The organism is Mesobacillus sp. ABV4_180, assembly GCF_056158485.1.
The window spans coordinates 1,647,025-1,877,710 of sequence record NZ_JBSWTJ010000001.1 but is presented as its reverse complement, the minus strand read 5'-3'; the positions used below and the strand labels follow the sequence as shown (position 1 = coordinate 1,877,710).

250 protein-coding genes, 1 other RNA gene, 2 pseudogenes and 1 riboswitch (2 of these 254 running past the window's edge) are annotated in these 230,686 nt (G+C 43.0%); of the genes and pseudogenes, 49 read left to right on the top strand and 204 right to left on the bottom strand.

What is annotated here, in order from left to right; genetic code table 11:
* Positions 1-834: the 5' portion of a type III polyketide synthase gene (locus ACXAEA_RS09485; protein ID WP_475095647.1), read on the bottom strand. 252 nt of this gene lie to the left of the window's left edge; only the first 834 of its 1,086 coding nucleotides appear in the window; it begins with the start codon at positions 832-834; the stop codon falls past the left edge of the window.
* 1,166 nt (positions 835-2,000) lie between these two features.
* Here ACXAEA_RS09485 and ACXAEA_RS09480 point away from each other — a divergent pair.
* Genes ACXAEA_RS09480 through ACXAEA_RS09470 form a run of 3 tightly spaced genes read left to right on the top strand, consistent with a single transcriptional unit; the run spans position 2,001 to position 4,309 of the window.
* Positions 2,001-2,150, top strand: coding sequence for a cytochrome c oxidase subunit 2A (locus ACXAEA_RS09480; protein ID WP_475095646.1), 150 nt, complete (start codon positions 2,001-2,003; stop codon positions 2,148-2,150).
* Between the two features lie 27 nt (positions 2,151-2,177).
* Entirely contained in the window at positions 2,178-2,654 is a 477-nt protein-coding gene (locus ACXAEA_RS09475; protein WP_475095645.1) for a cytochrome c oxidase subunit II, read from the top strand.
* Positions 2,654-4,309, top strand: coding sequence for a b(o/a)3-type cytochrome-c oxidase subunit 1 (locus tag ACXAEA_RS09470; protein ID WP_475095644.1), 1,656 nt, complete (start codon positions 2,654-2,656; stop codon positions 4,307-4,309). Before ACXAEA_RS09475 ends, ACXAEA_RS09470 begins: the two co-directional genes overlap by 1 nt.
* Before the next feature lie 34 nt (positions 4,310-4,343).
* On the opposite strand, the gene ACXAEA_RS09465 is transcribed toward ACXAEA_RS09470, so the two are convergent.
* The 3 genes from ACXAEA_RS09465 to ACXAEA_RS09455 form a co-directional block, all read right to left on the bottom strand.
* Complete coding sequence (locus ACXAEA_RS09465) at positions 4,344-5,246, bottom strand: EamA family transporter (RefSeq protein ID WP_475095643.1); 903 nt, start codon at positions 5,244-5,246, stop codon at positions 4,344-4,346.
* A gap of 47 nt (positions 5,247-5,293) precedes the next feature.
* A complete protein-coding gene (locus ACXAEA_RS09460; RefSeq protein WP_475095642.1) occupies positions 5,294-6,802 on the bottom strand; it encodes a carboxypeptidase M32 in 1,509 nt (502 codons plus the stop codon).
* Between the two features lie 125 nt (positions 6,803-6,927).
* Positions 6,928-7,161, bottom strand: a complete 234-nt coding sequence (locus tag ACXAEA_RS09455) for a DUF2249 domain-containing protein (RefSeq protein WP_475095641.1) — start codon at positions 7,159-7,161, stop codon at positions 6,928-6,930.
* A gap of 193 nt (positions 7,162-7,354) precedes the next feature.
* On the opposite strand from ACXAEA_RS09455, the gene ACXAEA_RS09450 reads away from it, so the two are divergent.
* Positions 7,355-7,501 carry a hypothetical protein gene (locus ACXAEA_RS09450; RefSeq protein ID WP_475095640.1) on the top strand — a complete coding sequence of 49 codons (147 nt, stop codon included), beginning with the start codon at positions 7,355-7,357 and terminating at the stop codon, positions 7,499-7,501.
* A gap of 35 nt (positions 7,502-7,536) precedes the next feature.
* Here the strand turns inward: ACXAEA_RS09450 and ACXAEA_RS09445 are convergent, their stop codons facing one another.
* Positions 7,537-9,900 carry a nitric-oxide reductase large subunit gene (locus ACXAEA_RS09445; protein ID WP_475095639.1) on the bottom strand — a complete coding sequence of 788 codons (2,364 nt, stop codon included), beginning with the start codon at positions 9,898-9,900 and terminating at the stop codon, positions 7,537-7,539.
* Positions 9,901-10,120: 220 nt separating this feature from the next.
* Between ACXAEA_RS09445 and ACXAEA_RS09440 the strand changes: the two genes are divergently transcribed.
* The 5 genes from ACXAEA_RS09440 to ACXAEA_RS09420 are packed head-to-tail and all read left to right on the top strand — an operon-like array spanning position 10,121 to position 12,887.
* Entirely contained in the window at positions 10,121-10,810 is a 690-nt protein-coding gene (locus tag ACXAEA_RS09440) for a Crp/Fnr family transcriptional regulator (protein ID WP_475095638.1), read from the top strand.
* Positions 10,811-10,862: 52 nt separating this feature from the next.
* Positions 10,863-11,102, top strand: a complete 240-nt coding sequence (locus ACXAEA_RS09435) for a DUF2249 domain-containing protein (RefSeq protein WP_475095637.1) — start codon at positions 10,863-10,865, stop codon at positions 11,100-11,102.
* A gap of 1 nt (position 11,103) precedes the next feature.
* The gene (locus ACXAEA_RS09430) at positions 11,104-11,319 is read left to right on the top strand and encodes a DUF2249 domain-containing protein (protein ID WP_475095636.1); all 216 of its coding nucleotides are present in this window, start codon (positions 11,104-11,106) and stop codon (positions 11,317-11,319) included.
* Between the two features lie 5 nt (positions 11,320-11,324).
* The gene (locus ACXAEA_RS09425) at positions 11,325-12,569 is read left to right on the top strand and encodes a hypothetical protein (RefSeq protein ID WP_475095635.1); all 1,245 of its coding nucleotides are present in this window, start codon (positions 11,325-11,327) and stop codon (positions 12,567-12,569) included.
* A gap of 12 nt (positions 12,570-12,581) precedes the next feature.
* Positions 12,582-12,887 carry a metal-sulfur cluster assembly factor gene (locus ACXAEA_RS09420; RefSeq protein ID WP_475095634.1) on the top strand — a complete coding sequence of 102 codons (306 nt, stop codon included), beginning with the start codon at positions 12,582-12,584 and terminating at the stop codon, positions 12,885-12,887.
* A gap of 41 nt (positions 12,888-12,928) precedes the next feature.
* Here the strand turns inward: ACXAEA_RS09420 and ACXAEA_RS09415 are convergent, their stop codons facing one another.
* From ACXAEA_RS09415 to ACXAEA_RS09380, 8 genes are all read right to left on the bottom strand, one after another.
* A complete protein-coding gene (locus ACXAEA_RS09415) occupies positions 12,929-13,096 on the bottom strand; it encodes a hypothetical protein (RefSeq protein ID WP_475095633.1) in 168 nt (55 codons plus the stop codon).
* 148 nt (positions 13,097-13,244) lie between these two features.
* Positions 13,245-14,387 (bottom strand): THUMP domain-containing class I SAM-dependent RNA methyltransferase, encoded by a 1,143-nt coding sequence (locus ACXAEA_RS09410; RefSeq protein WP_475095632.1) that lies wholly within the window; start codon positions 14,385-14,387, stop codon positions 13,245-13,247.
* A 128-nt stretch (positions 14,388-14,515) separates the two neighbouring features.
* Positions 14,516-14,904: RNase P RNA component class B (rnpB, locus tag ACXAEA_RS09405), an RNA gene on the bottom strand.
* 83 nt (positions 14,905-14,987) lie between these two features.
* A complete protein-coding gene (gene gpsB / locus ACXAEA_RS09400; RefSeq protein ID WP_475098095.1) occupies positions 14,988-15,287 on the bottom strand; it encodes a cell division regulator GpsB in 300 nt (99 codons plus the stop codon).
* 81 nt (positions 15,288-15,368) lie between these two features.
* Positions 15,369-15,929 carry an SLOG family protein gene (locus ACXAEA_RS09395; RefSeq protein ID WP_475095631.1) on the bottom strand — a complete coding sequence of 187 codons (561 nt, stop codon included), beginning with the start codon at positions 15,927-15,929 and terminating at the stop codon, positions 15,369-15,371.
* 142 nt (positions 15,930-16,071) lie between these two features.
* The gene (locus ACXAEA_RS09390) at positions 16,072-16,389 is read right to left on the bottom strand and encodes a CotD family spore coat protein (RefSeq protein WP_475095630.1); all 318 of its coding nucleotides are present in this window, start codon (positions 16,387-16,389) and stop codon (positions 16,072-16,074) included.
* Between the two features lie 386 nt (positions 16,390-16,775).
* Positions 16,776-18,053 carry a ribonuclease H-like domain-containing protein gene (locus ACXAEA_RS09385; protein ID WP_475095629.1) on the bottom strand — a complete coding sequence of 426 codons (1,278 nt, stop codon included), beginning with the start codon at positions 18,051-18,053 and terminating at the stop codon, positions 16,776-16,778.
* 18 nt (positions 18,054-18,071) lie between these two features.
* Entirely contained in the window at positions 18,072-20,345 is a 2,274-nt protein-coding gene (locus ACXAEA_RS09380; RefSeq protein WP_475095628.1) for a DEAD/DEAH box helicase, read from the bottom strand.
* Positions 20,346-20,528: 183 nt separating this feature from the next.
* On the opposite strand from ACXAEA_RS09380, the gene ACXAEA_RS09375 reads away from it, so the two are divergent.
* Positions 20,529-21,221, top strand: a complete 693-nt coding sequence (locus tag ACXAEA_RS09375) for a Crp/Fnr family transcriptional regulator (RefSeq protein WP_475095627.1) — start codon at positions 20,529-20,531, stop codon at positions 21,219-21,221.
* Between the two features lie 48 nt (positions 21,222-21,269).
* Here the strand turns inward: ACXAEA_RS09375 and hcp are convergent, their stop codons facing one another.
* On the bottom strand, positions 21,270-22,571 hold the full coding sequence (gene hcp, locus ACXAEA_RS09370) for a hydroxylamine reductase (protein ID WP_475095626.1): 1,302 nt from the start codon (positions 22,569-22,571) through the stop codon (positions 21,270-21,272).
* A 230-nt stretch (positions 22,572-22,801) separates the two neighbouring features.
* Between hcp and ACXAEA_RS09365 the strand changes: the two genes are divergently transcribed.
* Positions 22,802-23,275 (top strand): Hsp20/alpha crystallin family protein, encoded by a 474-nt coding sequence (locus ACXAEA_RS09365; protein WP_475095625.1) that lies wholly within the window; start codon positions 22,802-22,804, stop codon positions 23,273-23,275.
* A 123-nt stretch (positions 23,276-23,398) separates the two neighbouring features.
* On the opposite strand, the pseudogene ACXAEA_RS09360 reads toward ACXAEA_RS09365, so the two are convergent.
* Positions 23,399-23,670, bottom strand: a pseudogene (locus ACXAEA_RS09360) (transposase); the annotation flags it as partial.
* Between the two features lie 218 nt (positions 23,671-23,888).
* Here ACXAEA_RS09360 and ACXAEA_RS09355 point away from each other — a divergent pair.
* Positions 23,889-24,101 (top strand): hypothetical protein, encoded by a 213-nt coding sequence (locus ACXAEA_RS09355; RefSeq protein ID WP_475095624.1) that lies wholly within the window; start codon positions 23,889-23,891, stop codon positions 24,099-24,101.
* On the opposite strand, the gene ACXAEA_RS09350 is transcribed toward ACXAEA_RS09355, so the two are convergent.
* A complete protein-coding gene (locus tag ACXAEA_RS09350) occupies positions 24,091-24,630 on the bottom strand; it encodes a YppG family protein (RefSeq protein WP_475095623.1) in 540 nt (179 codons plus the stop codon). The genes ACXAEA_RS09355 and ACXAEA_RS09350 overlap by 11 nt on opposite strands.
* 192 nt (positions 24,631-24,822) lie before the next feature.
* Here ACXAEA_RS09350 and ACXAEA_RS09345 point away from each other — a divergent pair, with 192 nt between their 5' ends.
* A complete protein-coding gene (locus tag ACXAEA_RS09345) occupies positions 24,823-25,020 on the top strand; it encodes a YppF family protein (protein WP_475095622.1) in 198 nt (65 codons plus the stop codon).
* Positions 25,021-25,074: 54 nt separating this feature from the next.
* Here ACXAEA_RS09345 and ACXAEA_RS09340 read toward each other — a convergent pair whose 3' ends face one another.
* The 3 genes from ACXAEA_RS09340 to ACXAEA_RS09330 all read right to left on the bottom strand — a co-directional run bounded on the left by ACXAEA_RS09340 (position 25,075) and on the right by ACXAEA_RS09330 (position 27,202).
* Positions 25,075-25,446 carry a YppE family protein gene (locus ACXAEA_RS09340; protein WP_475095621.1) on the bottom strand — a complete coding sequence of 124 codons (372 nt, stop codon included), beginning with the start codon at positions 25,444-25,446 and terminating at the stop codon, positions 25,075-25,077.
* Between the two features lie 103 nt (positions 25,447-25,549).
* Positions 25,550-25,801: a hypothetical protein gene (locus ACXAEA_RS09335; RefSeq protein ID WP_475095620.1), complete on the bottom strand. Its 252-nt coding sequence runs from the start codon at positions 25,799-25,801 to the stop codon at positions 25,550-25,552.
* 414 nt (positions 25,802-26,215) lie between these two features.
* Entirely contained in the window at positions 26,216-27,202 is a 987-nt protein-coding gene (locus tag ACXAEA_RS09330; protein WP_475098094.1) for a DUF2515 domain-containing protein, read from the bottom strand.
* Between the two features lie 123 nt (positions 27,203-27,325).
* On the opposite strand from ACXAEA_RS09330, the gene recU reads away from it, so the two are divergent.
* Together recU and ACXAEA_RS09320 are read left to right on the top strand one after the other, a co-directional pair.
* A complete protein-coding gene (gene recU / locus ACXAEA_RS09325) occupies positions 27,326-27,943 on the top strand; it encodes a Holliday junction resolvase RecU (protein ID WP_475095619.1) in 618 nt (205 codons plus the stop codon).
* Positions 27,944-27,975: 32 nt separating this feature from the next.
* Positions 27,976-30,543 (top strand): PBP1A family penicillin-binding protein, encoded by a 2,568-nt coding sequence (locus tag ACXAEA_RS09320; RefSeq protein WP_475095618.1) that lies wholly within the window; start codon positions 27,976-27,978, stop codon positions 30,541-30,543.
* Positions 30,544-30,594: 51 nt separating this feature from the next.
* Here ACXAEA_RS09320 and ACXAEA_RS09315 read toward each other — a convergent pair whose 3' ends face one another.
* The 19 genes from ACXAEA_RS09315 to ACXAEA_RS09225 all read right to left on the bottom strand — a co-directional run bounded on the left by ACXAEA_RS09315 (position 30,595) and on the right by ACXAEA_RS09225 (position 47,987).
* Positions 30,595-30,951, bottom strand: a complete 357-nt coding sequence (locus ACXAEA_RS09315) for a YpoC family protein (RefSeq protein WP_475095617.1) — start codon at positions 30,949-30,951, stop codon at positions 30,595-30,597.
* Between the two features lie 12 nt (positions 30,952-30,963).
* A complete protein-coding gene (gene nth, locus ACXAEA_RS09310; protein WP_475095616.1) occupies positions 30,964-31,614 on the bottom strand; it encodes an endonuclease III in 651 nt (216 codons plus the stop codon).
* A gap of 117 nt (positions 31,615-31,731) precedes the next feature.
* On the bottom strand, positions 31,732-32,439 hold the full coding sequence (locus tag ACXAEA_RS09305) for a DnaD domain-containing protein (protein WP_475095615.1): 708 nt from the start codon (positions 32,437-32,439) through the stop codon (positions 31,732-31,734).
* A gap of 177 nt (positions 32,440-32,616) precedes the next feature.
* Positions 32,617-33,909: an asparagine--tRNA ligase gene (gene asnS, locus ACXAEA_RS09300; protein WP_475098093.1), complete on the bottom strand. Its 1,293-nt coding sequence runs from the start codon at positions 33,907-33,909 to the stop codon at positions 32,617-32,619.
* A gap of 132 nt (positions 33,910-34,041) precedes the next feature.
* Positions 34,042-35,223 (bottom strand): pyridoxal phosphate-dependent aminotransferase, encoded by a 1,182-nt coding sequence (locus ACXAEA_RS09295; RefSeq protein WP_475098092.1) that lies wholly within the window; start codon positions 35,221-35,223, stop codon positions 34,042-34,044.
* A 27-nt stretch (positions 35,224-35,250) separates the two neighbouring features.
* Positions 35,251-35,736: a cell wall elongation regulator TseB-like domain-containing protein gene (locus ACXAEA_RS09290; protein ID WP_475095614.1), complete on the bottom strand. Its 486-nt coding sequence runs from the start codon at positions 35,734-35,736 to the stop codon at positions 35,251-35,253.
* Positions 35,737-35,804: 68 nt separating this feature from the next.
* Positions 35,805-35,975: a YpmA family protein gene (locus tag ACXAEA_RS09285; protein ID WP_475095613.1), complete on the bottom strand. Its 171-nt coding sequence runs from the start codon at positions 35,973-35,975 to the stop codon at positions 35,805-35,807.
* 192 nt (positions 35,976-36,167) lie between these two features.
* On the bottom strand, positions 36,168-36,998 hold the full coding sequence (locus ACXAEA_RS09280) for a ComEC/Rec2 family competence protein (RefSeq protein ID WP_475095612.1): 831 nt from the start codon (positions 36,996-36,998) through the stop codon (positions 36,168-36,170).
* Between the two features lie 96 nt (positions 36,999-37,094).
* On the bottom strand, positions 37,095-39,890 hold the full coding sequence (gene dinG, locus ACXAEA_RS09275; protein WP_475095611.1) for an ATP-dependent DNA helicase DinG: 2,796 nt from the start codon (positions 39,888-39,890) through the stop codon (positions 37,095-37,097).
* 172 nt (positions 39,891-40,062) lie between these two features.
* Positions 40,063-40,449: an aspartate 1-decarboxylase gene (gene panD / locus ACXAEA_RS09270; protein ID WP_475095610.1), complete on the bottom strand. Its 387-nt coding sequence runs from the start codon at positions 40,447-40,449 to the stop codon at positions 40,063-40,065.
* Between the two features lie 24 nt (positions 40,450-40,473).
* Positions 40,474-41,322: a pantoate--beta-alanine ligase gene (gene panC, locus ACXAEA_RS09265; protein WP_475095609.1), complete on the bottom strand. Its 849-nt coding sequence runs from the start codon at positions 41,320-41,322 to the stop codon at positions 40,474-40,476.
* Complete coding sequence (panB, locus tag ACXAEA_RS09260; RefSeq protein ID WP_475095608.1) at positions 41,319-42,155, bottom strand: 3-methyl-2-oxobutanoate hydroxymethyltransferase; 837 nt, start codon at positions 42,153-42,155, stop codon at positions 41,319-41,321. The genes panC and panB overlap by 4 nt, the downstream gene beginning before the upstream one ends.
* A gap of 249 nt (positions 42,156-42,404) precedes the next feature.
* Positions 42,405-43,400, bottom strand: coding sequence for a biotin--[acetyl-CoA-carboxylase] ligase (locus ACXAEA_RS09255; protein ID WP_475095607.1), 996 nt, complete (start codon positions 43,398-43,400; stop codon positions 42,405-42,407).
* Complete coding sequence (locus tag ACXAEA_RS09250) at positions 43,361-44,569, bottom strand: CCA tRNA nucleotidyltransferase (RefSeq protein ID WP_475095606.1); 1,209 nt, start codon at positions 44,567-44,569, stop codon at positions 43,361-43,363. Before ACXAEA_RS09250 ends, ACXAEA_RS09255 begins: the two co-directional genes overlap by 40 nt.
* The gene (bshA, locus tag ACXAEA_RS09245) at positions 44,566-45,705 is read right to left on the bottom strand and encodes an N-acetyl-alpha-D-glucosaminyl L-malate synthase BshA (RefSeq protein ID WP_475095605.1); all 1,140 of its coding nucleotides are present in this window, start codon (positions 45,703-45,705) and stop codon (positions 44,566-44,568) included. The genes ACXAEA_RS09250 and bshA overlap by 4 nt, the downstream gene beginning before the upstream one ends.
* Entirely contained in the window at positions 45,702-46,418 is a 717-nt protein-coding gene (bshB1, locus tag ACXAEA_RS09240) for a bacillithiol biosynthesis deacetylase BshB1 (RefSeq protein WP_475095604.1), read from the bottom strand. The genes bshA and bshB1 overlap by 4 nt, the downstream gene beginning before the upstream one ends.
* On the bottom strand, positions 46,399-46,830 hold the full coding sequence (mgsA, locus tag ACXAEA_RS09235; RefSeq protein WP_475095603.1) for a methylglyoxal synthase: 432 nt from the start codon (positions 46,828-46,830) through the stop codon (positions 46,399-46,401). Before mgsA ends, bshB1 begins: the two co-directional genes overlap by 20 nt.
* A 10-nt stretch (positions 46,831-46,840) precedes the next feature.
* Entirely contained in the window at positions 46,841-47,641 is an 801-nt protein-coding gene (dapB, locus tag ACXAEA_RS09230; RefSeq protein WP_475095602.1) for a 4-hydroxy-tetrahydrodipicolinate reductase, read from the bottom strand.
* Between the two features lie 13 nt (positions 47,642-47,654).
* A complete protein-coding gene (locus tag ACXAEA_RS09225) occupies positions 47,655-47,987 on the bottom strand; it encodes a nucleotide pyrophosphohydrolase (protein WP_475095600.1) in 333 nt (110 codons plus the stop codon).
* A 339-nt stretch (positions 47,988-48,326) separates the two neighbouring features.
* Between ACXAEA_RS09225 and ACXAEA_RS09220 the strand changes: the two genes are divergently transcribed.
* Positions 48,327-49,199 carry a YitT family protein gene (locus ACXAEA_RS09220; protein ID WP_475095598.1) on the top strand — a complete coding sequence of 291 codons (873 nt, stop codon included), beginning with the start codon at positions 48,327-48,329 and terminating at the stop codon, positions 49,197-49,199.
* Positions 49,200-49,230: 31 nt separating this feature from the next.
* Here ACXAEA_RS09220 and ACXAEA_RS09215 read toward each other — a convergent pair whose 3' ends face one another.
* The 25 genes from ACXAEA_RS09215 to spoIVA all read right to left on the bottom strand — a co-directional run bounded on the left by ACXAEA_RS09215 (position 49,231) and on the right by spoIVA (position 71,641).
* Complete coding sequence (locus tag ACXAEA_RS09215; RefSeq protein ID WP_475095597.1) at positions 49,231-49,905, bottom strand: zinc metallopeptidase; 675 nt, start codon at positions 49,903-49,905, stop codon at positions 49,231-49,233.
* Positions 49,906-49,965: 60 nt separating this feature from the next.
* Entirely contained in the window at positions 49,966-50,760 is a 795-nt protein-coding gene (gene ypjB / locus ACXAEA_RS09210; RefSeq protein WP_475095596.1) for a sporulation protein YpjB, read from the bottom strand.
* Positions 50,761-50,829: 69 nt separating this feature from the next.
* Positions 50,830-51,432 (bottom strand): lipoprotein heptaprenylglyceryl N-acetyltransferase LhaT, encoded by a 603-nt coding sequence (lhaT, locus tag ACXAEA_RS09205; RefSeq protein WP_475098091.1) that lies wholly within the window; start codon positions 51,430-51,432, stop codon positions 50,830-50,832.
* A 168-nt stretch (positions 51,433-51,600) separates the two neighbouring features.
* Entirely contained in the window at positions 51,601-52,359 is a 759-nt protein-coding gene (locus tag ACXAEA_RS09200; RefSeq protein WP_475095595.1) for a c-type cytochrome, read from the bottom strand.
* 68 nt (positions 52,360-52,427) lie between these two features.
* The gene (qcrB, locus tag ACXAEA_RS09195; RefSeq protein WP_475095594.1) at positions 52,428-53,102 is read right to left on the bottom strand and encodes a menaquinol-cytochrome c reductase cytochrome b subunit; all 675 of its coding nucleotides are present in this window, start codon (positions 53,100-53,102) and stop codon (positions 52,428-52,430) included.
* 3 nt (positions 53,103-53,105) lie between these two features.
* On the bottom strand, positions 53,106-53,612 hold the full coding sequence (locus ACXAEA_RS09190) for a QcrA and Rieske domain-containing protein (protein ID WP_475095593.1): 507 nt from the start codon (positions 53,610-53,612) through the stop codon (positions 53,106-53,108).
* Positions 53,613-53,768: 156 nt separating this feature from the next.
* On the bottom strand, positions 53,769-54,224 hold the full coding sequence (locus ACXAEA_RS09185) for a YpiF family protein (protein ID WP_475095592.1): 456 nt from the start codon (positions 54,222-54,224) through the stop codon (positions 53,769-53,771).
* A gap of 116 nt (positions 54,225-54,340) precedes the next feature.
* Positions 54,341-54,895: a ReoY family proteolytic degradation factor gene (locus tag ACXAEA_RS09180; protein ID WP_475095591.1), complete on the bottom strand. Its 555-nt coding sequence runs from the start codon at positions 54,893-54,895 to the stop codon at positions 54,341-54,343.
* Between the two features lie 39 nt (positions 54,896-54,934).
* Positions 54,935-56,200 carry a tetratricopeptide repeat protein gene (locus tag ACXAEA_RS09175; RefSeq protein ID WP_475095590.1) on the bottom strand — a complete coding sequence of 422 codons (1,266 nt, stop codon included), beginning with the start codon at positions 56,198-56,200 and terminating at the stop codon, positions 54,935-54,937.
* Positions 56,201-56,263: 63 nt separating this feature from the next.
* A complete protein-coding gene (locus ACXAEA_RS09170) occupies positions 56,264-57,169 on the bottom strand; it encodes a hypothetical protein (protein ID WP_475095589.1) in 906 nt (301 codons plus the stop codon).
* Positions 57,170-57,339: 170 nt separating this feature from the next.
* Positions 57,340-58,626: a 3-phosphoshikimate 1-carboxyvinyltransferase gene (aroA, locus tag ACXAEA_RS09165; protein ID WP_475095588.1), complete on the bottom strand. Its 1,287-nt coding sequence runs from the start codon at positions 58,624-58,626 to the stop codon at positions 57,340-57,342.
* Between the two features lie 20 nt (positions 58,627-58,646).
* A complete protein-coding gene (locus ACXAEA_RS09160) occupies positions 58,647-59,750 on the bottom strand; it encodes a prephenate dehydrogenase (RefSeq protein ID WP_475098090.1) in 1,104 nt (367 codons plus the stop codon).
* A 15-nt stretch (positions 59,751-59,765) separates the two neighbouring features.
* Positions 59,766-60,869 (bottom strand): histidinol-phosphate transaminase, encoded by a 1,104-nt coding sequence (gene hisC, locus ACXAEA_RS09155; protein ID WP_475095587.1) that lies wholly within the window; start codon positions 60,867-60,869, stop codon positions 59,766-59,768.
* Between the two features lie 104 nt (positions 60,870-60,973).
* Entirely contained in the window at positions 60,974-61,330 is a 357-nt protein-coding gene (gene aroH / locus ACXAEA_RS09150) for a chorismate mutase (RefSeq protein ID WP_475095586.1), read from the bottom strand.
* Positions 61,314-62,414 carry a 3-dehydroquinate synthase gene (aroB, locus tag ACXAEA_RS09145; protein WP_475095585.1) on the bottom strand — a complete coding sequence of 367 codons (1,101 nt, stop codon included), beginning with the start codon at positions 62,412-62,414 and terminating at the stop codon, positions 61,314-61,316. Before aroB ends, aroH begins: the two co-directional genes overlap by 17 nt.
* A 2-nt stretch (positions 62,415-62,416) precedes the next feature.
* Positions 62,417-63,589 carry a chorismate synthase gene (gene aroC, locus ACXAEA_RS09140; RefSeq protein ID WP_475095584.1) on the bottom strand — a complete coding sequence of 391 codons (1,173 nt, stop codon included), beginning with the start codon at positions 63,587-63,589 and terminating at the stop codon, positions 62,417-62,419.
* Between the two features lie 210 nt (positions 63,590-63,799).
* Positions 63,800-64,576, bottom strand: coding sequence for a CheR family methyltransferase (locus ACXAEA_RS09135; RefSeq protein WP_475095583.1), 777 nt, complete (start codon positions 64,574-64,576; stop codon positions 63,800-63,802).
* Positions 64,577-64,718: 142 nt separating this feature from the next.
* Positions 64,719-65,165, bottom strand: a complete 447-nt coding sequence (gene ndk / locus ACXAEA_RS09130) for a nucleoside-diphosphate kinase (protein ID WP_475095581.1) — start codon at positions 65,163-65,165, stop codon at positions 64,719-64,721.
* Positions 65,166-65,256: 91 nt separating this feature from the next.
* Positions 65,257-66,219, bottom strand: a complete 963-nt coding sequence (gene hepT / locus ACXAEA_RS09125) for a heptaprenyl diphosphate synthase component II (RefSeq protein ID WP_475095580.1) — start codon at positions 66,217-66,219, stop codon at positions 65,257-65,259.
* 255 nt (positions 66,220-66,474) lie between these two features.
* Positions 66,475-67,182, bottom strand: a complete 708-nt coding sequence (locus tag ACXAEA_RS09120) for a demethylmenaquinone methyltransferase (protein WP_475095579.1) — start codon at positions 67,180-67,182, stop codon at positions 66,475-66,477.
* Positions 67,183-67,186: 4 nt separating this feature from the next.
* Entirely contained in the window at positions 67,187-68,023 is an 837-nt protein-coding gene (locus ACXAEA_RS09115; RefSeq protein WP_475095578.1) for a heptaprenyl diphosphate synthase component 1, read from the bottom strand.
* A 284-nt stretch (positions 68,024-68,307) separates the two neighbouring features.
* A complete protein-coding gene (mtrB, locus tag ACXAEA_RS09110) occupies positions 68,308-68,541 on the bottom strand; it encodes a trp RNA-binding attenuation protein MtrB (RefSeq protein ID WP_475095577.1) in 234 nt (77 codons plus the stop codon).
* Between the two features lie 124 nt (positions 68,542-68,665).
* Entirely contained in the window at positions 68,666-69,232 is a 567-nt protein-coding gene (folE, locus tag ACXAEA_RS09105; RefSeq protein WP_475095576.1) for a GTP cyclohydrolase I FolE, read from the bottom strand.
* Positions 69,233-69,426: 194 nt separating this feature from the next.
* Positions 69,427-69,699 (bottom strand): HU family DNA-binding protein, encoded by a 273-nt coding sequence (locus tag ACXAEA_RS09100; protein WP_023627533.1) that lies wholly within the window; start codon positions 69,697-69,699, stop codon positions 69,427-69,429.
* Positions 69,700-70,162: 463 nt separating this feature from the next.
* Complete coding sequence (gene spoIVA, locus ACXAEA_RS09095) at positions 70,163-71,641, bottom strand: stage IV sporulation protein A (RefSeq protein WP_475095575.1); 1,479 nt, start codon at positions 71,639-71,641, stop codon at positions 70,163-70,165.
* A gap of 395 nt (positions 71,642-72,036) precedes the next feature.
* Between spoIVA and ACXAEA_RS09090 the strand changes: the two genes are divergently transcribed.
* Entirely contained in the window at positions 72,037-72,222 is a 186-nt protein-coding gene (locus ACXAEA_RS09090; RefSeq protein WP_475095574.1) for a hypothetical protein, read from the top strand.
* A 64-nt stretch (positions 72,223-72,286) separates the two neighbouring features.
* Here ACXAEA_RS09090 and ACXAEA_RS09085 read toward each other — a convergent pair whose 3' ends face one another.
* The 7 genes from ACXAEA_RS09085 to ACXAEA_RS09055 all read right to left on the bottom strand — a co-directional run bounded on the left by ACXAEA_RS09085 (position 72,287) and on the right by ACXAEA_RS09055 (position 77,768).
* On the bottom strand, positions 72,287-72,994 hold the full coding sequence (locus ACXAEA_RS09085) for a hypothetical protein (protein ID WP_475095573.1): 708 nt from the start codon (positions 72,992-72,994) through the stop codon (positions 72,287-72,289).
* 28 nt (positions 72,995-73,022) lie between these two features.
* On the bottom strand, positions 73,023-73,223 hold the full coding sequence (locus ACXAEA_RS09080; protein ID WP_475095572.1) for a DUF2768 domain-containing protein: 201 nt from the start codon (positions 73,221-73,223) through the stop codon (positions 73,023-73,025).
* 266 nt (positions 73,224-73,489) lie between these two features.
* Entirely contained in the window at positions 73,490-74,536 is a 1,047-nt protein-coding gene (locus tag ACXAEA_RS09075; protein ID WP_475095571.1) for an NAD(P)H-dependent glycerol-3-phosphate dehydrogenase, read from the bottom strand.
* Positions 74,537-74,555: 19 nt separating this feature from the next.
* Positions 74,556-75,866: a ribosome biogenesis GTPase Der gene (gene der / locus ACXAEA_RS09070; protein WP_475095570.1), complete on the bottom strand. Its 1,311-nt coding sequence runs from the start codon at positions 75,864-75,866 to the stop codon at positions 74,556-74,558.
* 218 nt (positions 75,867-76,084) lie between these two features.
* On the bottom strand, positions 76,085-76,270 hold the full coding sequence (locus ACXAEA_RS09065; protein WP_475095568.1) for a capping complex subunit for YIEGIA: 186 nt from the start codon (positions 76,268-76,270) through the stop codon (positions 76,085-76,087).
* Positions 76,270-77,160: a YIEGIA family protein gene (locus tag ACXAEA_RS09060; RefSeq protein ID WP_475095567.1), complete on the bottom strand. Its 891-nt coding sequence runs from the start codon at positions 77,158-77,160 to the stop codon at positions 76,270-76,272. The genes ACXAEA_RS09065 and ACXAEA_RS09060 overlap by 1 nt, the downstream gene beginning before the upstream one ends.
* Complete coding sequence (locus ACXAEA_RS09055; protein ID WP_475095565.1) at positions 77,157-77,768, bottom strand: YphA family membrane protein; 612 nt, start codon at positions 77,766-77,768, stop codon at positions 77,157-77,159. Before ACXAEA_RS09055 ends, ACXAEA_RS09060 begins: the two co-directional genes overlap by 4 nt.
* A gap of 128 nt (positions 77,769-77,896) precedes the next feature.
* Here ACXAEA_RS09055 and ACXAEA_RS09050 point away from each other — a divergent pair, with 128 nt between their 5' ends.
* Entirely contained in the window at positions 77,897-78,040 is a 144-nt protein-coding gene (locus tag ACXAEA_RS09050; RefSeq protein WP_475095564.1) for a YpzI family protein, read from the top strand.
* A 56-nt stretch (positions 78,041-78,096) separates the two neighbouring features.
* On the opposite strand, the gene fni is transcribed toward ACXAEA_RS09050, so the two are convergent.
* The 9 genes from fni to prsW all read right to left on the bottom strand — a co-directional run bounded on the left by fni (position 78,097) and on the right by prsW (position 86,183).
* Complete coding sequence (gene fni / locus ACXAEA_RS09045; RefSeq protein WP_475095563.1) at positions 78,097-79,152, bottom strand: type 2 isopentenyl-diphosphate Delta-isomerase; 1,056 nt, start codon at positions 79,150-79,152, stop codon at positions 78,097-78,099.
* A 12-nt stretch (positions 79,153-79,164) separates the two neighbouring features.
* Positions 79,165-80,304 carry a 30S ribosomal protein S1 gene (gene rpsA, locus ACXAEA_RS09040; RefSeq protein WP_475095562.1) on the bottom strand — a complete coding sequence of 380 codons (1,140 nt, stop codon included), beginning with the start codon at positions 80,302-80,304 and terminating at the stop codon, positions 79,165-79,167.
* Between the two features lie 156 nt (positions 80,305-80,460).
* Entirely contained in the window at positions 80,461-81,042 is a 582-nt protein-coding gene (locus ACXAEA_RS09035) for a lysophospholipid acyltransferase family protein (protein ID WP_475095561.1), read from the bottom strand.
* 2 nt (positions 81,043-81,044) lie between these two features.
* On the bottom strand, positions 81,045-81,719 hold the full coding sequence (gene cmk, locus ACXAEA_RS09030; protein ID WP_475095560.1) for a (d)CMP kinase: 675 nt from the start codon (positions 81,717-81,719) through the stop codon (positions 81,045-81,047).
* 147 nt (positions 81,720-81,866) lie between these two features.
* Complete coding sequence (locus ACXAEA_RS09025) at positions 81,867-82,049, bottom strand: YpfB family protein (protein WP_475095559.1); 183 nt, start codon at positions 82,047-82,049, stop codon at positions 81,867-81,869.
* A 63-nt stretch (positions 82,050-82,112) separates the two neighbouring features.
* Positions 82,113-82,772: a flagellar brake protein gene (locus ACXAEA_RS09020; RefSeq protein WP_475095558.1), complete on the bottom strand. Its 660-nt coding sequence runs from the start codon at positions 82,770-82,772 to the stop codon at positions 82,113-82,115.
* Positions 82,773-83,262: 490 nt separating this feature from the next.
* Positions 83,263-84,612: a germination protein YpeB gene (gene ypeB / locus ACXAEA_RS09015; RefSeq protein ID WP_475095557.1), complete on the bottom strand. Its 1,350-nt coding sequence runs from the start codon at positions 84,610-84,612 to the stop codon at positions 83,263-83,265.
* Between the two features lie 12 nt (positions 84,613-84,624).
* Complete coding sequence (gene sleB, locus ACXAEA_RS09010) at positions 84,625-85,368, bottom strand: spore cortex-lytic enzyme (RefSeq protein WP_475098089.1); 744 nt, start codon at positions 85,366-85,368, stop codon at positions 84,625-84,627.
* A gap of 143 nt (positions 85,369-85,511) precedes the next feature.
* The gene (gene prsW, locus ACXAEA_RS09005) at positions 85,512-86,183 is read right to left on the bottom strand and encodes a glutamic-type intramembrane protease PrsW (protein ID WP_475095556.1); all 672 of its coding nucleotides are present in this window, start codon (positions 86,181-86,183) and stop codon (positions 85,512-85,514) included.
* 58 nt (positions 86,184-86,241) lie between these two features.
* Here prsW and ACXAEA_RS09000 point away from each other — a divergent pair, with 58 nt between their 5' ends.
* On the top strand, positions 86,242-87,258 hold the full coding sequence (locus tag ACXAEA_RS09000; RefSeq protein ID WP_475095555.1) for an asparaginase: 1,017 nt from the start codon (positions 86,242-86,244) through the stop codon (positions 87,256-87,258).
* A gap of 61 nt (positions 87,259-87,319) precedes the next feature.
* Here ACXAEA_RS09000 and ACXAEA_RS08995 read toward each other — a convergent pair whose 3' ends face one another.
* From ACXAEA_RS08995 to ACXAEA_RS08965, 7 genes are all read right to left on the bottom strand, one after another.
* Positions 87,320-88,285 (bottom strand): YpdA family putative bacillithiol disulfide reductase, encoded by a 966-nt coding sequence (locus ACXAEA_RS08995; RefSeq protein WP_475095554.1) that lies wholly within the window; start codon positions 88,283-88,285, stop codon positions 87,320-87,322.
* A 154-nt stretch (positions 88,286-88,439) separates the two neighbouring features.
* Positions 88,440-89,717, bottom strand: a complete 1,278-nt coding sequence (locus ACXAEA_RS08990) for a Glu/Leu/Phe/Val family dehydrogenase (protein WP_475095553.1) — start codon at positions 89,715-89,717, stop codon at positions 88,440-88,442.
* A 228-nt stretch (positions 89,718-89,945) separates the two neighbouring features.
* Complete coding sequence (locus tag ACXAEA_RS08985) at positions 89,946-90,530, bottom strand: genetic competence negative regulator (protein WP_475095552.1); 585 nt, start codon at positions 90,528-90,530, stop codon at positions 89,946-89,948.
* A gap of 65 nt (positions 90,531-90,595) precedes the next feature.
* On the bottom strand, positions 90,596-91,507 hold the full coding sequence (locus tag ACXAEA_RS08980) for a MerR family transcriptional regulator (protein ID WP_475095551.1): 912 nt from the start codon (positions 91,505-91,507) through the stop codon (positions 90,596-90,598).
* A gap of 68 nt (positions 91,508-91,575) precedes the next feature.
* Entirely contained in the window at positions 91,576-92,211 is a 636-nt protein-coding gene (locus ACXAEA_RS08975; RefSeq protein WP_475095550.1) for a metallophosphoesterase, read from the bottom strand.
* 167 nt (positions 92,212-92,378) lie between these two features.
* On the bottom strand, positions 92,379-92,765 hold the full coding sequence (locus ACXAEA_RS08970) for a hypothetical protein (RefSeq protein ID WP_475095549.1): 387 nt from the start codon (positions 92,763-92,765) through the stop codon (positions 92,379-92,381).
* A 60-nt stretch (positions 92,766-92,825) separates the two neighbouring features.
* The gene (locus ACXAEA_RS08965; protein ID WP_475095548.1) at positions 92,826-93,458 is read right to left on the bottom strand and encodes a CBS domain-containing protein; all 633 of its coding nucleotides are present in this window, start codon (positions 93,456-93,458) and stop codon (positions 92,826-92,828) included.
* Between the two features lie 144 nt (positions 93,459-93,602).
* On the opposite strand from ACXAEA_RS08965, the gene ACXAEA_RS08960 reads away from it, so the two are divergent.
* The 3 genes from ACXAEA_RS08960 to ACXAEA_RS08950 are packed head-to-tail and all read left to right on the top strand — an operon-like array spanning position 93,603 to position 94,686.
* Positions 93,603-93,830 carry a spore coat associated protein CotJA gene (locus tag ACXAEA_RS08960; RefSeq protein ID WP_475095547.1) on the top strand — a complete coding sequence of 76 codons (228 nt, stop codon included), beginning with the start codon at positions 93,603-93,605 and terminating at the stop codon, positions 93,828-93,830.
* Positions 93,830-94,090, top strand: a complete 261-nt coding sequence (locus ACXAEA_RS08955; RefSeq protein ID WP_475095546.1) for a spore coat protein CotJB — start codon at positions 93,830-93,832, stop codon at positions 94,088-94,090. The genes ACXAEA_RS08960 and ACXAEA_RS08955 overlap by 1 nt, the downstream gene beginning before the upstream one ends.
* A gap of 26 nt (positions 94,091-94,116) precedes the next feature.
* Positions 94,117-94,686 carry a manganese catalase family protein gene (locus tag ACXAEA_RS08950; RefSeq protein WP_125480600.1) on the top strand — a complete coding sequence of 190 codons (570 nt, stop codon included), beginning with the start codon at positions 94,117-94,119 and terminating at the stop codon, positions 94,684-94,686.
* Positions 94,687-94,719: 33 nt separating this feature from the next.
* Here the strand turns inward: ACXAEA_RS08950 and ACXAEA_RS08945 are convergent, their stop codons facing one another.
* The 5 genes from ACXAEA_RS08945 to ACXAEA_RS08925 all read right to left on the bottom strand — a co-directional run bounded on the left by ACXAEA_RS08945 (position 94,720) and on the right by ACXAEA_RS08925 (position 99,155).
* The gene (locus tag ACXAEA_RS08945; RefSeq protein WP_475095545.1) at positions 94,720-95,178 is read right to left on the bottom strand and encodes a YpbF family protein; all 459 of its coding nucleotides are present in this window, start codon (positions 95,176-95,178) and stop codon (positions 94,720-94,722) included.
* 99 nt (positions 95,179-95,277) lie between these two features.
* A complete protein-coding gene (locus ACXAEA_RS08940; RefSeq protein ID WP_475095544.1) occupies positions 95,278-96,009 on the bottom strand; it encodes a LysM peptidoglycan-binding domain-containing protein in 732 nt (243 codons plus the stop codon).
* Complete coding sequence (locus tag ACXAEA_RS08935) at positions 96,002-96,604, bottom strand: lysostaphin resistance A-like protein (RefSeq protein WP_475098088.1); 603 nt, start codon at positions 96,602-96,604, stop codon at positions 96,002-96,004. Before ACXAEA_RS08935 ends, ACXAEA_RS08940 begins: the two co-directional genes overlap by 8 nt.
* Positions 96,604-98,103: a RecQ family ATP-dependent DNA helicase gene (locus tag ACXAEA_RS08930; protein ID WP_475095543.1), complete on the bottom strand. Its 1,500-nt coding sequence runs from the start codon at positions 98,101-98,103 to the stop codon at positions 96,604-96,606. Before ACXAEA_RS08930 ends, ACXAEA_RS08935 begins: the two co-directional genes overlap by 1 nt.
* Positions 98,094-99,155 (bottom strand): YpbB family protein, encoded by a 1,062-nt coding sequence (locus ACXAEA_RS08925; RefSeq protein ID WP_475095542.1) that lies wholly within the window; start codon positions 99,153-99,155, stop codon positions 98,094-98,096. The genes ACXAEA_RS08930 and ACXAEA_RS08925 overlap by 10 nt, the downstream gene beginning before the upstream one ends.
* A gap of 279 nt (positions 99,156-99,434) precedes the next feature.
* Here ACXAEA_RS08925 and ACXAEA_RS08920 point away from each other — a divergent pair, with 279 nt between their 5' ends.
* A complete protein-coding gene (locus tag ACXAEA_RS08920; RefSeq protein ID WP_023627496.1) occupies positions 99,435-99,683 on the top strand; it encodes a ferredoxin in 249 nt (82 codons plus the stop codon).
* Between the two features lie 121 nt (positions 99,684-99,804).
* Here ACXAEA_RS08920 and ACXAEA_RS08915 read toward each other — a convergent pair whose 3' ends face one another.
* On the bottom strand, positions 99,805-100,386 hold the full coding sequence (locus tag ACXAEA_RS08915; protein WP_475095541.1) for an ECF transporter S component: 582 nt from the start codon (positions 100,384-100,386) through the stop codon (positions 99,805-99,807).
* A gap of 162 nt (positions 100,387-100,548) precedes the next feature.
* A riboswitch (FMN riboswitch) is annotated at positions 100,549-100,681 on the bottom strand.
* A 305-nt stretch (positions 100,682-100,986) separates the two neighbouring features.
* On the opposite strand from ACXAEA_RS08915, the gene serA reads away from it, so the two are divergent.
* Positions 100,987-102,564: a phosphoglycerate dehydrogenase gene (serA, locus tag ACXAEA_RS08910; protein ID WP_475095540.1), complete on the top strand. Its 1,578-nt coding sequence runs from the start codon at positions 100,987-100,989 to the stop codon at positions 102,562-102,564.
* A gap of 99 nt (positions 102,565-102,663) precedes the next feature.
* Here the strand turns inward: serA and ACXAEA_RS08905 are convergent, their stop codons facing one another.
* From ACXAEA_RS08905 to ACXAEA_RS08825, 17 genes are all read right to left on the bottom strand, one after another.
* A complete protein-coding gene (locus tag ACXAEA_RS08905; protein WP_475098087.1) occupies positions 102,664-103,476 on the bottom strand; it encodes a histidinol-phosphatase in 813 nt (270 codons plus the stop codon).
* A gap of 70 nt (positions 103,477-103,546) precedes the next feature.
* A complete protein-coding gene (locus ACXAEA_RS08900; RefSeq protein ID WP_475095539.1) occupies positions 103,547-104,521 on the bottom strand; it encodes a peptidoglycan DD-metalloendopeptidase family protein in 975 nt (324 codons plus the stop codon).
* A gap of 657 nt (positions 104,522-105,178) precedes the next feature.
* Entirely contained in the window at positions 105,179-106,417 is a 1,239-nt protein-coding gene (locus tag ACXAEA_RS08895; RefSeq protein WP_475095538.1) for a GerMN domain-containing protein, read from the bottom strand.
* Entirely contained in the window at positions 106,392-106,943 is a 552-nt protein-coding gene (gene sigX, locus ACXAEA_RS08890) for an RNA polymerase sigma factor SigX (protein WP_475095537.1), read from the bottom strand. Before sigX ends, ACXAEA_RS08895 begins: the two co-directional genes overlap by 26 nt.
* A gap of 253 nt (positions 106,944-107,196) precedes the next feature.
* Complete coding sequence (locus tag ACXAEA_RS08885; RefSeq protein ID WP_475095536.1) at positions 107,197-108,984, bottom strand: ATP-binding protein; 1,788 nt, start codon at positions 108,982-108,984, stop codon at positions 107,197-107,199.
* Positions 108,981-109,697 carry a response regulator transcription factor gene (locus ACXAEA_RS08880; RefSeq protein ID WP_475095535.1) on the bottom strand — a complete coding sequence of 239 codons (717 nt, stop codon included), beginning with the start codon at positions 109,695-109,697 and terminating at the stop codon, positions 108,981-108,983. Before ACXAEA_RS08880 ends, ACXAEA_RS08885 begins: the two co-directional genes overlap by 4 nt.
* 112 nt (positions 109,698-109,809) lie before the next feature.
* On the bottom strand, positions 109,810-110,997 hold the full coding sequence (gene ccsB, locus ACXAEA_RS08875) for a c-type cytochrome biogenesis protein CcsB (RefSeq protein ID WP_475095534.1): 1,188 nt from the start codon (positions 110,995-110,997) through the stop codon (positions 109,810-109,812).
* A gap of 12 nt (positions 110,998-111,009) precedes the next feature.
* The gene (resB, locus tag ACXAEA_RS08870) at positions 111,010-112,635 is read right to left on the bottom strand and encodes a cytochrome c biogenesis protein ResB (protein WP_475095533.1); all 1,626 of its coding nucleotides are present in this window, start codon (positions 112,633-112,635) and stop codon (positions 111,010-111,012) included.
* Positions 112,636-112,661: 26 nt separating this feature from the next.
* A complete protein-coding gene (resA, locus tag ACXAEA_RS08865) occupies positions 112,662-113,186 on the bottom strand; it encodes a thiol-disulfide oxidoreductase ResA (RefSeq protein WP_475095532.1) in 525 nt (174 codons plus the stop codon).
* A 64-nt stretch (positions 113,187-113,250) separates the two neighbouring features.
* Positions 113,251-113,976 carry a 23S rRNA pseudouridine(2605) synthase RluB gene (rluB, locus tag ACXAEA_RS08860; RefSeq protein ID WP_475095531.1) on the bottom strand — a complete coding sequence of 242 codons (726 nt, stop codon included), beginning with the start codon at positions 113,974-113,976 and terminating at the stop codon, positions 113,251-113,253.
* A 205-nt stretch (positions 113,977-114,181) separates the two neighbouring features.
* Positions 114,182-114,712, bottom strand: a complete 531-nt coding sequence (locus tag ACXAEA_RS08855; protein WP_475095530.1) for a spore maturation protein — start codon at positions 114,710-114,712, stop codon at positions 114,182-114,184.
* Positions 114,713-114,718: 6 nt separating this feature from the next.
* Positions 114,719-115,306 (bottom strand): nucleoside recognition domain-containing protein, encoded by a 588-nt coding sequence (locus ACXAEA_RS08850; protein WP_475095529.1) that lies wholly within the window; start codon positions 115,304-115,306, stop codon positions 114,719-114,721.
* Positions 115,299-116,438 carry a D-alanyl-D-alanine carboxypeptidase family protein gene (locus ACXAEA_RS08845; RefSeq protein ID WP_475095528.1) on the bottom strand — a complete coding sequence of 380 codons (1,140 nt, stop codon included), beginning with the start codon at positions 116,436-116,438 and terminating at the stop codon, positions 115,299-115,301. Before ACXAEA_RS08845 ends, ACXAEA_RS08850 begins: the two co-directional genes overlap by 8 nt.
* 148 nt (positions 116,439-116,586) lie before the next feature.
* On the bottom strand, positions 116,587-117,075 hold the full coding sequence (locus ACXAEA_RS08840) for a YpuI family protein (protein WP_475095527.1): 489 nt from the start codon (positions 117,073-117,075) through the stop codon (positions 116,587-116,589).
* A 72-nt stretch (positions 117,076-117,147) separates the two neighbouring features.
* Positions 117,148-117,567, bottom strand: coding sequence for a hypothetical protein (locus tag ACXAEA_RS08835; protein WP_475095526.1), 420 nt, complete (start codon positions 117,565-117,567; stop codon positions 117,148-117,150).
* 181 nt (positions 117,568-117,748) lie between these two features.
* Positions 117,749-118,342, bottom strand: a complete 594-nt coding sequence (scpB, locus tag ACXAEA_RS08830; RefSeq protein ID WP_475095525.1) for an SMC-Scp complex subunit ScpB — start codon at positions 118,340-118,342, stop codon at positions 117,749-117,751.
* Between the two features lie 6 nt (positions 118,343-118,348).
* On the bottom strand, positions 118,349-119,092 hold the full coding sequence (locus ACXAEA_RS08825) for a segregation/condensation protein A (protein WP_475095524.1): 744 nt from the start codon (positions 119,090-119,092) through the stop codon (positions 118,349-118,351).
* A 198-nt stretch (positions 119,093-119,290) separates the two neighbouring features.
* On the opposite strand from ACXAEA_RS08825, the gene ACXAEA_RS08820 reads away from it, so the two are divergent.
* Positions 119,291-119,386 (top strand): YjcZ family sporulation protein, encoded by a 96-nt coding sequence (locus ACXAEA_RS08820; protein WP_475095523.1) that lies wholly within the window; start codon positions 119,291-119,293, stop codon positions 119,384-119,386.
* Positions 119,387-119,542: 156 nt separating this feature from the next.
* A complete protein-coding gene (locus ACXAEA_RS08815; protein ID WP_475095522.1) occupies positions 119,543-120,067 on the top strand; it encodes a DUF309 domain-containing protein in 525 nt (174 codons plus the stop codon).
* Between the two features lie 94 nt (positions 120,068-120,161).
* Here ACXAEA_RS08815 and ACXAEA_RS08810 read toward each other — a convergent pair whose 3' ends face one another.
* The 20 genes from ACXAEA_RS08810 to ACXAEA_RS08715 all read right to left on the bottom strand — a co-directional run bounded on the left by ACXAEA_RS08810 (position 120,162) and on the right by ACXAEA_RS08715 (position 137,750).
* The gene (locus ACXAEA_RS08810) at positions 120,162-120,539 is read right to left on the bottom strand and encodes a GNAT family N-acetyltransferase (RefSeq protein ID WP_475095521.1); all 378 of its coding nucleotides are present in this window, start codon (positions 120,537-120,539) and stop codon (positions 120,162-120,164) included.
* Positions 120,540-120,948: 409 nt separating this feature from the next.
* A complete protein-coding gene (lysA, locus tag ACXAEA_RS08805; RefSeq protein WP_475095520.1) occupies positions 120,949-122,268 on the bottom strand; it encodes a diaminopimelate decarboxylase in 1,320 nt (439 codons plus the stop codon).
* A 267-nt stretch (positions 122,269-122,535) separates the two neighbouring features.
* Complete coding sequence (locus ACXAEA_RS08800; RefSeq protein WP_475095519.1) at positions 122,536-124,005, bottom strand: spore germination protein; 1,470 nt, start codon at positions 124,003-124,005, stop codon at positions 122,536-122,538.
* On the bottom strand, positions 123,989-124,567 hold the full coding sequence (spoVAEA, locus tag ACXAEA_RS08795; RefSeq protein WP_475098086.1) for a stage V sporulation protein SpoVABEA: 579 nt from the start codon (positions 124,565-124,567) through the stop codon (positions 123,989-123,991). The genes ACXAEA_RS08800 and spoVAEA overlap by 17 nt, the downstream gene beginning before the upstream one ends.
* A 30-nt stretch (positions 124,568-124,597) precedes the next feature.
* Positions 124,598-125,020 carry a stage V sporulation protein AB gene (locus ACXAEA_RS08790; protein ID WP_475095518.1) on the bottom strand — a complete coding sequence of 141 codons (423 nt, stop codon included), beginning with the start codon at positions 125,018-125,020 and terminating at the stop codon, positions 124,598-124,600.
* Positions 125,010-125,627, bottom strand: a complete 618-nt coding sequence (locus ACXAEA_RS08785; RefSeq protein WP_475095517.1) for a stage V sporulation protein AA — start codon at positions 125,625-125,627, stop codon at positions 125,010-125,012. Before ACXAEA_RS08785 ends, ACXAEA_RS08790 begins: the two co-directional genes overlap by 11 nt.
* A gap of 501 nt (positions 125,628-126,128) precedes the next feature.
* On the bottom strand, positions 126,129-126,419 hold the full coding sequence (locus ACXAEA_RS08780) for a hypothetical protein (RefSeq protein WP_475095516.1): 291 nt from the start codon (positions 126,417-126,419) through the stop codon (positions 126,129-126,131).
* A gap of 73 nt (positions 126,420-126,492) precedes the next feature.
* Entirely contained in the window at positions 126,493-127,251 is a 759-nt protein-coding gene (sigF, locus tag ACXAEA_RS08775) for an RNA polymerase sporulation sigma factor SigF (RefSeq protein WP_475095515.1), read from the bottom strand.
* 13 nt (positions 127,252-127,264) lie between these two features.
* On the bottom strand, positions 127,265-127,705 hold the full coding sequence (gene spoIIAB, locus ACXAEA_RS08770) for an anti-sigma F factor (protein ID WP_475095514.1): 441 nt from the start codon (positions 127,703-127,705) through the stop codon (positions 127,265-127,267).
* 3 nt (positions 127,706-127,708) lie between these two features.
* Positions 127,709-128,059 (bottom strand): anti-sigma F factor antagonist, encoded by a 351-nt coding sequence (gene spoIIAA, locus ACXAEA_RS08765; protein ID WP_475095513.1) that lies wholly within the window; start codon positions 128,057-128,059, stop codon positions 127,709-127,711.
* A gap of 152 nt (positions 128,060-128,211) precedes the next feature.
* Positions 128,212-129,390: a D-alanyl-D-alanine carboxypeptidase family protein gene (locus ACXAEA_RS08760; RefSeq protein WP_475095512.1), complete on the bottom strand. Its 1,179-nt coding sequence runs from the start codon at positions 129,388-129,390 to the stop codon at positions 128,212-128,214.
* A 133-nt stretch (positions 129,391-129,523) separates the two neighbouring features.
* The gene (locus ACXAEA_RS08755) at positions 129,524-130,828 is read right to left on the bottom strand and encodes a pyrimidine-nucleoside phosphorylase (protein WP_475098085.1); all 1,305 of its coding nucleotides are present in this window, start codon (positions 130,826-130,828) and stop codon (positions 129,524-129,526) included.
* A gap of 39 nt (positions 130,829-130,867) precedes the next feature.
* The gene (locus tag ACXAEA_RS08750) at positions 130,868-131,692 is read right to left on the bottom strand and encodes a purine-nucleoside phosphorylase (protein WP_475095511.1); all 825 of its coding nucleotides are present in this window, start codon (positions 131,690-131,692) and stop codon (positions 130,868-130,870) included.
* Positions 131,693-131,704: 12 nt separating this feature from the next.
* Positions 131,705-132,886, bottom strand: a complete 1,182-nt coding sequence (gene deoB / locus ACXAEA_RS08745; protein WP_475095510.1) for a phosphopentomutase — start codon at positions 132,884-132,886, stop codon at positions 131,705-131,707.
* A 223-nt stretch (positions 132,887-133,109) separates the two neighbouring features.
* Complete coding sequence (gene xerD, locus ACXAEA_RS08740) at positions 133,110-134,003, bottom strand: site-specific tyrosine recombinase XerD (RefSeq protein WP_475095509.1); 894 nt, start codon at positions 134,001-134,003, stop codon at positions 133,110-133,112.
* Between the two features lie 5 nt (positions 134,004-134,008).
* The gene (locus ACXAEA_RS08735) at positions 134,009-134,236 is read right to left on the bottom strand and encodes a YqzK family protein (protein ID WP_475095508.1); all 228 of its coding nucleotides are present in this window, start codon (positions 134,234-134,236) and stop codon (positions 134,009-134,011) included.
* Positions 134,237-134,630: 394 nt separating this feature from the next.
* Positions 134,631-135,089, bottom strand: coding sequence for a ferric iron uptake transcriptional regulator (fur, locus tag ACXAEA_RS08730; protein WP_475095507.1), 459 nt, complete (start codon positions 135,087-135,089; stop codon positions 134,631-134,633).
* Positions 135,090-135,204: 115 nt separating this feature from the next.
* Positions 135,205-135,846: a stage II sporulation protein M gene (gene spoIIM, locus ACXAEA_RS08725; protein WP_475095506.1), complete on the bottom strand. Its 642-nt coding sequence runs from the start codon at positions 135,844-135,846 to the stop codon at positions 135,205-135,207.
* Between the two features lie 188 nt (positions 135,847-136,034).
* Positions 136,035-137,198 carry an endonuclease Q family protein gene (locus tag ACXAEA_RS08720; RefSeq protein WP_475095505.1) on the bottom strand — a complete coding sequence of 388 codons (1,164 nt, stop codon included), beginning with the start codon at positions 137,196-137,198 and terminating at the stop codon, positions 136,035-136,037.
* Positions 137,199-137,750, bottom strand: coding sequence for an NUDIX hydrolase (locus tag ACXAEA_RS08715; protein WP_475095504.1), 552 nt, complete (start codon positions 137,748-137,750; stop codon positions 137,199-137,201).
* 75 nt (positions 137,751-137,825) lie between these two features.
* On the opposite strand from ACXAEA_RS08715, the gene mciZ reads away from it, so the two are divergent.
* Complete coding sequence (mciZ, locus tag ACXAEA_RS08710; RefSeq protein ID WP_475095503.1) at positions 137,826-137,972, top strand: Z-ring formation inhibitor MciZ; 147 nt, start codon at positions 137,826-137,828, stop codon at positions 137,970-137,972.
* Between the two features lie 61 nt (positions 137,973-138,033).
* The gene (locus ACXAEA_RS08705; protein ID WP_475095502.1) at positions 138,034-138,945 is read left to right on the top strand and encodes an aldo/keto reductase; all 912 of its coding nucleotides are present in this window, start codon (positions 138,034-138,036) and stop codon (positions 138,943-138,945) included.
* A 57-nt stretch (positions 138,946-139,002) separates the two neighbouring features.
* On the opposite strand, the gene ACXAEA_RS08700 is transcribed toward ACXAEA_RS08705, so the two are convergent.
* From ACXAEA_RS08700 to ACXAEA_RS08680, 5 genes are all read right to left on the bottom strand, one after another.
* Complete coding sequence (locus tag ACXAEA_RS08700) at positions 139,003-139,524, bottom strand: GrpB family protein (RefSeq protein WP_475095501.1); 522 nt, start codon at positions 139,522-139,524, stop codon at positions 139,003-139,005.
* The gene (locus ACXAEA_RS08695) at positions 139,521-139,769 is read right to left on the bottom strand and encodes a YqkE family protein (protein WP_475095500.1); all 249 of its coding nucleotides are present in this window, start codon (positions 139,767-139,769) and stop codon (positions 139,521-139,523) included. Before ACXAEA_RS08695 ends, ACXAEA_RS08700 begins: the two co-directional genes overlap by 4 nt.
* Positions 139,770-140,200: 431 nt before the next feature.
* On the bottom strand, positions 140,201-140,869 hold the full coding sequence (locus ACXAEA_RS08690; RefSeq protein WP_475095499.1) for a 3-oxoacid CoA-transferase subunit B: 669 nt from the start codon (positions 140,867-140,869) through the stop codon (positions 140,201-140,203).
* 29 nt (positions 140,870-140,898) lie between these two features.
* Positions 140,899-141,588: a CoA transferase subunit A gene (locus tag ACXAEA_RS08685; protein ID WP_475095498.1), complete on the bottom strand. Its 690-nt coding sequence runs from the start codon at positions 141,586-141,588 to the stop codon at positions 140,899-140,901.
* Positions 141,589-141,673: 85 nt separating this feature from the next.
* Positions 141,674-142,861 (bottom strand): acetyl-CoA C-acetyltransferase, encoded by a 1,188-nt coding sequence (locus tag ACXAEA_RS08680; protein WP_475095497.1) that lies wholly within the window; start codon positions 142,859-142,861, stop codon positions 141,674-141,676.
* Positions 142,862-143,011: 150 nt separating this feature from the next.
* Between ACXAEA_RS08680 and ACXAEA_RS08675 the strand changes: the two genes are divergently transcribed.
* The 3 genes from ACXAEA_RS08675 (at position 143,012) to ACXAEA_RS08665 (ending at position 145,152) form a co-directional block, all read left to right on the top strand.
* A complete protein-coding gene (locus ACXAEA_RS08675) occupies positions 143,012-143,914 on the top strand; it encodes a hydroxymethylglutaryl-CoA lyase (protein WP_475095496.1) in 903 nt (300 codons plus the stop codon).
* Between the two features lie 73 nt (positions 143,915-143,987).
* Positions 143,988-144,119 carry a hypothetical protein gene (locus ACXAEA_RS08670; protein ID WP_264190911.1) on the top strand — a complete coding sequence of 44 codons (132 nt, stop codon included), beginning with the start codon at positions 143,988-143,990 and terminating at the stop codon, positions 144,117-144,119.
* A gap of 94 nt (positions 144,120-144,213) precedes the next feature.
* Positions 144,214-145,152, top strand: coding sequence for an alpha/beta hydrolase (locus tag ACXAEA_RS08665; RefSeq protein WP_475095495.1), 939 nt, complete (start codon positions 144,214-144,216; stop codon positions 145,150-145,152).
* A 106-nt stretch (positions 145,153-145,258) separates the two neighbouring features.
* Here ACXAEA_RS08665 and ACXAEA_RS08660 read toward each other — a convergent pair whose 3' ends face one another.
* Both ACXAEA_RS08660 and ACXAEA_RS08655 read right to left on the bottom strand, forming a co-directional pair.
* The gene (locus ACXAEA_RS08660) at positions 145,259-145,804 is read right to left on the bottom strand and encodes a hypothetical protein (protein WP_475095494.1); all 546 of its coding nucleotides are present in this window, start codon (positions 145,802-145,804) and stop codon (positions 145,259-145,261) included.
* Between the two features lie 85 nt (positions 145,805-145,889).
* Entirely contained in the window at positions 145,890-146,219 is a 330-nt protein-coding gene (locus ACXAEA_RS08655; RefSeq protein ID WP_475095493.1) for an iron-sulfur cluster biosynthesis family protein, read from the bottom strand.
* A 212-nt stretch (positions 146,220-146,431) separates the two neighbouring features.
* Here ACXAEA_RS08655 and ACXAEA_RS08650 point away from each other — a divergent pair, with 212 nt between their 5' ends.
* Positions 146,432-146,647 carry a CDGSH iron-sulfur domain-containing protein gene (locus ACXAEA_RS08650; protein WP_475095492.1) on the top strand — a complete coding sequence of 72 codons (216 nt, stop codon included), beginning with the start codon at positions 146,432-146,434 and terminating at the stop codon, positions 146,645-146,647.
* A 62-nt stretch (positions 146,648-146,709) separates the two neighbouring features.
* On the opposite strand, the gene ACXAEA_RS08645 is transcribed toward ACXAEA_RS08650, so the two are convergent.
* Positions 146,710-147,048, bottom strand: coding sequence for a YolD-like family protein (locus ACXAEA_RS08645; RefSeq protein ID WP_475095491.1), 339 nt, complete (start codon positions 147,046-147,048; stop codon positions 146,710-146,712).
* 21 nt (positions 147,049-147,069) lie between these two features.
* Positions 147,070-148,329, bottom strand: a complete 1,260-nt coding sequence (locus ACXAEA_RS08640) for a Y-family DNA polymerase (RefSeq protein WP_475095490.1) — start codon at positions 148,327-148,329, stop codon at positions 147,070-147,072.
* A 229-nt stretch (positions 148,330-148,558) separates the two neighbouring features.
* On the opposite strand from ACXAEA_RS08640, the gene ACXAEA_RS08635 reads away from it, so the two are divergent.
* Positions 148,559-148,750, top strand: a complete 192-nt coding sequence (locus ACXAEA_RS08635) for a YqzH family protein (protein ID WP_475095489.1) — start codon at positions 148,559-148,561, stop codon at positions 148,748-148,750.
* Positions 148,751-148,785: 35 nt separating this feature from the next.
* On the opposite strand, the gene ACXAEA_RS08630 is transcribed toward ACXAEA_RS08635, so the two are convergent.
* The 4 genes from ACXAEA_RS08630 to ACXAEA_RS08615 all read right to left on the bottom strand — a co-directional run bounded on the left by ACXAEA_RS08630 (position 148,786) and on the right by ACXAEA_RS08615 (position 152,520).
* Positions 148,786-150,129 (bottom strand): DUF4179 domain-containing protein, encoded by a 1,344-nt coding sequence (locus ACXAEA_RS08630; protein ID WP_475095488.1) that lies wholly within the window; start codon positions 150,127-150,129, stop codon positions 148,786-148,788.
* Positions 150,122-150,643, bottom strand: coding sequence for a sigma-70 family RNA polymerase sigma factor (locus ACXAEA_RS08625; RefSeq protein ID WP_475095487.1), 522 nt, complete (start codon positions 150,641-150,643; stop codon positions 150,122-150,124). The genes ACXAEA_RS08630 and ACXAEA_RS08625 overlap by 8 nt, the downstream gene beginning before the upstream one ends.
* A gap of 108 nt (positions 150,644-150,751) precedes the next feature.
* Complete coding sequence (locus tag ACXAEA_RS08620) at positions 150,752-151,543, bottom strand: SDR family NAD(P)-dependent oxidoreductase (RefSeq protein ID WP_475095486.1); 792 nt, start codon at positions 151,541-151,543, stop codon at positions 150,752-150,754.
* An 11-nt stretch (positions 151,544-151,554) separates the two neighbouring features.
* Positions 151,555-152,520: an MBL fold metallo-hydrolase gene (locus ACXAEA_RS08615; RefSeq protein WP_475095485.1), complete on the bottom strand. Its 966-nt coding sequence runs from the start codon at positions 152,518-152,520 to the stop codon at positions 151,555-151,557.
* A 383-nt stretch (positions 152,521-152,903) separates the two neighbouring features.
* Here ACXAEA_RS08615 and ACXAEA_RS08610 point away from each other — a divergent pair, with 383 nt between their 5' ends.
* From ACXAEA_RS08610 to namA, 4 genes are all read left to right on the top strand, one after another.
* Positions 152,904-153,056, top strand: a complete 153-nt coding sequence (locus ACXAEA_RS08610; protein WP_475095484.1) for a hypothetical protein — start codon at positions 152,904-152,906, stop codon at positions 153,054-153,056.
* 28 nt (positions 153,057-153,084) lie between these two features.
* Positions 153,085-153,930, top strand: coding sequence for a pyrroline-5-carboxylate reductase (gene proC, locus ACXAEA_RS08605; RefSeq protein WP_475095483.1), 846 nt, complete (start codon positions 153,085-153,087; stop codon positions 153,928-153,930).
* 60 nt (positions 153,931-153,990) lie between these two features.
* Positions 153,991-155,136: a glycosyltransferase family 2 protein gene (locus tag ACXAEA_RS08600; RefSeq protein ID WP_475095482.1), complete on the top strand. Its 1,146-nt coding sequence runs from the start codon at positions 153,991-153,993 to the stop codon at positions 155,134-155,136.
* Positions 155,137-155,215: 79 nt separating this feature from the next.
* Positions 155,216-156,238 carry an NADPH dehydrogenase NamA gene (gene namA, locus ACXAEA_RS08595; protein WP_475095481.1) on the top strand — a complete coding sequence of 341 codons (1,023 nt, stop codon included), beginning with the start codon at positions 155,216-155,218 and terminating at the stop codon, positions 156,236-156,238.
* Positions 156,239-156,304: 66 nt separating this feature from the next.
* Here the strand turns inward: namA and ACXAEA_RS08590 are convergent, their stop codons facing one another.
* Both ACXAEA_RS08590 and rnz read right to left on the bottom strand, forming a co-directional pair.
* The gene (locus tag ACXAEA_RS08590; protein WP_475095480.1) at positions 156,305-156,853 is read right to left on the bottom strand and encodes a histidine phosphatase family protein; all 549 of its coding nucleotides are present in this window, start codon (positions 156,851-156,853) and stop codon (positions 156,305-156,307) included.
* An 18-nt stretch (positions 156,854-156,871) separates the two neighbouring features.
* Entirely contained in the window at positions 156,872-157,801 is a 930-nt protein-coding gene (rnz, locus tag ACXAEA_RS08585) for a ribonuclease Z (RefSeq protein ID WP_475095479.1), read from the bottom strand.
* A 255-nt stretch (positions 157,802-158,056) separates the two neighbouring features.
* Here rnz and zwf point away from each other — a divergent pair, with 255 nt between their 5' ends.
* The gene (zwf, locus tag ACXAEA_RS08580; RefSeq protein WP_475095478.1) at positions 158,057-159,550 is read left to right on the top strand and encodes a glucose-6-phosphate dehydrogenase; all 1,494 of its coding nucleotides are present in this window, start codon (positions 158,057-158,059) and stop codon (positions 159,548-159,550) included.
* A gap of 79 nt (positions 159,551-159,629) precedes the next feature.
* On the opposite strand, the gene ACXAEA_RS08575 is transcribed toward zwf, so the two are convergent.
* Entirely contained in the window at positions 159,630-159,836 is a 207-nt protein-coding gene (locus tag ACXAEA_RS08575) for a zinc ribbon domain-containing protein (RefSeq protein WP_475095477.1), read from the bottom strand.
* A 147-nt stretch (positions 159,837-159,983) separates the two neighbouring features.
* Between ACXAEA_RS08575 and ACXAEA_RS08570 the strand changes: the two genes are divergently transcribed.
* Positions 159,984-160,718, top strand: a complete 735-nt coding sequence (locus ACXAEA_RS08570) for a YwaF family protein (protein WP_475095476.1) — start codon at positions 159,984-159,986, stop codon at positions 160,716-160,718.
* A 71-nt stretch (positions 160,719-160,789) separates the two neighbouring features.
* On the opposite strand, the gene gndA is transcribed toward ACXAEA_RS08570, so the two are convergent.
* Together gndA and ACXAEA_RS08560 are read right to left on the bottom strand one after the other, a co-directional pair.
* Positions 160,790-162,199: an NADP-dependent phosphogluconate dehydrogenase gene (gndA, locus tag ACXAEA_RS08565; RefSeq protein ID WP_475095475.1), complete on the bottom strand. Its 1,410-nt coding sequence runs from the start codon at positions 162,197-162,199 to the stop codon at positions 160,790-160,792.
* Positions 162,200-162,336: 137 nt separating this feature from the next.
* Entirely contained in the window at positions 162,337-163,623 is a 1,287-nt protein-coding gene (locus tag ACXAEA_RS08560; protein WP_475095474.1) for a DNA polymerase IV, read from the bottom strand.
* Positions 163,624-163,838: 215 nt separating this feature from the next.
* Between ACXAEA_RS08560 and ACXAEA_RS08555 the strand changes: the two genes are divergently transcribed.
* A complete protein-coding gene (locus ACXAEA_RS08555; protein ID WP_475095473.1) occupies positions 163,839-165,551 on the top strand; it encodes a methyl-accepting chemotaxis protein in 1,713 nt (570 codons plus the stop codon).
* Positions 165,552-165,639: 88 nt separating this feature from the next.
* Here the strand turns inward: ACXAEA_RS08555 and ACXAEA_RS08550 are convergent, their stop codons facing one another.
* From ACXAEA_RS08550 to mce, 4 genes are all read right to left on the bottom strand, one after another.
* Entirely contained in the window at positions 165,640-166,122 is a 483-nt protein-coding gene (locus ACXAEA_RS08550; protein ID WP_475095472.1) for a chemotaxis protein CheW, read from the bottom strand.
* Between the two features lie 699 nt (positions 166,123-166,821).
* Positions 166,822-167,943 carry a tripeptidase T gene (locus ACXAEA_RS08545; protein ID WP_475095471.1) on the bottom strand — a complete coding sequence of 374 codons (1,122 nt, stop codon included), beginning with the start codon at positions 167,941-167,943 and terminating at the stop codon, positions 166,822-166,824.
* A gap of 74 nt (positions 167,944-168,017) precedes the next feature.
* Complete coding sequence (locus ACXAEA_RS08540; protein WP_475095470.1) at positions 168,018-169,568, bottom strand: acyl-CoA carboxylase subunit beta; 1,551 nt, start codon at positions 169,566-169,568, stop codon at positions 168,018-168,020.
* Between the two features lies 1 nt (position 169,569).
* Complete coding sequence (mce, locus tag ACXAEA_RS08535; RefSeq protein WP_475095469.1) at positions 169,570-169,983, bottom strand: methylmalonyl-CoA epimerase; 414 nt, start codon at positions 169,981-169,983, stop codon at positions 169,570-169,572.
* 271 nt (positions 169,984-170,254) lie between these two features.
* Here mce and prli42 point away from each other — a divergent pair, with 271 nt between their 5' ends.
* Positions 170,255-170,350: a stressosome-associated protein Prli42 gene (gene prli42 / locus ACXAEA_RS08530; RefSeq protein ID WP_475095468.1), complete on the top strand. Its 96-nt coding sequence runs from the start codon at positions 170,255-170,257 to the stop codon at positions 170,348-170,350.
* Positions 170,351-170,394: 44 nt separating this feature from the next.
* Here prli42 and ACXAEA_RS08525 read toward each other — a convergent pair whose 3' ends face one another.
* From ACXAEA_RS08525 to ACXAEA_RS08445, 17 genes are all read right to left on the bottom strand, one after another.
* Entirely contained in the window at positions 170,395-170,910 is a 516-nt protein-coding gene (locus ACXAEA_RS08525; RefSeq protein ID WP_475095467.1) for a L,D-transpeptidase, read from the bottom strand.
* 27 nt (positions 170,911-170,937) lie between these two features.
* Positions 170,938-171,927 carry an aromatic acid exporter family protein gene (locus ACXAEA_RS08520; protein ID WP_475095466.1) on the bottom strand — a complete coding sequence of 330 codons (990 nt, stop codon included), beginning with the start codon at positions 171,925-171,927 and terminating at the stop codon, positions 170,938-170,940.
* 140 nt (positions 171,928-172,067) lie between these two features.
* Positions 172,068-172,790 (bottom strand): amino acid ABC transporter ATP-binding protein, encoded by a 723-nt coding sequence (locus ACXAEA_RS08515; RefSeq protein WP_475095465.1) that lies wholly within the window; start codon positions 172,788-172,790, stop codon positions 172,068-172,070.
* Positions 172,783-173,442, bottom strand: coding sequence for an amino acid ABC transporter permease (locus ACXAEA_RS08510; RefSeq protein ID WP_475095464.1), 660 nt, complete (start codon positions 173,440-173,442; stop codon positions 172,783-172,785). The genes ACXAEA_RS08515 and ACXAEA_RS08510 overlap by 8 nt, the downstream gene beginning before the upstream one ends.
* A gap of 82 nt (positions 173,443-173,524) precedes the next feature.
* Positions 173,525-174,316, bottom strand: a complete 792-nt coding sequence (locus ACXAEA_RS08505) for a transporter substrate-binding domain-containing protein (protein ID WP_475095463.1) — start codon at positions 174,314-174,316, stop codon at positions 173,525-173,527.
* A gap of 424 nt (positions 174,317-174,740) precedes the next feature.
* A complete protein-coding gene (locus tag ACXAEA_RS08500; RefSeq protein WP_475095462.1) occupies positions 174,741-175,178 on the bottom strand; it encodes a BrxA/BrxB family bacilliredoxin in 438 nt (145 codons plus the stop codon).
* 217 nt (positions 175,179-175,395) lie between these two features.
* Positions 175,396-176,529: a methylmalonyl Co-A mutase-associated GTPase MeaB gene (meaB, locus tag ACXAEA_RS08495; protein ID WP_475095461.1), complete on the bottom strand. Its 1,134-nt coding sequence runs from the start codon at positions 176,527-176,529 to the stop codon at positions 175,396-175,398.
* Entirely contained in the window at positions 176,529-178,709 is a 2,181-nt protein-coding gene (gene scpA, locus ACXAEA_RS08490; protein ID WP_475095460.1) for a methylmalonyl-CoA mutase, read from the bottom strand. Before scpA ends, meaB begins: the two co-directional genes overlap by 1 nt.
* Entirely contained in the window at positions 178,696-180,654 is a 1,959-nt protein-coding gene (locus ACXAEA_RS08485; protein ID WP_475095459.1) for a methylmalonyl-CoA mutase family protein, read from the bottom strand. Before ACXAEA_RS08485 ends, scpA begins: the two co-directional genes overlap by 14 nt.
* Before the next feature lie 168 nt (positions 180,655-180,822).
* Entirely contained in the window at positions 180,823-182,127 is a 1,305-nt protein-coding gene (locus ACXAEA_RS08480; protein WP_475095458.1) for a dihydrolipoamide acetyltransferase family protein, read from the bottom strand.
* A 179-nt stretch (positions 182,128-182,306) separates the two neighbouring features.
* The gene (locus ACXAEA_RS08475; RefSeq protein ID WP_475095457.1) at positions 182,307-183,290 is read right to left on the bottom strand and encodes an alpha-ketoacid dehydrogenase subunit beta; all 984 of its coding nucleotides are present in this window, start codon (positions 183,288-183,290) and stop codon (positions 182,307-182,309) included.
* Between the two features lie 12 nt (positions 183,291-183,302).
* Positions 183,303-184,298, bottom strand: a complete 996-nt coding sequence (locus ACXAEA_RS08470; RefSeq protein ID WP_475095456.1) for a thiamine pyrophosphate-dependent dehydrogenase E1 component subunit alpha — start codon at positions 184,296-184,298, stop codon at positions 183,303-183,305.
* A 66-nt stretch (positions 184,299-184,364) separates the two neighbouring features.
* On the bottom strand, positions 184,365-185,786 hold the full coding sequence (gene lpdA / locus ACXAEA_RS08465) for a dihydrolipoyl dehydrogenase (RefSeq protein WP_475095455.1): 1,422 nt from the start codon (positions 185,784-185,786) through the stop codon (positions 184,365-184,367).
* A 109-nt stretch (positions 185,787-185,895) separates the two neighbouring features.
* Complete coding sequence (buk, locus tag ACXAEA_RS08460; RefSeq protein WP_475095454.1) at positions 185,896-186,981, bottom strand: butyrate kinase; 1,086 nt, start codon at positions 186,979-186,981, stop codon at positions 185,896-185,898.
* 114 nt (positions 186,982-187,095) lie between these two features.
* Positions 187,096-188,190, bottom strand: coding sequence for a branched-chain amino acid dehydrogenase (gene bcd, locus ACXAEA_RS08455; protein ID WP_475095453.1), 1,095 nt, complete (start codon positions 188,188-188,190; stop codon positions 187,096-187,098).
* 28 nt (positions 188,191-188,218) lie between these two features.
* A complete protein-coding gene (gene yqiS / locus ACXAEA_RS08450) occupies positions 188,219-189,124 on the bottom strand; it encodes a phosphate butyryltransferase (protein ID WP_475095452.1) in 906 nt (301 codons plus the stop codon).
* 134 nt (positions 189,125-189,258) lie between these two features.
* Positions 189,259-191,319, bottom strand: a complete 2,061-nt coding sequence (locus tag ACXAEA_RS08445) for a sigma-54 interaction domain-containing protein (RefSeq protein WP_475095451.1) — start codon at positions 191,317-191,319, stop codon at positions 189,259-189,261.
* A 202-nt stretch (positions 191,320-191,521) separates the two neighbouring features.
* Here ACXAEA_RS08445 and ACXAEA_RS08440 point away from each other — a divergent pair, with 202 nt between their 5' ends.
* Complete coding sequence (locus ACXAEA_RS08440; protein WP_475098084.1) at positions 191,522-191,785, top strand: DUF2627 domain-containing protein; 264 nt, start codon at positions 191,522-191,524, stop codon at positions 191,783-191,785.
* 2 nt (positions 191,786-191,787) lie between these two features.
* Here ACXAEA_RS08440 and ACXAEA_RS08435 read toward each other — a convergent pair whose 3' ends face one another.
* Positions 191,788-192,522 carry a glycerophosphodiester phosphodiesterase gene (locus ACXAEA_RS08435; RefSeq protein WP_475095450.1) on the bottom strand — a complete coding sequence of 245 codons (735 nt, stop codon included), beginning with the start codon at positions 192,520-192,522 and terminating at the stop codon, positions 191,788-191,790.
* Between the two features lie 39 nt (positions 192,523-192,561).
* Here ACXAEA_RS08435 and ACXAEA_RS08430 point away from each other — a divergent pair, with 39 nt between their 5' ends.
* Positions 192,562-192,708: a YycC family protein gene (locus tag ACXAEA_RS08430; protein WP_475095449.1), complete on the top strand. Its 147-nt coding sequence runs from the start codon at positions 192,562-192,564 to the stop codon at positions 192,706-192,708.
* Positions 192,709-192,911: 203 nt separating this feature from the next.
* On the opposite strand, the gene spo0A is transcribed toward ACXAEA_RS08430, so the two are convergent.
* The 14 genes from spo0A to accB all read right to left on the bottom strand — a co-directional run bounded on the left by spo0A (position 192,912) and on the right by accB (position 207,354).
* Positions 192,912-193,709 carry a sporulation transcription factor Spo0A gene (gene spo0A / locus ACXAEA_RS08425; RefSeq protein ID WP_475095448.1) on the bottom strand — a complete coding sequence of 266 codons (798 nt, stop codon included), beginning with the start codon at positions 193,707-193,709 and terminating at the stop codon, positions 192,912-192,914.
* 271 nt (positions 193,710-193,980) lie between these two features.
* Positions 193,981-195,273 (bottom strand): SpoIVB peptidase, encoded by a 1,293-nt coding sequence (gene spoIVB / locus ACXAEA_RS08420; RefSeq protein ID WP_475095447.1) that lies wholly within the window; start codon positions 195,271-195,273, stop codon positions 193,981-193,983.
* Between the two features lie 121 nt (positions 195,274-195,394).
* On the bottom strand, positions 195,395-197,086 hold the full coding sequence (gene recN / locus ACXAEA_RS08415; protein ID WP_475095446.1) for a DNA repair protein RecN: 1,692 nt from the start codon (positions 197,084-197,086) through the stop codon (positions 195,395-195,397).
* Positions 197,087-197,101: 15 nt separating this feature from the next.
* The gene (gene ahrC, locus ACXAEA_RS08410; protein ID WP_475095445.1) at positions 197,102-197,551 is read right to left on the bottom strand and encodes a transcriptional regulator AhrC/ArgR; all 450 of its coding nucleotides are present in this window, start codon (positions 197,549-197,551) and stop codon (positions 197,102-197,104) included.
* A 179-nt stretch (positions 197,552-197,730) separates the two neighbouring features.
* The gene (locus ACXAEA_RS08405; RefSeq protein WP_475095444.1) at positions 197,731-198,579 is read right to left on the bottom strand and encodes a TlyA family RNA methyltransferase; all 849 of its coding nucleotides are present in this window, start codon (positions 198,577-198,579) and stop codon (positions 197,731-197,733) included.
* 3 nt (positions 198,580-198,582) lie between these two features.
* Complete coding sequence (gene dxs, locus ACXAEA_RS08400) at positions 198,583-200,475, bottom strand: 1-deoxy-D-xylulose-5-phosphate synthase (RefSeq protein ID WP_475095443.1); 1,893 nt, start codon at positions 200,473-200,475, stop codon at positions 198,583-198,585.
* 220 nt (positions 200,476-200,695) lie between these two features.
* Positions 200,696-201,589 carry a polyprenyl synthetase family protein gene (locus ACXAEA_RS08395; protein WP_475095442.1) on the bottom strand — a complete coding sequence of 298 codons (894 nt, stop codon included), beginning with the start codon at positions 201,587-201,589 and terminating at the stop codon, positions 200,696-200,698.
* A 2-nt stretch (positions 201,590-201,591) separates the two neighbouring features.
* Positions 201,592-201,825, bottom strand: coding sequence for an exodeoxyribonuclease VII small subunit (locus tag ACXAEA_RS08390; RefSeq protein ID WP_125479843.1), 234 nt, complete (start codon positions 201,823-201,825; stop codon positions 201,592-201,594).
* Complete coding sequence (gene xseA, locus ACXAEA_RS08385) at positions 201,815-203,173, bottom strand: exodeoxyribonuclease VII large subunit (protein ID WP_475095441.1); 1,359 nt, start codon at positions 203,171-203,173, stop codon at positions 201,815-201,817. The genes ACXAEA_RS08390 and xseA overlap by 11 nt, the downstream gene beginning before the upstream one ends.
* A 148-nt stretch (positions 203,174-203,321) precedes the next feature.
* Positions 203,322-204,194: a bifunctional methylenetetrahydrofolate dehydrogenase/methenyltetrahydrofolate cyclohydrolase FolD gene (gene folD / locus ACXAEA_RS08380; RefSeq protein WP_475095440.1), complete on the bottom strand. Its 873-nt coding sequence runs from the start codon at positions 204,192-204,194 to the stop codon at positions 203,322-203,324.
* 58 nt (positions 204,195-204,252) lie between these two features.
* A complete protein-coding gene (gene nusB / locus ACXAEA_RS08375) occupies positions 204,253-204,645 on the bottom strand; it encodes a transcription antitermination factor NusB (RefSeq protein ID WP_475095439.1) in 393 nt (130 codons plus the stop codon).
* Positions 204,646-205,053: 408 nt separating this feature from the next.
* Positions 205,054-205,464, bottom strand: a complete 411-nt coding sequence (locus ACXAEA_RS08370) for an Asp23/Gls24 family envelope stress response protein (protein ID WP_475095438.1) — start codon at positions 205,462-205,464, stop codon at positions 205,054-205,056.
* A gap of 12 nt (positions 205,465-205,476) precedes the next feature.
* Positions 205,477-206,832, bottom strand: a complete 1,356-nt coding sequence (gene accC, locus ACXAEA_RS08365; protein ID WP_475095437.1) for an acetyl-CoA carboxylase biotin carboxylase subunit — start codon at positions 206,830-206,832, stop codon at positions 205,477-205,479.
* A 12-nt stretch (positions 206,833-206,844) separates the two neighbouring features.
* Complete coding sequence (gene accB / locus ACXAEA_RS08360) at positions 206,845-207,354, bottom strand: acetyl-CoA carboxylase biotin carboxyl carrier protein (RefSeq protein ID WP_475095436.1); 510 nt, start codon at positions 207,352-207,354, stop codon at positions 206,845-206,847.
* Between the two features lie 215 nt (positions 207,355-207,569).
* On the opposite strand from accB, the gene ACXAEA_RS08355 reads away from it, so the two are divergent.
* Complete coding sequence (locus ACXAEA_RS08355) at positions 207,570-209,114, top strand: methyl-accepting chemotaxis protein (RefSeq protein WP_475095435.1); 1,545 nt, start codon at positions 207,570-207,572, stop codon at positions 209,112-209,114.
* A 266-nt stretch (positions 209,115-209,380) separates the two neighbouring features.
* Here the strand turns inward: ACXAEA_RS08355 and ACXAEA_RS08350 are convergent, their stop codons facing one another.
* The 8 genes from ACXAEA_RS08350 to spoIIIAA are packed head-to-tail and all read right to left on the bottom strand — an operon-like array spanning position 209,381 to position 214,522.
* The gene (locus tag ACXAEA_RS08350; protein WP_475095434.1) at positions 209,381-209,926 is read right to left on the bottom strand and encodes a SpoIIIAH-like family protein; all 546 of its coding nucleotides are present in this window, start codon (positions 209,924-209,926) and stop codon (positions 209,381-209,383) included.
* 3 nt (positions 209,927-209,929) lie between these two features.
* Positions 209,930-210,592, bottom strand: coding sequence for a stage III sporulation protein AG (gene spoIIIAG / locus ACXAEA_RS08345; RefSeq protein WP_475095433.1), 663 nt, complete (start codon positions 210,590-210,592; stop codon positions 209,930-209,932).
* On the bottom strand, positions 210,582-211,211 hold the full coding sequence (gene spoIIIAF / locus ACXAEA_RS08340) for a stage III sporulation protein AF (protein WP_475095432.1): 630 nt from the start codon (positions 211,209-211,211) through the stop codon (positions 210,582-210,584). Before spoIIIAF ends, spoIIIAG begins: the two co-directional genes overlap by 11 nt.
* Before the next feature lie 12 nt (positions 211,212-211,223).
* Positions 211,224-212,423, bottom strand: a complete 1,200-nt coding sequence (spoIIIAE, locus tag ACXAEA_RS08335) for a stage III sporulation protein AE (protein ID WP_475095431.1) — start codon at positions 212,421-212,423, stop codon at positions 211,224-211,226.
* A 29-nt stretch (positions 212,424-212,452) separates the two neighbouring features.
* A complete protein-coding gene (gene spoIIIAD / locus ACXAEA_RS08330; RefSeq protein WP_475098083.1) occupies positions 212,453-212,842 on the bottom strand; it encodes a stage III sporulation protein AD in 390 nt (129 codons plus the stop codon).
* A gap of 14 nt (positions 212,843-212,856) precedes the next feature.
* On the bottom strand, positions 212,857-213,063 hold the full coding sequence (spoIIIAC, locus tag ACXAEA_RS08325) for a stage III sporulation protein AC (RefSeq protein ID WP_009794945.1): 207 nt from the start codon (positions 213,061-213,063) through the stop codon (positions 212,857-212,859).
* 19 nt (positions 213,064-213,082) lie between these two features.
* On the bottom strand, positions 213,083-213,598 hold the full coding sequence (gene spoIIIAB, locus ACXAEA_RS08320) for a stage III sporulation protein SpoIIIAB (RefSeq protein WP_475095430.1): 516 nt from the start codon (positions 213,596-213,598) through the stop codon (positions 213,083-213,085).
* Positions 213,599-214,522: a stage III sporulation protein AA gene (spoIIIAA, locus tag ACXAEA_RS08315; RefSeq protein WP_475095429.1), complete on the bottom strand. Its 924-nt coding sequence runs from the start codon at positions 214,520-214,522 to the stop codon at positions 213,599-213,601.
* 156 nt (positions 214,523-214,678) lie between these two features.
* Between spoIIIAA and ACXAEA_RS08310 the strand changes: the two genes are divergently transcribed.
* The 3 genes from ACXAEA_RS08310 to ACXAEA_RS08300 all read left to right on the top strand — a co-directional run bounded on the left by ACXAEA_RS08310 (position 214,679) and on the right by ACXAEA_RS08300 (position 216,128).
* Positions 214,679-214,840: a hypothetical protein gene (locus ACXAEA_RS08310; protein ID WP_475095428.1), complete on the top strand. Its 162-nt coding sequence runs from the start codon at positions 214,679-214,681 to the stop codon at positions 214,838-214,840.
* Between the two features lie 104 nt (positions 214,841-214,944).
* A complete protein-coding gene (locus ACXAEA_RS08305; RefSeq protein ID WP_475095427.1) occupies positions 214,945-215,607 on the top strand; it encodes an SIMPL domain-containing protein in 663 nt (220 codons plus the stop codon).
* 158 nt (positions 215,608-215,765) lie between these two features.
* Positions 215,766-216,128 (top strand): rhodanese-like domain-containing protein, encoded by a 363-nt coding sequence (locus ACXAEA_RS08300; RefSeq protein WP_475095426.1) that lies wholly within the window; start codon positions 215,766-215,768, stop codon positions 216,126-216,128.
* 82 nt (positions 216,129-216,210) lie between these two features.
* On the opposite strand, the gene efp is transcribed toward ACXAEA_RS08300, so the two are convergent.
* The 4 genes from efp to ACXAEA_RS08280 all read right to left on the bottom strand — a co-directional run bounded on the left by efp (position 216,211) and on the right by ACXAEA_RS08280 (position 218,900).
* Positions 216,211-216,768: an elongation factor P gene (efp, locus tag ACXAEA_RS08295; RefSeq protein ID WP_475095424.1), complete on the bottom strand. Its 558-nt coding sequence runs from the start codon at positions 216,766-216,768 to the stop codon at positions 216,211-216,213.
* A gap of 23 nt (positions 216,769-216,791) precedes the next feature.
* Positions 216,792-217,853, bottom strand: coding sequence for a M24 family metallopeptidase (locus ACXAEA_RS08290; RefSeq protein ID WP_475095423.1), 1,062 nt, complete (start codon positions 217,851-217,853; stop codon positions 216,792-216,794).
* Positions 217,854-217,857: 4 nt separating this feature from the next.
* On the bottom strand, positions 217,858-218,304 hold the full coding sequence (gene aroQ / locus ACXAEA_RS08285) for a type II 3-dehydroquinate dehydratase (protein ID WP_475095422.1): 447 nt from the start codon (positions 218,302-218,304) through the stop codon (positions 217,858-217,860).
* A gap of 80 nt (positions 218,305-218,384) precedes the next feature.
* Entirely contained in the window at positions 218,385-218,900 is a 516-nt protein-coding gene (locus ACXAEA_RS08280; RefSeq protein ID WP_475095421.1) for a YqhR family membrane protein, read from the bottom strand.
* A 344-nt stretch (positions 218,901-219,244) separates the two neighbouring features.
* Here ACXAEA_RS08280 and ACXAEA_RS08275 point away from each other — a divergent pair, with 344 nt between their 5' ends.
* The gene (locus ACXAEA_RS08275) at positions 219,245-219,613 is read left to right on the top strand and encodes an SA1362 family protein (protein ID WP_475095419.1); all 369 of its coding nucleotides are present in this window, start codon (positions 219,245-219,247) and stop codon (positions 219,611-219,613) included.
* Positions 219,614-219,637: 24 nt separating this feature from the next.
* Here ACXAEA_RS08275 and ACXAEA_RS08270 read toward each other — a convergent pair whose 3' ends face one another.
* From ACXAEA_RS08270 to ACXAEA_RS08245, 6 genes and pseudogenes are all read right to left on the bottom strand, one after another.
* The gene (locus ACXAEA_RS08270) at positions 219,638-220,522 is read right to left on the bottom strand and encodes a patatin-like phospholipase family protein (protein WP_475095417.1); all 885 of its coding nucleotides are present in this window, start codon (positions 220,520-220,522) and stop codon (positions 219,638-219,640) included.
* Between the two features lie 91 nt (positions 220,523-220,613).
* Positions 220,614-221,639, bottom strand: coding sequence for a spore photoproduct lyase (splB, locus tag ACXAEA_RS08265; RefSeq protein WP_475095416.1), 1,026 nt, complete (start codon positions 221,637-221,639; stop codon positions 220,614-220,616).
* A gap of 97 nt (positions 221,640-221,736) precedes the next feature.
* Positions 221,737-223,500, bottom strand: a complete 1,764-nt coding sequence (locus ACXAEA_RS08260; RefSeq protein WP_475098082.1) for a vitamin B12-dependent ribonucleotide reductase — start codon at positions 223,498-223,500, stop codon at positions 221,737-221,739.
* A 251-nt stretch (positions 223,501-223,751) separates the two neighbouring features.
* Entirely contained in the window at positions 223,752-224,534 is a 783-nt protein-coding gene (locus tag ACXAEA_RS08255) for an HNH endonuclease (RefSeq protein ID WP_475095415.1), read from the bottom strand.
* 73 nt (positions 224,535-224,607) lie between these two features.
* Positions 224,608-225,426: pseudogene (locus tag ACXAEA_RS08250) on the bottom strand (ribonucleotide reductase N-terminal alpha domain-containing protein); the annotation flags it as partial.
* A gap of 353 nt (positions 225,427-225,779) precedes the next feature.
* Complete coding sequence (locus tag ACXAEA_RS08245) at positions 225,780-226,616, bottom strand: lipoate--protein ligase family protein (RefSeq protein WP_475095414.1); 837 nt, start codon at positions 226,614-226,616, stop codon at positions 225,780-225,782.
* 233 nt (positions 226,617-226,849) lie between these two features.
* Between ACXAEA_RS08245 and ACXAEA_RS08240 the strand changes: the two genes are divergently transcribed.
* Positions 226,850-227,170 (top strand): rhodanese-like domain-containing protein, encoded by a 321-nt coding sequence (locus ACXAEA_RS08240; RefSeq protein WP_475098081.1) that lies wholly within the window; start codon positions 226,850-226,852, stop codon positions 227,168-227,170.
* 45 nt (positions 227,171-227,215) lie between these two features.
* Here the strand turns inward: ACXAEA_RS08240 and ACXAEA_RS08235 are convergent, their stop codons facing one another.
* The 3 genes from ACXAEA_RS08235 to gcvPA all read right to left on the bottom strand — a co-directional run.
* A complete protein-coding gene (locus tag ACXAEA_RS08235) occupies positions 227,216-227,761 on the bottom strand; it encodes a hypothetical protein (protein WP_475095413.1) in 546 nt (181 codons plus the stop codon).
* 164 nt (positions 227,762-227,925) lie between these two features.
* The gene (gcvPB, locus tag ACXAEA_RS08230; protein ID WP_475095412.1) at positions 227,926-229,389 is read right to left on the bottom strand and encodes an aminomethyl-transferring glycine dehydrogenase subunit GcvPB; all 1,464 of its coding nucleotides are present in this window, start codon (positions 229,387-229,389) and stop codon (positions 227,926-227,928) included.
* On the bottom strand, positions 229,382-230,686 hold the 3' portion of the coding sequence (gene gcvPA, locus ACXAEA_RS08225; protein ID WP_475095411.1) for an aminomethyl-transferring glycine dehydrogenase subunit GcvPA. Its footprint extends 42 nt past the window's final position; only the last 1,305 of its 1,347 coding nucleotides appear in the window; its start codon lies off the right edge, out of view — the gene reads right to left on this strand; the stop codon is at positions 229,382-229,384. Before gcvPA ends, gcvPB begins: the two co-directional genes overlap by 8 nt.

Genomic DNA, 230,686 nt, shown 5'->3' with positions numbered 1-230,686 from the left:
AGCTACTTCCAAGCCATTATTGCTCAAAAACCGCAGGACATTTGGCTGAAGCCAACTTTCAATGATCGATGGAATATCTTTTGAGAATACGACAAAAAGTCCTTCATTTTTTATATCCCACCCCATAACATCAAGTGAATCTGGCATGGTTGTTGACTGTGTCCCGATAATATTTGGTGCAGATTGTTTTTTCATCAGTTTTTCATAACCAGATTCATCACCGCAAACAAGTGCACAGGCAACACCGTCAGCAAATAGTGAGGTTCCAATCAAATTGCTTTTTGAACGGTCATTCCGCTGAAAGGTTAAACTGCAAAGTTCAATGGAAAGGACCAGCACTTTTGCTTCTGGATATGCAAGGCAGAATTCATACGCCCGGGAAAGGCCGGCAGCTCCACCTGCACATCCAAGGCCCCAAATCGGGATTCTTTTAGTATATTGGGAAGAAGGAAGGATATTCATGATTCTTGCATCGATGCTCGGTGTAGACAAACCGGTAGTGCTGATTGTAAAAATGGCATCAATCTCATCAAAATGGAGTTCATTTTTCAGGAATTCCTCATTTTTCAAGCAGTTAACAATCGCTTCTGCCCCTAGCTTTACGGCAGTTTCAATATAAGCATTATTCTTTTCCTCGAATGAATGGTCGGTTTCAAACCAGTCAAGGTCTTTTGCAAAATGGCGCTTCTCGATTTGCCCATTTTGGAAAACGGTGAGAAGTCTTTTTATGTCACTGAACGATTCCGAAAACAGCTTTTCTGCAAAATCCATTACCGTATCTTGCTGAATTGAAAAAGGCGGCACTGCTTCGGCAGTGGAAATAATTCTTGGCATGACTCTACTCTCCTCACATATATGTACGGTTACTTTTTCCATTTACCCGGAGAGTATGCAGTCAAACAAAGAATGTACCGAAATGAAAAAAAGACTTTCCCCAAACAGGAGAAAGCCTAACGTTTTGAAGGAGTTGCTGTGCAGTTTCATTATACAACGCTATATAGGTATGTACACTATAAAATCTTTACCAGTTGACATCCCAATTTGCAAATAAAGAGAGTTGCTTTTACCGTTTTTTTTCCGTGATCCCGTTTCGGGCAATGAAGAGCCATTGCTTTTACTGTTTTCGTTCCTGTGACCCCTTTTCGGGCAATGTAGAGCCATTGCTTTTACCGTTTTCGTTCCTGTGATCCCTTTTCGAGCAATGCAGAGCCACTGCTTTTACCGTTCTCGTTCCTGCGACCCTTTTCCGGGCAATGCAGCTCCGTTGTTTTCACCATATTCCTTCCTGCGACCCCTTTTCGGGCAATGCAGCTCCGTTGTTTTCACCATATTCCTTCCTGCGACCCCTTTTCGGGCAATGCAGCTCCGTTGTTTTCACCATATTCCTTCCTGCGACCCCTTTTCGGGCAATGCAGCTCCGTTGTTTTCACCATATTCCTTCCTGCGACCCCTTTTCGGGCAATGTATCTACAGCGAAAGCACCGCCACCGGTGCTTTCGTAGAAAATTATTTTTCTTTGGATTGGTTCTGAACCTCAATCCATATCTTTTTCTCTGCAGCACTGCCGCATTTTTTGCAGATTCTGATTTCGTCATAAAGAGAGCGACAATGTTCACAATAAAATTTCTGCATTACTTTCACATCCCGAAAAAACCATTTTCTATTAGTTTATTAAAGTCTTATTAAATGGTGAGACCTGTTTTCGATTACTCTAGTTTTAAAATGTCAAGCAGTTTGGTCACACACGTTTTACCCGCTCGGTCAATATTGCTCACACCTTCACATTTGTGTTTTCACAGATAATTCACAATTACCCCTCGTTCCATGTGACTTAAATCACTGTATTGGCGCGTTTTCACCATTAACATAGTAAATATAGCAGGTATGAACAATTTGTGAACTGCAGGAAACCATATTTACGTTTCCAAATTGTTTTGTATTATGAAAGTGTACTCATCAAATTATTTACCGAATTAATTATGCGAAGGGAGTGGACCGGGATGGCTCAGCCTGGAATTGGGAAGAAAACAAGCACAAAGGTGGAAGATCAATCTTCCTTGAAAGGAACACTTGCATCCGTTTTCTTGTTAGGGTTCTTTTTAATCATTACTTGGGTAGGCGTTTATTTCTTATTTGTAGACCGTTTTTAAGAGAGACCAAAAGGGGAGAAAAATACAATGCACATTCATAAGTTTGAAAAAATCTGGCTGATTTTCGGGATCACGACACTGCTCGTTTTCCTGTCCGTAATCGGGGTCAGCGCATTCTATCTTGGAAACCAGCCGCCAAGCTGCCTGGCAACAATCAATCCTGAAAAAGTAGATTCTACAGCTCCATTCAATGAACCTGGACTGAAAAAGGTGGAAGGAAAAGAATGGGATTATGAACTTGTTTTCGTCGCATCGGCTTTTGCTTACAATCCTGGTCAGGTAGAAGTTCCGAAGGGAGCAAAAGTTAAGGTAATCGCGACTACAAAAGACGTCATCCACGGTTTTGAGGTAGCGGGCACAAATATCAACATGATGCTCGAGCCTGGCTTCATCAGTGAATACGTCACTACATTTGACAAGGCCGGCGAATTTCTGATCGTTTGTAATGAGTATTGTGGCGTCGGCCACCACATGATGTCGTCTAAAATCGAGGTGGTAGAATAATGAATACAAAATCAATCAATCCAAAAGTTGACCGCCGTGACGGCAAACTGGCGATGGCCCACTTTTATGTCGCTTTCATCGCACTTGCCATAGGCGGACTTGCAGGCTTGCTGCAGACACTTGTCCGCTCAGGAAAATTCGAATTACCTTCATGGACTGGATATTATCAGATCCTCACGATCCACGGTGTAGTACTTGGACTCGTTTTAACAACATTTTTCATCATGGGCTTCCAGCTTGCTGCTGTGAGCAAAACATCTGGAACATTGACTGACAAACAGCGTTTGACTGGCTGGATCGGTTTCTGGACGATGACAATCGGTACTGTGATGGCTGCAGTCATGATCCTTACAAACCAGGCTTCTGTCCTATATACATTCTACGCACCTTTACAGGCGCATGCACTCTTTTACCTGGGTCTTACACTTGTGATTGTCGGAAGCTGGATTGACGGCACCGCAATTATTATGGCTTACGCTTCATGGAGAAAAGCAAACCCTGGAAAGCCTAGCCCGCTGCTGACTTTCATGTCACTTGTCAACACACTTATGTGGATCGTTGCAACGATTGGTGTTGCTGCAACAGTATTATTCCAGCTGCTTCCTTGGTCATTAGGGCTTGTTGAGCGTGTGGATGTATTGGTCAGCCGTACATTGTTCTGGTATTTCGGCCATCCGCTTGTATATTTCTGGCTATTGCCTGCATACATGGCGTGGTACGCTATCGTTCCAAAAATCATCGGCGGAAAAATTTTCTCTGATTCATTGGCGAGGATGTCCTTCATCCTGTTCCTGCTGTTTTCCATCCCGGTAGGTTTCCACCACCAGTTGATGGAACCAGGAATTGATCCAGCATGGAAGTTCCTGCAGGTTATTTTGACATTCCTAGTTGTCATCCCTTCATTGATGACTGCATTTTCACTGTTTGCGACATTTGAGATGTTTGGCCGTTCAAAAGGTTCTACAGGTTTATTTGGCTGGGTGAAAAAGCTTCCTTGGGGAGATGCGCGTTTCGCAGTACCATTCATCGGTATGCTTGCATTCATCCCCGCTGGTGCCGGCGGACTTATCAACGCTTCCCACCAGCTGAACCAGGTAGTGCATAATACAATCTGGGTTACTGGACACTTCCATTTAACTCTGGCAACATCTGTCGTTTTGACTTTCTTCGGGATTTCCTATTGGCTGGTCCCTCACCTTACTGGAAGGGTCCTGACAAAAGCTATGAATAAGCTAGCGATCATCCAGGGTATTGTCTGGGCGATCGGCATGACTTTCATGTCTGGAGCGATGCACGCTGCCGGATTGCTTGGAGCTCCCCGCCGTTCATCTTTCTCCACCTACGGCGGTTCTGAACAAGCTGCAGAATGGATTCCTTACCAAGTGGCTCAAGCAGTCGGTGGATCGATCCTGTTCCTGGGAATCATCCTGATGCTTTACATTTTCATTAATCTTGCATTCTTCGCACCTAAGGGTGAAGAAGAATTCCCTGTCGGAGAGGTTGCTGATCAGGCGGAAAAAACTCCGATGGTATTTGAAAACTGGAAGCTATGGCTTGGTATCACTGTTCTATTGATCCTATTCGCTTACACAATTCCGTTCATTGATATGATCGAGAATGCACCGATTGGTTCCAAGGGATATAAATTTTTCTAAGAAAAGCTATCTCTTAAAATACAAAGCACTTCACTCAAACAGTGAAGTGCTTTTTTCGTATCCACTTTGGAAGGGAAATATTTAACGATACAACTGAAAAGATGATCAGGGCAGATCCGAGCAGCTGAAATCCACCGAGCCGATCCCCATAAACCATTACACCCAGTAAAGTTGCTACTACAGGTTCAAGGGTAGCTACTACTGCAGCAGTACTGCTTTCTGTCCTTTCGAGTCCCCATGAGTATGCAAAATAAGCGAGCACTGTAGGGAATATCCCCAGGCCAATTGCGTACAGCCAGGTTTCCCATGTGAAAAGTGCAGCTGCTTTTCCGGCGATTCCCGTTGACGGAACAAGTGCCGCAGAAGCTACGATAAACGTATACAAGGTGACTGTAAATGGGTGATAACGCCTTAAAGCCACCTTTCCGAATATGCTGTAAAGTGCGTAGCCGAACCCTGCTCCTAGCCCGATCAAGATACTTGAAATCGAAAAAGTGGTTCCCTGCCCCGAGATTCCAGCAGCAAGAGTGCAGCCGATAATCGTCAGTCCTATTGCAATAAGCTTTTTTCTGTTCATGCTTTCCTTCAGGAAGAAGAAAGACAATACCGCGACAAATGCAGGAGAAGTATACAATAACGCGACTGCAATCGGGATATTCATTAAATTGATTGCCGTAAAATAGGACCAGTTAAAGAAGACGACGCTTAATATCCCTGTTCCAATAAACAGATACATATCTATTAACCTGACTTTTAAATGGCTGCGGTAGAAAACTGCACCCAACAGAATCAGGATCATGGCTGCCGTTAATACCCTTATAGCGACAATTTCCATGGGGCTTAATCCCGTATCGGTCAGGCCTTTTACAAAAAAGCCTATCAGGCCCCACATTGCAGCAGCGAAAGCAATCATTATATAAGGCAAGTTCCTGGACATAAATTCACCACACAGAAAAGATGGCAGATATACTGCCATCCTTAAATTTATACTAAATGATATACCTTATTGTATTTTTCATATAAATAATCTACTAAGTGCTTGGCATTTAAACCTTCTCCGGTAACATCGGTCAAAATCTCAAGGGGTTTCTTGATTTTACCGTGTCTGTGGACCTTATCTGTCATCCATTCTTTCACCGGCAAAAGGTTCCCCTCCTCAAGCAAATCATCAAAGTTCGGCAAATCCTTAAGCATTGCATTCTTGAATTGAGCTGCATACATATAGCCTAATGCATAGGATGGAAAATATCCAAAGCTTCCACCTGCCCAATGTACATCCTGAAGTACACCTTCAGCATCATTTTCGGGTCTAACACCAAGATACTGCTCATATTTGTCATTCCAGATCTCAGGCAGGTCTTTTACCGCAATTTCATCATTAAACAGCCCTTTTTCAATTTCGTAACGGACCATTACATGCAGAGGGTAGGTCAGTTCATCTGCTTCGATTCTGATCAAGCTTGGCTTGGATTCGTTGATTGCACGATAGAAATCGCTCACATCCACCCCGGAAAATTGCCCTTCTGAGTATTCCTTCAGCAGGCTGTAATTGTGTTTCCAGAAAGAGTAGTGCCGACCTACAAAATTTTCATAGAAGAGTGACTGTGATTCATGGATACCCATAGATGTGCCAGAACTCAATGGGGTTCCAACTAATTCTTCAGATATATTTTGTTCATAAAGGGCATGGCCGCCTTCGTGAATTGTCCCGAATACTGCTGTCCTGAAGTCGGATTCGTCATATTTGGTCGTGACCCTTACATCCCCCGGATTAAGTCCCATGGCGAATGGGTGAACCGTTTCATCCAATCGTCCAGCATCGAAATCATAACCCATCTGCTTAAGAATTTCGAGGCTGAATGAACGCTGCTTGTCTTTAGGGAACTTCTGAAACAGAAAACCTGTCTCTGGCTGATTATGTGAAACCGAGATTTGTTGCACCAGCGGCACAATCTTTTCACGCAAATCTCCAAATACCTGATCCAGGACCTCAACAGTTACCCCAGGCTCATACATATCCAGCAATGTATTGTATTTATTTCCTTCATATCCCCAATAATTGATGAACTTCTTAGTTGTTTCAACCAGCTTTTCAAGGTATGGCATGAACATCCCAAAATCGGATTTATCCTTTGCTTCCTCCCAGACATTTTCCGCTTTTGATTGCAGGATTACAAATTCACGGTATTCTTCTGCAGGAATCTTTTTATTGCGGTCATAATCCTTCCTGCATTCTTCCAGTGCTTTACGGGTAATTTCAGACAATCCATGTTCACCTGACAATCTAGCTATGTATGATGCCATTTCTTCCGACACAGACATATTGAATAACTCAGAAGAAAGTACTCCAATAACTTCTGAACGCTGTTCTGCCCCTTTCTTGGGAGCACCAGTCCTTAAGTCCCAGTAAATCAAGGAAAGTGCTTCGCTGTATGCGGTCATTTTCTTAACATAATCCAAGAATAGCTTTTCTGTTTGTATTAAATCACTCACGATTTCACCCCATTTATCTCATTCATCATCATCTTATCATACTTTTCAGATATTTTGGTTTACGAAAAAAGAAAAACAACAGGCGAACCTGTTGCTTAAGAGAATTATAGGATAAATACTATTGGTTATTTCGTTCTTCCAATGGCAACTCGCCATGTTTCCGGCCCAGCTTCGAGGTATTCCCATGAAAAGGATTCAGGACGTTCCATCATGAATTGGTATTGGAGTGGCCTTGGGTCATGGTCATTGACAATCTGCATAAACTCTCCAGGTTTCAAAGCATCAAAGTTTTGAAATATAGTAGGGTGTTTTTCCCGTGGTGCATAATCAGGTACATTGATAATTACGTTAAAAGTCATTTCACTCGCTCCTTTTTTGCGACTAAATTTCTTAACAACTTAATTATAGAAGCAGGTAATCGCCGGAGAAGTGAGCGTGGTCACATTTTCACTATGATATAGTTAATCTCCGTCCTGAAATATGTCTATTTAAAAAAACAAATAAAGGAACTTTCCTTGCGGGGACGAATTATCTTATCAGGAGGCGATCATTTTGAAAGAGTTAGTGGGCAGCTGTCAGGTTTGCGGTAAGGAGATCTTTTGCATGGATGGATTCCTTAATGGCGTCCATACGGAAGAAGGAAGAATATTTTGTTTTGAATGTGAGAAAAAAGATTGGAACTCACATAATCAGAAATAAACCGCAAAGCTTTGATTGCTTTGCGGTTTGATCGATCATTCTTCTTCTACAGCCAAGTCTTTTACCGGAAGCGGCTCTTCCTCTTTATGTGTTACCTTTCGCAAATTGAACAATGCCTTGATGCTGAACACTGCCAGGGCAGCGACACCAATAAGGAAAATCGAATCCGGAATAGCCCTTAAAGTCAGGAGCATTTCGACCGTATCCTGCTGCAGGAACTCAGCTGAACGTGAAGCTGCATAGCCATTAAAGAATGCTTCTTTAATCTGGAGATATCCTACTGGAAGCAGGGACAGGAATACCATTCCAGCCAAACCGACATTCAGCATGATGACAATGAATTTCACCCACTTATCGCTCCATTTTTCAGGATTGACGATATTGCGTAATGAGTAGACTAGTACGGCTCCGGCGAACATACCATACACGCCCATCATGGACGCGTGGCCATGTGTTGGAGTAAGGAACTGCCCGTGCTCGAAGAAGCTGACTGCCGGCAAGTTGATCAGGAAGCCCAATACACCTGCACCAACAAGGTTCCAGACTGCAACAGAAATCAAGAACCAGAAAGTGCCTTTATAAGGGAAATCCACTCCGCCGTCACGCATCATTTTATACTGCTCATATGCTTCTAAAATCAGCAGGGTCAACGGAATGACTTCAAGTGCTGAGAAGACAGCCCCCAACGCGATCCAAACTTCAGCAGAACCGTTATAGTAGTAGTGGTGGCCAATACCGATCACACCAGCACCCATCAGGAGGATCAGCTGGAAGTACAATGCTTTGACCGTGGATTTCTTTGTAACAAGCTTCATTTGAACCATCAGGAAGCCAATAACCACGACGGCGAATACTTCAAAAATCCCTTCAACCCACAGATGGATGATCCACCATCGCCAGTAGTCTGCAAATGTATAGTGTGTACCTGGATTGATCATGAAAGCGAAGAAATAAAATGCTGGTACAGCAATCGCTGAGTAGAACAATAGGTGAATCAGCCCGCCTTTGTCAGACTCCCTCTTCAATCCGCTCTTGATGCCCCGGAATACGATGTACAGCCAAATCAGCATCCCGATTGCAAGTATGAATTGCCAGATGCGGCCAAGCTCAAGGTACTCCCATCCCTGATGGCCGAGCAAGAACCAATTGTTGCCCAGGTAACCGTTAGCACCAAGCCATTGACCTGCCATGCTTCCTGCGACAAGGACGACAAGTGCCCAAAATAAAATATCAACCAATAACCCTTGGCGCTTCGGTTCATGTCCGCCAACAAGAGGTGCAACGAAGATTCCCATTCCAAGCCATGCTGTCGCGATCCAGAAAATCGCGAGCTGCAAGTGGAAACCTTTCGTGATATTGAACGGCAGGATATCATGGACCCATTTCATTCCGAAAAAGCTGTCAGGCTCAATGTAATAGTGTGCAAGCAGTGCTCCGAACATTGCCTGGACAAAGAACAGCACTGAAACAACCGCGAAATATTTTCCTGTTTTTAATTGTGATGAAGTAAGCGGCAATTTTCTCAAATCAATTTTAGGGAAATTCCCTTCAGAATATGCCTCTTGCATACCTAGATGATAGCGGTAGAAAACAAACAGGATCAATCCAACAAACAAAATCAAAATTGTCACGCTTGCGCCGCTCCACCAGACAGCTGAGAACGACATTGTATTTCCTGCGTCTTCATAATATGGCCAGTTATTTGTATAAGTGATTTTGTCATCTGGTCTTTCTGTACTTGATAACCAGGCAGTCCAGAAAAAGAAATCAGCAATCTGTTCGATCTGGTCGCCCTTCGATACCCAGGCACGCTCCCCGTCCGGCATATGCTTTTCCTGGATCAATCCAGGCTTCAGCCCCCAGCGGTCACCCTCTGTAAAAATAGTATGGTAGAATTCCCTTACCTTTTGGTGCCCATAAACCTGAGCATCAGTCAAAACCAGTTCATCTTTATCCGGAATGTAGCGATTCTTCCGCATTTCCTTCATGACGTTCTCACGGATGATCGTTTGTTCATCCGTGCTTAACTCTTGATAATCACTTTGGTATACTTCCCGGGACTTGAAGTCCTGCATGCCTTCAGTATATATTTTCAAAGCTTCTGCCGTATAATCAGGCCCCATATACGACCCGTGCCCCAATACTGTACCATAATCCATCAGCCCATATTTCTGGAAGACTGCCTGCCCTCCCATAATGCTGTCCTTTGTTAAAATGATTTCCCCCTTTTCGCTTGTCACTTCAAGCGGTCTTGGAGCCATTTCCTTAAAGATCCAGTACCCTCCTGTCAGAAGCACTGTAAAACTAAGCAATAATGTGATGATGAGTACGGATTTCAACAGTGAATTTCTATTTTTCTTAACCACTGCTTTCGTGGATGTCCTATGCTGGATTTCCATGTTCCATACATCCCCTTCCCTGTTTGATTTACACCTTAAGCATAAAAGGAAAAGGATTTTCGGTTTGTGAAGTACCTCATTTAATGGGTGTGATTTTTCCCACAGGAGTGAGAATAATTTTCAAAAAATCTTCAATATATGATTCAGCTCACTTCGTCTTCCTGCATAGGTTGCTAAAATCAATAGTAGATACGTAATCCCTTACAGAGGAGAGATAGATATGCACATATCCCAAATAAGGCAGCAATTAAAGGAAGTTCCTATTTTCAAAGAATTATCTGCAACTGAGCTGGATCCGATTGTTGAAATTGCCCAGCCAAGATTCTATAAAAACAAAATGTACGCCTTCATGCAGGGTGATCCGCTTGATCGAGTCTTTTTCATCCATTCTGGAAAGGTCAAAATTTATAAAACCGATTCCTCTGGGCGTGAACAAATCGTATCGGTCCTTGAGGCAGGCGAAATGTTTCCTCATGCCGGCTTCTTCCGGAAAGGCAAATATCCGGCGCATGCGGAAATGATGGAGGATACGCAGATGATTGTGGTGCCAATATCAAGGTTTGAACAAATTCTTGTTGCATACCCGGAACTTTCAATCAAGCTATTCAGGGTTCTTGGCGAGAAAATCATCGACTTGCAGGCACGCCTGGAGGAGCAAATCCTGCACAATACGTATGAACAAATCATTATGCTGCTGCTGCGCCTATGCAAGACAAATGGAGAAAAAAAAGATAATGGCTTTAAACTAACCACTCATTTTACAAATAAAGAATTCGCCAATATGATTGGCACTTCACGTGAAACAGTGAGCAGGACCATCAACTATTTAAAAAAGAAAGAACACTTGAGTGTCGATGCTAATGGCTGCTACCTGATCGACCACGAAAAATTGCATCAGGAATTGTTTTGATACATGCGCATTAGTTGTATATACAAATTTATGAAACCAGGAGTTGAGTCATATGGAAAAAAAGACGATTGAATTGGATGTTAGGGAAGATATCAAAAATAAGCTGGAGCCATTCCAAAAAATCATGGAAGCTGTCTCAGAACTAAAAAAGAATGAAGTCCTGGTCCTCCATGCCCCGTTCAAACCCGTGCCACTGTATGGAGTTTTAAAAGCAAAGGGATTTGAGCATGAGGTGGAAAAAATCGAAGCGAAACATTATAAAATCACTTTTACCAAAAACGGAGGGAATTAAGATGATTCTGGACAATAGAGGGCTGGAACCGCCACAGCCAATGATGAGGACACTCGCGGCTCTTGAAGATTTGGAAGCAGGGCAATCACTCATCATCATCAATGACCGCCGTCCAATGTTCCTGTTCGAGCAGCTGGATGAGCTTGGGCTTCTATACCTTACCGAACAGCAGGAAGATGGAAGCTATCGTGTGACCATTTCCCGAAAAGCGAGGTGATTTAAGTGTTTCAACAAAGCAATGGCAACGAGACAAACATCGTACTTCCCTTTTCATTCATTGCCTTTAGCATGCTGGCATTAGTGCTGTCCCAGCTGCTTGTCTTGCTGAACGGCGACATGCTTGTTTCTGGGATTTTCAGGCTTCCGGCAATCTGGTCTGCAGCCCATCTTTTTGTGCTTGGCTGGGCATTGATGGTCGCAATGGGGGTGATGTACCAGCTGGTGCCTGTCGCGTTCCTGACTCCGATTTGGAATGAAAGATTTGGATTTTGGCAATTCGTTATTACTGCGGCTGGCATCGTTTTTTTCGCTGCATCATTGTACAACCGCCCAGAGGATGCACTGATTCCTGGAATTGTGACATTAGCTGGCATTGTGATGTTCCTTTTTCAAATGTTCATGACATTAAAGAGCCAGGCGAAGCCCAATATCCTTACTTTATTCGTCGGGACTGCCCTTTTATCTCTGCTGGCGACAATTACGCTCGGAATTATGCTCGTCTTAAGCTTGAATACTGGTATTGCCTCAGAAACTTACCAGGCCATCTTTAAATCGCATATTCTATTAGGTACTGCAGGCTGGTTCTCTTTATTGATCTTTGGCTTTTCCTATAAAATGGTGCCCATGTTCTCACTATCACATGGTTACTCCATGAATCCGGCTGTCTATGTTTTCGCTGTATATATTATCGGAATAATCCTTTTAGTATCATCATTCATCACAGATAATCATGCACTCGAAATATCAGGAACCCTTTTGCTATTTGCAGGATTCGTGCTTTTTTCATGGCATGTCAAAAAAATCATTGATAAAAGGGTAAAGAAAAAGCTTGATCGGCCATTCAAGTTCGCACTTTTCGCGATTGGATGCGGTGCGGCAGTCCATTTGGCCGCAGTCCTTAGCAGTGCAACAAATACGCTTGCTGGATTCGCGGGTCCTCTTTTATTGACTTATATGATTGCCTGGATCGCCTTCAGCATCATTGGCTATCTGTATAAGATTGTTTCATTCCTTTGGTGGACACATAAATACAGTAAAGAAATCGGCAAAAAGCAGGTGCCAGCCTTGAAAGATATGATCGATGATAAGCTGGCGCTGCCGTTGTTTGCAATGCTCACTGCAGGGACGATTCTACTTTTACTATCTTTTGCCGTAAAGCTCATCACCATCTTTCACATCGGCCAGGGGTTGATTGTGATCGCAGTTGTTCTGTTCAGCTTCATCATTGCAAAAGTCGTTACTAAATAAGGAGGAGTACCAATGAAAGAGTTAGTGGAGAAAATAAGGGAGAATTTGAAAACCGTATATGATCCTGAATTAAATATCAATGTGGTAGATTTGGGGCTTATTTATGAAATCGATATTCCAGAAACCCGCACAGCGAGAATTTCAATGACATTGACAACGCCTGGCTGTCCTCTTCATGACAGCATCGTCAGCGGCATAAAATATTGTGTACAAGGCATGGACGAGATCGATCATGCAGACGTACGATTAACCTGGGAACCAGCATGGACACCAGACCGGATGACAGAGGATGGTAAAAGATTGCTTCAGGGGTTTTAATAAAAAAAGAAACGCTTTGCATTGAAGCGTTTCTTTGCACTTTATTTTGGATTTGAAAGGCCAAATGACAATGCCTGGCGAAAGTTATTTTCTGCTTCCTGTAATTCAGCCACCTGTAAATCATCTGCCTGAAATTCATTACGCAAGGCTTCGGAACTAGAAGAAAGAGCTTTAGAGATTTTTTGAAAGTCGATAAAAGAATAATTCATTGCCATCCCTCCAATCACATTAAAGATAAATGTATTTTATTCTCCAATACCTTTAATTATTCTAGGAAATTGGTCTTGACCAGGTAAAGTTTCAAAGCAATTTTTCTAACTATAAAAGCCTCCTGCTTGCCAGGAGGCTTTGTTGGTTTTACTGATCAGCACGAGGCGGCCGTTTGCCCCAATATTGATAGTAGTCTGTTCGGATGAAACCATTGAAAAGCTTCCTTTTCTTTGTTGCTGGCCTTCCGTATACTTGTTCAAAATTCTCGTTAGACGTCAGGATATAGATTGACCATGTGTCAAGCGGAGCAAATGTCTTCCCCATTTGATGGTACATATCTTCAACGGCATTCTTTTCACCAAGTCGTTCACCGTACGGCGGATTCCCTACGATGACTCCGTATTCCTTCCTGGTGGTGAAATCCTGTACCCGCATTTGTTTGAATGAGATCAAGTCGCCAAGCCCGGCTTCGAAGGCATTTTCTTCCGCAATCTTGACCATCCGGTGATCAATATCCATTCCGCTGATATCAAGCGGAGTATCGTATTTTGCGAGATCCTCTGCTTCCATCCTGACTTCATCCCAGACCGAATCAGGGATAATTCCCCATCCCTCGGAAACGAATTCACGATTGAAACCTGGAGCGATATTCTGTCCAATCAATGCCGCTTCGATCGGAATTGTTCCTGAACCGCAGAACGGATCGACGAATGGCTTGTCCGGATTCCAATTGGTCAGCATGATCAGTGCCGCAGCCAGCGTTTCTTTTAATGGAGCTTCCCCCTGGCCAGATCTGTATCCCCGCTTGTGAAGCCCGCTTCCGCTCGTATCGATTGTTATGGTAGCAACATCCTTAAGGAGAGCAACTTCAATTTTGAATAATGGACCATTCTCTTCGAACCAGCTCGTCTTTTTATATGACTTTCTCAAGCGTTCGACAATGGCCTTCTTAACGATTGCCTGGCAGTCGGAAACACTGAACAGTTTGGATTTAACCGACTTTCCTGAAACGGGAAATTCGGCATCCTCAGGGAGAAATAACTCCCATGGAAGTGCTTTCGTTTTTTCAAATAGCTCATCAAATGTATATGCCTTAAATTCGCCAACCTTTATTTTAATCCTGTCTGCAGTCCGGAGCCACATATTGCTTCTCGCAATTGCCATGGCATCACCTTTATAGGCGATCTTCCCGTTTTCGACTTGGCAGTCATATCCAAGATCCCGCACTTCCTTGGCGACAATTGCTTCAAGGCCCATCGCGGAGGTTGCGATTATATCAAAATTCTTCATCGTTTCACCCTTTATTTCCAATATACTTATGTACCTTATTATGACCAATCACACTAAATATACATAAAAAAAGCTCTCCTGGCAAAAGGAGAGCTTTAATAAACACTCATACTAACCCATTAATAACGTTCTGTAAGCCATGTTTTGTACCTTTGTACTGCAAACGACCAAAAGTCTCGTACTCCGGTGGTAATCATCTATCTACAGATGAGAACTCATCTGTCCTTCCCTTTGTTCAGTTCCTCCAGGAAGGTGCCCCTACCATCGTTTGGGTTTCTCGCTCGTGGGGTTTACCTCGTTCCACCCTCCCAATTTCTTGGAAGGCTCCGTCACTGTGGCACTTTTATAGGTATTCATGCCATATCGTTGCCGACTTAGGCATTTTCCCGGCCGTCAGCCGAGCGTGAGCTCGGCTGCCCTGGCTTATGAATTGGCCAGGCACGAACACTACAGGCATCTCAGCCTGTGCGAGCATGGACTTTCCTCTGCAGCATAACTGCAGCGATTACCCGAACGTTATTAACAGCTACAAAAATTATTATATGTAAGTTCAGCTTGAAAAGCAATGGTAATACATTTCAAAAAATAGCAGGAACTGGATTAATCGTAAAGTTTATCACCAAATACATGCTTTTCAAGATTTGACAGCCTTTTCAGGATGTCGAAATTCGTTGTTCCAGCTGCCTGAGTGCTTGGGCGGCGTGATGCCTCGTCAAGCTGTTTTTTCAGGCGAAGATTGTCCTGTTGAAGTTCTTCAATCTCCTGCTGCATCATTTCATAATCCTTAATGACCAAATCAAGAAACTTATCAACATCTTCTGGCTTGTAGCCACGCATTGCTGTTTTGAATTCTTTTTCTAAGATATCTTTAGCAGTTAACTGTATTTTATCGGATAGCATTCCATTCACCTCAATATACCCCATCATCAAATCTTATTTTTTCAAAAACAGGGCGATTTGTCAATTTTTCTTTTACTCACCTTAAAATCCCTGCTGTCTCAATTGTTCTTCTTCTACGACCATTTGTAAATCGTACAATGATATTAATCTTATATCATATTCATGGGTTTCTTCATACTTTTTTGCAGTTTCATACATAAATTTTGGACTTCCCTCTTTTTCTGGGTCGTACAGAAGGATCAGCACATCACTTTTCTCCACAAAAAACTGGTTCTTAAGCCTGAATTGCCATGGTTTTTCGTACGGCTTCCTGGAAATGGCATCAACATGGTCTGCACCAGCCAGCACTGATTCATACCATTCCTTGTTGGCATCTTTCCAGGTTTCTTCCTGATTGAGGAAGGGAGTGAACACGGATAGTTTCAGGTCAGGGAATTCTTCCTGCAATTCCATAACCGCCTCTCCGGCCCATAATTCAACACCAAGCTGCCCGCTGATCATGACCCATTCCAGTCCCTCATCGATTAAAGGCATCAGGCTTTTTTTAATCGCAATCTTTATATATTCAGCTGCTGGATGATTATGTTGGAAAACACCAAGTTCAAAAGGTTTATAGCCAGATATTGCAGCTACTTTTGCCATATTATCTCCTTCGCTCACTTTTTTTATCTCGAACAAAAACGCTATGTTATATGTATTCCCACTATGTCATTCATAAATCTTGTTTCCATGAATTCATATCACTAAAAAAACAAGGGCTGATCAGCCCTTGTTGCAGTCTCTCTTATCGACCAAATCCCATTCCTGGACCAGGACCAAATCCCTGTGGCCCGCCAAATCCCGGGCGAGGCCTAGGGCCAACAGGAGCAACTCCAGCGCCAGGAACCGGACCTGGACCGCCGTAGAAATTCTGGTGTGTCACCTGGTTCACTGTGGACTGAGTTTGCGGGAAATAATGGACATGATCGTAGTTGATGTGGTTTACATTAGTTGTGTGTGTTGGATGAACATGTGGAACTACATTGTTCACATAGTTATGGTTCACGCAGCATTTAGTAGGGTGAACCACTGTTGGCAAAACATGTGTTGGCTTACAGTACATAGTGCATATCTCCTTTCCTGTAGACTTAATCTTTACATTATCAGCCTATGAAGAAGGAATGCGTCTTGTACTAATGAAAACACCTATTTTTACATGGAATCTGCAATGCAAGTTCCAAATGACATTTTAGAGGAATGTGTAAAAGTTGTCCTTCAGACCACTGAAAATAACAGCAATGAGGGTAATAACTACAAAATAGAGAACTAAAACCGCCTTATACATCCTACCAGCCCCGTAAATAATATTGATTTTTAAAACACCATACAGTTTTACATTTTACAACGTCCTAACCATACATACAACAGGATATTACAGGATTTATACTGGTAAATGTTAAAATTTTGTTACAATTCGCGAATTCATGACGAAAGATGTCGTGAAAGGCTTTAGTTTGGCGGATTATGCGCTTGCCCGGGAAATGCTTTTTGGGAAATCCTCAGAATTCTCTTCTCCAGTTCCTCTTTGAAGATCATGTCTTTTTTTGTTGAACCTTTTTCAGTAAGATGAATTTCTTTTGCTAAACGGCAATATTCTAAAGCCATTTCATGATCCTTTTCGCGGTGCTCAAAAAATTTGGCGAGTTCAATACAGGCTTCCTTGCGTTCTCTGCTCGTACCCTTCTCTGAGGTTTCCTTCCAAAGCGAAACTGCTTCCGGCCACTCTTTATTGCGTTTATGCTCAAATGCCAGGGCATGCTTTGCTGAAGCTTCTTGTTCATTTCCTTCCTCTGTAAGTCCGCTGAATGTTTCCCTGGCCTTTCTGTGTTCACCCAGATAGGAAAACCAGCGTCCGACCTCAAAGGTTTCACGTGGTGACTGCAACTTGTCTCTCCCAAGAATCTGAAAAGTCAAATGCGTATACAATGTGAGCAAAGACAGAATATCCGTTTCATTGTGTTTGACCACACCAAGCAAGCCTTCTGGATTTTTACGCTCAAGAAAGTCAAAATAGATCATCGGTGCAAGAAAACCAGGGATATCATCTTTCCGTTCAAGACCCAGCACTTCCTGTTCGACAATACTCAACTTCATCCGGTCAATTTTATGCTTCCACATTCTTCTCGCTGCATGATACAAATCGAAGTGTCCATAAGACGGTAATTTGGGCACATGGTCACGGACAAGGGTGTGCCGCGTTTTCACTTGCGGCCAATCAAATGCCTTGCCATTATAAGTTACCAGCGTTGTATAATCTGCGTTTTCCAAGAAACTCTGGTATAGGGCAACCTCTGCGCCGGGATTCGGCAGAATATGCTGTTTCAATTTTACAAAATCACCTGAAATGCTGGCATGCCCAAGAAGGAAGATCGTGTTGCCTGCTCCGCCTCCAAGACCTGTCGTTTCGGTATCAAAAAAAACTAAATCCTCGGGGCTATGACCAAACGCAGACAATGGATGTTTTGTGCTTTCTTCATTCCAGAGTGAGACAGCCTCAAGCAGATCACGGAATTGATAATGTCCATGCTGATGGTCCAGCGGATAATTCACTTCCCTGACAAGACAGTATTGGCCATCAAAATAGAAGGGGGAAACCTGTTCCTGCTCCCACATTTCGAGAAAAGGTATTTCAGGAGTTTCCTCAGCAATTACCGGTTCAGACTTTGGCTTATCAATATTACTTTTGATATGTGGTTTCAATCGGTTCAATTTATTCTTAAGACTCATTTCTTTCCCCCTCCTTCCCTACACTGCTTTAATGAATAAATTCAGTAATTTAACTACATCTTTTTTAGAATGGATGGATGTTGTGTCCGTACCGATACATGACGGGCATCCGTCTGAACATTGGCAATTCAGGACCATCTGTTTTGTCTGTTTCAAGATTTCTTCGATACCCGAATAAATCTTTTCGCTCAAGCCAATACCTCCCGGGTAGCGATCATAGAAAAAGATCGTCGGCTTTTCGTTATGTGCCGCTTTAACCTGGGGAACTACATGAACGTCAGATGGATCGCACATCACGAATAATGGGGCAATATGCTTCAGTGCCTGGGATGTCCCGATCAGCCCCTCTTCCAGACGATCGTCTGCAAACTCGGAAAGTTCCTTATTCAGCGAAATCCAGGCAGCGCTTGTGTGCAGTTCCTCTTCAGGTAGATAAATCGGACCGGAGCCAATATTTTCATGAGTTTCGAACCTGATCTTCTTGAAGATTGTTGCCATCGCCCTTACACTGACATCACCGTAGCCGATTTCAGTTTCTGCATTTCCACGGTGCTTATCTTCTTCAAGCACATTGAGCTGAACAGCGAGATTGGCATCTGTGAAGTAATCGACATCGACCTCACGAACAAATGCCTTCTTTTCCTCCCAATCAAGCTTCTCTACCTGATATTGATTACCTTGATGTAAATAAATAGCTTCCTCATGCAGCAGTGTCATTGCCGAGAATGTATCCATCTCCCCGATCACCTTCACATTTGCTACATCGGATTGATCGATGATGACCACATTTTCCTGTGATGCTGAACGAAGACTGATATTATGCGCCGGGAATGCATCATTCATCCAGTACCACCTTTCTCCGTTTTGATGGAGGATTCGCTCTTCAGTCAGATATTCGAGAATCTCTTCAATTTCTGCTGCTCCAAACGAATCCCCCTTTTTAAAAGGCAGTTCATATGATGCGCATTTGATATGATCAATGAGGATGATCAGATTATCAGGATTGATTCTTGCTGTTTCCGGACTCCTGTTGAAAAAGTAAGCCGGATTCTGGATGACATACTGATCAAGGGGGCTTGAGCTTGCCACCATTATGACAACCGACTCTCCATGACGGCGGCCTGCGCGGCCTGCCTGCTGCCACGCACTTGCAATCGTACCTGGATAACCATTCATGATGCATACCTGCAGCTGCCCAATATCTACACCAAGTTCCAGCGCGTTTGTACTGACAACTCCATAAATCTCACCTGAACGAAGTCCCTTTTCTATTGCCCGCCTTTCAGTAGGGAGATAACCTCCCCGATAGCCCCGGATTGCTTTTGGTCCAAGCTTATGTTTGACAAGCTCCTGCAGGTAAGTAAGCAAAATTTCGACTCTCACCCTGCTCCTGGCAAACACGATGGTCTGAATCCTATTTTTAAGGAACTCTCCTGCAAGCTTTCTCGTTTCCAGTGTCGCGCTCCTGCGAACATTCAGCGGGATATTGACCACCGGAGGATTGTAAAACAAAAAATGCTTCCTTCCTGATGGTGCACCATTATTGTCAATCAGGACCATATCCTTTTCTGTCAGCCCTTCCGCCAGTTCAAGGGGATTGGCAATGGTCGCAGATGTACAGATAAACACAGGGTCGCTGCCATAATAATTGCAGATTCTCTTCAGTCTCCTGATGACGTTCGAAACATGGCTCCCAAATACCCCCCTGTAAATATGCAGTTCATCGATCACTACATACTTCAGATTCTCGAAAAGGGAAACCCATTTAGTATGATGCGGCAGGATGGCAGAATGGAGCATATCCGGATTCGTGATGACAATATGTCCTGCCCGCCTCACCTTCTGGCGGATATTCGAAGGTGTATCACCGTCATATGTATAGCTGTTTATTGACAGCTCCGCCTCCTGGATTAACTCATTGATCTCACTTTTCTGGTCCTGCGCCAGTGCCTTGGTAGGAAACATATAAAGTGCACGTGCATTAGGGTCCTCAATGATTGACTGAAGTACAGGCAGGTTATAGCACAGCGTCTTTCCGGATGCTGTAGGGGTCACTGCCACGATACTTTGCCCCTTCATAATCTGCTCGTACGATGATTTTTGGTGGGTATAGAGTTGTGATATGCCTCTTCTTGCTAAAGCGTTTTTTAAAATCTCACTTAAACCATCTGGCATTTCTTCCGTTTGAGCTTCTTTCTCCTCAATTGTATGCCAGTGGACAATATTCCGCTTTACCGATTCACTAACCTTTAAATCTTGTAAAATCTCCTGCATGCTTTTCCGGACTTTCATTTCGTTCACCTCGTTATTCCTATTTTAGCGAATAAACGTTCGTTGCAAAAGTAAAATAATCTATAAATTGCTTTGCTAGTTTTTGGAACAAATCTTGATTCATTTTACTTTACACGGCGAAAACAAGATTTTTTTGTTAAAATAGTTGTGATGAACATACAGCTTGATATTGAGGTGTTTCAATTGAATAAAGAAGAGATAAAAAAAATTCTGTCACAGTTCGGATTGTTTCGGGACCTGGATGACTATGAGCTGGATAAAATTGTTGATATTTCGATCTCCCGTGAATGGAAGAAAAACAGCCATGTATTTCTTCAGGGTGATCCACTTGAAAACGTTTATTTTATAAATGAGGGAAAAGTGAAGGTCTATAAAAGTGATGCAAATGGCCGGGAACAAATCGTAGCCATTCTGAAAAAAGGGGAAATGTTCCCTCATGTTGGTTTTTTCCGAAAAGGCGGATATCCTGGTTATTCAGAAGTATTAGAGCAAGCAAGTCTTGTTGTAGTCCCAATTTCGCAATTTGAGAAGGTGCTTGTAGAAAACCCACATTTAAGCATAAAGGTTTTCAAGGTGCTAGGAGAGAAAATCATCGATCTTCAGGAAAGACTTGAAGCACAAATCCTCAATAATACTTATGAGCAGATCATCAAGCTTCTGATCAGGCTTGGGGACCTTCATGGCAAAAAGCAGGAGAACGGCACTATTCTTTTAAAAGCAGATTTCACAAACAAAGACCTGGCAAATATGATTGGTACGACGAGAGAAACAATGAGCAGGACTTTGACCAAAATGAAAAAGGATGAGCTTATTTCTTCTGATGCCAACGGAAATTTGATATTTGATCCAGACCTTCTAATGGATGAGCTTTTATAATTGAAGACAAAAAATGTCCGTAGCATAATGCTTCGGACATTTTGTTTATTATTCAACTCTGCTTAATCCCATCATTGTTTCCATATCTTCCTGAGCGGTTGTGATTAACTTCAGGTTGAAAGTTTCCTGTAATACCTGCATCACACCATCTGAAATGAATTCAGGCGGCTTAGGCCCGATACGGATATCCTGAATTCCAAGACTGAACAAACCTAGAAGGATTGCTACCGCTTTTTGCTCGAACCAAGATAGAACGATGCTTACAGGTAGTTCATTCACGTCACATTCGAATGCATCAGCAAGTGCTTTGGCAATTTTCACTGTAGATACTGAGTTATTGCACTGTCCAAGATCTAGATATCTAGGTATATTCGTTCCCGGAACCACACCATAGTCTACATCGTTGAAGCGGAATTTTCCGCATGAAGTTGTCAGGATGACAGCTTCCGGAGGCAGCGAAGTTGCAAGCTCACGATAATAATCGCCACCCTTTCCTGGTGCATCACACCCTGCGATAACGAAGAAGCGTTTAATTTTACCTGATTTCACAGCATCAATGACCTCTGGAGCCAAGCCGATCACTGTTTCGTGATGGAAACCAGTCACCAATGTTTCTTCAGATTCCATATTCGCTTCCGGCAGCTCCAATGCTTTTTCGATTACCATCGAGAAGTCATCATTTTCGATTTTTCTAACATTCTCAAGACCTGCAACTTCGTATGTAAACATACGGTCAGCATAGCTTCCCTTGATTGGCATTACACAGTTTGTGGTAGCAAGAATCGCTCCAGGGAATTTTTCAAACAGTCGGCGCTGATCGAACCATGCTTTTCCGATATTCCCCTTCAGATGCGGGTACTTTTTCAATGCCGGATAGCCGTGTGCTGGAAGCATTTCTGAGTGAGTGTAAATATTGATTCCTTTACCTTCCGTCTGTTTGAGCAATTCTTCCAGAGCGAAGAGGTTATGTCCTGTTACTACGATACATTTCCCTTCAATCTTATTCTGGCTGACCTTAACCGGCTGAGGAATACCCAGGCGGCTTGTGTGTGCTTCATCTAGCATTTCCATCACTCTTACGGCTGATTGACCTACCTTCATTGCCATATCGATATGTTCTTGTACATTAAAGTTTGAATTAGTCAAAGTCATATATAATGCTTCATGGGTTGTAGCGTCTACAAATGGATCTGTAAAACCAAGCTGGTTTGCATGAGTCCTGTATGCCGCTATCCCTTTCAAGGCAAAAATCATTGTGTCCTGAAGGCTCGCAATCGTTTCATCTTTCCCGCAAACCCCCACTACCTTACAGCCGCCAGTTGGCGTTTGTTCACATTGGTAACAAAACATATGTGTATACCCCTCTTCTGCTTTATTTACTGTTTCAGCATACAGAGGAACATCAATTGGTTATGTGACCTAAATCACACTAAAGGCATTTTTCACAAAGTGTTCAAAAAGGTTCGACTGAAAACGCAATTCCATCCTTGATCGTGTATTTATCTATTTAAGTTCATGAACAGGGACATTCTCCGCCACATATTCTATTATAAAATTTCTGCTGAGGAGGATGTGTACCGATGGCGACCAACCATCCTGACCGCCCCAAAAAACACGAAGCACTTGAACAATGGTTTAAATCCATGAATCAAATCATGCATGAGAAGCCAGTAAAAGGCATATTGCAAAGCATTGATGATTTTTTCAGACAACCCTTTCCCTACTCTTCTTTCCCTGTGGACCTAACCGAAACAGAAAAAGAATATATCGTTAGCGCTGAACTTCCCGGAGTCAAGAAAGACCAAATTTCCATTGATGTAATAGACAGCACATTAACGATCACCGTCAATAAGACAGATGGTTTCTCAGAGGTAAACGAAAATACTAAGTCACATAGACAGATGTCGTCAATGCAAAGAGTTAGCAGGACAATTCCGTTTTCCCATCCTATTAACGAAAAGAAGACCCGGGCCTCCTATCGCGATGGGCTCCTCAAAATAAAAATCGCTAAAAAACAAGGAAAGAAAATTGATATTTCAATAGACAACGAATAAAGGAAAAAGCAGGCAGCGCCTGCTCAGGTTGTCGACAAAAGGGGTTTGGAATGCACTGATTCCGAACCCCTTTTTTAGTTTTCTTGTTTTTGACCTAAGGACAGACTCCCCTTAAGCCTCTTTCTACGCCATTTTTGGACCTATCCATGTCCAGTTGGCCATCTTTTTCAGATTCAAGGCAGCGAAAGTAAGCACCGCCTGCATGGACAATTTTTTAGCCCCCTGAGGATTGTCCAACGCATGCCATGCTTTTCTTTTGCCTCTGAGAATGCGCGCTCGATTGTTTCTTCGCGCTTTGTATAGATTTCTTTTACTTCTTGTTTATGTCTTAGGTGGTCAGCTTCCTCCACATACTCCTGCCAAATATGCCGTTGTACTACCTTTTGGTGGTCCTTAGGAACAAGCTGATCTAAAGCAACCATCTCAAGTTGATCTCTTTGGATTGAATTATTTTCGAAAACAATTTCATCACCTTAAGCGTTCTATGATTTACTTTAAGTTAGGTTATACTTCACTGTCACCCCATCTTTATATACCCTGTTGATCTACGTTCCAGGCGTGTAGACTCCTCGAAAATGCTAACGCATTTCCTTCGTGCTTGGGAAGCAAATCAATGTCCTGCGGGATCAGCTGGACAGGTGAGACCACGCAAGAGCTTGCGATGAGGAGGCTCAGCGCCAGCCCCGCGGAAAGCGAAGCGCCTGGAACGGAAATCAACAGCCCCATTTCCAACCAAAACAAAAAGACTGTAGGCATGCTCGATTTTATCGAGTTTGCCTACAGTCTGAGCAGGCATGCGCCTGCTTTTTCTTTTATTACACTTTAAACATTCCTCCCAGGCCTTTCACGAGAGAGGAAACCTGGGTCACAGCATTCATCATCTGCCCTGCGGTATCGACCATCTTATTGACATCCAGATTCCCATCCTGGCTCTTGAAAGAGTTCATGATCGATTGCAGCCCGGATGGCTGTTTTGGCATGAAAGCATACTGCGGGTATGGATTATAATTTTGGTAATCCACCTGCTGGCTGTAATAGCCGTAGATCGGATCATCCTCAGGCTGCAGCGGATTCTGGAAAAGCATTTTTGTATAGTTGTCCTTTGATCCAGTCAAGGGATATGACTGATTCCAATTGGTATTGCCCTGAGGATAAGGATTATTTTGATACCCCTGCATATACTGATTTTGCCAATTTCCCGGCATAGCATTCAAATATGGATTCCCGTATTGTTGAGGGAGCGGCTGCTGCCGGTTCAAACCTGGATTATCACTATAAGGATAAGGCTCATGGTAAATATTATTTCCCCTCCACTGTGGCTGATAGGCATTCGTATTGTTCCTGCGGCCAAACATGGGCGAACATCCTCCTCCAATTATTCATTACGATATCATATGACGTAATCGCCCAGATGGTGCAATGGCTGGAAAGCTATTCCGCTTTTGTCTAATCATGATGTTAATTGTCGGAAGTTTTAATTTTTGAAAAATAAATGACCCATCATTTTTCATGATAGGATTTAGTTAAATGATGGAGGAGGATGAAAAATGAACGTTCACGAACTAAAAAATCTATTTGCCCAGACAAAAGAGTATACTCCGGAACATGTAAATGAATTGCTCGATTTCACTAAAAAGTCATATGTCCAGAATGAAATCACCATTTTAGAATACCGGAACCTTGTTCGTGAGCTGGAGTTGCAAGGAGCCTTCATTCCAGAGGATCAAAAAAAAATTTCTTTGTAAAGAGATTGAAGCACCAGTTTAAATAAAACTGGTGCTTCTTTATTTGTTACCTGATTATTCGGCCGTTTTTTCAATTGCCAAAATTGTGCTGTTCAAAATAAAATCGACAGATTGGATTTGGTCAAGGAATCTCTTTTTGCTCGTTTCCGGAAAAAATGCCTGGACAGAAATAACTTCAAGGTAGTCAGCAGCTGTTTCAATTTGGCTGAAATGGAGGTTCCTCGGAAGATTTTCTTTAACCCACTGTGTCGCTGCTTCTTTCCAGAGACCGGCAGTTTCTTTCACTTCATCCGCAAACGGCTTTACCTCTGTATGGAAATCGCCCCTGACGCCTGCTTCCCTTGAATATTCAAACCGATCATGAGCACGCTCAGTATATACCAGCAATTTTTTTGATAATAAAATGATTCTTTCCTGATGCTCCACTTGCACATCCCACTTTCTTTATTTTGCTCTGTTACTGCTTGATAATAAAAAAGTAGTCTTCTTTGAAAGAAGCTACTTAAGAATGAATCTATTCTATTATACGTTAAAAACTTAATTCAAGTTTTAAAGATGATGCTTCATTCATTGCATGAGTTCCGACTTCCAGCTTTGACAGTCTTTCTTCCATATCATCAAAAAGAATATTGATCTCTTCTATATGCATCGAATGATCCTGGCAGATTTCTTCTCTATGAGCCACTAATGAACTTTGCAAATTCGTTTCTGTCACATCAAGGTTATGGGCCATATCAGTTAACATCCCTAAAATCTTTTCCTTTTCAATTCCTTGTCTCATATAATCTCTCCCAACGTTAAATAATTTTAAGGCCTGGCAGATCCGAACCCTTTAGCTAGACAACGAAACAGTCATTTTGTGTTCATATATCCTCTCATATAATTTAAATTCTCCTCGTGGAATAAACCTCCTCTACCATTGACAAAACTAGAAGCAATTCGGCAAACAAAGTGTTTTTTAGCAGCAAGCTTTACAGCCTTCGACAAAAAATCGCCGCATGAAAAATGCGCAAATGAACAAACTAATCTCGGGAGGTGTTCATATGAATAAGAAACAAAACAAAAATGCCCAGCAGCCTAACAACACAACCGACAAAAAAACTGGTTATGGTGACAAGAAACTTGAAGGGCCTAATAGACCGGCAGAGTGATTAAACAAAAAGCAAGGTAATCCTTGCTTTTTTGTTTGAAGCTATTAATTTGTGGTAAATAATTCCTTAATTGAGATTAATGCATGCAATTGTTTCTGTTTTCGGTGATGCCATTTCGTCAGGTGGATGGGATGTCTATGGCTGACTTGCAGTTCAAACCATTTTTTTTGAAACTTTCTTTCTTTATACCAATCTTTTTGCTTGTGATAGTGGTGGCTTATGATTGGAAAAGTACTGCGCAGGAATGGGGTCTCCTTTTTTTTATAGACAGGGAAATATCTTTCATAATCATGTCTGGATGCTGTGTGCTCAGTGTTTAGTGCAAATTCGAGAAACATAGGATAATACGCTGGATCAAACAGTATTGCTGCCAGCCTTTTTCCCAGGTTGACCCTCTTGCCTAGCTCCTTAAATCCGTTAACGCTTGCTCCGTATAATTCTCCTTCACATGTTGGAAAAAGTACTGTACTGAAGTGGAGATAATCTTCAAAAGAGAATATAAACGTGTTAAAGACTCTTTTTTTATAGACAGGATGAAGGATGACCGGGTTATGAATAACATTTTGTTCGTTAATGATCAAGGCTGTCATCAGCCTTTTCTTATCTCCTTTATCCCAAAACTCCAGCCATTCCCTTTCCATAAACTCTGAAACATCAAGGTATTGCAATAAGTGAAACATTGGCGTGCATTTTTTCGTCGAATAAGAGTATAGAAGAAGTTGAGAATAGGCATCCCGGAAAATCAGCCAATTCGCCCTTTCGAATGTAAGGAATAATCGCTGACGAATAGAGGGTTCAAGTATTTTTGGGAACCAATCTCCTTCAAGGTCGCACATATTATAGCCGCCATTCCTGGAAACCATGCTTGCAAGGAAAGCCCAGATCATTTCCGGATATTCCAGATAAAAATCAAAATATGCTTTCGTTCGTGATATATTGTCGATATTCTTTTTATCCGTTTCATTTCTGATTTTTTGAATTGTCTCTGCTTCATGGACCGGCAATTGAAAAAAATGAGGATTTTGGGTTATTGACACACCTTTTCTCTTCCTTTTCTGTAGGTTCTTTTTAGGTTGATGTCAAATGAGGCTTTTTATTCAACCAAATGACCTTCATATTTGGTATGATAAAGAGTAGTCTGTGAGGTGTTCAGCTTGGTTTTCAATTATCCAAATGGAAAAAAATATATCCCAAAATCGAATTCAGAACCTGGAATAAAGATCAAAAAGCAAAAAAATGCTGCCTACAGCAACAGAGGGATGACCCTGGAGGAGGACCTTAACGAAACGAACTCATATTACCTTGACCGGTCAATCGCGGTCATTCACAAAAAGCCTACACCTGTGCAGATCGTAAATGTGGATTATCCGCGCAGGAGTGCGGCAGTCATCAAAGAGGCATACTTTAAACAAGCTTCTACTACAGACTATAATGGGGTTTATAAAGGTAAGTACGTAGATTTCGAAGCGAAGGAAACAAAGTTCACAACATCATTTCCATTAAAAAACTTTCATGATCATCAAATAGACCATATGAGAGCTGTGTTGAACCAGGATGGGATCTGTTTCGTCATCCTCCGCTTCTCTACCGAGGAACAGGTTTACCTGCTTGAAGCTGCCCATTTGCTAAGCTTTTGGGACAGAATGAAAAATGGCGGAAGGAAGTCGATTACGAAGGAAGAAATCATGAATTTCGGCTATCAGATCCCGATTGGCCTTCACCCGAGAATTGACTATATTAAAATTATCGATTATCTTTATAAACTTAGTTAGCTTTTTTACTGCGAGAAAGGAAGGAACTAAACATGGCACAAAAACCTCAAACTAGAGAGGAGCGGCGAAAACAGCTGGCAGCCAATAATAAAAAACCCAAAGGCAAGAAAGCCAAAAAAGGAACATTTAAAAAGATTTTCCTGGCTTTGATCGCCCTTGGCATAATTGGAATGCTCACTGGAGTCGCTACCTTCGCTTTTATGATACAGGATACACCGAAACTGGATGAATCCTTGCTTAAAGACCCTATTTCTTCAAAAATATATGATAAGGATAATAAGCTTGTAACAGAGGTAGGCTCTGAGACCAGGGATTATGTTGTCTATGAGGATATTCCTAAGCTTGTTGAGAACGCGTTTTTGGCAACAGAGGATGTCAGATTTTATAAACATAATGGAATTGATGTCATTCGCCTTGGCGGAGCGGTTATTGCCAATGTTACCGAGGGTTTTGGATCCGAAGGAGCATCAACTATAACACAGCAGGTTGTCAAGAATTCATTCCTGGGATTTGAAAAAACACTTTCAAGGAAAGCACAGGAAGCATGGCTTGCCTACCAGCTAGAAAAAAAATACACAAAGCAGCAAATATTCGAAATGTATGTCAATAAAATCTATATGTCTGAAAACATCCACGGTGTGCAAACAGCAGCGAGCCTATATTTCGGCAAGGATGACCTGAACGAGCTGGAGCTGCATGAAGCTGCCCTTCTTGCTGGCATGCCTCAGAGCCCTAATAACTATAATCCTTTTACGAATCCTGAAAAAGCCGAACATCGCAGGAATGTTGTATTGTCTTTGATGCATCAGCACGGTTTCATTTCTAAGGAAGAAAAGGAAAAGGCTCAAAAAATACCTGTTGAATCCAGCCTGGTAAAAGAAGGAGACAGAAAGGGTAAAGACGAAGAGCCGTTCGATGCTTTTATCGATATGGTTATCGAGGAAGTGTCAGAGCAGACCGATTTTGATATCTTCTCCGATGGACTTGAAATCTATACAACACTTGATCAGAATGCTCAGACTCATGTAGAAGAAATCCTGAATACTGACGCTGCTGTTCAATATCCTAATGATGAAATGCAGGCCGGCATTACCCTGCTTGATACGAAAACGGGAGAAATCCGCGCTATCGGCGGAGGTCGAAACCAGCAGGTGAAGCGTGGCTTAAATTACGCTATCGATGTTAAAAGGCAGCCGGGATCAACTATTAAACCTATCCTGGACTATGGCCCGGCAATCGAGCATCTGCGCTGGGGTACCTATCATATGCTTGAAGATAAGCCTATGACGTATTCAAACGGGGAACCGATTGGAAACTGGAACGATAAATATAACGGTATCATGACGATGAGATCAGCTCTGGCAAAGTCTATAAATATTCCTGCCCTGCAGGCATTCCAGGCAGTTGGAGCTGAAAAAGCAAGAGATTTTGGAGTCAATCTTGGATTGACATTAAAGGATCCTATTTATGAATCAGCTTCAATTGGTGCTCATGAAATTGCACCGATTGAAATGGCGGGTGCTTATGCAGCATTCGGCAACAACGGTTTCTTTACAAAACCTTATTCAGTAAAGAAAATTGTACTTCGTGACAAGACTGAAATTGATTTGACTCCTGAAACTGAAGTAGTCATGAAGGATTATACAGCTTTCATGATTTCAGATATGCTGAAATCTGCAATAAAACAAGGTACAGGAGCAACATACGCTAATATCCCTAGTCTCCATGTAGCGGGGAAAACGGGAACAACCAACTATACCCAAGATGAAATCAATAGCTGGGGAATCAAATCTGGCGGTGTTCCTGATTCATGGTTTGTTGGCTATACAACAAGATACACTGCATCCGTATGGACTGGTTACAAAGATCGAAAGACTGGACTTTATGGAACCGAACAAAAAATATCACAGATGCTCTTCAAGGATTTAATGACGTATGTATCAAAGGATGCAGATACTCCTGATTTCACAGTTCCAAAGAGTGTCGAAAAAGTAAAAGTAGAAAAAGGCACAATGCCAGCTAAGCTTGCGAGTGAATACACACCTAAGGACCAAATCCTTTATGAGTGGGCTGTAAAAGGCAATGTTCCAAATGAAGTCTCCAAAAAGTTTGATAAAATCGAAACTCCCACAGAGCTTGAAGCCAAATACGATGAAAAGAAAAATGAAATCATCCTAACTTGGAAGTTCAAGCAAGAGAATAAAACGGATATACAATTCGAGGTTACCGCATCACTGGATGAAGGGCCAGAACAGCAATTTACTGCTTCTGATACCGGACTGAAAATTGCAGGCGCTGTGCCTGGCGGAATCTACTCATTTAAAGTTACTGCAGTAAGAGGCGACCAGCGTTCCGAGCCTGCAGCCATCAAGGTAGAGATACCGGAGCTTGAACTTCCAGAAACCGATGAAGACGGTGGAGATGAACAAGATAACGGTGACGGCAATGGCGGCGGTAATGGAAATGGAAATGGAAATGGAAATGGAAATGGAAATGGAAATGGAAACGGCAACGGTAATGGAAACAATGACGGTAACATCGATGGGAACAATGATGGTGACAACGATGAAGATGGCGAAGGCGGAGATGATGGGCAATAGTCCCCATTATCGAACACCTTCCACACAACAGCAAAAAATAAACGTCCTGACTTAGTCAGGACGTTTATTTTTTGCATTCTTTAGTGCTAATTGTCTGGCATACTGCTTTTCCTGTTCTGCAAACAATTCAGATAGCTGAATATATGAATGATATAATCTCGGGCGTGAGGAAATAAAATTCAGTCTGTCATTTACATTTACTGGTTTGATATAGCATTCCTCATAGGTAAGGGATTCAACAGCCTCAAGTCCATTCGATGAAAAAAGAAACTCCCTGAATAATTCTATTGCAGACTCCATCAGCGGCAAGGCTTTTTCAGTATCCCTTTTTATGAAGCATTCAGCCAGCTTCGTTTTGGACTTATTCCATTCGATGAGTATATTTCGTACGGATTCATCGGTATTCATGCGATTTCCACCTTATCCTATACTCTTCATGCGCTTATGTCCTTCTCGGCACACCACTAGTAAAGGACAAGTCTCGCATTTTGGATTCTGGGCTTTACAGTGATACCGTCCAAAGAAAATCATCCTGTGGTGGGTAATCGACCATTCGGCTTCAGGAATTTTCTTCATTAATGTCTTCTCAACCTCAAGCACAGAATCTTTCCAGCGGCAAAACGCCAATCGCTTGCTGACACGCTCAACATGTGTATCCACCGCTATTGCCGGTACTCCATAGGCAACAGAAACTACTACGTTTGCTGTTTTCCTCCCCACTCCCGGCAACTTTGTCAATTCATCCCGGTCTGACGGAACCACACCGCCATAATCATCAATCAGCAACCTGCAAAGATTTTGAATGTTCTTGGCTTTATTACGAAATAAACCGATCGATCGGATATCCTGCTGAAGCTCTTCCAGGGATACACTCAAAAAGTCTTCAGGAGTTTTGTATTTTTGGAACAAGTCCTTTGTCACTTTATTTACCAGTGCATCCGTACACTGTGCTGACAATGCTACCGCTATAACCAATTCAAACGGGTTTGAATGGATTAGTTCGCAATGTGCATTCGGAAACATTTTACCCATTTCATCAAGACAAAATCTGATTTGCTGTTTGTTTAACAAGTTTTTCACCACATTTCCTTATTCGTCTATCACTTTAATACATTTATGTTTTAGTTGACCCTTAAGTGGCCAGATTTTTAGATTAAAAAAAGAGAGAATGGTTGAATTCTCTCGTGATTACTGTTCTAGCCAGTTATAAAATGGGACAGGATTGGCAGAGACTTTTGGTTCTTCCTTTCCAGCCCTTGATGCGTTTTGATGCTGTCTGAATTTCCTTCCATAACTTTTAGCCTGTTCGATTGTCTTGATTCCATTCTTCTTCCACTCGAAAAGGATCCGGTCTATATATCGAAAATTCAGCTTTCCTGATATGACAGCTTCCCTTAAAGCAGCCTTGATTATGATAGGATCATGATGGTCATCATCCATCCACATTGCAAGAGACTCGCATTCAAATGGTGATAATGGTCTCCCGAATTCCCTTTCAAATGCAGTATATAGATTTGTTTCTTCCTTTCTGTCAGAAAGCTCTTTCTCCTGCTTCCGTTTAAGCATAAATTGATCAAAAAGCTTCTCCCAGAGGGGTTCCAGTGAATACTTCTCAAATCTGATCCCTTCAGTTGAATCGCCATCGATTATGGAAATAAATCCTCTTTGAACCAGTGCTCGGAGTAAATCTGTACATTCGAAAGCCGATATCGTCATCCGGTCTGCAAGTTCCATTGGTGTAGGAAAATCATTTCCTTTTTCAGAAAAATAGATTACATGCAGCAACAATGCCAATTCTTGTTCGTTCAATCTCATTTCTTTGTACTGTGTCAAAAGCACAGCGGGAATCGTCACATTCCCTTCCTTTAACCAATCTAACATATCTGCTTTTTTCATTCCGGACACCTCTTTTCATAGTATAGCATGAACACGCCCGGCTGGTAATAAAATAGGAAAAGATTAAAAAGGGAAATTAGTCGAAAAATAGCGAAATAAATATTCTTTTGTTGATGGGAGATTCACAAAAAAACTGCTAAAACAGATAAGGCCCGCATCGGACGGGCCTTATCTGTTTTATGGATATAGACGGTTCAATAAACGCGGGAATGGAATGGCTTCACGGACATGCTCTACTCCGCTGATCCACGCTACAGTTCTTTCCAGTCCCAGACCAAAACCTGAATGCGGTACAGATCCATATTGGCGAAGCTGGAGATACCACTCATAAGATTCAAGCGGCAGGCCATGTTCTTCAAGTCGCTGTTTCAGCAGGTCGAAATCATGAATACGTTCAGAGCCGCCAATAATCTCTCCGTAGCCTTCCGGAGCAATCAAATCGGCGCATAGCACTACATCATCCCTGTCAGGTGCCGGCTGCATGTAGAATGGCTTCAATGCAGTCGGGTAATGTGTAATGAAAACTGGCTTGTCATAGCTCTCTGCTATCGCTGTTTCATGAGGAGCTCCGAAATCATCTCCCCATTGGATATCATCAAACCCTTTTTCATGAAGGAACTTGATCGCATCATCATAGCTGATTCGCGGGAATGGAGCCTGGATCCTCTCAAGCTTGGACGTATCACGATTCAATGTTTTCAGTTCGAGCTGACAATTTTTCAATACAGACTGGACAATAAACGATACGTACTCTTCCTGGACTTTCAGGCTGTCTTCATGCTCGTAAAAAGCCATTTCCGGCTCGATCATCCAGAACTCTATCAAGTGACGGCGTGTCTTTGATTTTTCAGCTCGGAATGTTGGTCCGAATGAAAAAACCTTTCCCAATGCCATAGCAGCTGCTTCCATGTATAGCTGGCCACTTTGAGACAGGTATGCATCTTCCTCAAAGTATTTAGTGTGGAATAATTCTGTAGTACCCTCTGGAGCACTTCCAGTCAAAATTGGAGGATCCACCTTTGCAAATCCCTGCTCATTAAAGAACTCATATGTGGCGCGAATGATTTCATTGCGCACTTTCATGACTGCGTGCTGACGCTTCGAACGCAGCCACAAATGGCGGTGATCCATCAAAAACTCTGTTCCATGCTCTTTTGGTGTGATAGGATAGTCTGTTGCCTGATGAATGACTTCAATGCCATTCACTTGCATTTCATATCCCAGTGGGGATCTTTCGTCTTTCGTCACCGTTCCCGTCACAAACAAGGATGACTCTTGTGTTACCGATTTGGCAAGCTGGAATACTTCTTCTGCCACCTCGCTCTTGACTACGACTCCCTGAATGAAGCCTGTCCCGTCACGAAGCTGGAGAAAAGCGATTTTACCACTTGAACGTTTATTAGCCACCCAAGCACCAATTTTAACTTCTTTGCCTTCATATTTATAAACTTCTGCAATTGTTGATTTTATCACGTATTGTTCCCTCCAAAACTAAACAAAGCTGGTAGTATGTATTGTTTTCATTATACATTTGCCCATTAGTGCAGGCAACACTCAAACTTATAAAACGGAGAACCGGCTAACGATTCTCCGTCATAATCTTTAAGCAAGGCTTTTTACAAATTGTTGGATTCTGTTAATCGCTTCTTCCAGTTGTTCCAGGGAAGTTGCGTAGGATAGGCGCATATAATCCGGTGCACCAAAACCGGAACCCGGCACAACTGCAACATTCGCTTCTGTCAGCAAAACTTCCGCAAAGTCATCAACATCCTTGCAGCCTGTCATCAGTGCCGCTTCTTTTGCATTCGGGAAAAGATAAAATGCTCCCTGTGGCTTGATGCATGAGATCCCGGGAATTTCATTCAGCCTGGCATGAATGATTTCGAGCCTTTCTTCAAACGCTGTCCTCATCGTTTCCACCGCATCCTGTGATTCAGCATACGCTGCAATGGTTGCATATTGTGCGGGTGTCGTAGGATTGGAAGTACTGTGGCTGGCAAGGTCCGTCATCGCATTTATGATTTTTTTATTTCCTGCAGCATAACCTATCCTCCAGCCAGTCATGGAGTGAGATTTGGATACGCCATTTATGATGATTGTTTGATTTTTAAGTTCTTCTGATAACTCAGCTATTGAAATATGCTCTGTAGCACCATAAATCAACTTTTCATATATTTCATCAGAAATAATCAGGATGTCATTTTCAAGGCATACGTTACCTAACGCAATCAACTCATCCTTTGTGTAAACCATTCCGGTCGGATTGCTAGGGGAATTGATGATGACCGCCCTGGTCCTATTTGTAATTTTTTCCTTTAGCTGCTCTGGAGTAATTTTAAAGTTATTCTGTTCAAAGCCTTCCACGTATACAGGGTTGCCGCCTGCAAGCTTAACCTGCTCAGGGTAGCTTACCCAATACGGAATCGGAATGATGACTTCATCCCCATCGTTTAAGAGTACCTGGAATAAAGTGTATAGACCATGCTTTGCTCCATTGGTAACAATAATTTCATTAAGCTGATAATCAAGACCCTGGTCACGCTTGAGTTTTGCAGCTATTTCCTTCTTTAACTCCGGGAGACCGCCAGAAGGTGTGTACTTCGTGAAGCCCTCATTCATAGACTTCACAGCAGCATCAATGATGTGCTGCGGTGTGTTAAAATCAGGCTCACCTGCTCCAAGCCCGATGACATCTTTCCCCTGCGCTTTCAATTCCTTGGCTTTGGCGGTGATCGCCAATGTTGATGAAGGAGTGAGTGCCCCCACTCTGCTGGCTAATTGGATCTCCATCCCTTTACCTCCCATGTATTTTTACAGATTATCGATTGCCCTCAGTTTCTCCCCAGTATCAAAATCAACGTAATAATAATTGATTGTGTTACTGTTGTTACGATAATATATTTCCCATGCCGGCCTGTCCGTCTTTTGGATTCTGGCCATACCGAGCCTTACTTCAATTATTTCTTTTGGTTTTTTTTCCTGATATAGTTTATTTAAAGCTTCCTTTTTCGTGATTCCATTTTTAGCATTTCTTGTTTCAACTTCAGCATTTTTTTCATTGATCCAAATATATACATCTTCCTGCCTGGCATTCTTACCTGTCATCACAAAATAAGTATCTTCTCCACTGTACAGGCTGAAGTTACTGAAGTCAGACAGGTTGGTCTCTCTTGAGGCGATTTGTATCGCCTTTTCTTCTGCGGCTTTAACCGGTTCAACCGCATTCAAATAAACATTGACCAGGATTCCCGTTACGATGGCGAGCACGAGAATGCTGAGTAAAATCCACTTCTTCACATGTATCCCTTCTTTTATGTATCCTCATTGATTTATAAAGCACATAATGGCTATGTTGTGCACGGTCTTTATGTGCGGTAAATTGTAAAAACAGCTTTTTCCTTGTCTTCCTGGTCTAACGCAAGTCCGAACATAAGGTCATTATGCTTTAATGTCCTGTTAAGTGCATCGACAACCTTATATAAATCCGGACTGTTTTGTATTTTCACTGTTGTTAGCACTTCAATTTTGCTTTCCATCCTGGTTCCTCTCCTTGAACAATTATTGTCATTTATATATCAGCATTAAGCTGGCAACAATACAATTAATACTACTCATTATATCAGGAGAAACGCCTCACTGGTAAGAGTTTGACTGAACATAAAATCTTTTCTGATCCACACACACAAATGGCTGCGCAATAATTGCGCAGTTTTTTTATGCAGTAACTTCTACTCTTTGCTCATGATTGTTATGACATCATAATTTGAATCAGTAAGCTTTATTGTAACAGTCCCATGCTGTTTTGTGAAATAAACATCAATCCAGGCTTCATGCAGCATTTCGACTAGATCAGGATCGGGCTTGATCGATCTGGATTTAAAAATCACAGCAAGCTGGGGATCCATATGCTCGATCAATAAGTCAGAAAAAGACCCTTTCTCTGCGAATTGCGGAAGCTTAAGGATATTCACATTTTTCAATGGTTCAGCAAGGAAATCCTGTTCTGATTTATGGCTTGCTGAACTGACAAAAAAGATTTGATGATGGAAAAATTGAAAAGATATATCTGTTCCTTCTTTTTCCTCAATTCCATCGTAAACAACTTCAGCTGTCAATCCGGGCATTAATTTCTCCGATTCTCCCTGTTTCCATACTTTCACTTCGACTCCAGCTGGTACTATAACCTCTGACATCGTCTGGCTGGCAGAGGCTCCCGTTACAATGCGGCGAACTTTGTATGTTTGGATGATGCCTTCCAAATTTTTGCGATCATTTTTTGTCGTCAGGATCACTGTCGAAATCTCTTTTACATGAAACAAAGCAAGCAGGCGTTCAAGCTCCTTCACAGTACCCTTTCCGCCAGTGTTCACCAGGATATTCTCACCGTTTGGATGCTGAATAAGTGCAGCTTCCCCATCGCTTAAAGCCAAAAACGTAAATGCCAATTCGTTTCTCTTCAGGTTCACTTCCACACCCTCAACTTCAACTGGGGCTGAAGGAGATTCATAAGGTATATAGTACCAATTCATGAATGAAAGGATCGCAATTAATAGTTTCATGGCCACTCCTCCAATTGCTTCTAGCTATAGAGTGTGTCATTTATAAAAAATATAAAAGTCTTTTTGGAAAATCACATGAAAGAATGCACTGGGATCTCACAGCCAGTCGTGGATCAAGTCCACAATTTCATTAATCGAGCCCTTTTCGACGGGTACATCTGGTATTGAGGTCAAAAATGCGCCACCATACGAAGTTGTCAGTAACCTTCGATCAAAAATAAAAATCATACCCCTGTCAGAGGATGTCCTGATTAACCTTCCAAATCCTTGCTTAAACCTTAGGATCGCTTCAGGCAAAGACAACTCGGAAAAAGGGTTTCCCCCGTTTTCCTGGATCAGAGCACATTTTGCAGCTGTTAATGGTTCATCTGGCGGCGAAAATGGCAGCCTTACGATAATGAGGCAAGAAAGATCTTCACCCGGGATATCGATTCCTTCCCAGAAACTGCTGGTCCCGAAAAGAATCGCCTTTTCGAAACGCTTGAAATTTCGTGTCAGTCTCGTTCTGCTTCCTGCCGTAATTCCCTGCGCGATCAGGACGAATTCCTCAAGAAGGCCGCTTTCCTTGATCAATTCATACGTTTTCTTCAGCATATCATGGGAAGTGAACAAGATTAGCATTCGCCCTTTCGTGGCTTCAGCAATAGAGATGATATGCTCGGTAATGGCAGCAACATAGTCCTCATTTGATACTGCCTTGATTTCAGGCAGATCATCTGGGACGATAAGTTTGATTTGTGTTCCATAAGAAAATGGCGATGGTATCTGTTTTTCGATGAGTGTTGATTCCAGACCCAATTCTTTTTTTATGAACCTAAAAGAATTGTTTACAGACAAAGTTGCCGAGGTAACGACCACACTTCTTTTTACACCAAAGAATTGTCTCTCCAAATACTCAGCGACATGCACTGGACGGGCAAAAATGGTTGTTGAATTCTGCATGGCGCGCATATCAGCTTCGACCCATCTAACATAACTGCTTCCATCCATAAAGAGTGCTTTTGCCGTATTTTGGATATTTTCTAAATCTGCCTTTACCTGAACTACTTCCTCCATTAACGCCTGCTGTTCACCCTTGAAATTTTGGGATTGCCTGCTGGCTTCTTCAATACGCTGTTCAATTGCGTTCACCAAATCTTTTATCAAGAAGTAAAATCTTTCAGCAGTTGTTTTTAATGCCATCCAAATTCGATTGTTCTTGTCAGGTACCAGGCTGGCATGGATTTTGCTGCCTGATGGTTTGGATTTAATTCCTTTTCTTGCATACATTCCAGCAAGCTTGAATAATTCATCTGTTTCATAAATTAAATCCGTGATCAGCTGATTGATCTCGAAGGAATGAAGTCTGTTTCCCCCACTTGTGCCGGCGGATTTCCCCAGAAGCCTCTCCATTTTATAAAATAACTGTGCCTGGTCATATTGTCCCAACTGATTGAATAAAAGCCTCACAGCCATATAGTCGAGTGATCGGCCAAAATATTTCCCTGCGGCTTTTTCGAATTGATGGCCTTCATCCAGAACTGCATAATCATATTCAGGCAGAATCCCACTGTCCGATACGAGATCTGCCAAAAGCATGGAATGATTGGTGATCAGGATATTGGCATCTTTTGCCTTATCAATCGCGCTTTTATAAAAATCATGCTCCTCCCAATGCTTAGTACGCAGGAACATGGACCGTTCATTTTTTATCTTATTCCAATACAGCATTCCTCCGCTCGAAAGGTTTAGTTCATCCAGATCCCCTGTTTCTGTTTGGGTCAGCCAGACAAGAATTTGCATTTTCGTAAGTGCTGTATCGTAATTTTCTTCGAGCTCTCTCAAGGATTGTTCAAAGCGAGGCATGCTGATATAGTGGTTCCTTCCTTTAATCAGGGCTGTCTTCAAACCTGCATCGAACATTTCATCGAGCTTGGGGACATCGTTTGTCAAAAGCTGCTCCTGAAGCTGGGTGGTGAATGTACTGATCACTACCGGCTTATTGTTGTTTAATGAGAAGACTGCTGCCGGGATCAAATACGCAAGTGATTTACCTACCCCTGTTCCAGCTTCGATCAGAGCATGCCCATTTCGTAAAAATGCCTCGTGGACAAGATCCATCATTTCATTTTGCCCTTGCCTCAGTTCAAACCCAGAGAAAGCCTTTTGCAGCAATAGTTGTTTTTCCTCTGTTGATTTCGGATATAGAATTTCACTTTTCCTGCCAGAACCTGATATATTTTTCTTCTTCAAGGCAATGCCCCGGTAGATTTCAATATCTTCAGGCAAGCTTTCTATCCTGCTCTCTTTTACATTCAATGCTTCATCGAAGATCAGGTGCAAATCACTCTTTAGTCCTTCCGAAAGCTTTGCAAGCTCTTTGAGAGTCACTTGCGGAAGGTAAGAAATAGCTTCGAGCATGATCAACAGCAATTCTGCCGTAACATATGCATCACTATCTGCCTGGTGTGGACGATCATGGCGAAGGTTTTCTTTTGCTGCCAAGTCAGTCAATTTATAGCTGTCTGCAGATGGATACAAGATCCTCGCCATTTCGACTGTATCAAGAACAGGACCATAAAACCCCTCACAGCCAGCTTTTATTAATTCCTCTTGTAAAAAAGAAAGATCAAACAAGACATTATGAGCCACAAAATAAGCATCTTCAAGCATACTAGAAATCTGGGGCGCTATTTCTTCAAACAATGGAGCATCTTTCACCATGGAATCAGATATGCCCGTCAGTTCTTCAATAAAAACCGGAATATCCTGCAATGGATTTACAAGCGATGCGAATTGGCCTGTAATTTCACCATTCTCGATGATTACTGCTCCAAACTGTATAATCCGGTCTCCTTTTTTAGGGGAGTTGCCCGTCGTTTCTAAATCGATCACTACAAATTTTTGGCTCATACTCCATAACACCTCTAAAATTCAGTCAATCAAAAACGTAACATAAAAAAACGAAAAGAGAAAGCAGAAGCCCGTATAATGATAGTAGATTTGGGATTAAGTTTATTCTTTAATAGCAGGATTGTTGATATGTATGAAAAAACTCCCGAAGGCTCGGGAGTTTTCGAAATTCTTACTGAAAGACAGTTCGCTCAGGTTCAGCGTGAAGCATTTCAACAATACGATTGTTTGCATCCATCAAAGCTACCTTAGGCTGGTGTGTCGCGACCTTCTCTTCTGCCACCAGTGCATAGGAAATGATGATGACCACGTCTCCCTCATGAACCAGACGGGCGGCCGCTCCATTTAGGCAGACAATCCCGCTTCCCCTTTGACCTGGAATGATGTATGTCTCAAACCGTGCGCCATTATTATTATTCACAATCTGGACTTTTTCATTAGCAACCATACCTACAGCGTCCAATATGTCACTGTCAATCGTGATGCTGCCAACATAATTAAGATTTGCTTCAGTTACTCTAGCTCGATGTATTTTAGCATTCATCATGGTGCGGAACATGGAATGGAATCCCCCTAATATAAGTTATTCTACTTCTAAAATGATATTGTCAATCAGCCTTGCTTTTGAGAATTTAACAGCAAGTGCGATAATGATTTTTCCAGTTATTGTTTTAAGTGGTTTCAACTCAGGATAAGAATAGACCTCAATATAATCAACTTGTCCTGTTGTACATTCACCAATATGGTTTGCCATCATCTCGACAAGTTCCTGCGGATTTCGTTCTCCGAGCGCTATTGCAGATTTTGCCATCTGTAAGCTAGCGCTAAGTTCAATGGCCTGTTTTCTTTCATCTTCGTTAAGATAAACATTTCTTGAACTTTTTGCAAGACCATCCTTTTCCCGGACTGTACCCACTGGAACTAGCTCAATCGGGAAATTAAAATCCTTGATGAGTCCATCGACCACAGCGACCTGCTGTGCGTCCTTCAAGCCAAAATATGCCCGAGCAGGCCGTACGATGTTGAACAATTTAATCAGGACTGTTGCCACTCCATCAAAATGCCCCGGACGCGATTTGCCGCAAAGTACGTTTGTGCGCTCCACGACCGAAACTTTAATGGAAGCTTCACCGGGGTACATCTCTTCAGCTGATGGATAAAAAATATAATCTACACCTTCAGCCTCAGCGATTTTATGATCCCGTTCAAAATCACGAGGATAAGCATCCAGGTCTTCTGTAGGGCCAAATTGAAGAGGGTTAACAAAAATGCTCAGGACTACTATGTCATTTTCCGGACGAGCTTTTTTCATTAAGGACATATGCCCTTCATGCAGGAAACCCATTGTCGGTACATACCCAACGGACTTCCCGTCAGCTTTCAGACGAGACATTTGTTGCTGCATTTCAGCGATGTTTGAGATGATTTTCATTCTCTTCCTCCGTACAGTGCCAGCAATTCTTCTTCTTTCATGGTAAAACTATGCTTATCTTCAGGAAATGCTTTGTTCCTCACTTCCGATACATAGGAATTCAGCCCTGAAGCGATTTGTTCATTTACATTAATATATTGCTTAACGAATTTCGGGACGCGTTCAACGCCATAGGTAATGATATCATGGTAGACCAGCACCTGGCCATCTACATCTGCACCTGCCCCGATCCCGATTGTCGGAATTCCAAGAGCTTGGCTGATTTGTTCAGCCAGTTGTTTAGGAACACATTCGAGGACTACTGCAAATGCTCCAGCCTCTTCACATTTTTTAGCGTCATCAAGCAGTTTCTTTGCGGCATCCGCATTTTTTCCCTGTACTTTATATCCGCCAAGGACCCCGACAGATTGCGGAGTCAGGCCAAGGTGCGCGACAACAGGCACACCTGCCTTAGTCAGCGCTTTTATATGGTCGAGGACCTCATCAGCACCCTCAACCTTGACAGCATTCGCCCCGGTCTCCTGTAGGATCCTTGCGCCATTTATAAGGGTGTCTTTAATTGACAGATGATAACTCATGAATGGCAGATCGACAACAATGAATGTATTGCCAGCCCCACGCCTTACGGCTTTCGAATGGTGAATCATATCCTCCATCGTTACCGGGACCGTTGAATCATATCCCAGTACTACCATACCCAGCGAGTCACCGACGAGGATCATATCTGCTTCAGCCTGCTCAGCATGCTTTGCAGAAGGATAATCATAGGCTGTTACCATTACAATTTTGCTGCCGGTTTGCTTCATTTTTAAGAAATCAGTTGTTTGTTTCACTTTCATTCCTCCTTTTCCTTAAGAGGAGATAAAACAATCCATCAATACGAGACACTAAAAAAGGACCCATCTATGCCAGAAGGACCCTTTGAAGCCTGTACTTGTTTCATCCCTCTGTCCCAGTCCGATACGCGGATCCAGGCAGAACTATTTTATTATGTTCATCAACAATCAAAACATGGTGCAGTTCTCACGATACCGCCCAGATTGATTATAGCAAATGACTATTATTTTGGCTACTTTACGAAATTATTCATCTATTTTTATATCGGCAGAATAGATATTGTGAACCTTCCCATCTATATCCTCGATCAAAAGGACTCCATCTTCGGTAATACCGATGGCTTTCCCCTTTATTTCCCCAGTCAGTGTTCGGGCTGTAATAGCCTTTCCAATACTGACGGCATAACTTTCCCACATCAGCTTAATTGGGAAGAAGCCTGATTCAAGATAAAGTAAATAAAGCTTTTCCAGTTTCTCCAGAATCGTTCTTATCAATCTTTCCCTATCAACAATACCGCCAGTTTCAATGGCAAGCGACGAGGCGATAAATTGTATTTCCGGCAGAAAATCTTCTTCTCTTATATTAACATTTATGCCGATTCCAATGATGACTGAATGGATGCGATCCGCTTCGGCCTGCAGTTCGGTAAGGATACCGGTTATCTTTTTCCCATTGATTAAAATATCATTCGGCCACTTGATTTCCGGAAGCAAGCCTGTCACTTCCTCGATCGCCTGGACTACGCCCACCGCAGTAATCAATGTTAGCTGCGGGGCTTTTGGAATAGGGATTGCAGGCCTGAGGATGATGCTCATCCATATGCCTGTATATTTGGGAGAATGCCATTTACGGTCCATCCTTCCCCTTCCCGCAGTCTGCTCTTCAGCAATTACGACTGTGCCCTCTTCGGCATTTTCGTAAGCTAGTTTATAGGCAATTTTCTGGGTGGACTCCACACTCTCATGATAATGCAGACTCTTGCCTAAAAATCCGGTCTTCAATCCCAATTTGATTTTGTCAGCAGTCATGTTTTCCGGTATCGAGGTAATTTTGTACCCTTTTCTCCTTACAGCTTCGAACTCAAAACCTTCCTTGCGAAGCTCTTCAATATGCTTCCATACTGCCGTCCTGGTACAGCCTGCGAGATCAGCTAAATGCTGGCCGGACAAATATTCCGATTCGTTATTCGTAAAGGCATCGATTAATTTCTTTCTGATTTCTGATTGGACTCGCTCAGCCATTCCCTTATTTTCTCCTTTTCATTTGGTACTGCGCCGTTAATCACGGCCCGTTCTATATCTTCCAGGAGTTCACGCAGCCATGGTCCAGGCATCTTTTCCAACCAGGACATCAGATCATTTCCGGTTACATCCAGTTCGGTCCTTTGTCTGATGGGAAGCCTGCTGTGGATTTCTCTGATGATGCTCATTGTCCCATCTTGCTCATTCAGGCAGCCAAAAACCTTTTCGGCGCTTAATGCGGTTTCCATGCCCGCTTTGTATACCGATTCTGTATCCCATTGATGGTCGCAACGGTGCATAAGCCAGGAATGAATCTGTTTAAGCTTCCTGATTTTCTGTATGGGAAGTTTCCATGCCCTCAGGAAATTCTCGATTTCTTTGCCTTTTAAGCCTAATGTTAAGATTAACAAAACCCACGCTTCACTTAGGTCAAGGTTATCCTCTATTAAGGATGAAAAACGGATTACATGTTCACGATGCCCCTTCAAGCCGGGTAAATATTGATGCATGCCACTTTCAGCAAGCAGCCGAATTCCTTCACCTCGATTTGGTCCCTGAAGCATCTTTTCAAATTCGACCGCTTTGCGTTCTACTGCAATATTCTCGAGAAGGTAACAAAGGTTCTGCAATGAGCCAAGAGTATGCCTTTCAATTGTAAAGGACAGTTGTGACAGGAACCTGACAGCTCTTAGCATCCTAAGAGCATCTTCTCCAAAACGCTCATTCGGGCTTCCTACAGTGACAATCTGCTTTTGAAGTATTGCATCCTTGCCAGCAAATGGATCGATGATCTTACCATCTTTATCCATGGCAATTGCATTCATCGTGAAATCACGACGCTGAAGGTCCTCCCTTAAAGACCTGATAAATGACACTTTGTCAGGTCTTCGGTAATCAGAGTATCCTGACTCTGACCGGAACGTCGTAATCTCATATGAGCTGCCTTTGTATTGGACAAGAATGGTTCCATGCTCGATGCCCACATCGACCGTCTTAGGGAATATTTGTTTCAATTCCTCCGGCAGCGCAGAAGTTGCAATATCCACATCAGCAATCTCTCGGCCCAGAATGTGGTCCCTGACAGAGCCGCCGACAAAATAAGCTTCAAACCCGGATTTTTCGATTAATTCAAGAACAGGTACAGCCTGCTGGAATGGTTTGTCTATCATTTTTCATCCTGCCCGATCAGGCTATAATAGATATTTTCATATTCTGAGACGATTTGTTCAGCGCTGAACTTTTTTTCGGCCCGATCTATTGAATTTAAAGCAAACCGTTTGTGGATTTCCGGGTTCGAGAGAATTTCCACAGCCTTATCTGTTATCTCCTCGATATTTCCTAGTTCGCATATATACCCTGTTTCTCCCTCAACGATCACTTCTGGAATCCCGCCCACATTTGTGCCGATGCAGGGAACGCCGCATGCCATCGCTTCCAGGGCAACGAGACCAAAGCTTTCTTTTTCTGAAAGCAGGAGCATTAAATCACTTAAAGAATAGAGTTCTTCCACTCTTTCTTGTTTTCCGAGAAGCAGGACTTTATCCCGGATCCCTAATTCTCCCGCAAGATTACAGACAGTCTTCATTTCTGGCCCGTCACCAACCAGCAATAGTTTAGCTGGCATCTGCTCCAGTATTCCGGCAAAAGTCCTGATTACATCCGGCACTCTTTTTACCGGACGAAAGTTGGAAACGTGGATGATCACTTTTTCTTCAGGAAGGATTCCATAAGCTTTCCGTAATTCTTCAGAATCAGTACGAGTATTCACACGTGTATCAATGAAATTATACACGCAGTCTATTTGTTTCTTCGGTTTGATCAGTTCATATGTCTGAGTGATCAATGAATTCGATACAGCTGTGACATGGTCTGATTTTTCAATTCCAAATCGGATCGCATCAGTAAGAGAGGGGTCGTATCCCAGCACCGTGATATCCGTACCATGGAGGGTGGTGACAATTTTCAGATCTCTTCCGCTCATTTGGCGTGCCAAAATCGCACAAACAGCATGAGGGATCGCATAATGCACATGCAGAACATCCAAATTTTCGAGCACAGCCACTTCGGCAATTTTGCTTGCAAGCGCAATATCATAGGGAGGGTATTGAAAAACAGAGTATTGATTCACTTCTACCTCATGTGAAAAAATATTGCTGTACATTTTCTTCAGGCGGAATGGAAGGCTCGAAGAAATGAAATGAATTTCATGTCCTTTCTCCGCCAGCAGCTTACCAAGTTCCGTGGCAACTACCCCTGACCCTCCAACTGTAGGGTAGCAGGTAATACCGATTTTTAGTTTCCTCATAATTCTTCCCCTAACAGATCCTTGTGAATTAACAAGGGCTTTTTAGACTTAAAGCCTTCCGCATACGAAACGCCCGTTTCTTTTCCAAATAACATTTCACGAGCCTCTACAGATTCAATATAGCCATTAACAAGCGGAGTGTCGTAAGTGCCATCCCCTTTTGAAAATTGACTTTCATACGCATTCAATGCATCAATTTTATTCTTCATAAACCCGGAAACATCGACTGCGAAGTCCGGTTTATGGAATCCATTGATCATATAAAAATACAAAGCTTCAGGCCTGTGCGGCTTCAAGCCGAAATCCTCATCATATTTCCTGACTGCTGCCGAAAAGACCGCCTCCTCGACAAGGCGGGCACAGCTGCCGTGATCAGGATGACGGTCATCAAAATAAGGTGCAAAGACAATCTTCGGACGTTTTTGCCTGATTACTCTAACGATTTCCTTTATGTACTCTTCCTTTAAGAAAAGGCCTCTATCTGGCAAACCAAGCGTATCCCTCACAACTACACCCAGGATTTCCGCAGCCTTTGCCGCCTCCTGTTTCCTTATGGCAACCGTTCCGTTCGAAGACATTTCCGCTTCCGTTAAATCGCAGATCCCTATTTTCATTCCTTCGGCAGCATATTTGGCAATTGTTCCGCCCATTCCGATTTCAACATCATCAGCATGGGCACCAAACGCCAATATATCAAGCTTCGCTGTTTCCATTTTTATCACCATGTTCCTCATTCACAATATTTCGCCAGTCAAGATCTCCTCTTTCAATGCCTTTGATTAAAATTTCCGCTGTTCCCATATTTGTCGCCAGTGGTACAGAATATACGTCACAAAGCCTTAGAAGTGCAGTCACATCTGGCTCATGAGGCTGGGCAGTAAGCGGGTCCCGAAAGAAGAACACTGCATCCATGAGATTATTGGCAATGCGGGCACCAATCTCCTGGTCACCGCCAAGCGGACCGGATTGGAATCTCTCTATCTTCATACCGGTTGCTTCAATTATGCGCAAGCCTGTCGTTCCCGTTGCATAGAGTGTATGTTTTTCAAATATCTCTTTGTATGCAACCGCAAAACCCACCAGATCATCCTTCTTTTTATCATGGGCGATTAAGGCAATGTTCATGGTTTCTCCCCTATTCAATAATATTCTCTAGTCCGTATACAAAAGAATCCATCTTCATGACCGTATCGACAGCAAGCTTCACACCTGACATGAAAGAGCTGCGGTTATAGGAATCATGACGGATTGTAAGAGTTTGCCCGTCTGCCCCGAATAACACTTGCTGATGGGCAATTAAACCAGGCAGCCTGACTGAATGTATGTGCATGCCTTCATAGTCAGCCCCACGTGCTCCCTGGATGGTTTCCTTTTCTTCAGGGTGCCCCTGTTTTTTAGGCTCCCGGACGTCTGCAATCATTTGAGCCGTTTTTACAGCTGTCCCAGATGGAGCATCCAGCTTCTGGTCATGATGCAGTTCTATGATTTCGACATCACTGAAGTACCTTGCAGCCATTTGGGAGAATTTCATCATCAGCACTGCCCCGACTGCAAAATTCGGAGCGATGATACATCCTGTCTCCTGTTCCGTACATAGCTGCTCAAGTTCTTCAAGATCCTCTTTTGTAAAACCTGTTGTCCCTACCACTGGACGGACTTTATATTTCAAAGCTGTCTTCGTATGGAACATTCCAACCTCTGGAGTTGTCAGGTCAATCAGCACATCCGGCTGAACGTCCTGAAGGCATTTTTCGAAATCAGTGTAAATCAGTGCATCACTTTCTGGAAATCCCTCGATTTCTCCTAATTTCATTCCATCATGTTTCCTGTCCACAACTCCGGAAAGCTCATACCCTTCTGTTCCCAGAACTAATTCGACAGCTTCTTTCCCCATTCTGCCCCTAGGGCCTGCAATGACTATTTTCACATTATCCATTTCCTTAGCTCCTTTAGCTATCTTTTCTGGTCCAGCGGTCTTTATCCCGAGTGTTGAACTTATTCATCACTCTGTCATGGGCTTCTTCAAGATCAATATTTAAAGAATTTGCGAAACAGATCATCACAAATAACATGTCCCCAAGCTCTTCTTCAATTGTTTTTTCTTCTTCATCACTCTTTTTGGGCTTTTCTCCATAATAATGGTTCACTTCACGAGCCAGTTCCCCAAGTTCCTCGGTCATACGGGCCATCAAAGCAAGCGGACTGAAATATCCCTCTTTAAATTGTCCAATATAAGAATCCACTTCCTGTTGAAGTTCTTTAACAGTCTTATTGGTACTCATTTACTCACCTTCTTATGTAGATTCATCTATTTCGATGTTAGCTTAATGAAGTGGCTTTGACAAATATTTTTATTTCAAACTAAAACAGGCAGGTCAGTCTTTAAATACCTTTTTTCTGACTGCTTCCAAAGAAGCTGCTATCGGCAATATCAACAGAAAATTCTATCTATAATCAGGCTTCCTGTAAAAGATTGCCCTTGATGGATATATTTTATATAATAGCCCTGTTGATTTCCGTTGCAATCAACAAAGCGACAAAACCCGCTTAGGTTTTATTTAAGCAATTGTAAATAGAACCCCACATTTCAGATTTATAGTCGTGCAATAGGAGGAATTTTTTTGCTGTATGGCCTAAAACTAAAAAACATTGTGTTCATTCTGCTTGGTGCGGCTATTTTTTCTTTCGGACTCGTTCACTTCAATATGCAGAATAACCTCGCAGAGGGTGGATTTACCGGCATTACACTTTTGCTTTATTTTGTATTCGGCTGGTCCCCTTCAATCACTAATTTGCTGTTAAACCTTCCGTTGTTCTTCCTTGGATGGAAGCTGCTCGGCCGAAGCGTATTCCTATATACGATCATCGGAACAGTAGGTGTATCAATTTTTCTGGGCATCTTTCAAAAGTATCAAATTGAAATGCCTTTGTATGAAGATTTATTTTTAGCTGCCCTATTTGCCGGTGTATTCATCGGGATAGGCCTGGGTATCATTTTCCGATATGGCGGAACTACTGGCGGAGTCGATATCATCGCAAGGCTTGCACAGAAGTATTTTGGCTGGACGATGGGCCGGACGATGTTCATGTTCGATTTTGGCGTTATTACACTATCCCTTCTTACATATTTGGACTACCGGGAAGCAATGTATACACTTGTTGTTGTCTTTGTAGGAGCCAGGGTGATCGATTTCATGCAGGAAGGTTCGTATGCAGCAAGGGGCGCGATGATCATCTCAGACAAAAATGAAGATATCGCCGCGAAGATCATGAAGGAGATGGACCGAGGTGTCACCAGCTTAAAAGCTGTTGGCTCCTATACGAAAGCTGAAAGAGATGTATTATATTGCGTTGTAGCAAAGAATGAAATCGTACGGCTTAAACATGTGATCAATTCGGTTGACCCTCATGCTTTTGTATCAGTAACCGTGGTTCATGACGTGCTGGGTGAAGGCTTCACCCTCGATGAAAACAAACTGCCCCTGGAAAGATAAAGAAATCCGGACATGACCTGTCCGGATTTTTTTATTCTTCCCTTGTCATTCCTGTATAAATCAACACTAACCTTACTAGCTCTAGAACCGCAACTGCTGCGGCAGCTACGTATGTTAATGCTGCGGCGTTCAGTACCTTTTTTGTTTCTCTTTCCTCATCATTCCTGATGATCCCGGCCGATACTACCTGATCCATTGCCCGGTTTGATGCGTTGAATTCAACCGGAAGCGTGATGACCTGGAATACAACCGCCGCTGCCATGAACAGAATACCAAGCAATAGCATTCCGCTCAAATTAGCAAAAATGCCGATCATGATCAGGATCCATGAAAAGTTGGAACCTAGATTGGCTACCGGAACTAATGCATGCCGGAAACGAAGGAAGGAGTAATCCTCAGCATCCTGGATCGCATGGCCAACCTCGTGGGCAGCAATGGCTGCTGCTGCTACTGAATGGCCAAAAAAGTTCTGTGATGATAGTCGGACGACCTTTGAGCGGGGATCATAATGATCACTCAAATACCCTCTTGTCTCTTCAACACCCACATTATATAGTCCATTATCATCCAAAATTTTACGCGCTACTTCAGCACCAGTCATCTGGGAAGATGAAGGAACCTGTGAATATTTTTTAAATGCTCCCTTTACTCTGAATTGAGCCCAAAGCGGGATCAGAATAATGATTGCAAAGTAAATTAAATACATCGAGAACCTCCTAACAGCTCTAGTTGTTAACCATTATTTTATATATGCTGAAATTCGGTGTCAATTTTTCCGCTCTTTTTGGACATTTTTCGTCTTCTCATTGTCCCCTTTATACTTTTTCCACCCTACATAAGACAATGTAAGGATGATAATACTTCCTGTTGAAATCATCACCCACCATAAGGAAGGGTCCGCTTCATCCTCCGTCATCTCATCAAAAATATTCTGCAAGTCTGATTCCAGTGCTGCGAGTTCTTCCTTGCTGGAAGCTTCATTCAACACCTGTGGCCGATATTGGTCAATATAGCTCACCTTGGCATCAACCTTTTGGATTCTTTCCGGGGTGATATCAATTTTCAGACTTGGATAAATCACATTATATAAAGAAAGGAATGAGTTTAGATTTGAATGGAATTGGTCATTGTCACCTTCGAAAGCAGCGTTTTTCATTTCACTGAAAACCGTCATGATCGGGCCTTCCATCTCTGTCCATAATGGCTGATGGGTAGATGCAATCGCATCAATCGCAAGCCTGAACTTTGTTACACGGTTCATTCTTTCAGTATGTCCCAATTCTGCATTAGCTACAGCTTCAATTGCTTCATCATGGGCTACTGTGATGATCCGCAATTCATCCATTGAAAACACATGGCCATCACCGGTAATTGTCAAGAACTCTTCGGAAAAGTGCTTCAACAGCCTGTCCGCATCTTCATAACGGTGAAGCTTCACCATTTGCAGTGCTTGATCTGAAATATTATCAAGTTCCTCCACAGGCGACGTTGGTTCTGCAAATGCTGCGAAAGGTGCAATTAAGAATAGCACCGAAATTATTATTAGTAATTTTGCCTTCATTCCTGTCCCCCCTCTAAATTCTATTAAAATGTATGTGAGGGTGGACAGGGTTAGACCAAATTTCCGGTCTTACCTTAATGTTTTTATCGAAAGGCTGAACCTGTTCGGCCTTAAAGCAAAATAATAACCAATGCCTATGGAAAGGACACTTAGCCAAAATGTGAAATAGGCGATTTGATCCATGTATAAATCTAGCGTATGGTATCTTGGCATCATCTTGAATACATAATCAATAATCTCGTTATGGAGAACTACGATTGCTGCAACAGCTAGATGCCAGAGCTTTATCCGGTAAAAAGGAGAATAAAGAACTCCTTCAACAGCCATCGCAAAATGGGAACCCATCAGCATGAGCCCGATCCAATCCAGCTGTCCGGAAACCCAAAACACCAATAGGTTCATGACCACTGCCCAAATACCGTATTTAAACAAACTTACAATCGCAAGCGCCTCCATTAGCGGCCAATTCTTCCCCATCAGGAATGCCGCGATCACAAAGACAAAAAACAGGCTTGCAGTCGGGCTGTCAGGAACAAATAGCAGGAATTCTGGTGGTGTATCTACCAGCTGCCATTTATACCAATAGTATCCATAGGCTGTGCCAAGGACATTTACCCAGAACAGTAGCCAAAGAACAGATCTATTGGCTAACAAAGGATATATTCTCTTAATCATCTGACAATCTCCATTCAAAAGTTTTCTAACCTCTATTATGGCAGTTAATAGAAAATAAACCAAGTATAAGAAAAGCGGAGGCGCCTTGGTCAGCCCCGGCGTGAAATCTCAACTTTCACATCAAATAAAAAAGCCTGCAGGTTTCCCTGCAGACTCTGTAGTTCATTATTTGCTGAGGCCGTCGATGAACTCGGAAAGTGTCTTAAGTTCTTCGTCAGTCCCTTTGAAAACTGCAGGCATGTTGCCCTTACCATTCTTTGCAACATCAGCGATTTCTTCAGCGCTCATTTTAGTATCCACTAAGCTTGGCGCTGCTGCACCGCCGGCAAGTTCACCGCCGTGGCATGATGTACAAGTTTGAGCTTGTGCAATCTTATAGCCATCTGAGTTCTTGTCGATTTCGACATCTGAAATCGCACCTTGCTTCTTGGCTGCTTCCCAGTCATGGTGGTCAACGGATTCCCACGTCAGATAGAATACACCAGCAAGTGACAAGAGCATAAAACCAGTAGCAAGCGGACGCTTGGATGGGCGGCGTTCAGAACCAAGGTCAATAAATGGAGCAAGCATAAGCGCGCCAAATGCAAGACCTGGAATTACAAGAGCCCCGATTACTGTATAAGGTCCAGATGCATAAGAATATTTAAGCAATTGATATAAGAATAAGAAATACCAGTCTGGCAATGGAATATACGCTGTATCTGTCGGATCTGCAATCCTCTCAAGCGGAGACGGGTGAGCAATAGTCAAGCTCAAGAATCCGATTAGGAAAACAGCACCAACCATCCATTCCTTCAACAGGAAGTTAGGCCAAAACGCTTCCGTTTTGCCAGGGTATTCCGAGTAGTCTTTCGGAATATTAGGCTTACGTTCTGCAGGGACACGTGAGTCACCTACGAACTTCATACCTTTACCACGATGCATCGAGCAATCCCCTCCTTTTTCCGTATGGTTGAACGGAATTCAATCCGTACAACATGATCATTCAAATTTTACAATGGACCAGAAATACCTTGTTTACGAATCATCAGGAAGTGCGCTCCCATCAAGCCCAGAAGTGCAGCCGGCAGGAAGAATACATGGATCGCGAAGAAACGAGTCAAGGTTTGAGCACCAACGATTGTTGAATGTCCGGAAAGCAATGTTTTAATGTATGGTCCGATCAATGGAACCGCTTCTGCGATCTGCAGGGTAACCTTCGTTGCGAATAATGCTTTCATATCCCATGGAAGCAAGTATCCTGTCAAGCCCAGACCCAGCATAACAAAGAAAATCAAAACTCCGACAACCCAGTTCAATTCACGTGGTTTTTTATAAGCGCCCTGGAAGAACACGCGAAGCGTATGTAAGAACATCATAACGATGACAAGGCTCGCACCCCAGTGATGCATACCGCGGACAATTTGTCCGAATGCTACTTGATTTTGAAGATAATATACAGATTCCCATGCGTTCTTGATGTCCGGAACATAATACATTGTCAGGAACATACCAGATAGGATCTGAATGACAGTGATGAAAAACGTCAGACCGCCAAAGCAATACACGAACGCGGAAAAGTGGTGCGCCGGGTTAACGTGCTCAGGAACCTCATGGTCTGCGATATCGCGCCACAAAGGCGTAATATCCAAACGCTCATCTACCCAATCGTAAATTTTGTTTAACAAAGATTACGCCCCCTTTCGTGGTTCGGCTTTTCCTACATAAAGGAACCCGTCTTTTTCTTTTGTTGGATATACATCCAATGGTGCCAATGGCGGAGTGCCTGGCACGTTTGTTCCATCCTTTTCGTAAAGGCCATAGTGGCAAGGACAGAAGAACTTGTTTTGATTTTTCTTATCCGTATTCCAGTCTACAACACATCCAAGGTGTTTACATACCGGAGACAGTGCAATAGTCTCCCCAGCTTCGTTTTTGAAAACCCAAGCTGTTCCCGTTTCTTCGGATTCATACCATGCATCTTTTTGAGTGAATGTAAAGTTGACTTTTTGCGGTTCATTTGTAATATCTGCGATCTTCAATGGAGTCGCGATAAAATCTCCTGCGTCTTCTGCCTTAAGCATAGGATCAACGGCAAAACGAACCATTGGCATCAGCATACCTGCAGCCATGAAACCGCCTACACCTGTTAGAGTATAGTTTAAGAATTGACGTCTTGAAACACGATGCTTACTCACGTTATTCCCCCCTCTATTTCCAAGTTAAGTCCCCAACGGACATAATTTAAACACATTTTAAAACTAGGACATAACCATGATATATCAATCTCATTACAAAATCAATATAATACTATGTTGAAAACATTTTTAGCCGCGATAAAGCTAACACGGACATTAGTCGTCCTGCCATTTTTCTGTAAACAATGATAATAGCTGCTTCACCTGGTCATCTACAATTGAAACCTTCTGCTGTTCCTGCATGTTTTCCAATGGCAGTGAAGGGAGCCATAACAGGTTCCCGGAAAGCTCCTTCTCATTCTGCCTCCAGCCGCTGTCTGATGTTATATAAAACACATGCTTAAACTGCTTGTCCAATAAAGTATTTTCCCAATCCAGCAAGGCATTAAGGCTTCCTTCATTTCCTTTTATGTATGCAAATCCCGGCAATAGAAAAATCCGTCCCTTAAATTGCTTTTCAAGCTGTGCTGTAAGTATTCCCACAAATTCTGCCATTGAAGCATTTTGTTTCATATCTTCCCCAAAAGATACAGGCATAAGTGGTATGATCGCTGTATCCACATATTCAGCAGCCTTTTGATACATATCGACGTCTGCAGAAACCCATCTCATATTACCAACTCCATCCAGTAAATATTCCATTAAATATAATATCATTATTATGGCAAGTTTTCGAATGGTTTCCGGCATATAAAAACGCAAAATAAAAAGCCTGCTGTTAAAGCAAGCTATGATAAGTTGACTGCGCCTAGTCTCTTTAATCGTTCTGTCAGGTGAGCAAAAGCTTCCTGGTCCTGGCTGTCCAGCGCCTGGTCGATCAGGTTCAATAATTTGTCTTTTTGGAACTTCTGGATACTCTCCTCAAGGAATCTTTCAGCTACCATTTTATCGCTTTCAGTGATTTGGAGCTGCCCAGGCATAAAAGGGTTCTCTTCCAATACAGCCGCAAACTGGTGAGCCTTGTTTGAAGCATGGAAATTTAGCTGGATGTAAATTTCTTCTTCCCTGTTCAAACGAATGTCATGGAAAGACTTTTCTGCGTCTGTCGTCATTACATTTTCCTTAAAGAAACGGAAAGGTACTTCATCAACGCAATGGGTCGACATGATTAATCCCCTTGGACAATACTGTGCATTCTCCACAAAGTGGACTTTTTCCATCAGCTGGTCATGGCTCATCAAGTAGTTAAGGATCCAAACGCATTCCCGCCTTTTAAGCTGGTAATGGTTTAAAAACCAGCGGATAAAATCCTTCTTCTCGTTGACAGATACAGGGGTTGTCATTTTTGAATCCCTCCTCTGCATAACTCACATTTTTTAATGTTACTGATTCTCCGTTAATCTCTCCAGCAGTTCACGGAACTCTTCATTGCCTGGTTCTTTTTCAACTAACTTACTAAAAATTTCGGCAGCCTCGGCCATTTTTCCTTCTTCAATTAAAAAATATCCGTAATCCGATAAAAATTCTTTGTTGTCTTTAAAGAAAGTATATGCCAGATGGTATTTGTTTAATGCCTGTGAAAAATCTTCAATATGCTGATATGCGACAGCTTCATCCCAAAGGAGCTGCGGTTCCTCTTCCTCTTCATGAATATCGGCTTCACGAATAAGGTCAAGCACGTCTTCAAAACGCTCCTGTCTGATCAACAGTTTGTTCAGCACGAGCACTCCTTCTGTAAAACCTGGATCGAGCGCGATTGACTCGCGGAGCAGTTTTTCAGCCGTTTCTTCGTCTGGAAGTTTTAACGCCAATTTCCCGCCATAGAAATATAGATCTTTATTGAATTCATCCTGTTCCATTCCCTGTTTAACAGTTTCAAAGGCTTCTTCGGCCATTTCTTCTCTTTCATATGCCTTAGCAAGGTATAAATATAATGAGTGGTACTCGGGATCGAGTGCTTTGAGTTCTTCAAATTTTTCGATTGCCGTCTTATTATAGCCCGCCTGAAGAGCGGTGAAAGCATAACCGAATAAGGTGTTTATTTCCAGTTTTTGATCAATCGCTTTTTCATAGAACTCGAGTGCTTCTTCAAAAGATCCTCCCGCACTCAAGGTTTCAGCCAGTCTTTGATTAATATTCACACCGCCGATTTCCTCGTGCGTTTTCAAGACTGTCTCATAATATTGGATTGCCTCTGCAAGTTTGCCCTGATGTGTGTAAAGCTCTCCAATGGCAAAATCAATCACTGGTTCCTGTGGCAGCATTCTTTTTGCCTCAAGCAATTTCGTTTCACTTACCTCATACAAGCCTTCCATTTGATACAGGTCAGCAAGCAGCAGCAGCGCCTGAGGAAATGAAGGATCTGACTTGTCCACTTTTTCCAGTGAGAGCATAGCTTCTTCTTCTTTTCCCAGTTCAATTCTGGTTTCAGCAAGCAGGACATGCAGCTCTCCTTCTTCAGGATAGTTTTTCAATAAACTTTCAAGCAGTGCTTCTGTTTCTTCCATGAACCCGAAACGGAACAGTTCTTCGGACAGGAGGAATTTTTCCTCGTCACTGCCTTTGGCAAGAATATCTTTGTATGCAGACATGGCTTTTTCCAGCTGTCCGTTTTCGATATAATTAGTGATTTCATTAACTGCGACCATCTATATCATCCTATCTATTGTTTTAAAGCCACTCCTGTTTTCCTAGTAAAACGGAGGGCTTGTTCATCGATTATCTGTAAAAAATCCTGGTGTCTTGATTATAACATTCTCTCCCTTACCAGGACGATAATAAACCTCGCTGCCAGCACGAATGACTTTACCTTTGTCTACGGTAACAGCTAGTTGTTGGGATTGAAAGAATAAACCTCGTTCATCACGGTGTGTTGTTTCTCCGTTTCTGTAATATAAATTATAACTGAGCTCTCCGCCGCTGTGTAAATTGGATTTATTCGGGAAAATCCCGGTCTTTTTTAAAATTGACATAGACAGCGGTGCATTGCCGCCCAGGTCTTCATTTACTGAAGGAACTTTCTCCTTTTTCATGAGCTCAGTCCATACATTAAGCTGATGCTGCTTTCCTTTTTTGTTCTTGCATTCAGGAAAAACCGGGATTATTGGGCAATTATACGGAAACAGGGCTTCCTTTATCCATCCCCACGGAATTCTCGTCAAATGGTCTATATCATCGATCTCCAGGAATATCGCAGGAATCATTGCACGCTTACATTTTCTGATAAAACCTGGATGCAGCAATCGAGGTGGGATACTGACACCGATCACATAATCAATAGGACTGTCCATTAAATCGCTTTTTGCTTTTCTCAATTTTGCCTCCAGTTCACGTTCAAACTGGACACTGATTGCTGTGAAAACTACCGTGCTTCCTTTCATGATGAAATGATCCAGATAATATTCTTTTCTTTCCTGAAAAGTTCCAGATAACGAGTAAAGGGGATCAAAGAGAACATGTGTGGGGGTCATGATAAACTCGCGTGCATCCATCCTCATATGATTGTACATATTGAATGAAGTTCTTGCAGATACGATCTTCTTGCCATCAACTAGCATACTTGTTGACGATACTGCTTGCCCCTTTAATAAATGGATGTTTTCAATAATGTATGTCACAAAACCACTCCTTTATCGGCCTTATGACAAACTATGCTGAAAACTTTAGAATATAACGGGATCGTTACTTCGAAATTTATAAGAAAAAAATTAGAAGGCCATCCATTTCCCAGGATTGGCCTTCACAGCAAACAATCTATTAGTTTTCAAAACAATCGTTGCACTGGTTTTCAAGCTAATGAATACAAGTCTTCAAAAAAACCCGGGTACGAGACAGCTACAGATTCGCTTTGTTCAAGTTGAACATCCTCATTGCAGAGCATCGCCGCGATTGCCAGCATCATCCCTATCCGGTGATCACCGTGTGCAGACACCGTGCCGCCGCCAAGACTGACTTTCCCTTCAATGATCATGCCATCCTCTGTTGCTTCAATTTTTGCACCCAACTTGTTTAACTCGTTTACAACTGTATCAATACGGTTCGTTTCTTTTACTTTTAATTCCGCAGCATCCTTGATGACTGTCCTGCCATTCGCTTGAGTAGCAAGCAAGGCAATGATAGGAATTTCGTCAATCAGCCTTGGGATCAGCTCACCTTCGATAAGGGTCCCATTAAGCTCGGAATATTTAATCCTGATATCACCAGCTGGCTCGGAAGATTCATTTTCATACTGCTCTATCGTTAAATCTGCACCCATTGAGTTCAGGACATCGATCATACCTGTCCTGGTTGGGTTCAACCCGACATTTTTGAGCAAGATGTCACTTCCCGGAATGATTGCTCCAGCTGCCAGGAAAAAGGCAGCAGATGATATATCTCCCGGAACATTAATATCGGTCCCCTGCAGCTTTTGACCGCCATAAACAGTTACCTGGTCACCAAACCGCTCAACTTTACCGCCGAACTGGGTGATCATTCGTTCAGTGTGGTCCCTAGTTTTGACAGGTTCGATGACCGTTGTTGTTCCTTCAGCCTGCAAACCTCCAAGAAGGATTGCTGACTTCACCTGCGCACTCGCAACAGGCAATTCGTATGTAATGCCCTTCAATGTTTGGCCCTCGACAGTCAGAGGGGTAAATTCACCATTATTCCTCCCTGAGATCTTTGCTCCCATCTTGCCCAGAGGGAGAGTCACCCTGGTCATTGGCCTTTTTGCAATCGATTCATCGCCTTCGAGGTTTGATCTGAAATGAAGTCCTGAAAGGATTCCCATCATCAGCCTGATCGTTGTCCCGGAGTTTCCGACATAAAGAATCTCCTCTGGTTCCTGGAGCCCCTGAATTCCTTTCCCGTTAATCGTCACATTGGTTCCTTCCTGTTGTATATCGACTCCCAGTTTACGAAAGCAGGAGATCGTACTCAAACAGTCTTCACCTGGAAGGAAGTTTTGAACACGTGTGACTCCTTCAGCAATTGCTCCAAACATCACGGACCTGTGGGAAATCGATTTATCTCCGGGGACAGTTATTACACCTTTCAATGAAGTTGTTTTCGTAACAAGCTTTTTAACTGGCATACTATTTCTCCTTCATTCTTCTATCCTTCAGACGTCCCATAGTCAGTCTGGGCTTCAATACATTTCTTTGCCTTATTGCGGTCTTCAGGTGTCTGAAAACTGATTACAAGCACACCATATATATCTTCCCGGGTTTCAAGAATCCTGATGTTAGTGATGCTGATTCTTTCTTGTGCAAGATAACCAGTTATTTCTGAAATAACACCCGGGTAGTCCGGAACATCAACAAACAAATCATAGAAACTCGGAATTGCTCCTTTGTCGCTGACGGCAAGACCATCCCTGAACTTTTTTGCTGTATCGAAAAACTCAAAAATATGATTTTCATCTCCAGTATCCAATAATTCCTTGACCCGGTCCATTTCAACCTGCCAGTCGGATAGCAATGAAACTAGTATGTTGCGGTTCTGGAGCAGAATATCTCGCCACATCTTTGGGCTGCTGGAGGCGATTCTGGTTATGTCCCTGAATCCACCGGCTGCCAGTCGTGCAATGAGAGCATTCCCTTCATCGGCCCTGGCTGCCTGATGAACCAGTGAGGCCGCAATAATATGTGGAAAATGGCTGATCACCCCAGTGAGGTAATCATGCTCCTCTCCAGAGATATTCAGAAATTTAGCCTTAGTACCTGAAAGCCATTCTTTTAGCAATACGACATCCTCAGCTCGGACATCTGGTGAAGGCGTGAGTAGATAAAATGCGTTTTCGAACAAGATTTTCTTTGCAGCAGCAACCCCACTTTTGTGGGAACCCGCCATAGGGTGCCCGCCAATAAAAGAAACACCATTTTCATTAAGGCAGTTTGCTTTCTCAACGATATATCCTTTAGTACTTCCAGTGTCGGTGACGATGACGTCCTTCTTCAAAGTCAAACTGGCTAACAATTCAAGAACCTGTCCGGCAACTGCCACAGGGGTTGCGATGATGATAACATCTGCTTCAACAGCTTCTGATTCTATACTGTCTGCTGTTTCATCTATGATGTCCAGCATCCTGGCAAGATTGAGTTGATGTTCATCCACATCGAATCCGACTACAACAGCTTTAGGATGTGCCTCTTTTATACACAATGCCAGCGAGCCGCCGATTAATCCTAGCCCAATGATAAATACGCGGCCTTCCAGCATAATTTCACGCCCTTATTTTGTTATTGCAGCATTAACTTTCAGATACTCTCTTATCTTTTCAATAACGGCAGCATTCTGGTCGTTCGATCCTATGGTGATCCTTACACAAGCAGGGAAACCAAGAGCCTTACCGGACCGGACGATGAACCCTCTCTCCAGCAGGAATTGAAATACCTCCTGGCCATCCGATTGAAAATCAATCAGTATGAAATTGCCTTGAGAAGGATAATAGTTCAATCCAGCCTCTTCACAAAACTTGTAAAATTGATCTAATCCTGCGCGATTTTCCTTTTTGCACGTTTCAACGAATTCCTGGTCATCAAGTGCAGCCATTGCAGCAGCCTGCGCTAATGTATTGACATTAAAAGGCTCCCTTACTGGCTCAAGTGCCTTTATTGTCTCTTCATGAGCAATGCCATACCCTACCCTGAAGCTGGCCAGGCCATAAATTTTCGAAAAAGTCCGCAGAACTATCACATTTTTATACTGTTCCAGCAGTTTTAGCGAATCATGAAAATCCTCTGCGGTCACATATTCAAAATACGCTTCATCAAGTACAACAAGCACATCATCAGGCACTCGCTTCAGGAAAGCTAGCAGCTCAGCTTCTTTAATATACATTCCAGTCGGATTGTTCGGCGAGCATAGCCAGACTACTGAAGTTTTGGCGTCTATTGCCGCAGCCATTCCTTCCAAATCGTGCGCGCCATCCACGAGTGGAAGTTCTTTTACTTTACTGCCTTCAATAATTCCGTTGTGTTTATATTGCGGAAACGTAGGGGCTGCCATTACAGTATTGTTGTCAGGAGATAAAAGCGCCCTCGATATCATCTGGATAATTTCATCCGATCCATTCCCAAGTATTAACTGACCTTCTTTTACACCAAGGTGAGCTGCAAGCCTGGTTCGCAGTTCTGTTGCGTATCCATCCGGATAAACTGAAAATTTGCCAGAGAAGCGAGCAATCTCATCCATCACTTTTTCTGAAGATCCAAAGGGGTTCTCATTTGATGCTAACTTCACGATTTCCGACAGACCATACTGCCTTTTCACTTCATTGGTTGATTTACCCGGCTGGTATGGTTTCAGCTTTAAAAGCTGCTCTTTCCATCTCATCTTATCCACCTCATCTAAACTTCTCTTTAGTTCGTTATCTAATTAAAGTGATAAAGAATATGAATTTATCATACACCTTTTACCGCTTCAGAAAAAGAAGAAAATTATAGATCTGGACGTAATTGTGCCGCCCCGTCAAGATAGATGTGCCTGATCTCATCCTGATTTTTTTCGGTATTAACATGGATCATCACCCTGATGCACATTTGTAGTGAACCGATGACAGACAATTCCTTCATGCACATCACTGGAACATAGGTCCAGCCCTCTAAATTCCTCAAAGCCTTTGCAGGAAAAGCAGCATTAATATCCTCTGTTGCAGATATAAAGATGGAGGCAACGTTTTCCGGGACAATATTATTGGCGCTGATCGCCTCTCTTAGAAGCCTCTCAGCTGCCGATACAATTTCTTCGACATCATTCTTGTTCACCGTAATCGCGCCTCTAACTCCTCTGATCATTTTGCCCCTCCTCCAAAAATCTTTCCAGTTTCTTTAACAGCAGGGTTTCATCCACTTCAACGAGTACCGGTATCCCGATCTCTTTGAGCAGTACGAACCTTACTGTTCCGTTGACCGATTTTTTATCCTGCTTCATCCGTAAAAGCAATTTTTCCACTATAAATCCATTTGTCATTGACGTTCTGTATCCAAGACTATTTAGCCACGAAGTGAAATGTTCCAGGCAAAAATCCATACCCAGCATTTCCTTGCTTAATTGAAGTGCAAATACCATCCCAATCGCAACGGCCTCACCGTGAGTCACTTTACCATATCCTGCTTCTGCTTCAATTGCATGGCCTAGTGTATGACCGAAGTTCAGATAGGCGCGGACCCCTGCTTCCCGTTCATCTTCAGCGACAATGGAACCTTTAATTTGGATTCCTCTTGATAAAAAATCCAGCAGCTTCTGATTTTCAATTTTCTTTAAAGTCCTGATTTCCTCTTTGAGCCCATAATAAAAGCTTTCATCACTTATAAGTGCGTGCTTTATGACTTCTGCAAAACCTGATCTGAGCTCTTGATCTGGCAGAGAATCGATGAAATCAAGATCGTATACAACAGCGTCTGGCTGATGGAATGCCCCAATCATGTTCTTTCCTAATGGATGATTGATTGCCACTTTGCCCCCAACAGCACTGTCATGCGCCAAAATCGTTGTCGGCACCTGGATGAAACGGATTCCCCTCATGTAGGATGCAGCTACAAACCCAGCCAGATCACCTACAGCACCTCCGCCAAAAGATATAATCATCGATTTACGGTCGAGCTTGTTTTCCAGTGCGGCAGTAAGACAATCATAATAGACATCAAAAGTTTTTGCTTTTTCGCCTGCAGGTACAATTTTTTCGACTATTCCTGTAAGCCCTGTTTGTTTCAGAAAATAAGGGAGATGAAGCTCAGCCACCCTCTCATCGGTAATGACCATCACCTTTGTATAGGTGTCTGCGGTCTCTTCAAGGATATCTTTAAGTTTTTTTATCGCTCCGTTACCTATGTACACAGGATAGGATTTTGTGCTCGTGTGGATTTCGATCCGTTGCATTATTAAAAATCCCTCACAGTCCTTCTTTGCAGCTCGATTGTTGCTTTGAGCGTGTCAAAACGATCTGAATAAAACTGGTCCACGAGAGCAGAAGCAAGTTCCCAGGCAACAACACTTTCCGCAACTACAGCAGCTGCAGGCACTGCACAACTGTCAGATCGTTCAATGCTTGCCGCAAACGGTTCTTTCGTTTCAATATCCACACTCATCAAAGGCTTGTAAAGTGTTGGAATTGGTTTCATTACCCCACGGACAACAATTGGCATTCCTGTTGACATGCCACCTTCAAATCCGCCCAATCGGTTCGTTTTGCGGTAATAACCCCGGCCCTCATCCCAGGCAATTTCGTCATGCACCTGACTTCCAGGTTTACGGGCAGCTTCAAAGCCAATCCCAAATTCAACCCCTTTAAAGGCGTTGATGCTTACAATCGCAGCTGCCAGCTTTGCGTCAAGTTTGCGGTCAAAATGAACATAGCTGCCGACTCCCGCAGGCATTCCTTCTGCGATGACTTCAACAACTCCCCCGATCGAGTCACCATTTTTCTTTGCATCGTCAATTGCTACCATCATTTTCAGCCCTGCTTCTTCATCAAAACAGCGTACCGAGGATTCTTCTGTTACTTCCTTTAGTTGTGAAAGAGTCGTAAAATCCTGTTTCTCAGCTTTTATGCCTCCAATTTCAACAACGTGGGCAACTACCTCAATCCCCAGTAAGGAAAGCATTTTTTTTGCTGCAGCCCCTGCGGCAACCCTTACAGTCGTTTCTCTGGCCGAAGAACGTTCGAGAACATTCCTCATATCGCGATGACCATATTTTAGTGCACCATTCAGGTCAGCATGCCCAGGACGGGGACGGGAAATTTTCCTTTTCACTTCTTCGGATGACTGGTCGTCCAGAGGCTCCTGCCCCATAATTCCTGTCCAGTGCTTCCAATCATTATTTTCGACAACAAGCGCAATCGGTGATCCCAGGGTTTGCCCATGCCTAATCCCGGAAGTGATTTGCACTGTATCCTTTTCGATTTGCATCCGTCTTCCGCGCCCATGTCCCTTCTGCCTGCGCGCAAGCTCCTTGTTGATATCTTCTGCAACGAGCGGCATACCAGCAGGCATCCCCTCAATAATCGTTGTTAGCTGTGGTCCATGTGATTCTCCGGCTGTTAAGTATCTCATACACTTTCTCCCTTCAACTCGCTAAAGGATTTTTTATACTATATCACACTGTTCATAAGAAAAATAGTAATAAATTTATAATTTTGAAATTTTTATTATTCCTTTTTCAGAATGAAGCCATTTTATCATGTAGGGTGCTGACTCGCAAAAAACAACCCAGCTATCCATCCTGACAATGTGAAAAAGGGAGCTCGGACACCCGGCTCCCAGTTACTGCTTCTTTCTGTAGAAAAATGTATCTGCTGTTTCGAAATTATATGTAGCAGGATTGAAGATTTGCTCGGTGCTGCCGACAAACAGGATTCCTCCAGGCTTCAATGCCGAGCTGAAATTATGATAGATACTTTCTTTCGCTTCTTCGGTAAAATAAATCAGGACATTCCTGCAGACAATTAAATCAAACGGCCCTCCGAAACGGTCAGCCAGAAGATTCTGCTTCTTGAAGGTTACCGTTCTTTTAATATCCTCCGTCACTTCGTAAAAAGGTCCGTCTTGCCTAAAGTACTTTCTGACAATTTCATTTGGAACTTCATTAAGAGAGCGTTCCGCGTACACCCCAATCTTGGCTTTCGCGATTACATTCTCGTCAATATCTGTCGCAAGGATCTGGATTTTCGTTAGAGGCAAATGTTTTGATAGCACCATTGCCAATGTATAGGGCTCTTCTCCAGTCGAACAAGCTGCACTCCAAATTTTCGGATTCGGATTATTCCTGATCAACTCGGGCAGGATGACCTTATCAAGTACTTCCCATCTTTTTGCGTTTCTATAAAACTCCGACACATTAATCGTCATCCGGTCCAGAAACTCGTTCATAAGCTGGGTATCCTTGCTAAGCGCATGAAAAAACTCATTAAAAGAGGCATAACCCTTTTTCTGATAGAGAGAGGTCAACCTTCTCTTCATTTGGGCTTCCTTATATAGAGAAAGATTTATACCCGTTTTTTGATAGATTTTCGCGATGAAGTTTTCATAGTCTTGCAGCATCATTTTGCTCCTTATCATAACTAGAAAAAGTTGGACAAATTCATTATAACGAATAATGATGGTGCAAGAGAGATTTTTTTTAAAAAAACTTCCTCTGTAAAAAGAAAAAAGGCACTTGTTTGAACAAGTGCCTGAGAGTTTTTTAGTAAACCCACTCGTTGATTAATTTGCTGTATTCAGCCAATTCTTCCTGTTTGAAGAATAAACCGATTTCACGCTCAGCGCTTTCTGAAGAGTCAGAACCGTGAATCACGTTCTTGCCTACAGTGACGCCGAAGTCTCCGCGGATTGTTCCAGGAGCTGCATCTTTAGGGTTAGTAGCACCCATCATCTGGCGTGCAGTAGAGATTACATTCTCTCCCTGCCAAACCATTGCGAAAACCGGGCCAGATGTAATGAAATCTACCAATTCGCCGAAGAATGGACGCTCTTTGTGTTCGCCATAATGCTCTTCAGCAAGTTCTCTTGGGATGTTCATAAGTTTTGCGCCAACAAGCTGGAAGCCTTTCTTTTCGAAACGGGCTACAACTTCACCGATCAGGTTACGCTGTACTCCGTCAGGCTTGACCATCAAATAAGTCTTTTCCATGAGTTCCACTCCTAATTCTTATATGTATGTGAACCGCTTACAAAAGCAATCCTTAGAAATAGTATCATTTTTTTGAAAAATCCGCAACTTGCTAATACTTGCGTTTTCCAATAAATTTGGCGATGTCTCGCAAGGACTTCTTTGCTTTGTTTGGAGGCAGTCCGTCAAGTATGGAAAGTGCCTTTTCCAGGTAACGGTCGCTGATGTTAAGTGACTTCTCAATCGCACCGGATTCCTGTACCAGCTGGAGAATCTCATCAAGTTCTTCTCTGGCCATTCCTTCATGGACGGTCCTGACCTTGTTCCGGATCTGTTCGTCTTCCATGGCATAAAGGACTGGAAGCGTGATATTACCCTGCAGCAGGTCTCCCCCCGCAGGCTTGCCCAGTTCTTTTTCAGTTCCTGTGAAATCTAATACATCATCCGTGATTTGGAAGGACATTCCGACATAATAGCCAAACTGATAGAGCTTTTTATGGTCCTTTTCAGGTACTCCTGAAACGACGGCACCCAACTGGCAGCTGGCAGCAATGAGGAGCGCCGTTTTGCGTTTGATCCTCAGCAAATAATTGCGCAGATTTTGCTCAAAATAATATTTATCTTTTATTTGCTCGATTTCCCCTACACTCAGTTCGACAATCGTATCCGAGAGGATCTGGTGCGCAACTGGATCCTTGATTTTTGTCATCAGCTCCAGCGCTCGCGCAAAAATATAATCACCAGTATACATGGCAATCCGGTTATCCCATTTTGCTTTGATTGTAGGCTGGCCACGGCGAAGTTCCGCATCATCTATGACATCATCATGGACAAGGGAAGCCATATGGATCAGTTCGAGAGAGACAGCGACATCCTTAATGACCTCAATATCATAATTCCCGAATTTGCCACCAAGAAGCACGAATACTGGACGGATCCGTTTGCCGCCTGCTTTCAGCAAATGAAGGCTTGCATGCCTAAGCAACTGGGATTCTGCCTGGATTGTCTCTTCAAGCTCTTTTTCAATCAAAGTCAAATCAGAATTCAAATATGTATATAACAGCTTCATTTTCATAATTATCCACCCAGCTTATGCATCCTGCAAAACACTGCTGAGCATCACGAACCAATACAGTTCTTTCCGCCCATTTTCCATGCAGGAGGGATTTTTTATGCCCAGGCCCGGTTGACACCTAAGCTATGTATGAAAGATTTCTCGTAAAATAAAAATGCCATTCCCAACCACAAGAAAGTCCTTTTACGAGAAAGCTTAATTAAAAACAGGCTGACCTTCCCTGCCGAGCGTATTGGAAAAGGGCAGCCATATGGATTATGATTGTTTACGGCCTATGTGAACAGCAGCAACTCCGCCACTGTATGGTTTATACTCGACATCTACAAATCCCGCTTCCGAGAACATTTTCGCAAGTTCTTTCATACCCGGAAAATCCTTCGCAGACTCCTGCAGCCATGAATACTCATCATAGCTCTTTGCGAACAGTTTTCCAAACATCGGCATGATGAATCTGAAGTATAAGCGATAAGCCTGTTTAAATCCCGGCATAGTCGGCTGGGAAGTTTCAAGACAAACAGCCATTCCACCCGGCTTTAAAACTCTGTGCATTTCGCGCAGCACCTGGTTATAATCAGGAACATTCCGCAGGCCGAAACCGATCGTTACATAGTCGAAACTATTATCTTCAAATGGCAGCTCCATCGCATTGCCATGGATGAGAGAAGCCTGATCCAACTTGCGAGCCTTCAGTTTCTCTTCGCCAATCGTAAGCATATTTTTGCTGAAATCAAGGCCGGTGACACTGCCCTCTTTCCCGGCAGCTTCCGCGAGTGCAATTGTCCAATCAGCCGTACCACAGCAGACATCAAGTGCTTTTGACCCTTTTGGCACATTCATTTTCTTCATCGTGTCATTGCGCCACTTAATATGCTGCTGAAAACTGATTACAGAATTCATCTGGTCATAGTTTTCATAGATTTTTTCAAAAACCCCATGCACTCGTTCTTCTTTCGATTGCTGCATTCTGTTACCCTTCTTCCGCGAATTTTTTAGACATGGTCTGGTGTTGTCCAGCAATCAGCTTTAATCGTTCATTAAGCAGGCTGTCAATCCCAGGCAGCTTCTTTAGAGCTGAATCGATCAACGTCATTGAAAATTCAATATATCTGGAGCAAATTGTTAAGAGGTATTTCTTTTGTTCTGCAGAGAGCTCTGTGTTGCTGTAATCTACTTTGGGCAGGGCGATTTTTTTCAGTGCATCAAAGATGATGGACTTGCCTGTCCTGATGAAGCACTTCTCTTCCATGAGCAGCCTTTTGACAAATAGCCAATTAGCAGCTAGTTCAAGCCACTCCGAAGCAGCGAACTGACTTGCAACCTTGCCTATAAGTGCTGATTCGATTACTTTAACACTCTCCATTAGTTTATCTATGGCTTCTGCTTCTTTTTGATACAATGCAATTTTATGCTCATTGACCTCTTTTACGCCGGCGGCCAATTGCTTGATTAACTTAATATCATCTGTATCTGCCAGTAGCTTATAATACAGGCCACTGAAATAAATCCCTGCCAGCACAGTCAACTGTCGGCCTTTATGGCTGTCATCGTCTTCACCTGGCAGTGAATTTTTGACTTGTTCATGGGTATCAAGGGCGATTTGCAGAAGCATTGTAGTCACTGTATAATTCTCTGCTTGTTCATGATTAACACCACTGCGTTCAAGTAAAGAAATAAGCAGTAAAAGCCGGTCATCATCAATAAAAGGCGATTCTACATGCTCCATCAAATAAGGATGTGAAAGTTTTTCGAGAAGAGCCTCTCTGATGCCATCTAATTTGGTTTGTAAATCTAGCAAATAAATCACCCTTGTTCCCCTTTTTTATTGGATTGCCGGCAGCGGGCAGAATATTGTCTTAATGTTGTCTAAACTCATCTGTATATGGTCAGCCCATAATAGGGAATCGTGACGAATGTAAAACAGACATAAAAAAAGCGCCTAAATAACTAGTTTGCAGTTTTACCGGACATTCCAAGGCAGTGACAATTATATCACAAATGATAAAAACATGGACCTGATATTGAAAATTAAACGTTCTTCACGAAAAATTAGGCTTGTTTTGTAACAAAATAGTTGAATTTAAGTGACTATTACTTCTTTTCACTCTCAATTTCACCAAATGGGGTTACAATTTTTGCATGTCCTCTGATTTTAATCGCTGATGTATGTTCAGTAAATTGGGCAATCATAACCTCTCCCTGGTCAAGCTTTTCAGAATGATGAAATCTGGTATCGGTTCCCCTTGTCAGACCAATCACGTTGACTCCGTCTTCCATCGCTTTGATTACCACGTAATCCGTGTTCACACTAGATTTATTATCCATTATTATCCCCCTTAAAGGAAAGTTTATGTCCAGTCCCCACCGGGATTTCCTTGCACATTGTCCCATCTGAAATCAATAGATGCAGCAAAAGGCCAAAAGAAATACTTTCAGCCCCATCTATCCTTTATGCTTTAATTAATGAGAGAATTTCCGCACGTGCATTCACATCTTCCGCAAGTGTTCCCCTTACAGCTGAAGTGACAGTTTTTGAGCCAGGCTTCTTGACGCCTCTCATCGTCATGCACATATGTTCAGCTTCCACTACTACCATCACTCCATGCGGTTCAAGCTTTTCCATAATAGCATTCGCAATCGTAGATGTAATCCGTTCCTGGAGCTGAGGCCTTTTGGCTACTGCTTCAACAGCCCTCGCAAGTTTGCTTAGGCCTGTAACCTTGCCACCTCTAGGGATATAGGCAACATGCGCCTTTCCAAAGAATGGAACGAGATGGTGCTCACACATTGAATAGAAAGGAATATCCTTAACCAGGACAAGTTCCTCATGGTCTTCACCAAAAATCGTTTCAAAATATTCTTTTGGATCCTGGTTGAGGCCAGAGAAAACCTCCTCATACATTTTCGCTACGCGTTTTGGTGTATCAAGCAATCCTTCCCTGTTTGGGTCTTCACCCACTGCTTCTAATATTAAACGTACCGCCTCTTCGATTTGGGCACGATTGACGTTTGACATCTGCGTTTCCTCCTATGTTCCATCAATCTCATTATAATCTCTCATAAAAAAGCAACTTTATGATTATAATATTTTCATCTTAGCATAACCAATTCTGCGCAAGCAAAACTTAATGTTTTTAGCGCATAGAAAAAAGGCCGCGAACAGGTCGCGGCCTTTTTTGACTAAGCATACGCTCAATGCGTCGTATGTAATTATTTCACTGCATCCTTAAGCGCTTTACCTGGTTTGAAAGCAGGCACCTTGCTAGCAGAGATTTCGATTTCGTCGCCAGTTTGTGGGTTGCGGCCTTTACGGGCAGCGCGCTCACGAACTTCGAAGTTACCAAAACCGATCAACTGTACTTTGTCCCCATCTTTTAATGCATTTAAGATTGAATCAAAAACAGCGTCAACTGCTTTTGTTGCGTCCTTTTTAGAAAGTTCGCTTGCTTCTGCAACTGCATTGATAAGTTCTGTTTTGTTCATGCCATTCACCTCCTCCCAAAGATATCCCATTGCTCAGAAATTAAGCATCGTTACTACATTTCTAAACAAAACAAATGAATTCTATACGTTGCTTTCCGATTTTCCTGTCATAGTCTGGAAAAACTATGCAATTAAAACAGAAAACCGTCCGAATCCCTGTAATATAAGGGTTTGACAGCTACAACGCTAATTCTGTTAAAAGATTATCACAATGTTTTAGTCTTATCAAGATAATTTCAAGAAATAATGGGAATCTTTTCTTCTTTGAAACATATTTGTAATATGTTGACCCCTTTTTATTACCCGTTGCCGGTCAAATCAAACATTTCATGAAAGATTTTAAGCCTTTCCTACCAAATACTTAACTTAGATTCAAGACTTTTTTACTTATTTAATCCGAAAATATATTATATCAGTAGACTGTTTTTCTTAGAAAACAAAAAGACTCCCAGAAGGAGTCCCATTATAAAATGATTGCAATTAAACCGCCAGAGCCTTCATTAATGATTCTCTCCAGCGTTTCTTTTAGTTTATAACGTGCATTCTCAGGCATTAAGCTTAGCTTAGCCGAAATACCTTCCCGGACGATTGAACTTAAGCTTCTGCCAAAAATATCAGAATTCCAGATTGAAAGTGGATCATCCTCAAAATCCTGCATCAAATAGCGGACAAGCTCTTCACTTTGCTTTTCTGTTCCAATGATCGGCGAGAACTCAGATTCGACATCTACTTTGATCATGTGGATCGAAGGTGCGACGGCCCTTAAACGGACGCCAAACCTTGCACCCTGGCGGATGATTTCAGGCTCCTCAAGACTCATATCATTCAGTGAAGGGGAAGCAATCCCATACCCTGTCTGCTTAACCATTTTTAGTGCATCTGAAATCTGGTCGAACTCTTGCTTAGCATAAGCGAACTCCTGCATCAGTTCAAGCAAGTGATCCTTGCCGCGAATCTCGACGCCGACAATTTCCTTTAAGATATCATCATAAAGGTCATCTGGAGCGTAGAGGTCGATTTCAGCGACACCCTGGCCCATTTCAATGCCGGCAAGGCCTGCACGGTCGATGAACTCAAAGTCGCTGAATTGGTGGACAACCCTGTCTACATCCCGCAACCTTTTAATATCCTTTACTGTCTCCTTAACTGCTTCCTGGTAGCTCTCACGAAGCCAGTGGTTTTCACGAAGGACCATCACCCAGCTAGGAAGGTTGACGTTCACTTCAAGTACCGGGAATTCGTAAAGTGCTTCCCTCATCACATTGAGAACATCTGATTCTCTCATGCTTTCAACACTCATCGCCAGAACTGGAATATCATACTTATCAGCCAGCTGGGACCGCAATGTTTCCGTATTAGGATGATATGGCTGCGCACTGTTCACAACCATGATGAACGGCTTGCCAACTTCTTTGAGCTCTTCGATCACTCTTTCTTCTGCCTCAATGTAATCCTGTCTCGGGATTTCTCCAATAGTCCCATCTGTCGTGATGACAACGCCAAGCGTTGAGTGTTCTTGAATGACCTTTCGTGTTCCAATTTCAGCTGCTTCATGGAATGGGATTGGTTCCTCGTACCAAGGTGTATTGATCATTCTTGGCCCATTTTCATCCTCATAGCCCTTTGCTCCTGGAACTGTGTAGCCAACACAATCTACGAGCCTGATATTGACGTCCAGGCCTTCATCCACATGCACAGATGCCGCCTGGTTCGGCACGAATTTTGGTTCAGTTGTCATAATAGTTTTACCCGCTGCGCTCTGAGGCAATTCATCAAGCGCTCTCGCCCGCTCAGCCTCATTATTGATATTAGGTAAAACCACCAGCTCCATAAATTTTTTGATAAAAGTGGATTTTCCAGTGCGTACCGCACCTACAACCCCCAGGTAAATATCGCCGCCAGTCCTCTCAGCGATATCCTTAAAAATATCTACCTTTTCCAAGTGATCCCCTCCCGATCATAGAGTTAGTGGGAATAATATCATCCAAATTAGTAATCTGGGACAGTATATATTTATGATGTTGTCCTATATCGATATGACAATTTTTTATATTCTTACCCCCTTAATTTTTTGATTTCACAAAAAAAGACTTCTTCAATTCCCTTTATGAGAACATTTCATAACTTTTCGAAGACAAAAAAAAACCCTTCTTCTACAATATATTTTGCAGAAGAAAGGTTATGACTACTTTATAAGAAAAGCGGAAGCGCCTTGGTCAGCCCCGAAAAGCGCTGGAGGGCCACCCGGTGAAGTCGTTCTTTGACTTCACCTCAGCGGACCGAATCCGAAAAGCGGAGGCGACTGTCCAACTCCGACAAGCGCTGGAGGGCCTGACAGTGAAGTCGTTCTTTGACTTCATTGGCAGGACCGAAAACGAAAAGTATAGCCGACTGTCCAGAAACGCAGAAACTGGAGACTCCGACAAAGAAGCCCTTTTTGCTTCTGCCGGCGGAGTTGAAGTTTCGGAGTTTCTAGGAGGCGACACTAGACAAGCGTCTCGAGGAGTTAGGAGCCGCAGCTAGAAATACGACTCGAGGGCTAGGCGCTGGAGCTGGACACTAATTTACGCGTCAATCGCCATCCCTATTAGTCTAAAAAGACCGGTTCATTATTAGTTTCATCAATGGTATAAGGCAAGGAATAGGCGGGCACAAACATTGATTCATCCACAAGTATATGGCGGATATCTTCGCCTTCCTTAAGCTCCTTTTTTGATGACTTAATGGCCTGATAAAGGTCGCTGCGATAATCTACGAAGATCTCACCATCGGTTGAAATAATGAAATGAAGGTTTTGGTTTGTAAACGGGCTAACAGCAACCGGCTCTTCTTTGTATCCTATCTTTTTAAAATCCAGTGTATAGATATTATCTGCGATTTTATCCTTATATGGAGGATAGCCACTTGCATTGATCCTCATCTTAATCTCACGAATCTTTTCTGCAATCCGAAGGTCAAGCAGCTTTACAGTAGGATCTGTTTCGACATTGACAAGGACATATTGAAATAAGCCCCCATTTTCATAGGCGTTGCCTGGTGATTCAGATAAAAACCTAGGGACAATTTTATGGTAATCTATAGGATACTTTTGATATATTGGCGTCTGGGCATCTTTTGTCTTGATTGGCAGCAAACCGCCATTTGCTTCCTTATATTGATTTACTGCTGATTGTACACTGTCAAGCTGATCCTTATAAGGCACCTGATTCTGGACAAGTTTTTCTTCAGGATACATACATCCTGTCAGCATGAATAAAACCAGAATGACTGGCAGATAAGAACGGATTTTGTTCATTGATCCCAACCCTTTATCTCTATGTATTTTATTCGCTCGTAGGGCCGCTGAAAACAACAAAAAAGATAATCAGCCCGGCAGTAATCATTAGCACATAGGCTATGAAGGCAACTGCGACTTTAAAGAAACCCTTCAGCTTGTACCGGCTTAAGTAAATCGCAAGCAAAGACACAATCATGCAGCCCATGCCAAAAAAAGATATATACATTTTCAATAATGCGGGTGACAAAATAAACCCCTCCCTTTTCCGAGAAGTATTATAACATATGGAACAAAGAAGTATGCAAGTTTGCCCTCATCAATCATAATAATGAAAAACAAAAAAAGCTGAAGTAAAGAAGGGGCGGACAACTTTACTTCAGCCTACACGACTAAATACCCTATCACCCAGTTCAAACCACCAGTTTGCTTCGTTGCATCTTATGCAGGCAAAGTGCAAATCGCATCCTCGAATGCCTATATATTAAGCATTATTCATTAGAAAATTTTCCTGGGTCAGTTTTTTCCGCCAAGGATGTCAGCAAGATCTTCCATCTCATGTGTTTTTTCTCTGGACATCAGTCCATCTACAGCGTCCTTTGGATTTACTCCGTTGAAAAGAATATCATACAGAGCGTTTGTTATTGGCATGTTGACGCTGTATTTTTCAGCCAGCTGATGGGCAGCTTTGGTCGTCCGGACACCTTCAACCACCATCCCCATGTTCTCAAGAACTTCCTCCAGATTCTGGCCTTTCCCGAGCAAATTCCCTGCCCGCCAGTTTCTTGAATGGACACTTGTACATGTAACAATAAGGTCGCCAATGCCGGTCAAGCCTGAGAATGTCAACGGGCTGGCTCCCATTTTGACACCAAGCCTTGCAATTTCAGCCAATCCCCTGGTAATCAAGGCAGCCTTGGCATTATCCCCATAGCCTAATCCATCTGAAATACCGGCAGCTAAGGCGATGATGTTTTTAAGTGCCCCGCCTATTTCCACACCGATCAGGTCAGGGTTCGTATACACTCTGAAATTATTGTTGATGAACAGGTCCTGGATATTTTCAGCAGTTCCCATGTCTTTCGAAGATACTGTCACCGTCGTTGGATGCCGCAGGCTAACTTCTTCCGCATGGCTGGGACCTGAAAGGACAACCACATTTTCCAGTAATTCCGCGGGAATTTCTTCTTCGATCATTTCAGAAATTCGCAACAAGGAATCCGGTTCGATTCCTTTGCTGACATGGACGATTACTAAAGGCTCAGAACAAACCTCGGTCATTTTCCGGATCACTTCTCTAATAGCTTTAGTCGGTACAGCCATGATGACCGTTTTGATTCCGCTCAAGGCCTCCTGCATTGAAGAATATCCTATGATGGCTGCTGGCAGATTGATTTCAGGAAGATATTTCTTGTTGGTGTGATATTGATTGACTTCATCAATTTGGCCTGGATTGTGTCCCCATAACCTCACCTCATGACCATTGTCGGCGAGGACCATTGCCAAAGCCGTTCCCCAGCTCCCGGCACCAAGAACAGCTACTCTCTCTCTCTTCCTTTCCATTTAAACCACAACCTTTAAATTATTTTCTTTGCCTTGCAAAAATCTTGATCGGCGTTCCTGTGAAATCAAAAGCATCCCTGATTCTGTTTTCGAGGAAACGCTCATAAGAGAAGTGCAATAATTCAGGCTCGTTAACAAAAACAACAAAAGTAGGCGGCTTTACCGACACCTGTGTAGCATAGTAAATCTTCAGCCTTTTTCCTTTGTCAGAAGGAGTAGGGTTCATGGCAACCGCATCCATGACGACTTCATTCAAGATGTTCGTCTGGACGCGCATCGCATGGTTCTCACTTGCCAGATTAATCATTGGCATCAATGTGTGGATCCGCTTCTTCGTTTTCGCCGATAAGAATACGATTGGTGCATAGCTGAGGAATTGGAAATGGGCACGGATTTTCTCTTCGAATTCCTTCATTGTCTTTTCATCTTTTTCAATCGCATCCCATTTATTCACGACAATGATGACCGCTCGTCCTGCTTCTTCCGCATAGCCGGCAATATGTTTGTCCTGTTCAATGATGCCTTCTTCCGCATTGATGACAATAAGCACGACATCAGATCGCTCGATAGCCCTTAAAGCCCTTAAAACGCTGTACTTTTCAGTTGTTTCATACACCTTGCCCTTTTTTCGCATACCTGCTGTATCGATAATCACATATTTTTGCCCGTTGTATGTGACTTGTGAGTCTATTGCATCTCGAGTGGTGCCTGCGATATCACTGACAATGACTCGATCTTCCCCAAGAATAGCATTTACAAGCGATGACTTGCCTACATTAGGACGGCCGATCAAAGAGAATTTAATCGCGTCTTTATCATATTCGTCATCTTTGGCTTGAGGGAAATGTTTCGCCGCTTCATCCAGCAAGTCACCCAGCCCTAATCCGTGAGACCCTGAAATAGGGAATGGTTCTCCAAATCCAAGTGCATAAAAATCGTACACCATGTCTCTCATTTCCGGATTGTCGATTTTATTAACTGCCAGTACAACAGGTTTATTGGAACGATAAAGGATCTTTGCAACCTCTTCGTCCGCAGCTGTCACACCTTCCCTGCCGTTAACGAGGAAAATGATGACATCTGCCTCATCAATCGCAATTTCAGCCTGCTGGCGAATCTGGTCCAGGAATGGTTCATCCCCTAAATCAATTCCCCCGGTATCAATAATATTAAAATCATGTGTCAGCCATTCAGCTGAACTGTATATACGATCCCTTGTCACTCCCGGAATATCTTCAACGATCGAAATACGTTCACCAACGATCCTGTTAAAAATCGTCGACTTGCCGACATTCGGACGCCCAACGATAGCTACCACTGGTTTCGTCATGAATATCACCCTTTCAAATTCTATTAATGCAGGTCACAGACCTGGCCATAACAATGTCAAACTTCAGTTGTTTTCATTATTAATTTCATGTCATTCCTTGCTGCTTTCACAAATAGGGGAAGTACACTTATAAAATAAACCCTTCTTGGTATACAGAAGGGTCTGGCTTAATCAGTTTAACAAAAGATGCCGTAAACAGGCAATGAAAACATTTCTTGTCAATGTTTCACGATTATAAAAAGATCCTCTGTCAATGCATGGGCAATTCCATCAAGAATCGCCTCCAGATTCGCTGCGACCGTTTCCATCTCTTCCTTGGTATCACAATGAAAAACAGCCGTGCCAGACGGAACTTTCCTGGGGTTAGTAGTAATGGCTGCCAGGACAAATTTCTCAAGCATCATTAACCAGCACCCCCTTCATTGTTCTTTTTCTCAGATGGCATCCTGATCGCATTTTCAAGAGTTGGCACATCACCAATCACAGTGATCGCCCTCTGGATATCACGCTCCTGAGGCAGCACAAAAACCCCAACTCTTCCATCATCCAAATCCCTCTTTGCCAATGGCACAAGAGCAGGAGTACCCGAATCACGGTATACACCCAGAGCTGTTGACAAATCATGCAGCACAGCCTGCCTTTGGCCAAGATTGGCAATCGTAGATCGGGCATTTATATTCTTGGGCTTTAGTATAAATCCCATGCCATAGCGAAGCACTTCCTTTTGCCTCTCGGGGAGCCCAATATTCATGATATAAATATTATCGATGTAAAGGCCCGCTCCTTCAAACCTGGGCTCAATATATTCAATATCTACAATATTTTTAAGCTTCCCACCTGACATCAGCCTCTTGGATATGAAAAATGCGACAATTGCCGCAATGATTCCGGCCCAAATATTAAAAAGCAGGTAAGCCAATGTGCTGACCAGGGATGTAAAAATAACAAGATAATTCCGGCTTTCAAAAGCGATGGCAATCCCCTCAATATAGGTTTTCCCTCTGGAAACAAGCTCATAACTGTCCAATTCAGTGAGTGTGTTCCTTTCCATATTCCTGACCTCCCTGAATTGTGAAGCTGCCAGGGTCAAAAAGGTGATTGCTGTAAACTCCTCTTCCATAATGGCTGGACCTGCCACCGTTCCCAGACCTGCTGCGATGAAACCTAGAGCCACATGAATGATTTTTCCGTGCAGATATGTAGGATACTGACGATAATCTGTCCTCAGCATAAATAACCTAGATAATGTACCCGTGAAGAGTCCAAAAACAATTGGTAATGTGTATTCATTCATGAAGTCTTATGTTCCTCTCCTTCTGCTTGATGAATCGCGCTTCCTGACATAACTGATATAGCTGTTTCAACCGCTGACCACACAATTAAAGATGCCATTGAAATGAAAAGGGTGTCCAGAAAGCCCAGGGACGAAATAGCATAAGGGAAATTGAACCTCCCAATAATCACCGAAAACAAAATATCTCCCAATAGAAAACCCGCTATTAAGGACAAAACGCGTTGATACTTGTTCTTATGCAATAAAATCGCCAAATAAAAACCAATCGCTCCCAGCATGATTTTACGGTCAAAAAGAACCCACACTGGATCATAGAGTTCGAACATCAAAAAGCTTGTATACGCCATCATGATGATGAATGAGGACAAGAACAAATAAAAAAACGATGAAGCCTTTTTTCGCCAGGTTCCATAAATCAAGAACAACATCATTGCACATGCTGAAAGATGGAACTCAAAAATTAAAAAATCCCCTTTGAACGGCGCTGCCATAATGACAGCTAGGAGCAATACCGCAATTTTATATCTTTCCGGATTATTTTTCCCCATAAAGAAAGTAGCCCAAATCCACCCTAACCAAGCCAGCCAATAAAAGTACAGACCTTCCATTCTTCCCCTCCTATCATTTCCATTATGGTATTTGCTTATGTAATTTAATCTTTTTTGCATAAACTTTTTCCTGTGTTCCATGTTAAGAAATGAGAAATCTTTTTAATTGAGGGAAGGAGGTGTGGGATTTGGGACGTGACAGACAGGAAAAGAAGCTAAAGAAAAGCGGCCGTGTTGAATCAGACCGTGACCAGGCATTGCATTACCCAGGAGCAACGAAAATGCAAAGTCCTGAAGAAGCTCGAGCACTTAATGACGGAAAGTACAGTTAATCGATGATTAAGAGCAGCCCCCTGCAAGAATTGCAGGGGGCTGCTCTTATTCAAAATTAAAAAGTTCTTTTGGCAAAGGCCCTGGGGTCTATTCCTCTTTGATCGAGCCAGTGAAAGGTATCACCACTTATGATAAGCGGAATGCTGTGAAGATCCTTTATTTTCTCAGCTCCCAAAGCGGTCATTATGACAGCAATTTCATATTGAATCATTTCGATTTCTTTTATTAATGCCTCTGTACCATGTTCCAGCAGGATCTTTAATATGGATCCAGCCATCGCAGCTGAATCTGCTCCTAATGCAAGTGCCTTCACGATATCCAAACTTGTTTGGATTCCGCCTGAAGCGATTACTGAGAGCTCAGGCGCGGTTGCCTTTGCTTCAATGATGGCTGCAGCTGTTGGAATTCCCCAATTCTCGAAAAATGACAGCATGCGGTCACGCCGTTTGTTTTCAATTGATGCAAAGTTTGTACCGCCGAAACCGCCAACATCAATGTAACGAAATCCAGAGGAAAACAGCTTATTGACGGTTTCTGCACTGATTCCGAATCCTACCTCTTTTACGATTAAGGGTAAATCCAACGTTTCACGAATTTCTGCAATTCGCTCAAGTGCACCTTGAAAATCCCGATCGCCTTCAGGCATGGTTAATTCCTGGATCACATTTAGATGAATCTGAAGTGCATCTGCATCAATCATCTCGATTGCAGCTCTTGCCTGGTCAATGGTAGCCTCGCTGCCTAAATTGGCAAGTATGATTCCATCAGGATGCATTTCCCTGACAATTTGATAAGATTTACGCTCTGCAGGATCTTTCAATGCAGACATCTGCGAGCCCACTGCAATGGCAGCGCCTGTTTCTCTTGCGGCAACTGCCAGTTCCCGGTTAATTCGATATGTTTTTTCGCCGCCGCCCCCGGTCATTGCATTTATAAAAATTGGCGAACTTAAAGCAAGTTCGCCAATTTTCGTGTGCAATTTTACTGTATCAAGATTTGTTCCGGGCAAGCTTTGGTGTACAAACGTAATATCGTCAAAACCCGTTAGCCGTTTTTGGCCTGTTTCCAGGGCATATTGAATATGGTCCCATTTCCGTTTTGATCTTGACACTTTCTATCACCATTACTGTTTAAGATTCTTTAGCTTGTCCCCAATCATATCACCTAAGCTAAACCCTTTAGATTCTTCAGGCAGCTCGTAGTCAAACGCTTCGTTCGTCTCTCTTTCTTCGAACTCCTTCATGCTGAGTGATAATCTTTGGTCAGACTTATTGACATCCAGCACCTTTACCTTAACATTCTGCCCTTCATTCAGGACTTCATGCGGTGTGCCGATATGTTTATGAGAAATTTGTGAAATATGGACAAGGCCTTCAACACCAGGGAAAACTTCAACGAACGCTCCGTAAGAAACTAGACGCTTTACAGTACCTTCGAGCGTGCTTCCTTTAGGAGCTTTTTCATCGATTTCAGCCCAAGGCCCAGGGAGCGTTTCTTTAATAGAAAGTGAAATGCGCTCATTATCACGGTCAACGCTTAACACTTTCACTTGAACCTGTTGTCCTTCCTGGACTACATCAGATGGTTTTTCAACATGCTCATGTGATAGCTGTGAAATATGCACAAGGCCATCAACTCCGCCAATATCGACAAATGCACCGAAATCAGTGATTCTTTGGACAGTTCCTTCAATTACTTGTCCAGGCTGTACTGCAGCTAGAAGATCCTGCTTTTTCTTTCCCTGCTCCGCTTCAACGACAGCACGGTGTGAAAGGATCAGGCGATTTTTCTCCTGTTCAAGCTCAACGATTTTGAAGCTGAGTGTTTTGCCTTTGTAATCAGAGAAATCTTCAACGAAGTGTGATTCTACCAATGATGCCGGTACGAAGCCCCGCACACCCAAATCTACTACAAGACCGCCCTTTACGACGTCCTTGACTTCAGCTTCGAAGACTTCCCCGCTTTCAAATTTTCCTTTTAGTTCTTCCCATGCTTTTTCAGCATCTACTTTTCTTTTTGAGAGGATCAGAGCCTCTTCTTCTACCTTTTGTACTTCAAGTTCCAGCACATCGCCAATGGAAACTGCATCTTCAGCTTTTTCAACATGCAGACTGGAAAGCTCGCTGATTGGGATGATTCCATCAAGCTTGCTGCCTTCGATATCTACTAAAACTTGTTTTTCTTCTACCTTTGTTACCTCGCCTTTGACGCGTTCTCCAGCTTCAAAGTTCTTTACCTCAATCTGGTTCATATCTTCTGACATATGTACTCCTCCTTAATCCGTGACTGCTGCTAATTTATGATTTGTGGCGTAACCGCCACTTGAAAAACACCAAAATTAACTGACTAAGTGAAAATTCTAAAAATATCTCTTCTTACTAACTTCTTATAAACAGGCATTTTTGTCAAGCAAGAAACACTACTTGTAAATATCGATTAATTTTTGGATTTCACTCATAATCAAGTCAGTCGTCTGTTCGGCATTCAATTTATTTTCCTTGACTGAACCCATATCTATCGGCTTTCCGTATACGACCTTCAGTTTATTGAATGCTTTGTATGGACCAATAATGGCGCAAGGCACAACATGTGCTTCAGATCTGAGAGCAAAAAAACCGGCACCCGCTAGTCCCTTGCCCATTTCTCCTGTCTTGCTTCTAGTTCCCTCTGGAAACAAACCTAAAACCTTTCCATCCTTTAAAATTGCAAGCCCTTTTCGCAGAGCTTCCCTGTCACTCATGCCTCTCTTTACTGGAAAGGCATTGAGATGCGGGACAATTTTCCCAAGTACAGGAACCCTAAAAAGCTCGTCCTTCGCCATAAAATGGACCGGCCGGGGGGCTGTAATCCCCACTACAGGTGGATCAAGGTTGTCGATATGGTTAGCACATAAAAGGACCCCGCCATCGGCAGGAACGTTCTCCTTGCCTAATACTTCAATACGATATAATGGTTTCAGAACAGTATTAACCAAATTTTTTGCAAACGAATAGAACGTCAATTTCACCCGATCCTTTCAAGCGCCAATTCCATGATTTTTTCTACCACATCGGTGATGGACAGGGATGTCGTATCAATTTCAATTGCATCTTCAGCTTTCTTTAGAGGTGCAACCTCCCGTTCTGAATCGATCTTGTCACGAGCAGCAATCTCTTCCTTCAGCTTTTCCAGATCAGAAGGGAATCCTTTTTGGACATTTTCTGAAAGTCTGCGCTGCGCTCTTTCTTCAACGCTAGCGAGTAAAAAGACCTTTACCTCAGCATTCGGAAGCACATGGGTTCCGATATCCCTTCCATCCATAACGACTCCGCCATCCATAGCAAACAGCTGCTGGCGCTTGACCATTTCCTGCCTTACCAGCTCGTGTACTGCTGCATATGATACTTGATTTGTTACCTCAGCGGTCCTGATTTCATTTGTGACTTCCACACCGTCCAACAGGACCTTTTGCCCTGTTTCTCCCGGCAGGAGTTCTATCTTTGTTTCATTCAATAAACTGATCAATCTTTCTTCATTGTCCAGGTTGACATCTTCACGTAAGGCCTTGTATGTCAGGGCACGATACATTGCACCTGTATCGATGTATACATAAGTCAATTTTTCGGCTACAATCTTTGCAACCGTACTTTTCCCCGCTGCAGCAGGACCATCTATGGCAATTGAGATTCTTTTATTCATATTTCCTCCTAGTACACTCCTTGGTGTTCCTTTATATTCCCTTATATTTTAACACAAATCTGTTTTAATCCTCTTCATTCAAAACTTTTTTTATGGCACTTTTTAAAACTTTATTCCCTGAACAAAAAAAGCAGGATTTACCCCTGCTTACTCTTTGCTTCTTATTGAATTCAATACCTCTGAATGATTGTTATCGGTAACACCTTCATATTGTGTAATCTGCTTAAGTTCTGGAAAAGCATTGAATTCGTGGAAAAACAATTGGGCGATGATCAAAAATAAAAATTGAATAATAGCAATCTTGATTAAAATTCTTTCAAATGTTTTCATTTGTATGCTCCTGGATTTCATTTTTTACTATTATCGGAGCAAAAAACAGGAATTATTCCTTTGCTATATCGGAAGGCCTTTTTTCTTCATCGCCAGCTGCCTCTCGAAACAAAATCTCAGCAGCATCTGTCTGTCCGTACCCGAAGCATCAAAGAATTGGACAGAGGCTTTGTTCATATGTCCCTGGCCTTCGATGATCCGCACAATTTCACCACGGAATTTACGGTATTCATACTCTCCATTTTGCATTGGCAGAACAAACCAGCATTCAATCTCCATTCCAGATTCCAGGCTGCTGTCCTTTTCAATAAGCAGAGCTGCCCCGCCAGCGCTGATATCATCTGTTACTGTCGTAAAAGGGACAAAATCACCTTTGGCAGAATGCACAGCAACATCAACAGAAGTTTCTACCCTGACAAATTGCCTGCGCTGGATTTTAACCAGCTGATCATCCCCTGGATAAGAGAGGATCACCATAGGAATATTAAGTTTTACCCTGCCCTTTACTTCTGAATTGAAAATATAATTCGAACCAGATTCTGTGGCAAAAGTAGCTTTTAATGGAGTACCTTCAAGAAGGAAAACTGTTCTGTTCGTGCTTATATTGACAGGATAATCAATATACAGGTCATTTCCTTTTCGTTCGACCAGCTTACATTTATATTGCTCGAAGCTATCAGAATACTTATGTTCAAGGATTATATTATCGCCGATCTTAATCATAGCTAGTCCGCTTCCCCCAAATCATGTCTATGGCTGTCCTCTTATTTCGAATACCAATATTGGCAGCTCGCCATTCTTTTTTATATCGGTAATCTCCAAAGTATTTACAGTAATTCACTCACATTTTATATTCATTGGTGCAAATATCCATTATTATGACATGCACTTAATAAAAGGTGCAACAGATGATTAACCAAAAATTATAAAAGAAGGCTCTGTTAAATTTGGCTGTTGATTTTCGTTCCAGGCGCTTCGCTTTCCGCGGGCAGTCTGGGAGCCTCCTCGGCGCTTAGGCGCATTCGGGGTCTCCCATGACTTGCTCATCCCGCAGAACATTGAGTTAGCTTCCTCGAACCCGCCAACGCACGATGAAAATGCGTTATCATTTTAGGAGGAGTCTTCGTTCCTTTCACTACAATCAACAGGTAATAAAATTAAAATAGGGCAATAACAGAGCCTAAAAGAAAAAAGGAAAGCAAAGGCTTTCCTTTTAGACGACATCTTCATAGATTGGCTCTGCATTATGCAGCTTTTCTACTTTTTCTTCCGTGCCATCTTCCGCATTGATATATATGCGGAATGTGTCATTTCCAAGCACTCCAGTAAATTCATAGCACAAAACCTCTTCATTCAGGTCATTTAAGATAATAGCTTTGATCTGGTCCATCACTTTTAAGTTAGGGTTTACTTTAGCTTTTGCTTCTTCGAGTGTAATTCCGGCCTGAGGAATTTCCCTGGCTTTATGTGACTTTAGATATTCCTCTGCAGAAAAGCCGATGATATCACCGTTATCGAGTGCTACTTTCATGTTGATTGCGTCAGGGTAAATCCTTACATCATCCTGAGTTCCTACGAAAGTAAACACACCAATATTATCGTATTGGGCACTCTCGAACAAATCCAGACTTGCGAATTTGTGCTCTTTCAGAAAACTGATTGCCTTGTTCGAGGCATCATTAAGACTGATCTTTTGCTTTTTCACCTCTCTGTCGAGCAGGAACCAGATAGGATAACCACCCTTTTTTGTTATGTCCATGTTCGCTTCCAGTTTTGTTTTTGGATCACGGATTGAGACACTGTAAAAGCCATAATCAGAACCTTTTCCATTCTCGGTTACTTTTACCTTGCCAGCATCCCCAATCGGAGTATATGTTTTTGTTATTTGGATGGCTTCATCTTTTGAAATCTTGTTTCCAGGAAGCTTTTTGAAATTTTCATCTTTCTTTTGCAAATTGATTTTTGCAGGTCCAAAGTCTGTTTCTGAATAACCTTCGACAGTCCTTTCAACCGTCTTGAAACCATCAATGATGGTGTTATCTGTCTTGCCTTTCTCAGTCGCCAGGGCAAGCTCCACATCCATCCACCTCAGATTATTTTCCAGCACCATATGCTGGACTTTTCTAAGGTCCTGCTGAATTTCCCCTGATTGCTCATAGAGTGTTTTAAGTGTCGCGTATTCCCTGTCCGATAAAGGCTCCTTATCCAGGTCCCGGATTGCTGTTTTGTAGCTGAAATCTCCAATGTTCGCTAAAAATTCTTCCGTTTTATTAAAAGGCAATAAAGTCAATGGAAGCTGTCCCACATCAGTGTGTGCCTGGGAGGTGATTTTCCACACTTCCGCCAGTTGTGGTGACAGGGAGCTTCTCGAATTCATCGCAAGCGTAGATCCAATCTTATCGTTCAAAAGGTCCATTTGGAATGTCAGGTCATGGAAAGCTCTCTGGTAATTGTTTTCTGCATTTATCAGCACAGCAGTTTTCTCTCTGTGCTCCTGGTAACCCCAAAAAGCAGTACCAGCAATACCTATGACCAGGACGGCTATGGCTATTCCTCTTAGCAATTCAACTCACCCCTATTTACAAAAAATATGTTTGCCAATCTTCTTAATTTGTGGCCTTGACCAAATCCAGGCACTGGTTGCCGTGTCGGGATTGAAATAGTATAAGGCATTGCCAGTAGGGTCCCAGCCATTGATAGCGTCAAGCACTGCTTTTTTGGCGTTTTCATTTGGGGTCAGCCATATCTGGCCATCCGCAACTGCTGTAAATGCTCTCGGTTCAAAAATGACGCCTGAAATCGTATTGGGGAAAGTGGCACTGTCCAATCGGTTCAGGATCACTGCTGCGACCGCTACCTGTCCTGTATAAGGCTCACCTCTGGCTTCTCCATATACGGCATTTGCCATAAGCTGGATATCATTCTGAGAAAAACCATTCGGTGTATTTGTTGCTGTATTTGCAGGTGTGTCTGCAGGAGCTTGATTTCCGCCGCCAGCTGGCTTATTGGTTTCTCCCCCCCATGCAATTTTGGCGTTTGGAGTCGCTTTAGCCAGTTTGAGCTTTGTCTGCCATCCGGCAACTCCATCCACTTTCATACCGAATTCATATTGAAAATTTCTCAGGGCCCAATAGGTTCCCCAGCCAAAAACCCCATCAATTTTCCCAGTATAAAAGCCGATATGCTTGAGTCTCGACTGGAGTTCAATCACATCTTCTCCTACTGATCCCTGCTGCAATACCTGGCTGGTAAAAGCTTCTGCACTTTGATCAATTTCACTGAACTGCACAATAGTCAAAATCAATGCCAATGCGGCCATCAATTTCAAGATTGACCGATAATTCTTCATTGCATGCAACCTCCAAGATGTGGACTTATGATTAACCCTATTTTTTGTTAAGAGTTGACTTTTATTCCACAAAACAAAAAACTCTCCATTTTTTTATAAAAAATGAAGAGTTTTTAAATAGTATATTGTTTTTCGATATGTTGCAATGTAAGGACTCGGGCTTTCTTCACTTTTCTCAGGCCAAGCCACCAAAGAAAGATCATGAAAGGAACCATAAGTACAAGCCAATCTTCCATGGTCATCAGGATGAAATCATAAATTCCATGCAGGAGGACGGGTGCCATTAATGACAGAGAGACCCATTTTCTTTGTGATTCTGCAGTGAATTTTGCCTTACCTATATAATATCCCATGATGACTCCGAACAAGGCATGGCTCGAAACGGGAAGAAGCGCCCTTCCAATTGCATCTTGAAGCCCGTTGGCAACGAGATAAAAAATGTTTTCGGCTGATGCGAAACCCAGGGAGACGGAAGCACTATAAATAATTCCATCATATGGTTCATCAAAGGCAATGTGCTGAAAAATCGTGTAATAAAGGATGAACCATTTAAAGAATTCCTCCAAAAGGCCAACTGTTCCAAAGGCCTTGACGAAATCCCCCTGCATAAGTCCCTCAGCAGCGAGCACATATTGGATGAACATAAGCGGAAATACAAGCAGCGCACCGAATATGAACATTTTGAATACAAGAGAAAGCGGTTCTGAATCGTATTGATCTTTTAAATAGAAGTAGCTCAATAACGCCAGACCCGGAGCAACTCCAGCAGTAACAATTCCCAGCATGTGCTGTCCTCTTTTCAATTCGTTTTTTTAATCGTATCATGTTATTAGAAGAAAGAAAATGGATTATTATTCTTTCTCTATTGGTCATTTGGAGGTAATAATCTTGAAGAAGAATATTTTATTGATTCATACTGGCGGCACGATTTCCATGAGCGAGGATACAAGCGGATCTGTAAAACCTGGCACAAACAACCCGTTGACACAAGGAACCGATCTTCTATCAGGCCTGGCCAACCTGGTCGTTGAAGAGCCTTTCAATCTTCCTTCCCCGCATATTACACCAAAGGAAATGATGGATTTAAAACACATCCTTGAAGACTATGATAAAAAAGGCAATATCGATGGAGCTGTCATCACCCATGGAACGGATACTCTCGAAGAAACGGCATATTTTTTGGATCTCACTGTCCAGGCAAGCTTCCCGATCGTTGTCACTGGCGCAATGAGGTCAAGCAATGAAATTGGTTCTGATGGTCTGTATAATCTAATCTCATCTATCAGGGTGGCATCCAGTTCAGAAGCGAAGGGGCAAGGCGTCCTCGTCGTCCTGAATGATGAGATCCACACTGCGGTAAACGTGACGAAGACTCATACAAGCAATATTTCTACTTTCCAAAGCCCGCAATATGGCCCTATTGGAATCGTCACGAAAAGAGGAGTATTGTTCCATCACACTCCTACTAAACATGAAAACTATTCTGTAAAAGATATTGATAGAACGGTGCTTCTCGTTAAAGCCCACGCAGGAATGGATTCCTCCCTTTTAAAGGCAATCCTGGGCTTAAGGGTCGATGGTGTCGTAATTGAAGCACTCGGCCAGGGGAACCTTCCTCCGGCTGCCATTGAAGGTGTAAAGGAGTTCATTGACAACAACATTCCGGTTGTCATCGTCTCACGCAGCTATGCCGGGATTGTTCAGGATATCTATGGGTATGAAGGCGGAGGCAAGCATCTGAAGGAAATCGGCGTAATTTTTTCGAACGGCTTGAACGGACAAAAAGCACGTATCAAGTTGTTAGTAGCACTTGCCAAGACCCATAAAATGAATGAAATTGAAGAGATGTTCATGTTTTAACTTTCAAACACCAAATTTGATAATAGATAAAAAAGCGGAGACAAATGCTCCGCTTTTTTATCTATACTCTTCCCACTATCGCTTCTGCAATCTGGCTTCCATGGAACCGCCCATTTTCAATGAAGATTTCGTTTGCGTTGTTACCAGCGGCAATGACGCCGGCTATATATATTCCTTTTACATTGGTTTCCATTGTTTCAGGGTCAAAATATGGCCGCCCTGTATCATGCTCTATGCTTACACCCATCTTCCTTAGGAATGCATGGTCAGGACGATAGCCAGTCATCGCAAAGACATAGTCATTTTTCAACTTCACTGTTGTTCCTTCGGATTCATAAATCACGAACTCATCTGTTATTTCATTGATTATAGAGTTGAACACCATATTGACCATACCTGTTTTCACAAGCGCCTCAAATTCAGGCAGCACCCACGGTTTGATGCTTGGCGAGTATTCCGAACCGCGATAAAGGACTGTCACTCGTGCTCCAGCCTTTACCAATTCAATTGCTGCGTCCACACTTGAGTTTTTTCCGCCAATGACAGCAACATCCATATCAAAGAAAGGGTGCGCCTCCTTGAAATAATGAGATACCTTCTCCAATTCTTCACCGGGGATTCCCATTAAATTAGGATGATCATAGTACCCAGTTGCAATGATTATATTCCCGGCTGTGTATTGCTGTTTATCTGTTGAAACTGTAAAAAGAGATTCCCCTGTTTTCACTATTTCAGTCACTTTTTCATACTTATTGATTCTCAGTCCTTCCCGCCTTACAACTTCCCGATAATAAACCAGTGCCTGATTCCGCTTTGGTTTATGGCTCTCGGTAATAAAAGGGACATCGCCGATCGCAAGTTTTTCACTGCTGCTGAAAAAAGTCTGATGTGTTGGATAATGATAAATCGCATTCACGATATTTCCTTTTTCAATAATAAGGGCATCCTTCCCTTTTTTCTTCAAAGCGATTGCAGCTGCAAGACCGCATGGACCTCCGCCAACGATAATGATCTCTTCTTTAATCATTTTATATTCAAACACTCCTTAAACCAGTTATTCTCTGGATGTTTGCCATTTCGAATCGAGACTAATAAAAAATCTCCTATCTGTTAATGATAGGAGATTTTTACTTAAGATTCAATGAAGAACCCTTTATTTTATTAAAGCATTGTACTGGATGTTAAATCCACCCACGGAAGCGGCTTGCTTCCGCCATTTTTCTGACACCAACCATATAGGCTGCCAGACGCATGTCTACTCTGCGGGTCTGAGCTGTTTCATAGATGCTGTCAAAGGATTTCACCATAACCTTTTCAAGCTTTTCTTCCACTTCTTCTTCTGTCCAGTAATAACCCTGATTATTTTGGACCCATTCAAAGTATGAAACGGTTACACCGCCAGCAGATGCTAGTACATCCGGAACAAGCAGGATGCCGCGTTCTGTCAGGATTTCTGTCGCTTCCAAAGTTGTTGGGCCGTTCGCAGCTTCAACAACAATAGTCGCCCTGATATTATGGGCATTTTCTTCAGTAATTTGGTTCTCAATGGCTGCAGGAACAAGGATATCACAATCAAGTTCCAACAACTCTTTATTTGTAATTGTATTATTGAATAATTTAGTTACTGTTCCAAAGCTGTCGCGGCGGTCAAGCAAGTAATCGATATCAAGTCCATCCGGGTCATGCAATGCACCGTATGCATCTGAAATACCGATGATTTTAGCACCAGCATCGTGCATGAACTTTGCCAAATAACTTCCGGCATTACCAAAGCCCTGTACAACTACTCTGGCGCCTTCAAGTTCGATTCCTTTTTTCTTGGCTGCCTCGCGAATACAAATCGTTACCCCTTTTGCTGTTGCTGATTCACGACCATGTGAACCACCGAGAACTAGCGGCTTGCCTGTAATGAATCCTGGAGAGTTAAATTCATCAATACGGCTGTATTCATCCATCATCCAAGCCATGATCTGTGAGTTCGTGAAAACATCAGGTGCAGGGATGTCTTTTGTCGGTCCGACAATTTGGCTGATAGCGCGGACATAACCACGGCTTAATCTTTCCAGCTCCCTGAATGACATGTCGCGGGGATCACATACGATCCCGCCTTTGCCGCCCCCATAAGGCAGGTCAACAATACCACATTTTAAACTCATCCAGATTGATAAGGCTTTTACTTCTTTCTCCGTTACGTTTGGATGGAAACGTATTCCTCCCTTTGTTGGACCCACTGCATCATTGTGCTGCGCCCGGTAGCCAGTAAAGACTTTAACAGATCCGTCATCCATTCTGACAGGAATTTTCACTGTCATCATCCTGAGTGGCTCTTTTAAAAGCTCATAGACCTCTTCTGGGTACCCGAGTTTCTCCAAAGCCTTGTGAATAACAGTTTGTGTAGATCGTAAGACGTCATGTTTGTCTTCTTTATTTGGATTTTCATTACCGTTTGCGGCTACCATTGATAAACCTCCTAAATCACTATTGCGGATGTTGTCTGCTTTCATGGATTAGTATACACCTTTGGTTATTTTATGCAAGAAGAAAAAAACAGTTTTCCGCATTTTTTGATTATTGTTTGTAAACGCTGCCATTCAAGCCCTTATTATTATTGAGTTGATAATAAATTTACTGAATAATAAGACATTCCAGGTGGTGAAATCGTTAAAAAAAGCCGAAGCTCTCCTCCATTATTTATTAAAATAATGAAGAAGAGTTTCGACTGCACGTTCTTCCATAATCTCATTCCCGTATTCGAGCAATCTATGAATACTCAAAATTGAAGGGGTACCATATTCAGCCATCAAGGACACCGCTTTATCTGCATCTTGAGGCAATATTCCATTCATAAGCAAATAATAATGGCTATTCATGAAATGCAGGCTTCCACCTGAAATCCCAGCTTGGGCAAGCCTGTTTGCCAGCTGGATCACGTATTCGATATTTTCAAACTCAAACAAAATATCTTCGCTTCCGTCGACCGTGACCTGCATTTCAATAATTCCATCATCAAACTGCTCTTCATCTTCATCCTGTTCGATCATCGTGACAATCATCACCATTCCCTGAGCATGCAGGGAAAAAATCTCTACCGCGACTGATCCGAGGATTTCCAAATCAAATTCCTCGCTGGCCTCTTCCAGCATATCGTGAAAAAGCTGATGCCATTTCAAGGAATCCTTCCAAATGTCTTCCTTGGTCAACCCTCGGTCTGAAAGATCATCAATCGTCAGAAAGATCTTTATTTTATTGTTGGTTAAGCGTTCCAAGCGCATAATTCATGCCCCCTGCCATCGACAAAGCTCTTGTTGTAGTTTATGAAAATTTTGCAGGTTGGTGATTATTTAAGTTTTTCAATGCGCTTTTTCAGCCATTTTTCCCAATCCATCCTGGAAATACCTAATAAGTGTTCCGAGTACTTCTGGCGCTCCTGGCTTGCCATGGAATCAATCGCGATGCCTCCCAGGCCGATGAAAAGGTCAGAGTATTTCTTGCTGACTTCATCTGTAAGCTCAAGAGTTGCCGCCTTATTTTCTTCCAGAGTACATGAAATGAATAGGAACTTTGGTCTTACCTTATCAAGTACCACTTCAAGATCGCTCTCGGCCAAACTAGTCCCCAGGAAAACAACTTCAAACCCCTTGCGCCTCAAATACAGGGTGAAGATTAACAAGCCAAGCTCATGTCTTTCCCCAGGACCGCATACCGCAATTACCTTAGGCAGGAATGAGCTGTGCGGGAAGGAATTTGAAATCCCTTCAATTCTCGAACGTAAAAATGAAGAAGCAAAGTGCTCATGTGCAGTCGTTATACTTCCCTCTTCCCATAAATCGCCCACTTTAATCAAAATTGGACCTAATAAATCCATAACCGTCTTATCTACCGTAAACAAGCTGAAAGCCTGATTGATCAATTCATGTGCCTGAGAACCGTTAAAGTCAAGCAATGCATGAAGGATTTTTTCCCGAAGCTCGTCCAATAGATCTTTCTTCAAAGGCTCGGCACTTTCTATGGTTGGTTCTGCGTTTTCCAGTAAAGATACAGCCTGGCTGATCGTGAAGCCCTGGTTGACTTTAGCAATCAGCCACTTCAGGGTTTTCAAATGCTCCTCGGTATACAAGCGGTGGCCGGAATCATTTCTTACTGGGGCGATCATCTGGTATCTTCTTTCCCAGGCTCTCAGCGTGCCCGGCTGTATTCCAAGCATATTGGATACTGCTTTTATATTGTATTTCCCCTCGCTATTCCCCATGTTCATTCCTCCGTCATTACCTTGCACTACCGCTGATTATACCCATGCTTAAGCTTGGAAGTAAAACTTCAATCTGCTTCTGGAAGCAATGTTATTAAATGCGTTTCTGCTTTTGCACCGAGCCTGAATGGTATACTCGTCGTGCCATAGCCATTGCTCGTCAGCAGCGTTGTTCCGTTCTTCTGTTTTATACCGCCTAATTCATAAGGTCCAAATCCCATGATCCTGATCTGTCCTCCATGGGTATGGCCGCTAAGCACAAGGCTGATTCCATGGTCCTGCTTAAAATCGTACACGATGAATGGACTATGGCTTACCAGAATTTTAAAGCCATCGTCTCCAGCATCCTGCATGGCAAGATCCAGCCTGCTTTTTTCTGTGCCGTAATCGTCGACTCCCAAAATATATAGCAGGTCCCCTTCTCGCGATTCAAATTTTACAGCTGTATTATCAAGAACCTTCACCCCTGAGTGGTAAAGGAGGGAGTCCAGTTCATGCGAATTAAATTCGTAATCATTATTTCCCCACACAAAGAAAACGGGTGCAATCGTTTTCAACTTTTCAATATTTTCAGCAGCCTGTTCAAGCTTCACACCTTTTTCGACAAGATCTCCACCAATAATGACTATATCAGCCTTGCCTTTTGCTTCATTAATGATCGTATCTGAAACTGTACGCTTATGTATATCTGAGATAAAAAACAATTTAACTGACCCGAAGCTTGCCGGAAAATTATTAAGGCGCAATTCCTGATGAATTACCCTGTCTGCAAATGCCTGCCGGTACATGTAAATCAGAAGGAAGCAGCCTATAATCAGTAAAACAATAAAAAAATATGATGAATTCCATTTTAAGCCTCCTTCAAATGAATCTAAATCTCTTCTTCTGTATTCAATGGACTAAAAGAAATCATACCATATAGTAAACAGAAACTGAAAAAGATACTTGTCTGCCAGATTCCGAACGGCAGCAAAAGGAAAAAGCAGCCAATAGTTCCAATTGCTAAAATTATATCAGAAATGATCCCCTCTTTGCCCTTTATCGTTTTGACTGCTGCAACGAAACCAGAACGAATCAAACCTCCCTTTGCATACATCCCTGCGACCAGTGCCATTGTTCCTGCCAGAAATTCGATTGGATGCAAAATAAATTCACCCAGGAATTCCTCCGGGTGAAATGGTTTTAAATCTGGCAGCCAATTGACTGTCAGATACCCGCAAAGCAAACCCACTGCCAATCTGAATACTTTCCAAAACATCAAAAAAACCTCCCATACCCAATGTATGAAAGGTCCTTGTCTTTATTTCTGCCAAGAAAATTAAACTTCGTGAATATCCAGAACCCTGAAGCCTGAATCCTCCAGTTTTTTAATGAACTTATCAATATTGTCCTTCTTTTCGACCTTCATGACAATTCGGCGGACAAGCTTATCCGTTTCGTCAAAGGTTACAAGTGAAATGATATGCTCATGGAATTGGTGGGCGATATCAGCAAGCCTTGCGATACGGCCTTCGGTTTCAACAGATGTAAAAGCAATCCTCACGCCTTCTCTATGTACCCCAAATGCGCTCTGGAATTGATCAAGTGCATCAGAACGGGTAACAATCCCCTGGAATTTGTCATATTCATCGATTACTGCCATCAGCGGAATATCTTTCAATTTCACCAATGTGCTTTCGAAAATTTCACTTCCATGCAGAATTTGGTCCTGTAAAGTCAGAATGTCCCTTGCTGCTTTATTTTGAAGGAATTCATCTTTTTGGCCACCTGTGTTGAAGTAATCCTGATAAATCCCATATCTTGTGACGACACCGATATACTTGTCGCCGTCCAATACAGGAACACCATCAATCTCATTTCCATCCAGCGTTTCTAATACATTCTTCAATGTCTCATCATGCTGAACGGTAATACACCTGAACTTCGGAATCATGATACTTTTAACAAACATTCAACTCACCTCTGGTTTAAAGTACTGCCATATCTTATATATTTCTGCAAATTTGGAAAAATCCCTGCTAAACCAGATAAATTTAACATGAAATAAAATTTCCCTCATAAAATGAACTGAAGTTTAACTTGAGGAGGGCTTAGTTTGTCTAAATACAGAAGAGTTTGGTACCCGTACGCCAGTCCCTTCGACCCTTGTCCGCCTATAAAGGCTAAAACGTATTCCACGCCGCCCAACCTATTCCTGGGCTTTCAACCGCCCAATCTTGAACAATTCACACCAATGCAAGCATTACGAACAGGGACACTGTGGAAGGTTTTCTATGATCCTTGGTATTCTCCATACGAGGCTCCAAGAGAGGGTGATCACTAATGAAGCAATTGCCTAAGGAATTTTATGCAGCCATGGAAGAGCTCCAGGCAGTAGATTTTGTGCTTGTGGAACTCACATTATACTTAGATACCCATCCAGAGGATTTTGACGCCATCAACCAATTTAATCAATTCGCCAAAGAAAGGCGACGACTGAAGAAAGTCGTTGAAAGCATGTATGGACCTCTCCAGCAATACGGCAACAGCTATTCAGGTTATCCATGGAACTGGAATGACGGTCCTTGGCCGTGGCAGATCTAAATTAATCTTAGGAGGGGGTAAGGAAGATGTGGCTTTATGAGAAAAAATTGCAGTATCCCGTAAAAGTAAGCACCTGCAACCCCATGCTTGCTAAATTCCTTGTTGAACAGTATGGCGGCGCTGACGGAGAACTCGCAGCAGCCTTGCGGTATTTAAACCAGCGTTACACGATACCCGACAAGGTCATTGGCCTGCTGACCGATATCGGCACAGAAGAGTTTGCTCATCTTGAAATGATTGCGACCATGATTTACAAACTAACGAAGGATGCCACTCCCGAACAAATGAAACAGGCAGGCCTTGATGCCCATTATGCTAATCATGACAGCGCACTCTTCTACCATAATGCTGCAGGTGTACCCTGGACAGCATCCTATATCGCAGCAAAAGGGGATCCGATAGCAGATTTGTATGAAGATATTGCAGCTGAAGAGAAAGCAAGGGCAACCTATCAGTGGATCATCAATATGAGCGATGACCCGGACTTGAATGATGGTCTAAGGTATCTTCGAGAAAGAGAAATCATCCATTCCCAACGCTTTCGGGAAGCAGTCGAGATCCTTAAGGATGAACAAGGGAAAAAGCGGATATTCTAATTTAGAAGAAGCATCCACTTGGATGCTTCTTTTCTATTTATTTTCATGGAACAGGTTGATATCAAACTTTTTCTTCAACATATCAAAGACAATATGTCTGCTCTTCCACTCTTCTTCTTTCTTCCATAAATCTTTGCTCCTATCCACAATCTCACATCGGAGCGCATGATATTCTTTCTCCGCCTTTTCCCGCTTCTCCTTCAATAAAATCATCAAGCCATAAGTTCCGACGGTCAAGATCAGGAAATAAAGGTTTGCTGAATTCTGTACGAAAACTGAAAAAATTTCTGCGAACGAATAGGAATACGGCTTCATCACCGTCACATACAAATAATAAAAATAAAGCGAAATAAAGCCGATTGTCATCCAGACGGACAATAGATGCCTTGATTTGAATCGATCAAATTTTTTCTTGCGATCTATTAAATTCTGAAGCATCCTTTTTGTTGCCTGATCTGTTTTTTCATCCAAATTTACAATTTCCGGTTCCATGGCATGCCCTCCCCTTTATTGTAATTTTTATGAGCTTGTCCCTGGAGTTATGATATTAGATACCGAAAAAAGAAAAAAAGCCAGGAGCATGCACTCCGGCTAATTTGTGATTGGTATTTTCAATACTTGTCCAGCCTGGATTTCATTCCCCTGGATATTGTTTGCTTTCTTTATAATCTGGATTCCATCCTGCGATTTATAATAAGTCATCGCTACTCTGAAAAGCGTTTCACTCGGCTTTACAGTATGGTAAATGATTTTTTCACTGCTGTTGGAATCAGCCTTTTCTGCTGGCTCATCTTCTTTTTCTGCGGCAGAGTTTTCATCCACAGATGCTTCTGACTCTGTTGCCGTCACTTTTACCGCTTCTTTTTCTTCGTCCTCAATAGTTTTCTCAGTTGTGTTTTTATCACCGCTGCTTGATGGTGCAGGACCAGCAGCAACTACATTAATCTTTTCTGTATCATCAATTTCTTCAAACCCTGGTGCCACTTCGTCCTCTTCTTCAGGTGCTCTATGCTCATCATCGCTATTGATTTCCACCTTGATCATCTCAACACCTGCGCGTTCCAATGTTCTATTCAATGGTCCTTTTGCACCTTCAAGATAGGAAATTATACTGAAAAAAGATATTGGCAGCAAAATGAAAAAGAGTGCCATTAACCTGATGACAGGGTATTTTACCTTTACATTCGTCTTTTTCTGCTTTTGCCTGTGGATTTCACTCCTTGGCGGAAGCGGATCTTTTTTCTCGACCGCATGTTCTATTTTTCGCTCGACCCTTTTTCTCAGGCGCTCAGCCTGGTCTCTGATAGGTTTTTCTTTATTCAACGTCTGTACCCCCAATTGCTGCCCTAGCCTTGAATTTAATAATCAGCCCTAAAAAGAAATCAATGAAAAAGTGCATGACAATCGTCACCAGCAGATTATCGGTCACCATATAAATATAACCAATTAAAAAGCTCAGCAAGACGATGTTCAAAAACAAAAACCAATTGAACAAATACCGATAATGGACAACAGCAAAAATTATACTTGATAAAATTAATCCCGTGTTCGTCTGGATAATTCCACGAAAAAGAACCTCTTCACTAATGGCAACGATTGCTGCTATCAGCGCGATCTGAAATGGCCCCCTGTTCCTGAATATCCTCTCATTCAACCCTCCATCATCATAATAAGAGCGTGGAAGATACTTCATCATCAGGAGGTCGAACGCCACCACGGCAGCACCCGCACCAATGCCGTAAGTTATGATCCTATAATCATCCCATAAAAATATTCCTGTAAATTCAGATAAACTATCAAACACTATCATACCTAAAATTGCAGAAATCGTTAATAGTAATATTTGCGTAGCCACTAAATGGAAAAGTAGTTCTTTTTCAGTAAGCCCTGCCACCGTTTCCCTGTATCTTTCCTTCATCATATCCGCTCACTTATTAATAATATCGAAGCCAAATCCTGTTTCCAGTCTATCATTTGTGACTGTTGATCATCGGAAGATTTTGTTTCCTTGAAATGATCCATGTCTATCCCGCAATTGCTGCAGCAATCAATTGGCCTGTCTTCAATTTCTTCGTTGAAAACCTTTAAGATAACCATTCTTTTGCATTCCCTGGTATGTACCCACTCAAGCATTTGTTTGATCTTTGCATTTTTAACCTTGAGACGGCTTTCTACCACATTGATTAACTTGTCCTTGTCCTGAGGATAATCAATCACCTCGAAATGAGAAAGGTAATTTTCGACGATTCTCCATTGGATTTCTGTGAACCCACAAAAAATGGATGCCTCTTCAGCATGCTGATCCAATTCCTGATATTGGAGCTTATGGTCTTCAAGGAAGGTAAAGAGCCGATTAATTTGGATTCGATCAGGAAGCTCACCTTCTGCCAGCTGATAGGCCAGCTGCTCATCCCCGGGTGAATAAAGCAGGATAGCGATAGAATTCAACCCGTCTCTTGCTGCCCTGCCAATTTCCTGAAGATAGGATTCGATTTGCATTGGCATATGGAAGTGAATCACATAACGGACATTTTCCTTATTGATTCCCATTCCAAAAGCACTTGTTGCACATACAACATCAAGCTGGCCGTTGATGAACTGCTGCTGGATGAGGATCCTGCTCTCTGAGTCCAGTCCTCCATGGTAAGCCATTACTTTTCTGACCCCATTCTCCCTCATATAGCCTGCTGTTTGTTCTGCGACTTTTTTACTCGAAAAATAAATAATTCCCGGTCCCTTTAAGAATTTCACCAGTTCTAATGTGCGGACCAGTTTATCCTGGAAGGTTTCCACCTGTTCTAGAGCCAGCGAAATCTTCGGGCGGTCAACAGAATAAACAATCTCATTCCAATCCTTAAGCCGCAGTTTTTCAGCAATATCCATCCTGACTTCCTTCGAAGCTGTTGCTGTCAGTGCAAGCGTCAGCGGATTCCCTATTAGCTCGCGCACTTCACCAAGCCTGAGGTAATCAGGCCTGAAATCATACCCCCATTGGGAGATGCAATGTGCTTCATCGACTACGAATAAAGAGACATTAATCCTTTTTATCCGCTCTAACACAAAATCCAACCCAAGCATTTCCGGTGAGATAAAGATGAACTTGTATTGATGGAGTTGTTCAAGTGCTTTAGCTTTTTGCTGGGGCGTTAGAAATGAATTTAACGCCACCACCCGTTTTTCTCCCAGGGCCATCATCTGCTCGGCCTGGTCCTGCATCAGTGAAAGGAGCGGAGAAACAATAAGTACTGGTCCTTCCACTAAATAACCCGGAAGTTGATAACAAAGTGATTTCCCAGTACCTGTTGGAAGCATGGAAATTGTTTGCTTCTTGTTTAGCACCGATTCAATCGTCTCTTGCTGCCCGGGCCGAAAATCGGCAAAATTAAAATATTTCTTTAGATAATCCTTTAATTCCATTCCGTATCACCATATTTTGCCAGGACGAGCCTGATTTCAAAGTAAGTAGCATCTTCAACTCGTTCTCTTATTTGTTTTAATTTCTTTGCAGAATTCTTTTTGGCTGCCTGAACAACCCTATGCTGTTTTTCAGGAGATACATAGGAATCAATGCTGAATTCCTTCAAGGAAAGGACAATTTCCACTACATGATCCTCAATTGTACTCTCTTTTAAGCTTCTGGCAGCTGCAACTTCCTCCAGTGTGTATCCTTTTAGCAGCAAATTATATGTTTTTTCAGTAGAAAGCGTTAAAGGAACCTTCCGTTCTGTCTGGTTCAAAATGGCATTGAGCAGCGGAAAACCAGAGGGATCGTTTTGGATCCTGTTAAACATCGCATGAAGACAGTTCAAGAACTCAAAATGATAACGTCCTGGTTCCAATCCTGTTATTTCAGCAGCTTGTAAAATAGTCAGACCAATTTTCCTGTATCCTGTCAATCTCAAAACAATCAATTCAGGCCTTGTATTTTCATGATCAAGCGATGCCACTAATTCCCTATATAGCTCCTCTGCAAGCTGATAGCGATCTTCACCATGCAGCCTGATATATTGTTTGACCCAGGAAAGGGTTTCCCTCTTGTTTCTCACCGGGATAAAACCGCGTTCACGATGGATTAAATTAGAACTAACCTGAATGAGCAAAGTCAGCCGCTCCCAAAAAACATCTGTTACTTGATGGTACTTCCAGCCGTTTAAATAGGCAGGATGGGGTACTTCGGACAGATATCTTTCCAGGACTTCCATGCCTTTATCAGTCAGCACGACTTTTGTATCGGCAATTTCTTTCGCCAAATGCTTTTCAATTAGTCCATATACCAAATTTTCAAGTTGTCCTCTAGTAACTGAGGGAAATGTATTGAAATAAGATGTGATCTGGTAAAGATGAGCATCCTGGATCGTTTGAGATGATCTCTTGCCCTGAAATAAATGAAATAAGGAATAAATCGTCCGTTCTCCATTTATTTTTTTCAATAATGCCAGGACGACTCCTTCTATATATGTAATCCCCATAGAACCACCCTTAGAGGTAAAATCATTAAGTAAGCTTCCATATTCGGCTGCTCACCCTATAGCAGAAAAATAATATAGATATATTTTAACATGAAAATACCTCTTAAAATGTTTTATTTTCAGCGCAAAAAGCATTCAATGCCTTGTGTGATAAGCATTCTCAATACTTTTTTTATTGAAATGTTGGCGATACAGTTTTACAATAGGTATGAGGAATACGTTTTCACTATTTTCGTGAAGACAGCATATTATTGTTAACCATTTGGGAGGAATTAGATCATGGCTAAGTACACGATTGTTGACAAAGAAACTTGTATTGCATGCGGAGCTTGCGGTGCAGCTGCTCCAGATATCTACGATTACGATGATGAAGGCATTGCTTTCGTAACACTTGATGAAAACGAAGGTATCGTTGAGATTCCTGATGTATTGATCGACGACATGATGGATGCATTTGAAGGATGCCCAACTGATTCAATCAAAGTTGCTGATGAGCCATTCAACGGAGATGCAACTAAGTTCGAATAAGAACCTACATAATTCCCGCCTCCCAGCGGGAATTTTTTTGTTCATTTTTAGACTTTTAAAAGTGAAAAAAGCAACGGTGCAGGCCGTTGCTTTTTCTTGTATTTCAACTCAAATGAGTTCATTATGCGTTTTTAAAAGATTGCTGCCTTTCAATCCATGTTTTCATTCTTGAGAACATCAACATGAACACAATTGACATCAGGATGCCTTTAACAAAGTTAAATGGCAGGATTCCAGCAACAATTAACTGCCTTGTTTCCGGACCAGACATTGCTGGCATATTCAGGAAGATCGTGTAGGCAGGAAGAAAAACATAATAGTTCAGGACACTCATCAGGATTGCCATACTGACAGTCCCTGCCACAAGGGCGAATGTCATACCCTTCTTTGTTTTCAGTCGCTGATAGATATAATAAGTTGGCAGGATGAATAAAACTCCTGCGACAAAGTTGGCAGCATGGCCTACTGGCACACCCGTTTCACTGCCTGTCATGAAATAATCAAGCATGTTCTTGATCAACTCTACTAAAATACCGGCTGCCGGCCCAAAAATCAACGCAGCAATTAATGCAGGAATATCGCTGAAATCAACCATTAAGAATTTTGGAAACGGCGGAAGCGGAAAATTCAGCAGCATCAATACATAAGAAATACTGCTCAACATCCCAATTGAAACCATTGCTTTTACACTAAATTTTTTCATTTCCCTCTCTCCTTATCGAGATCCATCTCACATAAAGAAGAAAGATTCAGCATTCACATACCATAACAAAATAAAACCCTCAAGATTTAGGCTTGAGGGATACTTTGAGAAGGCATGCTTAATAAACGTTCGAAACCTGCATTTTCCGAACGTCTGCAGAACCTCCATCTTCTCCCATCCAGACTATACTGTCGGCTTTGGAATCGCACCAAATCCTGCCCATACAGGCTCGCGGGCTTAGAGAAAGAACCTCATTACCGCCGATCGGGAATTTCACCCTGCCCCGAAGATAGACCATATTAAATTTAACAAGTTTATTATACTGAAAAAAAGAAGATTTGGGAAGGTGTTTGCTTGTGACGTTTTTATGTCAGCCACAATTCCACTCCTATTACACCCTGTTGTTGAATATGATTTAGAATAGCGAACATTGAATGGAACAGAATGTAAAATTCGGGAATTCGGGGATCTAAATTTGTAAAATCAATGGTTTTGGGAGCGTTTACATTATTTTTATGAACATTAAGCTGATTTGACAAAAGAATATTCGTTTTGTAAAATAATCAGAAAATTATTTCTTTTACAGAGGAGTGGATATGGATGTTTCAGGTGTTAGCTGCTGATTCAATCAAGGAAGAAGGCTTGCAGCCATTGCTGGAGTGGAAACACGCAAAGGTACATATGGACAATATCAATTCGGACCTTGTTGATTTAAGTAAAATTGATGCTCTGTTAGTAAGAAGCGCAACAAAGGTTACTTCCGGCCTTCTAGACCGCATGCCGTCATTGAAAATTGTTGGCCGGGCAGGTGTCGGCGTGGATAATATCGATATAACAGAAGCAACAAGAAGAGGCATTGTCATCGTGAACGCTCCAGATGGCAATACAATTTCCACCGCGGAACATACTTTTGCGATGATGTCTGCTCTCATGAGAAATATTCCTCAGGCACACTTCACCGTAAAGAATGGTGACTGGAAGAGAAATCTCTTCATCGGAAATGAGTTATTCGGAAAGATTTTAGGTATCATCGGCATGGGAAGAATCGGATCGGAAATCGCCAAACGCGCCAGGGCATTCGGTATGAAAGTTAAAGTATTTGATCCGTTTCTCACTAAGGAACGGGCTGAGGTCCTGGGTGTTCAATTATCCACTTTCGATGAAGTTCTTGGTGAATCAGATATAATAACAGTCCATACTCCCCTGACAAAAGAAACTAAAGGTTTGTTAAATGAAAAAACGCTAGGCAAAACAAAAAAAGGCGTGTACTTGCTGAACTGTGCCAGAGGCGGAATCATCGACGAGATCGCACTGGCTCACTTTATTGAAAAAGGACATGTAGCCGGTGCAGCAATTGATGTCTTTGAAGTCGAGCCTCCATCCTGTGACCATCCATTATTGAAACTCGATTCAGTAATTGTTACACCCCATCTCGGTGCATCAACGAAAGAAGCCCAATTGAATGTCGCTACACAGGTAGCAAATGAAATCCGGACATTCTTTGAAAATAAGCCTGTCTCTAATTCCATCAATCTGCCGGCGATGTCCAGAGAGATATACGAAAAAATCCAGCCTTTTCACCAGCTTGCAAAAGAAATGGGAAAAATTGTTTCCGAGTGCCATAACAAAGGAATAAGCGAATTGACTGTAACATACTCAGGTACTGTAACAGAACTTGAAACAACTTTTTTGACCAAGGCGCTTCTTGCAGGTTTCTTTGAAAACCGCATAGATGTGAACGTAAACGAAGTAAATGCAATCCATATTGCAAAGGAACGAGGCATCATGATTGGTGAAAAAGTGACAGGGAACCACTTCGGTTATGCCAACACACTTACAGTCACGGCAAAAGGTGACGGTGATTGCTTCACAGCACGCGGAACTTATATCGAGCATTACGGACCGAGAATTGTTAATCTTGACGGCTTCAATATCGACTTCCTTCCTTCAGGCAACCTTCTCTACATACAGCATATGGACCGTCCCGGGGTTATCGGACATGTAGGAAAAGTATTGGGCGATCATGGAGTGAATATTGCGACGATGCAGGTTGGAAGAAAGGAAGCCGGAGGTGAAGCAATCATGGTCCTATCCTTCGATAAACCACTAGCTGAGGATATGATCGAGAAGCTGAAATCTCTCAAGGACATCGTAACCATCAACAGCATAATTCTGTAAGTAATCAGCAGTGACTTTTAAGCACTGCAATACTAAAAGAGCCACTTGCCCACATTATTAAACACAAACAGGCCAACCAATATGGTGGCCTGTTTATATTTATCCCAACGGATATGACTTACGTTCACCCTTTGAAAATGTCATGATCTCATTATATCCGACTTCTCTGGCAAGAATTAATGCCTGATCGTAATCTGCACCTACATCTTCAGGAATGTGTGCGTCGGATGATAAAACAATCGGGATTTTTTTATCATGGCACATTTGAAGAAGCCTTTTGTCAGGATAAATTGTTTGGGTCGGCTTTCTTAATCCTGCAGTGCTGATTTCGACACATGTTCTTGATTGAGCCAGCGCGGATGTCGCCCTGTCGTACTGTTCCAAAAGGAAGTTTTCATCCGCAGGTACATACTTGAAGATTTTCACAAGATCGATATGTCCAATAATATCGAACAGATTGGACTCAGCGAGCGTTACCACCTGGTCAAAATAACTTTTATATACCTCAAAGAGATCCCTTTTGTCCCATTCTTTACGGTATTCGGCAAGGTCAATCCCAAAATCTCCTATCCAGTGAATTGACCCAATCACATAATCAAAATCATAGTTTTTGATGAACTGTTCCATTTCTGCGTGCTTTCCAGGTGTATAATCCATCTCAATCGACATTTTCACATCAATGCCACTTCTCCATGCCTCTTGAAAGAGTGCAACATAATCGTTCATATCGTAAAATCTCCGCTCATCCACCCAGCTGTTGCGAAGGATATCTGCAGTCTGATAGAAGTGATACGCATGTTCAGAAACCCCAAAATGCCCGATTCCTTTCTGATTTGCAGCATCAGTGAATCTTTTTAGATAGTCAAGCGTCAGTGTGCCTCTTTCCAAATGATTATGGTAATCTGTCAGCAAAATCATCCATCCCCCTAATGACCGTTTTACCTATTATACTTTCATGAAGAGGGAGGGGACAATATATTGCTTACCGGGTGATCAATATTTGCTGTGGCTGGATGACATCTGAAGATAGATTGTTGAGCTTCCTCAGTTCCTGCACGGTTGTTTGGGTCTTTTCAGCAATGGAATGCAATGTATCACCCGAGGTTACGGTATACCGATTTGATTCAGACATCCCAATAACAATAGTATCTCCTGGAACAATATGATGGTTTCTTATATTATTGTTCTTGGATAATGATTCAACAGAAGTTTTGTATTTTGCTGCTATTGACCATAGGGTTTCCCCTTTTTTGACAGTGTGTTTCCTTTGTTTTTCATCTGCCGGTTGAGAAGACTGAGCAACTTGGGATTCGTGATTTTCATTTTCTTTTGTCCTGATGATCGCATCTTCATGTTTCCCGATTACCACATCGTCAGTCATTCGCAGCTTCGCAATCGTCTCAATTGAAACCTGGTCATTTATTTTCCCTAAGGCAATCACAGGTTGCCCAATTGCCGCTTCTCCAAGTGCAACCATTGGATCAATCGCATTTTCTTTTTCATACGTCCATTTTTCCTGATGAATTTCGAAATGGAGATGAACACCGGAAGAATCCCCGGTATTTCCCATCAAACCAATGATATCCCCTTGCTTTACAATTTGTCCTTCTTTGACATTTCGTTTATTTAAATGAGCATAGACGGTTTCCAGGTTGTTCTCATGTTTGATAAACACGACATGTCCATATGAGCCCGAATAATATGATTTTGTTACTATACCACTATCAACTGTATGTACAGGTGTTTTGTGCTCACCCGCTATATCGATTCCTTTATGATGGCCGTGGCGCGTTCCATAGAGATCTGTAACAACCCCTTCTGCCGGCCAGACCCAGTGGGAAGTTAATTCTGGTATGTCGAGCATTTCTGCCTGAGAGTGCTTTCCGCCGAGAAACAGCAAGCTGATAAATAGTGCCATGATCCCTGCGATGAGTAAACGCTTTATATAGTCCTGCATTTTCTTCCTCCTTAACTTTTGTACTCCCTTTCCATCCCTATGACAGCCTGTACAGAAATAGAACCTGATGAATGGAAAAGCAGAAGCAAAAAAAGCACATTCGTTATATTTGGTGAGAAGCTGCTTTTTTATGCAAAAGAAGGAAAATTTGTGGCACTATCGCTAAAAATGTACTGACAGATAAGTACAAAATAAAAAGCACGTGAGGAAAAACATTTTGTTTCTCCTCACGTGCATTACTGACTTTTTGGGCGGCCCCTTTTACCTGCCTGTTTTTATAATGCCATCGTGATCAATTTGATGACGGACACTTTTCTGCTGGTTCCATAGATTTCTGTCCTTCATGACCCCGATGACGGACACTTTTCTGCGGTTTCCATAGATTTCTGTCCTTCATAACCTTGATGACGGGCATTTTTCTGCGGTTTCCATAGATTTCTGTCCTTCATAACCTTGATGACGGACATTTTTCTGCGGTTTCCTTAAATTTCTGTCCTTCATGACCCTGATGACGGACACTTTTCTGCGGTTTCCATAGATTTCTGTCCTTCATGACCTTGATGACGGACACTTTTCTGCGGTTTCCTTAATTTTTTGTCCTTCAAAAAGAAGAAGCTGCCAAAAGCTCTATATAATGAGCTTTTGGACAGCCACTTTTTATTCGATATTTTTCTTATTCGGTGCCAGTGGCAACGGCAGGACTTCGTTCAAATTGAACGGGCCTAGTCGATCGGTTTTTGCATTTTCAAATTTGACACCAGAATATCCAAATTCTTTTGCTGTCAGTAAGATCGCCTCGAGGCTCGGCAGGAAGCTTTCTTCAATTGTTGTTTCTTCCGTTAGAGAAATTGTTAAAACATTATTCTCTTTTTCCAGTTTCGTGTTTTCCAGCTTGAAATCCGCTGGAAGTGATGCGGATAGATTAAGCTCTTCATTTCCTTTCGTCATTTCTGCGAAAGCATAACCGATTGTATCGTGCTGTTCTTTTGTCGGCACAAGGTAAGGTGTTGTAACTCCATCGACAGTTAAAAATAAATAAGCTCGTCTTTGCAGCGATTTTGAGGAAATCGGCGCCTCGTTCATAGGCCCATAATTCCCAAGCTCTATCCCCGGCTTTTTTTCTGTCGTTAACAACATTTTTGATATCCCTTTTCCAGAAAAGTTTTGTGTCATCGAATTAAGAAACATAACTTCCGCTGCACTTCCATATCGAAACTTATGATCTGCTTTTACATCCAGAGTCAAAGTTTCGGTTGCTTCATCATAACTCCATGTCGCGTCCAGTGGATAATAATCTGAAAGTCCCCACTCTTCTTCCTGAAGCTTCGGCATTGTTTTTGTGAAACTATCAACCCAGTTTTCCCCATCTTCTTTTGGAACAGTTACAGTAACCGGAACAATCGACTGTGCTTGTATATCGGGTATTGCGTAGGTAAGAATCTCCGTAGTCGCGATGTCCACTTCTTCTTCGTATAGAGAGATCAGGCTGTCGAAGGTATTTTTCTCATCCAGCGCCCTGAAATCCTTTGCCTTTTGATCTTGACTATCCTGCGCATCCATCAAAGTGTTTTCCTGCTTACCTGCACTCTCTTCTGCAGCATCGTCCCTGATGGCTGTTTCCATTTCCATCGAAGATTTATCACCAGTGGCTGACTTGCTATCCATCATTTTATCTGCAGAATGGTTGACTCCCATCAAACCCGGTGAGAGGATGAAGGCGAGAAAGAGGACTGCTGCCAAAGCGGCACTCGGGATAATCCATGCAGGCATCTTTCTTTTTTCTACACGATGGGCAATATTTTGATAAATGTCACGAGGATCGCGATGATCTTTTATCTTAGGCATTTGGCCGAGGAGTTCTTCTAGCTGTTTATCGCTTAACTGTGACTTTTTCACTAGTCATCCCTTCCTTTTCGATCATTTCTTCCATCAGCTTTTTCAGCGTCTTTAAAGCTCGGTGTTGGGTAGTCTTAACCTTGCTTTCGGTCCAGGATAAAGCTTCTGCGGTTTCCGTGATCGTTAATTCATGAATATAGCGCATGATGATAACCATTCGCTGGTCAACCGTGCATTGATCAAGGCACCTGTACATCATTTGAATTTCTTCGCTTTGCAATGCCAAATCTTCTGGCAGCGGCTGTTCGTCCCTTACCTGGCGAGCCGACATATCGAAGGATTCGAGCAAGCGTTGTTTCCAGCCTTTTTGTTTGCGGAAATGGTCGATTGCGACATTCTTGGCAATCGAAAACAGCCACGTCTTTTCGCTGCTCTTGCCCTCAAAACGGTCATACGCCTTCAAGACACGGATGTACACTTCCTGTACAAGGTCTTCTGCCAGCTCCCTGCTTTTCACCATATAAAATAAAAATTGAAAAACGTCATGATGATATTTATTGTATAATTCATCAAAAACGGAGTTCATAGGTCTTTTCGCCTCCGTATTCATAATATTAGTCGTATGTAGTTAGTAAAAGTTTCATCTTAACTATATTATTTTTAGATTGGAAATGAAAGGCTTTTTCGAGGACAAAATAGTCACTGCTTCTTTTTAATTTTCAATTGTATTCGAGGGATTATAGGAAATCGTCCGTAATCAAGAAAAGCCCATTCCGCCGTGGAATGGACTTCTCTCACTGCCGATCATTGTTCCTTGTGAATCAAGAATAGTCGGCAAGTTATTCAATATTTCGCGGAATCGAAAAGGAAAATGTCGTTCCTTGTCCGAGTTTGCTCTTTACCGCAATATTTCCGCGATGGGCGTCGATAATATTCTTAGCAATCGCAAGTCCCAGTCCTGTGCCTGAAATTCCACGCGTTCGGGATTTATCCGCTTTATAAAACCTCTCAAACAAGAACGGCAAATCTTCTTCAGGAATCCCTGGACCCTGGTCGCTGACCTCAATGGTAAGACCACGTTCATCTGTCCTTGCGCTGACCACAATTGCAGCCGAATCGGGAACATGACGGATCGCATTATCGATCAAATTCGTAAGCACCTGTTCAATCCGGTCAGGGTCAAAACGGAAAAACTCTTCATCCGTGTCAAGCTCAACTGATAACTCGATGCCTTTTTCTTTCACCAATCCGTGAAACTTATGAATGATACGATTGATATAAGGCCCGATTTCAATAGATTCAACAGAAAGAAGAATATGACCAGCTTCCATACGGGCCAGATCAAGAAGCTCGTTCACGAGGCGGCCCATTCGAAGCGACTCATCGTAAATAACTTTTGCCATCTCTTTCTTCTCTTCATCCGTTTGAGCGATATCATCGACGATTGCTTCACTATACCCTTGCATCATCGAAATTGGGGTTCTCAATTCGTGTGAAACATTGGCAATGAAGTCTTCCCTCAGTTTGTCCAGCTTGCGTTCCTCGGTCATATCTCGGACCACAGCCACGGCACCGCGGATAAATCGCTTATTATAAAGAGGACTGACGATGATGACCCAGGTCCGTCCCTGGGCAGAAAGCTCGCCGACCTGCTCTTTTTCAGTATTGACAGCGAGCTGGAATAATTCCATTACTTCAGAAGGAACTGCATCTGTGTTCTCAGAAGCAAGCCCTTGCTCATAATACCAGTATCTTAAGAACATTTCCGCAGGCGGATTGGTAATCAGGATTGTGCCATCACGATTGAAGGTGATTACCCCGTCCGCCATGCTGCTGAGGATGCTGGTCAGCTGTTCTTTTTCCTGGCTCAGGGCATTCATATTGAATTTAAGCTGTCTGCCCATTTGATTGAAGGCCGTTGCTAATTCCCCGATTTCATCATGTGTAAGGATCGGTACCTTTGTGTCGAATTTCCCACGGGCTACCTCAAAAGCAGCCTCCCGCATTTTGCGCAGTGGAGCTGTGATCCTGGTAGACAGGAAAAAAGCGAAGATCGTCGTAAGGACAATTGCAACCCCGGCTGCAAGCAAGATGAATTTTGTTGTCAGTCTGGTCGTTTCCTCCATGACTTCAAGGGACTGATAGATGAAGACTGCGCCATTTTGATTGCCAGATTGAGCTAACGGGACACCAATCATTAAATATTGAGTATCATTTGCCTGGCTTGATACGCCTGGCAAGGAGGTGATCATATCTACTGTTTTTTCATCTTTAAAGACCTTAGAAAGGACACGATCCTGCATAAAGTAGGAGATTGGTACATGTGCTGTATCCGCATCCCCCGGTGAATAAAAATAAGTATTTTCATCCCTGATCACTGTGACCCTTGAGTCGTCATCGACCATTTCCCATGCGATTTCAAGACCTAATTTTTCTTCTTCTCCAGGATGATCTTCCAGGACCTTGGCGATCTTTTCAGCAGTATTTGTGAGCCCTTTGCGGGTTTCATCTACATGGTAGTTCTCAAAAAACTCCAGCAGCATGACTGTCAGGATGAACAATACAAATGAAACCAGCAAAAGGATGGTAATCCAGAGCTTACCTACTACACTGCGCCAAAACATCATTCATTGACTACCTCGAACTTGTAGCCAACCCCCCAGACCGTTACGATCATTTTCGCAGCCTGTTCAGAAACTTTATTAAGCTTTTCACGCAATCTCTTAACATGTGTATCTACAGTACGGAGATCGCCGAAAAATTCATAATGCCACACTTCCTTCAGCAATTGCTCACGGTCGAAAACTTTATCCGGAGATTTTGCAAGGAAATAGAGCAATTCATATTCTTTAGGTGTCAGGCTGACTTCTTTTCCATCAGCAGAAACCCTATGAGCATCATTGTCAATGGTTAAATGAGGGAAAACAATCACATCTTTGGCAGTCGTTTCCGTCTGCAGATAGCTTGTGCTTGAAGAACGGCGCAGCATTGCTTTAACGCGAAGCACGACTTCACGAGGGCTGAATGGTTTTACGATGTAATCATCGGTACCAACCTCGAAACCCTGTACCCTGTTCACTTCTTCACCTTTGGCAGTAAGCATGATCACTGGAGTAGATTTCTTTTCACGCAGGTCACGGCAAACCTCGAGTCCGTCTTTACCGGGCATCATTAAATCAAGAAGGATGACATCATAATCGTTGGCAAGTGATTTTGCCAGCGCTTCATTTCCGTCCTCTGCTTCATCAATAATATAGTTCTCTCTTTCAAGATACATCTTTAATAAACGTCGGATTCTTTCTTCATCATCTACTACTAAAATCTTCACGTCTTTTTCCATAAGGTATATCCCTCCCTGCGAATATTTTACATAAACATACGGCATCTTGCCATGCTTTTTTAAAAAAGGCCTTCACTTGAATCAGTGAAGGCTGTCAAAAAATAGACACAATTTATGAACCTGCATAAGAATGCAAGCCAGCAATAACAAGATTAACTGCTACAAGATTGAACATGATGATAATAAATCCAATCACCGCAAGCCATGCAGACTTTTCACCATGCCAGCCTTTTGAGAGGCGTAAATGAAGGAAAGCAGCATAGAATAGCCAAGTGATCAAAGCCCATACTTCCTTGGGATCCCAGCCCCAAAAACGAGTCCAGGCGATTTGAGCCCAAATCATCGCAAAAATCAGTCCACCCAGCGTAAATACCGGGAAACCGATTAGCACGGAGCGGTAGCCAATTTCATCCACAAGATCTAGATTGATATTCTTCGTCCATGGCTGCAATGCTGCCGCTACACGCTTGCGAAGGATCACTCTTAACAACATATATAATACTATACCCGCTGCAAGTGACCAAATAACCGTGTTCAATTTCTTTGCACTGATAATCGCAGGTGTCTCGAAGATTGGTTCAAGACGTTCCTTGTCCGTAAGCTCAAACTGGTGTGGGCCGACAAGTGCTGGGACCGTATATTTCTCTGTCGCAGGCTGTCCCTCTTTATTAATGTAGTTGAAGTTTGCCTGATAATCAGTGGCAGCAAAGTAGCTAGACACAAATACGAAACCAAGAGTGCTGATCAAGCCAAACAAAACTACTTCAAGCCACAGAGTACTTTTGTTCTTCTTAGTCTGGTCAACACTTTTGACCAGATAAATCAAGCCGGCCGCAAAGCTGACAGCCAAAATCGCTTGACCAATCGCTGTTGTTGTTACATGAATATGAAGCCAATAGCTCTGAAGTGCTGGAATCAATGGAGTAACGTCTCTCGGGAACATGCTTCCATATGCAATTATTAATGCCGCAATTGGCAGTGAGAACAATCCCAGCAAAGGTGTTTTATACATAAAGTAAAGTACGATGAAGGCACCTACTAATGACATCCCAAAAAATGTTGTGAATTCAAAGAGGTTGCTGACCGGTGCATGGCCGGAAGCAATCCATCTTAAAATGAAAAAAGTAAGCTGTGAAAGAAATCCCGCAATTGTTACTATGATACCAATTTTTGCCCATCTGTTTGGTGCATCTTTCTTGTCGGCATGCCTTTTATCCTTTATCGCTCCCCCAAAGAATAAAATACCCACTAAATATAAGATAAACGCTGCAAACAGGAAGTTTGAGCTTAATTCAACCATGATTTTCCCTCCTTATTCCTTCTTGTCCCCTGCCAGCTGGTCTTCCGGTGCTTCAATTCCTGAATCTGCAAATACTATATCAAGCTCCCTTTTCAAACCATGCCAGTTCTTGTTTGTATGGGCTGCCGTACACACCTGGTTGTCTATTTTTCTAATCCAGAGACGGCGGTGGTTCCAATAAGCACCCTGGACAACACCAATCATGAAAATCAATCCTCCGAGCCCGATGATCCAAAGCGTCAAGTCTTTCCTGACTGTCAATGCTGTTACATTCTTGGTTTCAACACCATTGAATGCCATCTTGAAATCATTTTCCCCCATAGGTTCGATTGTTTGTCTGATTGCGACAAAGCTCACTTCACCTTTTGGTTTTTCTGGTGAAAACATTTTAAAAATAAAAGCCGGATTATTAGGAATCCTTGACTTGGTTGACGGTTCCCCTTCATCATTGAATTCGAAATCCGGGAAATAGCTCATGACTTCCACCTTATAACCATTTCCAAGATCGTAACTCATCTGAGGCTCGTAAAGGTCAACCTGAACGTCGCCAAATTGCTTCCCTGTTTTTTTATTTTCAAGCTTGAAAGCCATTTTGCTCATTTCATCAAGCTTATAATCTACCTGATACAAAGCAAAACCATCGACTTTTAGAGGTTTGTTTACCTGAATTGACTGGTCACGCATTTTATCAAGCTCCGGCTTTTCTCCTGGAACTGAAGCCCCCTGCTTTTGGTACAAGGTGGCATTCGTTTGATAATTCTTTACTACCGTCCCTACTTTGGAGATTGCCTCTTCGAAGACTTCATCGTCTTTTTCTTTATCATATACTTCAAAGATAAATTGGTTGTTTTTCAAATAGTATTGCCCTTCTGTTCCCGGTATCGCTTTTGTTTCCCCTTCTCTTAACCAGAGAATTTCATCGATATACATCCCTGGAACAAAACGTAGCATTCCGCCAATAAGGAAAATGATCAGCCCGACGTGGTTCACATATGGACCCCAACGGGAAAAACGATTTTTCTCCGCAAGGATATCGCCATTTTCTTCACGAATTTTATAGCCTTTCTTATTCAGGTTTTCCTTTATTTTGTTTACATTATCTTCAGACAATGCGGTTTCGGATACACTGAACATTCTTTGTCGTTTCAAATAGCTTTCGTGCCTTGATACCCTTTGCTTATTGAGCGCCCTGTGCAGCGGGATGACCCGGTCAAGACTGCAAATGACGAGTGATACTCCGATTGATGCAATCAACAGCAAGTACCACCATGAACTGTATAGATTATGGAAACCCAAATCATAATAAAGCTTACCTAACCAACCGTATTGTTCCTCATAATATTCCCAGGCAGGCATCAATGGCGGTATGTACATTTCCTGCGGAAAGATCGTGCCGAGTGATGAGGCAATTAAAGTGATGACAATCAGCCACACTCCTACTTTTACTGATGAAAAGAAATTCCACACTTTATCAATGATGGTCTTGTTATAAGTTTGTGAACGTCTGGCGCTGCCTTCATAACGCATATCCAGAAGCTGCTTTTCTTTTTCCTTCTCATCAAGCACTCTTCCGCAGGATTCACAAAGTATGGTTCCATGCGGGTTGACATGGCCGCATTCACATTTTACTTCGTTCATTGTAAAAACTCCCTGTTCCCCTACTTTTAAGGTTTAATCTGTTCCATGAATTCACGGACTGTATCTTCGTTCAATTCCCCGGTATGGCTTTTCACAATATTTCCTTCCTTATCGATCAAAAAGGTTATAGGCAGCGGATTAATGCCATAGGCAGCCTGGACTTGTCCATCCTTATCAATCATGACTGGAAAATTAAGTCCTTTGCGCTCAATGAACTTGTTTACGACCAATTCCGATTCACTAGAATCAATTGCAAGCACCTGGACACCCTTGTCTTTGAACTGCTGATATTGATTTTCGATATAAGGCATTTCTCTTTCACACGGCTTGCACCATGTTGCCCAAAAATTCAAGAAAACACCCTGGCCTTTATAGTCAGAAAGCCTATGCTTATTGCCTTCCATATCAACAAGGACAAAGTCAGGCGCAGGTTTGCCAATTTCAATCTTCTGGTTCCTATCCTTATTCATATTGGCATACAGTGTGTAGCCTACTGCCAATGCCAGTACCGCAAGTATGATAGTCCGAGTGACCAGACGTTTCTTCTTCATCCTTAAACCTCCCACCGTATTTCTCCCTTATTATAACATTACAATAGCCACATTATTGAAAAGTCTAAGACTTTTTCATAGCCAGAACTCGGAGCTGTTTTACTTCATGATGGGTAAGCTCCCTGATTTCACCTGTTCTGAGGCCATTTAGGGTAAGGAATCCATATTTCTCACGCTTCAGTTTTAATACTGGATGCCCTATTGCCTCGAACATTCTTCTGACCTGCCTGTTCCGGCCTTCGTGGATTGTAATTTCTACGATTGCAGTATCTTTCTTTTTATCGACACTCAATAACTTTGTTTTTGCCGGTGCTGTTTTGCCATCCTCTAGAACAATCCCTCTTGAAAGGTTAGCAAGTTTTTCTCTTGAAGGAATGCCTTTTGTCTTGGCAACATAAACCTTGTCAATCTCATTGCTCGGGTGCATCAGTAAATTCGCGAACTCACCATCGTTAGTCAGAAGAAGCAATCCCGATGTATCATAATCAAGTCTTCCTACCGGATAGATTCTTTCTTTGATTGTTTCAAAAAAGTCTGTAACAACTTTTCGGCCTTTATCATCCTGAACGCTCGAAATGACACCGCGCGGTTTATAGAACAAGAAGTAAACCGGCTCCTCCCCTTCGATCTGGATTCCATCCACTTCGACCCTGTCAGATGAAGTCACCTTTCGGCCAAGTTCCTTAACAACAGTTCCATTGACTTTGACCCTTCCATCAAGGATCATCTCTTCAGCCTTTCTTCTTGATGCAATCCCAGCGTGGGCAATAACTTTTTGCAGTCTTTCCATGAAGGTCACTCCTATTAATATCAAATAACGATTGTTAATCTTAATATCTATTCCATCCTTTTGAATTATGACATAACTCTCGCTGTTTTCAAAGTAAGCAATGTCGTAAAATATCAAAAATAAACTATGACGGTTAATCATTCTTTAACAATTGAATGATTTGGAAAAGCAAAAAAGGAGATACAGTTTTAGGTATCCCCCTTGTTTAACCAAACATAAGTGTAACAACAATAATGGCTGTTCCGATCGCGACAGCGTCAGCAAGAAGCCCGACTTTGACTGCGTCACCCATTTTCTTGATGCCGACAGCGCCAAAATAAACTGTCAATACATAGAAGGTAGTGTCCGTACTGCCTTGAAGGGTAGCGGCAAGTATACCGATGAAGGAATCGGGACCATATACACTGATAAGATCACTCGTGATTCCTAATGCGGCTGTCCCGGAAATCGGCCTGATGAGGGCGAGCGGCACAATTTCAGCTGGTATTCCCATCTTCTCGAGGCCAGGGCGGAGCCAGTCAACCATTAGATCAAGTGCACCAGATGCCCTGAAGACAGCAATGGCCACCATCATACCTACCAGGAACGGGATGATGGACACTGCCATTTTGATCCCTTCCTTGCCGCCTTCTACAAAACTCTCATAAGTAGGGACTTTTTTGTAGGTTCCGTAAACCAGGATAAATGCGATCATCACAGGGATAAACCATAGAGATATAGCTGAAACGATTCCCATTTTTTCTTACCCCTTTTTGCTTCTTCTATAGTAAAAATATCGGTCTATAAAAATTGCAGCTACTGCTGAAACGGCCGTTGCCACTAGCGTTGGACCTACTATATCAGTTGGATTGGCAGAGTTATAGTTCATCCTTATAGCGATAACCGTGGTCGGGAGCAGGGAAATGCTTGCAGTATTGATCGCCAGAAAAGTGATCATTGAACGGCTTGCTTCACTTTTTCCTCCGTTCAGTTCCTTCAGTTCTTCCATAGCTTTTATCCCGAGCGGTGTTGCAGCATTTCCAAGGCCGAACATGTTTGCAATCATGTTGGAAAGAATGTATCCCATCGCCGGATGATTGGACGGTACTTCCGGAAACAATTTTGAAATTAGCGGCCTGAACAAGGAAGAGAGTTTGGAAAGCAGCCCCGAATCTTCCGCAATCCTCATCATGCCGAGCCAGAATACAAGGATACTGATCAAACCGATACATAGCGTAACAGCTTCCTTTGCTCCTGTGAAAACCGCCTCATTCACTTCAGCCATTGTTCCATTCACCATGGCAAATCCAAGGCCAATAAGCGTCATGACTACCCAAATATAATTAACCATGATTCCCGATCCCTGCAATTAAAGTGAAGATATTCTTAAAGAGATTAAAAAAGGAATTGTCCTCTTTTTCTTCCGTTTTGAAATAGACTGGCACACTGGCAATACGTTTGTCTTCCAAATAGACATTCGCTTTTCCAGCCAGCTCCTGATTTCGCATTTCCTGTCCATCCTGATCCTTTTTCTTCAACTTGAATTCCACTCTGACCAGCTCTTCTTCTTCGGAATTCAGAGGGTAGACAAAAGAATGATCCAAATAAAGCTTATTTTTATAATAGGAGTCTTTAATTCCTTTTACCTTCCCTTTAGAAAGAATTTCTGCAATATCATATTCAGCAAATGCAGATTCAAACATCTGAATGTGGTCGTTCCAGTCATCTGGTGCATTGAGTGTGACCGCAATCAATGCAAAGTCATCCTTTTTCGCTGTTGAAACCAATGTTCTTTTTGCGCGTTTTGTATATCCGGTCTTTCCACCAGTGCTATTTTGGTACAGTTCTGTCAGCAGTCTGTTTTTATTTTTCCATACTCTATCCCAGGACTCTGTCGGGTTAGGTGCTCTGTGTACTTTTGTGCCGGCAATTTTCTCATAAACTTCATTCCCCATTGCATAGCGAGTCAAAAGTGCCATATCATATGCAGTTGAAAGATGATCTTCATGATCATCCAAACCATGTGGGTTGGAAAAATGTGTATTTTTCATGCCGATTTCCCTGGCTTTTTCATTCATAAGGAAAACAAATCCGTCAAGACTCCCGCCAACATGCTCTGCAATGGCAACCGCTGCATCATTTCCGGAACGCAGCATCAGGCCATAGACGAGGTTCTCAAGCTTTATTTTTTCTCCTGGCTTCAAGTAAATCGAGGAGCCCTCAGCCCGAACAGCCTTATCGCTCACTTTAACCATTTCATTCAACTTCCCTGATTCTATCGCCAGAAGTGCAGTCATAATCTTGGTTATGCTCGCGATCCTGCTTACTCTGTGGGCGTCTTTTTCAAATAACACTCTGCCTGATTCCTGTTCAATCAAAATAGCGCTCCGGGCACTAACCGAAACAGCCGCCTGGGCATTTCCTGGCATACTGTAGATCAACAGAGTGGCAATTACTATCAGTTTCATCCAAATCCTTTTCATGGATAGACCCTCGTCTCCTTTGGCAGTTTGTACAAGTTTATGCAGGACAAGGCATGTTATGACATAAAAAGGGCAAGGAAGGAGTTTAGAGATAATTGAATTAAACCATAAAAAAAGAACAGCTTCTTTAGCTGTCCTTTTGGAAAACTTATCTGGATTGTAGCATCTTTGTCCTGTAATCTGTTTCATAATATTCAAGTTCTTCCCTGATTCTTTGAAAACCGCTTTCAAGGCTCAGGTGCAGGTCGCTTAATTCCGCTGACACAGGCTGCCTGAATTTAATTGCATTTTTTCCTGTATACGCCGAGCGGCTGTCTTCATACCACACATCACTTTTTGGAGAAAAGAATTCTTCGATGCACTGGTAATAAATACGATACAAAGTTTTTTCGGCTGCAGGTTTTGAAAACACTTCTGCCTGGAGGATGACTTTGCATGCATCAAGTCCTTCTTCGCAATAAACAGCCAGCTTTCGGAGGCTGGAGAGAATCGTTTTGTAGTACTGTTCTTCAGCATGCTGTCCCTGTTCAAGCTTGGAAAGTGTTGTTTCATTAAGGAAGTTTTCCAGCTTGATTACCGTTTCAGACAGGAATACACGCACTTCTTCGATTTGTGTTTTAACAATTGTATTTCCCAAAATGACACCCCCATTGGATTTAAATCTTAGCTGTTTCGCTTAGATCATAACTAACGAAGCTTGCTTTATTCGTTAAACGGGCTGCACAATATAATCTAAAGGAGAACGCACTTCAAATGCGCCTTTTTGTTCAATGCCTTCAAAAATTCCAGGAAGCTTTTGAACCTCAAGTCCTTTAAAAATATCAGCAAACTCTTTCTGCACATTTATATATACCCTTTTGCGATGACGATATCCCGGATTTTTCAGTAAAGCAGCCAGAGCGACAAGATCTCTCAGGTAAACTTCCCTATTTCCCGCCGTAAACACAGGGTCCGCTTCAAATGAAGTAATACTGCCGACTAATTCATCAAAATACCTGACATACAATACATGCAGTGTCTTCTCATTTCCATCTTCAACAAAAGTTACTTCGCTTCTGTTAAAAAAATCTTCTGAGGTATTCGATTTTTCTTTTTCAAGTTCATACCCATTACATTGCTTTATAAGCATGATATTCCTCCCGGTGGACATTCATTCTAAAATAGTTATGTATAAAGAAAATGCTTTTAGCTGAATAGCTCCAGAACTTATCACTTGAATGATCAAGCACTGCTGAAGTTATACACAGAAAAAGCATTTTTTAAGTAATTATTTAGATTTTATCATAAATTCCAAACTTTGTGCACAAAAGCTACTGGTCGATCTCCATCGTTTCCTGGAACTTTTCGAAGAATAGATCTGCATCGTCCTGGAGTTCATCTTCATCGATTTTCTCTGGCAGCGGCGGCAGTTCTTTAATGTTTTTCAGGCCAAAGTAATCAAGAAATTCTTTCGTTGTTCCGTAAAGGATAGCACGTCCTGTACCTTCAGCCCTGCCAACCTCTTTAATCAAAGCTCTTGAGGACAGAGTATGCAGTGGTCGTTCTGTCTTCACACCGCGAATCTCCTCGATTTCAGCCCTTGTGATTGGCTGCTTATACGCGATGATTGCGAGTGTCTCGAGAGCTGCCTGCGATAAATGGGCGGTTCCAGGGGATTCCACCAGCTTTTTCAGGTATACAGCATGTTCTTTTTTCGTAGCCAGTTGATAAACCCCGGCAAGCTGGACAATGGTAATCCCGCGATTATCATCGCTCTCATAATTCTGCTGCAGTTCAGTGACAATTTCACCAGCCTGGAATTCATCTACTTCCAGTACTGATGCGATTTGTTTCAAGCTGAGCCCTTCGTCCCCTGCTGCGAATAGCAGGCTTTCCAGGATGCCCTTCCATTTCACTATTTCCACGAGCTTCTACTCCTTTATTGCCGTCATATAAATTTCCGAAAAGTTTTGTTCCTGCTCAACGTCTATTTCCTTCCTTTTCATCAGTTCGAGGATCGCAAGGAATGTAACGACAATATGTTCTTTATCCGATTCAGGAAACAATTCAAAAAATCTTTTCCTTGTCCCGCTTTTTTTCAGGAAGCTGAGGACCTCGTCCATTCTTTTTTCTATAGAAATCTCCTGGCGGGCAATTTTGGTTGATAGCGGCCTTTGCAATTTCTTCCTTCGCAAAAGCTTTTGAAATGCGCCCAGCATATCATATAAAGAAATATCGAGATCGGCATTATCACTCTTTGTTTCTTTAGTGAATTCCGTCAGGTCGCTTGGAGGCTTTGTATACATAAGCCCGCGTTCCTCTTCCAGCGATTTCAGATCACTTGCCGCCTCTTTGAATTTTTTATATTCAATCAATCTCTCCACGAGTTCATTTCGGGGATCATCATCCTGTTCAAACTCAAAGTCATCCTCAAGCTCTTCTTCATGTTTAGGGAGGAGCATTTTACTCTTGATTGCCAACAGCGTTGCCGCCATAACAAGATATTCACTGGCAACATCCAGCTGCAATTCTTTCATTGCATGTATATACATTAAATACTGTTCTGTTATTTCCGCTACAGGTATATCATAAATATCGATTTCCAATCGATTGATCAAGTGCAGAAGTAAATCCAATGGGCCTTCGAAGGCCTCAATTTTCACATTATATTGCATTATTACCCACCAAAATTCCAATATTGAACTGCATCATTATATAAGTATAGTTGATTAACATCAGGTTATCCATTAGAAATTTCCAATGATAATTAACAAGTTCGTTTGTAAATAGGACATTAGCCCAAACCAATCATTTCATGAATGCATATGCTGACAGTGTAGATTAGGCGATATTACTATCAGGAGGTAATGTAAATGTCAGATAAAAAATGCCATGGGCACGGAACAGGTTTTGCTTTGATCGTTGTGCTTTTCATTTTGCTAATCATCGTCGGTGCAGCCTGGCTGTAAGCTTCATTCCGACTGTAAATTAAACGGACTATCAAGAAGCCCGGCATTAGCCGGGCATTTCTTTTTCCCTCAGCAAAAATTCAGTTTTATTCAGCAACTAATTTAATGAAGATGTAAAATGTGCTAAGCTATTGTTACTTGATTGGGGGGTTTTTCATGACTAAATATCCAAAATCCTATATACAATATCTCGCCCATTTCCATGGAGACAGAGATTACTTTGAGTGCCATGAAATCCTTGAGGAATACTGGAAGGCTACTGATGCAGGCAACAAGAAATCAATCTGGGTCGCAATGATCCTTCTGGCAGTATCCAACTACCATTATCGCCGCAATAATTTTGCCGGAGCAGCAAGAACTCTTGAAAAAGCGATGGGCATTTTTTCTGATGGAGAGAATAATCTGCTGCGTATAGGAATTAATCCAGCCGAACTTAAACTAGCATTAAAAAAACGCAAAAAATGCCTATTGAATAATGTTCCCTATTCAAGTATTAATCTCCCTATTTCCGATCCTGAATTGATGAAGCTCTGCCAGGAAGAATGTAAGCAAAATGGTTTTAAATGGGGCGCGAAAAGTGACCTTGAAGATCATGAATTAATTCACAGGCATTCTTCAAGAGATCGAAGCGATGTCATCGCCGACCGCAAGCTGGCACTTGAGGAGAGAAAGAAACTCTAATATAGCGAATTTGATTTAACTTTCGAAGATGTTAACCATGAAAATTTTTAGAGAGTGGACATCAAACATTTGCAAACAAAAAAGGCAGTGGAATTCAACAACCACTGCCTTCTGCGTTATTTCGTTCCTGGGTGCACTTTTCAAAGAAAGCCAAAGTTTCTTCATTTGCTGCCGCTGACCAATCAGGAAACATCTCCTGCAATCCATTAACCATGGATCTGCCAATCCCCTGATGCCGGTGAGAAGGATTTACCGAGATATGCTGAAACTGCATGATTTTATGGTCTGTGAAGTTAACACCCAACAGTCCGATGATATCCTCGCCTTCCTTCCATAAGAAAAGCTGCCAGGAATCGTCTGTTTCGTAATTCTTCATCGTTTGCTGAAGTTTTTTCAAATCTTTTTCATTTGGCATGAACGATAGCAATCCCATTGCAATCTTTTCAAATGCCTTTTTATATCGAATTAACATAGATATCCCTCATTGTGGTTTGACAGTAATAATGGAATGATAACAAAACCATTTTTTCCATTTTTCTTATAACTTAAACCTTTTGTAAAAGCACTTCTAAACAGCATTTTGATATTATATGAAATTTAGCCGTGCCACGTTCGTATGAAGTTTGATTGATAATATCATACATAATCCGCAAAGATTCTTCAAACAATTCCCTGCTAACTTATTGTCCAGGAACGATAAAATACCAGTAGTAAGCGCCCCATAAAACAGACATCAATAATAATAACACAAATAATAGCCAGTTGTTCTTTTTCATACCGGAATCCCTCCCAATCTGTAATTCTACAATAAGACCCGGTTTTAGGCCAACTTTACATTGGCCTGCCTTTTTAGAAGACAAAAAAAGCTGCGGCAGAGCAGCTTAATTCTTCACTTTTTCTTTAAAGGGCAAATCCAGTTTCACCATGTCCTCGAATGTTTCACGGCGGACGACCAAAGTATCCTGGGAATCCTCAAGGAACACTACTGCTGGCCGAGGCAAGCGGTTATAATTGTTTGCCATAGAATACCCGTATGCACCTGTGCAGAAAACTGCGAGTAAGTCCTCGTCACCCGATTTTGGAAGCGGAAGGTCCCAGATCAGCATATCACCGGATTCACAGCATTTGCCGGCAATGGACACTGTTTCTTCCGGCTGGTCCATCACCCGGTTAGCAAGTACAGCCTCATACTTTGCCTGATACAGAGCAGGACGTATATTATCACTCATACCTCCATCAACCGCTACATACTGGCGTACATTCGGCACATCCTTTCTTGAACCAATCCTGTACAGAGTGGTACCGGCGTCGCCTACAAGTGAACGGCCGGGTTCGATCCATATTTCCGGCATTCCCATCGAATAATGGTTAGTTTGTTTTTTCACTTCGGCAATGATTTCTTCAACATATTGCGCTGCAGGTATTGGATCATCTTCATTCGTGTAGCGGATTCCAAAACCTCCACCCAGATTCAAGACCTTTGACTCATAGGATAAATCCTCTTTCCATTGATGCAGCTTTTCAAAAATCTTTTGGGCAGCCAAAATGAATCCAGTTGTTTCAAAAATTTGTGAACCAATGTGACAATGCAGTCCGAGAACATCGATATATTGATCTTCCATAGCAATTTGAATTGCCTTATCGGCCTGTCCGTTCTGTAAATCAAATCCGAATTTGGAATCCTCCTGGCCGGTTAGGATATAGTCATGGGTATGGGCCTCGATACCAGGTGTCACCCGCAAAAGCACCTTTATGGCCGTGTCCTTTTCTTTGCAAATATCCTTAAGCATTTCTAATTCATAGAAGTTATCGACTACAATACAGCCAATATTATTCTCGAGTGCCATGTTCAGTTCTTCACGGCTTTTATTGTTCCCGTGAAAATGGATTTTCTCTGTTGGGAAACCAGCAGCAAGCGCTGTATACAGTTCCCCTCCGGATACGACGTCAAGCGAGAGGTTTTCCTCCTCTGCTAACTGGACCATCGCTACAGTTGAAAAAGCTTTGCTCGCATATGCTACCTGTGCAGTAATTCCCGCATTGTCAAATGTTCGTTTAAACGCTCTTGCCCGTTCCCTGATCAAAGCAACGTCATAAACATATAGCGGGGTTCCATATTTTTCAGCCATCTGGACTGTATCGACTCCGCCGATTTCCAAATGCCCCAGTCGATTAACCTTTGAAGTACCTTGAAATTCCATGTTGTCCCCCTCATCCCTTGGCAAAAATATTTGTGAGTATTGAAAACAACCCTTTGTTATTTTCATGTAAAAACCTTAAGCGAATCTTAATTGCTAAAATAATTTGAAAAATGATAAATGAATAAAAGACAGTTCATCCAGCGAACTGTCTATTTTATTTTTTTATAGAACTTATGTGGAAATATTTTGGCACTTTAAGTCTTTAGTAAATTAAAAACACTTTACCATAATCTGAGGGAACGTGCAATTGTAATTTAGCCATGTTTTTTAAGGCTGCTTGACTCGATTTCTAGCATGGACGATGCTTGGGCGGATTTTCGATCCTGGCACAGCCCTCCTGATTGCAATCTGCATGAATGCGACAGGATGAAAAGGAATGAATGGCCATAGATATGGTGTATTCAATGATTTAATATTGGCCAAAAGAAGCAGCCATACAGTTGCCCCACCGACGAAGCCAGGTACATGGAACAATGCAGTCGAAATCAAAAGGAATACCCTTCCGATCTTATTTGCAATACTTAGCTCATAGCTTGGGGTCGCATATGTTCCAATTGCGGCAACTGCGACATAAAGTATGACTTCCGGTACAAATAAACCTACATCAATTGCGATTTGACCAATCAATACTGCCGCAATCAGACCCATTGCAGTTGATAGTGGTGTCGGAGTATGGATGGCAGCCATCCTCAGGAATTCGATGCCGCCATCCGCAAGCATGATCTGAAGGAAAATCGGGATATTCGAATCTTCATTTGGTCCGATAAACGATATTTTTTCTGGAAGCAAGTCAGGGTTCTGGACAAGTAAGTACCATAATGGCAAAAGCAACAGGGATGCAAGTACTCCAAGGAAACGTATCCACCTGACCATTGTTCCGACTCCAGGAGACTGCCGGTATTCTTCTGCATGCTGGAGATGGTGGAAATAGGTAGTTGGCGTAATGATTACACTAGGCGACGTATCCACATAAATCAAAACGTGGCCCTCAAGCAAATGAGTCGCTGCAACATCGGCACGTTCAGTGTACCTTACAAGCGGATAAGGATTGTAGCCCTGTTTGACAAGGAATTCTTCTATGGTCTTGTCCGCCATTGTAATCCCGTCTATTTTAATTGAATTCAATTCCTTTTTTATAACCCTAATCATATCGGGATTGGCAATATCCTTAATATATCCAATCGCAACATCTGCCTTTGATCGTTCTCCAACCTTCATCATTTCAAAGCGAAGGTTTTCGTCCCTGATCCTCCGTCTTGTCAATGCGGTATTGACGATAATATTTTCTACAAACCCGTCTCGGGAACCACGGACAACCTTCTCTGTATCAGGTTCCTGGGGCTGTCTTCCAGGATAGCTCCTGACATCTACTACTAATCCTGTTCCTTCCCCTTCTACCAAAATGACAATCAGGCCTGAAAGCACCTGGTCGACGAGTTCATCCATCGTTTTGATTTTTTGTACCGATTGATGGGTGATCCTGTTTTCTACAATCATTTGCAGATGGGTTGACAGCTTCTCGTTATCATTTATGTCGACCAGCTCTTCTACGATATGAACTATGAATTGAGTATCACACAATCCGTTGACATAATAGAAATGCACATCTTTTTTTAGGATTTTCAGCTTCCTGACACCAAGATCAAAACTATCTCCCAGCCCTACGCGTTCCTTCATATATTTCTCTGCTGCATCCAATGATTCTGGAATCGGCAGCATATCATTCTTCTTTGGCATAGAACCCGCTCCTTTCAAGGATGATTTCCACTGCTTTTTTCGTAATCGGCGCACCTCGCTCATAATGGTCATGGCGGGCCATTTTGCCTATATCCCCAATCCCGATGATTAGCGGTACATTAAGTGTATCGAGACAATAAACAGTATCGCCGTTGATTCTCCCCATCTCCAATTCCGGGAGGCCGTGCTTATCCACACCATATGGGGTGAGCTCTCCATCCCTATCAATACAAAAGTCAACCCTGCTCCATTCCGCCATATGTGTCTTCGAAGCTACCGCGATTACTCCAAGCACATTAATGTCTTTATGCTCGGCGACATACTTCAGTGCTTTTTCACCTGCGCCTTCTCCGAGGAAGCCGCTATCATCAAACATGACTAAAACTGGATCATTGGCAGCTTTCTTGATCAATTTGACAAGATGCGGCCCTGAAAGGACGGAAGGATTGCCGTGGGAGTGAGAAATGCAACGCCCGCCAACATCTGCAGCCACACGTTCTACTGCTCGGCGGGCATAATCATCGCCATCTGTAATTAAGATTACATTCCTTTTCTCGGCCATTGGCTGCCGTCCTTTCTGATCTTTCATTTTTTATCGTCCTACAAAATAGATCCAATGGAATAAGGAGCCAAAGACTTTTCCCAGTACTATCGCCATCAGCAAATTCTCTAGTTTGTCATCAACCCTGACTCTTTTTGCAAGGATCGGCAGTACGTTGAGGACTTCTGTTAATGCCGCAGCAAGCATGCCGACAAAAACCCCTCCTGCAAGGCCCAAGGGTATCGTAACGTACGGCGGGAAATTCAGGATTGGGTCCCTCAAGCTTCCAGCAGTGCCCAATAACGCCCCTAGAACCACTGCCCATTCATACCAGGAAATCATTTTCATCGTTTTAGTAAGCTGCGTAAGCCTTGGAATCACACCAAGCACAGCCAAAAATGCAACGAATCCCGAACCTACTGCAAGCCCGCTTGCTAGTCCTACCAGCATGATGAATATGATACTAATGGTCATCTATGTGCTTAACGCTTTCTTTGTTTTCATGCAGTATTACATATTGGTCTAGAGATTGCTGGTAGTTGAACATTTCGACCTCTAACGGGCTTGGTTCTTCATTAAGCCTTTTCTTGAATACGTGATTAAAAAACAAGATCATACCAACCCCGATCCCAATAGAATAAGGAATCTGGAACATCAGGGGTTTCTCGACGTTCTTGCCTGTCATGATGAAATAAAGCCTTTCATGGACGCTTTGCATGCTGACGTCCTCGTGAAAATTCATTATGGTAAGCGCTGCCCCAAAGAATAATAAAAACCAGACAAGGATAAAGAATGGGATCGACATCCCTTTTTTCTTATAGATCACTTCAATGATCGTTTGCGGCGGTCCTACCGCCTGCACTTCATAACCTGGAAAAATGCCAGTGATAAACTTAATAACCTTCATGACATCAATGATGTGGATATGGTCCTTAGGTGTAACCTTCAGAACCTGGAGCATCGTCAGTTTTTCATAAATTTCCTCACCTGCGATGATCTGCGCTATATCCTTTAACGAAAGGGATTCCTCAGGCTTGACCTGGACACGATTTCGCATACGGATATAAATCGTTTTTTCCATCAGATTCACTTCCAACACATTGTTTTCCTCGTATATTTAGTATGTATACCTGGGATATTTTCATGAAGTCCAATAATTGGTTAAGTTGACAGGCTGCATTGATTGTTATTTTTCCAATATCTAGATACTTTAGGGGCTAGTACGCTTTATTGGTGACCACTTTATCCATATTATTACTTTTTCAGGCGCCAACCAGCTCCATTGGTGACCGCCTTTACCAAATTCTTGCTTTTTCGGGCGCCAATCAGCTCCATTGGTGACCGCCTTTTCCAAATTCTTGCTTTTTCGGGCGCCAATCAGCTCCATTGGGGACCGCTTTTTCCAGATTCTTGCTTTTTCGGTCGCCAATCAGTTCCATTGGCGACCTCTTTTTCCATATTTTTGCTTTTTCGGGCGCTAATCAGCTCCATTGGCGACCTCTTTTTCCATAATCTTGATCTTCCCGGGCGCTAATCAGCTCCATTGGCGACCTCTTTTTCCATAATCTTGATCTTCCGGGCGCTAATCAGCTCCATTGGTGACCTCTTTTTCCATAATCTTGATTTTCCGGGCGCTAATTATCTCCATTGGTGAAGCTCTTTTTCCATAATCTTGATTTTCCGGGCGCCAACCAGCTCCATTAGCGACCTCTTTTTCCAGATTCTGCTTTATTCTGGTGCCAATCAGTCCATTGGGGACCGCTTTTTCCATAATCTTGATTTTCTGGGCGCCAATCAGTTCCATTTGGACCGCTTTTTCCATAATCTTGATTTTCCGTGCGCCAACCAACTCTATTCTTACATCCATTTCCACCAATTTGCACCTCCTCAGCCTTTTATCACAATGTACTGTTGTTTAGGGGGTAACATAAAAAAAGCCCTATGGATTAAATATCCATACGGCCTTTCATTTGCTGCAGTATTTTCTTTTCGAGGCGTGACACCTGGACCTGGGAAATTCCGAGCCGAAGTGCGACTTCCGATTGGGTCTGGTCTTTATAGTATCTTAAATACACAATCAGTTTTTCCCGTTCATCCAGTTCGTTTATCGCCTCTTTTAAAGCGATTTTATCGAACCAGCGCCCTTCTTCCCCATTGTCGATCTGGTCCAGTAGGGTGATCGGGTCTCCGTCATTTTCGTATACTGTTTCATGGATGGAAGCCGGGGTACGGCTTGCTTCCTGTGCCATGATGACATCTTCGGGAGAAAGTTCGAGAAATTCGGCTATTTCATTGACAGTCGGCACTCTGCCGAGTGTTTTTGATAGCTCGTCTTTTGCTTTCCTGATTTTATTGCCTGTTTCTTTTAATGACCTGCTCACTTTCACGGTCCCATCATCTCTGATGAAACGCTGTATTTCACCAATGATCATCGGAACAGCATACGTTGAAAACTTCACGTCATATGACAGGTCAAATTTATCAACTGATTTCAAGAGGCCGATACTGCCAATCTGGAACAGGTCGTCTGGTTCATATCCCCTGTTGAGGAAGCGCTGGACGACAGACCACACAAGCCGCATGTTTTTCTGGACAATCAAATCCCGAGCGGCCTGATCTCCCTGCTGGCTTCTCAAAATCAGTTCTTTGACTTCATGGTCCTTAAGATACGTTTGGCTATTATCCTTTTTTACCTCCACATCCATAGGCAGAACTCCCTTAATTGCACAGCGCTTTGCTCTTTGACAGGTGCTTTTTCAAACGAATCTCTGTCCCAAAGCCGGGCTCTGATCTCACTTGTACTTCGTCCATGAAATTTTCCATAATCGTAAAGCCCATACCGGACCTTTCAAGCTCAGGCTTAGATGTATAAAGAGGCTGCATAGCTTCATCAATATCAGGAATTCCGATTCCTTCATCTTTGATCAGCATTTCTACCATACCATCCTCCAGCACAACTGAAATGAACACTTTGCCATCCGGATTGTTTTCATATCCATGGATGATCGCGTTCGTTACCGCTTCGGATACAACCGTCTTGATTTCAGTCAATTCGTCCATCGTAGGGTCCAGCTGAGCAATGAACGCAGCGACCGTTACACGGGCAAAAGATTCGTTTTGGCTTAACGCGCTAAAATGAAGATTCATCTCATTCTTCATGGATCAAGCAACCCCCAATCTCTCTAATGCATATTCCTCCGTCGGTTCTAGACGGATGATCTTGAATAAGCCCGACATATCAAATAATCTTTTGATTGGCGGAGAGATTGCACAAACGACCATTTCTCCATGAAGCTGTTTGATTTGTTTATATCTTCCTAAAACTACACCCAATCCCGAACTATCCATAAAGGTGAGGTGTTCGAGGTTCAAGACAATGTGGCGGACTTCTTCGTTCTCAAGGGCTTTTGTTGCCTGCTCGCGAAGCTGGTCTGCTGTATGATGGTCCAATTCACCGCTAACTCGAATACACAAGACATCATGCTTCACTTCCATATCAATGTTAAGACTCACTATCCAAAGCCTCCTTATCTGGTATAGTGAGTCAAATTCTCCATTCTTGCAGGCAAATCCTTCTTCAGAACAAAACTAGTGCCATTTCGCTAAAACTAGATGGAATGGCAGTACTTTCGACAAATAAAAGTACAAAACAACAGAAAACAATGTTATTTTTGACTGCCGGCACGGGTAAACATGCCAAAGGAACGTTTGTATAAGATCCACCAGCCTGCTTTTTCGACTGACTGGTCAGCGACTAGTGGTGTTTCAGCCAATGTCTTGCCATTCTTCACAAGCTTTAGCGTTCCTACTTTATCGCCCTTTTCGACTGGTGCTTTCAAGCTTTTATCCAAGGTGATTTTCTGTTTCACATCCTTTACATCTTCACCTTTTTTAGTAAGGAGGGAGACACTCTCGGAAGTAACAGCATTGATTGTTTTCTTGTCACCCTTACTGATGGCTGCCTTTCCCAGCGGGTGGCCTTTTTTGAACATCGGATGTGTCTGGTATTGACTGAAAGCATAATCGAGCATCTTCGTTACCTGCGCATTCCTCGCTTTGGACGTAGGTGCTCCAAATACGACAGCAATCGCACGCATGCCATCCTTCTGTGCTGTTGCGGTCAGGCAGTACTTCGCCTCATTGGTAAATCCTGTTTTTAATCCGTCAACACCTGGGTAAAAACGGACAAGCTTATTTGTATTCACCAGCCAGAATTTCTTCTCAGTATCCTCACGCAGATAGTCTTCGTATGTTCCGGTAAATTTCGTGATTTTTTCATATTTCAACAATTCTTTCGCCATCATAGCCATGTCATATGCAGAGCTGTAATGGCCATCGACTGGCAAACCTGTGGTATTTTTAAAAACAGTGTTTTTCAAGCCAAGTTCTTTGACTTTATCATTCATCATCTTTACAAACGCTTCTTCTGATCCGCCAATGCGCTCCGCCATTGCAACGGAAGCATTGTTACCAGAGCCAATGGCAATTCCCTTCAGCATTTGTTCTACCGTCATCTCTTCTCCAGGCTCCAGGAAAATCTGAGATCCACCCATGGATGCTGCATATTCACTTGCACGGACTTTATCGTCCATTTTCAGTCTTCCTTCATCAAGCGCTTCCATAATCAAAAGCATTGTCATGATTTTCGTCATACTTGCAGGCGGCAGCTTTTCATGGCTGTTCTTATCAAAGAGAACTTCACCTGTATCACGTTCAATCAGAATGGCAGAACTAGAATCGTTCGCCAGTCCAGCGCCCCCTTCATTGGCATATCCTTTCGGGGATATAACAGCGGCACCCATAATAAAAACAAGCAATAAACTCGTTAACTTTTTTAGATTCATGGCCATAACCCTCCTATCTTTATAGGGTTTATTTTTTCCAAGGAATCCAATTTTATACAGACTAGGGATATAAAACCCTCTTTTTTGCAAATAAAAAAGCGAAGAGTCTCCTCTTCGCTTTGCTGCTTCATAATTATTCGGTAATTTCTTCGTGAACCAAAATTGGCGCGTCGACATGTGCGCTAGAAATCTTGATGTTTTCATAGAGCATTTCTTTGACTTCAGATACGTCCTCGAAATTACTGTAAATCGTTAATAGCGACTCGCCTTTCTCAACCTTATCGCCAATCTTTTTACGGAGCATCAATCCTACTGCCAAATCGATTTCTGATTCCTTCGTTGCTCTTCCTGCACCAAGAAGCATTGCCGCTGTTCCTACTTCATCGGCTACGATTTCTGAAACATAACCTGCTTCTGTCGCTTCAAGCTCGAATGTGTACTTTGCCTGAGGCAGCTTGCCTGGATCATCCACAACAGAAGCATCTCCGCCTTGTGAGGCGAGGAATACCTTGAAAGTTTCGAGAGCAGTACCGTTCTTGATCACTTCTTCAAGCTTGCTTCGAGCTTCTCCCAGTGACTCTGCCTTACCAGCAAGGAAGACCATGTGGCTTCCAAGTGTCAGGCACAGCTCTGTCAAATCTTCAGGACCCTCGCCCTTCAATGTATCGATTGCTTCTTTTACCTCTAATGCATTACCAATTGCAAACCCGAGCGGCTGGCTCATATCGGAAATGACAGCCATCGTCCTGCGGCCGACATTGTTTCCGATTCTAACCATTGCTTTTGCCAGTTCACGTGAATCATCCAGCGTTTTCATGAAAGCCCCTGCTCCAGTTTTAACGTCAAGAACAATAGCATCGGCGCCTGCTGCGATTTTCTTGCTCATGATGGAGCTTGCGATCAATGGAATGCTGTCTACAGTGGCAGTTACGTCACGCAATGAATAAAGCTTCTTATCAGCCGGAGTTAAATTTCCGCTTTGGCCGATTACCGCAATTTTATTTTTATTTACGAGATTGATGAATTCCTCATTGTCAATTTCGACATGGAATCCCTCAACTGCCTCAAGCTTATCGATTGTTCCGCCAGTGTGGCCAAGTCCACGACCCGACATTTTTGCGACTGGAACACCTAGAGCTGCTACCAATGGCCCTAATACAAGTGTCGTAGTATCACCAACACCGCCTGTAGAGTGTTTGTCTACTTTTACACCTTCAATAGCCGAAAGGTCAATCTGGTCACCAGACTTAACCATTGCCATTGTAAGGTCAGCGCGTTCTTTTTCTGTCATTCCCTGAAAGAAAATCGCCATTGTCAGCGCACTTACCTGGTAATCAGGAATTGCGCCTTCTGTATAGCCATCAATAAAAAATTGAATTTCTTCAGTTGATAATTCATGTCCGTCACGTTTTTTCTCAATAACGTCAACCATTCTCATCATTATCACCACTTATCATTATTTAGCTGGAGCTATAATTTACTTTTCACCTAATTTTTTTACAATTTCATTTACTAGTAACAGGAAGCTGGATTTCACTTTTTCAGTTGTTTCAATTACTTCATCATGGCTTAATGGCTGGTCGAGTATTCCTGCTGCCATATTGGAGATGCAGGAGATTCCGAGTACTTCCAAACCTGAATGTCTTGCAACAATGACTTCAGGGACTGTGGACATCCCTACTGCGTCCCCGCCCAATGTACGAGCCAGTCTTACTTCTGCAGGTGTTTCATAGACCGGTCCAGGATTGCCGACATAAACACCTTCTTTGAGTTTGATGCTGCACTTGTCAGCAACTTCTTTAGCAACAGCTCTTAAATTCTTAGAATAAGCCTCGCTCATATCAGGGAAACGGACGCCAAAACGTGAATCATTTGGCCCAATCAAAGGATTCGTTCCCATATTGTTGATATGGTCAGTGATAATCATCAAGTCACCAGCCTCGAAGCTTTCGTTCACACCGCCCGCAGCGTTCGTAACGATCAATTTTTCGATTCCCAGCTCTTTCATTACTCGTACCGGGAATGTGACTTTATCCATGCTGTATCCTTCATAATAGTGGAAACGGCCCTGCATGGCGATGACTTCAACACCGCTAAGTTGTCCGCAAACCAGCTGGCCGGCATGGCCTTCTACAGTGGAAACAGGAAAACCTGGGATTTCGTTATATGGAATCTTAACAGGATTTTGAATATCTTCAGCCAGGACACCAAGACCTGATCCAAGAATCAGACCTATTTTCGGCTGTTGTTTAAGCTTGTCATTAATGAAAGATGCTGCAGTTTGAATTTGATTATAGTCCATTTATTCCACTCCTTAATTCAGTTCCTTGAGGAAGCTAGTGCCGTGTTCAGGCATTTTCACATTAAAGTTTTCCGCAACTGTAGCGCCGATATCAGCGAAGGTTTTGCGGACTGGCAATTCTTTTCCTTCATTCATTCCTTTTGAATAAACAAGGAGCGGCACATATTCACGAGTGTGGTCCGTTCCGTAATGGACAGGGTCATTTCCATGGTCAGCCGTGATGATGAGCAAGTCATCTTCCTTTAATTTCGAGAAGACTTCAGTCAGTCGTGCATCGTATTCTTCAAGCGCCTTTCCGTACCCTTCAGGATCGCGGCGGTGTCCAAATAAAGCATCAAAATCCACAAGGTTCAAAAAGCTTAATCCGGTGAAGTCCTGGTCCAATGTCTGTAGCAATTTATCCATTCCGTCCATATTCGAGATGGTGCGAAGTGATTCTGTTACTCCTTCACCATCATAAATATCAGAGATTTTCCCAATTGCCAGCACATCAAGTCCAGCATCCTTCAATTCGTTCATTACCGTCCTGCCAAATGGCTTCAAAGCATAATCATGTCGATTTGAAGTCCGCTTGAAATTGCCCGGTTCACCAAGGAATGGCCTTGCAATTACTCGGCCTACCATATATTTCTCGTCTAGGGTCAATTCCCTTGCGATTTTACAAATATCATAAAGCTCTTCAATAGGCACGATTTCTTCATGAGCAGCAATCTGCAGAACTGAATCAGCAGAAGTATACACAATCAACGAACCTGTCTTCATGTGCTCTTCGCCAAGCTCATCAAGGATTTCAGTACCGCTTGCTGGTTTGTTTCCGATTACTTTTCTGCCAGTCTTTGCTTCTAGTTCAGAAATCAATTCATCCGGAAAGCCATCCGGGAAAACCTGAAATGGAGTCTGGATATTCAGGCCCATGATCTCCCAGTGTCCTGTCATCGTATCCTTACCATTGGATGCTTCTTCCATCTTTGTATAGTAGGCCAATGGCTTCTGTGCTGGCGAAATCCCTTTGATTTCCTCAATATTGCTAAGTCCGAGACTGCCCATATTAGGCATTTTCAGCCCATTCATTCTATCAGCGATATGTCCTAGAGTATGGGACCCTTTATCACCAAATTTTTCTGCATCTGGTGCTTCACCGATCCCCACAGAGTCCATGACGACCAAAAACACCCGCTTATATGTATGCGACATTCTTTCTCCTCCTTAAAAGTTGAATGCGTAACCTGTGTATTTACAATTTTATGTTACCCTTTTTTGTTTAGGATAATCTGATGCTTGCGTTTTCATTTGTCAGAAGTCTGACATCTTCATTGTACTAAATATCTCTAAAAACACAAGAAAAAAAGCCGGTTTTTATCCCGGCTTTTTGACAATTCTATGAATCAATTATTATTCTTTTTCGTATCAGGTTATATCAAGCTCGCGGATGGAACTTTGTGTATACGTCCTTCAGCCTCGTTTTTGTCACATGTGTATAAATTTGGGTTGTTGAAATATCAGCATGGCCAAGCATTTCCTGTACTGCACGAAGGTCTGCCCCATTTTCAAGAAGATGGGTGGCAAAAGAATGGCGCATCGTATGCGGAGTCAATTCCTTTTCGATTCCGGCTTCTAGTGCCAGACGTTTTAAAATCTTCCAAAAACCCTGTCGCGACAAACTTTTTCCATGATGATTCAAAAATAATGTGTCATCACGGTGTTTCTTGGATACGAGCTTCGGCCGGCCTTTTTCAAGATACTGTTCGATCGCATCTGATGCCGTTTTTCCAATTGGTATAATCCGTTCCTTGCTTCCTTTTCCCATACAGCGGACAAAGCCCATTGTCAAATGTACATCAGACAGCTTGAGTCCGATCAGCTCACTGACCCTGATACCAGTTGCATACATCATTTCAAGCATGGCCTTATCCCGATATCCGAAATGGTCTGTTAGCTTTGGACTTTCAAGGAGTGTTTCGACTTCTTCCATGCTGAGAACTTTAGGCAATGATCGTTCATGCTGTGGGCTCTCAATGTGCACAGTCGGATCATGTTCAACTGCTTTTTCACGCAGCAAGAAGTGATGAAACGCGCGGATTGAAGCAATATGCCGTGCAAGAGTTTTTGAAGATTTGCCCGAGTCTTTCAAGTGGCTTAGGAAATGGACGATTTGCGGACGCTGTACTGAATTCAATTCTGCAAGCTGTTCCACATTTTTCAAATAAGTGATGTAGCTGTTCAAATCCCGTTTATACGAAACAATTGTATTCTTTGAAAGTCCTTTTTCTACTACTAAAAAGTGGATAAAATCATCGAGCCTGTCTTCCATTTGCATTACTCTCCATTCAGATAAAACAGTAACAGCCTTTCGAGCATAGTTCCTTCTTTTTGGATGGAATTGCTGGAAACCTTTATGGCTGCTCCCTCTGGTGCGTCATATCGGTGATAACTCTCATATTCTTCGTTAATCCACATGATACCATAATAGAATAAGATTGTGCATCCAGTGAACAATATAAACACCTTCAAAGTGTGCAGGATCAGTCCAAACCAGGATTTCATACGTTCTTGCCCCCATTTTTCACTCATCTTAAAGGATGGCTTTATTAGATTAGACTGTTGATTTCCGTTCCAGCCGCTTCGCTTTCCTCGGGAAGAATTATGAAAAAGCCAAACTGCCGGCTTTTTCAAAATGCAAATTCTTCCTTGGGGCTGGCACTGAGCCTCCTCGTCGCAAGCTCCTGCGGGTCTCACCTGTCCAGCGGATCCCGAAGGAGTCTGTGCGTCTTTCACTCCAATCAACAGGGCTTATTAACAACAATTGGATAAATAAATCCAGCTTCATTATATATTTATTAATCTGTATGCCAATTTGGACAAGAATTATACCTGCTGTAAAAGCAATTTTATCAGGAAATAAAAAACCCCTTCTCCAATACGGAAAAAGGGTTATGAATCATTCAGTTTCAGCCGTTTCCTTTTCCTGGCATCTGTAACAAATACCATGAAATGTCAGGCGGTGGTCTTTGATTTTGAATTTCCAGTCACGTTCAACGATTTCTTCAACATCCTCGAGAAGGTCGTCCTGAATTTCATCCACGGCTCCGCATTCAATGCAGACTAGATGGTGATGAAAATGGGCTGCGCCTTCCTGGCGGAGATCGTAGCGGGATACGCCATCCCCAAAGTTGATTTTATCGACAATTTTCAGTTCAGTCAGCAGTTCCAGTGTCCGGTATACTGTTGCCAAACCGATTTCAGGAGATTTTTCTTTAACAAGCAGATAAACATCTTCAGCACTCAAGTGGTCTTCTTCATGTTCAAGCAAAACGCGAACTGTAGCTTCGCGTTGCGGCGTTAATTTATAGCTGGACGAATGCAGCTGTTTCTTGATTCTCTCAATTCTGTTTTCCATTTCGATAACTCTCACTCCCCCGCCACTGTTCTTTTATTATATCAGAAGGGAAATGAGATTCAAAATAAAATTATTACAATCAAGAAACAATAGTTATTCTCAGATGAAAATCATTTTAGTTAATTGTATTGATAACAGCTTTCAGCAGGGCCGGTGATAAATATGCCTCCACTGCGGCGGCTGCCGCAAGGAATATGATCGCTGCCACAAAAGAAAAAATATATCTCAAAAATTGCGGCATGATTGGCTGATTAATTTTTTTCATGAATTGATTCCGGATCATTTTCAATGAAAAGGTTACTGCCATTGCCGCAGTGATGATAAATACTGGGATGATGATAAAGTTTTGCGGCAGGATGGATACGAAGGATAGTAAGAAGCCGTCCCAGTGCATTTGATTGACGAGGAAGCCGACCGTGAATCCTACGACCATTCCTTTCATGAACAACAGGATCAGAATCACAGGAAGTCCGATGATGGAAACTCCCAAAATCCAAATCAAGCCAATGAATTTCCCATTATGCAAAAAGCTTTGCAGAAATAAATCTCTGCCATCCGCAACCTTGCCTGAAGCGGCCTGTCCGAAAAATTGCGATAGATAATAGAACAGATCCTCTTTTTGCGTGAAGCTCAGACTGTTAACAATCACTGCCCCAAAGATCACTCCCATTAAAAACAGGACAATGACAAAAAGATAGATTGAGGAATACTCTCTTAAATGGTTTGCTGCGACGTCCTGGTATTTTCGTTTCTTCATCACTCTTCCTCCTGCATATTGGTTACTACCATCATATGCTCTGACTAGGAGTCTATGACTTGAATGTGGATTTTAATAGAAAGAACAAAAAGCGCTGGAAATAATGAGTGCTATATGTAGTTATCCACACCAAAACTATTTAATTTTTTCCTAAATAACGAAAAATCCGGCTTACAAAGCCGGATCGATTAATCTGCTATTTTTCCGTATTTGCCGCCTCCGCCTGCATGGAAGGCCAGTTTCCCTTTTCGTGCCATATCAATCATCCTGGCAGTTTTTTCGGGAATGACTTCTTCTAAAGAATCGACAGGTACCGAATGAAGGATGGCCATTTCTGTGCCAAAATGATCCATAAGCTTTTCCAGCATTTTCGGGCCAAGTCCTGGAATGAATTCAAGAGGTACCTGATGGATATATGGCGGCCTTCCTTCCAGAACTGCTTCAGCCGACTTTAGTTCTTCGATTCTGTCTGCCACACCCTTCACCTTTTTGAAAGAACCGCAATGCGTACAAGCTTCTTCAAATGAATGACTGTATGTTAAGCATTCTGCGCAAACAGAGCGGTGATACTTACCCAAATGGGGATCCAGGCCGTAATTGGCTGTTATTTCTCTGCCTTCTGCTCTCTTTAAGGCGAGACTAAGCTCACGGAAGGATGGTTCAGCCAGCTTGATTTTCTGGTACTCTCTCGCAATTTTGGCAAGGGAATGCGCGTCGGAATTAGTGACAAATGAGTATTGTTGAAGCTCGGAAAGCTGGCCAGCCATTCTTGTGTCAGAACTCAACCCTAACTCGATCCCATCAATCCGCTCCGCGTCAAAAACTTCTGTAAGCGTTGTTTTTACTCCTTTGCCATAAAGGCTCTTAAAAGGAGTGAAAACATGAGCCGGGATGAAGAGCCCACCAAACTCCTTTACCTTCCGTTGTAATTCACGGCCGGAAACATAGATTCTCTGGGAACTCAGGTGTACATTTTTCATGTGGCCTGACAGCCATTCCGAAAACTCCTTCATCATTCCGAGATAAGGTAAATAGCATAATACATGAATCGGGCCTTGAGTACTTTCATCATTAATTTCAAGCTCGGACCCAAGGATGATGCTCATCCCACCATACATTAATCCGCCATCAGAGTGTTCCTGAAGTTCCCCAGCCTTCAGCAGGACCTCCATCTCATCCAGCACTTCAGGAGAATGGCTGTCGATGATCCCAATCATGTTCAACCCTTTATGATCCCTGGCATGGCTGATGATATTGCCAAAGGTTAACGTTTTGGCACCTGTAATCTTGACCGCCCTGCCTGTTTTTGTCCTGCCAATATGAATGTGGAGATCAGCGAAGTATTCCTGCATTTACTTTCCCTGCGCCTCTAAAAGCTGAAGATGCAGCACCGCATACGCCGTCTTTGCATCATAAATTTTTTGATCTTTCACTAGGCCGACTGCCTCATCGAGAGTGACCTCCACAAGGTTGACGAATTCGTCTTCATCGGCGGATGCAGGGTTCGCTTTTTCAGATAGGCCAGTCGCTTTATATACATGGATGATTTCATCTGCGAAACCAGGAGAAGTATAGAAGGAAATTAACCACTCCAGATTGGTACATTCGTAACCAGTCTCTTCCTCCAGCTCCCGTGCAGCACAAATCTCAGGCTTTTCGCCCGCCTCCAGCTTGCCTGCCGGAATCTCGACGATTGTCCTTTCCAGAGCTTTCCGATATTGTTCCACCATGATGATTTTATTGTCAGCTGTCACTGGAATCACTGCAACCGCGCCGGGATGTTTGACAATTTCCCTTTTGGAGGTTTTACCATTCGGCAGTTCTACATCATCCACCTGCAGACTAATGACCTTTCCAGAAAATATCTTCTCCGTATTTAAAGTTTTTTCTTCAAGAGATTTCATGCGGACCCACTCCTGTTCTAATCCGATATCAAATGCTCATACATTTTACCATACTTGACCGAAAGGAGTATGGAGATGAAAATTTACGTTCATGGCCATGGAATCACACTGGCTGGAAAAGCGTGGGAGATCCAGCGTAAATTAAAAGAGTATGGCAAAAAGCATGAGCTTGTAAAAGACTGGATTGATGCAGTCAATCATTCAATGCGCCGTCCAGAATAGTTGAACCCACTCCATTCCTTTCGCTAAAATGAAAGAATCCAGAAAGGAACGGAGTGATTTTATGAATAAACGTCAATTAGGTTCATCCGATCTGTATGTAAGTGAAATCGGCCTTGGCTGCATGTCTTTAGGAACGGATTATGGAAAGGCGCAGACAGTGATTGAAGCTGCCCTGGAGGAAGACATCAATTATTTTGATACTGCTGACTTATACGATTTCGGAGAAAATGAAAAAATCGTTGGCCGAGCACTGAAGAATGTAAGGGATCAAGTCATTATCGCCACCAAAGCAGGCAACCGCTGGACAAAAGCTAAGGACAGCTGGACCTGGGATCCTTCAAAATCCTATATCAAAGAGGCTGTCAAGCAGAGCTTGAAAAGACTGGACACGGATTATATCGACCTTTACCAGCTGCATGGCGGAACAATAGAGGATCCGATCAATGAAACCATTGAGGCTTTCGAAGAATTAAAGTCTGAGGGGTTTATTAGATACTATGGCATTTCATCCATAAGGCCAAATGTCATTCGTGAATTCGCGCAAAAATCAAACATCGTATCTGTGATGATGCAATATAGCATACTGGACCGGCGTCCAGAAGAAGCTGCACTCCCGCTGCTCCAGGAAAAAGGAATCAGCGTCGTAACAAGAGGGACAGTAGCGAAAGGGATGCTGAGTGACAAAATGCTTGAGAAAGCATCTTCTAAAGGGTATCTCGACTATCGTTACGAAGATTTGCAAAAGGTCTTGCCATTGTTGAAAGAGAAGGTCTCCTCATCCCGTTCGCTTGCAGAGGTCGCCATCCAATACAACTTATCGCACCCTGCTGTAGCCTCTGTTGTTGCGGGAGCAAGCACCGTTGAGCAAGTGAAGGAAAATGCCGGCGCTGTGAGGGTAAATTCCCTTACGGCGGAGGAAATCAGTCTGATTCGGTCGATTACGAATGCTAATAAGTATGAACAGCATAGATAAAGTTATGGACGCCCCCTTTTCATTATTGAAAGGGGGCATTTTGATACGGCTTTTACATTAACTCGGTTTCCACTTTATGGCTCTTTTTTCAAGCTCCCTAACTAGCGGAGATTTTTCTTCTATGTATGACTCCATATCAAATTCATATTTGCCTGCAGCTACTTCTTTTACTTTTGCGTATCTGGCTGCTTCCTCTGGATGAGTCCTTAGATAATCCCGGAATACCAGATGTCTGTGCAATTCAGGACTGGCTTTTTCGTACGAATGCAAGTGTACCTTCCTGATGCCATTTTCACTCTTTTGAAAATAACGACGGCCGGGAATTCCGTTTTCGCCCTTTGCCTCGTAACCAGCTGCTGCAAGGGCAGGCGTTGCTTTTTCTACTTGTCCAAGACTGTCGGCAGCGAGCATGATGTCTATGATCGGCTTTGCACTGAGACCAGGGACGGACGTGCTGCCAATATGGTGGATCTCAACTCCCAGAGGTTTAAATATTGATACAAGAAGCTGTTTCTCCTGTTCAAAAAGCTCTGTCCATTCACTTCTGTAAGGCACAACCTCTACTCTTCTTCTCGTCATTTGAACTTCTTCCAATCCATATTGCTTTCAGAGAGCAACTCTTCAAAGGATTTGTTTTTCTCCCTTAATCGCTGTTCTTCTTTTTTACGCTGCAATTCAATCTGCTTTTTCTTTTCTTCCTCTTCCTTTAATTGCTGTTGCTGATCCTTTAGCTTCTGCATGATATCTTGATTCAAGAGATCCCCCAGTGTAGCTGGCTTCTCCTCTTTTTTTACTGGCTGCTGGCGTTTTTGTTTCTTCTTCACAGTTCATCCCTCGGTTCTTTGTTATTCTGTTAGGTTCGTTTGCTATTTACCGGTTTATCAGCTTAACAGAATTTGTTCATAACGCTGTGTTAAATTAGGCTGTTGACTTCCGTTCCAGGCGCTTCACTTTCCGCGGGGCTGGCGCTGAGCCTCCTCGTCGCAAGCTCCTGCGGGGTCTCACCTGTCCAGCTGATCCCGCAGGACATTGATTTTGCTTCCTCGAACCTGCCCACGCACGATGGAAATGCGTTAGCATTTTCGGAGGAGTCTGCGCGCCTGGAACTTAAATCAACAGGGCATAAAAAAAACAATATGCTTTAACACAGCCTTTTATAAAAAAATTATATCACCGAAATCAAGCAAATTAAATAAATCTAGTGCTGCTCCTCTTTACGAAGAAGGAACGCCACAATAATGGCGTTCCCGATTAATCAATATGCATCTAAAACGACTGAATCGTCTACCTGCAATTCTGGTTCTGTTGATTTGATGACATCCTCGACTGTATAGCCTGATGCTACTTCTGCAAGCTTCAGTCCGAAAGGTGTCACATCAATAACGGCCATGTCGGTGATGATCCGGTTCACCACGCCTTTTCCAGTTAACGGCAGGCTGCATCCTTTAAGGATTTTCGCTTCCCCGTCCTTATTCACATGTTCCATGATAACGATGATCTTCTGCGCCCCATGGACAAGATCCATTGCGCCGCCCATTCCCTTGATCATCTTTCCTGGAATCATCCAGTTTGCGAGATCACCAGATTCAGAGACTTCCATTCCGCCAAGGATGGCAATATTGATGTGTCCGCCTCGGATCATTGCAAAAGACTCGGCAGAATCAAAGTATGCCGCGCCTGGAATGGCGGTGACGGTTTCTTTACCTGCGTTGATCAAATCCGGATCGACACTGTCCTCTCCAGGATACGGCCCGATTCCAAGCAACCCATTCTCTGACTGCAAGACAACCTGCTTATCATCGGAAATGAAGTTTGCCACCAGCGTCGGCATCCCGATTCCAAGGTTTACGTAAAAGCCGTTCTCGATTTCTTTTTCAGCCCGGCGCGCGATTTTTTCCCGGACATTCCCTTTGTTTTTAATCATATGCCTTCTCCTTTCATGATCAGCCAGATTTAACTTCTCACTGTCAGCCTTTCAATCTTTTTCTCCTGATTGCCCGCTATCAGTGTCTGGACATAAATGCTTGGAGTATGGATGCTGTTCGGATCCAATTCGCCCACTTCACAGATTTGTTCTACTTCTGCAATCGTGACCTTGCCAGCAGCAGCGATCATTGGATTGAAGTTCCTTGCCGTTTTATGATAGACAAGATTTCCCATCTTATCGCCCTTCCACGCTCTGACAATACTAAAGTCAGCTGTCAGGGATTCTTCAAGGAGATATTCCTTCCCATTGAACATGCGGGTTTCTTTTCCATCAGCGATTGGGGTACCCACTCCAGCTGGAGTATAGAATGCCGGGATTCCTGCACCGCCTGCCCTGATTTTCTCAGCAAGTGTACCTTGCGGGATCAATTCAACTTCGATTTCACCAGACAATACCTGTCTCTCGAATTCTTTGTTTTCACCGACATAGGAACCAACCATTTTTTTGATTTGTTTGTTTTTAAGTAGTAAGCCAAGGCCCCAGTCATCAACGCCACAGTTATTCGAAATGACAGTCAGGTCTTTAACTCCTTTTTCAACAAGTGCCAGAATCGCATTTTCCGGAATCCCGCACAGCCCGAATCCCCCAACCATCAGCGTTGCGCCGTCATGGATATCCGCCACAGCATCTTGAAAGGATGTATAAATTTTTTTCATCGTTCTTCCCCCTTTGACTATGGAAAGCGCAGTGTAGCCGGAAGTTCGGCAATCACTGAGCTAGACATGATATTAGTTCACACTTTTAGGCCAGTTCCACCACGGTAGCGACACCCTGACCGCCGCCAATGCAAAGCGTCGCTAGACCCGTCTTTGCATTCCTTCGCTTCATTTCATGGATTAATGTTACTAGAATCCTGGCTCCGCTTGCTCCAATCGGATGGCCCAGCGCGATCGCCCCGCCATTCACATTCAGAAGATCCTTGTTAAAATTAAGCTCGCGGTCGACAGCAAGAGATTGCGCAGCAAATGCTTCGTTTGCTTCAACCAGTTCCATTTGTTCAAGGGTCATACCCGCTTTGTTTAATGCTTTCTTCACTGCGTTGACAGGACCGATCCCCATGATGCTCGGGTCGACACCAGCACTTGCATTCCCTTTGATGACCACAAGCGGTTTAAGTCCCAGCTCTTCAGCTTTTGCGCGGCTCATAACGACAAGCGCTGCAGCTCCATCATTGATTCCGGAAGCGTTCCCGGCGGTCACGCTGCCATCTTTCTTGAAGGCAGGGCGCAATCCGCCAAGTTTTTCGGCCGAAGTCCCCTTTTTCGGATACTCATCTGTATCAAAGACAAGAGGATCACCTTTCCGCTGCGGAATCTCAATCGGAACGATCTCATCATTGAATTTTCCTTCTGCAATGGCCTTCACGGCTTTTTCCTGGCTGGCTGCCGCAAACTCATCCTGTTCGCCGCGGCCGATTTCATATTTAGTGCACAGGTTTTCAGCCGTAACGCCCATATGGTAGTCATTAAATGCACACCAAAGTCCGTCGGTAATCATACTGTCTACCATTTTCTGGTCTCCCATTTTGAAACCTTCCCTGGCATTTTTTAATAAATAAGGTGCCTGGCTCATATTTTCCATTCCGCCAGCCACAACGATTTCCGCGTCTCCAGCGATAATCGCCTGTGCTGCCAGATGGACCGCCTTCAAGCCGGAACCACAAACTTTATTGATCGTCATAGAGGAAGCGCTTTCAGGGATGTCCGCTTTAATGGCTGCCTGCCTTGCAGGGTTTTGCCCTAAACCAGCCTGAAGCACATTGCCCATGATGATTTCATCCACCTGATCAGGCTGTACCCCAGCCTGCCTCAACGCGTCTTTTATGACCGCTGCCCCTAATTCTGGTGCGGAAATATTTTTCAAACTCCCATTAAAGCTGCCGATTGCTGTTCTTACCGCAGCTACGATTACTGCTTCGGTCTTGCCCAAACTGCTCACCCTTTCTGAAGTTCTCACATGTTATTTACTTCTATTGATTTGAATCAAATCCCTTTTATTTTATCAAAATTTTATTTATTCTTGCATTTTTAAAAATATTCTATTTACAATTAGACTATCTGAAGAGGAGGGGTACATACTATGCTGCAGCTTCCCAAGAAGGTTGAAATAATTGAGGTAGGCCCAAGAGACGGACTTCAAAACGAGAAAAATTTTGTTCCTACGAATGTAAAAAAAGAGTTTATTATTGCATTAAAAAATGCCGGACTTAAAGAGATGGAGCTCACTTCCTTCGTATCGCCGAAATGGGTTCCCCAGATGGGCGATGCTGCGGAAATCGTTGCAGATTGTCTTGACGGAAACACGAGGAACATCGTCCTCGCCCCAAATAAAAAGGGAATTGAACGTGTCTATATGACCGATTGCAAAGCCGTCGCTGTCTTTGTCGGTGTCAGCAATACCTTTAATCAAAAAAATATTAATAAAACAACTGCCGAGAGTCTTGCCGAAGTGCTGCCGCTGATTGCTGAGCTGAAAGCGAAGGATTATTTTGTACGCGCCTGTATTTCAACAGCCTTTTACTGCCCATATGAGGGTAAAGTGGAAGAGGATGAAGTCCTTGCACTTTGCGGTGAGTTTGTCCGTGCCGGTGTCGATGAGCTGAGCGTGGCCGACACAATCGGCATGGCAGCGCCCCATGAGTCTTACTCATTGTTTTCAAAATTAACAGAAGCATATCCTGATGTGCTGATGACCGCGCATTTCCATGATACAAGGAAGCTTGCACTGTCCAATATTTTTGCCGCACTTCAGGCTGGTGTCACCCGCTTTGATACTTCAGCCGGCGGTCTTGGCGGCTGCCCATTCGCACCTGGTGCTGCCGGAAACGCCGCGACTGAGGATGTCGTCTACATGCTCCACAGGATGGGAATCGAAACAGGAGTGGATCTTGATAAACTGCTCCAGGCTGTTGAGCTCATCCAGCCTCATATTTCAAGGCCGATAGAAAGCACTTACTATAAGCTGAATTCAGTCCGTGTTTAAAAAACTTGCATAACCTCCCTTCCAGAAATCCATCTTATTAGAAGAAGTGATTTTGAAGAAGGGAGCTTATTTTATGAGCCAAAAACGTGACAAAGGCTACAGCCAGCAAGGCAAGCCCAATGCAGACACAGTTAAGCAGCAGATTGCTGCAGAGGATTTGGAAAAAGCAATCCACCCAACAAAGCGTCAAAATTCCCAGCAATAAGATTTTTCGGACCGCCTGAAACGGCGGTCTTTTTATGTTTGTAATTCACATATAATGGTAAAATAAAGAAAAACAAATTATCGGAGGGTTGATCTTGAGAAAGGCGTTCCGTGTGTTATTTTCCTTTTTGATTGTTTTGGCCTCACTGGGGGTTTTTATATCCAATAAAGTCATGTTTTTAAAAAGGAAAGATGACGAAGAAATTTTCAACCGTGAAAAGGAAGCTGGCCATCTGGTGCCCGATGAATATGAAGCACTGCCGAAAAGGGAAGTGATCATCCCCTCCTCTTTTGGCTATTCATTGAAGGCCGTCCTCGTTGAACCGAATGACACAAACCGTTACATTATCATTGCCCACGGTGTCACACAGAGTAAGACGAACTCCGTGAAATATATGAATCTTTTCCTGAACAAAGGCTTCAATGCGGTTATTTATGACCATCGCCGTCACGGGGAATCTGGAGGGAAGACCACAAGCTATGGTTTTTATGAAAAGTTCGATCTTAAATCAGTGGTAGATTGGCTGAGGGAGGAAAAAGGCCCGGATTTGCTCCTTGGAATCCATGGTGAATCCATGGGGGCTGCTACCCTGCTCCTTTATGCGGGCATCCTGGAAGATGGCGCAGATTTCTATGTCGCTGACTGCCCTTTCTCCGACTTCAGCGAGCAGCTCGCCTATCGCATTAAGGCAGAGGTCAAGCTCCTGCCAACCAAACTATTGCTTCCAGTTGCCAACTTGTTCGTCCGCATCCGTGATAAATATTCATTGAGTGAAGTATCTCCTATTGCTGTTATTGAAAATATTAAGAACCCGATCCTCTTCATACATAGCCGCAAGGACGACTTCATTCTGCCCTCGATGACCGAAGCGCTTTTTGAGCAGAAAAAAGGACCAAAGAAACTGTTCATGGCCGAAAACGGCCTGCATGCCCAGTCCTACAGCCAAAATCGGGAACAATATGAGAAAGTGCTTGATGAATTCCTCGAGGAATATGTATTTGCAGATCATGGAGACACGGTAGCGGGACAGTAACTGCGTTGTGGGAAGTCTGTATCGGACACTTTTCTCTCCTCCCGGCTTCGTTTTGTCCGATGACCACAGAAAAAAGGATGGCTCATCCCGGAGCCATCCTTTCCCTTTACTGCTTTTCACCCTGGCGATCAATTTCTTTGCCCTCGGCGTCGAGTGCCCTGACTTGTTTATACTCGCCAATATCATAATAATAACGTTCGTTTTCTTTTTCAAAGATTTCTATTTTCGTAAACTTGCCGTCAGCTCCCGCCGCTTCTATTGTCTTAATGTTCGGGTTGACGATTTTTCCGAAGATCACAGGAATTTTTGCATCCAATTTCCCATCTTCATTAAAGGCTGTGAATGTGTCTGCATACAGGATCATAAAATCATTTTTATAATAAGTCCAGTGGTTATGCCCTGCATTTTCCCAGCCTTCTTTTTCGCTGCCCTTAATATAGGCGACTGCCAGTGCGTCGAATGTGTTGGAGCCTTCCTTTTGTTCTGTTGTGTAAAAGACGAGCCAGCCATCCTCTACCTTTTCCTTGTGGACCAACTGTTTGATGTTGAACGGAATTCCATTTTGGATTGCTTCTCCTGCAGTCCTGTACGCGCACGCAGACAGCATTAACATGCACATCACCAGTATCGCTGCTTTTCGCAATTTCGCCATCTCTATCCCCTGCCTTCTCACCAAACTTCTATGTATATCTACAACCTTCTCTCTTATTTAACCTTTTTTTCAATTTTTTGTAAACTCATACACTCGTTTTATCGTAAAAGCTCATTCTTGGGTTCAAATATTCATTTGGACTTTTTAATTGGAAACAACCTGTCGTATCCTTGTAGTCAAGCGTCATTTCCTCATCAAAAAAGACTTCTCTTGCTTTTTCAATATAGACGGGAATGCTGCCCGTTTCTATTTGATTTTCATCCTCATCCCGTTTACTTTCAAGCCAAAGGGCAGCTACACCATTCACTGCACAGCCGCAGCCATCAATATCATATTTCAGTTTTACAAATCCTTTTTTTTCTGAAATTTTTTCCTGCAGTTTTTTTGATGCTGCGTCGGTGATTTTTAATTTCATGACTTGCACCTCCTTGCTGGTTTTCAGGTCTGTTCGCTCCAATCAAAAGTGGACCAAAAATCAACCTTAGCTTAAATTGAGCCTTCATTTTAACATACCATGATCAATATTTCGTTTCGGAGCCCTTGTGTTCATTTCAAAATAACCTTGCAATTTCTCTGGAAAGCTTTTACTATCAAAGATAATTGTGACAATATGAAAGGAGTGTTTTTTTGTCAAAAGTAACGATTAAAGTAAATGATAATGGTTCAATAAGAATTACCGGCGATGTTGAGTTGTTGGATGGTGCCGGCAATAAGTATGAGACTAAGCCGGCTTTCTCGCTTTGCCGCTGCGGTATGAGCAAAAACATGCCGTTCTGCGACGCTTCCCATAAAGGGAAATTCGAGTCGATCGTGCGTGCACCGCAAACGGAAGAAACAGAATAATTCATTGAGGGCAATGGTCGTTCCATTGCTCTTTTTCATGGGGATTCGTTGACTAAAATAGGCTACCATTCATCCGCAAGCCTGACATCGGCAATAGCCGAAATGTCGATGCGGTGGATTTCCTCGAACCTGTCAACGATATGGAGTTTCTGCCCGAGCTCATTCCAGTAATGGATTTTCCCGATCACCAATTCGTACTTCCTCTGCCGGTAATAGGTTATGCTGAGCGGGCGATTGTACTCCATCGCTTCGAGGATCGTTTCATTCAATTGTTCAAGCTGCTGTTCATCCAGCTGTTTTTCTTTTTCGTATCCGTCTTCCTGTGCCCAGTCGCGCAGCATTTTTACATGTTCAGGAAGCATCATGGACGTCCACTTGATTCTTCCGCGGTCACGAATCATCTTGATTCCTCCCTTCTTCTATCAGCCTTTATGCCCGCCAACCAGGGCCGCACGATGTCTTGCTGTGCCGGCGGCCGTATAGGAAACGGCCCTTAGGAGAGCGGCTGATCCGTATCGGCTGCGAATCCGGTCCATCGCATAGCCCAGCTCTTTCTTTTTCCAGCCGTTTTTTTCAAATAAATTCAATTGGAATTCACTGTCGGCGACAAGATTACCGAGGGAAATCGAAATGCTGCGCACCGTTTTTCCTGTATAATTCTCGGCAAAAAGCTCAAGGCAGACACGATACAGGTCCATCGTAATATTGGTTGGTTCCTCAATCGTCCTTGAGCGGTGGAAGCCTCCTCCAAATTCATCCTGGCTGTAGCCAATCCCAAAGCTGATTGTCCGGCCTGCTTTTCCATGGCTCCTTGCCCTGCGTGCGACTTCTTCGCACATTTCGAGGATGACATGTTTGATTTCCTCTTCTTCCTTATAATCCCGGAGCAAAATCTGGCTCTTTCCAAAGCTGACCTGCCCTTCCATGATCGGTGCTCCGATATCCGAAAAATCGATTCCCCATGCATGCCAGTACAGCTGATTGCCCATGATGCCGAATTTTTTCTCCAATTTTTCAAGGTCATAACGGGCCAGCTGCCCGACTGTGAAAATCCCCATGCTGTTCAGTGTTTTTTCAACGCGGCGGCCAATCCCCCACATTTCCCTGAGCGGCGAGACACTCCACAGCTTCGTCTGAACATCGTCATAGGTCCATTCGGCAATTCCTTTATTCTTTGCATCAAGATCAAGACACAGCTTCGACATCAGCATGTTCGGGCCAATCCCGATTGCACACGGGAGCTGGAACTCGCGCTCAATGTCATCTTTGATTTTTTTTGCGATTGAAGCAGCGTCGCCCCAAAGTTTTGAAGCTCCATCGACTTTAATGAAGCTTTCATCGACACTGTAAGTATGGATCGCTTCCTTCGGGACATAGCGATTGAATACGCGGGAAATTTCGGTGGAAATTCGCAGGTACGTTGACATTTGCGGATCAACGACAACTATTCGCGGATTATCGGGAATTTCAAACTTTCGTGACCCGGTCTTGATGCCAAACTCCTTTTTCAAGCGGGGGGAAGCGGCCAGGACAACGCTACCCGGGCGATCGAGATTCCCGACGACAGCCAAGTAGCAGTCAAGAGGATCAAGGCCGAGCATCACGGCGGAACAGCTCGCATAAAAGCTCTTCATATCCACGCACAGAATCTTATTTTGCGGCATTTCGCTGTAATCCACCAATATTCCCTCCTCCCTTCTGCAGACTGCCTGCTGACATTAAGAACATCCGTTCTATTTCATTATACCCATAATAATAAGCGAATATGCGTTCGGTTTCAATGGAAATTTTGCGGCGGACTGACTTAATTAAGGTTTAAATGGTGTGTCATTCCAAGGCTGGACAATTTTATAAAAGGCTGTTTTCAGCCGGCAGTTCTGAGTATAATCAAAAGGGAGAGGTGCTGTTTTTATGGATAAAAAACTCATTCGCAAAATGGTCCAAAAGTGCTTCGTGCAATATCGGCATGAGGACTCCCTGCCGTTCGGCGAGGCAGAATTCGAGGGTTTATATGAAAAGATTTTGGAACTAAAGAGCGAAGAACCTGAGGCGGACTTGCATGAAATCATCCATGATGCCGTTTATGAATTTTTGGCAACGTAAGAGCAAAGGCTGCCCTTTTGAGGACAGCCTTTCGATTATTTTAATCTGATATTTGCTTCACCTTTGATTGTTGCGGGGTAGTCATTCAGCTTTAAGGTAATCGGTCCTGATGCTGCTTCTTCACCGAAATAGGGAATCAAGAATTCAACAAATTCTTCTTCGCCGCTCCATCTGACAGCTTGTGAGCCATCACCGATTTTCCCGCCGTTTTGGTCAACTGCCTGGTCAAGAGAAATATTTTCTTCTTCAGAGCCCCTACGGAAGGTGAGCATCAATTGATTCTCCTCCCTGCCCACCTTTAGCAATCTGCCGTCATCTGGAGACTTCAGGATTTCAAGTTTAGCCGGATCAACAATAATTTCAAGCTCCTTTTTATCAATTGCCCGCAAGGAATTAAAGCGAAGATACAGCTCTTTTGGCTTCTTGAAAAAATTACTCTGCAAATAAAACTCTTTTGTGTCTGCATCAGAATAGACAGATGTTGTTCCATTCGTGATTGCTGCCCACTCACCTCCCGTTTCATCAACGAGTCTCAAATCCTCAAATCCAAAAATTCGCTTTGAATTACTCTTATCAAAATGGACAGTTACACCAATCCTTGTTGGGTAGATCGATACTTTTTCGACAGTGATTTTCTGTCCTTCGAATTCGACTGTTTCATTTACTTCAACTATTTCTTTTTTATCCTTGAAGGCATCCTTGTCGATCGAGAATGGGAGCACCCATGTATCAGCAAGCTTAGTCAGAGGCTTACCATCTTCTGTTCTTCCTTCAGCTAGCTCGATACTCAGCTTCAAGTTTTCTGGCAGATTATTCTCATAAAATTCATAGGTTGCCTGAAGCAGCTGCTCGTTATTTTGTGCGTCATCTATCCATCCGCCAAAAGAAGACACTGTTTCTTCTATGTTATTCCCTGCACTGTCGGTCATCCTCAAGTTTTCAACCGAGATTTCCTTATGCCCTCCTGAAGAGTCAATCTTATAAAACAGCACCATCATCTGTTCGTCTACAATCACCGAATCTAATGTGACCTTAAGGCCGTCATGTTCATCTGATACATCGATTTTTTGTGCGAAGTCATTTTCGACGGCTGATGTCAATCCTTTGTCGAAACGCACAAGCTCAACAATCTTCTCCATCCCCGGTATTAAGGTGACATACGAAGCAAATGTTTCTGAGGTCCTGAGCATCGCTGTAAAAGCAAAAATCAGGATGGCTGCTGACGCGAATGTTCTCATAAAAAATAGGTTTTTCTTCTTTTTCCTTTTCCCCTGGCTGATTCCGGCAGCAATCGCCGCGTCAAGCTGAAATTCAGGAACTTCAATATTCTCAAGTGCGGCCTGGGCCTTTGTCAGCTTTTTTTCCTCGGCATTAAGCATAGCCCAATCCCCCCTTATCTTCGAGCTGTCCGCGAAGTTCCTTCAGCCCTTTATTAAGCCATGTCTTCACTGTGCCTTCAGGACATTCAAGAATTTCAGCGATTTCCTTGATTTTAAAATCATGCACATACTTCAATTCGATGACCTGCCTTGTTTTGGAATCGAGCTTTCCGATGACTTCCTCCACCTCGAGCCAGCTGGACTGATGCTCGGCCCCCATCAGGCTGATTAGATCATCGCTGACAAGTATACGCTGCTTCTTCTTCAATTCATCATTGCAATAGTTTAACAGGATCCTTGTCAGCCAAGTCGTAAAGTATTGCGGGTCCTTCACCTTGCGGATCGAGCGGAAAGCCCTGTACGTAACCTCCTGCAGCGCTTCGACTGCATCCTCGCTATTTTTCAAGTAACTGAGGGCGATCCGGTATAGGCGTACTTTATGAAGCTGCATCAATTCGTAAAATGCCGCTTCATCGCCTTTCTTCGCCCTGCGTACCAATTCCTGAAGCTCCAAAATGTCTCCCCCTGACTTTGTATCTATCTATTAGACCTGTAAGGCGAAAAAAAGTTTTAAAAGATTAAAAAAACCGCCAAAAAAATATTTTGGGCGGTCTTTAAAAAACTATTTTTGGTTAAAAGCCTTCTTTCCAAAAAGCTCAAATGCCCGCGGAAATAAAGTGTAGAATATGCTGCCTGCATTCATCCAGCGCGGCAGATTGATTTCCCTTGTTCCAGTCAGCATCCTGCCGACTACCTGGCTGGCAACATATTCTGGTTTTAGCATGAATTTTTTTACATTTTTTACGTAGTTGCCCTGTTTATCTGCGATGTTAAAGAAATTCGTTTCAATCGGCCCTGGATTTACAGACGTAACAAAAATATTATCATCCGCAACCTCCATGCGCAGACTGTTCGTATATCCAAGCACCGCATGCTTAGTTGCCGAATAGACGCTGGATTTCGGCGTAGCAATCTTGCCGGCCTGGGAAGCGATATTGATGATATGGCCGCTTCGCCTTATCTTCATCCCTGGCAGCACCATGGCTGTGCAGGCCATCAAACCTACAACATTGACGTCAAACATCGATTTGATATCTTCGATTTTCGCTTCGTGGGCGAAGTCGAAAATACCAAAGCCAGCATTATTGACTAGAATATCAACATGTCTAATTTCAGTTAGAACTTGGGAGAACACGGCCTTGATTGAATCAGTATCCGATACATCAAGCTTCTGAGCATGGACATTGATGGCGTATTTTGCTTGTAATTCCGCTTTTAAAACCTCAAGTTTATCATTGCCACGGGCAAGGAGGACTAGATTCGCTCCACGCGCAGCACAAAGCCTGGCAATTTCAGCCCCGATCCCTCCGGAAGCACCCGTAATAATTATATTTTTTCCTTTTAATGATTGCATTGCAGTTCACCTCATTTGGCTGTATAAACGAAGGTTTTCCCTTCCTCCCTGACTGAAAGGGTGCCAAGGGATTGTAAATAATCAAGCTGTCCGACTGTTTCGGAAATGGTTAAATTCAATTCGCGTTCATAGACAGTAGGGAATAGTAGTTTGCAAACCTCAAATACAGTGAGCTCCCTGCCTTCCAGCATACCCCTTACCTGCATCGCCCGATCATGCTGACGGGCAATCCGCTTTTCGATCAGGCTGTGCAATTCTGTTATCTCCGTTCCATGACCCGTGTATACGAGACCAATCGGATATTGCTGCAATTTTTTTAGGGACGCATTATATTGGACCAGCGGTTTTGGCCTCTCCGGTTCACCTGGAAGCGGCGGCTCCAGCAGCGGGTTTGGCGAGATCCCTGCAAGGATTGTATCACCGGCAATCATGGTGCCATCCTTCTCACGCAAGAGGACGATATGGCTTTGTGCGTGTCCGGGTGTCTCAATCACCCTCCATCCTGGCAGTGCCGGCGGGATATCATTTTCAAGAATAGTTCCAGATAATGAGCGATTGCATGAAAATACCAAAGTATTTTTCATCACTTTCATCGAAGGCATAAAATACCTCTCAGGAATGCCTGTTTGCAGAAAGAATTTCTCATAAAACTGTTGATGTTCCTGCGCAAATTCAGGAGTCCTGTTAATCCACCGTTCGTTCAGGGGATGGCCATGAACTTCAAGTCCAGGAGAAAAATAATCCAGCATCCCAACATGGTCCGGATGGTCGTGCGTCAGAATCACCTGCTCGATATCCGCCGGATTCAGCTTTAAATCCGCCAACTGGGACTTGAAAGATTCCCAGGACTCCTCCGTCTTCGTACCGGCATCAACGAGTGTCAGCCTGTCCCCTTTTATTAAGTAAGCATTGACATCGCCGACAGGAAAAGGTGTCGGCAATGTCAGTTTGGCAATTCCTTCTTTCCATTCTGCCATTTGGACTATACACCTCGAAACATTATTTTTATATAAGGTAAACCGCTTGTTTGTTTATGTAAGTGTTTATTTTTAAGATTACCGGTATTTTTTCAATATAAAATTAAGTTTACCCCTAAAGCTGGCAATTGTCATTATTTTCACTTTTTGTTTTCAGAAAAAACTAAAAATTAATTATTTGCCCTCTTGACAATAGGGTTGTCCTTCTTGCATAATCACTATTAAAATTTCAATCAAACAACAGCACTTGAGCAAGACGAGTAGACAGGAATGGTAACAGAGAGTGGAGTCCACCGGCTGAAAGGCTCCGCTGCCCTCTTCATGTTGAACCCTACCTTGCAAGCTGCCAGGCAAACCTGGACGCATACCGGCGTTATCGGATTATGAGCTGCACTTCTTTGGCGATGGCCGAAGAAGTGAATGAAGGTGGTACCACGGAAGCATGGCCTTTCGTCCTTTTATGGATGAAGGGTCTTTTTGTTTTTTTTACAAAGCTGGTTGACAGGAACGAGGAAGAACTCCTGCTAGTCAACTGAGGAAAAAAATTTTATGGAGGCGATCACGATGAAGAAGCTTGTTTTTGTTGGGGCAGGTTCGATGGCAGAAGCGATGATTTCGGGTATAGAGGCAAGCAGGCTTCTTCCGGGAGGACAAATTTGGGCTACGAATAAACATGATACTGACAGACTGAAAACGCTCGAATTAAAATATGGAATTAAATCGACCTATGATCTGAAAGAGCTTTTTGAAAATGCCGATGGGGTTGTCCTGGCGATGAAACCAAAGGACGCAGCAGCCGCAATGGAAGAAATCAGATCTTACCTGACTGAAGATATGCTTGTTGTTTCCGTCCTCGCTGGGGTTTCGATTGATGCGATTGTGACAGCAGCCGGGAAATCTCTGGCAGTTGCACGTGCAATGCCAAACACATCGGCTGCGATTGGCAAATCGGCAACAGCCCTGGCTGTGAACGAATACGTTAGCGAATTACAAAAAGCTCAGGTGCAAAAGCTGTTTAACACAGTTGGACTGACGACAATTGTGGAGGAATATCAGCTTGATGCGGTCACAGGACTTTCAGGAAGCGGGCCGGCATACATCTATTATCTTGTTGAGGCAATGGAAAAAAGCGCAGTGGAAATCGGGCTGGAAAAGCAAATTGCCAAGCAGTTGATCATCCAGACCCTCCTAGGGGCTGCGGAAATGCTGACAAAGTCAGACAAAGAGCCAGCACAGCTTCGCTTCGAGGTAACGAGCCCTGGCGGAACCACAGAAGCAGGCATCAGCATCCTTGAACAGCATGGGGTGCAATCCGCATTCGTATCTTGTATCAAGGAAGCCACAGCCCAATCGAAGAGGCTTGGCCATTTGCTCGGCAATGAGCTGTCAGCGGCTAACCGCCCGATTTAAAATTGCAATCACCCTTCCTGTTTATCTACAATGGAGAAAAACAACAGGGACGTGTGCACGATGCTTTTAATCTTACTGACTTTAACTCTCCTGATCTGGATTGCAGCGACGCTTGACGCCTTGATTGGTTTCAGAAAGCTCGAGTCGCTTGAGAAAGCAAATGGAGTTAGCCATGGACCGCTTTTGAGCGTAATTGTAGCCGCCCGCAACGAGGAAGACCATATTTTGCAAAGCGTCCAGACTCAGCTGGCGCAAACCTACCGCCATAGTGAGTGGATTCTGGTAAATGACCGCTCTGAAGATAAAACCGGAGAACTGATGGATAGGCTGAAAGAATCGGACGAAAGAGTCAGGGTCATTCATATCGAAAGTTTGCCAGAAGGATGGCTTGGCAAAAACCATGCTCTCTACAAAGGATACTTGCATGCGTCTGGAAACCTGATTTTGTTTACAGACGCAGATGTTTTATTTAGTCCAGACGCTTTCTCAAAAGCGATCGGATATTTTGAAAGACACACACTCGACCACATGACCGCCGCTCCAAATTTGAGTGCGAAGCCATTTTGGCTGAAAGCATTTGTCGCCTTCTTTTTATTTGGTTTTTCATATTATAAAAGACCCTGGCTCGCCAATAATCCACGGTCGAAAACTGGTGTCGGCATTGGTGCTTTTAATATGATCACCAGGACAGCATATGAAAAAGCGGGCACACATGAACAAATTAAAATGCGGCCCGACGATGATTTGCAGCTCGGCATGATGGTAAAGCAGGCAGGGCTCCGGCAGCGAATCGTAACGGCCATGACGCTCATTGAAGTTGAATGGTACCCCAGCTTAAAGGAAGCGCTGGCAGGATTGGAGAAAAATACTTTCGCCGGCCTACACTACCGGATCAGCATGGTGCTGTTTTCCGTGTTCGGAGTTTTTATTTCACAGGTGGTTCCTTTTATTACTGTCTTTTCCGGAGACAAAGAACTTGCCTTGTTAAGTGCGGTCAATCTGATTTTCCTGGCAATCCTTTATATGATGGTCACGAAGAGAATGACCCGGTTTTCTCCATGGCTGTTCGCGGCACTCCCCTTCACGGCGATGCTGTTTATTTTTTCAATCATCAGGGCCAGCTATTTAACTTTCAAACGAGGAGGCATCATCTGGCGCGGAACGAAATACACCCTTGCTGAATTAAGAAAAAATTCATTGAAGTGAGTACATTTTTTCCTTTCCGCTAAAAGCCCTGTTATACTTAGAATATATTTTGATTACCGAAATAAAGGAGGCTTCTAGTTTGGAAAAAAAATTGTTTTCCCCATATAAAATTAAAGGACTTACACTGAAAAACCGTATTGTCATGGCACCCATGTGCATGTATTCATGTGATAAAGATGATGGAATGGTCACAGATTTTCATATGACCCACTATGTCAGCCGGGCTGTCGGACAAGTCGGACTGATCATTCTGGAGGCTACTGCTGTCACACCTCAAGGGCGGATTTCTCATCAGGATCTGGGAATCTGGAGCGATGAGCATGTACCAGGACTTTCAGGCCTAACAGAACAAATCAAGAAGAGCGGAGCTGCGGCCGGCATCCAGCTTGCCCATGCCGGCCGTAAAGCGGCGCTGAGAGATGAAATCATCGCCCCTTCTGCATTGGCTTTTGATGAGAAATACAAAGAACCAAAGGCAATGACCATTGAGGAAATCAAGGAGACTGTAGAGGCATTCAGGCTGGCTGCTGACAGAGCTAAGCAAGCAGGTTTTGATGTTATTGAGATCCATGCTGCCCATGGTTATTTGATCAACCAGTTCCTATCCCCGCTAACAAATGAACGGGAAGACGAATACGGCGGCATTGCCGATAACCGTTTCCGATTCCTGCGTGAAGTGCTTGAAGCGGTGAAAACTGTATGGGAGGGGCCGCTGTTTGTCCGGGTGTCTGCTTCCGATTATCATGAAGAAGGCTTGAACATCAATGATTACACTGCGATGTCTGAATGGATGAAAGAACTGGGTGTTGACTTGATCGACGTCAGTTCCGGTGCTGTTGTACCGGCAAGGATCAATGTATATCCAGGCTACCAGGTGAGATTCGCGGAAAAAATCAAACATGAAGCTGATGTGGCGACAGGTGCCGTTGGATTGATCACTACCGGAATACAGGCAGAAGAAATCCTGCAGAATGACCGGGCCGATTTGATCTTCATTGCACGCGAACTCCTGCGCGACCCATACTGGCCAAGGACAGCAGCAAAAGAGCTCGGAACAAGCATCGAAGCACCTGAACAATATAAACGAGGATGGATATTCTAACATTTAGCCGGCGTGGATGCCGGCTTTTTCTATTCGTGCAAAATGGAACGAAAATTGGAATTGCAACTAAATCCGGTCATCCCAAATTCGGTTTAGCAGTGTTTGCTCAGAGGAAACGACGAGCTCAAAAACATCGGGGTTCGTCATTTCCATCAGACAGTCGTAACCAAAACTCTCATTGAAATATCTCATCAGCAAAGTCGTCATATTTCCGTGGCTGACGAGGAGAATATGGTCCTCATCAGAACATAAGACATCCTCGATCAATGACTTGGCTCGCTCCATTGCAGCAGAATGGGACTCGCCGCCTTCATACACCAGTTCAAAATCCTCAAAGCTTTGCTTAAGTTTATCGCGCCAATCCTCAAAGCTGACCGTGCTGAGCACTCTTTCACCCAGCCTATCATCTTCAATAATTTTTATCTCCCTCGAGTCAGACAGTGGCTTGATTGTATCCAATGCCCTTTTGAAGGGGCTTGAATAAATGGCATCAATCTCTTTTATCTTAAAAAAATCCACCAGCGCCAGTGCCTGTTTTCTTCCCTGTTCAGTCAACGGAGAATCCACAGGCTGGCCAGCTGCACTTGCATGCCGTACGAGATAGATCGTTTTCATAATGTCCACTCCCTGAATTCAGTCATCTTCATAAGGCACGGAAATTTCCAGAAAGTCCTCTGAAATGACAGTATTGGTGAATATATTTCTTGCCTCGGCTACAAGCTGAGTCCAGTCATTGCGGTCATATCTCGAACTGATATGGGTCAGGCAAAGCTTTTTGGCAAAGGCTTTAAGTGCTGTCTCGGCAGCCTGGAGGGTGGTAGAATGATAATATTCGTATGCGAGTGCTTCTTCCCCAGCGGAAAAAGTAGCTTCATGGATCAGCAGGTCTGCATCCCTGGCAAGCCATAGCGCATTGCTGCAAATCCTTGTATCCCCCAATACCGTTACAATCCTGCCTTTTTGCGGGGGGCCGACGAATTCAGCAGGATCAAGTTCCGTTCCATCCGCCAAAGTGATCACTTCGCCATTTTTAATTTTTTTATAATCCGGACCTGGCATTACTCCAGCAGCCGCAAGCTTTTCCGCAAGCAAAGTACCAGAGCGGTCTTTCTCCCTTACTCTATACCCGTATGAAGGAATTCCATGCTCTAATAGCCTGGCTTCAACAACAAACTGGTCATCTTCAAACACGATTCCTTCCTCGATTTCAATGATTTCAATCGGGTATTTTAAGTAGGATTTGCTAATTTTTAGCGAGACCTCTATGTACTCTTTGATTCCTGTTGGGCCGTATACGGTCACCAATGAATCTCCGCCCTGGAATGAACGGCTCGACAACAGTCCTGGCAATCCGTATATATGGTCACCATGGAGGTGGGTGATAAAGATTTTCTCAATTCTCCTCGGCTTGATACTAGTATGTAATATTTGATGCTGAGTCGCTTCCCCGCAGTCAAACAGCCAGACTGCTCCTCGCTCCTCCAGCAATTTCAATGCTATTGAAGTGACATTCCGGAGTTTGGCAGGCACTCCTGCTCCGGTTCCCAGAAAAAACACATCCATGCTAAAACATCCTCTCGTACAAAACGCCTGTGACTAAGCAGGCTGATTCCTTGTTCCTTCCAATATATCATAAGGAATGGTGAATAGATAAACCAAACCTTGGTTAAGTTCAAAAGGGCATAGTTCCAGACAATTGGAAGAAAACTAAATACAGTTCAAACAGTTGCTAATTGTCCTTGAAACCGATAAAATTTTGTATTTGTAGAGTGTTTTTATACATATTGATTAAATTCACATAAAGAGAGGTTCTATATTGTGGCAAACACCGAAAAACCAACAGCTTTAATCATGATCTTCGGGGCTACGGGAGACCTGGCCAACCGTAAATTGTTCCCTTCCCTCTATAACCTGTTCGAAAAAGGCAAGCTGGAGAAATTCGCGGTCATTGGCGTGGCCCGCCGTTCACTGTCCAACGAAGAGTTCCAGCTGAAGGTAAAAGAATCTGTAAAAGAAAATGGATCGTCAGAAGCAAACATTGAAGAGTTTGTTTCGAAGTTTTTTTATCATTCGCATGATGTTACTGATTCCAGTTCTTATATTTCACTCCGGAAGCTTGCGGAAGATTTGGACAGCCACTACGGGCTAAATGGCAACCGGATTTTCTACCTTGCCATGGCACCGGAATTCTTCGGGACGATTGCCGAACACTTGAAGAAGGACAAACTGACAGACGTGTCTGGATTTAAGCGACTAGTGATCGAAAAACCATTCGGACATGACCTCGAGTCAGCCAAAGTATTGAACAAGCAAATTCGCAAATCTTTTTCAGAAGATGAAATCTACCGGATAGACCATTATCTGGGCAAGGAAATGGTCCAGAACATTGAAGTGATCCGTTTTGCGAATGCGATGTTCGAACCGCTCTGGAATAACAGATACATCTCAAACATCCAGGTTACATCCAGCGAAACGCTTGGGGTAGAAGAACGCGGCCGTTATTACGAAACGAGCGGAGCACTTCGTGACATGGTCCAGAACCATATGCTCCAGATGGTTTCATTGCTTGCAATGGAGCCGCCAATCAAGTTGACTACAGATGAGATCCGCTCGGAAAAAGTAAGAGTGTTCCGTGCCCTGCGTCCGGTAAAAGGGGAAGAAGTCAATGAGTACTTTGTGCGCGGCCAATATGATAAAGGTGAAATGAACAGCAAAGAAGTACCTGCTTATCGCCAGGAGGAAATGGTGGATCCTGAATCGAATACCGAAACTTTTGTTGCTGGAAAGCTGATGATCGATAACTTCCGCTGGGCTGGCGTGCCATTCTATATCCGTACAGGAAAACGAATGAAGGCTAAATCAACTAAAATCGTGATCCAATTCAAGGATATTCCGATGGACTTGTATTATCAGCCGGAAAAAACGGTCAACCCAAACCTTCTGGTCATCCACATCCAGCCAGAAGAAGGGATTACCCTGCACCTGAATGCAAAGAAATCCGGCCAGGGTACAGACGCTACACCGGTAAAACTGAATTACGCCAATAAAGGCATTGATGGCATAAACACTCCGGAAGCATACGAGAAGCTGCTTTATGATTCACTTCGCGGTGATGCAACGAACTTCACACACTGGGATGAAGTAGCATTATCCTGGAGTTTCGTCGATAATATCTCAGAAGTTTGGGAAAACACGAAAGAACCAAGCTTCCCTAACTACGCATCTGGTTCCATGGGACCAGACGCTGCAGACAGAATGCTTGAAAAAGATGGATTCTTCTGGTGGCCAATCACTGATGTCGAAAAATGCTAATATACAATCAAAAATCCCGCCCTGAATCATATTCAGGCGGGATTTTTTTCACAATAAAAAGATCGCTTCGATCCTTTGATCAGCCTCCGAAGAAAAAATCAAGGATATTTGAACCGGCTGAGGCTTCTTTATTATAAAACTCGGAATAGCCACATTTCTTGCAATAAACTACAGTGAATTGGTTGTTCTGGATGTCAAACATTTTCGATAAACCCGTTCCCGTCATCGCTACATCTTTCTGGCCGGCATTCGTGCTGCCGCATTTTATACATCCTTTTCCATTCATAGTACTCCATCTCCTCTTTTAAGCTATGACTCATATACGATTCAATTTAAGATTGAGTTTCATTTTTTTGGAAAAAGTCCTCCCGCATAAAAAATTCATAAAAGGGACAACTTATGTTTGTTCTATTATCAAACAGAGGTGGAAATAATGGATTGGTTTGGCAGTGGTCATAAAGCATTTGATTTTGATATGTTTTCTCGAAGTCATATGGCTGTCCTGGCCATATTCATCACTGTTTCAGCAGCCATTTTCCTTAATCGAAAGAAGTTGAATGATGATCGATTTCGGGGAATGGAACTTGGCATAACCTTTTCCCTCATCGTGATTGAGATCATGAATCATGTATGGATGTACGTACATGGTTTGTGGAAACTGGGACGCTCCATGCCTTTAGAGTTATGTAATATCGGATTATTATTATCAATCATTTTATTGATAACAAGAAAAAAGGTAGTATATGAACTTCTTTTTTTCATTGCCCTTCTAGGTGCAACCCAAGCAATCCTAACACCTGCTTTAACATACGATTTTCCCCACTTTCGATTTTTCCATTTTTTCTATGCACATATGATGGTAGTGTGGGTAACTTTATATTTCACATGGGCAAAAGGCTATTACCCAACATTTCACTCTGTTATAAAAGTAATTGCTTTTGTAAATTTGCTATTGCCGGTTATTCTGGTCATTAACAAGCACGCTGATGGGAACTACTGGTTTTTACGGCATAAACCTAAAAGTCCAAGCTTCTTGGACATACTTGGCCCTTATCCATGGTACATATTTTCACTTGAGAGTTTGTTGATTGCTTTGAGCTTCCTCGCATGGCTAATGTGGCGGAATCGGGGAAAGAACGAGAGCGAGCCATCTTATAAAGAGACATGAGTATTTTTATAAAAAGATAACCCCACTAAATAAAAAACAGCGAACGCAAAGTTCGCTGTTTTATTTCATTTTTAATCCATCCATTCAGTGTGGAAGATTCCTTCTTTGTCTATTCGCTGATAGGTGTGAGCACCGAAATAATCGCGCTGCGCCTGAATCAGGTTAGCTGGCAATGTTTCGGTCCTGTAGCTGTCAAAGTATGAAAGTGCTGCAGAGAAACTAGGCACTGGTATGCCGTTCAGGACAGCAGCAGAAATAATTTCACGCAATGACTGCTGATAACTTTCCGCGATTTCCTTGAAATAAGGGTCAAGAAGCAAATTCTTAAGACCTGGATCACGATCGTACGCTTCCTTGATTTTCTGAAGGAATTGTGCCCTGATGATGCAGCCTCCGCGGAAGATCATCGCGATTTCTCCATAGTTCAAATCCCAGCTGTATTCTTCAGATGCTGCCCTCATTTGCGCAAAGCCCTGAGCATAAGAACAAATTTTGCTCAAATAAAGCGCTTTTCTGATCGATTCAATGAATTCCTCCCTGTTACCTTCAAACGGTTTGGATTCAGGACCGGAGAGAACTTTGCTTGCTTCGACACGCTCTTGCTTCATTGCAGAGATAAAACGGGCAAAAACGGATTCTGTGATGATTGGCAGGGGAACTCCCAGGTCCAGTGCACTCTGGCTCGTCCATTTGCCAGTCCCTTTTTGTCCTGCAGTATCAAGGATCATGTCAACAAGCGGCTTTCCTGTCTCATCATCCTTCTTTGTAAAAATATCAGCAGTGATTTCAATCAAATAGCTGTCAAGCTCGCCTTTGTTCCAGTCAGCAAAAACATTGTGAAGCTCTTCGGCATTTAAGCCCAGAATATGCTTCAACATGAAATACGATTCGGAAATAAGCTGCATGTCACCGTATTCAATGCCGTTGTGGACCATTTTGACATAGTGCCCGGCACCATCGGGACCGATATAGGTGGTGCATGCTTCATCATTTACTTTTGCAGAAATATCCTGGAAAATCGGAGCTACTAGTTCGTAAGCTTCTTTCTGGCCGCCTGGCATGATAGATGGTCCGTGAAGCGCTCCTTCCTCTCCACCGGAAACGCCCGTCCCAATGAAATGGAGTCCAAGCTCACTCAGTTCCTTATTGCGTCGCTGTGTATCGGCAAAATAGGTGTTACCGCCATCAATGATGATATCGCCCTTTTCAAGATGCGGCTTTAATAGTTCAATAGTTGCATCAGTCGCTGCGCCAGCTTTTACCATCAGCAAAATCTTACGGGGTTTTTCCAATGATTGTACAAATTCCTCAACTGAATACGCTCCGAAAATGTTCTTACCTTCTGTCTCAGCTAACATTTCATCCGTTTTTTCTCTGGAACGGTTATATACAGAAACTGAATAGCCTCTGCTTTCAATATTCATGGCCAGGTTTTTTCCCATCACTGCCAGCCCAATGACGCCGATTTGCTGTTTTGACATAATCCAACTTCCCTTCTGTTCAAAAACAAGTTTTATTTTCATGGAATCTAATTTAGCAATGATAATAATAAGTTGCAAACAATCAGGTTTGTACCTTATTTATTTTGACTTACCCATACGACGATAAACGCGTGGCATTAATCTTTTTTCTCAATACTGCTGCCAGGCTTTCTATCCTGAAGGAAATCTTTATTGAAGCTTGTTCCGGTACCTTTATCCTTATTATGCTGCTTATTCATTTGCGACCCGGCGCTTTCGATAATAGTTTTTCCATATTTCTCCCTCAGCTGGTTCATCGTATTGAAGAGAGGTTCCTTCTTGGCATCCTGTTCAAATGAAAACAGGTCAAGCTGTTTGACGGCTTTATCAGCTTCAAGGAGATCTGTTCCCGTTATCCCCAGGAGTCTGACAGAATCACCATTCCAATGCTTCAAAAAAAGCGCCTTGGCTGCCGATGCAATCTCCTCCTGCTTAGAAACAGGGTTTTGCAGCTTCTGGCTTCTCGTGATTGTTTTCCGATCTTTAAAACGAATCATCACACTTAGGCTGGAAGCGACAGCTTCTTTCCTTTTCATCCTGGCTGCGACTTGCTCAGAAAGCTTATCCAGCACTTTGAGCAGCTCATGCTGATTTGATATATCTCTCGGAAGTGTGGTTGAATTCCCGATACTTTTAAAGTCATAAACGGACTCTGGATCGACATGACGATCATCCAGTCCATTTGCGCGATCCTTTAATCTGATGCCATTGATGCCCAGCAGAGCTTTCAGCTGGATTTCATTTGCTTTTGCCAGCCCGCCAATCGTTTCGATTCCAATACTTTTTAGTTTATCCGCCGTTTTCGTTCCTACTCCATGCATTTCCCCTACCTCAAGCGGCCAGATGATGCCCGAAATGTCTCGTTTTCTTAAAACTGTTATCCCCATAGGTTTTTTCATATCTGATGCAGTCTTTGCAAGGAATTTGTTCGGCGCAACGCCAATGCTGCATGGCAAATCAAGCTGTTCAAGAAGCCTCTTTTGGATGCTTTCCGCAATCTCCAATGGCGCCCCTATATCGGAGCAATCCGTAATATCCATATAACCTTCATCAATTGACACCGGCTCAACCAGCTCGGTGTACTGACGCAAAAGATCGAACATGGCTGTGGATGCTGTTCGGTACCGGTCGAAGTTAGGCTTCCTGATGATTAAATCGGGACAAAGTTTCTTCGCCTCCCATAATGGCATAGTCGTCCGCACTCCAAATTTCCTCGCTTCATAGCTGCAAGTGACGATGATTCCCCGCCGTTCTTCCGGATTTCCAGCAATTGCTAGCGGTTTTCCCTTGAGCTCTGGGTCATAAGCCATTTCAACTGATGCATAAAAACTATTCATATCTACATGCAGGATGATCCTGCCCTTTTTAGGATACATTTCTTTCATTACAAACACTTCCCAAATATACGTTCTCCTCTAGTTTATCAAAAATAGACTAAAGATACCCTTCGATTTACTCCACATCTGCAAGAATTAGTGGAGTTCTATGTTTTTGTGAATTTTATGTGAAGGATTGAGATTGAAAGTTAAAATTTTTGTATCAAAAGCCGATAAATATACATAGGGTTATCGTTATCATTTCAGAATACGGGGGAAATTTTATGCAGCATTGGTCTATTGGAAGGAAATATGCAAACGTTTTCGCAATCATTATGATCATTTTTTTAGGAAGCTTTGTCTATTTATCGACAGTATTAAACAACCTTCAGGGAGCTATTGATCTGGCAGAGGAAAAAAGTGATTATGCAATCATGATCAGTGATATGGGCGCTACTTTCCGCCAGAAATATATTATTATCACGGATTACATTACCGAACCAAAACCAGAACTCCTCTCGCTCTATAAAAAAGAAGCTGAACAATTCAATGCTTCGGCAGCCAAATTAAAGGCGAATGTGAACACTGAAGAAGAGAAAACTTTATATGATGCAATTGTCAATACCGATAAGCACATGGACAAAGTCTGGGAGGACGAAATCTTAAAGACTGTAGAGCAATTCAAACAAAACGGGGAACAGGTTGATATTTTTACTCAGATCAGCCTGGCAAACAAGGCCGAAACCATCCGTGATATGAATATTGATAAATTGAATTCACTAAGGACTATTATCCTTGATGACAGAACAAAGATCATGAAAGAGACCCATTCATCCATAGCATCGATGATCATGAACACATTCATCATCATGATCCTGGCTTTCATTATCTCCGCTGTAGCATTGTACTTTGTCTCAAGGAATATCAGCAGGAATCTCAGGAATGTCGTTGACTATTGTAAAAAGCTCGGTGCTGGGGAATTGAACGTAAAGGCACTGGAAGCGAAAAGCAAGGATGAAGTTGGCCAGATCATTGTCGCAATGAACCACTTATCTGGGAACCTGAAAACATCAATCTCCAGCATCCTTGCTTCATCTGACCAGGTCCGTGAGTTATCCAGGAATCTAAGACTGAATGCGGAAGCTACGACAGAAGCGAACAATGAAATCACAACATCCATCATGCAGGTTGCATCTGCCTCTGATGAGCAAGTTAAGATTTCAGAACGGACTAATGAAGCAGTCGAAAATGTGTCTTATCAATTGAAAGAAGTAACAGGTTCTTTGAAAGAAACACTGAATACAACTTCCAACACAAAGGAAAAAATTGAACAAGGCAAGCATTACGCCTTCAGCGTAACAGAACAGATGGATCAGATAAACGGAAAAGTAAATGAACTTTCAAGTGTGATCCATTCACTGAAAAACAACTCGCAGGAAATCCATGGAATCATAGGAATTATTACCGATATTTCAAATCAGACTAATCTGCTAGCACTAAACGCTGCGATTGAAGCAGCACGTGCAGGCGAGCACGGGAAAGGGTTCGGTGTCGTTGCCCAGGAAGTGCGTAAGCTTGCCGAGCAGTCCGCAGGGGCGGCAGAAAGTATCCGCGAGATTCTTGAACAGACAGAAAAAGAAACCATCCTTGCAGTCAACGTAATGTCCGAAAGCCAGACCACTGTCCATAAGGGCAACGAGCTAGTGGAAAAAGTCGCAACGATCTTCACGGAAATCGCAAAATCGATCGAGGAAGTAGTCATGAACGGAAATAATGTTAGCGGCGCAGCTGTGAATGCCGATGAAAAAATGGAGTTCATGGCACAGTCTGCCACCGAAGTAATCACCGCTTCGACCAAATCCGCCCAATTCCTCGAGCAAGTAGCTGCAACAACTGAGGAACAGAATGCAACCATGCAGGAACTTTTAGAATCATCAGGAAGATTATCCAGCATGGCCGATGACCTGAGGAAATCATTTTCAAGCTTTAAGCTCTAATTGAAAACAAGCTGATCCAACTAAACCGGGTCAGCTTGTTTATTTATTCAACTGATAGCTGATAATGCTATGACTACAAAAAACACCTTTAATTTAGTAGTTCCAGCTTCTGATTTTTCATATACTCCTTAATTTCTTTGATTCCTTCAAGTGATTGAATCAACGTTTCCGGGTCAATGATCATGATCATCCGCTGTTCAAAATTTGCGATTCCAGTAATGAACTTCGTCTTCTGGTAAGCTATGAGGCCGGGCTGTTTCAGGTTTTCATCCGGGATTTCAAGGATTTCCTTTGCATCCCTTACAAGGACCCCCAGCGAAATTTCAGCCGTCTGCAACACGATCAGCCTTGTTTTTTCATCAGCTTGAATGTCACATTTGTAGAGCACTTTATCCAGATCAATGACCGGAATCAAATCCCCCCTTACCTTTGTGATCCCAGTTACATAATCAGGCATATGCGGGATTGCTGTCATCCCTTCCAGCTTTTCGATTGAAATGACATAAAGAATCGGAAAAGCATATTCTTCAGTCCCAGCTTGAAACACAACAGTCTTATTGCTTTCAGCCATAGAGCCCACACCCTTTCAAAATTTTCTTCTCTTTCTGTACCTCTATCAAAATTAATTAAATGAATCCTGCTGGAATATGTATTTTTTGAGTACAAACCAATGGGATTGCTGGTTTCTAAGTATAATATCGGGTTCTTTATAATTACCTTTAGATTTTTCATGCGCCGATCACATATATTGTACATTCTGAAGGCTCGTCTGTTCTGAAATGTCCTTAAAAACACTTTTATTGGACATTTTGGTGGCTCGACTGTTCTGAAATGTCCTTTAAATCACTTTTATTGGACATTTTGGTGGCTCGACTGTTCTGAAATGTCCTTTAAATCACTTTTATTGGACATTTTGGTGGCTCGACTGTTCTGAAATGTCCTTAATAATGCTATTATTGGACGTTTTGGAGGCTCACCCGTTCTGAAATGTCCTTAAAAACACTTTTATTGGACATTTTGGAGCCTCACCCGTTCTGAAATGTGCTTAAAAACACTTTTATTGGATATTTTGGAGCCCCACCCGTGAAATGTTCTTTAAATCACTCTTATTGGACATTTTGGAGCCTCACCTGTTCTGAAATATCCTTTAAATCACTCTTATTGGACATTTTGAAGGCTCGACTGTTCTAAAATGTCCTTTAAATCACTCTTATTGGACAAATCTGAGCAACTATTAACAAAGGGCTCCCCGTAAGGAAGCCCTAAATTCTTATTGTGCTGCAACTTCTTCGATCAATGCGATGACCATTTCAGCTAACTTTTCAAGCTCTTCGATTGGCATTCTTTCATTGGTTGTGTGGATTTCTTCATATCCAACAGCGAGGTTGACTGTCGGTACGCCAAACCCTGCAATGACATTTGCATCGCTTCCGCCGCCGCTGTGGAGCAAATCGCTGCTTCGGCCGATTTTAGCCGCAGCTTTTCTTGCCAGTTCCACAACCAGGTCGCCTTCGCCAAATTTGAAGCCTGGATACATTACCTGAACATCGACATCTGCCTTGCCGCCCATTTCCTGTGCAGCAGACTCAAATGCTTCTTTCATTTTTGCTACCTGTGCTTCCATCTTTTCAGGAATCAGAGAACGAGCTTCAGCAAGGATTTCTACATGGTCACATACGATATTCGTCTGAGTTCCACCCTGGAAACGGCCGATATTTGCTGTTGTTTCTTCATCGATACGGCCAAGCGGCATTCTCGAAACAGCCTTGGCAGCGATTGTAATCGCGGAAACACCTTTTTCTGGAGCAACGCCGGCATGTGCTGTTTTACCATGGATGACAGCTGCTACCTTTGCTTGTGTTGGAGCGGCAACAATGATGTTCCCGACCTTGCCGTCGCTATCAAGTGCATATCCGTATTTCGCTTTTACCAAAGATGGATCCAAAGCCTTTGCACCAACAAGACCTGATTCTTCTCCAACTGTAATGATGAACTGGATTGTACCATGCGGGATCGATTGCTCCTTCAAGACACGAATCGTTTCAAGCATGACAGCCAGTCCTGTCTTGTCATCTGCACCAAGAATTGTTGTACCATCAGTCACAACATATCCATCCTTGATTGAAGGTTTTACACCTCTTGCAGGAATGACAGTGTCCATATGGGAAGTAAAGTAGATTGTATCTACTCCTTCTTTTGTGCCATTTAAAGTACAGATCAGGTTTCCTGCTCCGTGTCCTGTTTGCGCTGTCGTATCGTCCTCGAACACTTCTACGCCAAGGTCCTCGAATTTTTGCTTCAGGACGCGGGCGATTTCAGTTTCATACTTTGTTTCAGAGTCAATTTGGACAAGTTCCAAAAACTCATTCAATAAACGCTCGTTATTAATCATCCTAGCCGACCTCCAATTATGTATATACTAATTGAGTATAACGCTAAATGAAGAACAACACCAAATACTAAATTTTATAGCGGGATGTTGCCATGCTTTTTGCCTGGTCTGTCTTCCTTCTTCGTCCGAAGCATTTCCAGTGACTGAATCAGCTTGATTCGTGTTTGGCGCGGATCAATGACATCGTCGACCATCCCCTGGCTAGCAGCCACATATGGGTTCGCAAATTTTTCACGATACTCATCGATTTTCTGCTGTCTAGTCTGTTCCGGATTTTCGCTGTTCTGGATTTCCTTTGCAAAAATAATGTTGGCAGCACCCTGTGGTCCCATTACAGCAATTTCAGCATTTGGCCATGCAAAAACAAGGTCCGCACCGATGGATTTACTATTTAAAGCTACATAGGCTCCTCCGTACGCTTTCCGTAAAATAACGGTAAGTTTTGGAACGGTTGCTTCTGAATATGCATAAAGGATTTTTGCGCCGTGACGGATGATGCCGCCATGTTCCTGCTTGATGCCAGGGAAAAACCCGGTCACATCTTCAAAAGTGATGATTGGGATATTGAAAGAATCACAGAATCTGATGAAGCGTGATGCTTTATCAGATGAATCGATATCAAGTCCGCCTGCCATTACCTTAGGCTGGTTGCAGACAAGGCCGACGACTTCTCCTTTAATCCTTGCCAGACCAATGACGATGTTTTTGGCGAAGTCCTTCTGTATTTCAAGGAATGAGTCGGCATCGACAACCTGCTCAATCACTTTACGCACGTCATATGGCCTTACTGCATCGAATGGGATTGCGTCCGTTAAATCTGGTCTGTAATCATCTTCAGCATCCGCCTCAAGCCTTGGAGGCTTTTCTTCATAGTTTTGCGGCAAGTAGCTTAACAGCTTCCTCACCTGTTCTAATGTTTCTTCTTCAGATTGTCCATGGAAATGGGCGTTGCCGCTGATTGTATTATGGACAATCGCGCCGCCAAGATCCTCAGCAGAGATTTTTTCCCCAGTAACCGTCTCAATTACTTTAGGACCGGTGATGAACATCTGGCTTGTTTTCTCCACCATGAACACAAAGTCAGTGATTGCCGGTGAATAGACCGCTCCGCCTGCACAAGGACCCATTATGACCGAAATCTGTGGAATCACCCCAGAATAAATAGAGTTGCGGTAAAAGATTTGCCCGTAGCCATCGAGTGAAACAACCCCTTCCTGGATCCGCGCTCCGCCGGAGTCATTCAGTCCGACAAAAGGTGCTCCATTCTTTGCTGCCAGGTCCATTACATTGGCAATTTTCTTTGCGTGCATTTCACCCAATGCTCCGCCGAATACGGTGAAATCCTGTGAAAACAAATAAATCGGCCTGCCATTCACCTTACCGTATCCGGTTACAACTCCATCACCGGGACCCTTTTGATTCTCTAGTCCAAAGTCCGTGCTGCGATGCTGGATGAACGGGTTCAATTCAACAAAGCTTCCTGGGTCGACAAGGAGTTCGATTCGTTCACGGGCTGTCAGCTTGCCCTTTTCATGCTGCTTTTCAATCCGCTCGTCACCGCCGCCTAATTCGATTTCCCTGCGTCGGTCATAAAGTTCATTAATTTTTTCATAGATGTCTGGCACTTCATTCAACCTCCCTATTCTTCTCGCAAAGTTCGTAAAGAATGCTTCCTGTTGATTTAGGGTGCATGAACGCAACAAGTGCTCCCCCTGCACCTTTCTTAGGAACATCCTGGATCATCCTGATGCCATTTTCCCTCATATCATTTATCCGCTCCTGAATGGATTCAACTCCGAGAGCAACATGGTGGATTCCTTCTCCTCGCTTTTCAATAAAACGCGCGATTGCGCTTTCCTCGGATAAAGGTTCAAGGAGTTCAAGCTTTGTTTCCCCTGCTTTCAGGAATGCAACCTTCACTTTCTCGCTGTCTACTTCCTCAATCCCCAGCAGTGGCAGCTTCAGCACATCTGTATAAAATGGGAGGGCATGCTCAAGAGATTTGACAGCAATGCCGATATGGTCGACCTTTTTAATCATGTGATTCCCTCCAAATACTATTTGAATATATTTAATCATTTTAATATTCGATATAAAATTCACAAATCCTTCTTATTTATATAGAGATTTCGGGTTGAATTTTCAAATATCGACATACATAATATTTGTTAAAAGTTCTATGGATCTCTAACAGTGCCTTTTGGTAGAAAAGTTCGCGAAAAGTACATTTTAAAAGGGTTGTTGATTTCCTTATTAAAATGTAAAATGTATAGAGGTAGTCTTCTAAAGTTTTGGAAGGGGGAAATTACACATGCGCAAGCCAAATGTCAGGAAGGTCGTCGTATACATCATGCTATTCACTATGATTGCTTCAACCCTTCTAATGGGATTGTCAACATTCCTATAAACCAATATAAAATATCAAAGGGCTGTCATTTGACAGCCCTTTCTTTATTCACTGATCGCTCCATACTCTTTTCCCAGTTCAATATAACTTTTTGAACTGGATGTGATGAGGATTTTCGTTCCTAATGGTATGTAATCATATAACGATTCTACTGCCTCGTTTTGGAGGCGTATGCAGCCCTGGGATATTTTCTTGCCAATGCTCGAAGGGTCGTTTGTTCCATGGATTCCATAGGTTCTGCCATCTGTATTCTCAGCGTCAAAACCAATCCATCTGCTTCCAAGAGGATTTTTTGGATCTCCACCCGGAATATCCTTTTTCCGGTAATAAGGATCAGGTGCTTTGACAGTAACGGTAAACAGCCCCTCCGGAGTTAATTCTTCTGATTTTCCAGTTGCGGCGCTGACGATTGTCTGGACTCTGTTTTCATTGATCAGCGCTACCTCATTCGTCTGCTTATTCACAATTACTAACGGATCACCCGGAAGCGGGTTTGGACCGAGCGGCCATACAGGTGAAAAGATAAAAGCTGCTAGAAGCAAAGAAATAAACACTGGCATACTATTTCCCTCCGTTGTCTATTTCCGTTAGCTTGCCCCCGCTGGGTATTTTTTATCCTTACTTGAATTTAAGCCTTTAAACGAGCGTTTCAACAGCAGAAATTGTTCCATTTCATTTATGAAATGCAATAGGGCTGCGCGAGACTCAAATTCTTCTCTTGTCTTTGGAAGCTCCATATTCTCAAACTCTGCTTTCATGCGCATCAATTTTTCCAGATAGAACAAGACTGTATTCCCTGGGTGTATTCCTTTTGAGAGAGTTTCAATAAACTCCGCGACAATGGGTGCCTGCTCTACATGCTGTGGAATGGAAGTGACCGATGGCAGTACTCTCTCAATAATTTCAAATTGTTTTTCCCTTATTTTAAAATACTGATAATATAGATTCTCATCTCTTAAAAAATGGTTTTCTACATCTTGCAATGCCAGTGTTTTTGCCTTCTCAATCAAGCCTGCTGTCACAGTCAATTCCCTGCCATCCCAGTCGGAATCATGATTCTTCAGGTAATTGGCAATTTCCCTGAAGATTTTCTTGAATTGAGCTTCGATTTCCCTCTGGTATTCCTTCAGCTTGTTGTCGACACTCGGCATATACAGATTCATGATTAACGCGACACCAATCCCGACCGTAATAATTCCAAGTTCATTCAGCAGTAGTCCGCCAGTAACTTTCCCGGCAGAAAAAATATGAAGGATGATGACACTGCTTGATACTACCCCTTCATGCGCCTTGAACATGACCACCGTAGGAATGAAGAAGAGCAAAAGTAATCCAATGACGGCCGGATGATACATGATGCCCTCAAAAAACACCGAAGAAAAGACCATCGCGATGATACAAGCAAGGAAACGGTGCCATGAGGCCTGGAGAGACCGCTTTTTTGTCACTTGTATGCAAAGAATCGTCAAAATACCCGCAGATACAAAATTTTCAAAACCAAGGTACTGCGCAATAATGATTGAAATAGCCGTACCCAGGGCAGTTTTTAATGTCCGATAACCAATTCTGAATTTCACATTTAATTCTCCTAACCAACAAAAGCATAAACTTTAAAAAATCCTGTATTGAGGCAATAAAAAGATGACCATACCCTTGAAGATATGATCATCCATTAGTTTATCAGATAAGCTTCCTATTATAAAAGTAAGCAGTCGCTCTAGAGCATTTTTTCCAAAAATTCTTTTGCCCTGCTGCTTTTTGGGCTGCTGAAGAATTCTGCCGGAGGGGCATCCTCGACAAGCACACCGCCATCTAGGAAAAGGACACGATCCGCTACCTCTCGCGCAAAGCCCATTTCATGAGTGACGATCGCCATCGTCATGCCAGTATGAGCAAGAGACTTCATGACCTCCAGAACCTCTTTTACCATTTCTGGATCCAGTGCCGATGTAGGTTCGTCGAATAGCATGACTTCCGGATCCATCGCGAGCGCACGCGCGATAGCCACACGCTGTTTCTGTCCGCCTGAAAGCCTGTTCGGATATTCATTTGCCTTTTCGGATAATCCGACCTTCTTGAGGAGCTCAAGCCCTCGCTTTTCTGCCTCCGCTTTAGTCAGGCCCTTTACCTTAATTGGTGCGTATGTGATATTTTGCAGGACAGTCATATGCGGGAACAGATGAAAGTGCTGGAACACCATACCGACATTTTCACGGACCTTCATAATATCCGTTTTCTTGTTGGTGATATCATCTGAGCCAATCAGGATTTGTCCGCCGGTCGGCTGTTCCAATAAATTCAGGCAGCGGAGGAAAGTCGATTTCCCTGAGCCGGAAGGCCCGATAATGGCTACAACCTCTCCATTTTCTATACTTGTGGAGATTCCTTTTAAAACCTCAAGTTTTCCAAATGATTTATGAAGACCTTGCACTTTAATCACTTTGTCTCATTCTCCTTTCCACTACCTTGCCAATCATTGTCAAGGAGATCACCATGAGATAGTAAATCAGGCCGGCAAAAATGAACGGCTCAAAAAATCTGTATTGCTCGCCGCCGACAATATAGGCTCTGCGCATAATATCATCCACGGCAATGATCGTGACGATGGCCGATTCTTTTGTAAGGGTAATGAATTCATTCATTAATGCTGGGAGGATATTCTTCAGTGCCTGAGGCAGGATGATGTCCCGCATCATTCGATTGCCGGGAACACCAAGAGCCATCGCTGCTTCTTTCTGCCCTTTATCAACCGCTAGAATTCCTGCGCGAATGATTTCAGATATATATGCAGCCGAGTTTAATGAAAATGATACAACGGCTGCTGTGTAGGATGAAATTTCAAAACCGATAATCTGCGGTGCACCATAATAAATGATCATCAGCTGTAAAATGAGCGGAGTGCCGCGAAAGATGGATGTATATACATCAGCAAACCAGTTAAGCGCCTTATATTTGCTGATTTTAAAAATGGCAAGAATGATACCAAATGCAAAACCCAAAATCCCTGCGACCAATACAATTTTAAGAGTGACACCGATTCCCTTCAGTATATAAGGCATTGAAGGAAGAATGGCGGTAAAATCAAGATTCATACTTTTAACAACCCTCTCTATCTATTTCATGAAGGAGAAAGGCGCCCAGAAGACATATGCATTCTGAACGCCTGTTTTCATCTTACTTCTCTCCGCCAAACCATTTGACAACTAGCTTTTCTACTTCACCGTTTTCCATTTTTTCTTTAAGGACCTTATTGAAATCCTCACTCAATTTGCTGCCCTTAGGGAAAGCGATTGCTGAACCAGCTTCTTCTTCATTTTCATCTTCGATTGTGAAGCCTGCAAGATCAGGGTTGTTTTTGAAATATCCCTCTGCTACCGTATCTTCGATGATAGCTGCATCAATGCGGCCTGCTTTGATTTCCTGGACCAATTCAGGAATTCTTGTACGCTTTTCTACCTTGAGCTTCACAGTTTCCCCGATTTCTTCAGCTTTTCCTTCCTGGATGGAAGAAAGCTGAACGCCTACTGTCTTACCTTCAAGGTCTTCGATTGTCTTGATGTTGCTGTCTTTTGCAGAAACAATCATATGCTTCGCTGTATAATAAACATCAGAGAAGTCTACGCTCTCTTTGCGCTCAGGAGTTGGAGTCATGCCTGCCATGACAAAATCTACTCTTTCAGCTTGAAGTGCACCAATCAGGCCGTTGAAATCCATGTCCTTGATTTGCACTTCATATCCTAATTCGTTTGCAATCAGATTTGCAAGGTCTACGTCAAAACCTATAATTTCATCACTCTTAGCTGTTTCCACATATTCAAATGGAGGGTAATCAGCTGAAGTCCCCATTGTTAATACTTTCTTTTCTTCGCTGCTGCTGCCTGATTTCTTTTCAGTGCTTGTCCCGCATGCAGCAAGTACTCCCATCAATAAAATGCTGATTAATAATACTGATAATGCCTTTTTCACTTGTTTTCCCCCTATAATATTTATTCTGGTTCTTGTATACAAATTTATTAATATATTAGCTATGAATCACATACGATCGAACTAATAATTATTAACTAAAATGAATTTTAACACATATTAATAAATATGCAATAATATTTTTAAATATAAATTTTTGTTTTTTTCATATTGAAAGGCTGTGTTAAATTAGACTATTGATTTCCGTTCCAGGCGCTTCGTTTTCCGCGGGGCTGGCGCTGAACCAGCAGGACATTGATTTGCTTCCAAGAATCCGCCCACGCACGAAAGAAATGCGTTAGCATTTTCGGGGAGTCTACTCGCCTGGAACGTAGATCAACAGGACTTAAATACGATAATTAGCTTTAACACAGCCATTAAAGTGAGACAAAAAAAATCCCAGCAAGGCTGGGATTAATTACAGTACTTATACTTCTTCACAATATTCTTCATATGCGTTTTGCAGCTTATTCACGACTTGCATCGGATCGTGCCCTTCGATTTCATGGCGCTCGATCATTGTGCAAAGTTTTCCGTCCTTCAACAATGCGAAAGATGGTGATGACGGCGGATAGCCAGTAAAGTAGCTGCGCGCTTTTTCAGTAGCATCCTTATCCTGACCGGCAAATACAGTTACAAGGTGGTCAGGGCGCTTATCATAGTGCAGGGAATGCGCCGCTGCAGGGCGTGCGATTCCACCTGCACATCCGCAAACTGAGTTTACCATGACAAGTGTGGTTCCTTCTTTGGCCATCGCCTGTTCTACTTCCTCACTTGTCGTCAATTCTGTATATCCAGCTGCCACGATTTCCTGGCGTGCCTGGCGGACTACATCATTCATGAAAAAATTGAAATCCATGCTCATTGATCGATCTCTCCTCTGCTGGAAAATGACTAGTACATAAATATATGATACCAATTAAAATAAATTTTTCAAAGTATGTTTAACTGCCGTGAATTTCGGGAAAGGTAACAATACAGCTAGATCCATACCCCTAAACTCCCTAGATGAAGGACAACGGTAAATTCCGTTGTCCGCTTTTTTTTGTTTATAATGCCAAAGCTGCCCATCGATGGGCAGCTTATTTTCTTGCTTCGAAATAGGCTTTGAATAACTCCTCGACACCTGAGGCTACCGGACGATTCCCGGAGATGACTTCATTTTCGATCTTTGGAATCAGGGATTTTATCGCTGGATGCTGGAAGAAATTCATCTGCAGCTGGTCTATGATCATATCATTCAGCCACTCTTTTGTCTGGGATCTTCTTCTGTCCGCAAAAACCCCTCTTTCCTTTGTTGTTGTTTCAAAAGTTGTGATTGTTCCCCAAATTTCCTCGATGCCTCTGTTCTGTAACGCTGAACTTGTCAAAGCGGTCGTTTGCCAGCCTTTTGTCGCCGGCTGGAGAAAATGCAGGATTCGATTGTATTCTTCTTTAGTTTTTTTTGCAGTCTGCTCGTTCGGGCCGTCAGCTTTATTCACAATTACAGCATCCGCAAGCTCCATGATTCCTTTTTTCATGCCTTGCAGTTCATCACCAGCACCAGTCAGGACAAGGAGCATGAAGTAATCGACCATATCCCTGACAATGACCTCGCTTTGGCCAACACCGACTGTTTCAACCAGGATGACATCGAATCCAGCGGCTTCACATACAAGCATCGTTTCCCGGGTTTTGCGGTGGACGCCTCCCAGCTTCCCACCCGATGGAGACGGGCGGATAAAAGCCTTTGGGTTTCTTGCAAGCTTTTCCATCCTTGTTTTGTCACCAAGGATGCTGCCCCCTGTCAAACTGGAGGTCGGATCCACGGCCAGGACCGCAACCATATGTCCTAGGCCGCACAAATAGCTCCCGAAGCTTTCGATAAATGTACTCTTTCCTGCCCCTGGAACACCTGTGATTCCGATTCTGATTGAATTGCCTGCATCAGGGAGAAGCTTTTGCAATAAGGTTTGTGCTGATAAAAAATCATGCTCCGCATTGCTTTCAATCAAAGTGATTCCTTTAGCCAGGGCAGTCCGGTTTCCAGTTTTTATCTCATCGGCAAGTGAAGCGGGATCGATCTTTCGGACATTATTTTTTTTGATGAAGCGACCTGCTTTAGCAGGTCGATCATTTCTTTTATTGCCGTCCTTAGATACTCCCGGCTTCACAATGCTTGAAAAGGAATCAGCCTTCTCGGGGTCAAACCATTCGGGCTTTTTTTCGTCCGTCATTAATGTGACACTTCCTCATAGCCAAGACGGTCATAGATTGTGCGCAAAACCTTTTGCGCTGCAACAGGGATGATGGTTCCCGGTCCGAAAATAGCACTGGCTCCATTGTCATACAAGAACTGATAATCCTGTGCAGGGATGACGCCCCCGACAATGACGACGATGTCATCTCGGCCCAATTTCTTCAATTCTTTTATTAGGAGTGGCAAAAGTGTTTTATGCCCTGCAGCAAGTGAACTGATCCCGATTGCATGGACGTCATTTTCCACTGCCTGGATTGCCGTTTCTTCCGGAGTTTGGAACAGCGGTCCAATATCCACATCAAAGCCTAAGTCTGCGAATGCGGTGGAAATGACCTTAGCTCCCCTGTCATGTCCATCCTGCCCCATCTTTGCAATCATGATGCGAGGCCTGCGCCCTTCATTTTCAAGGAATTCCTCGGTCATTTTCTGGACCTCGAAAATTTCTTCTTCATTCGTGAATGCAGCACTGTATACTCCGCTGATTGACCGGATGACTGCTTTATGTCTGCCAGCCGCTTTTTCAATCGCATCTGAGATTTCCCCTAGCGTAGCTCTTGCACGCGCAGCTTTTACTGCGAATTCCAGCAAGTTCCCTTCTCCAGTCTCAGCTGCCATTGCCAGATCATTCAATGCTGCTTCAACCACTTTATGATCACGGGTTTCTTTAAGCTGATTCAGCCTTTCGATCTGTTTTGCACGAACTGCAGTATTATCAATATCAAGAATATCAAGTGGATCCTCTTGCTCAAGCTTATAATTATTCACACCAATGATTGTTTCTTTTCCAGAATCAATCTGTGCCTGTCGTCTGGCGGCCGCTTCTTCAATGCGCATTTTCGGAAGCCCGGTTTCAATAGCTTTTGCCATTCCGCCAAGACTTTCGATTTCTTCGATGTGTTCCCATGCACGTTCGATCAGCGAGTGAGTCAAGCTCTCAACATAATAGCTTCCGGCCCATGGATCAATGACCTTCGTAATCTCAGTCTCTTCCTGAAGGTATAATTGTGTATTTCGGGCGATGCGTGCTGAAAAATCTGTAGGCAGCGCGATTGCTTCATCAAGAGCATTCGTGTGCAATGATTGGGTGTGACCCATTGCCGCTGCATGCGCTTCAATCAGGGTCCTGATCACGTTATTGTATGGATCCTGTTCCGTCAGACTCCATCCGGATGTTTGCGAATGCGTCCTCAAAGCCATCGACTTTTCATTCTTCGGATTGAAGGTCTTGATCATTTTTGCCCAAATATATCTTGCAGCCCTCATTTTGGCTACTTCCATAAAATAGTTCATGCCAATCGCCCAGAAAAAGCTCAAGCGCGGTGCGAATGAATCGATATCGATGCCAGCCTTAAGGCCAGTTCTCACATATTCAAGACCGTCAGCTAGCGTATAGGCCAATTCTATATCCGCAGGAGCACCCGCTTCCTGCATGTGATAGCCTGATATACTGATGGAATTGAATTTCGGCATATATTTTGATGTGTATTCAAAAATATCCGCAATGATCTTCATTGACATTTCCGGCGGGTAAATATAAGTGTTCCTGACCATATACTCCTTAAGGATATCATTCTGGATTGTCCCGGATAACTGATCCTGGGTCACACCCTGTTCTTCAGCCGTCACGATGAAAAACGCCATGATCGGCAGGACTGCACCGTTCATTGTCATGGACACAGACATCTGGTCGAGCGGAATCCCATCGAAGAGTACTTTCATATCCAAAATGGAATCAATCGCTACCCCAGCCTTCCCGACATCCCCTTCCACTCGTGGATGATCGGAATCATAGCCCCTGTGTGTAGCAAGATCAAAGGCAACAGACAAACCTTTTTGCCCCATGGCGAGATTCCGCCTATAAAACGCATTGCTTTCTTCCGCGGTTGAAAAACCAGCATACTGCCTTACTGTCCAGGGACGGTTCACGTACATTGCAGGGTAGGGACCTCGTGTATACGGTGGGAGTCCTGGCATTCCCTCAAGGTGTTGAGCAGAATGTAAATCTCCTTTTGTATACAAAGCCTTAATCTTGATTTGTTCATTTGTTTCAAATAACAAATCATCTAGCTTTTCTCTTAGCTGGCTATCAACCTGTTCTTTTCCGATTTCATTTTCTTCATCAAATAAGCGGACTTTTGTAAAATCAGGCTTTTGCATTGGTTCCCACCTCCAGTTCATGAAGCATAGATGATAAGCTCTGATACGCATTGCTTCTTACATGCAGGAACTCCTTAATTCCGGCACTTTTCCATTCACTGTCTTTTTCCTCCGGAACCCCTGCAAGATAAAAGCCGATTCCCGGACATTTGGTGTTGAGTTCAAGTGCAAACTCAGGCCCAAAGGCACTGTAAGTTCCCTGGTCACCGCATATAACAAACTGCTTGACGCCGACTGATTTAATAAAATCAACCGCAGCTGATATTGTATTTATTTCTCCACTTCGTTCAGCACTGATTCCTCCAGCAGCCAAAAATCCGGATACAAAATCAGCTCGAGCTTTATGTTTCTTCAGTTCTCCCAGGCAGATTAAGCCGACTGAGGGCTGTATTCCCTCCTGCTCCAGGCTCTTTGCCATTAATCTCAATCCTTCGTATGATTCTGCGAGTCTCATCATCTTTATAGGCGTAAAGTTTTGTTTCATTTCTTTAAAAGTATTTTTAACCGGTTTGTCAGACGCCATCAATGTCATGACATCTGCTAGAGTACCCTCGATGTACTTATTATGTTTATTCTGTACAACAGGTTCACTGATGTCTTCCAAAGGATTCGCATATACATTAGTGCCGATTATGCTTTTTTTGCGTTTATAAATATCCTGTTTTCGTTCTTCAGCTGTCATCGCGATCTGCTCCTGAAGCCAGCCGGATTTAATGGTTTCAAAGATCCCGCCCATTGCGTCAATTTCAAGAAAGAGATTCCATGCTTTTTCAGCTAGTTCCTTTGTCAACGACTCAATATACCAGGAGCCTCCAGCCGGGTCTGCCACTTTTTCAAGATGTGCCTCCAATTTAAGTACGAGCTGGGTATTGCGTGCAACTCTTTCGGAAAAAGCATTCCCAGATCCGGCAGCTTCATCGAAAGTGCCTGTGTGCAGGTACTGAATTCCCCCAAGAATGGCTGCGAATGCTTCATTTCCGGTTCTCAGCATATTCACGTAAGGATCAAAAATCGTCTTTGTGAATCTGGAAGTTTCAGCTGAAATCACCATTTTTCGATCTTCTGAACCAGCTCCAAATGCCGCGGCTGTTTTACTCCACAGTAGCCTTGCAGCCCTTATCTTGGCTGTTTCCATGAAGAAATTAGAACCTACAGCAAAATGGAACACCATATTTGATAACGCTTTCTTTAATTCCCAGCCATGATCAGTCAACTTCTGGAGTAAGTAAACACCAGTCGCCAGTGCAACAGCAAGTTCCTGTACTGCATTCGCGCCAGCGTTTTGATATGGGGTTGTGTCAACCATGACCGTTTTTAATCCTGGCAGCTCAGTGCTTGCTTCATCAAGCATTCTCGTCCATTCACTAAAAAATCCATGTTCTTCTTTCGGAAGGCCGCCATTCATGCTCGCTTCCGCTAACGGGTCCGCAGCAACAAAACCTTTAAAGTCCCCGGTAGTACCAGTTTCTTTTCTGGCGATTGCCAGAGCTGACAACATAGGCATTTGAAGTGAACCAGCGTTCAAGCTAAAAGGGTACTCATTCTTGTAGGATGAGAAGAAAGAAATCAATTCCTGATTATCGCCAAATATCTCCGGCTTTACCTCAAATGATATAGCAGTTTGACCCTTTGACAGGGCGGAGTCCATTTTCACCTTCAGTTCCGCTAGTGTGGAATAAAATACACGGTTCGCAATTTGCCAGGTCGAAGACTGATATCCTAATGAATGGATGCCTCGCCTGTAATCAGGATGCCCTGGAAGTTCTCCATTCAACTCTACTGGGAAATCCTCATTCGTATAGAGAGGTTTAAGCTTAATTTTTTCATATGTATTGGTATAAAGAGTATCAATTGGTTTTCCTTTTAACGAAGCAGATGCTTTTTCCTGCCAATCGTCGAAAGATACTTCTTTGAACGAGGCAGCTTTCATATTATCGATCGTCATAAACATTACTGTCCATGGTTCAGACAGCCTTCCCCCCTTCAACCCAAAAATTGTGATAAAATTCTAATTTTTATACTCTTCTATATTTTAGTACAGGAATGCTATTCTAGCAACGAAGTACATCTACAGGAAAAGCCGCTGCATTGAAGCAGCGGCTTTGTATATTTATTAATAGATTGATGTTGTTTCTTTTGAAGTATTCTCCAAAATTTCTTTCACCCTAGCAAGGAAACGGCCGCACACAAGGCCATCAAGCACTCGATGGTCAAGCGACAGACACAGATTAACCATGTCTCTGACAGCGATCATGCCGTTATTCATTACCACAGGGCGTTTTACAATGGATTCAACCTGAAGGATTGCTGCCTGCGGATAGTTGATGATTCCCATCGATTGGACTGATCCGAATGAACCCGTGTTGTTAACGGTGAAGGTACCACCCTGCATATCTTCGGAACGAAGCTTTCCAGCGCGTACTTTTTGAGCCATTTCGGTAATTTCACGGGCAATGCCTTTGATTGTTTTCTCGTCTGCATTTTTAATGACAGGCACAAACAATGCATCATCCGTCGCAACTGCGATGGAGATATTGATATCTTTCTTTTGGATGATCTTTTCGCCAGCCCACATGGAATTGATTTGCGGAAATTCCTTCAGTGCCTGCGCGACTGCTTTTACAAAGAAAGCAAAGAAAGTCAAATTGAAGCCTTCTTTTTTCTTGAAGTCATCCTTGATGGTATTCCTGTATTCTACAAGGTTTGTTACATCCACTTCGACCATCGTCCAGGCGTGTGGAGCTTCATGCTTGCTGCGAAGCATATTAGCGGCAATTGCCTTGCGAACTCCAGTTACTGGAATCTCAATGTCACCGGCTGCTACAGGTACAGACGGAGCAGGTGCTACTGAAGGCTGCGATGGTGCAGCCGGCTGAGCTGGAATTGAAGACTGTACAGCAGCAGATTGAGCTTTCGGTGCTTCTGCTTGGGCAGATGGCTTAGGAATATTCCCGGATTCAATGATCTTTTGAAGATCTTTGCGGGTAATCCTACCGCCTGCACCGCTTCCATTAACCTGCGTTAGGTCGATGTCATTTTCCTGTGCAAGCTTCAACACTGCAGGTGAATACCTTGCTTTGTTTCCATCATTCACTGCAGTTGCAGTGGACGTGTTTCCTGAAGGCGCAGCTTCTGCAGCAGGTTTGTCAGCTGCAGGAGCTTCTTCCGAATTGCCGCCTTCCACTTCAATCGTACAGATGATTTCACCAACTGCAAGAGTATCTCCTTCATTCGCAATCAATTCCTTGATTGTACCCGTAAATGAAGATGGTACCTCAGCATTTACCTTGTCGGTCATAACTTCTGCAAGCGGATCGTATTTATTTACTTTGTCGCCGACGGAGACCAGCCATTTGCTGATTGTTCCTTCGGTAACACTCTCACCCAATTGAGGCATTTTGATTTGTTCGATTGCCACAGTTTGAACCTCCTTCTTATTCTAATAAAAGATTTTGATATCTGGATTCAAGTCAGTGTCCAGCTACAGCGCCTAGCCCCTTGAGTCATAAGCCGCCCCGCTGTGGTGGCTGAGAAACTGCCTCCTCGCGGTTCGTCTTATGCCTGTCGGGGCTGACCAAGGCGCTTTCGCTTTTCTATTTAAAATTCCGCAAGTTCTCTCATTGCTTTTTCTACTTTATCCGGATTGATCATGAAATACTTCTCCATTGTTGGAGCATATGGCATTGCAGGTACATCCGGACCTGCCAGCCTCTTGATCGGTGCGTCCAATTCAAATAAGCAATGCTCTGCAATAATCGCTGCAACTTCACTCATGATGCTTCCTTCTTTATTGTCTTCCGTAACAAGAAGGACTTTGCCTGTTTTTGAAGCAGCCTCAATGATTGCTTCTTTGTCCAATGGATAAACTGTACGAAGATCGAGGATATGTGCAGAAATTCCATCCTTCGCAAGCCTTTCAGCTGCCTGCAGTGCAAAATGGACCGCCAGGCCATAAGTGATGACCGTGATATCTTCTCCCTCGCGCTTAACATCTGCTTTGCCGATTGGAAGCACATAATCATCTTCCGGAACTTCGCCTTTGATGAGTCGGTATGCACGTTTATGTTCAAAGAACAATACAGGATCTTCATCCCTGATTGCTGCTTTTAACAACCCTTTTACATCATAAGGAGTGGAAGGCATAACAATTTTCAGACCTGGCTGGTTCGCAAACACAGCCTCTACTGATTGGGAGTGATATAGTGCACCGTGGACACCACCGCCATAAGGGGCACGGATAACCATCGGACAGCTCCAATCGTTGTTCGAACGATAACGGATTCTTGCAGCTTCAGATATGATTTGGTTGACAGCAGGCATGATGAAATCCGCGAATTGCATTTCCGCAATCGGACGCATTCCGTACATCGCTGCCCCAATTCCTACACCTGCAATGGCTGATTCTGCAAGTGGTGCATCAATAACGCGGTCTTCGCCGAATTGCTCAAACAGACCCTGTGTCGCTTTAAAGACTCCGCCCTTTTTACCAACGTCTTCTCCGAGGACAAAAACTCTCGGATCTCTTTCCATCTCTTCTTTGATTGCTAATGTTACTGCATCGATATAAGAAATTACCGCCATTTTTGTTCCCCCTTACTCCTCAGCATATACGTATTTTAATGCGTGTTCCGGTTCAGCGTACGGAGCATTTTCAGCATAATCCGTAGCTTCATTAACCAACTTCATGATTTTGTCATTGATTGCTTTCTCACTTTCATCATTCATGATGCCATTTTCCTTCAAATAAGCACCGAATGTAATGATTGGATCTTTTGTCTTTGCCTGTGCAACTTCGTCAGGTGCACGATAGCTTCTATCATCATCATCAGAAGAGTGAGGAGTAAGACGGTAAGAAACAGCTTCAACCAATGTTGGCCCCTCTCCGCTTCGTCCGCGTTCCGCAGCTTCCTTGACAACTTTATAAACTTCAAGAGGATCATTTCCATCTACAGTGAAGCCAGGCATACCATAACCGATCGCTCGGTCTGAAACTTTTTCAGCGGCAACCTGCTTTTCATATGGAATGGAAATCGCATACTTATTGTTCTCAACCATGAAAATAACAGGAAGCTTATGCACTCCCGCAAAGTTTGCGCCTTCGTGGAAATCACCCTGGTTGGATGAACCTTCTCCGAACGTAACGAAAGTTACTAAATCCTTCTTCTCCATCTTTCCAGCCAGAGCAATTCCAACCGCATGGGGAACCTGCGTTGTAACAGGTGATGAACCAGTTACGATTCTATTCTTCTTTTGCCCGAAGTGGCCAGGCATTTGGCGTCCTCCAGAGTTTGGATCTTCCGCTTTGGCAAAACCTGAAAGCATAAGGTCCTTTGCAGTCATGCCAAAAGTCAAGACTACTCCCATATCCCTGTAGTAAGGAAGCACGTAGTCCTTATCACGGTCAAGAGCAAAAGCTGCCCCTACCTGTGCCGCTTCCTGACCCTGACAAGAAATTACAAACGGAATTTTACCAGCGCGGTTCAATAGCCACATCCGCTCATCCAGGCGGCGGGCCAAAAGCATTGTCTCATACATTTCCATAACTTTTTCATCACTTAAGCCAAGTGCAGCGTGACGATTTTCAGCCATTTTTATACCTCCCAAGTGTTCGTATAGGGCTCTTTTCCGAGGAAAAGAGCTTTTTGTCAAATTCTATTATGAATGAATTGCCTTGCCATCCACAGCCAGGGCAGCTTCACCAATTGCCTCTGACAATGTTGGGTGCGGATGTATCGTGTGGGCAACTTCCCAAGGTGTCGCATCGAGAACTTTTGCAAGTCCTGCTTCAGAGATCATGTCAGTCACATGAGGACCAATCATGTGGACACCAAGAATATCATTCGTCTCTTTGTCAGCAACAATCTTTACAAAACCATCGGATTCACCATATACAAGCGCCTTGCCAATTGCTTTGAAAGAGAACTTGCCAATTTTGACATCATGTCCTTTTTCTTTTGCTTCGTCTTCAGTAAGGCCAACGCTTGCTGCCTCTGGAGAACTGTATATACATTTTGAGACAAGGTTGTAATCGATAGGATGTGGATTCTGTCCTGCAATGTGTTCCACAGCAACGATTCCTTCATGAGAGGCTACATGCGCAAGTTGAAGACCTCCGATTACGTCGCCAATTGCATAAATGTGAGATTCCTTCGTCTGGAAGAACTCATTTGTCTGAATGAAACCTCTTTCAAGCTGCATTTCAGTATTTTCAAGGCCAATTCCTTCAACATTTGCCTGGCGTCCAACTGAAACCAGTATTTTTTCTGCTTGGAATACCTTTGTGTCATTCTTAAGCTCGGCGCTGATTTTGACGCCTTCACCTTTTTCGAGAGTTTCAGGCAGAACTTTCGCGTTGGTGATAATTTTTACACCTTTTTTCTTCATTGCGCGCTGCATTTCTCTTGAGACTTCCTTATCTTCAGTTGGAACAATCCGGTCAGCATATTCAATAACCGTAACTTCTGTCCCAAAGTCAGCAAGCATGGAAGCCCATTCGATTCCAATGACACCTCCGCCAACGATGATGATTGACTTAGGAAGCTCTTCCATCACAAGCGCTTCATCAGATGTCATGACGTATTGTCCATCCGCTTCAAGACCAGGCAATGTTCTTGGTCTTGATCCAGTGGCGACAATGACATTCTTAGGAATAAGCATTTCGTTTTCTTCGCCATTATTCATTTCAACAGAAATCGTTCCTGGCATTGGAGAGAAAATGGAAGGTCCAAGAATTCTTCCCAATCCTTCAAAGACGTCGATCTTGCCCTGCTTCATCAGATGCTGTACTCCCTTATGCAGCTGTTCGACAATCTTCCCTTTTCTTTCCTGTACCTTAGCGAAGTTGACGCCGACCTCACCTGTCGTCACGCCGAATTCCTCGCTTTTCTTTGCAGTGGCGTACACCTCCGCACTTCTGAGCAATGCCTTGCTTGGGATACAGCCTTTATGCAGGCATGTTCCGCCAAGCTTTCCTTTTTCCACGATGGCAGTTTTCAAACCAAGCTGAGAAGCCCTGATTGCTGCTACATAACCGCCTGTACCGCCTCCGAGAATGACCAAATCATATTCTTGAGCCATCTGAATCCCTCCTCTATCTTTGGAAAATTTATTTTATTGCCCTCTTTAATTTAATCATTTAGATTATATTTCATTTTTTTATAAAAGATCTGACACACCCAACAACGGCTTATTTACCAGGGTATTCTTTAACTTCTTCCTCATCACGGAGGATTCGAAGGGCACCTTCTGCAAGTGCCTGTAATTCGTTTTCTCCAGGGTGGACAATTACATCCGCAATCCAATTGATCCGCTCTGAAATCTCATGGACAAACTCTTTTCCATACGCAAGGCCGCCAGTCAGGATAATCGCATCCACTTTCCCGGAAAGGACTGCGCTTGCAGAGCCGATTTCTTTTGCAACCTGATAAGCCATAGCTTCATAAACCTGCTTCGCTTTAGCATTGCCTTGCTTGATCATTTTTTCGACCTTAACCGCATCATTGGTTCCAAGGTACCCGACAAGTCCGCCCTGTCCTACAAGCTTTTTCATGATTTCTTCCCGGTAATAATCACCGGAAAAACATAGTTCAACAAGGTCACCAGCAGGTACTGTACCCGCACGTTCAGGACTGAAAGGCCCATCACCATGCAGACCATTGTTTACATCGACAACCCTTCCTGATTTGTGGGCACCGACCGTTATTCCCCCGCCTAGATGGGTAACAATCAGATTCAGGTCTTCATATCTTCGTCCAAGTTCCTTTGCAACCCGCCTTGCGACCGCCTTTTGGTTCAATGCATGAAAAATGCTCTTTCGTTCAATCAGCGAAAAACCAGACACTCGGGCAACTGGGTCAAGCTCATCAACCACAACCGGGTCGACGATGAAAGAAGGGATATTCAATCCTGATGCTATTTCATAAGCCAGAATTCCGCCTAGATTAGAAGCATGCTGGCCTGAGAATCCTGCACGCAGATCATCAAGCATCTTATTGTTTACTGCATATGTACCGCCTTCGATTGGCCTTAATAGCCCCCCGCGCCCACAAACAGCACTCAATTTTGAAATATTGATTCCTTCATTATCAAGCGTTTCAAGTATCGTATTCTTCCTGAATTCGTATTGGTCGATGATGGTCTCATAGGAGTTAATGACAGCTGAATCATGACGGATCGTTTTTTCAAAAACGGAAACCTCGTTGTCAAAGACTCCAATTTTCGTTGATGTAGATCCTGGATTAATAACTAGAATCCGATATTCTGTTTGTTGCACAGTTAAACCTCCAATTTAATCACGAATTGACTGGCAATCCGCAATACGTCAGTAACATTTAGGAAACAGCAGAGGCGCCGAAAACCATTCAGCGCACTCTGCAATATCCTTGAATTAACGGCGACTTAAAATATGATGGCCGTTCTGCAGGAATTGGCTGCGAGAATTGCGCATTCTTTCGATACGCTCTTCTGCCATCCTGTCTGCTGCTTTGTAAGTAGGAATTCCATCTCTTTTTGCGATTTCAATTACTTTTTCAATATTATTGTAGATCGTTTCGACCTTTTTCATTGCTCTTTCAGCGTTATAGCCGTATAGCTCATCTGCTACATTGATTACTCCGCCAGCGTTGATTACATAATCTGGTGCGTAAACGATTCCCATTTCATGGATGATATCACCATGCTTAGGATCCTTCAGCTGATTGTTTGCAGCCCCTGCAATAACCTTCGCTTTGATATGCGGGATCGTTTCATCATTAATTACTGCGCCTAATGCACATGGAGCGTAAATATCACATTCTACACTGTAGATTTCATCTGGATCGACTGCTTTAGCGCCGAACTCCTCAACAGCTCTTTGGACTGCTTCTTTGTTGATGTCAGTTACAATTAGCTGAGCACCTTCTTCATGAAGGTGGCGGCAAAGGTTATACGCTACATTGCCGACGCCCTGTACTGCAATCGTTTTGCCTTCCAATGAATCCGTGCCGAATGCTTCTTTTGCAGCTGCCTTCATCCCTCTATATACACCATAAGCAGTTACCGGAGAAGGGTTTCCTGAAGAACCGAATGCAGGTGAAATCCCGGTTACGAAATCTGTTTCTTCATGGATTAAGTCCATATCAGCTACAGTTGTGCCTACGTCTTCTGCTGTAATATATCTTCCGTTCAGGCCTTGGATGTAACGGCCGAATGCACGGAACATTTCTTCATTCTTATCCTTGCGCGGGTCACCGATAATAACGGTTTTACCCCCGCCAAGATTCAATCCTGCAGCAGCATTTTTGTAAGTCATACCTTTTGCAAGGCGAAGAGCATCTTCGATTGCAGCTTCTTCAGAAGCATATGTCCACATACGAGTTCCGCCCAATGCTGGTCCAAGAGTTGTATCGTGAATGGCGATAATCGCTTTCAAACCTGATTGTTTATCCTGGCAAAATACTACCTGCTCATAATCATACTGTTCTAGATACTTAAAGATTTCCATTTCTAGTTCCTCCCCTGGTTTATGTAGATTATTTATCAGCAGAGCATAACGCCAATGCAAGTGAATATAACTTGCTTTGAGCAGTGTCCGCCCTGGATGTTAATACAATTGGAGCCTTTGCTCCTGCAATGACCGCGCCAACCTTTGCATTGGCAAAATAAATTAAGGATTTATAAAGTACGTTTCCAACTTCAATTGCAGGGACCAATAAAATATCTGCCTTGCCAGCGACCTCGCTTTTTATTCCCTTGTGTTCAGCGGCAAGCTGTGACACAGCGTTGTCCAGAGCAAGCGGTCCATCGACAATACAGCCTGTAATTTGGCCGCGTTTGTTCATCATCGTCAATGCAGCTGCATCCAGGGTTGCCTGCATGGCAGGATTGACGACTTCCACTGCAGCTAGAGGAGCCACTTTTGGCATATCAATGCCAATAGAATGGGCCACTTGCACTGCATTCTTGATGATTTGAGCTTTCTGATCCAGATCCGGTGAGATGTTCATAGCCGCATCCGTAACGATCGTGAATCTGTTGTATCCCGGTATTTCAAACACAGCAACATGGGAAAGCGCCGCCCCGGTCCTCAGTCCATACTCTTTATTCAGTACAGCTTTCAAGATGGAAGCAGTAGGTATATTGCCTTTCATCAGCACATTCGCTTCCTTATCTTTGACAGCTTTCACTGCTAATTCAGCAGCATTACTATTATTTGGAGCGGAAATGATTTTAATCCCTTCGCTCCCCAATAGTTCCGGGTGCTGGGATGCAATCATTTTCTCTATTTCTTCTTTGTTGCCGTAAAGAAGAAAATTTGCAAGCTTCATTTTTGCAGCTTCGGCAATTGCTTCCAGAACTTCAGCATCTTCTGCCGCTGCAACAGCAACTGTCTTCCTGCCATTTTGGGATGCCATGCTGATCAGTGAGTCTAGTTTCATTTCTGTTCAACCCTTTCTTTTCTTAGCGCATCACCCGAATATATATTAATGCAAGAACCGTGCCAACATAAAAATCCTGAAAACGCTTTATTTTTCCCGAAAAATATAATGCAATAAATTGCATGGTATGAAATTTATTGCATGCTATTCATTTCAATATCGTATTTTTCGAGTTTATAATACAAATTCCTAACTGATACTCCCAGTATTTTAGCAGCAGCAGTTTTATTGCCATTCACACTTTTTAAAGTATCCTTGATTACATTTGCTTCATATTTTTCCAGCATCACGGTCAGCGTTTCTGTTCCGGCAGTCAGGCCAATATGTTCTTCTTTTTCTTTTTGCTGGCTGGTTTGCAATTCAGGAAGATGCTCGATATCAATGATTGTCTCATTATAATTCAAGAAAATGATCGCCCTTCCAAGGACGTTTTCCAATTCCCTGACGTTGCCAGGCCAATCATAATCGATCAGCTTTTTTATCGCTTTTCCTGAAATCCCCTCAACATTGCGGCCATAATCCTGGTTGATTTTCCGGATCAGTCTTTCGCACAAGAGCGGAATATCTTCCTTTCGTCTCTTAAGCGGAGGAATATGGATCGGCATCCTGTTCAGACGATAATACAAGTCTTCTCTAAAACTGCCGTTGGCAATCGCTTTTTCAAGATTCATATTGGTGGCAGCAATGACCCTTACATTGATTGGCATAGGTTTGGTCCCACCAACCCGGACAATTTCCCTTTCCTGAAGAACCCGCAATAGTTTTGCTTGTGTGTTTGCAGGCAATTCGCCTATTTCATCAAGAAAGATACTCCCGTTGTTTGCCTCTTCAAAAAAACCTCGTTTACCACCTCTTTTGGCTCCTGAAAACGCCCCTTCTTCATAACCGAAAAGCTCACTTTCCAGCAGGGACTCTGATATTGCTGCACAGTTGACACGGATGAACTTGTTGAACTTTCGGTCACTTGCGTTATGGATTGCATGGGCAAATAATTCTTTCCCTGTCCCGGATTCACCGCGCAACAAGACTGTAGCAGGTGTTTTTGCTCCAAGTTTTGCCTGTTCAATCGGAATCATCATTTCTTCTGATTGTCCAATAATATCCTCAAAAGAATATTTCGCTTCGAGTGTCCTGATGATCTGCCTTGCACGCGTCAATTCACGATTCAGGTTTTGGATCTCGGACATATCATGAATGACCCCGACACTCCCCTTTAATTTCCCATCAACAATGATTGGTGCAACATTCACGACAACTTCCTTTTTGTTCGGTCCCACCCTCATAGCGGTTCCTCTGACTGGCCTTCTTGTCTTAAGGACCTTCATATGCATGCTTTCACCTTCGGATATATCTGCTGTTGCAGGCTGCCCGATCACCTGCTCTTCCTGCAGTCCGGTAATCCTCGTATAAGCAGGATTGATCAATATCCCCCGGCCATCCTCATCTACTACAGATATGGCTTCATCACTGGAATTGATGATCGCCTGAAGCATCGTTTGGATTTCTTTTAAATTCGTTATCTCTTCCGCCAAATTTACAACTTCTGTAATATCTTTGAAAACGGAAAAGGCACCGATCAGTTGGTCATTTTCATCTATCATCGGAATTCTTGTCGTGATGATTTTGGAACCATTCGGAAGCAAAAGTTCCTGGTTCGTTTCTATCTTTCTGGTATTCAGCACCCTTATCAGCTGGCTTGAAGGGATGATGTCTAAAACATGCCTTCCTTCAGCCTTAACCCTCGGAGTTCCGATGATTTTTTCAGCACTTTTGTTAAACAGGGTGATTGTTCCTTCTGTGTTGATGACAACCATGCCATCGCCACTTGAATTAAAGATTAAATCATGTTCATATGTAATTTTTCTCAGGGTTGTGATCAACCCTTCTTTTTCCTCCAAGAGTGTTGCCAACAAAAACGCGACACTGCCTGGTATCAGCACTGTGTTTTTCCCCCTGGCATCCCTTAATTCCCTGAATACAGTCTCTTCTCCCGTAACTTCAATGATTATATCAAGATCTTCAGACATAAAGTCACGCCAGTCAGACCCAGTCTGTATTCCTGCTTTTTCAGCTGCAATTATCCCAGGAGCCGTCATGTTGACATCCACCACTGCTGCTATCTTTGCAGTCTGCTTGAAGATATCAAGTATTGCCGTTCCACCCTTGCCTGCTCCAACAATCATTATTTTTTGCATAATATCCTCCATATATCTGGAAAAATATTTCATGGCCGTTAAAAATTGCTCTGCAAAATTCTTCACTAACATTGTAATAGTTTTTGAAGGCGCTGACAAATTTCTTATTTTTCGAACTTTTTTTCATGAAAAGGGACTGATTGCGGAATTACCTGAGGTTAAGTATACTTTTTTTATCAAGACAAATTACGAGGGGAACTTCATGATTAGGATAATAGCTTTAGTTATTATGTTGATACCGGGCGTGATTGCAGCTTTTGGGGTTAAATTAATGCGTGATATGGTGTTCGGAATTTTACAGTCACCATTTCCATACTTATGGCTTCAATTCCTGGCTGGCCTTATATTTTTCCTTGCAGGCCTTGGCTTCATTGCAGGCTTCATTTTGCATCGAGATCGCAAAAGAAATAAAGTTCAGGCGATTTTTCGTATACCGGAAAGCAGTAAAAAGCAAAACAGGCCTTAATATCAGGCCTGTTTTGTTCTTTTTTGAATACTTTTAGCTTTTATAGGGTCATCCGTGATTACTGCACTGCAATTTACCTTGAATAATCGTTCCAGTTCAGCATCTTTATTAACCGTATATGGCCGTACTTCTATCCCGCTTTCGAGCGATGCCTTGACAATTTCATCAGGTGAAGCGCGCCAATGAGGATGAAAACCCTTTGCCCTGATTGATTGTGCGTAAATCCATGGCATAAATAAACCATCCGATAATAATGGCGCAATTTCTATCTCAGGGGCAATCATATAGCTGTGGACGATACTATAATGATTGAAGGAGGAAATGATGATTCTCTCCGATAAATGATAATCCCTCACCATAGCTATCACTTTTTCCTCCATGCCTTTATAAGGAACAATACTATTTTTCAATTCAATATTGCAAATAAGATCGGTCTGTGACAGCCAGTCAAGGACCTCATTAAGCGTTGGAATCGGCTCTTTTCCTGGCAATGAAGTATGTTTAAAGCGGGCATCCAGTTTTCGCAGCTCATTTAGATTGAAATCTTTGACCAATCCCGTACCATCAGTCGTCCTGTCTACCTTTTCATCATGGATGACAACAAGCTCTCCATCTTTTGTCATTTGTACATCCAGTTCAAGGCCATCTGCTCCAGCATTCGCCGCCTTCGTGAAAGCAAGCATAGTATTTTCAGGATATTCAGCCGAATAACCTCGATGTGCTAAAATAAGAGACACAAAGGATCACACCTATCATAATAATTTGGAGGGAATCACTTGAGACCATTAAACATTTCCGCAGAAACTGCCATCAAGCTTTCCGAGAAACTTGGGGTGCCGATTGAACAAATCATGCACATGCCCCAGCATATCCTTATGCAAAAATTAGTCGAGTTCGAAAAAGAAAGAGAACAGGAAAAATAATTTCCCGAACGCCATTATGGCGTTTTTTTTATCTTCAAAAACCTGTTGCAATATAAAGTCTGTCAAATCCCATGATAATATGCCTTTGAATGGAATACCACTTTTTCGAAACATAAAAACATCCATCTTTAGTCGGAATACCGAAATGAAGATGGATGTTTAATATAAGGTATGAAAAATTGCTTATTTAAGTCCTAACTCTTTCAAGAAGCTTTGTGCTCCAGGCGCAGCTTGTCCGCTACCATAGCAATGAATTCTGAATTCGTCGGCTTTGCTTTGGACATTGAGACAGTATAGCCGAACAATGAGGAAATCGAATCGATATTCCCTCTGCTCCATGCCACCTCAATCGCATGGCGGATTGCACGCTCTACACGACTTGCTGTTGTATTGAATTTCTTTGCGATATCTGGATAGAGGACTTTTGTGATCGAGCCAAGAAGTTCAATATCATTGTAAACCATGGAAATCGCTTCACGAAGGTACATATACCCCTTTATATGCGCAGGGACACCAATTTCGTGGATAATGCTTGTGATGCTTGCATCGAGATTTTTAGGCTTCTGATCCATATTGGACCTGCCATAATTAATCGATGAAGATGGCTTTCTGGCGACGGTTTTTGCTTTGCCGCTCACCTGGCGGATATGACCTGCTAATTGGTCCATATCAAATGGTTTTAAGATAAAGTAGGAAGCACCAAGGTCCACTGCTTTTTTCGTTACATCCTCCTGGCCGAATGCTGTCAGCATAATGACATTCGGAATGATGCCTTTTTTCATTTCACGCAGCCTTTCAAGCACTGCAAGACCATCTAAATGCGGCATGATAATATCCAATAACATGACATCTGGATCTATATCTTCAAGCATATCCAAACATTCCTGGCCATTATGGGCAACACCGATAATTTCCATATCATCCTGGGAAGAAATATATTCTTCAAGAAGACCTACTAATTCTCTGTTGTCGTCAACAACACATACTTTTATTTTGTTCACTGCTTGGTTCCTCCTCAATCCAATTATGATCACAAATTTTATCTTCTCTAAATTCTATTCTAAATGACTAATTCGACAATGCAACAGAAATTCCTCTTATTTTTAATTTTTTCTTAAAAAAGCATTATTTTCTAATAAATGCTTCATTTTCCTTTGTTTTTCGACTTATTTCGATAGTTGACAAAAAAGCAATAGAGAATTTGTCGAATAATCTTTGAGTATGTCTTTTTGAAACGAAAAAAGGCGGCAGCAGCCGCCGTATATCCGATATTTAACTTGCCTGTTCTCTAGGTTTTTCATAAATGTCTATACCTGCTTCATTAAGCATCCATTCAATATGGACACCATATCCGCTTGTAGGATCGTTGACGAAAACGTGTGTTACAGCTCCCACAAGCTTATTGTCCTGGATAATTGGGCTTCCGCTCATCCCCTGGACAATCCCTCCCGTTTTTTCCAATAACTCAGGATCAGTTACTTTTATAACCATTCCTTTCGTTGCTGGAAACTTTTGCGGGATGGTGCTGACAATTTCTATATCAAAAAGATTCACTTCATCATTATTCACAACCGTCAGGATTTTAGCCGGTCCTTCTTTTACCTGATGGGACAAGGCAATCGGAAGCGCTTTATCAAAAACCCCATTCGTAATATCCTTGTTCAATTCCCCAAAAATACCAAAGGGACTGTTTCTATGGATATTGCCTATAACCTCGCGATCGGATGAGAAACGAGCCAGCTTTTCGCCAGGATTACCTTTGTCTCCCTTTTCAATCGATGTGACTGTCGATCTGACGATTTGCCCATCCTCGACGACAATCGGCTTTTTCGTATCCATGTCCGATATAACATGACCAAGTGCACCATATTTCTTCGACTGTGGATGATAAAAGGTCATCGTACCAATCCCGGCTGCAGAATCGCGGATATACAAGCCGAGTTTATAAGTGTTTTCGTTTACGTCTTTCTTTGGCTGGAGATGCGCATTAATTTTTTCATTTTCCCTTTTAAGCACTAAATCCAATGGTTTTCCTTCTTCTCCTGCTTTTTTTACAAATGGACCTACGTCCGCCATTTTTTCTATTTGTTTGCCATTTATTTCTGTGATGATATCGCCTTTTTTAATCCCTGCCAGTTCACCCGGCGATACCCTTCCTTCTTCCGCCTGTACCTGGTGATGTCCGACCACAAGGACACCGACCGTATTAAGTTTAACTCCAATGGATTGGCCTCCAGGCCTAACCCTGAAATCCTTAAGAACATTTACATCAACTTTTTTGACCGGGAACCCGGCCAGCTCAAGGACCATTTCATCTTTGCCATGTCTTTTCGCCTCTAATGACACGGTTTCACCATTCTGGTCTACCTGGATGTTCGAATTATCAACGGGAGCTGTGACATGTACCGCATTAGCGGTAAAATCGATCGATTGCCCCTCAAATAATGTTATATCTCCTGGAATAGAAAAATATTCATGTACGGGTTTTGCAAATCCTAAAGCAATTAATGAAACAAGGAGAATTCCACCAATAAATTTTCTGAGAAAATCTTTTTTCAAATCCATTCACTCTCCTCGCTTCTAGTCCACACACACATCGATAATGGCTACATCTTTAATTTTGCCTCGACTCGGCGCATTTATAACCAGTATAAAAATAAAAAAGCTACCCTTTATGGATAGCTTTTCAAGTTGCCGCTTTCATATTCTGTGCAAGCTGCAACAATTCTTCTGCATGCTGTTTTGTCAGGTCTGTAATTTCGACTCCAGATATCATCCTGCCGATTTCCTTTACTTTTTCAGACGATGAAAGTGGGGTGACAGATGTTTTCGTACGGCCATTCTTAATTATTTTAGCAATATAAAGATGTGTGTCTGCCATTGCAGCTACCTGAGGCAAGTGTGATATGCACAAAACCTGTGATCCAGTCGACACATTATAAATTTTTTCAGCTATGGACTGTGCTACGCGGCCGCTGACTCCCGTATCGACTTCATCGAAAATAATCGAAGTAACGCCCTGGTGCTCGGAGAAAATACTTTTCAGCGCCAGCATTATCCGGGAAAGCTCACCGCCTGAAGCGATTTTTGACAAAGGCTTCAACGGTTCCCCAGGGTTTGTAGAAATATAAAATTCAACATCGTCTGAGCCATTTTTATGGAAAATATCCGGATTGGACACGATCCGAAGCTCAAATACAGCCTTTTCCATATAAAGCTCTTTTAGTTCTTTATGAATCAATTTCGTTAACCTTTTCGCCCATTTCCTGCGCGTTTGGGTCAAATGATCCGCTTCAATGCGGAGATCCTTTTTAAGCGATGCCAATTCCTTTTCCATCTGGCCAATATGGACTTCCTTGTTTTGGAGCGTCTCAATTTCTTCTTCTATTTTTGAAGAATATTCAAGAATCTCTTCAATCTTTTTTCCGTATTTCCGCTTCAGCTGGTTGATTTCATTCAGCCTGTCCTCGATTTCATTCAAACGCTGAGGATCGTATTCAAGGGAATCAAGTTCATTCCTGATTGTCCTTGCTGCATCTTCTAACATGTAAAAGCTGTTCGCAACTGTTTCAGCTACATTTTTGTATTCTGGATCCAATTCAGCAGCATTCTGGAGATTGTCCATTACAAGACTAATCCAATCCAGGCCTTTTTGTTCACCTTGCAGAGCAGAATAACTCGTCTGGATGCTTTCATATATCCGTTCGAAATTGCCCAGCTTGCGCTTTTCTTCCGATAGTTCCTCATCTTCGTTGATTCTAAGGTTGGCTGAACTGATTTCGTCATGCTGGAACTGAATCAAATCAAGCCTGTGAGCCATCTGTTGTTCATTTTCACTCAGGCTTTTAAGTTTTTTCTGTGTTTGTTCAAATGAACGGTAAACTTCCTGGTATTCAACCAGGGCAGGAAGAATTTCTTCAGCACCAAACTGGTCCAGCAAATTAACATGCATAGTCTCATCCATCAGTTCCTGATGCTCATGCTGGCCATGGATATCAATGAGTGTGGAACCTACTTCCCGCAGGACTGAGATTGTAACAAGCTTGCCATTGATACGACAAACGCTTTTTCCGCTCGCGGAGATATCCCTTCTTAATACAATCATGCCATCTTCGATCTCGATGCCAAATTCAGCCGCTTTGGCATAACAAGGATGGTTTTGGCCCTCTATGAAAAATAATCCCTCAATTTCAGCCTTGTCCGTACCATGACGAACAAATTCAGCGGAACCTCTGCTGCCAACGAGCAGGTGAATCGCATCAATGATAATGGATTTCCCAGCGCCCGTTTCACCAGTGAGAACCGTAAGTCCTTTATTAAAGGATATGGACAACGACTCTATAATCGCGAAGTTTTGTATCGATAATTCATTTAACAAGCAACGTCACCTCATTTACAACATTTCAAGAAAACGATTTGTGACCAGCTCGGTATCCTCCGGAGTACGGCAAATAATCAAGATTGTATCGTCCCCGCAAATCGTGCCGAGGATATCTTCCCAATCAAGATTATCAATCAGTGCACCAATCGCATTTGCATTCCCCGGAAGAGTTTTCATCACGAGGAGATGTCCTGCCTGATCAATTCTGACAAATGCGTCCATTAAAGATCTTTTTAATTTTTGTAAAGGGTTGAAGCGCTGATCCGCCGGAAGGCTGTATTTATATCTTCCATCGATCAACGGCACTTTTACCAAATGAAGCTCCTTTATATCACGGGACACAGTAGCCTGTGTAACGTTAAAGCCAGCTGCCTTCAAGCGGTCCACAAGCTCATCTTGAGTCTCAATATCCTTACTCGCGATTAACTCGCGAATTTTTATGTGTCTCTGTCCTTTATTCATTCATATCACCCCTGGATAGATCCGAAACATTTATATACTAATATGTTAGCCGATTTCAACAGAATGTACAATCATTCGTGGTTTTTCACCAAAACTTCTTTGAGAAATTGGCAAAGATGTGAATAATTATTTACCTTTTCCTGAAAAAATCACAAAAAAGAACAGGCTGCGATCGCAGCCTATTCTTCTTCACTTGTTTGTTTTGTTTTCAGCTCGTTATGAGCTTCAGTCACGATCGTCTCCGCTTGGTTCTTTAATTGCAGCTTACCCTTCCCATCTTTTGGGTCGTTCCATTGAAGATGTAGAAGGAATTCGATATTGCCATCCCCGCCTGTTATAGGAGAGAATGAGAGATCCATGACGTCATATCCCTCATCAATCGAAAAAGTAATGATTCTTTCCAAGACTTGTTCATGAACTTTTCTGTCCCGGACGATGCCTTTTTTTCCTACTTGTTCACGTCCGGCTTCAAACTGTGGTTTAACAAGCGCAACGATATCGCTTTCGGGAATAAGCAGTGTTTTTAACACCGGAAGGATCAGGCGAAGCGAAATAAAGCTGACATCTATGCTCGCAAAATTCGGCATCCCTTTAACCAGATCCTCTGGCTTCACATATCGGAAATTGGTTCTTTCCATCACAACGACCCGCTCATCCTGCCGCAGCTTCCAGGCAAGCTGATTGTATCCCACATCCAATGCGTAAGACATTTCAGCCCCATTTTGCAAAGCACAATCAGTGAATCCTCCTGTGGAAGCTCCGATGTCAAGCAGGGTTTTCCCATTTACATCAAGGTCAAATACCTGGAGTGCCTTCTCAAGCTTAAGGCCCCCGCGACTTACATAAGGAAGCACATTCCCTTTCACAGTCAGGGGAATATCGCTGTTGACCTTTTCACCCGGTTTGTCCAGCCGGTTTTCGTTTGAGTAGACGAGACCTGCCATGATGGTCCTTTTTGCTTTTTCCCTTGTTTCAGCAAGACCGCGTTCAACAAGCAGTATATCTAATCGTTCTTTTTTGATTTTCATCTGTTACGCCCTTTTTTGTTTCTGTCGTGCCAGCGTTTGTATTCGCAGGACGACATCTTCTGTTGTCATTCCGATTTCCTTAAGCAATTTGTTGACACTGCCATGTTCTATAAATTGATCCGGGATTCCCATTCGGTCAATTTGTGCATGTTGAAAGCCCAGGTCATGAGAAGTTTCGAGAACGAAACTTCCGAATCCGCCCTGCAATACCGCTTCTTCGATTGTTAGGATTGGCTTATCATCCTTCAAAATGCCGACCAGCATCTCTTCATCCAATGGTTTGATAAATCGAGAATTGATGACTTTTACCGAAATTCCCTGTTTTGCAAGAATTTCCGCAGCCTCTAAGGCCATTGGAATGGTTGTGCCGAATGTCAGGATTGCAGCGTCTTCGCCTTCACGCAATACTTCCCAAGTGCCAATTGGTATTTCTTTCAAATCTTCGTCCATCGGCACTCCAAGCCCATTTCCGCGTGGATAACGCATCGCAATCGGACCATTATCGTATTTGACAGCAGTGTAGACCATGTGCTGGCCTTCATTTTCATCCTTTGGCATCATCAAAACCATATTAGGCAAATGCCTCAAAAAAGCTATATCAAATACACCCTGATGAGTCTCCCCATCTGCTCCGACAAGTCCTGCACGGTCAATGCCTATGAATACATTCAGGTTCTGGCGGCAAATATCATGGACTACCTGGTCATATGCGCGCTGAAGGAAGGTCGAATATATCGCCAAAAATGGTTTCATTTTTTGCGTTGCCAGTCCTGCTGCAAATGTTGCTGCATGTTGCTCAGCAATACCAACGTCAATCATTCTGTCCGGGAATTCACTTGCAAAGCCCTCAAGTTTTGAACCCACAGGCATCGCTGGTGTTACAGCAACAATGCGGTCGTCTGTCCTGGCGATTTTCCTGACAGTCTCACTGACGAGCTTGCTCCATGCAGGAGGTGCAAATTCAGGCTTAACAAAATCGCCTGTCTCCATTTTGTATGGTCCGGTTCCGTGCCATGTCCCGATTTTATCATTTTCAGCCGGGTTATAGCCTTTTCCTTTTTTTGTGATTACATGGAGCAGTACGGGTCCGTCCTGTTTTTTTGCATATGCGAGATTTTCAAATAAATCTTCGTAGTTATGCCCATCAACTGGCCCTAAATAGGTAAAACCCAATTCTTCGAAGAAGATGCCGGAAACAAACAGATATTTTAGGCTATCTTTGATTCTTTCAGCTGTAGCAGCAAGTTGCCCGCCAATCGCAGGTACTTTCTTCAGCAAGTATTCAAGTTCATCTTTAACCATATGGTATTTACCCGCAGTCCTCAGGCGGCCCAGGACATTATGCAAGGCACCTACATTTGGTGCAATCGACATTTCATTATCATTCAAAATGACGATCAGCTTCTTTTTTTCATGACCGATATGGTTCAGGGCTTCAAGCGCCATTCCTCCAGTCAAAGCACCATCACCGATGATCGGAACGATATGGGAGTTCTCCCTTTTCAAATCCCGTGCAATGGCCATGCCCATAGCTGCTGACAATGACGTCGAACTATGACCCGTTTCCCAGACATCATGCTCGCTTTCAACCATTTTCGGAAAGCCGCACAATCCTTTATATTGGCGGAGCGTATCAAATTGACAAGCCCTTCCTGTCAGGATTTTATGTACATATGACTGATGTCCGACATCCCAGAGAAATTTATCTTTTGGGCTGTCAAAGCACTTATGAAGGGCAATCGTTAATTCCACCACTCCAAGGTTAGGGCCTATATGTCCACCGGTAACAGATAATTTCTCGATTAAAAACTGCCGAATCTCCCTGCTTAACTCTTCCAATTCCTTATTCGAAAGGTTTTTCAAGAAGGAAGGGTCTTTTATTGATAAAAGATCCATTTCGGACCACTCACTTTCATTTTCTGACTTTTTAATCCGTATTTAAATAATTCCAAAAAAGTTGTTAGTAATAACATATATTAATTAAAGAACCGTTTTCAAGCTATACCTTGAAATCCGCTTTAAAATTACCGATTATGTATAAGAAAAGCTGTCAACACTACCGTGCTAACAGCCAATTATAGCACACAATTGCGCGATTCTCAACGGAGTCCTGGCCCTAGTGATTGCGTAATCCGATTAAATCGGTGATCTGTGAAAGGATCCCGACTTGAAGGCCAGTTGAAGCGAGAGCGTCTTTGGCACTGCGCAGATGATGGTCAAGGGCTTCCTTGGCACCATCCAGGCCAAGGAGGGAAGGATAGGTACTTTTTTCGTTTTCCGTATCGCTTCCTACAGGTTTACCAATCGTTTCTTCTGTTCCCTCGAGATCGAGAATATCGTCCCTGATTTGGAAAGCAAGGCCGATATGGTAAGCAAAACGTGACAGTACTTCCTTTTGGTCCGGTGTTGCCCCTGCAATTTCAGCACCAGCAATAATACTGTACTCCAGAAGCTTTCCTGTTTTATTGATGTGGATATATTCCAACTGTTCGAGTGTAAGCAGTCTGCTTTCGCCTTCCATATCTGCAACCTGGCCCCCAACCATACCTGGGGCTCCGGCAGCATTAGATAAACCTTTGATCAATGAAAGCTTCACCTGTGCAGACGCAGCTTCTTCGGACATATTCGCCAGCAAATTAAAGCTTAATGTCAGAAGGGCGTCTCCGGCAAGGATTGCTGTTGCTTCTCCGAAAACTTTATGGTTTGTCGGCTTTCCTCTTCTTAAATCATCATCATCCATACTCGGAAGATCATCGTGAATCAACGAGTATGTATGAACCATTTCAATGGCTGCAGCAGCATCCAGACCATTACTAGGATCTTTGCCGAATGCATCTATGATGGCAAATACTAAGAGCGGGCGAATCCTTTTCCCCCCTGCCTCAAGCGAATAGAGCATGGCATTCGCTAAATTCTCCGGTGTCTCAAGGCCCTCTACAGCTTTCTTCAGCCGATTCTCAACTGCAGTTTTGTATTGCTTTGTAAAATCACTCAGTGAAACAGGATGCAAAACTATTCCTCCTCATTTATGGAGAAACCTTCAGTCCGTCCATCTTCAGTAATGATCTGGGCCAGCTGTTCTTCCACGTTCTTAAGCTTATCATGGCAAAGTTTGGATAATTCCATTCCTTCTTTATAAAATGAGATCGCCTCTTCTAAAGGCACATCTCCTTCTTCAAGTTTCTCAACAATGCTCTCCAATTGTTCCATGGCCTGTTCAAAGCTCAGTTTTTTATCATCTGCCATCGTTTGCACTCTCCTCAATATCGGTTACGACACATTTGATGCTTCCATCTGAAAGCTTTACATGTATTTTCCGCTCCGGTTTGACCTGAGCGACTTTCTTGATTAGTTTTCCATCCTCTGTATATGCCAGGCTGTACCCGCGATCCATGATTTTCAGAGGGCTTAGTGCTTCTAAAGTCGAGAGGATGCCGTTGAATTCTTTCCTCTTTTCAGAGACAACAGCCGTCATGGCCCGGTTCAAGGCCCTGACTGCTCGATGGTGCCTGTCTGCAGAGATTTTTTTCAGCTCTTCAGGATGGCTGCGCTCAAGCCTTCTTTTCAGCTGAATGAGCTTATCACCCTTGGAGGAATAAAGCTTCTCTGCTCCTTTTGTCAATGATTCAGTCAGCCTGTCTACTTGTTCAAGCTTCTGTTCGTATAGCTTTCTTGGGTATCGGAATGCATAGGACTTGATCAGGCGCTGATATTTTTCCTGCTGAAAGTAAACTTTCTCCCTCATAGCCCTTAACAGCCTTGTTTCCCTGTTCATGACCCGCTCAAGCAGTTCCTGGATATGAGGGACTGCAAGTTCGGCTGCACCTGTTGGGGTAGGAGCCCGCATATCTGCAACAAAATCAGCAATCGTGAAATCTGTTTCGTGGCCTACAGCAGATATGATAGGTATTTTTGACGCAAAAATCGCCCTGGCGACCGTTTCTTCATTGAAATTCCATAGCTCTTCGATGGATCCTCCACCCCGGCCAATGATCAGCACGTCGACATCTGCTCTTTCATTCGCCTTTTGGATGGCCTTCACGATGGATGGACCACCCTGCTCACCCTGGACAAGGGCAGGAAAAATCAGCACCTTCGTAATTGGATACCTTCTTTTAATTGTCGTTAAAATATCACGGATGGCAGCTCCGGTAGGCGATGTGACGATGCCAACTGCTTTAGGATATTTTGGGATCGGTTTCTTGTACTTTGGTGAAAAAAGCCCCTCCTGCTCAAGCTTCTTCTTCAACTGCTCATAGGCAACAAATAAATCGCCCACACCATCGGTCTTCATTTCTTTTATGTATACCTGATACTGGCCGGTGCCTTCATAAACAGAGATATCGCCTCTTACAAGCACTTTCATGCCATTTTCAGGCTTGAACTTCATGGAACGTGCAGCGCCGGAGAACATGACTGCCAGTATCCTTGCTTTTTCATCCTTGAGCGTAAAGTACATGTGGCCGCTCGAATGCCTTTTGAAGTTTGAAATCTCACCCTTTATGTAAACTCCCTGAAGATGAGGGTCAGCATCGAACTTTCGTTTTATGTATTTGGTTAACGCGTTGACAGTAAGATAACGCTGATTATCCATACGTAAACTCCTTTGGTGGAACTAGTTGGTTACATTTTCTTCATAAAAAAACTGCCCATACCTATTATAGATTCAGAATCCCGATTCGTCACTTAACATAAGTGGATTTTCAGTTTCTAACTATAACAGATATGGGCAGGATCACACCTTATAAATTTAAATTTTGCAGTTTGTTCTGATGATTTTTTGCGGATTTAAGTGTATTGTACATCAGCATGGCAATCGTCATAGGTCCTACTCCGCCTGGCACTGGTGTAATATAGCCCGCTTTCTCTTTGACTTCATCATAGGCAACGTCACCGCAAAGCTTCCCTTGATCATTGCGGTTCATGCCAACATCGATCACCACTGCCCCAGGTTTCACATGGTCAGCTGTTATCAGATCCGCCTTCCCGACCGCGGCAACGATTACATCGGCATGCTTTGTATGGTCTTTTAATTCCTTGGTTTTGGAGTGACAATATGTAACAGTTGCGTTTTCATTCAGGAATAATTGGCCTGCAGGCTTTCCTACGATATTGCTGCGTCCGACTACAACCACGTGCTTACCGGTAAGGTCCATTCCAATTTCCTTCATCATCACCATCACACCATAAGGCGTGCATGGCAAAAAGGCATCCTGTCCTGTCATCATCCTCCCGACATTGATTGGATGGAAGCCATCAACATCTTTCTCAGGGGATATTGCCTCAATCAGGTTCTTTTCATTGATATGGGCTGGAAGCGGAAGCTGCACCAAAATACCATGAATATCATCATCCTTGTTCAATTCATCAATTTTGGCCAAAAGCTCTTGTTCAGTAATGGAAGCAGGGTATTCAATCAACACATTGTGCATGCCCAGCTCTCGTGCTGTTTTTTGCTTGCTGTTGACATAGGTCCTTGATGCCTGGTTATCGCCGACGAGAATCACAGCCAAGCCAGGAGTAAACCCTTGTTTCTTCAGTTCCTGGACTTGGTCGACGATTTCAAGTTTTTTCTTTTTAGCGATTTCTTTTCCATCAATAATAATAGCAGCCATACTCATTCTCCCCCTGTGTGATCAGGGAAGCTCCAACCCGACCTCTTTCAATGGTTTTTTAGGAAATGCTCTGTTTTACTTTTGACAGAACCCCATTTACAAAACGGCTCGATTGGTCATCCCCATATAATTTGGCAATTTCAATTGCTTCATCAAGAACGACATTCACGGGTACTTCTTCATTGCAAAACTTCAACTCGTATACGGCAAGGCGAAGGAGGTTGCGGTCAACCGCTGCAAGGCGGTCAATCGACCATTTTTCCAAATGCAACTTGATTTCTTCATCAATTTCATCCTGATGCTGAACAGTTCCGTACACAAGCTTGTTCAGGTAATCATCTCCCGCTTCTTCTTCAAGTACATGCTCAATTGCATCTTCAGTCTCTACCTTGCTTATATCAATCTGGAATAAGGCTTGGAGAGCCTTTTCTCTTGCTGTTCTTCTTTTCATTCTATTCCTTAGCTCCTTTTGGCTTGTCTGATTCTAACAAAATAATAGCATAACATATCTCATTACGCATGGTTTCCTATTATTTTTCACTTTTTAGAAAAAAGTTAATCAAAAGAAGCGGAAAATGATTGATATTAGCCAGGATAAAGCGATAATGCTTTTACATTTAACAACAACTCTAAGTTAAACTAGGCTGTTGATTTCCGTTCCAGGCGCTTCGCTTTCCGCGGGTCTGACGCTGAGCCTCCTCGTCGCAAGCTCCTGCGGGGTCTCACCTGTCCAGCTAATCCCGCAGGAGTCTACGCGCCTTCCACTCCAATCAACAGGGCATAAAATCAACAATATGCTTTAACTCAGCCAACAACAAAAAAACCAAAGGCATGTATATTTATGCCTTTGGTTCCGTTTTCATATCTCCTGGTCGACTTCAGTTTCTGACTTTTGGTTTTCGAACTGAACGCCAACAACATGGATATTGACTTCTGTAGCGTCGAGTGCAGTCATGTTCAATAATGCCTGGCGAATGTTATCCTGGATTTTTTGGGCAACCGCAGGAATGGATACGCCAAACTTCATCACACAGTATACGTCTACCTTGATTCCTTCTTCAACAAGCTCAACTTTTACACCCTTGCCGTGGTTTTTCTTGCCAAGCCTTTCCACTACGCCTGCAGCGAAACTGCCGCGCATTTGCATGACACCCTCTACTTCGGATGCAGCGATGCTTGCGATGACTTCAATCACTTCAGGTGCAATTTCCACTTTTCCCAAGCCGTTTTCATCATGGCTCATTTCAAGTAAATGTTGCTGTTCACTCATGGCTAGACCCTCCTATTCTTCTGTCATAAGATCATGCATTTCTAAAAATTTCGTATTGAACTGCCCTTCAACGAATTTCTCGTGGTTAAGCAGCTTAAGATGGAACGGGATGGTTGTGTGGATTCCTTCAATCACAAACTCACCAAGCGCCCTCTTCATGCGGTCAATCGCTTCTTCCCGGCTGCTGCCATACGTAATGACCTTCGCAATCATTGAATCATAATATGGCGGGATCGTGTAGCCTGGATATGCCGCTGAATCTATTCTAACACCAAAACCGCCTGGAGGGAGATACATTTTGATTTTGCCTGCGGAAGGCATGAAATTTTTTGCAGGATTCTCAGCATTAATGCGGCATTCAATTGACCAGCCATTAAATTGGACATCCTCCTGCTTCAGGTTCAGCCTTTCACCGGATGCAATCTTGATTTGTTCCTTGATCAGGTCTACACCTGTCACCATTTCAGTTACAGGGTGTTCTACCTGGATGCGGGTATTCATCTCCATGAAGTAGAATTTGCGATTGCGATAATCATATATAAATTCTACCGTGCCTGCACCTGTATAATCAACCGCTTTGGCTGCTTTTACAGCCGCTTCCCCCATTTCTGCCCGAGTTTCCCCGTCCAGAGCTGGAGATGGTGTTTCTTCAAGCAGCTTTTGCAGTCGCCTTTGGATAGAGCAATCACGCTCGCCCAAATGGATTGTATGGCCGTAGCTGTCAGCAAGAACCTGGATCTCTACATGACGGAAATCCTCAATGTATTTCTCGATGTAAACACCAGGGTTTCCAAATGCAGTCATCGCTTCCTGCTGCGTGATATTGATTCCTTTAATCAGCTCTTGCTCGTTCTTGGCAACACGGATTCCTTTCCCGCCGCCACCAGCCGTTGCTTTAATGATGACCGGATAGCCGATTTTGTTTGATAGGCTGACAGCATCCTCAATATTTTCAATGATTCCCTGTGAGCCCGGTACAATCGGTACGTTCGCCTGCTTCATCGTTTCCCTGGCGACGTCCTTCGTCCCCATCTTTTGAATCGCTTCTGGAGATGGTCCGACAAATATGATGTTGCACTCCCTGCAAAGCTCTGCAAAGTCTGCATTCTCTGCCAGGAACCCATATCCAGGATGGATCGCATCACAGCCTGTCAATTTTGCCACGCTAATGATATTCGTAAAATTCAAATAGCTGTCTTTGGAAAGCTTCGGACCGATACAATACGCTTCATCCGCAAGCTGTACATGAAGTGATTCTCTGTCTGCTTCTGAGTAAACCGCAACGGATTCAACTCCCAGTTCCCTACAGGCACGGATCACCCTGACAGCGATTTCTCCTCTATTTGCAATCAGTAATTTTTTTATCATCAATATCGCTCCTTATTCAGGCTTGACCAGGAATAAAGGCTGGCCGTATTCTACCAGCTGGCCGTCTTTTACTAGAATTTCAACAATTTCCCCATTCACTTCAGCTTCGATTTCGTTGAAAAGCTTCATAGCTTCTACAATACATACAATTGAATCCTTGCTGACTTTTGATCCTGTTTTTACATAAGCTTCTGCTTCTGGCGATGAAGATTGATAGAAAGTCCCTACCATTGGTGAGACGATTTTATGTAAGTTGGATGTGTCCTTAACCTCTTCCTGCTTCATTTCCTGGACTGCCGCAACTTCAACCTTAGGCTCATGCTTTGCAGCTTCCTGGACTACTGGCGCATACTGTGGCACTGGTGCCGGCGCGGCGGCAGGCTGTGCAGTTTCAACAACCGCCTTGGCTGCTCCGTGTTTCTTCATTTTGATTTTTGATCCTTCATATTCATAAGAAAACTCATCAATGCTTGAATGATCTACTAATTTGATTAATTCTCTGATTTCCTGAACTTTTAACATGTTTAGGCACCCCTTGTCCTTTTCATAATTAAGACTAGATACTAATACTATACGATAATACCATGTGCAAATTCAATATGTTACGATAATTCTTATCAAATCATACCCTTACTAATCTATTTTAATGTTTTCTGAAAAAAAAGTGAATTCATTCGACAGGAATCCCAAAATTTCTAGCGAATATATCATTAGCTTGATTTAAGGGGAGACACTTCATGAAAACTATCGAAGAAATTAAAAAAGAGGATCTTGATAGAAAAAATTCGCTGATCGTTAAAGCAACTCTCGTTTCAGTGATACTAGCGGCAATTGTTGATATTGCGATGAAGAAAGAGTTAGCCGTGATTCTGTCGATTATTGCAGGCGGCGGTGCCGGAGTTGGGATAGTGGCATTGCTGCATTATACCAAAAAGCTTACGAATTTCATTCCCTATCTATCCGTTGTCATTGTTTCTGGAGTATTATTCTTGATCATGGAGACGAGCGTATCTCCTACCGCCTATATGCTGCTATACTTCATTCTTGCTGCAGCTGCGATTTATATGGACCGGAAGATTCTCATTCTCGGTTCTGGGCTCGGGTTTATGATTATTACCCTTTTCACTTTCCTGCATCAGCATGAATTGCCTTTGGAAACGAAGAATTATGTAACCATCTATTTATTGTATATGCTTGTAACAGTGATGCTCGGATTCCAGTTTTCCATCTCTAAAAAGCTTGCGGAAACAATCGTTTCGGCCCAGCAGGAATCAGAAAGCTTGCTTATTAAAGATTTAGAGACAAAAAAAGTAATCGAATCTAACACTAAAAGCATAGCAAAGCTGATTGATGAAGTAAAATTCAAGAGCCGTGAAAATTACGAATCTTCCATTGAGATGACTCAGTCTGTGACGGAAATCTCTGCAGGGATCAACATTCAGTCAGATTCGGTTGTAGACATCACCCAGTCTCTTGAAAAAACAAACCAGGTCATCTCCAGGTCATCATCACTTGTGGAAAAGCTTCATGAGGATGCATTGACATCTGAAAAAGTTTCTGACAGGGGTGATGAGCTGATGTCAAAACTGATTTTGGAATTAAAGGCTTCCTATGAAAATATGCAGAATGTAAATACCCATATCCTTTCCCTTTCCGCATTAATAAAAGAAACGGCAAGTTTTGCTTCTGACATCCAGGGCATCGCCTCCCAGACCAACCTCCTGGCATTAAATGCTTCAATTGAGGCTGCACGGGCAGGCGAAAGCGGAAAGGGCTTCGCCGTCGTCGCACAAGAGGTTAGAAAGCTTGCGGACATTACAAGCAACACAGCAACACAAATCACCGAGAACTTAAAGAGTGTCATGAGTGATACTTCCAAGACAAAAGAAGGGGTTAACTTAACCGCAGAAAAGCTTACACAAAACCTCGAACTTGCTGCGGAAACGATGGAAGCATTCGAAACGATCCACCAGACCTTTGTAAATTTAAAGGACGATATCAAAGAACAGGGGAAACTTACAAGAAATATCATGGAGTCATCCATGTCAATCGAAAGCACCATTGCCGGATTCAGCGCAGTCATCCAGCAGGCTAGTGCGGCACTGGAAGAAATCTCTTCTTCCGCTATTACACAATGTGAGCATCATGAACATCTTTTCCAATCAGTAGAAGTAGCTCATCAATCTTTAGATAATTTATTGAAGCTACAGGAACAAAAAGCGCAAGCGCCTCGTTCAGCCCCGACAAGCGCTGTAGGTCCTGACAGTGAAGTCATTCTTTGACTTCATTGGCAGGACTGAAACTGAAAAGTATAGCCGACTGTCCAGAAACGCAGAAACTGGAGACTCCGACAAAGAAGCGCTTTTTGCTTCTGCCGGCGGAGTTGAAGTTTCGGAGTTTCTAGGAGGCGACACTAGGCAAGCGTCTCGAGGGGCTAGGCGCTGGAGCTAGATTAAGATTACAACATGTAGTTATACACACCTGAACAATTTTATAATCTCCTAAGCTACAAAAATAAAGGGAAGGCATTTGCCTTCCCTTTTCCATTTTATTTTACTGGTTCGAATTGAACAGCGACAGGCTGCAGGGAACCAAGCTCAGTCCTTACCATCTGGATGATTTCATTTGCAGCAGAAGCGGAATGGTCCTTAGCTTTGACTGTAATTCTGACGTTCTCGCCATCTGCACGTACTAGTGCATCTTCATAGCCCATGGATTTGATCAAGGTTTCAAGAACCCCTTCTTTCTGAGACATTTCATCAATCTGATTCATCTTTTCAACTGCATCGCTGCGCTCCTCCGCCGGCAGGTCAGTAGAAGCAAGGATAGTCTGCAGGTCTTCCTTCATCTTAGTACGTGTTTCTTCAAGCTGCATGCGAAGGGCTTCAAACTTTTCATCGCTGGCTACGCCGGAAATAACTGTTGTGCCATCCTTCGATTCAGTCGCTGCTGCTTCTTTATTCTCTGACTTCTTCTCTTCAACTCCAGCCAGGTCAGCCTTCTGCTGTTCCGGAGAGGTGACATAATACACCGATAATACAACCACAAGGCTTAACATTGTCAACAACCATACTGTTTGCTTTTTCAATAACATCTATTATTCCCCCTTGGATTTTTTAGGCATTACTGCCACTCTGTGATTCGGAACATCCAAAGCCCTGGTGACGGCCTCAATGATCCATTTTTTCACTTGTATATTTTCAGCACCCTTCGCGACTACAAGGACGCCTCTTATGTCCGGTTTTTTTGTCTCAAGTACGATTGGCACTTCTTTTTCACCGTTGCGGATGATGACCAGCTGCTCATCCTTTGATGCGTCCTCCACCTTGCGTTTACCGCCTTCACGGTCCGTTTCATCCGTCGTCTGGGATTGGATGACCGTATTCTTTTCCAGAACCTTCTTTTCAGTAGCATCAACATTCACAAAGACAGTAACATCGCCAACACCATTGATACCCTGGAGCATTTCCGTCAGCTGAGCTTCATAAGCCTCTTCATATTCGGAAATGACGTCATTTCCAGCCGATTTTTTTTGTCCAAAAACAGCTGTATCCTCTTCGGCTTCTGCTTCCTTCATCGCTGGAACAGCCGAATTTGAAGGATTCTGGTCTCCGAGAATATTGCCTACAAGCATGATTGCCGCTCCGAAGAGAACCACAATCATTAAGTACTGGTATTTGCCGGATTTCTTATCCGGCGGCCCGTTTTTGCTGTTGAATTGTTTCTTGAGCCAGGTTAAAGGCCCTTTCTCATTGTCCATGCTCGTCACTCCCCCCTTCTATCATTATTTGAATAGACTTTTCAGGAACATTCCATTTTTCTGACAGAAGAGAAGATATTTGATCTGTGTTCTGAGAGGTTTGTTTTGATGGAAGGGGTGCATTCGTATCAATTTCTACTTCTCTTACTACTGCCACAGCCTCTCCCTGTTCTTCGGCTTTTTTCACATGTACGATGACATACTCCAGATTTTCAGGGAAAGCCCGCTGATCCTGATCATTTACTTCGAGCTCTATATTTGCAATCTCCATTCCTTGCTGCTCCATCAACTCCTCCTCTGCGGCTGTTTTCAATTGGACAGCCATTGTTTCTAAAATATATGCATGCTGGGATGCTTGTATTTCTTTTTTCTGAAATTCTATTGAATTTTTTACATTTTCATCTCCCTGACTATTAAATTGAGCCATGGAAGCGATGGCTGTTTCAAAATCAGAAGTGAATAATTTCATCACCGGTGACAGGATAATCGCAATCAGAATCAGTCCAGTAACAATTTTTGTGTACTTTTGAAAACTCGAATTCGGCAGCAGCATATCAAGGACCGTTGCCAGGAGGATAAAGATGATGATATTCGTGATCCATTCTTTAATGAATTCCATTTTCTCTCCTCCTTATCTCACCATCATCGTTAAGTTTCCAGCGGCTATAATGACTGTGATCGTCAGGAAAAACATCAGGGAGACGATTCCCAGTGCCGCAAACACATAGATAATACTCTTGCTGATAATATCAAGACAGGTAATGACAGGACCTCCGCCTAATGGCTGCAGGATGGCCGCTGCAAATTTATAAATGAACGCAACCATAAGGATCTTAATAGCAGGAAAAGCAGCAATCACAAGAAGGATGGCTACCCCGGCCAGTCCGACCGTATTTTTCAGCAGCATGGATGCACTAATCACGGTATCCGTGGCATCCGTGAATACCCTTCCTATGACTGGTACAAAGTTTCCGGTGATGAATTTCGCTGTCTTAACGGTGACCCCATCCGTAACTGCTGCCGAAGCACCCTGGACTGAAATGACTCCAAGAAAGACGGTAAGCAAGATTCCCAGAAGGCCAATGCTCCAATTCCGCAGCAGGCTCGCAAGCTGTGTTACCTTGTATTGTTCCGACAGTATGCTGACAATGCTCAGCAGCGTTGAAAGAAACAACAGGGGAAGCACGACATACTGGATGAACATGCCGCTCGTGTTCATCATGAACAGAATGACAGGGTGGAAGAAGGCCGCTGAGATCAGGCCGCCGGAAGTCGCCATCAAGGCAAGCAGCAGCGGAATCAGTGCCAGGATAAATTGGATCATCGTCCCGATCGCATCATTCGTATAATCAACAACAACATGGAAGCTGTTGAGAGCTATTATGATCAGCACCATGAACACAATTGAATAGGCAACCTTACTGATAGTGCTTTTCTCAAATGAATTTTGCAGGGCCTGGAGAAACATGCTGAATACGGTCAGCAATATCAAGGATCCAAGCAATTTTCCATTGACGATGAATTCATGGAAGGCAAAATTGAAGATTCCTTTGAACCAGGCCTTTAATGAAAACTTCTTTTCGCCGCTGATAAAATCATACAGACTCCCTTTCTGGCTTTCTGGCAGATATCCATCATACTTATTGATGATATCCTCCCAAAATCCCTTGAGCTCATCTATATTAAGGTCCTCAAGCTGTGCCTGGGCGATTTTGTCCGGATTGATCAATGAGCTGGCTTCATTATCATCACCAGCAGCTTGTACAACTGGTATGAAAAAAAAGATCTGGATCAATGCAATGCCAAGTATGAACTGCAGACGCTGCTTCAACGGTTTCACCTCTTTATTTCAAGGCTTAATCAGCCCGGAATTAAGCGAATAATGGTTTCAATCATGACTGTGAGAATCGGTATAGCCATTGCGAGGATCAGGATTTTTCCGCCTAATTCTATTTTGGATGCGATTGCCCCCTGCCCTGCATCTTTTGTGAGCTGTGCTGCAAATTCTGCGATATAGGCGATTCCGATAATCTTCAGTATCGTTTCAACATAGACAAGATTTACTCGTGCATTGGCCGCCAGCTTTTGGATCATTGAGATGATTTGATAGATTTGATCTACTAAAAAAAGGAAAATAGCTGAACCAGTAAAGACAATTAATAAAAAGGCAAAGTTAGGCTTTTGCTCTTTGACGATCAGTGCAAGAAAAGTCGCGATCAATGCAACGCCAGTTATTTGAAGGATTTCAATGGCAAAGCCCTCCCTTACCCTTGAAATAGGAATACTGATTTTATTTTTTGAAACAGGTCATCGACAATCGAGGCAACCATGAAAAGAATGTAGATGAATCCAAACAATGTCACCCACTGGGCATATTCCTTTTTTCCTACCTGATCGAGAATCGTATGCAAAAACGCTACGACGATGCCCACACCCGCGATTTTAAAAATGATATCTACTTCTAGACCCATCTTGTCCTCCTCCTAAATGCTACATCAGTAAGATGATTAATAATAAACCGGATAGAAACCCGATACTTTTCACCATTTTTTCGTATTTCATCTGTTTTTCGCAGGCGTCCGTTTCTTCACGTTCGAGGTGAGAAATCGTCAGCAGAATCTGCTTTTGCTGCGAATGTCGGTCATGCCTCCCAAGCGTCTCCCCGAATTGCTTCATGATTTCAAATTCCCCTTGTTTGAAAGCAGTCAGCTTCCAAACTTCCGAGAGACTCTCTTCCCAAGCTGCCTTCACTGTCGTTTCAGTTTCGGTCAGCTTCTTGGAAAAGGCTTCGAAGAACCAGGACAATGGCTTCGAAAGCTGGGCAGCGAGCTTTCTTGAGGCTTCATGGAGCGGAGTGTGCCCATACATGATTTCCGCTTCTAATGACTGCAAAGCCGACTTCAGAAGCCGAAGCTGTCTTGGCCGTTCACTTAAGTGCCTTGATGCTTCAAAACCTGTCCATGTTGTCGCCAGAATGATCATTATAGCGCCAATTATTTTTATCATTTATGTCACTCTCACTTTATGATGAATTTCTTTACCGCTTGCATCCTTGATCGCTTTGATGGTTCCCGGTCCAGAAATTCTTGCAAGTTCCACAAATCTGTCGAAAATCCCCATTTCCAGTATTGGCTTTAAGGTCGGCCTTTTCTGAATATCTTCAAGGGAATCCCCATGTGTGGTCATGATTAATTTAATTCCTGCATTTACCGCCTCTAGTATCGCTTCGCCATCTTCTTTCCTTCCTATCTCATCCACTACAAGGACATCCGGGCTCATCGAACGAATCATCATCATCATGCCTTCTGCTTTTGGGCAAGAATCCAATATATCTACTCTTGGGCCAAAGGTAAGCTGCGGAACTCCTTTAACACAGCCGGCAATTTCAGACCTTTCGTCAACTATGCCAGCTTTCAGTGAGGGCAGCTTTTTTTCAGGAACACCGCTGGAAATCATCCTTGCAAGATCCCTTAGCAATGTAGTCTTGCCGGTTTGCGGCGGCCCGATGATCATCGTATGCTTCCAGCCATTCTGGAATAAATATGGAAGGAGCGGTTCAGCTATCCCGATTTTCTCCCTTGCAATCCTCAGATTGAATGACGAGATATCCCTGATCGCTTTTACAGAGCCATTTTCCAGGATGACTTTTCCAGCCAGCCCGACCCGATGGCCGCCAGCAATTGTAATATAGCCGCGCTTCAATTCTTCCTCGAGAGTATACATAGAAAAATGCCCGAGCTTATTCAACAGCTGGACAGCATCCTCGGGCGGAATGATATACGGCAGGAATTGTGGTTTTCCCCTTACCGTTAATTCGAGCGGGCGATTGATTCTGATCCGCACTTCTTCCATTCCATCTTTGTCATTAGGAGGTACTGCAGCCAGCAATTCCGCAATTCGTTTCGGCAAAAAAGATAAGATATCGTCCATGATTGATCCTCCTGACGTACGCTTACTTAATATGTATGCCTGCTTGGCCACATTATGACCGGGAGTTTCGACCTTTCGATCTGCACTTTATCGCTGACAAAAGGAAATAATATTGGTTTTAGAAGAAAAGAATAGTATGGAAAGGAGTTGATAAATATGAATGAGGATCACCAAAAGTTCCAGAAGGTTCAAAGAGATGATCGCGCAACTTACCTTGGTGGCGGGAGAAGCCCAAAGGAGTCGCCAACGACGGACACAAAATATAATAACAGGAATGATACGGACAAATCGCCAGGAGCTGGCCAGTACGGCGGATGATTTCCACCTGTTCATTCCTTAAGCTTTTTTCTATGCCTGTTATTTGTATCCCATGCGGCACATAGAAATAGGTAATAGAGAAAAGTGCTGTGGAGGGATGACAAATGGATAATGGAATGCATACGGGCTACAGGAATGCCGGTAATGGAAGGAAAATCACTGTAAGCGGGGAAGGTTCAGTGGTAGCAGCTCCAAACAGAGCTGCGGCGACGATCGGGGTTCGTACAGAAAATCAAAATCTTCAGGATGCACAGACAGAAAACTCGAGTAAATCAAATGCCATGCTCTTGTCCCTGCAAAACCTCGGCATGGCAAAGGAAGATATTAAAACAGCAGACTATCGCATTGATCCGATCTATACGTATGAGGATGGGAAGCAGCTTTTTCAAGGTTATCGAGTTACCCATCTATACTCGATAATCATTCGAAACCTGGAACAGGCAGGATTAATTATTGACACCGCGGTTAACAATGGCGCTAATGAAGTGATGAATATCCAATTCTCTGTAGCAGAACCCCAAGCATTTTATAATCGTGCCCTTTCGCTCGCAGTTGTAGATTCTTACAACAAAGCGCAGACAGTCGCCCGGACACTTGGGATCCAAACCCCAATTTCACCTCTTTCCATTACCGAAGAAACTCAAAAAGGCTCACCTGGCCCTTTCCTTGTTGCCTCATTGGATACAAGTGCTGCCAGCGGAACGCCAATAGAGCCGGGAAAATTAGAAATAAAGGCTACTGTAACTGGAACATATATCACTTCTTAAAACACCAAAAGCCAGGCAATTCGCCTGGCTTTTTGATGTAGAAGATATGAAATCATAACTACATTGCGACAGATTCAATGCTGACACAATTTGTCTATACCCATCCCAAGATTTTTGAGTTAAAATACCTCTATAAGTATTCTTAAGGAGAGATCTACATGAAAAAAATGTTTGCAGCATTCTTGATCTTGCTATTGATTACTGGCTGCTCCGGCGGTTCGTATACAGATGTTACTGTAGAAGAAGCAAAAGAAATGATCGACAGTGGCGAAGTTGAAATCCTGGATGTGCGGACGCCTGAAGAATTTGCCGCAGGCCATATCCCTGGTGCCAAGCTGGTACCATTGCAAGTGATTGACAGTATGCTTTCTGAACTGGACAAGGACCAAAAATATGTCGTTGTCTGCCAGAGCGGCAACCGTTCAACACAGGCAAGCGGAATTCTCATCGAAAACGGCTTTAATAATATCTATAATATGACAGGCGGCATGAATGAATGGCAATATGACTTGGAACAGTAAATCCGGAAACATCTCGTGAAAGCGAGGTGTTTTTTTGTATACACAAAAACCTGCTTAGCAGCAGGTTCTTGTGTAACGATTATTAAGCGCGAGATACATATGATGAATCAGTAGTATTGATGATCAGTCTGTCGCCCTGGTTGATGAAGAAAGGAACCTGAACAGTCAGCCCTGTTTCCATTGTCGCAGGCTTAGTACCGCCAGAAGCAGTGTCACCTTTGATTCCTGGTTCTGTTTCTGTTACTTCCAATTCTACAGTGTTTGGAAGTTCGACACCTAGAGTTTCATGGCCGAATTGCATGATGTATACTTCCATGTTTTCCTTAAGGAATTTCAACTCATATTCAATAGAAGTTCCTGGCAATTCAATTTGCTCGTAAGATTCATTGTCCATGAACACGTGCTGGTCTCCGCTTGCATATAGATATTGCATTTTGCGGTTTTCGATTTGAGCTTTAGCTACTTTCTCGCCAGCGCGGAATGTTTTTTCCTGGATTGCTCCAGTACGAAGGTTACGCAGCTTAGAACGTACGAATGCTGCTCCTTTTCCAGGCTTTACGTGTTGGAAATCCAGTACTCGCCAAATTCCATTGTCTACTTCAATTGTCAGGCCAGTACGAAAATCGTTAACTGAAATCATTTGTTAGTCCTCCTAGTGTCGTCTTAGAGTATGATGAGTTCTTTTGTAGAATGTGTCAGTGACTCATTATGGTCTAATGTAATAACGGTATCGTCTTCGATCCTTACGCCGCCCAGTCCGGCAATATAAATACCCGGTTCGACTGTCACAACCATGCCAGTTTCGAGGACAGTATCCGATCTCGATGATAAGCCAGGCCCTTCATGAACCTCAAGTCCAATGCCGTGACCAGTTGAGTGGCCAAAGTACTCGCCGTAGCCTTTTTCAGTGATGAAATTTCGTGTCAGCGCGTCCGCTTCTCTGCCTGTCATGCCCGGTTTAATGCCGGCCATTCCGCGAAGCTGCGCTTCAAGCACGATATCATATATTTCCTTCAGCTTATCTGCTGGTTTGCCAACCGCTAATGTACGTGTAATATCGGAAACATACCCTTTATAATATGCACCATAATCAAGGGTTACAAAGTCCCCTGTTTCAATCACTTTATCACTTGCCACCCCGTGCGGCAGGGCTGAACGATAGCCTGAAGCTACAATGATATCGAATGAAGAAGAAGTTGCTCCTTGTTTCCTCATGAAGAATTCCAGTTCATTCGATACCTCAAGTTCAGTTCTTCCTGGACGGATAAACTCAAGTATATGTGTAAACGCAGCATCTGCAATGGCTGCAGCTTCCTTTAATATCTTAATCTCTGAATCGGTCTTAATCAAGCGTAACTTTTCAATTTCGCCTGCTACAGGTACTAATTCAGCTTCAACTGCTTTTTCAAATGTTTTGAATGCAGAGTATGTAACATGGTTTTCTTCAAAACCCAGCTTTTGGATGCCCAGGTTTTTCGCCTGTGCTGCCACTTCATCCTGGATCAGGCCCTTATGCAGAACAACTTCGTATCCTTCACATTGCTTTACTGCCTGCTCAGTATATCTGAAATCGGTTATGAATAATGCTTTTTCAGCACTGATCAGCACCATTCCTGAAGAACCCGTGAATCCAGTCATATATCTGCGGTTGAAATCACTGGTTACCAGCATGCCATCAATACCGAGTCTTTCGAAACTCTCACGCAATTTTAGAATTTTTTCCATAAGTCTATTCCTCCCCTTTTTCTTCCCTTTTAAGTACTTCAAGCGCCAGTTCATAACCCAGCAGGCCAAAACCTGCAATCTGGCCCTTTGAAACAGGTGCAATCACTGATTTGTGCCTGAATTCTTCTCTTTGATAAACATTTGAAATATGTACTTCGATGACTGGACACTCAATTCCTGCAATCGCATCCCTGATTCCATAGCTGTAATGCGTAAAGGCACCTGGATTAAAAATAATTCCGTCTACCCCTGTGTCCTCTGCCTCATGAAGTTTGTCAATCAGCTCCCCTTCATGATTGGACTGGAAGCAGATTACCTTAATCTGACTTTCGGCACCCAGTTCAACCATCCTGTCCTCCAGATCCTTCAGAGTCCTGTTACCATAGATTCCTGGTTCCCTTTTTCCCAACCTGTTTAAGTTTGGTCCATTAAGCAGAAGAATTTTTTTCATAGAACCGCTCCCGTAAAAAAAAGAATGTTCAATAAGAACATTCTATCATACCTTTTTTCTCGAACACCACCAGCAGACGATCAGGAGGTGACTTCTTTCTGAGTTTTCTCCCTGTTCTGTCTTTCAAACTCTTCATAAGAGATGGAGTATCCAACAAAAACTCCATAAAGGATATAGAAACAAATGGACGTCACGATTGTATTTTTAGACAGGTCCCAGAAAGGTTTGATCCCAGGGAAGATTGGATTCAGAACGTAGAAAACAAGGAAAAATAGCGCTATGCCAAAAGCCGCTCCAGCCCAAATTGTCTTAACTTTCCTCAGCACCGCATAGTATACAAGAGCTGCACCGGCTGAAACCAGGCCAATTGCTATGATGGAGATCGCCGTGCCAAGCCACTGCTTCTTCCATTCCCCTAGTGCCCATGGTTCAAGAATGACATTAGGACGGATTTCCGTAAAGCTGAATACATAGGCTAAATAAGCAAGGGAACTCCAAAAAATCCCCCCTACCAATCCTGTGATAATCGTCAAAGCCATCAATGACATTGGCTTTTCCCGTTGATTCTGTTCAAGGTTTTCATGTTTTTCTGTCATTAGCTGCACCTCCATTTTTTAGTATGTCCTTTACAGCAGATTCGATTGCATCCCTCCGAAAAATTATTCAATTAGACGTCCTTCATATAGAGGTTTTTTCTATTTTTTAGTAAAATAAAAATAACATCAGCCGCAGGCTATTTAGCTGAAGCTAATTTTTGCAGCTTATATAAAAATAAACAGATGAGTATGGATATATTAGGTTTTCTTTCGTTTAAATCGGTCCTGAAAAAGGAAAAGAAGCAGGAGAAGTGAATAAAATCGAAGAATTTGTATAAAGTAAACGTTGGCAAGTTTAAAAGACCGAAAAAATGCTCATGATGCTTGTAGGGAGGTGGCTTTCTTTGAAGAATCGAACTTCTGTACTAATTGTTTCAGGACTTATTGTCCTTTCCATTATCGGACTAGGATCACGTTTGTGGCATGATCCTGCAGAAGTCTTAAAGTATTTTGCTTTTATCGCGGTAATAGGTGCCGTTATTTATTACCTCGTAAGACGTTTTTCTGGATCTGGGCCTGCCAATCATCAGCAAAGAGCATTCCAAAAGGCAGCAAAGCGGTCTAAAAAACGCTTTCAGGCAAAAGAAGCAAATACTTCCTCTAAACGGTCAAAAATAAGATCCATCGCATCTGCTCGGAAAACGAAAGATGCGTCACACTTAACTGTGATTGACGGCAAAAAAAGCAAGAAAAAAAATCGAGCTTCATTTTAAGCTCGATTTTTTGTGTTAACTACCTCAATAACACCATGATTTGAAGAATTTATCAGCATTATTTTTCCCGAGTTCAATCAATTCTTGTTTCCCTTCGTCTGTCAGCTGGAATTCTGTTGTCAAATTGCCCTCAGTTGGAATGAAGATAATGTTCTTTTCATGTTTTCTTGAAATGTATCTAGAGTCATGCGCATCTTTCATAGTCTCGAACAGTGCTTCAAACATCTGCAGCGCATTCTTGATTTTGTTCGTTGGCTGCTGGATCAGATGCTGGCTCAGCTTTACGCCAAGCACCGGTCTCACTTTCTTCACATTATCTTTATCAAATAACCACATCGGAAAATTACTTAAAACTCCCCCATCGACTACGATATTGGTTCCAACCCTGTCACGCAGCTTTACAGGCTCAAAAAAGAACGGAAGACTGCAGCTCATCCTGATTGCTCTTGCCACGGGAAAGGTTCGTGGATCTATACCATATTTCGGAAGGTCATCTGGCAAAATAAGCAGCTGACCATTCGTTAAATCCGATGCAATGATTCTTAAAGCGTCAGGAGCGAGATCTCCAAATGTTCGCAAACCTCTCGCTGCAAGTTTTTCAGCAATCCAGCACTCCAATTCATCCCCTTTATACAGCCCAAGCCGCCAGTAAACAAACAACCATTTGGTAAGTGCTGATGGAAAAAACGTTTTTCTTGAATCAAGAAACTTTCTTAAGTCAAGTTCATCCACCAGGCTGGCCATTTCCGCGCTAGAATAGCCAGCAGCAAGCAATCCTGCTATAAGGGAACCTGCACTTGTGCCGGCAACCCTTTTAAAACGGAACCCCCGTTCCTCAACAGCAGCAACAGCACCAATCAATGCAAATCCTTTGATTCCTCCGCCGGAAAAAACGCCGTCTATATACATATGAGCCACTCCCGTCGATGTAATCCATCATTACATCTTTAAGCGCCCAATTTGTAAAATAGTACGGCGTACAAGTTGAAAATTTTAATGTCTACGTAAAATATTGAATTTCTGCTTCTGGAAAGAAAGAATGAATATACCCTCGTATTGTTTCTTCAAGGTCTTTCGCTTCATCTGTCTGGTATACGTACTTCCCTATCCCATAGCGGCCCCATTTGTATTTACGCTTCTCTTCATCCATTTCAAGCTTCGATTTTGGATACCGCTTTTGAATCACATTTTTTGCTGGCTTAGTGAAGCGGTGCTGGATGAGTTCAAAACTTAACCCTGTAAGATCAACACCATCCAGTGAGTGGCTGAGCCTCTCGAATAATTCGTGGTATCCTTCTCTCCAGCCTTCATGGATATAGATTGGAGCAACGATAAAGCCAAGCGGGTACCCTGCACCAGCTACTTTTCTTGCAGCTTCCAGCCTTTCATCGAAGGATGAAGTACCTGGTTCAAAGTGTTTGATGACATAGCGGGCATTGACACTGAATCGGAATCTTGTTTTTCCGTTATGTTTCGCATCAAGCAAATGGTCGACATGATGGTATTTCGTCACAAAACGCAATTGTCCATACTCCGTCTCGCCAATGAACTCAATCGTTTTCTTCAACGCATGGGTCAGATGGTCAATCCCTACGATGTCCGACGTACACGCTGCTTCGAATCTTGTGATTTCAGGCTTCCTTTCGTCCATATATTCCTGGGCCTGTTCAAAGATTTCATCGAGATTCACATATGTACGGATGTACGGCTTGCTGCCAAGCGTTGTCTGCAGATAGCAGTAATGGCAATGCCCCATGCATCCTGTGGCAAGTGGGATTGCATACTCCGCGGATGGCTTTGAGGTATCAAACTTCAAAGTCCTCCTGACCCCGACGACGAGTGTTGATTTCGCGTTACGGTATTGCTGCAACTCGTTTTCACCTGGGATTCCCCGAACCTGGTTATGAGAGGTTGTCTCCCTGATTTCCAGGCCCATCTTTTCAAACTTCTCCTTCAGTTCACGACCAAGCGGGTATTCCAATGCCTGAGGCTCGATATAAACAAGCTGTGGTACAAATGCTTTCATTTTTTCCCCTCATTTCATTCCATAATTCCTTACGGTTATTATGAGCAGAAATGCAAAAAGAGGATGGAGAAATTTTTCCCATCCTCTTTCACTATTCTTATAATCCGCACTTTAGCTGTGCGTTACAGTTCGTACATGTATTACAGCCGCCGATTTCTTTTACCTCGCCTTTTCGGCAGACCGGGCATGTGTTGCCAACTTCAGATCCAATCGTTACGTTTGTGGAACGCAATTCATGGATTGTGTCGACAAGGACAACATGCTGCTTCTGCTTTTCTTTCTTATCGATTTCTACTTCCATCGTGTTCTCTTCCGCTTTAAGCGTCAATACCTGTGAATCGCGGGATCCGTCAACATACACGGTTCCGCCCTTCGCTCCGCCTTTATACAGTCGCTCATAAACCTTTTCCACCTGCTCAACGCTATAGCCCTTCGGCGCGTTTACGGTTTTACTGATTGAGCTGTCAATCCAGCGCTGGATGACACATTGCACATCGGCGTGTGCTTCCGGAGCAAGCTCCATCGCTGACACAAACCAATTCGGCAGATTTTCAGGGTCTGCACCAGGGTTACGGTCAAGATATTCCTGGACGATATCCGCCTTCACTTCGATGAACTTGCCAAGACGACCGCTTCTGAAGTATGAGAAGCTGAAGTAAGGTTCTAAACCAGTTGAAACACCAACCATTGTTCCAGTTGATCCCGTGGGAGCAACAGTAAGCAGGTGAGAGTTACGGATACCATTTTCAATAATCGACTCACGAATGTCTTCAGGCATTTTCTTCATGAAACCAGTATTCGTGAATGCTTTGCGAAGTCTGTTTGTTTCTTCTTCTGTATCAGCTTGAAGGAATGGGAAGCTTCCTTTTTCCGTCGCAAGTTCAACAGATGCTCGATATGCAGAAGTCGCGATTGTTTCGAAAACCTTATCAACAAGCAAGTTTCCTTCTTCAGAACCGTATTCAGTTTCACAGTAGATCAGAAGGTCGTGAAGCCCCATTACTCCAAGTCCAACACGGCGTTCTCCAAGAGCTTGCCTTTTATTATCTTCAAGGAAGTAAGGAGTCGCATCAATGACATTGTCCTGCATGCGTACACCCACTTCAACAGTGCGTTTCAATTTTTCGAAGTTAACTGTCTTTGTTTCCTTGTCCGCCATTTCAGCAAGATTTACAGCAGCGAGGTTGCAGACAGAATTTGGTGCGAGAGGCTGCTCTCCACATGGGTTAGTGGCCACAACCTTTTGTCCATATGCCTGTGCATTTGTCATGTCGTTGGCATTATCGATAAAGAAGATGCCAGGCTCTGCTGAGTATGTCGCACAAATATTGATCAGATTCCATAATTCTTTCGCTTTGATTTTTCTGTAGGTGCGGACTTTATATCCTAGCTTTTCCCACTCGCGGACATCGCCTACTTTATGCCACTCTTCATTATAAATCTTCATTGTTTCAGCATCATAGCTTTCAACATCAGGAAAGCGCAGTTCGTATTCTGTATCATTTTCTACTGCATCCATGAAATCCTTTGTTAAAGTAACAGATATATTTGCACCTGTTAGGAATTCCGAATTATGGACTGTGTATGTTCCACCGGTCGCAAGCTTTTCTTCTGCAGCCTTCACGATATCCGCACTGAATCCGCCGTATCCCGGAATGTGTTTATAGTTTATGATCCCCTGGTACATTGCTTCCTCCTGCAATGTAAGTGGAGTGAATTTCAATTTCTCCTTTGCTTGCTTCTTGATCGTCTCATCCTGGGTGTTTTCAATCAGGAAGCGAAGGATTCTTGGGTTTTGCATTTTTGAAATGATGAATTCTACAATGTCAGGATGCCACGTAAATACCGTTCCTTTCGGAATATTTCGCTGATATTCAGCCGGACTAGACTATATCATCACCCTCAGCATGATCTGTTAGGGGCCGGGCGCTTGTGAGAGTTTATTGTTGGGACTCACTCTCTAGTCGTTGAACCTTCGCCATTACCTTTGCCCAATGACGCTTGGCTGCAGATTGTCCAATGCAAGCAATTTTTAGGCCCTCACGCTCACCGTTTCCAGTCACGTTGTGGCTTGCCTGCCTCTAAGGAGTTCCCTGCAATTCACCCGATTTTCTAGTCGTTCATTGTCTGAACGACGCGGACTAGTGCATCTATAAAGTTACTCTCTTTACCATAAGTTTTTTCATGACAGATTCTACAGAGCGTGATTCCATTATTTAAAAGAAATTGCTTATCAGGGAAAAGTTTTTTGGGATAAATATGGTGCGCAGCAATATCTCTAGAGTTCGAGTTACAGCCTGGCATTTTACACCTAAAATTATCACGAGTGTACACTTTTTTACGCCATTCCTTATAGGGTGCTGAATCGGTTACATCAATTGTTTCCACTCTATTTTCTTTCAAGAATTCCTTATAACAAGCATAAGTACAAAACCTAATTCCTGAACGAGAATATCCTGAGCGCACCCTCTCAGTTGATTTTCCACATTGAAAGCATTCAAAGTATACACGATTCTTTATTCTAGTCGACTTTATTTTCTCAATGGACAATGAAGTATGTTTTTTCCCTCTTCTGGGTGCACCTTTATCAATATCAGTGTGTCCCCTTAACTCCCACCCAAAGAGAAGTATTCGATCTAGAATAGCTGAGTAACTAACCCCTAGTTCGTTAGCTATTACCGTATATCCCTTTCTTTTAAGAACGTATTCGTCATAAAGCCAATCACGATTGTCATAAATTTCATTGCCAAGTTTAAGTGGCTTTTTCCTTATACCGAACCGTCTGAGTTTTGATTTGATAAATGTAATTGGCAGCCCTGTTTCTTCAGCTATCTCTTTTAAGCTCATTTTGTCATGAATATATTTTTGATAAAGAAATTCCCTAGTTAGATCCATGCAATGTCACCTCGAGCGAACGTTTGTTCTTGCATTAATCTTACCAGTTTTAACTTAGAATGTCTTTTAATTAATCCGCTAGCATAATCATCTGTGCCCCACGTCTTGACCCGCCCTGCTCGACTAAATGTGTAAGTTTGGCGATGTCATCAAGCCATGAGACCGATCCGGATGATTTTCCGTTTACGCCTTTGGCTAAGGTGTTGCGGGGTCTTAGTGTCGACCCGTTCGTTCCGACTCCGCCGCCGCGGCTCATGATTTCCATTACTTGCTTTCGGTGCTCGGAGATTCCTTCGCGTGAGTCCTTTACAAACGGCATGACATAGCAGTTGAAATAGGTTACGTCTGTTTCCGCACCAGCTCCATAGAGGACACGTCCTGCAGGAATGAAGTTCATCGACACAAGCTCTTGATAAAACTTTTCGAACCATTCCTGACGTTTTTCCTCCGTTTTTTCAACGGCTGCGAGCCCTGTCGCATTGCGTTTAGCGATTTGTTCGTAGAATACTTCCAGCGGCTTTTCGATGACATCCAGTGAACGTTTGATTACACCGGTTGCTGATTCTTCCGGGTCATCAAGCACCCCTCGGAACTCCTCATCGACAAGAACTTTGGCAGTCTTGGTCTCCCAATCAATATCTAGTATAAATCCAAGACCACGTGCAGGGAACTTCGGGTCTTCCTTGATGGTAAGGACAACAAAATCCCCATTTGATAGTGTAATTTTTTCAGTGTCTTTAAAAGTATAGCGATCCAGCATGACCAATCGGGAAACGCCCTTGTGTGTAAGGTTCATATCAGCTGTGATAGGGTGAACCTGCGGGAACAGCTTAATATCCCGGTTCAGGCTCTCAATATTCAGGCTCATTTTTTGTCCAGTAATAACAGACATTTCTACAACTCCTTCAATGGTATTCAATCATAACTGTAAGGTAGTGCTAGAATTATGTAATTCTAGTTGCTTTCTTGAATTACCCTTACGTTATCACATCGAAACATAAAAAATCAATATATAGTGTATTTTTTATTTTCGACAACACTACATATGGTGTTAAGTTCAAATGAACATAATTTTGTCAAACATGAAAACTATTAAAAAAGGGAGAGAAAAAGAGAGAAAGACAGAATTCCTCCAGTAAATGATAAAAAACAACAATTTTCGAGGGTTGCACTTTTCCTAAGTCTAAAGACCCTTAGAAAATACTGGATAAAAACAAAAAAAGCGGAAATCCGCTTTTTTATTTTTTATCTTTTGAAGTTCCATTCATCCGATTCGTACTTATTTTTTGCCAATGAATTTACATAATCATATTCTTCATCACTTAATGTGTAAGGTTCTAAAATGATCCCTAATCCATCTTCAAATCCCGCCTTGAAAGCAATTTTTGCTTCCTCAAGATCGATTTTCCGGCTGCTGATTTCGTTAATGGCCACTGCTTTTGTCTTAAAAGCCTTCTGCATTCTTTCCTTGACCCGTTCATTTGGGTACTTGAACAAGCTGAAAAGCTTGTCTTCCTCAAGATCCAACAGGATGGAACCGTGCTGGAGAATGACTCCTTTTTGGCGTGTCTGTGCACTTCCGGCAACCTTGCGTCCCTCTACGACAAGTTCATACCAGCTCGGCGCGTCAAAACAAACTGCAGAACGCGGGTTTTTGAGTGCATCCTTTTCTGCAGAAGTTTTCGGCACAGCAAAATAAGCTTCCAGCCCCAGTCTCAGGAATCCTTGCAGAATTCCTTCTGAGATTACCCGATAAGCTTCTGTGACTGTCTTCGGCATTTCTGGATGATTTTCCGAAACAATCACACTGTATGTAAGTTCATGTTCATGCAGGACTCCCCTGCCTCCAGTTGGCCTGCGCACAAAGCCGAGTCCATGCTGCATAACGGCTTCCATATCAATTTCTCTTTCGATGTTTTGAAAATATCCAACAGAGAGAGAAGGCGGGTTCCATCCATAAAAACGGATCACAGGAGGAATTTTTCCTGCCCCATGCCAATCAAGCAATGCTTCATCAAGCGCCATATTAAAAGACGGCGAATTGTCACCGGAATCAATAAATCTCCATACCTCTTTTTTCATACCATTACCCCATTTTAAATAGTTTACAGAGAAGATTTTTTAAGTCTAACAAAATATTTTTCAAAAGCAAAGCAGGTTGTTTCGAAAGAATTTTACGAAATTCCTTTGCTCTCAGGACCGAAGGCTTATATAATTAGAATTGGCTCAGCTAAGCTTGAAAGGAGAAATATGTTTTGGATACACTTATCTTTTTAATCGTCCTAACTGTTGCGGTTATTCTTTACTCTGTCTTTATGTATTTTCGCCAGAAGAAAATTCTCAAGACTTTGACAGAGGAAGAATTTAAAAGCGGTTACCGCAAAGCCCAGCTAATTGATGTCCGTGAACCGAACGAATATGCCGGAGGACACATACTTGGCGCAAGAAATATCCCTCTTACCCAATTGAAAGCACGCCAGAAGGAAATCAGACCGGACAAGCCAGTCTACCTTTATTGCCAGAGCGGTTCCCGCAGCGGCCGTGCAGCACAGATGCTTTATAAAAAAGGGTATAAAGACTTGTACCATCTTGAAGGCGGCTTCAAAAAATGGGGCGGCAAGATCAAAGCTAAATAAGCTATATATCCATAAAATTACCCCTTAGCTGAAAAGCTGAGGGGTTTAGCTTTTCTTCTTAAAAACGGCGCTTCCCCACATCGTCAAACCCGACAGGAAGACCATTAAATACACATTAAAAAAAATTGTATTCGTGTACTGATTTAACCATGGGAAACGATAAATCCTTGAGTTGGGATTATCCGGTCCACCTCCAAGCAGTGAAATAAGTTCTGAACCATCCTGCCAGATAAGAGCAAGTGAAAAAATGATGATAATTGGCAATATAATCGAAAGTGTTAACTTCCATTTTCTGTTCATTACTTCCTTGAAAAATAAGAATAAAGCAGTGAGATAGAGTGTTAATACCATAAGAAAGGGAACGATCAAGACGATTGCCAAATTTCCATTTCCTGAAATGGTTCTTGGATTGATCGTCATGCCTTCAATGCCCGCAACCAATAAAAGGCACACAACAGCAAGCCCTGCTAAGTGAGCCAGTTTGTATCCAGTGGATTTTTCTTTATTCGAAAATATCCTCATAACATAACGAAAAGGTACAATCAAAAGAAAAAAACAAATGAATATAAGCAAAACAAGTGAAAAATCCATACAGCTCCCCCTTACACCCTAACTTCTTCTAGAATTCTACAAGACCTGCCTGGTATCCTTTCAACCTTTTCATTCTATATTTACTCAGATTATTTTTTTAATGACCATTAAAAAAGCAAAACAAAAAACAAAGTCCTGCCTAAATCGGCAGGACTTTTATCAATTTATTCTGCTTTCTGGTAACGCAAGACTGGCTTCCTAGCAGCAGTCGTTTCATCCAGACGGCCTACAACTGTAGAGTGTGGCGCTTCCTGGACGATTTCAGGATTCTCTTCTGCTTCTTTGGCGATCTGGATCATCGCGTCGATGAAAGCATCAAGCGTTTCTTTTGATTCTGTTTCTGTTGGCTCGATCATGATCGCTTCTTCTACATTCAATGGGAAGTAGATGGTTGGCGGATGATAGCCGAAGTCAAGCAGGCGTTTTGCAATATCCAGAGTACGGACGCCAAGCTTTTTCTGGCGCTTTCCGCTAAGGACGAATTCATGCTTGCAGTGCCTGTTGAATGGCAGGTCATAATACTCGGCAAGCCTTCTCATCATATAGTTTGCATTCAGTACAGCATACTCTGTAACAGCCTTCAAGCCGTCTGGGCCCATTGAACGGATATAAGTGTATGCACGGACATTGATACCGAAGTTGCCATAGTAAGGCTTAACTCTTCCTATTGACTGCGGACGGTCATAATCTAATTTAAATACTCCGTCCTGCTTTGTAACGATCGGCTTTGGCAGGAATGGAATTAAATCCGCTTTTACTCCTACTGGTCCTGAACCCGGTCCGCCTCCGCCGTGTGGTCCAGTAAATGTCTTGTGAAGGTTCAAGTGGACGACATCGAAGCCCATGTCACCAGGACGAGCCTTGGACATTACAGCATTCAGGTTTGCTCCATCATAATAAAGCTTGCCGCCTGCACTGTGGACGATCTCAGCCATTTCAAGAATGTTTTCTTCGAATAGTCCCAATGTATTCGGGTTAGTCAGCATCAATGCTGCTGTATCTTCTCCGACAACCTTCTTGAGGTCTTCCAAATCAACAAGACCATTTTCATCTGATTTTACCGTGATGGTTTCAAAACCCGCAACTGTTGCTGAGGCAGGGTTCGTACCATGTGCGGAGTCAGGAACGATTACTTTCGTACGCTTGTCATCACCGTTTGCTTCATGGTAAGCGCGGATCATCATCAATCCAGTCCATTCACCGTGTGCCCCGGCTGCCGGCTGCAGAGTCACCTCGTCCATGCCGGTGATTTCAATCAAGTGTTCCTGAAGGTCATACATTAATTCAAGAGCACCTTGAACTGAACTTTCATCCTGCAATGGATGTAAATGTGCGAATCCGTTGAAACGGGCAACATTTTCATTCATTTTCGGATTGTATTTCATCGTACATGATCCAAGTGGATAAAATCCGGAATCCACGCCGTGGTTGCGTTTTGAAAGTGCCGTATAATGGCGCATGATATCAAGCTCGGAAGCCTCAGGAAGTTCCGGTTCTTCTTCACGCAGGAACCCTTCAGGCAGAAGCTCTGACAAATCTGCTTCAGGCACGTCCATTTCCGGAAGGCTGTAGCCGACCCGGCCTGGTGTGCTTAATTCAAAAATGAGTGGCTGATCTTCCTTATGCATTGATATCCCCCATTTCTTTTACAAACGTATCGATTTCTTCTTTTGTCCTTAATTCTGTAACCGCAACAAGCATGTGATTCTCTAGTTCCGGATAATCGCGGCCCAAGTCATAACCGCCAATAATGCTCTTTTTAAGCAGCTTTTGATTCACTTCTTTGACAGGTTTATTCAGCTTGACGACGAATTCATTGAAGGATGGGCCTTCGAATGCAATTTCAAAGCCATTCTCCTTAAAAGTCTTCTTCGCATAATGTGCTTTCTGGAGGTTGGCAACAGCCATCTCACGAACACCTTTTTTGCCAAGAGCTGTCATCGCAACTGAAGCAGCAAGTGCATTCAACGCCTGATTTGAACAGATATTGGATGTCGCTTTGTCACGGCGGATATGCTGTTCCCTCGCCTGGAGCGTCAAAACAAATCCGCGGCGTCCCTGGTCATCCTTCGTCTGGCCAACAAGCCTTCCCGGAACCTTTCTCATCAGCTTCCCGGTAACGGCGAAATATCCACAGTGAGGTCCGCCGAATGCTGTCGGAATACCAAATGGCTGTGCATCGCCAGCAACAATATCAGCACCGAATTTGCCTGGAGGTGTCAATGCTCCAAGTGCAAGAGGATTGCTGGATACCACGAACAATGATTTGTGTTCATGTACGATTTCCTCGATTTCTTTCATTGATTCAATACCGCCGAAGAAGTTTGGATATTGTACAATCACTGCAGCGACTTCCTCACCCGCCATATCCTTAAGTGCCTCAAGATCAGTCACGCCATCCTTATGAGGTACTTCGACTACATCAATGTATTGCCCTTTGGCATACATTTTGACAACATCCTTGTATTCAGGATGGACAGCACCTGAAATCAGGATTTTCTTGCGCTTTGTATGTCCTGCACTCAGCATCGCAGCCTCAGCCAAGGCTGTACCGCCGTCATACATGGATGAGTTTGCTACTTCCATGCCAGTCAATTCGGATATCATTGTCTGGAATTCGAAGATTGCCTGAAGCTCCCCCTGGGAAATTTCCGGCTGGTATGGTGTGTATGCAGTATAAAATTCAGACCGGGAAAGTACATGGTCGACAATAACTGGAATGTAATGGTCGTATACACCTGCACCTATGAATGAAGAATTCATTTTTAAATCAGCATTTTTTGCAGCCATTTGTGCCAGCTCTTTCATTAGGGCCGTTTCTGGCTTAGCTGGTTTGATGTTGTATTCTCCGGCAAAACGGACTTTTTCAGGAATATCGCTGAACAATTCATCGATTGATGATACGCCGATGCTTTCCAACATAGC

Coding starts and splice junctions, on each gene's coding strand:
- efp (WP_475095424.1), bottom strand. CDS start 216,768: ATGATTTCAGTTAACGATTTTCGTACTGGCCTGACAATTGAAGTAGAC.
- ccsB (WP_475095534.1), bottom strand. CDS start 110,997: ATGGTTGAATTAAGCTCAAACTTCCTGTTTGCAGCGTTTATCTTATAT.
- lysA (WP_475095520.1), bottom strand. CDS start 122,268: ATGGAATTTCAAGGTACTTCAAAGGTTAATCGACTGGGGCATTTGGAA.
- ACXAEA_RS08750 (WP_475095511.1), bottom strand. CDS start 131,692: ATGGACTATAATCAAATTCAAACTGCAGCATCTTTCATTAATGACAAG.
- mciZ (WP_475095503.1), top strand. CDS start 137,826: ATGAAAATTTACGTTCATGGCCATGGAATCACACTGGCTGGAAAAGCG.
- ACXAEA_RS08700 (WP_475095501.1), bottom strand. CDS start 139,524: ATGACGAGAAGAAGAGTAGAGGTTGTGCCTTACAGAAGTGAATGGACA.
- aroA (WP_475095588.1), bottom strand. CDS start 58,626: ATGCCAGTTAAAAAGCTTGTTACGAAAACAACTTCATTGAAAGGTGTA.
- ACXAEA_RS09020 (WP_475095558.1), bottom strand. CDS start 82,772: ATGATTAAGATCGGCGATAATATAATCCTTGAACATAAGTATTCTGAT.
- spoIIIAF (WP_475095432.1), bottom strand. CDS start 211,211: ATGGAATTCATTAAAGAATGGATCACGAATATCATCATCTTTATCCTC.
- aroH (WP_475095586.1), bottom strand. CDS start 61,330: ATGATCAGAGGAGTTAGAGGCGCGATTACGGTGAACAAGAATGATGTC.
- rnz (WP_475095479.1), bottom strand. CDS start 157,801: ATGGATGTGTTTTTTCTGGGAACCGGAGCAGGAGTGCCTGCCAAACTC.
- spoIIIAG (WP_475095433.1), bottom strand. CDS start 210,592: ATGGACAATGAGAAAGGGCCTTTAACCTGGCTCAAGAAACAATTCAAC.
- ACXAEA_RS09215 (WP_475095597.1), bottom strand. CDS start 49,905: ATGTATTTAATTTACTTTGCAATCATTATTCTGATCCCGCTTTGGGCT.
- ACXAEA_RS08785 (WP_475095517.1), bottom strand. CDS start 125,627: ATGGAAAAAACGATTTATATCCGTATGCGAAATCGTGTCCAGGTCAAG.
- hepT (WP_475095580.1), bottom strand. CDS start 66,219: ATGAAAATGAAGCTGTTATATACATATTTGAATTCTGATTTGACTTTG.
- ACXAEA_RS08510 (WP_475095464.1), bottom strand. CDS start 173,442: ATGAATCTTGATTTTACCGCCATTCTTCCTTCAATGCCTTATATACTG.
- aroB (WP_475095585.1), bottom strand. CDS start 62,414: ATGCAACGGATCGAAATCCACACGAGCACAAAATCCTATCCTGTGTAC.
- ACXAEA_RS09000 (WP_475095555.1), top strand. CDS start 86,242: ATGGATTATTATTCTTTCTCTATTGGTCATTTGGAGGTAATAATCTTG.
- ACXAEA_RS08370 (WP_475095438.1), bottom strand. CDS start 205,464: ATGAGTGAACAGCAACATTTACTTGAAATGAGCCATGATGAAAACGGC.
- gcvPB (WP_475095412.1), bottom strand. CDS start 229,389: ATGCATAAGGAAGATCAGCCACTCATTTTTGAATTAAGCACACCAGGC.
- der (WP_475095570.1), bottom strand. CDS start 75,866: ATGACGAAACCAGTGGTAGCTATCGTTGGGCGTCCGAATGTCGGCAAG.
- ACXAEA_RS08880 (WP_475095535.1), bottom strand. CDS start 109,697: ATGGAAAAAGACGTGAAGATTTTAGTAGTAGATGATGAAGAAAGAATC.
- ACXAEA_RS08955 (WP_475095546.1), top strand. CDS start 93,830: ATGAAGCAATTGCCTAAGGAATTTTATGCAGCCATGGAAGAGCTCCAG.
- ACXAEA_RS09175 (WP_475095590.1), bottom strand. CDS start 56,200: ATGGTCGCAGTTAATGAAATCACTAATTATATCGAAAACGGACAGCTG.
- bshB1 (WP_475095604.1), bottom strand. CDS start 46,418: ATGGAAACAGCGAAGCTTGATATATTGGCGTTTGGTGCCCATGCTGAT.
- proC (WP_475095483.1), top strand. CDS start 153,085: ATGAAGAAGCTTGTTTTTGTTGGGGCAGGTTCGATGGCAGAAGCGATG.
- ACXAEA_RS09435 (WP_475095637.1), top strand. CDS start 10,863: ATGGAAAAAAAGACGATTGAATTGGATGTTAGGGAAGATATCAAAAAT.
- yqiS (WP_475095452.1), bottom strand. CDS start 189,124: ATGAAACTAGACTCACTGATCAGCATGGCATCCCAAAATGGCAGGAAG.
- ACXAEA_RS08500 (WP_475095462.1), bottom strand. CDS start 175,178: ATGAGCATGGATTTCAATTTTTTCATGAATGATGTAGTCCGCCAGGCA.
- ACXAEA_RS09410 (WP_475095632.1), bottom strand. CDS start 14,387: ATGAAGAATTTTGATATAATCGCAACCTCCGCGATGGGCCTTGAAGCA.
- ACXAEA_RS08620 (WP_475095486.1), bottom strand. CDS start 151,543: ATGCAATCATTAAAAGGAAAAAATATAATTATTACGGGTGCTTCCGGA.
- ACXAEA_RS09415 (WP_475095633.1), bottom strand. CDS start 13,096: ATGAATTATTCTTTTATCGACTTTCAAAAAATCTCTAAAGCTCTTTCT.
- mtrB (WP_475095577.1), bottom strand. CDS start 68,541: ATGGATAATAAATCTAGTGTGAACACGGATTACGTGGTAATCAAAGCG.
- meaB (WP_475095461.1), bottom strand. CDS start 176,529: ATGACGGACGAAAAAAAGCCCGAATGGTTTGACCCCGAGAAGGCTGAT.
- ACXAEA_RS08995 (WP_475095554.1), bottom strand. CDS start 88,285: ATGATTAAAGAAGAGATCATTATCGTTGGCGGAGGTCCATGCGGTCTT.
- ACXAEA_RS09065 (WP_475095568.1), bottom strand. CDS start 76,270: ATGATGCTTGAGAAATTTGTCCTGGCAGCCATTACTACTAACCCCAGG.
- spoIIIAC (WP_009794945.1), bottom strand. CDS start 213,063: ATGGGTCTAGAAGTAGATATCATTTTTAAAATCGCGGGTGTGGGCATC.
- dxs (WP_475095443.1), bottom strand. CDS start 200,475: ATGGATCTTTTATCAATAAAAGACCCTTCCTTCTTGAAAAACCTTTCG.
- ACXAEA_RS08820 (WP_475095523.1), top strand. CDS start 119,291: ATGTCAGATAAAAAATGCCATGGGCACGGAACAGGTTTTGCTTTGATC.
- ACXAEA_RS09350 (WP_475095623.1), bottom strand. CDS start 24,630: ATGTTTGGCCGCAGGAACAATACGAATGCCTATCAGCCACAGTGGAGG.
- ACXAEA_RS08965 (WP_475095548.1), bottom strand. CDS start 93,458: ATGTTTGTTAAAAGTATCATGATTCCGAAGTTCAGGTGTATTACCGTT.
- ACXAEA_RS09445 (WP_475095639.1), bottom strand. CDS start 9,900: ATGGAAATCCAGCATAGGACATCCACGAAAGCAGTGGTTAAGAAAAAT.
- panD (WP_475095610.1), bottom strand. CDS start 40,449: ATGTTCCGCACCATGATGAATGCTAAAATACATCGAGCTAGAGTAACT.
- ACXAEA_RS08635 (WP_475095489.1), top strand. CDS start 148,559: ATGGATAAAAAACTCATTCGCAAAATGGTCCAAAAGTGCTTCGTGCAA.
- deoB (WP_475095510.1), bottom strand. CDS start 132,886: ATGTCGCATACATATAAGCGGGTGTTTTTGGTCGTCATGGACTCTGTG.
- ACXAEA_RS08310 (WP_475095428.1), top strand. CDS start 214,679: ATGAATGAGGATCACCAAAAGTTCCAGAAGGTTCAAAGAGATGATCGC.
- accC (WP_475095437.1), bottom strand. CDS start 206,832: ATGATAAAAAAATTACTGATTGCAAATAGAGGAGAAATCGCTGTCAGG.
- ACXAEA_RS08675 (WP_475095496.1), top strand. CDS start 143,012: ATGCTGCAGCTTCCCAAGAAGGTTGAAATAATTGAGGTAGGCCCAAGA.
- ACXAEA_RS08920 (WP_023627496.1), top strand. CDS start 99,435: ATGGCTAAGTACACGATTGTTGACAAAGAAACTTGTATTGCATGCGGA.
- ACXAEA_RS09430 (WP_475095636.1), top strand. CDS start 11,104: ATGATTCTGGACAATAGAGGGCTGGAACCGCCACAGCCAATGATGAGG.
- ACXAEA_RS09135 (WP_475095583.1), bottom strand. CDS start 64,576: ATGCTGCAAGACTATGAAAACTTCATCGCGAAAATCTATCAAAAAACG.
- ACXAEA_RS09120 (WP_475095579.1), bottom strand. CDS start 67,182: ATGCAGCAATCGAAAGAAGAACGAGTGCATGGGGTTTTTGAAAAAATC.
- aroC (WP_475095584.1), bottom strand. CDS start 63,589: ATGAGATACTTAACAGCCGGAGAATCACATGGACCACAGCTAACAACG.
- sigX (WP_475095537.1), bottom strand. CDS start 106,943: ATGAACTCCGTTTTTGATGAATTATACAATAAATATCATCATGACGTT.
- ACXAEA_RS08235 (WP_475095413.1), bottom strand. CDS start 227,761: ATGGATTTTTCACTTGTTTTGCTTATATTCATTTGTTTTTTTCTTTTG.
- ACXAEA_RS08300 (WP_475095426.1), top strand. CDS start 215,766: ATGAAAAAAATGTTTGCAGCATTCTTGATCTTGCTATTGATTACTGGC.
- ndk (WP_475095581.1), bottom strand. CDS start 65,165: ATGGAAAAGACTTATTTGATGGTCAAGCCTGACGGAGTACAGCGTAAC.
- ACXAEA_RS09320 (WP_475095618.1), top strand. CDS start 27,976: ATGGCACAAAAACCTCAAACTAGAGAGGAGCGGCGAAAACAGCTGGCA.
- rpsA (WP_475095562.1), bottom strand. CDS start 80,304: ATGTCAGAAGATATGAACCAGATTGAGGTAAAGAACTTTGAAGCTGGA.
- ypjB (WP_475095596.1), bottom strand. CDS start 50,760: ATGAAGGCAAAATTACTAATAATAATTTCGGTGCTATTCTTAATTGCA.
- ACXAEA_RS08925 (WP_475095542.1), bottom strand. CDS start 99,155: ATGGGGATTACATATATAGAAGGAGTCGTCCTGGCATTATTGAAAAAA.
- ACXAEA_RS09440 (WP_475095638.1), top strand. CDS start 10,121: ATGCACATATCCCAAATAAGGCAGCAATTAAAGGAAGTTCCTATTTTC.
- ACXAEA_RS08915 (WP_475095541.1), bottom strand. CDS start 100,386: ATGAAAAAATTTAGTGTAAAAGCAATGGTTTCAATTGGGATGTTGAGC.
- ACXAEA_RS08545 (WP_475095471.1), bottom strand. CDS start 167,943: ATGATTAATAACGAGCGTTTATTGAATGAGTTTTTGGAACTTGTCCAA.
- spoIIIAA (WP_475095429.1), bottom strand. CDS start 214,522: ATGGACGATATCTTATCTTTTTTGCCGAAACGAATTGCGGAATTGCTG.
- ACXAEA_RS08810 (WP_475095521.1), bottom strand. CDS start 120,539: ATGTTAATTCGATATAAAAAGGCATTTGAAAAGATTGCAATGGGATTG.
- ACXAEA_RS08280 (WP_475095421.1), bottom strand. CDS start 218,900: ATGACAGAAAAACATGAAAACCTTGAACAGAATCAACGGGAAAAGCCA.
- ACXAEA_RS09420 (WP_475095634.1), top strand. CDS start 12,582: ATGAAAGAGTTAGTGGAGAAAATAAGGGAGAATTTGAAAACCGTATAT.
- ACXAEA_RS08835 (WP_475095526.1), bottom strand. CDS start 117,567: ATGCTTATAAAGCAATGTAATGGGTATGAACTTGAAAAAGAAAAATCG.
- ACXAEA_RS08685 (WP_475095498.1), bottom strand. CDS start 141,588: ATGAAAAAAATTTATACATCCTTTCAAGATGCTGTGGCGGATATCCAT.
- ACXAEA_RS09475 (WP_475095645.1), top strand. CDS start 2,178: ATGCACATTCATAAGTTTGAAAAAATCTGGCTGATTTTCGGGATCACG.
- ACXAEA_RS09465 (WP_475095643.1), bottom strand. CDS start 5,246: ATGTCCAGGAACTTGCCTTATATAATGATTGCTTTCGCTGCTGCAATG.
- gpsB (WP_475098095.1), bottom strand. CDS start 15,287: ATGCTATCCGATAAAATACAGTTAACTGCTAAAGATATCTTAGAAAAA.
- ACXAEA_RS08615 (WP_475095485.1), bottom strand. CDS start 152,520: ATGGCAGAATGGAAAGAAGGAATTGCCAAACTGACATTGCCGACACCT.
- ACXAEA_RS08555 (WP_475095473.1), top strand. CDS start 163,839: ATGCAGCATTGGTCTATTGGAAGGAAATATGCAAACGTTTTCGCAATC.
- ACXAEA_RS09025 (WP_475095559.1), bottom strand. CDS start 82,049: ATGAAAACATTTGAAAGAATTTTAATCAAGATTGCTATTATTCAATTT.
- ACXAEA_RS09315 (WP_475095617.1), bottom strand. CDS start 30,951: ATGAATACCGATGAATCCGTACGAAATATACTCATCGAATGGAATAAG.
- ACXAEA_RS08660 (WP_475095494.1), bottom strand. CDS start 145,804: ATGGCGAAATTGCGAAAAGCAGCGATACTGGTGATGTGCATGTTAATG.
- ACXAEA_RS08790 (WP_475095518.1), bottom strand. CDS start 125,020: ATGACCATTAGTATCATATTCATCATGCTGGTAGGACTAGCAAGCGGG.
- ACXAEA_RS09060 (WP_475095567.1), bottom strand. CDS start 77,160: ATGAATGAATACACATTACCAATTGTTTTTGGACTCTTCACGGGTACA.
- ACXAEA_RS08550 (WP_475095472.1), bottom strand. CDS start 166,122: ATGGCTGAAAGCAATAAGACTGTTGTGTTTCAAGCTGGGACTGAAGAA.
- rluB (WP_475095531.1), bottom strand. CDS start 113,976: ATGGAAAGACTGCAAAAAGTTATTGCCCACGCTGGGATTGCATCAAGA.
- scpA (WP_475095460.1), bottom strand. CDS start 178,709: ATGCAAAAGCCTGATTTTACAAAAGTCCGCTTATTTGATGAAGAAAAT.
- ACXAEA_RS08560 (WP_475095474.1), bottom strand. CDS start 163,623: ATGAAAGAAATGTATCCTAAAAAGGGCAGGATCATCCTGCATGTAGAT.
- spoIVB (WP_475095447.1), bottom strand. CDS start 195,273: ATGGATTTGAAAAAAGATTTTCTCAGAAAATTTATTGGTGGAATTCTC.
- ACXAEA_RS09100 (WP_023627533.1), bottom strand. CDS start 69,699: ATGAACAAAACAGAACTTATCAATGCAGTTGCAGAAGCAAGCGAACTT.
- ACXAEA_RS09225 (WP_475095600.1), bottom strand. CDS start 47,987: ATGAGTACCAATAAGACTGTTAAAGAACTTCAACAGGAAGTGGATTCT.
- ACXAEA_RS09280 (WP_475095612.1), bottom strand. CDS start 36,998: ATGAAACTATTAATTGCGATCCTTTCATTCATGAATTGGTACTATATA.
- ACXAEA_RS09075 (WP_475095571.1), bottom strand. CDS start 74,536: ATGGAAAGGAAGAGAGAGAGAGTAGCTGTTCTTGGTGCCGGGAGCTGG.
- ACXAEA_RS08350 (WP_475095434.1), bottom strand. CDS start 209,926: ATGTTATTGAAAAAGCAAACAGTATGGTTGTTGACAATGTTAAGCCTT.
- sigF (WP_475095515.1), bottom strand. CDS start 127,251: ATGGATGTGGAGGTAAAAAAGGATAATAGCCAAACGTATCTTAAGGAC.
- ACXAEA_RS08440 (WP_475098084.1), top strand. CDS start 191,522: ATGATTAGGATAATAGCTTTAGTTATTATGTTGATACCGGGCGTGATT.
- folE (WP_475095576.1), bottom strand. CDS start 69,232: ATGTCAAACGTCAATCGTGCCCAAATCGAAGAGGCGGTACGTTTAATA.
- ACXAEA_RS08980 (WP_475095551.1), bottom strand. CDS start 91,507: ATGGGGAATAGCGAGGGGAAATACAATATAAAAGCAGTATCCAATATG.
- bcd (WP_475095453.1), bottom strand. CDS start 188,190: ATGGAAATCTTTAAGTATCTAGAACAGTATGATTATGAGCAGGTAGTA.
- ACXAEA_RS09355 (WP_475095624.1), top strand. CDS start 23,889: ATGTCCTGCGGGATCAGCTGGACAGGTGAGACCACGCAAGAGCTTGCG.
- hcp (WP_475095626.1), bottom strand. CDS start 22,571: ATGTTTTGTTACCAATGTGAACAAACGCCAACTGGCGGCTGTAAGGTA.
- ACXAEA_RS08900 (WP_475095539.1), bottom strand. CDS start 104,521: ATGCAGGACTATATAAAGCGTTTACTCATCGCAGGGATCATGGCACTA.
- ACXAEA_RS08525 (WP_475095467.1), bottom strand. CDS start 170,910: ATGCCAGTGTTTATTTCTTTGCTTCTAGCAGCTTTTATCTTTTCACCT.
- ahrC (WP_475095445.1), bottom strand. CDS start 197,551: ATGAATAAAGGACAGAGACACATAAAAATTCGCGAGTTAATCGCGAGT.
- lpdA (WP_475095455.1), bottom strand. CDS start 185,786: ATGGCTCAAGAATATGATTTGGTCATTCTCGGAGGCGGTACAGGCGGT.
- ACXAEA_RS08630 (WP_475095488.1), bottom strand. CDS start 150,129: ATGCTTAATGCCGAGGAAAAAAAGCTGACAAAGGCCCAGGCCGCACTT.
- ACXAEA_RS08305 (WP_475095427.1), top strand. CDS start 214,945: ATGGATAATGGAATGCATACGGGCTACAGGAATGCCGGTAATGGAAGG.
- ACXAEA_RS09455 (WP_475095641.1), bottom strand. CDS start 7,161: ATGACTTTTAACGTAATTATCAATGTACCTGATTATGCACCACGGGAA.
- ACXAEA_RS08760 (WP_475095512.1), bottom strand. CDS start 129,390: ATGAATCTAAAAAAGTTAACGAGTTTATTGCTTGTTTTTATTATGGGT.
- ACXAEA_RS08670 (WP_264190911.1), top strand. CDS start 143,988: ATGAGCCAAAAACGTGACAAAGGCTACAGCCAGCAAGGCAAGCCCAAT.
- resA (WP_475095532.1), bottom strand. CDS start 113,186: ATGAAGAAGAAACGTCTGGTCACTCGGACTATCATACTTGCGGTACTG.
- ACXAEA_RS08985 (WP_475095552.1), bottom strand. CDS start 90,530: ATGCGCTTGGAACGCTTAACCAACAATAAAATAAAGATCTTTCTGACG.
- ACXAEA_RS08610 (WP_475095484.1), top strand. CDS start 152,904: ATGAGCTGCACTTCTTTGGCGATGGCCGAAGAAGTGAATGAAGGTGGT.
- ACXAEA_RS08705 (WP_475095502.1), top strand. CDS start 138,034: ATGAATAAACGTCAATTAGGTTCATCCGATCTGTATGTAAGTGAAATC.
- ACXAEA_RS08815 (WP_475095522.1), top strand. CDS start 119,543: ATGACTAAATATCCAAAATCCTATATACAATATCTCGCCCATTTCCAT.
- ACXAEA_RS08575 (WP_475095477.1), bottom strand. CDS start 159,836: ATGAATGGAAAAGGATGTATAAAATGCGGCAGCACGAATGCCGGCCAG.
- ACXAEA_RS09185 (WP_475095592.1), bottom strand. CDS start 54,224: ATGAGATGGGTTTCTGCAGACGTCGATATGTATCAAAAGGCTGCTGAA.
- ACXAEA_RS08825 (WP_475095524.1), bottom strand. CDS start 119,092: ATGCAATATAATGTGAAAATTGAGGCCTTCGAAGGCCCATTGGATTTA.
- ACXAEA_RS08845 (WP_475095528.1), bottom strand. CDS start 116,438: ATGAAAAGGATTTGGATGAAACTGATAGTAATTGCCACTCTGTTGATC.
- ACXAEA_RS08255 (WP_475095415.1), bottom strand. CDS start 224,534: ATGGATCTAACTAGGGAATTTCTTTATCAAAAATATATTCATGACAAA.
- ACXAEA_RS08715 (WP_475095504.1), bottom strand. CDS start 137,750: ATGAAATCTCTTGAAGAAAAAACTTTAAATACGGAGAAGATATTTTCT.
- accB (WP_475095436.1), bottom strand. CDS start 207,354: ATGTTAAAAGTTCAGGAAATCAGAGAATTAATCAAATTAGTAGATCAT.
- ACXAEA_RS09380 (WP_475095628.1), bottom strand. CDS start 20,345: ATGAAAGTCCGGAAAAGCATGCAGGAGATTTTACAAGATTTAAAGGTT.
- ACXAEA_RS08935 (WP_475098088.1), bottom strand. CDS start 96,604: ATGAAGGAAAGATACAGGGAAACGGTGGCAGGGCTTACTGAAAAAGAA.
- ACXAEA_RS08270 (WP_475095417.1), bottom strand. CDS start 220,522: ATGTATATAGACGGCGTTTTTTCCGGCGGAGGAATCAAAGGATTTGCA.
- spoIIIAB (WP_475095430.1), bottom strand. CDS start 213,598: ATGATAAAAATAATTGGCGCTATAATGATCATTCTGGCGACAACATGG.
- ACXAEA_RS09395 (WP_475095631.1), bottom strand. CDS start 15,929: ATGGCAAAAGTAGCTGCAATATCTGGCTATAAACCTTTTGAACTTGGT.
- ACXAEA_RS09200 (WP_475095595.1), bottom strand. CDS start 52,359: ATGCATCGTGGTAAAGGTATGAAGTTCGTAGGTGACTCACGTGTCCCT.
- ACXAEA_RS08930 (WP_475095543.1), bottom strand. CDS start 98,103: ATGGAATTAAAGGATTATCTAAAGAAATATTTTAATTTTGCCGATTTT.
- ACXAEA_RS09250 (WP_475095606.1), bottom strand. CDS start 44,569: ATGATAGACAAACCATTCCAGCAGGCTGTACCTGTTCTTGAATTAATC.
- dinG (WP_475095611.1), bottom strand. CDS start 39,890: ATGAGCCAAAAATTTGTAGTGATCGATTTAGAAACGACGGGCAACTCC.
- prli42 (WP_475095468.1), top strand. CDS start 170,255: ATGCGCAAGCCAAATGTCAGGAAGGTCGTCGTATACATCATGCTATTC.
- ACXAEA_RS08690 (WP_475095499.1), bottom strand. CDS start 140,869: ATGATTAAAAACAAAGGGAATGTCCGGGAAAAAATCGCGCGCCGGGCT.
- aroQ (WP_475095422.1), bottom strand. CDS start 218,304: ATGAAAAAAATTCTTCTGCTTAATGGACCAAACTTAAACAGGTTGGGA.
- resB (WP_475095533.1), bottom strand. CDS start 112,635: ATGAACGAAGTAAAATGTGAATGCGGCCATGTCAACCCGCATGGAACC.
- ACXAEA_RS08970 (WP_475095549.1), bottom strand. CDS start 92,765: ATGTTTTGGAAAGTATTCAGATTGGCAGTGGGTTTGCTTTGCGGGTAT.
- xseA (WP_475095441.1), bottom strand. CDS start 203,173: ATGGATAATCAGCGTTATCTTACTGTCAACGCGTTAACCAAATACATA.
- ACXAEA_RS08290 (WP_475095423.1), bottom strand. CDS start 217,853: ATGGAAAAAATTCTAAAATTGCGTGAGAGTTTCGAAAGACTCGGTATT.
- ACXAEA_RS08355 (WP_475095435.1), top strand. CDS start 207,570: ATGAAAACTATCGAAGAAATTAAAAAAGAGGATCTTGATAGAAAAAAT.
- ACXAEA_RS08245 (WP_475095414.1), bottom strand. CDS start 226,616: ATGAAAAAAGAGGTATGGAGATTTATTGATTCCGGTGACAATTCGCCG.
- ACXAEA_RS09305 (WP_475095615.1), bottom strand. CDS start 32,439: ATGAAAAAAGCAGATATGTTAGATTGGTTAAAGGAAGGGAATGTGACG.
- sleB (WP_475098089.1), bottom strand. CDS start 85,368: ATGGCCGCATTGGCATTGATTTTGACTATTGTGCAGTTCAGTGAAATT.
- ACXAEA_RS08885 (WP_475095536.1), bottom strand. CDS start 108,984: ATGATGTTTTGGCGCAGTGTAGTAGGTAAGCTCTGGATTACCATCCTT.
- spoIIAB (WP_475095514.1), bottom strand. CDS start 127,705: ATGAAGAATGAGATGAATCTTCATTTTAGCGCGTTAAGCCAAAACGAA.
- ACXAEA_RS08800 (WP_475095519.1), bottom strand. CDS start 124,005: ATGCCAAAGAAGAATGATATGCTGCCGATTCCAGAATCATTGGATGCA.
- bshA (WP_475095605.1), bottom strand. CDS start 45,705: ATGAGGAAACTAAAAATCGGTATTACCTGCTACCCTACAGTTGGAGGG.
- spoVAEA (WP_475098086.1), bottom strand. CDS start 124,567: ATGGCCGAGAAAAGGAATGTAATCTTAATTACAGATGGCGATGATTAT.
- ACXAEA_RS09285 (WP_475095613.1), bottom strand. CDS start 35,975: ATGGAAAGCAAAATTGAAGTGCTAACAACAGTGAAAATACAAAACAGT.
- ACXAEA_RS08720 (WP_475095505.1), bottom strand. CDS start 137,198: ATGCAGGAATACTTCGCTGATCTCCACATTCATATTGGCAGGACAAAA.
- ACXAEA_RS08485 (WP_475095459.1), bottom strand. CDS start 180,654: ATGACGATCGATAATATGAAAGCTGCCTCGTTCAAAGAAGTATCTTTC.
- ACXAEA_RS09255 (WP_475095607.1), bottom strand. CDS start 43,400: ATGGCTGAGCGAGTCCAATCAGAAATCAGAAAGAAATTAATCGATGCC.
- panC (WP_475095609.1), bottom strand. CDS start 41,322: ATGAAAATCATCTCAAACATCGCTGAAATGCAGCAACAAATGTCTCGT.
- ACXAEA_RS09085 (WP_475095573.1), bottom strand. CDS start 72,994: ATGAACAAAATCCGTTCTTATCTGCCAGTCATTCTGGTTTTATTCATG.
- ACXAEA_RS08735 (WP_475095508.1), bottom strand. CDS start 134,236: ATGAAATCCTGGTTTGGACTGATCCTGCACACTTTGAAGGTGTTTATA.
- splB (WP_475095416.1), bottom strand. CDS start 221,639: ATGAAAGCATTTGTACCACAGCTTGTTTATATCGAGCCTCAGGCATTG.
- ACXAEA_RS08405 (WP_475095444.1), bottom strand. CDS start 198,579: ATGAAAATCAAAAAAGAACGATTAGATATACTGCTTGTTGAACGCGGT.
- ACXAEA_RS09335 (WP_475095620.1), bottom strand. CDS start 25,801: ATGAGACAAGGAATTGAAAAGGAAAAGATTTTAGGGATGTTAACTGAT.
- nusB (WP_475095439.1), bottom strand. CDS start 204,645: ATGAAAAGAAGAACAGCAAGAGAAAAGGCTCTCCAAGCCTTATTCCAG.
- ACXAEA_RS09480 (WP_475095646.1), top strand. CDS start 2,001: ATGGCTCAGCCTGGAATTGGGAAGAAAACAAGCACAAAGGTGGAAGAT.
- spoIIM (WP_475095506.1), bottom strand. CDS start 135,846: ATGAAGAAACGAAAATACCAGGACGTCGCAGCAAACCATTTAAGAGAG.
- cmk (WP_475095560.1), bottom strand. CDS start 81,719: ATGAATAAAAGAATCTCAATTGCCATAGATGGTCCTGCTGCAGCGGGG.
- ACXAEA_RS08240 (WP_475098081.1), top strand. CDS start 226,850: ATGTATTTTCGCCAGAAGAAAATTCTCAAGACTTTGACAGAGGAAGAA.
- ACXAEA_RS09055 (WP_475095565.1), bottom strand. CDS start 77,768: ATGGAAGGTCTGTACTTTTATTGGCTGGCTTGGTTAGGGTGGATTTGG.
- ACXAEA_RS08990 (WP_475095553.1), bottom strand. CDS start 89,717: ATGGTAGCCGCAAACGGTAATGAAAATCCAAATAAAGAAGACAAACAT.
- ACXAEA_RS08945 (WP_475095545.1), bottom strand. CDS start 95,178: ATGGAACCGGAAATTGTAAATTTGGATGAAAAAACAGATCAGGCAACA.
- ACXAEA_RS08470 (WP_475095456.1), bottom strand. CDS start 184,298: ATGGCTGAAAATCGTCACGCTGCACTTGGCTTAAGTGATGAAAAAGTT.
- ACXAEA_RS08445 (WP_475095451.1), bottom strand. CDS start 191,319: ATGCAAAAAATAATGATTGTTGGAGCAGGCAAGGGTGGAACGGCAATA.
- mgsA (WP_475095603.1), bottom strand. CDS start 46,830: ATGAACATTGCCTTAATCGCCCATGATAAAAAGAAGGATGATCTGGTG.
- ACXAEA_RS08475 (WP_475095457.1), bottom strand. CDS start 183,290: ATGGCGGTAATTTCTTATATCGATGCAGTAACATTAGCAATCAAAGAA.
- ACXAEA_RS09345 (WP_475095622.1), top strand. CDS start 24,823: ATGAACGTTCACGAACTAAAAAATCTATTTGCCCAGACAAAAGAGTAT.
- ACXAEA_RS08950 (WP_125480600.1), top strand. CDS start 94,117: ATGTGGCTTTATGAGAAAAAATTGCAGTATCCCGTAAAAGTAAGCACC.
- ACXAEA_RS09180 (WP_475095591.1), bottom strand. CDS start 54,895: ATGACAACCCCTGTATCTGTCAACGAGAAGAAGGATTTTATCCGCTGG.
- prsW (WP_475095556.1), bottom strand. CDS start 86,183: ATGCTGGGAATTGTTACTGCTGGAGTTGCTCCGGGTCTGGCGTTATTG.
- ACXAEA_RS08855 (WP_475095530.1), bottom strand. CDS start 114,712: ATGGGAATCGTTTCAGCTATATCTCTATGGTTTATCCCTGTGATGATC.
- ACXAEA_RS08570 (WP_475095476.1), top strand. CDS start 159,984: ATGGATTGGTTTGGCAGTGGTCATAAAGCATTTGATTTTGATATGTTT.
- xerD (WP_475095509.1), bottom strand. CDS start 134,003: ATGGAAGACAGGCTCGATGATTTTATCCACTTTTTAGTAGTAGAAAAA.
- hisC (WP_475095587.1), bottom strand. CDS start 60,869: ATGAGATGGAAAGAGCAGCTTTTAAAGCTGAAACCATACCAGCCGGGT.
- ACXAEA_RS08590 (WP_475095480.1), bottom strand. CDS start 156,853: ATGAAAACGATCTATCTCGTACGGCATGCAAGTGCAGCTGGCCAGCCT.
- ACXAEA_RS08755 (WP_475098085.1), bottom strand. CDS start 130,828: ATGAGAATGGTTGACGTTATTGAGAAAAAACGTGACGGACATGAATTA.
- gndA (WP_475095475.1), bottom strand. CDS start 162,199: ATGTCAAAACAGCAAATCGGCGTCATTGGGCTGGCAGTGATGGGAAAA.
- ACXAEA_RS09470 (WP_475095644.1), top strand. CDS start 2,654: ATGAATACAAAATCAATCAATCCAAAAGTTGACCGCCGTGACGGCAAA.
- fur (WP_475095507.1), bottom strand. CDS start 135,089: ATGGAAAACAGAATTGAGAGAATCAAGAAACAGCTGCATTCGTCCAGC.
- mce (WP_475095469.1), bottom strand. CDS start 169,983: ATGATTAAAAAGGTCGACCATATCGGCATTGCTGTCAAATCTCTTGAG.
- ACXAEA_RS09365 (WP_475095625.1), top strand. CDS start 22,802: ATGGCGACCAACCATCCTGACCGCCCCAAAAAACACGAAGCACTTGAA.
- ACXAEA_RS08390 (WP_125479843.1), bottom strand. CDS start 201,825: ATGGCAGATGATAAAAAACTGAGCTTTGAACAGGCCATGGAACAATTG.
- dapB (WP_475095602.1), bottom strand. CDS start 47,641: ATGGATAATGTGAAAATAGTCATTGCAGGCCCTAGGGGCAGAATGGGG.
- ACXAEA_RS09390 (WP_475095630.1), bottom strand. CDS start 16,389: ATGTACTGTAAGCCAACACATGTTTTGCCAACAGTGGTTCACCCTACT.
- ACXAEA_RS08655 (WP_475095493.1), bottom strand. CDS start 146,219: ATGAAATTAAAAATCACCGACGCAGCATCAAAAAAACTGCAGGAAAAA.
- ACXAEA_RS08600 (WP_475095482.1), top strand. CDS start 153,991: ATGCTTTTAATCTTACTGACTTTAACTCTCCTGATCTGGATTGCAGCG.
- folD (WP_475095440.1), bottom strand. CDS start 204,194: ATGGCTGCTATTATTATTGATGGAAAAGAAATCGCTAAAAAGAAAAAA.
- ACXAEA_RS08850 (WP_475095529.1), bottom strand. CDS start 115,306: ATGGTTAATTATATTTGGGTAGTCATGACGCTTATTGGCCTTGGATTT.
- serA (WP_475095540.1), top strand. CDS start 100,987: ATGTTTCAGGTGTTAGCTGCTGATTCAATCAAGGAAGAAGGCTTGCAG.
- ACXAEA_RS09385 (WP_475095629.1), bottom strand. CDS start 18,053: ATGAGTCTTAAGAATAAATTGAACCGATTGAAACCACATATCAAAAGT.
- ACXAEA_RS08645 (WP_475095491.1), bottom strand. CDS start 147,048: ATGATTCGTGACCGCGGAAGAATCAAGTGGACGTCCATGATGCTTCCT.